Origin of the sequence: Eubacterium sp. ER2, from assembly GCF_000765215.1 — a bacterium.
In the GTDB taxonomy this organism is placed as follows: domain Bacteria; phylum Bacillota; class Clostridia; order Lachnospirales; family Lachnospiraceae; genus Claveliimonas; species Claveliimonas intestinigallinarum.
The window spans coordinates 1-189,946 of the sequence record NZ_JPJE01000027.1 but is presented as its reverse complement, the minus strand read 5'-3'; the positions used below and the strand labels follow the sequence as shown (position 1 = coordinate 189,946).

The window sequence follows — 189,946 nt, the reverse complement described above, 5'->3', positions numbered from 1 at the left end:
TTATTGTCATACAGTTTTCAAGGTACTGATTGCAACGAAAAGTCGTTGCCACTTTTTTACTTGACTTTCTTTAATAGTTAGTCTTATTTTTCAGCCGCTCCCTACATTGTAAACGTTTTATTTTTCAATTGCAATATGAATTCCTCTTCCGTCATTTGTGAGGGGATCCCTGTGTCTGTAGTCAAAGAGCACATACTCCCCCTTCAGGGGAAAATACTCCAGGTGGGTCATCCTGCGGAGCTGATTTTTATCTGCCCCTTCGCAGTCCTCCAGAAATCTGTGCTCCCGGGCTTCTGTCTCATAAAAGCCGCGGACCCACTGTCCGTCCGCCCGGGACTCACCCGCAAAGGCCGGCCGGCTTTTGGCGTTCTCCCGAAGATAGTAGTCAAAAATGAGCCGCTCCCTCATCTCCCCGGCATCCTCCGGCCAGTTTTCCCTGACAAAGTCAAGGAGGATCTCATAGCGGGCCGCCCGGGCGTGCTGCACCTGATCCAGCCCCTCCCGCTCATAGAAAGCCGCAAGCCTCCTGTAGAGGGCAAAGGGCGAGGGCTCCCGCAGCTCCAGCAGCTCCAGGGCTGTCCTGAACTGGCCGCTGTTATAGTAGAGCTCAGTCATCTCCTCCACCCCTTTTAGGATCAGCACATCCCCGTAGGACAGCCACCTTGTGGAGAGCACCTCATAGGGCGGGGTGTCGCGGCAGAGCAGGCCGTATGCCTCCTTCATTTTCTCCATGCGGGAGTCCTTCAGGATCTTGAGAAAGCCGAGCTGCAGCTGGTCGGGACGGAGGGCGTAGACCCTGTCAAAGGAGCGCCCAAAGCTCTCCAGATCCTCCCAGGGGAGACCGGCGATGAGATCCAGGTGCTGGTGCACGTTTCTCCCTTCCCGCACGTTTCTCACATTTTCCTCCAGGCGGGCAAGATCCATGGTCCTTCGGATTTCCCGGATGGTCTCCGGGTTGGTGGACTGGACGCCAATCTCCAGCTGGATCAGCCCGGGTCTCATGGATCGGATCAACTCCAGTTCCTCCTCGTTCAAAAGGTCCGCCGAGACCTCAAAATGGAAATTCGTGATTCCGTTGTCATGCCGGCGGATGTATTTCCATATCTCCAAGGCGTGGTCGTGGCGGCAGTTGAAGGTCCGGTCCACGAATTTCACCTGCTCTGTCCCTGCGTCCAGGAAAAACTGAAGCTCCCGTTTCACCAGAGAAAGGCTTCGGAACCGGAGTCTCTTGTCAACAGAGGACAGGCAGTAGCTGCAGGAAAAGGGGCAGCCTCTGCTGCTCTCATAATATACGATCCTGTGCCTGAAATCTGTCATATCCTGGTAGACAAAGGGAATTTGATCCATGTCCAGAGGCTGTCTCCACGGATTATCCCGGATCTGCCCCCGGCTGTCACGCCAGGTGATGCCCTCTGCGTCCTCCAAATCTGTCCCCGGGCCCGCTTCTCTTGCTGCCCGGGCTCCCGCCAGAACCGCGAAGGTCTCTTCCCCCTCGCCCTTCATGATCCCTGTCACCTGGGGAAACTGCTCCAGCAGCCGTACCGGGTCGTAGGACACCTCCGGCCCTCCCAGCCAGATTTCCGTGTCCGGCAGCACCTTCCCAAGCTCAGGCAGAAGGGAGCGGATCATCTGGATATTCCAGATGTAGCAGGAAAAACAGAGAAGGTCCGGCCTTCTTTTATAAATGTCTTCCATAATGCGGTCCGGCTGTTGGTTGATGGTGTACTCGCCGATCTCAATTTCCACTTCGCCGGCGGCATGGCCGGCAGAACTGACAGGGCTTTTGCTCTGTCGCAATCTCGCGTCCGCATAGGCTTTCAGGCTGTACACGGCCAGGTTGGAGTGAATATATTTTGCATTGACTGCTGCTAACAATATCTTTCTCATCATGCCTGTTATTTTACTATATTCCATCGAGTTTTACAATAAATCCCGCATCCATTGACATTTTCAAAAAAACAGGGTAAAATATAGACTCGTGCAGCCGGGGCGGTAGCGGTGCCTTGTACCTGCAGTCCGCTATAGCAGGGGTGATATTGCGCGGAGGGCGAAAGCTGGCAGAGCTGCCCTTGGTAAGTGACGTTGATATCCGGGTCTCACGCGACGGAAATCCGTGAACCGTGTCAGGTCGGGAACGAAGCAGCACTAAGCGGAACCTTTCGGGTGCCGTGAGGGTGCCTGGGTTGAGTAAACTGCCAAGGTAACGTCTGTTGGCCTGGTTCGAAGCGCAATGCACGAAAAAAGCTTTCTGCCATGCTGCCGCGGGCAGGGTGGTCATATATAAACTATAAATCCATTCACATTTTTTAGGGAAAAGAGAGCAGCGTCCCATCTGCTACGGATCAGTCAATCCGCCACAGATGGGACGCTGCTCTTTTTCTCTTTTTTCTTTCTCTCCCTCAGCCCCCGGAAAAACTGCTTCATGAGGGAGCTGCACTCTTCCTCCAGCACACCAGACGTGATCTGAGCCTGATGGTTGAACCTGTCCATCTGGAGCAGATTTAGAATAGAGCCGGCGCACCCCGCCTTGGGGTTCATGCACCCGATCACCACCCGGTCCATCCGGGACTGGACAATGGCGCCCGCGCACATCTGGCAGGGCTCCAGCGTCACATACATGGTGCATCCCTCCAGCCGCCAGTCCCCCATCCTACGGCTGGCCTTGCGGATGGCCGTGATCTCCGCGTGGGCCAGAGGATTTTTGTCTGTGTTCCGCCGGTTGTAGCCCCGGCTGATGATCTTTCCCTCATATACGATCACGCAGCCGATCGGGGTCTCGTCCAGCGCGTACGCCTTCTTTGCCTGTTTAATTGCCTCTTTCATATATTTTTCATCTACACTTTGCACATTTACACACCACTTTATCCAAAATTGTACACCAGTTTTTTCATTCCAGACGTAATACTTTTAAAAAGTATTACGTCTGGAATTGAAATTGTTCCAATTGTGTCACCGCCTCACCGGGCGGCACCAGTACCCGAAGTCTTCCTCCCTGTTTGTCTCCTCTTCGGTCAGCTCCACGTCCCCCTCATCCGGCCGGACAAATCTTGGAAAACCGAAGGCCTCCGCCGCCTGCGCCTCCCGGGGATGATAGATGCCGGGCACTCCAAGCCAGCACTTTTCTCCCTCCTGTATCAGCAGAAGGTGATGATAGCTGTAGTATCCGTGGAGGAGAAAGCTGTTGTTGGCCAGCCGCCACTCGCAGCGCTTCAGCTGAGCGATATCCCTGCGCTGGATCTTGATACAGCGCAGGGATCCAATAGGCGGGTCTCCCCCGGTCCTGTTCGGGCGCTCCTGCCGGGGCATTTCCTCCGGAAGGTCTGTCTCCTCCTCCGAGGCCAGCGCTTCCGGCTCCGCCTCTTCCTGGCTGTCCGCCAAATCCATGGAGCTGTCCTCGCCGCTAGTCCCGTTTGTGTCCGGGACATTGCCATCCGGAATATCTTCATCCGGGACATCCTCTCCACTCTCCTCCAGGGAACTTCTCTTTCGCATTTCTTCCTCGTCCTGCGCAGCCTTCCGGGCCGCCAGACTGGCAAGATCCGGCTCCGGCTCGTCTCTAAAGACCTGCATCCGCTCCACCGCCACAGGCATGTCATCCCAGACAGCGGCAAATCTCCTGTGTCCTGCATTTTCCAGTATAACGCCCTCGATCAGCGGATAGTTGGACGGCCGCCCGGTGTCCTCCGGAGTAAAAGTCAGCCGGGAATTGACAGCCGGATTCACATGGTCGATGTCTCCCTGCCAGAGTCCGATACACTGTCCTTCCTTCACATAAAAAATGTACACCTTTAGCCTTTTGTCTTCCGTAAGGTGCAGCCCTTTTCCATGAATATGCACTATCGTGGACTCATCCGTCTGCTCCACCTTCACAAAGCCCACGTTGCGGATGCGTTTTCCATCCTGATATTCATACAAATAGCGAATAAATCGTTTCAAACCTCCACTTCCATTCTTTGTCTGGTTATCACAATCTATTCGCCTGGATACCGGAAAATACCTGTTCTTCCTTTGTCAGAGGATCGCCTTCAGCTCCTGGTACAGTCTCTTGGCGTAGCTGTCTGTCATGCCGCAGATAAAATCCGTGACAAGGAGAAGCCGCAGGTACAGCTTTTCTGTATCAGTCTTTCCTCTTGCATGATAGTGGTAGGCGTCCTTGTAGTTGCTGGAAATAAAATACACAAGTCTCCTGTCAATAGAGTTTAAGGCGCTGTCGTCCTCGTCATAGTGGATGACCGCCCTCACGAAGCTGTCCATGAGATAGTCCAGTATGCCCGCCTCCACCAGCTCCATGAGATAGATCTGCCTGGTGGAAAACACACGCCTCATAGCCACGTCTCCCAGCAGCTCCATCAGCTCCTCTGCAAACGTATGGTAAAACAGGTCCGAAGAGTAGCTCCCCTCCATGATCGCCTCGTAGTTAGAGGTAAATCCGTACGTGGCGCAGGAGATGAGGAAGCCCTGCACCCGGACGATCCAGTTCTTGACCGCATACTCCTCCGGATGGTCCACTCCCTTCTCCACACCCCGCCGGTACAGCTCCTCCAGCTTTCCCGCCGGGTCAAAGATGACTTTATTGTTGTTTTGAATACTTTTCAGTTTCTTCAACTCCTCCATCAGCATATGGTAGGAGATAAATCCCTTGACAAAGGCGTCCTCTATGTCCGCCGTCTTGTAGGCGATGTCGTCTGCCGCCTCCAGGATAAAGGTCAGCGGATGCCGTCTCCCGTTTGTCCCTGTCTCCCGCTCAATCCGGTGAAACAGCTCCTCATCCGCCAGATAGTAGCCGATCTTTTTCCTCTTGATATCGCCGCAGTCAGCATCGATCCCCAGCGAGGAGACCGGATACTTCACGATGGTGTTCAGGAGGGCGTAAGTGAGGTTCATCCCATTCTCATCTACGAGAAAATGCAGCTTTGTCACAAGACGGAAGGCCTGGGCATTTCCCTCAAAATGGTAAAAATCCTGCTTCATCTGCTCTGTCAGCACCTGCTCCACCGGCTCTCCTCTGAAGGTCAGCCGGGGAAGATTTCTCTCAAACCACTCCCGTATGGCCACCTCCCCGAAATGTCCAAAGGGCGGGTTGCCGATGTCGTGGATCAGCCCGGCGCACTGCAGGATGCTGCAGATATCTTCCTTCATCTGCGGGGTGAAGGAAGGATCCTTTTTATATGTAAGAATATTTTCGCCGATATTCTGTCCCAGCGACTTGGTCAGGGAGGACACCTCCAGAGAATGAGTCAGCCGGGTTCTTATGAAATCACTCTTATCCAGCGGAAACACCTGAGTCTTGTCCTGCAGCCTCCTGAAGGAGGCACTCCCGATGATCCGGTGATAATCCTTTTCAAATTCGCTGCGCAGATCCGAAGAGCCAGGATGTCTCTGGCCACTCCCCCTGCTTCTCTTCGGAGATAAAAGCTGCTCCCAGTTCACGGTCCTCTTCCTTTCTTTAATCGAGATAAATGGGCGGCTCGTAGTCATTTCCAAGAAGAGCCTTCTTCCTCTCCTGATAGCCGAGGAAGGCCCACTCTGTCATGTCTGTCCACTGGTGGCTGCTCCTGTCATACACCTGAACGTACCCAATCCTCTTGGGATGCATGCGCACAGTATTGGACTCATACTCATGCCCTGTGTAGGGATTAACCTCTCCCTTTTCCAGATCCTCTTCCTCATCTCCGCCAGCCTGCAGCATCTCTTCTCTCGTCTCCTGGGTATACACCGGCGTCTCTGCCGCTCTTTCTTCCAGGGTCTCCTCTGCGGCCGTCTCCAGTGCCTCATCAGGAACCTCTTCCGGCTCCTCCTGAAGCTTTACATCCTCACGGGCTGCAGCCGGGGAAGCAGCCTGCCGCTCTGCCTCTGTCTGGGCGACATGCTCCTTAGGCTCTTTTCTGGTACGTCTCTGAAAGAAATCTCTCCAGCTTCCCCTTGCCTTTTTGGCCGGGCGCTCCTGAGGCGTCTCTTCCGCCGGCACTTCCTCTACTATTTCTTCTACCGTTGCTTCTGCCGCCATCTCTTCCGGCGCGGCATCTTCCGGCATTGCTTCTTCTGAAGCCGCCTCCACTGACGCCGCCGGCTCCTCTGTTTGCTCCTCTGCCACAGAAGCTTCCGTCACACGCTCTTCCGCCACGACAGCTTCTGCCGCGTCCTCCTGCTCCGGCCGGGCAGCATCCAAAGCAATCTCTTCACCCAGGAGCTCTTCCTTTTCCTCCAGGAGCTGGTCCAGACCACTGTTGAGATCCACCAGCTCACCGATGGTGATATCCCGTTCCACAGGATGACGGTGTTTCTTTCCCTTCTTCTTTTCGAGGCGCAGCAACTCGGCCTCCGTGACATGAACACTCTCCTCATCTGTGTTCTCCGGCTGCCTTGCGTCACCAAGTATATTCAGCTGAAACGGACAGCCAAGTATCTCCGCGATCATGCGCATGTCCTGCTCCTGGAAATTGTCCCTTCCAAGGCGCTGCGTAAGATTCTGCCTGGACATCTTCTTCCCCGTCCGCTCTTCTATCATTTCCGCGAGTTCTTTGATCGTCATGCCTTTCCGGCTTAAGATAATTTTGACCTGTTCTCCGAATGTAAGATCTAACATGATATTCCTCCTTATTCAATTAAATTATACTCACCCTGCACAGCTTATGGCTCTTCGTTTTGTAAACTTCAAAGTTTCTTCATAAACCTATGCTTTTCCCTTTTCTTATTTTAGCAAAACATATACTGTACGTCAATCCGGGTTTTGCTCCATAAACCTTCCCCTGTCTGCTTTGCTCCGCGCCTTTACTCCAGCAGCTCCTGATATATCTCCCCGAACTCTCCGTCTGTGCTGCACACGGCAATCCTGGCATTGATCCCCGACACTTGATACTCCCTGTAATAATATCTTTCCGGATACTGCCAGGGCTTCCTCACAAGGAAAGGACGATCTTCTCCGTCAAAGCCTATCTCAAAGCTCCTCGTATCCAGCCCCATCCCTCTGCGCACTGCCTTCATAAAGCTCTCCTTCAGTACCCACAGGCGGTAGAAAGCCTCCGCCCTCTCCCGCTCTGACGGCTGTCCCTCGACCCAGGCAGTCTCAGAGGGAAGGAAAAAACGTCGGGCCACCCGCATCCGGGCCTCCTTCACGGTCTCAATGTCGCACCCCACCTTCTCCTCCCTCTCTGTAGAAATGCTGCACAACACATAGTCCCCGGAGTGGGACAGGTTAAAGACCTGATCCGGGCCGGCCCCATATCGCTTCCGCATCTTCTCCAACAGCGCCCAGACGCCCACGCTCTGTGCCCGGTCCTGGGGAAAACGGAGTTGATCCGCCTTCTCCCTGCGGAAATCCGGCGCCTTCTCATAGTATTTCCTGTAAATTTGCTCCTCCCTGAGAGGAGAAATATCAGCTATCCACGTGTAAACCATTTAATTTCTTCTTTCTCTCCTTCCAGTCCGGCAGAAATTTTGTCATACAGCTCTTAAACCGCTGGTTGTGGCTGGGCTCAATCAGGTGGCAGAGCTCGTGCACGATCACATACTCTAGGCACTCCTCCGGACAAAAGACAAGTCTGGTATTCAGCCGGATACGCCCCGTGCTCACAGTACAGCTTCCCCACCTTGTCTTCATATCCCGCAGGGTCCAGCCGGACGCATGGACGCCCATGATCGTCTCCCACTTTTGGGCATAGCCAAGAACCTGCCTTTTCATTTTTTCTATCTGCTCCTCCGACACAGGCGGGTGCTCGCAGGTCACCCGGGTCCGCTCCAGATGCCGGCGCATCCAGCCCTCCTTCTCGTACAGGAACCGCTCCACCCGCTCCCTGGGCGTCCTAAAGGGGACTGTCACCAACACTTCACCCTGTTCCGGGCGCACATACAGATTCATATTTTTTATTTTCCGATACTCCATGCGGACTTTGATCCCATGGATATCAAATACTGCATTTTTCATTCCACTCTTTCAGCACATTCTCATCTATCTTCAGTATCTCCCTGTCATAGGTGTAAATGCCGTTTACTTCCTCCTCTACATCTGAGAGCTGGGTATAGATGGTAACGGACAGCCCTTCGCCTATATGAGAGGCAACCTCCTTTATCAGCTGGCCATAGCCCGCGCTTAGCTCCTTTTTGCTCCCGTAAATTCTGTAGCCGTAGACCTTTCCCGACATGCTGTGCTCCCTGCACCTCCAGCAGAAGCCGCCGAATTCCGTCAGCGCCTGGACGCGTTCTTCCCTCCAGAAGCGCAGCTTAAAAAAATAGTTATGTATGCTCCGGAAATCTCCGCCGCCCTGGTCAAACCATCCGCTTGCCTGGTCAATGAGCCGGGAAGGATCCATCTCCCTGGCCAGCCGCGTCACTTCCTTTGCGTCAAACTGTCCCCAGCCCTCATTGAACAGAACCCAGGTGACAATGGAGGGATGGTTCCAGAGCAGGCGGATCGTCTCCTTCATCTCCTCCACAAACTGCTGCCGTCCCTTCTCCTCCTTCCGTCCCAGAAGCCCGTAGGTACGGTCTGTCATACGGATATGAAATTTCTCCAATCCGTTTGCCAGGTAGGTGACATACCATTTCCTGTAAGGACGGCCTCCGCAGACCATGTCCTGCCACACCAGCATCCCAAGCCGGTCACAGTGATAGTACCATCTTTCCGGCTCGATCTTGATGTGCTTTCTGAGCATATTGAACCCGAGACGCTTCATTTCCCTGATGTCAAATTCCAGGGCCTCATCGCATGGCGCCGTGTACAGTCCGTCGGGCCAGTACCCCTGATCCAAAACGCCCCTCTGGAAATAGGGCCTGCCGTTGAGAAATGTCCTAGGGATACCCTCCGCATCTAAAGAAACGGAAATCTTTCTCATGGCAAAATAGCTGTCAACCCGGTCCTCCCCAAAGGTGACGCTCAGGAAATAAAGAAAGGGATCCTCCGGTGTCCAGGGATGCATCCGGGGCACCGGTATGCGGATGGGCTCATTGGCTTCCCCCTCCACCTCCCAGGGCTGCGTCTCCTCCGAAGACACAGCAACAGAAACCTGGCCCCGGTCGGCGCAGCAGACCGTGACCTCCACCATTTTCTCATCGTAGAGAGGCGTGATCTTCAGCCTGTCCACGTGCGCCTCCGGCACTTCCTCCATCCACACAGTCTGCCAGATCCCGCTCTGAGCTGTGTAGAACATGCCTCCCCTCTGCAGCTTCTGTTTTCCTCTGCTGTAGTAGGACTGATCCGTAAAATCCCGCACGCCCACGATGAGCTCATTTTCTCCCTTCCTCAGGAAATCTGTCACATCCACGGAAAAAGGCAGATAACCTCCCAGATGCTTTTTCGCCAGTCTCTTGTTGACGTAGACAGCGGCGAACTGATCCACTGCGCCAAAGTGGAGGAGCCAGCGCCTGCCCGATCTTCTCTCCACCTCTCCCGGCAGCATCCGTCTGTACCAGAGCACCTGGCTCGGATGAAGGCTCCTCTCCGCCCCCGATAGGGGGGCCTCCGGGGAAAAAGGCACAAGGATACGCCCCGCGTACCGCTCCGGCCTCTTTCCTTTCCCGGTGATCACATAATCCCAGTATCCGTTCAGATTGACATAGCTCTCCCTTCGCATGGAAGGCCGTGGATATTCTGCCAGTACCTGGTCCGGGTGCTCCAGCACCTGGTCTGTCCAGCGGGTTTTCAGTTTCTTCATGTCTGCCGCACCTCCGCTTCTGTCATTCCTTCAGCTTCATTAATATCTCCTCGCAGGATGCATGGGGATATTTTTGCACGATCCTGTAAATCGCCTCAATGGCCTGGGGTTCTTCCTCCAGATCTGCCGCCGTTTCTTCCAGGCTTTTATTTCTCCTGCATTTCTTTTGGATAAGCTCAATAAGGTTTAGATTTTTCCCTTCGTCTCTCCCTTTTTCTATTCCCTTTTCTATCCCGATTTCTTCTACATAATCACTCAGATTGCACATTTGCTCCAGCTCCTTTCCAAGGCTGTACTCCATCTCTATCTGGAAATCATTTTCCAGTTTTTCAATTTTATCTCCCGTTCTCAAAGACGGAGACAGAAGTACATTCAGCATCCTCGTTAGCTCCTGCCCGTCTTCCGCCCCGTCACACAAACAAATGCAGATCACTGACAGCTTGTCATAGCTGCCTGGACGATCCGGAATCCCCGGTACAATATCCTTCTTTCCGATTGAATATATGGAAATGGCATTTCCTATGTACTTTGGGGCATTCATACAAATCCATATGGAGTAAACCTTCTTTATACTGTCATAATCTGAACCTGTAAATTCCGTTCCCAATTGCGATGAAATCAGCCTGGCCCCATAAAATATTCCCCGTGTAACAAGGTTATAACCCGGATAAAATTCTTTTTGTGCTTCAATATTGATGATCAGCTTAATCTCTGTTTTTCTCCGGGCGGGAATGAGCATGTGAAGCCGTATATCAAAATAAATGGCTCCTTCATCCGGCTGGCTGTCTTCGTTTGCATCTCCGACCACCTGCTCCGGCAGTCTGTTCGTCCTTCCAGGCTCCACCCGCACGTTGGACACTTCAGGCTCTCCGCATATACATGCTTTTATCTGAGATACAGACAGCTCCTGACACTCCTGCACTGTGCGCTTCAATATCCAGGCAAGGATCGTCCTGTTTGACAGCACTTTCTTACACTGGGCGTCATACTGAGACTTTCCTTCTGCCAGCGCGATATCCTCCGCAAGCATATTTCTCATAGGCAATTTCCTTTCTTCAATTATAGCGAAATTTACTACATGTCACAAGGCTGATATTCTGCTTCAGAAGCCGAAGCAAAAGAACGACCAATTCATAATGAAGCGGCTTATGAACGGCGAAATGCCATGCCGCTTAAGATAGTATTAACATAACACAATTCTGAGAAAACGTCAAGCAGCTTGCGCTGGCATGACATGTCGACCAGGTTTACTCCGCCATGCTGACCTCCACTACGCTTCGCTCCGTGTCAGTCTCGGGCGTTCGCCCTATGGAAGCATACAAAAAAGGACTCCCCTACGTGCAAGCACGATGTGAGTCCTTTTCCGTATACTTCCGCATGGCTCATTGCCATCAGATATTCCAATGTTTATCTCGGGAGGTTTTTAGGCGGGTCATGGCGCGGGCCAGGGATGCCTGGGACAGGTAGTATTCCTGGATGCTCTGCTTCTGGCGCAGGCGCTCCTCAGCTCTCTGGCGGGCTTCCTCAGCTCGCTTTACATCAATGTCCTCAGGCCGCTCCGCCGAGTTCACAAGGACGGAAACACGGTTGTTGATGATCTCAGCAAACCCCCGGGACACAGCGGCTGTGATCCATTCGCCCTCAGGAGTCTTCAGATGGAGCTCCCCGTTTACCACTGCCACGATCATGTTTTCATGATGGGCCAGGACACTGAACTCTCCGTCCTCAATGGGAAGGATCAGGTTCTGGCATTTTCCCTCGTAAAAAACCTTATCGCTGGATATAACCTTCAAAAAAAATGTGTTCATCTAATTTCACTCCTTCTGCCGGACAAAAGGCACTGCGCGGCCGCGCTTAAGCCTGCTCAGCCTTTGCCTTCTCGATAACCTCGTCAATAGTTCCGACATTAAAGAACGCATTCTCCGGATACTCATCCATCTCGCCGTCGATGATAGCCTTAAAGCCGCGGATGGTCTCCGACAGAGGCACATATTTTCCCGGTGTTCCGGTAAATGTCTCAGCCACAGAGAAGGGCTGTGACAGGAACCTCTGGATCTTTCTGGCCCTGCTGACTGTCAGCTTATCCTCCTCTGACAGCTCCTCCATACCGAGGATGGCGATGATATCCTGCAGCTCCTTATACTTCTGGAGAATCTCCTGCACCCTTCTGGCCACTTGGTAGTGCTCCTCGCCCACCACGTCAGCCTCCAGAATACGGGAGGTGGACTCCAGCGGATCTACAGCCGGATAGATACCCTGCTCCACGATCTTTCTGGAAAGAACTGTAGTGGCATCCAGATGGGAGAATGTGGTAGCCGGAGCCGGGTCTGTCAGGTCGTCCGCAGGCACGTACACAGCCTGCACAGATGTGACTGACCCGTTCTTCGTGGAGGCGATACGCTCCTGGAGAGCGCCCATCTCATTTGCCAGAGTGGGCTGATATCCCACGGCTGACGGCATACGTCCAAGAAGGGCGGACACCTCAGAACCGGCCTGCACAAAACGGAAAATATTGTCAATAAACAGCAGCACGTTCTGGTGCTCCTCGTCACGGAAATACTCAGCCATAGTAAGCCCTGTCTCCGCCACTCTCATACGGGCTCCGGGTGGTTCGTTCATCTGTCCGAACACAAGGGCCGTCTTATTCAGGACTCCTGACTCGCTCATCTCTGTCCAGAGGTCATTTCCCTCCCTGGAACGCTCGCCCACGCCGGTAAAGATAGAATATCCGCCGTGCTCCGTGGCGATGTTGTGGATCAGCTCCTGGATCAGGACTGTCTTTCCCACACCGGCGCCTCCGAACAAGCCGATCTTTCCGCCCTTTGCGTAGGGGGTCAGAAGGTCGATGACCTTGATGCCTGTCTCCAGCACCTCCACAGCCGGGCTCTGATCCTCAAAGCTGGGCGCCTTTCTGTGGATTACCCAGTGTTCTGAATCCTCCGGAATCTTCTCCTTATCGTCGATGGTTTCTCCCAGCACGTTGAAAAGTCTTCCAAGGGTCTGCTCGCCAACCGGAACCTTGATGCCCTCCCCGGTGGCTGTCACCTCCATCCCTTTGTAGAGGCCGTCGCTGGAAGCAAGCATGATGCAACGCGCAACATTGTTTCCAACATGCTGAGCCACCTCCATGACACAGCGCTTTCCACCGTTGTCCACTTCCAGTGCATCCTTGATAAATGGAAGATCTTCCCTGCTATCGAACTCAACGTCTACAACAGGTCCCATGACCTGTACAATTCTTCCTTTTGTCATAGTGTTTTATCTCACTTCCTTTTCTGTGCGTTGGCACCGCCGATCACCTCTGTCAGCTCCTGGGTGATGTCCGCCTGCCTTACACGGTTATAGGTTACATTTAATTCATTCAGCATATCCGTGGCGCTGTCCGTGGCATTCTGCATTGCCTGCATACGGGAATTCTGCTCGCTGCAGTAAGACTCCACGAGGCAGCCGTAAATGATGCCGATCAGATAGTTGGGGACAATATTGTCCATGACCTTGTGGGCGGAGGGGTACAGGGTGACTGCCTCTCTGTACACGCCGGCCATGGCCGCCATCTTGTCGGACGCAAAGTTGACTCTCTGCAGAGGCAGAAGCTTGATCTGCTGCGTCTCAGCCTGGAGCGCGTTTTTCATCCGGGTGTAGATGATATAAATGTCATCCAGCTCTCCCGCCTCAAAAAGCTCCACCATCTTGACGGCGATCACTCTGGCCCGGTACAGGTTCGGATCCTGCACGGTATACTTGAATTCAGAATCCAGCTCATCCTCTCTCTTAGAGAAATACTGCCTTCCCACTTCACCCAGAACAAACATCTTGTGTTTTCCCGGCTGCCCGATCAGCTCCTCCGCCATCTTCAGCACATTGTGGTTGTATGCCCCGGCAAGACCTTTATCCGCCGTGATGACAATACATCCGACCTTCCTGTCCTTTGCCGGGATCTTCTCCCTGCGGTCAAAGAAATGGCTGTGCATATCCGGCACGTGCCGCAGGATCCGGGTGATCTCCGCCTGCATGGCGTAGAAAAAGGGCTCTGTGTCCGCCAGCTTTTTCTTCGCCTGCTTCATCTTGGAGGAGGAAATCAGGTACATGGCGTTGGTGATCTTCTTTGTCTCCTGGATGCTGGCCATCCTCTCTTTCAATTCTCTTGCATTTGCCATAATAACACCTGCTTACCTTTTCTCTTTAAATTCCTTTGCGGCATTTAAAATCTGCTCTGTCAGCTCATCATCCAGGATCTTCTTCTCCTCAATGGTCTGACAGATCTCAGGATGACTGTTCTCAAAAAATGCAAGCATATCTGTCTGGAACTGTTTTACCTTGTCTGTATCTACATCCAGCATGAGCTTGTGGGTGGCTACGCACAGTGTGATAACCTGCTCGTGAAGGCTCAGCGGATTTCCAAGAGGCTGCTTCAGAAGCTCTGTCAGGCAGCTTCCGTATTTCAGCTGGGTCTTTGTGACATCGTCCAGATCCGAGCTGAACTGGGTAAAGGACTCCAGCTCCCTGGCCTGAGCTAGGTCGATACGCACGCTTCCGGACGCCTTCTTCATAGCCTTAGTCTGGGCAGCGCCTCCCACACGGGACACAGAAAGTCCCACGTTGACAGCCGGACGCATACCGGCGTTGAAAAGGTCGCTCTCCAGGAAGATCTGTCCGTCCGTGATGGAGATCACGTTTGTCGGAATGTAGGCGGAAACATCACCCGCCTGGGTCTCAATGATAGGCAGCGCCGTGATGGAACCGCCCCCCGCCTTCTCGCTCAGGCGGCTGCTTCTCTCCAGCAGTCTGGAGTGGAGATAGAAGACATCTCCGGGGTACGCCTCACGTCCCGGAGAGCGTCCCAGCAGCAGGGAAATGGCACGGTAGGCCACCGCATGCTTGGACAGATCGTCGTACACGATCAGCACGTCCTTTCCCTGATACATAAAATATTCCGCCAGCGCGGTTGCCGCATAGGGCACAATGTACTGCAGCGGCGCGCACTCGCTGGCCGTTGAACAGAACACCGTAGTGTAGTCCATGGCGTCGTGGGACCGCAGCGTGTTTACAAGCTGGGCCACTGTGGATGCCTTCTGTCCAATAGCCACATAGATACAGATCACATCCTTCCCCTTCTGGTTGATGATGGTGTCTGTAGCAATGGAGGTCTTGCCCGTCTGCCTGTCGCCGATGATCAGCTCACGCTGTCCACGGCCGATAGGGAACATGGAATCAATGGAGAGGATGCCTGTCTCCAGCGGCACGCTGACTGATTTTCTCTCCACAATTCCGGGCGCCTCCTCCTCCACCGGACGGTATCCGTCCGCCTTGATCTCGCCTTTTCCGTCTATAGGGGAACCGAGGGCGTCCACAACCCTTCCAATGTAACCCTCTCCCACGGGGATACCGGCTTTCTTTCCGGTACGGGCTACCTTTGTCCCCTCTCTGATATCGGAGTCGTCTCCAAACAGGATACAGCTCACTTCATTTGTCTTGATATCCTGCACCATGCCCTTCAGCCCTGTCTCCAGGGTGACGATCTCACCGTACATGGCATGGTCTATTCCGTAAACGGAGGCAATTCCATCTCCAACAGAGACAACATAGCCAACTTCCTGGTCTCTGCTGATCACATCATAATTTTCTATCTCTTCCTTAATGATAGAGATAATCTCATCTGAGTTGATCGAACTCAAGTTTTTCACCTCCAGGTCAATTTTTGTTCTAATCGTTTCAGCCGTCCCTGCATGCTGTAATCATACTCCCGGCCATTCACAAGGAGAAGAAATCCGCCGATCAGCGACGGCCTCTCTTCCATCTCCCAGACCACGCCTTTCGCGTGAAATTCTCTGCGCACAAACTGCTCCATACCCTTTTTCTGTTCCTCGGTGGGCGGAACCACATAGGCCAGGTGAGCGGTTACGATGCCGGCCATCTCATTTTTATACTGATGATATGCCCTGAAAATCTCCTGCATGATGCCGGCCTTCCCGTAGTCTGTGGCCACCTTCAGGAAATTCCGTATTCTCTCGTCAAAGATCCGGTCAATGACCTTATGCTTCTGGTCTTTTGTCACGATAGGACTTTCCAAAACCGAGACAAGAGCGGGGGCCTCTGAAAATATCTCTTCCGTCCCCCCGATCACTTCCTCCGGGAGCTCCATGTCAAACAGCACCCTGGCATAGCGGATCGCCGCCATAGAGCAGTACGCAGTTTTATTTGTCTTCGCTGTCTTCATGGGGATCACCTGCTTCTTTCAGAAATTGGTCGTAGACAGCCTGGCTGTCCTTCTCGCTGCAGCTGTCCATCATGATCTTCTTTGCAGCGTCCATGGCAAGCCCCGCGACCTCTGTCTTCATCTGTCTCAGTGTCTGTTCTCTCTCAAGATCAATGGTCTCCCTGGCTGTCTTCATGATCTTTCCGGCCTCGTTGTCCGCATCCTTCAGTATGCGGTCATACTCCTTCTTAGCGTCTGCTTTGGCCTGCTCGATCATACGCCGGGACTCATCCTTTGCTCCGCTCAAGGCATCCTCATACTGACTTTTAAGCTCCATTGCCTTGGCCTGCTGGTCGTTGGCATTCTGGATACCGTCAGCGATCATCGCCCTGCGCTTCTCCATGATATTCATGATCGGACCGATCAGAAATTTGCGCAGCAGCAGATAGAGAATGACCAGGTTTATCATTTCCAGGACAAAATTAAAGTCTAAACTCAGCACTTTCTAGTACCTGCCTTTCCTGTAATCCAACTTCATGTTCTGACAATATTTCTACTGAAGGAAGAAGATCACAAGAAGGCCGATGATGAAGCCGTAGATAGCTGTTGCCTCCGCAAGGGCACATCCAAGGATCAGTGTCTTGCTGATCTTGCCCTCAGCCTCAGGCTGTCTCGCAATGGCCTCTGCTGCCTTTCCTGTTGCGATACCGATACCTACACCTGCTCCAATACCTGTAAGTACAGCGATAGCTGCTCCGATTGCAATAATTGTTCCTGACATAATCTTCAATCTCCTTTTCTTTTAATCTCTTTGCTTACTATTCCATCTCTTCATTCATAAACAGGGCAGTCAAAAATACAAACACATACGCCTGCAGAAGTCCGTCGAATATATCAAAATAGAAACTCAACGGAATAGGTACTAATAATGGAACCACCGCTTTGACCAGCTCCATTACCACAAATCCTCCCAGCATGTTGCCGAAAAGCCGCATACACAGCGACAGGGGGCGGATAAAGACCTCCATCACCATGATCGGCGCAACAAAGGGAACGGGCTTGGCAAAATGTCCAACCCAGTGTTTCAGGCCGTTTCTGTGTATGCCCGAATACTCAATGAGGAGCATACTCATAATGGCCAGCGCCGCCGTCACATTCAGATCCTTTGTGGGCGGTTTAAAGCCTACCAGTCCGATCACATTGGAAACCGCAAGGTAGAGGGCCACGGTAATCAGATAAGGGATATAGCGCCTGTTTTCTTTTCCAATGATGCCTTCAAAGAAATCCTGCGCCCATCCGACTGCTGACTCCAGCGCAAGCTGGACTTTCCCGGGATTTTCCACTTTTAAGTTTCTAACAAAGATGACAGACAGGACCGTCAGGACCGCCATGATGATCCACGTCACAACAATGGACTCATTCACGGCAATACCGCCGAAAACGGGGATCTCAAAAACCGGCGTACAATTCAGTTCTTCCATCAGTTTTTCAGTTAATTCTCCCGTATTATCCCCTTCCTTCTCTTATTTTTTTCTTGTGAATATTACTGCTAACAAATTCATTTGTCAACAAATTTTGCTTTTAGCTTTCGCCCCGGATTTTCATTGTTTTTTTATGGATTTTTTCTGCTTTTTTTCTTTCTTTCCGCACAAAAATATGTGTTTTTTGCAAGGAAAATCGCCTTATCCGCAAATGCATTTTTTTCAAGATTATTTTTTACCAATTTATCACTTTTTTAAATTTTCATTTTCGGCATTTCGATGCATTTTTCCCTGTCATATTTTTTCAACGATATGCAATACCGCTATGTTCACCCACAAATTCCGGGGGGATTTCCCTGTTTTTTACAAACTGCCGTCCCGTCGCAGCGCTCTGCTACATCTCCGGCTGTGCCGCCTCCATCAGAATACAGCCCTCCGGGAAGGCTTTTCTGAACAGGAAACGCACCAGCGGCCCAGCGATCAAAAGCTGGAAGGGCAGCGCCATGACAAAGTTCTTCGGAATGTTTGTCAGCCAGATGAAGAGCACCGGGCTCCACTGTTCTGTCCTCACGCAGGTCTCCGCCGCCCCGTAGAAGGACATGATGATAACCATGGGCACTACCATGCAGCTGGACACAGCGATGACTGTCTTCAGAGGGCTGGGAACTCCGGGCTTCACCAGATAGCGGAAGGCAAACCCCTTGGCCAGCCCCGACACAAGGAACCAGTCGCAGGCCATAGCGAACACGTAGGCGATGGGAAGGCCCATCCAGGCGTCCTTAAGGACAGACAGGGAAAGCTCTCCCTGATGGATTGCTACATTATAGATGCTCATCCACAGCACCATTGTAAAACACATCAAAACTGTATAAATCAGACTCTCTCTCTTATTCTTTGGCATATTTTTCCTCCTGTTGCTTCTATAATAATGGTTCAGTGTGCTGTCAAAAATGCCTGCGCATTTTTGCTGTACTATCTTATCACCCGGGCGCCGGTGCAAATAAGTGGGATTTTCAAATTCAGCAGAAAGAATATATAGTCGGTCATTTCAGCTCAGATCAGACAAATTTTACACAAACGAAAGATCTTTTTTCTCTTCTTTTCACAGGAAAAACTGTCATTTTGCACAAAAACAGATCCTCCGCCACACCATCCGGCAAGGCAGAGGACCTGCGGTTTTCTCTACTCTTCATATTGTTCCAGCAGCACAAGAGGTTCTCTTCTTAAATTCCTGTACGCAAATCCTCCGATGACTGCCACAGATACTACCGCAACAGTCACAGCAGCCGGTATCACTCCGCAAAGGGGCAGGTTCACATCTGTCTCTTCCTGATCTGTTTCCCCCTGCGCCTCCTCCAGTCCGGCAGAAAGGCTGCTCTGACTGTACATAGTATTATAATCCGTCTCCTGTCCGGCCTCTTTCGAGATCAATGCGACACCCGCTGCACCGGCCACGCCTCCAGCAATAATCCCAGCCACCACCAGAAGCATCATCCCCGACATCAGAGAGAGCGCGCATCCCCTCCTTGTCATTCCCAGGCACCTCTCGATGGCCGTTCTCTGTTCCTGTCTCCCGATAAACAGGTAGCCAAAAAGCAGAAGCACCAGCACAGTCATCAGGACTCCTCCTGCCAGAAATGTATACGAGCTGATCTTTCTGTTTTCTATTCCCTCCTGCATGTCCGAATACCCATTGTCATAGAAACGTATCTTTAGGTCATCATATCCAAGCTGCTGAAATCCCTTCATATATTTCGCTATCGTGCCGTTTGGTATCTGGAAGGATGTATTGTCCGCGCGCATAGGACTGGCTTCCACGATATTTTCCGACCAGCCGCCCTCCACCAGCATCCCGGGGATGATGATCTCATTGAAGGCAATCGCATCGTCTGCAAAATCCCGTCTTGTATCCTGCGCATAGATCCCCACGATCTCACACGTCTCTTCGGCAAATGGCTGATAGAGCTGTCCATCGGCATCAATCAACGAAAAGCCCCCCGCAATCCCGCTGCCGGATGGCGGATACACATTCGCCGGAGAAACATAATTCGCATAGATCAAAGGGAGAGTGATCTTATCTCCCACCTGCAGCCCGTTCATTTTCGCAAACAGGTCAGGCACGAGACATACCGATGCCCCTTCTTTATACTCCCCCTCTGTAAACTCTCTCCCCTCTTCCACATAGGCATTTCCCTCATAAAATCCTCTGAGAAGCCTCAGATCATCTACCGGCTGTACCGGGACTGTATTGACCAAAAGATACTGCTCATCCAGCACTGCCAGCCACTGTCTGCCTTTCTCCGTCTCATAAAAGCCGTCCGTAACCTCATCGATCTTCAGCCCCTCAAAGCTGCCCGTCACCTGCTCTCCCTGTGCAGTGCACTGGGTCGAGCGAAGCTCAGAAAAGGTATATTCCGATGAAAAATCCTCATCATTTCCTGTGTCATGCCGGGTCATACCAGATACAAGACTCACAATATATGTCTTTCCCTTCTCCAGGACGGGCGGGTCAGGATTATAGTGATCACAGATCCACAGATCTCCCAGGAACAGGTTTTCATTCCCCATCAGCAGACGCTTGACCCGCACCTTGACAGGAGCCGCCTTACCGGTCCACAGCGGTTCCACCTCTGCAATGATAGAGCGATTGCCTGACTCCATCATGTAGTCAAAATCATACCCGTCCTCCGTGTTGTAAAGAACATACTCCGGCATATAGGCGCCGAAGAAAACCCGTTTCTTTGGCTTTTGGATATAATCAGCCCCCTCAAAGTCAAGCTCTTCCGGATCAATCCACCTGCCATCGGAAGAGGAAAAGACATAGCTGTAATCCTTGGCGCCGGCATCCCACAAAGGCATATAGCTGACATTTTCCCTTTTTTGCTCCACAGTGGCTATGGTCATATATCCCTGTTCCAGTTCTCTGATACAGTCCCGGTTTATATACCATAAATCCAATCCAACTGAAAGCAGAGCCATTGACACGAGTATCAGGAAGAAAAACAGAGCTGTCCGCGCAGGAGTCCTGAGCATCTGCCGAATACTATTTTTCACGATCATATGTCATCATCCTTCCATCCTTCATTGAATAGATCTTGTCTGCTTTTTCCGCCAGGATCAGATTGTGGGTCACGACAATGACGAGATATCCTTTTTCACGCGCGCACTTCAGGAGGATATCTGCGATGATCTCCTCATTTTCCGTATCCAGATTTCCCGTAGGCTCATCCGCCAGAAGAATTCTGCCCTCGGCAGCCAGCGCTCTGGCAATGGCAACTCTCTGCTGCTCCCCGCCGCTCATCATCTTCGGGTACTGATGCAGTATTTTCTCCTGGAGCCCCACCTGAGACAAATATCCTTTCGCCCGGGTCTTTGCCTCTTTTTCGGAAATCCCCTTCAGCTCCATGGGATACATGACATTCTCCCAGGCTGTGAGGAGGGGGAACAGATGGAACGACTGGTAGACTACAGACGCCTTATTTCTCCTGTAGGCATCCCTGTCCATCGAAGCCATATCTTTTCCTTCTATGTATATCTTCCCCTCCGCCGGGAGATCCAGCCCTGCAAGCAAAGACAAAAGTGTGCTCTTTCCGCTTCCGGACTCTCCTATGACTGCATACATTTTTCCTGCCTCAAAGGAGCAGGACACGTGTTTCAGGGCTTCAATCTTCTGGTATTTGCTGATATAGGAATAGCTTACATCCTCTACTTTTATCATTGCCATCTCATCCCCTCTCCTTTCCCATAAGCGCTGCGATCACACTGAATTTTCCTGTTATCATCAGTGAAATCCACGTGCCCATACTGTAGCACAGCAGAAACAATCCCGCCGCTTTCAGCACAGATATTCCATTGCCAATCCCCGCCGCAAGCGCAAATGACGCTCCAAACAGGCATCCCATCGCAGCAACAGTCACATGCTCGGCAAAGATCTGAAACGCTATCCTACGCTTCCCTGTCCCGAGGGCCTGCATGATCGCCATTTCCATTCTCCTGTTCTGCATAAGCAGATAGGAGATAATATAGCCCACTGCCATCATAAGCAGAAGGGCAAGCGGGTGAAACGCCTGCAAAAACCGCATGTTTTTTTCTACATTTTCCAAAGCCTCCAAATAGGCGCTGTCATCAATAACAAGGGCATTTCCCTTATAGTATCCTGCCGCCCCGCTTCCGTCAGTCACTTCCATAAATCCCGCTTGATCCATTTCCCGCTTAAAGGCATCAAGATGTTTCCCGCTCTCCAGGGCAAAGCTCATCCTGGAAGGCATGTAGACAGCCCCATTTTCCTCAAACCAGCTCCGCACTGCCCGCAACGGGCACAGCAGTGCCCCTTCGGCGGCCATGTCCCCGCTCCCGACAATTTCCATCCTCACAGCGCCGAGGGGCTCTGCCGTCAGCCCAAGAGCATCCTCTGTCTCTGTGTAGTAAAACATCTGCGCACACAGTGTATCTCCTATCTTCAGTTCATTTTCAGAAAGAAATCTGTCGTCCGCAATGCAGCAATCCTGCCGCTCGCCTTTCAGGAAAGTCTCTTCATTCATGCCCGGCTCCCACGCAAGATCCCTGTCCCTAAGCTGTGCGGCCGCAAGACAGTTTATCCCCTTTGCCTGTACATAGGTTTCCGCTTCACCCGCCGTCCCGCAAAGATCCACGCTTTCCTGAAGTTCTGAAATATAAGGGCTCTCTCTCAAAGCAGAAGCATACTGTTCTCCGATTTTCAGGCCGGAATTTACTCCTCCATTGTAGTTCCAGACCTCTCCGCGGATTGTATAAATCTGATCCAGCTCATCTCGCTGCTGCCTGCAGCTGTCAATGTTTGCCTGGTAAAAAGCCGCAAGAGAAATGGAAACTATGCACACAAGAATATTCAGGACACTTTTTTGTTTCTGCCTGCCGATATTGCGGACGATCATATGGACTGCCTGGAAAAATTTCATCCTTCCCGGCTCCATGTGCACCTCCGCTCTCTCAGCCTCCGGCGAGCAACATCTTCTGCACAAAACCAGGTATTTCTTTCCGTCTCGTATATCCGATTTTCTCAGCCGAACTGTTTTCGCTTCGTATTTTTCTCCATCCAGAAGAAATACCGCTCCCTTTTCCCCTTTTATTCTCTGTATATCCAGCCCGTTCGCTTCCCCGTATTTTTCCACCTCTTTTATAATGTCTTTTGGATGTTCTGCTTTTCTTTCGACATGGAAACAGATTTCTCTCTTTTCTTCCATCCGGGCTACCTTCCTGTAGTCCTCCACGATCCTGGCGAAAACGCTTCCCTGTCTCTCCATCTCCTCCATCTGGTTCAGGCAGGCATCTACATTGAATTTCTCGTCTCCTTCCTTCCGTATTCTGTCGCACATGTCCACTGCCGCTTTCAGCTGTCTCTGGCGTGCCAGAAGGAGCTCTCGCTGTCTTGCTACCGCCTCGGTAATGGTCTCCTCCCGCTCCAGTACTCTGCGTATATCTTCCAGCGGCATATCCAGCATGCGGAGCATTTTAATGATCTTCAGAGCTTCCACATCTTCTTCTGAATAAATGCGGTACGCATTTCCCTTATCACGCTCCGGATGAAGCAGTCCCGCCTTCTCATAATAGCGGATATTCTGGCGAGTGACCCCTGTCTCTTTTTCCACCTGCTGGGTGTTCACGCTCCCCACCTCCCTGTCTCTATATAAATCAATCATATCATAAAGTGTATAGCGGTCATACAGTCAAGGAAATATGCTCTCTTTTAGATTTCATTTATCTTTACTTTAGATGTTTTTTATATTTTTTTCGTTTCTTTTTGAAAGAAAACACATTTTGAACACATTTTCTCTTTATAATAAAGGACAGATAGTTGAAGAACACATCAACTATCTCCCCCCTCATAAAGTAGACGCATCGAAGGGTCCTCCCCTTCGATGCACCACACTTTACTCTCATTCCTTTAATAGTTATAAAAACAGACAGACCCGTCGGCCGCAGTGGCCGGCGGGTTTTTCCGTTGTCCCTTCCCGGCGCGGCACATCCGGGCAGGAAAGCCCGCGGCTGTGCCGCGCAGACTTTGTAGCCTTTACAGACGGTTTTTAGATTTTCTTAATCTCGCTTTAAGAAATTTTCGTGTTCTTTAAGTTTTCCTCCATACTTTGGACATATTTTCCCTCTATAATAAAGGTCAGATAGTTGAAGAACACATCAACTATCTTCCCCCCCTCATTAAGTACAGATGCCAGACAACAGGCATCACACTTTACTCTCATTCCTTTAGATAACTATAACAACGACGAAAACCCGCCGGCCGAAGGGCCAGCGGGTTTTCGCTGTCTTCAGAACATATTTTTCAAAAATGATTTTCCAGATCACAGCAGGTCGATCTTCAGCACCCGGTCCACAGAAAGCCCCGGAAGATACCGGTATGGATAGGCCCCTGACTCAAAGAGGAGGTACATGGTTCCCCCGTCCATGCAGATCTGCTCCAGCATGTAGGGAAGGCGTATATCCTCCAGCGCCATCTCATCCGTGAAATCACGGATCCCGTCCGACACCTGATAGGCTGCCAGCCGGGAGGGAACAATACCCATGGAATAGGACAGGAAAAGAATGTCTCCCAGAAAGGTCATGCCCTGGGCATAGGGGGAGATCTTCAGATCCTCTTCCTCCGCCACCCCCTGTCGGATCCTGGACGTGCGGTGCTCTATGGGAACGCTCTGAATATTTCCGTCATCCTGCACCTCATACTTCTTGATGGTGCTGTCCTCCTTTGTGGAATAGTAGCCCACATACAGATAAGGCGCCTGATAGGCCATAAAGGAGCTTCTTGGTATATCCAGGATGTTATTTACATGGAGGAAGCTGATGGGCTTCCAGCTCTCGGAAAAATCATACTCCTCTATGCTCTCCATGGCCAGGGCGTTCACCTGGGCAATGCCGCTGCGGCTCCCGCACACCCACAGATTATTGTTCTGGGCGTCGTAAGCAAGACTTCCCACATGGGCCTTGCCCGGCAGGACGATCTCCTTGACAAATTCGTGAGTCTCCTTGTCGATCATGAAGATGACCGAATTGTGGGTCTTTGACTGGCAGTAAGCGCTGATAAAGAGATACCGCTCCGACACGGCGATCCCCTGGGGTGTCATACTCGTACAGATGGAAAAACTCTCTGCCCTGTTGTTGGTCAACGTCCAAGCAGACTCAAGGCCGGGTATCACATACGTTCCGCTGTCCGGCTCATCTGCATGGGCGAGGACAGCCTCCTCATAGAGTCCGCTGTATGGCTCCAGGCGCTCTGAAAATTCTTCCAGCGTGTACAGGGAGCTCTCTGTATTTGTGCTGACTGCATCTGTCTCCGGCTCCACCTTCCCCATCCAGCTAAAGATCGCCCCTATATATCCGGCCGGGATCAGAATGAGCACAAGGCAGACTGCCAGCACTCTTCTTTTCCATTTTGTCTTTTTCCGTTTTTTCCTGGTCTCTTTATCCTTCATGTTCAATCTGCCTTTCCATCTGACATTATTATACCTCATTCCGCACAGACTTTTCTCTGTAATGCGATAAAAAAGAGCAGAAAAAAACCGCCGACCCCAAGGCTTCTACGTCCTTAAAATCAGCGATTTTTGAATGCGCGATCAGGGGTTCGAACCCTGGACACCCTGATTAAGAGTCAGGTGCTCTGCCAGCTGAGCTAATCGCGCATCTTTTATTTTCTGTCGAGTCACTCCTCAACGCAAGAAATATTATATAACAGTTCCTCGAATAATGCAAGCAGTTTTTTTAATTTTTTCTTCTTTTTTTCTTTATGCCCGCATATATATACTTTATAACAATACAACCGGCCACATCCGGCCGGCCCGGACAAGGAGGGACAAGCATTGCTTCAGATCTGCAGACGGAGGGATTTCCTCTATATGCTCTCGGCGGCGCTCCTGGGAAGCGCCTTTCATTTCCTGTATGATTTTTCCGGCAAAAATCCTTTTGCCGCGCTCATTTCACCAGTCAACGAGTCCGTGTGGGAGCATTTAAAGCTCCTGTTTTTCCCCATCCTGCTCCTGACTGCAGTGGAGTATTTCATCCGGCGTCCCAATCCCCGGGCTCTGTTCGGCGCCAGGCTGGCAGGCGTCACAGCCGGCATGGCCATCATTGTAGTTTTATACTATCTATACACCTTTATCCTGGGGAGGGATTTCTTCGTGGCCGACATCCTCATCTTCCTGATCGGAGTCTGCTTTTCCTACGTCATCTCCGGCCACCTGCTCCGGAGCTTCCGCCAGGCTGACCCCATGCTCATTTTCCTGGGCTGGCTCCTCATCGCCCTCCTGTTCTTCTCTTTCACCTGTTTCCCGCCGGATCTTTTTCTCTTCTATCCGTCCCAGAGCGGTTCCGCCTGAGGCCTGTCTGTTTTTCACAGGAGAATACTCTGACAAAAGCAGGATTTCCCTAGCCTGCGCCGGAGAATTTCCACAGCCAACGGAACAATTGACACAATGGAGCGGGGCTGGCGACACAACAGGACACCAGTAACTGCAAAAGCAGACGTAATACTTTTAAAAAGTATTACGTCTGCTTTTGCAATATTATTCACCTGTGAAAAAATTCTTAATTCTTGTGAGCAGGCCGTCTTTGAATCCGCCCTCATTGACTGTGCTGTCAGTGATGACATCGGATCCAAGGGCCTCATCGTTTGTGTCGCTAAGAATGCCGTCGTTTGATCCCACAAAGAAGGTCTTGACGGAATTCCAGATGTTGGAGAGCACGCCGCTGTCTCCGGTCAGATTATTCAGCGTGTCCTTCAGAGCATTCACGTCGTAATCGTACTGGGAAATCTTTTCCATCAGGGCCACTACCTGGTCTCTCTGGTCATCTGTCAACGTGATATCGTTATCTTCCGCAATATTGTCAACAGCCTCTCCGATTTCCTCCGGATCAGTCAGTCCCTCATCGATGACCTCTGTCTTGACATCCTTGATGACCTCTGTGGCCTTCTCCTGGCCTACGCTGTCAGCCAGGTCGCCTGTCGTCACGAGCTCCTCCATGGCGGCTTCCTTCTGTCCCTCGTCCAGTTCCTCGCCGCTGGCTGTCTCGTAGGCCATGATAATACCTGTCAGGGCTCCGGTGCCGGACACCTCAAAGGGGCAGGCCGCGATGACATTGCAGTTCTCCATACCCGCTGTGGTCAGGGTACTGGCGATCATAGCGCTCGTCACAAAGTTCAGGTTGGCCGTCTTCACCTTGATGCCGCCGGAGTCTGTGGGCTCCACATAGGCACAGCTGTTTGTGGTAGGTCCGATCTGCTCGTCTGTGGCAATCCCCTCCATGTACTGCACCTCGTCCGCATGTGTGACGACAATAGTCTGTACTTCATCCGGAGATGTGCCAAAATACTCGTACATGGAAGCTCTCTGCTCCTCATTTAAGTTCTCGCCGAGAGTGACCACCTTTCCGCTGTCCGTGTTTCCCTCGGAGGTATCTGTATCCTCTTCTTCTGCATCTGTGTTCTCATCTGCAGCATCGTCCTTCTGCTGTTCATCCTCTGTCACAGTGCCGTCCGCGCTTCCTGTTCCCTGTCCGGTTCCGTCTGTATCTTTACTGCTCTGCCCGGTTCCGTCAGATGTGGTTCCGCCTGTCACGTCACCTCCGCTATTTGTTCCGCTCTGGGAACCCGTCTCCCCGGAAGTGCTGCCCGTTCCGTCTGTACCGCCTGTTCCTGACTCTGCGCTTCCCGCATCCTGCGAGGTGCTCCCCGTCTCTGAGGCAGACACTGCCATGGGAATGCCGGATGTCATCATTACCGCCGCCATAAGAAGTGGCAAAACTTTCTTCATTTTCATAGTCTGTTCGGTTAAAAAACCTTGTCTCCCTTTTTAATTATTTTCTGGCCGATGCAGCGCCGAAACGCGCTGACGCTAATCTTTACCGTACTCAATATAACACATTCCGGCCGGATTGTACACGAAACTTTTCTTAAAAATGGATGAAGAAAAAAGAAAGGAACTGCCCCTCAGAGCAATTCCTTCAGCCTTTTTTCCAGTATTTTCTCTCCGGTGGTGCCCTTCATGGAGGCCTCCACCGCGCCCCCTTTCACAAACAGAAACGCAGGCACAATGTCTGCCCCGCATGCGGCCGCAAGGCGGGGATTTTCCGCCACCTCCACCTCGCAGAACTTGATCCTTCCTCTGTATTTTTTCTCCAGCTCCTCCACAATAGGCTTTGTCATGGAGCATTTCGGACACCATCTTTCGTAAAACATGACAACTACAGCCCCCTTCTCTCTCAGGACCTCTATATCAAAGCTCTCCTCTGTCAGGTGATACATCAGAACATCCTTTCCGCTCTCCTGGGTCAGCATCTGGGATTGAGTATGCGGTACACCTCTCGCATAGATCTGTGAAAGCAGTCAATGAGACGGTTTCTCTTTCTGAGCCGGTACATTGTGCAGCTCCACCTGGAGATACCTCCCGGTCTTCTCTTCCCCATATGCCAGTCTCCTTCGCAAAATCTTCTCCCTATATAGTATGCAGAAGGGTTCCGCCTATTGACTTTCCCCCTCCCGGAAGGATCTCTGCCTTCCGGCAATCAGCTTGCAGATGGGATTTCCCTTTGCAGAAAATTTTTCTTCATACTCTGTCATCACATTTCCTCTGTTCATGTCCGGGTCGCTGTGAAGATCCCAGGTGCTCATGAGCACTCTCCAGCCGGCCTCGTCCGCCTCCTCCAGAGAAAACCGGAACAGATCCTGGTTGTCAGTCTTAAACTCTACCCGGCCCTCCGGCGCCAACACCTGGTCGTACCTGGAAAAAAATTCCCTGGATGTGAGTCGCCGTCTGGCATGCCTCTTCTTGGGCCAGGGATCAGAGAAATTGAGGTAAATGCCCCGCACCTCCCCCTTCTCAAACACCTCGCCGATCTGAGCCGCATCCATGCAGATGAACCGGATATTTTTCAAAGCCCGGCTGTCCGCCTCCAGCTTGTCCAGCCTCTCCACCGCCCGGAGAAGGACACTGGAATACCTCTCGATACCGATATAGTTCCGATCTGGATGCCGGGCCGCCATCTCTGTGAGGAACTGCCCTTTTCCCATGCCAATCTCTATATAGACAGGGTTGTCATTTCCAAAGACTTCCTTCCACCTGCCCTTTAACTCCTTCTCATTTTTGATCACTTTATCGTGGGCCTCCAGCACGCTCTCTGCCCGCGGTATATTTCTCAGACGCATTTTGTCTGTCTCCTTTCCTCTTTTAATCAGATAGAGAAAGCTCCCTTCCCCTGCCCTCTCATCATGACATCTCGCTCATCTCCCGGCATTGCCGCTCGATGGTCTCCGCCACGGCCGGCGCTAATCGAACGTCCTCCGGGCGTATCACACCAAAATACAGGCGGATGGATCTCTCCTTCCGCCTGTAGATCATATCATAACTCTCTCTAAAATTCAAAGATTGCCACTCCGTAGGGAGGCAGCTTGTAGGCAAATGAGTAGGGCCTTCCATCGCACTCGGACTTCACAGCCTTGTAGACCTTGGGCCTCACCTCGCCCTTTCCGCCGTACTGCAGGTCATCACTGTTCATGATCAGCTTGTACTGCTTCCTCCTGGGAACACCCACCCGGTAGTCGTCCCTGGCCATGGGGGTGAAATTGATGACAAATAGCAGATTCTTCTTGCCGCCCTTTCCGTGGCGCATGAAGCTGTAAATGCTCCTGTCCCTGTCATCCGCGTTGATCCACTCGAATCCCTCCCAGGTGCTGTCCTGATCGTAGAGGGCTCTGTTCTTCCTGTACAAATGGAGCAGGTCTCTCATCCAGTTCTGGATGGCCTGGTGCTCCGGCTCCGCCAGAAGGAACCAGTCCAGCTCCCTCTTCTCGCTCCACTCCCTGAGCTGGGCGAACTCCTGCCCCATAAAGAGCAGCTTCTTGCCTGCATGTCCGATCATGAAGGCGTAGCCCGCCTTCAGGTTGGCGTATTTGTCAAATCCAAGCCCGGGCATCTTGTTCAGCATGGAGCATTTCAGATGGACTACCTCATCGTGGGAGAGAACAAGGATGTAATTCTCACTGTAGGCATAGCTCATGGCAAATGTCATCAGATTGTGGGCCCCTTTACGGAAATAGGGATCCAGCTTCATGTACTCAGTGAAATCATGCATCCAGCCCATATTCCACTTCAGGCTGAAGCCAAGGCCGTCGTCCTCCACCTTGCCCGTCACCTTGGGCCATGCGGTGGACTCCTCCGCGATCATCACCGCACCCGGATTTCTCCCCAGCACCACAGAATTCAGATGCTTGAAAAATCCGATAGCCTCCAGGTTCTTATTGCCGCCATACTTGTTGGCAACCCACTGGCCATCCTGCTTCCCGTAATCCAGATAGAGCATGGACGCCACCGCGTCTACCCGAAGCCCGTCCACATGATAATTCTCGATCCAGAAAAGGGCGTTGGATATGAGGAAGTTCTGCACCTCGTTTTTCCCATAATCGAAAATCTTCGTCCCCCAGTCCGGATGCTCTCCCTTCCTGGGATCCGCGTACTCAAATGTGGGGGTTCCATCAAAATCCGCAAGTCCGTGAGCATCCCTCGGAAAATGAGCGGGCACCCAATCCAGGATAACGCCGATCTTGTTGCGGTGCAGGTAGTTGATCATCCAGGCAAAATCCTCCGGCGTGCCGTACCGGGATGTGGGGGCAAAGTAGCCTGTCACCTGGTAGCCCCAGGAGCCGTCAAAGGGATGCTCCGCGATCCCCATGATCTCAACGTGGGTGTAGCCCATGTATTTCACATATTTCACGATCTCTTTAGCAAATTCCCGGTAATTGTAGAAGCCATCCTCATCGTCCTCTGTCAGCGGGTGTTTCTTCCAGGATCCGATATGAACCTCATAGATGGACATGGGCTCTACCGTGTGATCCCACGTCCTGCGCTTCTCCATCCACTCACTGTCCGTCCAGGAGATATGGGACAGATCCACAACTCTGGACGCCGTCCCCGGCCTCTTCTCCGCATAGTTGGCAAACGGATCCGCCTTCAGGATGTACTCGCCCTTGTAGGTCTTGATACAGTATTTGTACAGTGACATCTCCGGCAGATCCGGCACAAAGCAGGTGTAAATGCCGAGAGGCTCTCCTCTTTCCATGGGATTTGCCTCCCTGTTCCAACCGTTGAAGTCGCCCACCACGGAAACACCCTGAGCGTGGGGAGCCCAGACAGCAAAATAAACGCCCTCCTGATCTCCGTCCTTTACCCGGTGGGCGCCCAGCTTCCTGTATATCTCGTAATGGGTTCCCTGCCCGAACAGATAATGGTCAAGTTCCCCGATCTCATAAGGTTTTATGTTCTTCTTTACTGCCATGATTTCACCCTCTCATGTTCAATTTCTAATACATCTATTATACTTTATCACCCCATAAAAAGAAAGAGTTTTGAACAATCTATTTTGTCAAAACTCCTTCTTTTTTATACATTTTATACAGTTTTTAGATCTTGAAATCGTCTTCCTTCAGGATAATACGATCTGACTCGTCTGTCCCCTTCCGGAACATCCGACGGGCGAGATGCTTGACATTTGCCTTCTGGGAGTGGTCAATAGCCGCATCCATGATCTCCTTCACCTCAGCTACAGAAACGGCGTGATCCTCTCTCTGCATCACATCGATCCTGCTGTAGAGGGCCAGGATACCCATCTCATCCAGCTTGTAGCCGTTCTCCTTGGCGTAGGTCTGCCCGAAGGTAACCAGCTCGTCGTTGATAAATACCGGAAGCTCCAGCCTGGATGTAAATTTCTTCTTGAATTCCGGATTGGCTGTAAACAGTCTCTCCAGCGCTTTCTTCTGATCCTCCAGGACAAAGAGCAGTTCTCCGGTCTTCTTCTCCATCAGGATATTCAGCTCCCGGACTGTCCTTGCGTTGAGCTTTCCTGCCTTCTCGATGATGATAGCGCCGCCCCGCAGCTTCTGGATGATGTTGGGGATATCCTTCTTGTTCAGGGACTCGCCAGTCACGATAGCCACCTTGCCCTGCTTCAGGTTCCTCTGCTTCTGGATGGCCTTCACCATGTCCACAGCGAGGACTGTCTTTCCGGATCCCTTGTGGCCGATGACCAGAATGTTGCCGGTGCGGGATGTGCCGCCTCTCCTCTCTCTCCGGTCATTGTCCAGTACCTCCACGATCTGCTCGCTCATGCCCCGGACAGGAACGAAGTAGGAGAAGAGCTGCTTCTGCTCCTCCGTGAGTCCGGCCTTCAGACCGATCTCGCTGGTAGCGCTCAGGTCGTAACGTCCAGTCACCACAAATCCAGTGTCAAAGGGCACGCCGCCCTTTCCCTTCTGGATCCTTCTCTGGATCTCCTCCTCAGTGGGCTCCTCGATGACAAGCTCCTCTGTCTTTCTCGCCTGCTTGGCGGCCTCTTTCTCCGCCTTCTTCTGGGCCCTCTTCTCTTTTCTTGTCAGCTTGTGCTCAGGCTCCGCGGGAATTCCTTCCTCTTCCTCCGGCTCCTCCTCTTCATCCTCGTCGAAGAAGCCGTCATCGTAATCCTCATCGTCTATGTCGTCGTAGTCCTCATAGTCGTCTACAAGATCATCCTCGTCATAGTCGTCCTCATCATAGCCGGCTTCCTCGTAGTCATCCTCGTCATAGTCATCTTCGTCATAGCCAGCCTCGTCGTAATCATCTTCCTCGTAATCGGCCTCGTCATAGTCATCTTCCTCATAGCTGCCGGCCTCATCCGCAGGCTCCGCCGACTCCTCTTCATAGTCGTCTTCATCCTCGAAGTCTGCCTCGTCGTAATCATCCTCGTCTTCCAGATCCGCATCCTCGTAGGACTCCTCCGCAAAGGCTGCCTGGAATTCATCGTCAAAATCTGCCGGCTCATCCTTTCTGCGGGACTGTCTCTCCTCAGCCTCCAGTTCTTCCATGAGCTGTCGCAGGTCGGCTGTCATGCCGGTGACAGGATTATCCTCCTTCTCCTCCGGCTCAGTATCAGACTTCCCTGCAGGCTCATCAAGATCCTCCGGCTCATCCGCGGGCTCCTCAAAATCCGCAGCCCCGGCTGCAGGCTCCGCTGGCTCCTCTTCATAGTCGTCTTCGTCCTCATAGTCCGACTCCTCATAATCGGCCTCTTCCTGCTCCGGCTCCCGGGTCTCCTCTAAAGGCGCCTCCTCATAATCGGCTTCCTCGTAATCGGCCTCCTCGGTCTCCACGATGCCGCCGGTCATCTCTGTCTCCAGCTCTGACTCAACTGTCTCTTCCTCAGCAGGTTCCTCTGCCTCCTCCTGGGGAACAGCGTTCTTCACAGCCTCCTTCAGCTCGGCTGTCACCTGTCCGGAAGCGATGCGGTCCAGAAGGGCTTCCTCCTCTTCCGCCTTCTGGCGGGCGAGGCGCTTCTCCTCGTCGGCTTTCTGCTTTGCCAGAATCCGCTCCTGCTCAGCCTGCTCCTCAGCCAACCTTCTGGCCTCCTCAGCCGCCTTCTGCTCGGCGATCCTTCTTGCCTCCTCAGCGGCTCTCTGCTGCTCCTCTATCCTTCTTGCCTCCTCCTCGCGGCGGCGCTGCGCCTCCCGCTTCTTCTCGGCAAGCTTCTCTTCATCCCGTTTCTTCTGGGCCTCGATGGCCTCGGCATTATCCTTCTGCTTTGCCTCCCAGGCCGCCAGGATCTCCTCAATCTTCATCTGGCCCGTGATGCGCATATCCTCGTCCCGCTTGGGGCTGGCCTTCTTCTCAATGTCCTCTATGTCCATGCCGCTGGCGACCTTGACGCCGTTGGCCAGAGCTTCAGCCAGGGTAGCGCCCTTGACTGTCTTACGGATAGGAGACTCCTCCTTCACTTTCCTGCGTTTTTTCCTCGGCTCCTCCGCCTCGGTCGTCTCCTCTTCAGAAGCGGCGTCCGCCTGCGCGGCCTGCTCTCTCGCTGCCCGGAGTTCATCCAGCCGGATCTCTCTTGTCTCCGCGTCGATGGTGCCGGGTGTCTCGGGAGTTCTCTGCTCAGATGGGTTCCGGGAAGGCTCCTCCTGGACTGTCTCCACTGCGTCCTCCATGCCTGTCCCGGCTTCCGGGGCCTCCTGGGCCGCAGTCTCTTCCTGCTCCTCCACAGGCGCTTCCTCCTCAGCCAGCCTGTCTCTGTGAGCGGCGTGTGTGGACGCGCCTCTCATGCTGTCGTACTTCTCCTGCTGCAGAGGAGTCAGAGGCTTGTATTTCATCTTCAGCTCCATGGCCTGATAGACATATTTTCCTTCACTGAACCAGAGGATGAGATCATCACACTCCTCCAGGCACTCTGCGGTCATGCCGGCCTCATGGTAGAGCTTTGCCAGCTCATAGGCCCATTTCTCCACATACTCCGCTTTTTTGAAATCCTCCAGTGCCTCGATCTGCTCAGACAGGGGCGCACGGCGCGCCTTCAGTATTTTATATTTTAAGATGAACTGATTGGGGTCCTTCGGCGCCAGTCTGACAAACTCTTCATAGCAGTCCGAAGCCTCATCTGTGTCATTGATCTTCAAAGCAAGTGTTCCCAGCCTGTAGACAGTCTTCCTGCTCCCCGGAGCCCTGTCATAGGCCATAAACAGCACATCCCTGCTCTTCTGATACTCCCCGTTATATTCATAAATCTCGCTTACATTGTTGAGCATGGACGCGTTTTTCACACGGCGCCAGTCGATCGTGTCAGCGATCTCCATGGCTTTCTTGTACTGCTTTTTTTCCATGTATTCAAGCATCTGCTCTGTTTTAACCCGATATTCGTATTTATCCAATATTCTCACCTCAACAAATATGTTTCTATATAACAATGTATATATTTTAACTCTTTTAGTGTATCATACAGGGTAGTCAATGTCAAAATATATCACAAAAATAGCCACTACGATCATTTTATTGGTCATAGTGGCTATCTTTTATTAAATTTTATCATATTTTATATTATCTCGGAGGATAGAATGTCGATTTTATCAAGTTCCCGCCTTTGCTCTTTCTCTTCGAACATTTATAACTCAAAGTCCGGATCAAAATCTCCAAAATCACTTATTTATATCGCCCTCATAATCATCTGTATAAAATATATCCTCAGTTATTATAATATCTATAGCCGTTGCTGTTACAGCCTCATCCCTTATTACGATAACTTTGTCTGTAACCATATTGAGCTATTCCTTCTATAACTTATATTTTACACAGCTCCCTGATATAAATTCTGATATATTATTCGATGCTTCTTTACGCATCCTCTAATATCTTTGAACTATATGTGGTATCTGTTCCGATATGTCTGCAGCTTTATCGATTATTTTTTGTACCGATATTTTGTACTCTCCGATCAACTTTCCTTATAAAACTTTATCGGTCCCTCTATTATAAAGGCTTACTCTCTGGGAACTATCTGCTGCCATACCACCGACATATGGAAAATGAAATTCTGAATTGTCCAATGGATTAAGCCTCCTTCCTTTTGATTTCCCGGTAAATACTATATATCTCACCGACATATGAAATATATAATATTTATGCTTTGAAACCCTTCCTTTTTGTTTTTAAAGCTTCCTTTCTCGTCAGAAGCTTTGTTTCGGAATGGATTTCTTTTGGATTGACTATATAATAGCACCGGGGCTTTGATTTGTCAACACTATTTGTTTTATTCATTTAAATTAATTTATAATTTTCTTATTGCAATAAATAATTCTGATATTTTTAATTTCTCCGACATATAATTGTTAACTACTATTTATTTTTAAGTTGACAATCGGTCGGTTTTTATTATATACTGCAATCAGCTTTTAACACAGCGCTGCCTTTTGTCGCAGCAGAAGGAGGATCACATCTATGTCCATAACGAACGAAAAGGCTTCATCCAGCTCCCGGTTCTCCACCCAGAGTCTGGTGCTCATCGCCCTTATGACCGCTGTCACATGTATACTGGCACCTCTGTCCATCCCCATCCCGCTCAGCCCGGTGCCGCTGACGCTGACCAATCTTGTGCTGGGATTTTCCATTTTTCTGCTGGGTTGGAAGAAGGCCACGGCCAGCTGCATCATCTATCTGCTTCTGGGCCTGTGCGGCCTCCCCGTTTTCTCCGGCTTTTCGGGGGGCGTAGGGAAATTCGCAGGTCCCACCGGCGGCTACCTGATCGGCTTTATCTTCCTCACTGTAATCGGAGGACTGATCGCCGAGCATTTCCACTGGAGGCGGAGCGCCTGCGTGGCCGGACTTGTGCTCGGCATGGCTGTGACCTACGCCTTCGGCACGGCATGGCTGTGCGTGCAGATGAACCTGGGCGTCATGGAAGGTCTTCTCATCGGCGTCATCCCCTATCTGCCGGGGGATGCGGTCAAAATCGCCCTCACGGTGATCCTTGGACCTGTCCTGAAAAAGAGAGTGCGCTGACCTTCGGGCCTGCGCACCCTCTTTTTCTTTCTCTCTACAGGATAATGTCTCCTGTCTTCTTAAAATCATCCATCCCGTAGGACTCAATGATATTTCCCTTGACCACGTAGAGCACATTTTCTATATAGAGGCCTCTGCCCGCTCTCTGACTGCTCCCGTTGACCTGCTCCTCCAGGAGGCAGGTAAATCCTTTGTCCGGGTCATAGGAGAACAGGTAGTATTTTTCCTGGGCTCCCTTGTAGGCGGAAAAGCCGATGATGTTCCTGTCCGTATCTATGAGAGCTGCCCTGTAGTCGTAGAGCACATCGGCGCTGTAGACATTTTCCAGGATCAGCGTGTGCTCCTCCTTCACGTCAGCAGGGTCGCTGACATTGAACATGCTCAGCTTCACACCTCCCGTTGCCCCTGTCTCCTCGTCCGCGTCCATGCCGATTCCAAGGAGCCGCCCTTCTCCGTAGGGGTGAAGATACTCCGAGAAGCCAGGGATCTTCAGTTCTCCCAGAATCTGTGGGTTTTCCGGATCTGACAGGTCTGCCGAGAAGAGGGGATCCGTGTTACGGAAGGTGACAAAATACCCGGTGTCCCCCATCAGCCGGGCGGAGTAGACCTGCTCCCCCTTTGCCAGATTGTCGAGGCGCCCTATCTCTTTCAGGTCCGGGTCCAGTATATAGAGCCCGTTGGCGCTCTCATCCGTAGTCACCACCCGTAGATTTCCCTCATACTCGTCTATGGAAAATGAGTCGTCTATGGTGCCCGGCACAGAACCCTTGGCCACAGCCTCCAGCCTGCCCTCTTTATAAGAAATTTTACGGATGAGGGTACTGTACTCCCAGCTAAATCCGTTGTGTTCGGATGTGTTTTCATACCAGTAAATGTTTTCGTTGCTCACGTACAGCTCCCCGTATCCCGCAAAGAGAGCCTTGCTGTCAGCAATTCTGTCCGGAGCCTTTATATCCGTGGACGTCATGACCAGATACTGGCTGGGGCTGTCTGTCTCAGGCAGGTAAATGGAGCTCTCCTGGATCAGGCCGCCGCCCGCCTGGGGAACGTAGGACTCTCTGGCCTCCTGTGCCGCGAACATATCCGCGTAAAAGGTGGTAAACACGTACACGTAATCCCCCACCATGCGGGAGGACCGGTAGCTTCCGCTCTGGGTCACCTCCCCCAGCTTCCTGGGCTCCGTTCGGTCAGAGATATCGTAGGTGACAAGGGCCGTCCCGTCCGTATACTCCCCCATATCATTCACAGCGCCCGCCAGGAGCATAAGCCTTGTATCCGCCACGTAGAACTCCAGAATCTGTCTGTCCTCGCTGATCACGCCGGCCTCTTTCATTCCGCCCTCCGTGTCCACGATGGTGATTTCCCCCTCATCTGTGAGAGTGTAGATATAGCGGCCGTCAGTCTTCACCACGTCCCCCTCATCCACACCGGCCTGGCGGACGTTGGTGTCAGAGTAGCTGCCGCTGTAGGAGTCCGCGCTGCTGTCTGCCGCGGCAGAGGCGCTGTCCGCCTGGGATCTCTCCGCCACTCCGGAAGAGGAGGACGTCGCACCTCCCGACGCAGACTCAAGCCGCGCGCCTCCCCAGATGCCGGAGGGCTCTTCTATTTCTTCCTGCTTCTCCTGATACTCCTCCAGATAAGCGTAGACATCATCGTAGCTGCCTGCTGCCCGCAGCTCTCCCTCCCCTGTTTTCCCGGAGCTTTGTCCGCTCCCGGAAGCCGCAGCCCCGGAGGCTGCTTCGGAGTCTGCCTCTCCCGCTCCGCCGCTGTCTCGGACGCTGAGGGTGTAGGCAGCTCCCGCCAGGCACACCAAAGCCAGCCCCGCCGCCAGCGCCGTCACCTGCCGGCCTCGGACCGAGCGCAGGAACCGACCGGCCTTTCCCTGCTTCCTGCTCCTGCCTGCTTGCTTTTCCCTGTCGTGCTTTTCCAGCTGCTCTCTCACGCGCGCAGGCTCCAGCGACTCCGGTACCCGGAGCTCTTCTGAGGCAGACCGTATCTTTTCAAGCATTTCCTGTTCTTTCTTTTCCATGCAGATCTCTCCTTTCCTACTCCTTCAGTATCAGACTCATTTTTGCCAGAGCCCTGCTCATCTTTGAGCGCACGGTGGAAGGGCTCTTCTCCAGAAGCTCCCCGATCTCCCCGCTTGTGTATCCGCCGAAAACCGACAGTCCCACGATGAGCTGCTCCTCCTCCGCCAGGATGGCGAAGGCATTTCTCACGTCCACGGCCTGGTCCCAGTCCGGGGCGCTCTCATCCTCTCCCGAGAAAAAGGACAATTCCGCCTTTTTCTGGTCTCTTTCCTGCTGCCGCCATTTCTTTCTGCACGTGTTTGCCAGAATTGTAAAAATCCAGCTCTTAAAGGACTCCTCGCTGCGCAGGGAACCGATGTGCTCATAGGCCTGTATCACCGCCTCGCTGACGGCGTCCTCCGCGTCGTGAGAGCTCTTCATCATGCAGAGTGCGAAACGGTACATGTCTGTGTACACAGTGCTGTACAGGGCAGCAAAGCCTTCTGCATCACACTTCATAGTATTTCCTCCCTCGTATCTGCCTGTCTGCTTCTTATATAGATTAGAGTCTTTGGGCAGGCCTTTTTGTTGCATGGAAAATATTTTTTTCTGTAAAATAACAGGCAGCCCCGGCCAGATTTTTTTGTCTGACACGGAGCTGCCTGTGTTCCAGCTCTTATCCTCTGTAGTAGTTGATGAGGCATCCCTTCAGGATGATCTCTCTCTCTGTATCTGTCAGGTCGCCCATAGTAAACTCCAGCTCTTTTAAGCTGTCACCCACCAGGTAGGCCTTGATCACATCGTCCTTCTCCTCCACAGCCCTGCGGATGTCCGGAACGAAAATGTAATCGCCGTTCTTAAAGCTCAGGTGCTCATGGTCTTCCTTGGTGAGGAAGGGGAGCATGCCCCAGTTGATCAGGTTGGAGCGGTATCTCTTTGTGGCGTACTCGATGGCGATATTCGCCCAGCCGCCCAGCACCTTCTGGCAGGACGCGGCCTGCTCCCTGGCGGAGCCGTCTCCCGGCTTCACCGCGAAAATGGTGCTTCCAACGCCGATATTGCCCTTGCCCACCTCCGGGTAGGTCTCCTGGATCTTTGCCATGACAGGCTTTAACTCCTCCAGGGCATTAAGCGGACACTCTCCGGCCTCGATGGCCTTCTGGGCCTTCTGGACTTCCTTGGCCCGTCCTACATAGGCGGGATCCTTCCTTGAGAGGGCAAACTCCGCCAGCCCCAGGGGGTTGGAGCGGTAGGAGGATGTCTCTCCGGAGGGGATCAGCTCGTCTGTAGTGGTGACCGGATCGTGGATCTCGGAAACCACCTTCAGGATCAGGTTCTCCGGGAGAGCCGGCATTTCCGGCCAGTCCTTGATGTTGGGGCCAAACTTGATCTCCACAGAGGGGTCTGCCACGCCGTGGCTGTCAAACACGCGGTTCGCGTAAATATTTTTGTCAAAATGATACTTGGGTCCTCTGTACTCCACATCCATGGCTGTGGCCGGTGTCAGGAAGCCCTTGTTTGCCGCTGTGGCTGCGATGGAGCGGGCGTCCATGAGGGCCACGGAAGCGATCTGTCCGCTCTGCAGCTTGGAGCCCTCCCTGTTGGGGAAGTTCCTTGTGGAGTGGCGGATGGAGAAGGCGTTGTTGGCCGGCGTGTCTCCCGCGCCAAAGCAAGGTCCGCAGAAGGCAGTCTTCACGATGGTTCCCGCCTCCATCAGGTCTGCCACCGCGCCGTTCTTCACAAGCTCCATGTAGATGGGCGTGCTGGCCGGGTAAACGCTGAAGGTGAACTCGTCCGCGCCGATGTATTTTCCGCGGATGATGTCCGCTGCGGCGCAGATATTTTCAAATCCTCCGCCCGCGCATCCGGCGATGATGCCCTGGTCCACGTAGAGCTTTCCGTCCACGATCTTGCTCTGGAGAGAGTAGTCCACCACGCCGTCCAGGCTCACCAGGGCCTTCTGCTCTACATCGTGGAGCACGTCCTTTAAGTTTGCATTGACTTCGTCAATGGTATATACGTTAGAGGGATGGAAAGGCATGGCGATCATGGGGCGGATCTCGCTCAGGTTCACGTACACCATGCCGTCGTAGTAGGTCACTGCTCCTGGCTGAAGCTCTCTATAGTCCTCCGGCCGTCCGTGGATCTCAAAGAACTCGCGGATAGTCTCATCCGTCTTCCAGATGGAGGACAGGCAGGTGGTCTCAGTGGTCATGACGTCGATGCCGATACGGAAGTCCGCGCTCAGCTTGTCCACGCCGGGACCCACAAACTCCATTACCTTGTTGTTCACATAGCCGTTGGCAAAAGTAGCGCCGATGATGGCCAGAGCCACGTCCTGGGGGCCGACGCCCTTGATGGGCTCTCCGTCCAGGTAAATGCCGATGACGCCCGGCATCTTAATGTCGTAGGTCTTGCCCAGAAGCTGCTTTACAAGCTCCGGTCCGCCCTCGCCCATGGCCATGGTTCCCAGGGCGCCGTAGCGGGTGTGGCTGTCAGAGCCAAGGATCATCTTTCCGCCGCCGGCCAGCATTTCCCTTGCAAACTGGTGGATGACCGCCTGGTGAGGGGGCACATACACGCCACCGTACTTCTTGGCGCATGTGAGGCCGAACATGTGGTCATCCTCGTTGATGGTCCCGCCCACCGCGCACAGGGAGTTGTGGCAGTTGGTCAGCACGTAGGGAACCGGGAATTTCTCCAGTCCTGAAGCCCGGGCTGTCTGGATAATACCCACAAAAGTGATGTCGTGGGATGTGAGTTTATCGAATTTGATCTGAAGGCGCTCCATATTGCCGGAGGTGTTGTGATCCTTCAGTATATTGTATGCCATTGTCTGCGCTGCTGCTTCTTCCTGTGTCACAGACCGGCCGGTCTTCTGCTGCACTTCGGCCGCATCTTCCATGATCTCTGTGCCGTTCACAAGATAAACGCCTTTGTCGTAGAGCTTTATCATCTTTCCATATTCCTCCTGTTTTTAATTTTACTTCGTCAGTTTATTTTATCCCGGTTCCGGGGAAAAGTCAATTTAAACGGGTGGATATATATGCGATACGCGTGAAGGTTATAAAGAAATCTGGTTAACTATAACGAAAATATTGCAAACTTTCATTATGTTATACTCTGCATACGGAACAACTGTGATACAAAGTGGTAGCCTCCCTATACTCATAAAGCAGAGGGGAGGTGGTGCAGATGGATACATATAAGCGAAAATAAATAAGCCTACCTTGTACTTGGCGGTCAGGTAGGCTTATGCCACATCTTGGAGACTAACCACTTTGTGGGCGGTTGTTCCTTTTCTATGTCTACTATATCACACTAAAATGACAGTTTCAACACCTCAAACACAAGTGGATCAGCCTCCTTCCGGGCAGGGTCCGCGTCCGTTTTGGCCGGCTGTCTCTTTGCAGCGTTTCAGCTTTCCTTCTCCTTCATCGCCCTCATGTGCTTTTCCACCATCAGGGCAATCTTAAATGTCATGGCGTCCTCAAACACCCGGACGTCCAGACCTGTCTTTTTCTGGATCTTCTCAAGACGATACACCAGGGTATTCCGGTGCACATACAGCTTTCTCGCCGTCTCCGAGATGTTCAGGTTATTCTCGAAGAAGGTGTAGACCGCCGCCAGCTCCTCCTCCTCAAAGCTCTCCATGGCGTTCCCCTCGAAGACCTCGTCCAGGAACATCTCGCACAGGGAAGCCGGAAGCTGGTGTATGAGCCGGCCTATGCCCAGCACTCTGTAGGACAGCACGCGCCGCTGGGAGTAGAAGATGCGCCCCACCTCCATGGCCATATCCGCCTCCTTGTAGGAGCGGGACACGTCCTTGAGCTCCTCCACAATGGTGCCGTAGGAGACCCGGACACCGACCATGGCCTCCATGCCCAGGGTATCCACGATGACATCCGCCATGTGCTGGATATCCTCGTAGTCCTCTGTGGGCTCCAGGGCCTTCACAAGGATAATATGCCTCTCCTCGACAGAGGTGGCAAAGTCCTTGATGCCGATGGAAAAAAGGCCCTTCAGTGTCTCCAGCACCAGGTTGTCGTCCGCGTTTTTGGGCTCAACCAGGAACACGACCCTCCGCTGCAGCACCGGGATCTTCAGTCTCTTGGCCTGGTTGTAGATGTCCACCAGGAGGAGATTGTCCAGAAGAAGGCTCTGGATAAACCGATTCTTGTCCATTTTATTGCGATTCATGGAGGCCAGGCTCTCCAGATGGCTGAGGCCGAAGCGCCCCGCCATCACTGCTTTGTCGTCTGTCCCGGCCACAGCCAGTACGTAGAAATGCTCTGCGTTTTCCAGCAGGAACAGGCTCTCCTCTCCTGTGGACTCCTCCTTCCCCTGGCTGTTATATTGTTGGATCAGTTCCTCCACATCTGCCTGCCGGGGCCGCGCTTTTACGTTTGTCATGGCCAGGCACTCTGCCTTTTCATTCCATATGGAACAGTCAAAGCCTGATATTCTCTTGATCTCCTGTATCAGTTTCTGTATCGTCTGATTTGGCAGCAACTTGTCACATCCTTTCCGGGCTCTGCTCCCGTCTTTTCCATTCTTTCATCTGGCAGTCAAATACGCTGATTTCCAGATCTGTCTGAAATCTCTCAGCCAGAAAGAGTCCGCCTGCCACAGGCAGCAGAATCAGGGTAAGGTACAAAAGGATTTTCTTCATGCTAATCTCCCTCCACTTTCTCCTCACCTTCGAAACCATCCTACATTATATAGCCGTCGAACAGTGTCGATTTTCCCCTCTGGCGTCAGATTTTTTTCAATTTTTCTTTGATCCGGTCCATTCTCCGGTATATGGCTTTTTCTGTAATACCTATTATAGCAGAAATCTCTCTCGTCTCATAACCGTTTATTTTCAAATACAGGATTTCTTTTCCGACCTGGTCCAGGCCTTTAAGAACACGCTCTGTCCTCTCTGAGAAAAATCGGCTGTCCTCCATATCAAAATACTTCATGACAGCTCTCCTGTAATCCCGCATCCATCCTTCCGCCTCATAGTCCTCCCAGGGAGCCCAGTGCTCCAGGAACCGGCGCTCGGATTTGAAGATATCCCAGTCGTATTCCCGGAGCATCTGTATCTCCTCCTCGTCCATCCCCCACTGACGCAGAACCTTCTCCTCCTCTTCCTTCCGGTTTCTCCACAGCAGCTCCTCCCTGGCCTTATTGTATTCCCATTCCAACGTTGCTCTTTTTATCCCTGTGTGTCCATTATCTCTTTTTAGGTATATGTTAAAAACAATTATACATTATGTCAGAATGATAAACAATTAACAATTCGTTGCATACCGCGGCAGACAGCCAGATGGGAACCAAAAAAAGAGAGACACCCTTCCAGGCATCTCTCTTCCTTTTCACATATTCATTTCAAAGCGTCTGACTAGTTTGTGATCGTCAGCTCTGTCTCTTTGTCAAAGATATGGATCTTCTCAGCATCCAGAGCGAATTTCACTGTGTCGCCGGATCTTGCTGTTGTTCTGGGATCAACTCTTGCTGTCATGCTTGCTCCCTCATAGTCGAAGTAGAGGAGAACCTCTGCGCCGAGCATCTCGTATACACGGATCTTGGCCTCGATCACTGTGTCAGGAGAAGCTTCGATGAACATCTGCTCATCGTGAACATCCTCAGGACGGATACCGAGAACAACTGTCTTTCCATCATAGCCGCCTTCTTTGAGCGCTTTTGCTTTTGCAGGCGGAAGAGCGATTGTATGAGGTCCTGTTACAAGAGAAACTTTGTCTCCCTCAACTTTGCATGTAGCATCGATAAAGTTCATCTGCGGAGATCCGATGAATCCAGCAACGAACATATTGCAAGGATAATCGTACAGTGTCTGCGGTGTATCTACCTGCTGTACAACACCAGCGTTCATAACTACGATTCTTGTACCAAGTGTCATAGCCTCTGTCTGGTCATGTGTTACGTAGATGATCGTTGTGCCCAGTCTCTGGTGCAGCTTGGAGATCTCAACACGCATCTGTCCACGAAGTTTTGCATCCAGGTTGGAGAGAGGCTCGTCCATAAGGAATACCTTGGGGTTACGAACGATCGCACGTCCCATGGCAACACGCTGTCTCTGTCCACCGGAAAGAGCCTTTGGTTTACGATCCAGAAGAGCTTCCAGGTCAAGGATCTTGGCAGCCTCGCGAACCATCTTGTCGATCTGATCTTTCGGAACTTTTCTCAGTTTCAGACCAAATGCCATGTTATCATATACTGTCATATGCGGATACAGAGCGTAGTTCTGGAATACCATTGCGATATCGCGGTCCTTCGGCTCAACGTCGTTTACGACTCTGTCACCGATCTTCAGCTCGCCGGATGTGATCTCCTCAAGACCTGCGATCATACGGAGCGTGGTGGATTTTCCACATCCGGAAGGTCCTACAAAGATGATAAATTCTTTATCCTCGATCTCAAGGTTGAAATCTTTTACAGCTTCAAATCCGTTAGGATATGTTTTGTTAATGTGCTTTAATGATAAACTTGCCATTGTTTTGTTCCTCCTGTTAATGGTGCACGGCCGGAGCCGACGTTCTTTATCTGTTACCCAGTATATAAAAAAAGAAGGGATTTCGCCATGCCCAAGTTGAACAATCTTTTTTTTGATTTCTATACAACTTGACCAACGGTCCCTTCTTCTCTTCCGTCATTCTGACAGATCATTCCTCTTCTCTTTGCAGAAGCGCCTGGTAAATCTCCCTCTTGCTGACGCCTCTGTCCTTTGCCACCTTTTTCATGGCCTCTTTCCGCTCCACGCCCTGATCCGTGTAGTATGCCATGTGCTCCTCCAGGGACATCTCCTCCCACTTCTTCTGGGACTGGCGGCGCAGCTCCTCCCGGCTCTTTCCCCGGATAACAAGAACGCACTCTCCCCGGGGCTCCTGGGCTTTGTAGTAAGCGCAGGCCTCCTCCAGGGTGGACCGATAGACGGTCTCGTGCTTTTTGGTCAGCTCCCGGCAGACGGACACCTGCCGGTCTCCCAGCGCTTCCAGAAGCTCCTCCAGCGTCCGCAGGAGGCGATGGGGCGCCTCATAGATCACAATGGTCCTGGTCTCGTCCTTCAGCTCCTCCAGCACGTCCCTTCTCTCCTTTTTGTCGGAGGGGAGGAAAGCCTCAAAGGCAAACCGCCTTGTGGGCAGCCCGGATATAGTCAGGGCAGTCACGCAGGCGGCGGCTCCGGGCACGGCTGTGACCGTGATCCCCGCCTCATGGCACATTTTCACAAGCTCCTCCCCGGGATCCGAGATTCCCGGCGTGCCGGCGTCCGTGATGAGGGCGATATTTTTTCCCTCCAGGAGAAGCGCTGTGAGCTTCTTTCCTTTCTCAATCTTGTTGTATTCGTGGTAGCTGGTCATGGGAGTCCGTATCTCAAAGTGGTTCAGCAGCTTGATGCTGTTGCGGGTGTCCTCCGCGGCTATGAGATCTGCCTCCTTCAGTGTGCGCACGGCCCGGAAGGTCATATCCTCCAGGTTCCCGATGGGGGTGGCGCACAGATACAGTGTTCCTGCCATATTTCTCTCCTAATGTTTCTCCTGTCTGTCCAGACCGTACAGCTTTAACAGCTCGTCTGTGTAGGTTCCGTCTTTGTTGTACACCACCAGGGGCGGCTCCACGGTCATCCTTGGGCTCGCGTCCTTCACTCCCTCCAGGAGCACCATGTTTGGCTCCCTGTCTATGTAGGGGTGGACAAGACGCATCCGCTTCGGCTCGATCCGGTGGCGGCTCATGCCGGCGAGGATCTCGGCCAGCCGGAAGGGGCGGTGCACCATATAAAACCGGCCTTTATTTTCCAGGAGCCTGGCGCTCTCTCTTAGCACGTCCTCCAGGGTGCAGAGCACCTCGTGGCGGGCAATGTACTTGGCCTCGTTGGCATTTTTCAGGCCGTGATCTCCGATCATGTAAGGCGGGTTGACTGTGACTACGTGAAAAGAGGCGGCGCCGAAAAGGGCGGCTGCCTCTCTGATATCTCCCGTGACAATGCGGACCCTGTCCTCCAGGTGGTTGACAAGGACGCTGCGGCGGGCCATGTCCGCGCTCTCCTCCTGAATCTCCAGGCCGGTGTAGGACTCCCCCTCGTTTTTTGCCTCCAGCAGAATGGGGAGGATGCCTGTCCCGGTCCCCAGATCCAGCGCCCGCTCACCCTTTTTTACCTTTGCGAAGGCGGACAGCAGGACCGCGTCCATGCCAAAGCAGAACCGGCCCGGGGACTGGATGATCCGGTACCCCTTGATCTGCAGGTCGTCCAGGCGTTCCCCCGGCTTTAAATCCACTGTCCTCTTACTTGTCATCCAGCTTCGACGCTCCGTTCTTCTCCTCCAGTGCCTTCAGCTGCGCCATCTCCTCCCTGGAGATCTTTGTGTCCTTCTTCTTCCGGCGGGGCTTGAAGCGCAGCTCCGCTGCCTTGTACTCCCGGACCTCCTTCTCATCGTTGTCCAGGGTAACGACCACCTTCACCAGCTGGCGCAGCACGTTGACGGCCTGCACGTCGCCTTTCAGCTTCTCCGGCGTAGTGACTGTGTCTCCCACCGCCGGCAGACGGCTGTTCAGCTCCTCGTAGTTTTGTTCCTCATTGGTAAGGCAGCACATGAGCCTGCCGCACACGCCCGAAATCTTGCTGGGGTTGAGCGACAAATTCTGCTCCTTGGCCATCTTGATGGACACCGGGGCAAACTCTGTCAGGTATGTATGACAGCACAGCTCCCGGCCGCAGATGCCGATGCCTCCCCGGATCTTAGTCTCGTCCCGCACGCCGATCTGGCGCAGCTCGATCCTTGTGCGGAACACGCTGGCCAGGTCCTTTACCAGCTCCCGGAAGTCGATCCTTCCGTCTGCGGTGAAGTAGAACAGCACTTTATTGTTGTCAAATGTGTACTCCGCATCGATGAGCTTCATCTCCAGCCCGTGCTTGCGGATCTTCTCCTGGCAGATGCTGAAGGCCTCTTTCTCCTTCTCCCGGTTCTTCTCCTCCCGGCGGTAGTCGTCCTTGTTTGCGATGCGGATGACGGATTTGAGAGGCTGGCTGATCCTCTCCTCCTCCACCTCTCGCGGCCCGGTCACAACATTTCCGAACTCCACGCCCCTGGCGGTCTCCACGATCACATTGTCCCCATGGTGGATCTCCAGTTTTCCGGGGGAGAAGAAATAGACCTTCCCCGCCCTGCGAAATCTTACTCCAATCACCTTTGTCATATCTGTCAGTTCTCCTTTATCGTCAGCAGCAAAAGCTCCATGACAAGGTCAAAATTTACATTTGCCTTGAGGCGTGTCTTGGCCTTCTCCAGACTCTCCAGTATCAGCTCAATGCCCTCGTAGGAGCTCTTCTTTGCCCGCTCCTGGATGTAGCTGATCTGGTCTTTGAACACGACCTTGTCCATATCCTTTGTCGCCTTATATAGCAACACGTCCCTGTACCATATCATGATGATGTCCAGGTAGTCGTTGATCTCGAGTTTATAAGTGTTAATCTTCTTGATGGCCTTCGTGATCTCACTGATGTCCATCTCGTTGATGTATTTCAGAAGCTGGACCGCCTCCTCCCGGATCTCGTTAAAGTGATCCGAGCTGGCCAGCATGATCGCCCGCCCCATATTTCCCTGGGCAAAGGCTGTGCACATGTCCGCCTTGTAGTCCGGCACATGCATAGTCTCCATGAGGTACTTGCGGATCAGGGTATCCTTGATGTTACGCAGCTTCAGCATCACGCACCGGGAGGTGATGGTGGGAAGCAGGGCCTCCGCGTTCTCTGTGAGAAGAAAGATCACCGCGTAGGCAGGGGGCTCCTCGATGGTCTTGAGAAGGGCGTTCTGAGCCTGCACGGTCATCAGGTCCGCCTCCGCTATAATGTAGATCTTGTAGGGGCCCTGGTAGGGCTTGATCTGAATGTCCTCGTTGACCTGCCTGCGGATGTCGTCCACGCTGATGGTATTCGGCTTCTCGTGGGTTACCCGGATGATGTCCGGATGGTTCCCACTCTCCGCCTGGTGACAGGAGTGGCATTTATTGCAGGGATCCGGCCCCTGCTCCTCGCACAAGAGCGTAGTGGCAAACAGGTTCGCCAGCATTTTCTTGCCGGAGCCTCTCTCCCCGTTCAGGATATAGGCATGTGACACCTTGTTCTCTGTCACGGCATTGCGTATATAGTTGATAATGTCCTTGTGTCCTACTACGTCTTTAAAGCTTCCCATTGTATATTACCTCTGTGATTTCTTCTAAACAGTGTTCTTTATCTTCGTTGCGGAACCGGCGCTGTATGCCCAGCCGGCGCAGCTTTTCCTCCGAAAAGTCCTCCTCGTCCGCAAGGAAACGGCGGCACAGCTCTTTGTACTTTGGCTGCGCCTGCTCCCTCTCCCTGGCAAGCGCCCGGGAAAGCCGCTCTCCGTCCTCCACTTCTATATAGAGGGGCAGGATGTTCTCCGCCCCGTAGTATTGTACCATTTTTTCGTAGGATTCCAAAGTCCCGATCATGAGATAATTTCCCGTCTCCAGATCGATCTGTCCGTCGTCGGCTGTAAAATATTTCCACACGCCGCAGGCTGTATCGTATGCCCGGAGCTCAATGATGCGGCCCGCCCGCTCCAGCTCCTCTGTTCGCTTCTCGTCTGTGAAGAAATACTCCACCCCGTCTTTCTCCCCCTCCCGGCGGGGCCTTGTAGTGTAGGGCACCACCTGCTTCAGCTCCGGGATGCGGGACAGGAGCTCCTTGAAAATAGTGTCCTTGCCTGATGAACTTTTTCCTATTATGTAGTATATTTTACCCATTTATCCAGACCCTGATGCTTCCTTCTTCTTCCATACCTTCCAGGGAAAATCCCTGGCTTCTGCTTGTGAGCAGCAATTCCACACTCTCCCGGCTGATGCGCTCTCCCGGAACGATGAGCGGAATGCCCGGCGGATAGAGGTAGGCGTACTCTGTGGACACCAGTCCCTCGCTCTCCTCCAGGAGCACTTTTTTCACCTGTCCCTTCACAGGGCTCGTCTCCCGGGCCAACTCCTCCATCCGGGCGCTTGTGCAGACTATCTCATTCCGCGGCAGGCCGCCGGCCTGGCAGGGGACTGCTGCCGCTCTCTCCCTCGCGGATCTGTCAATCTCCTCCAGGGCGTCCCCCAGCCGGCGGAAGCCCTCCTGCGTATCCCCCACGCTTGTCATGGCCAAGGCGTAGGAGCCGGCGGCCATCTCAAGCTGCAGATGATAATCCCTAAGAAGCCACAGATACAGCTCTCTTCCGGTCATGTCCGCCCTGCCTACAGACAGGACCACCTTGGACCGGTCGTAGCGCTCTGTCTGTACAAGGGAGAGCTTTTCCAGATGTCTCAGCCGCTCTCTGAGCCTCTTAAGCTGCTCCACATAGGGGCCAAAGAGCTCCTCCCTCTTCTCCCCCAGCAGATGGATACACCTGTCGATGCCAGCCATGAGCACATAGGAGGGGCTGCTGGACTGGAGCATGTCCAGATAGCGGAAGATCCGCTCCCGATCTGCAAAGGGCCCGTCCACGTGGAGGAGGGCCGTCTGGGTCAGAGCCGGCAGCGTCTTGTGGAGACTGTGGATCACCACGTCCGCCCCCTGTCCCAGGGCGCTCTCCGGAAAATAGGGGTGGAAGCCAAAGTGGGCCCCGTGTGCCTCGTCCACGATCAGGGGAATTCCCCTCTTATGGACCTCCCCGACAATGCCCCGGATGTCCGAGACGACGCCGTCATAGGTGGGGGAGACCAGGATCACCGCCTTTACCCTGGAATGTTCATTAAGCGCAGCTTTCACTGCGCTTACAGATATTTCTGTATTCAACTGAATATCCGGTCGGAAACCGGGGTACAGGTACACCGGCTCCAGCTCGTTCATATAGATGGCGTGATACACGGATTTGTGACAGTTCCGGCCCACCAGCACCTGATCTCCCTTCCGGGTGCACCCCAGGATGGCGCTTAATATCCCCGCTGTGCTTCCGTTCACGAGAAATCTCGTCTCGCCGGTCCCGTAGATCCGGGAGGCCTTCTCCTGCGCTTCCTTCAGGATCCCGTCCGGGTGGTGGAGGTCGTCAAATCCCTCGATCTCAGTGATGTCGATCCCGTAGGGAAGATCACTGCCGAAGCGCGCTGTGTTCCGCTTGTGCCCCGGCATGTGAAACCCGTAATAGTCAGAAACCCTGTATCTTTGCAGTCTGTCGTAAAGTTCAGTCATCTGATAGCCTCGTATAGCTTACAATCTCTTCAGCAGCTCTCCTCTCTCTTTTTCATAGCCCGGCTTTCCGAGGAGAGCGAACATGTTTGACTTGTAGCTCTCAACGCCCGGCTGGTTGAACGGATTGACGCCGGATACATAGCCGCTGACGCCGCAGGCAAACTCGAAGAAGTAGAAGAGCTCACCCAGATAAAATTCATTCTGCTCCGGAATGTTCACCATCAGGTTCGGCACATGGCCATCTGTGTGGGCCAGGACTGTTCCGTTCATGGCGCTCTTGTTTACAAAGTCCATGCTCTTTCCTGCCAGGTAGTTCAGGCCGTCCAGATCCACCGGCTCCTCGTTAATGAGGATTTCCTCTCTGGATGTCTCCACATTCAGGACTGTCTCATACATGATGCGGCTGCCGTCCTGGATGAACTGCCCCATGGAGTGGAGGTCTGTAGTGAGATCCACGGATGCCGGGAAGATACCCTTCTGGTCTTTTCCCTCGCTCTCGCCGTAGAGCTGCTTCCACCACTCAGATACATAGTGAAGGCTCGGCTCGTAGTTCGCCAGCACCTCTACGGATTTGCCCTTTCTGTGAAGGATGTTACGGACAGCCGCGTACTGCAGGGCGTCATTTTCCTCAAATGGCTTGTTCAGCGCCAGCTCTCTTCCTGCCGCTGCGCCCTCCATCAGCTTCTCGATGTCTGCGCCGCTGACTGCGATGGGCAGAAGTCCCACAGCTGTCAGAACGGAGAAACGTCCTCCTACATCGTCCGGCACAACGAAGGACTCGTAGCCCTCCTCTGTGGCCAGGTTCTTCAGGGCTCCCCTTGCCTTGTCCGTGGTGGCGTAAATCCTCTTGGCCGCTTCCTCTTTGCCGTATTTCTTCTCCAGCATCTCCTTGAACACGCGGAAGGCGATGGCCGGCTCTGTGGTCGTTCCGGACTTGGAGATGATATTTACGGAGAAATCTCTGTCGCCGATCACGTCGATGAGCCCCTTCAGATAGGTGCTGCTGATGCTGTTTCCTGCATAGTAGATCTCCGGTGTCTTGCGGATCTCTTTGGATACATTGTTGTAGAAGCCGTGGCGCAGGAACTCGATGGCAGCTCTTGCTCCCAGGTAGGAGCCGCCGATACCGATGACGATCAGTACCTCGGAGTCGCTCTGAATCTTCTCTGCCGCCTTCTGGATGCGCGCGAACTCTTCTTTATCGTAATCTACAGGGAGATTTACCCAGCCAATATAGTCGTTGCCGGCTCCTGTTCCGCTCACAAGGACGTCCTTGGCGTTTCCTACGATCTCTTTCATGGAGTCTATTTCATGCTCTTTGATAAATGTCATTGCCTTTGAATAGTCGAATGTAACTTTACTGCTCATGGTAAACCCTTCTTTCTCTCTTCGTTATTGTATACTTATGATACACGATACAGCTCTTAGGCAAGGCAGACAGGCCCGCTTCAGCTCATATCAAGTCTATTTTACCAGTATTACCCTTTATAATCAAGCCAAAAACTCCTCCAGTATCTCCCGGATGCGGACCTCCTTTGAGACCTCGTCCTCCTCTTTTCCGGTCCTCGTCCGGGCCGCTTTTGTCTCCCTTACAGGCCTGTCCTTTCCGCTCTGGCGTTTTTTCGCGTCAGCAGCCAGCTCTCTGGAGGCTTCCTCCTGGAAGCGCAGCCGCTGCTCTCTCTGCTCCTGAGCCGGCTCCCGGGCGGCTGTCTCCCGGACTGCTTCCTGTGCAGCTTTCTGAACCGGCTCCCAGGCCGGCTCCCTGCCTTCTGCCGCCTGCGCCTTCTCTTCCTGCGCCTCCCGCAGGTTCTGTGGCTGACCCATCTCTGACTGGCGCATTTCCGGCTGATGCATCTCCGGCCGGCTCATCTCCGGCTGGCGGATTTCAGGCTGCGGGCCCTCTGCCGGCTGCAGGATCTCCGGCTGGATCTCCCGTGCCGGCTGGATCTCCTCAGACCGGGAATTTGTGTCCGGCGGAGCCATGGCCTTCCACTCTTCCTTCACTCTGTCCGCCTGCGCCTTCTCATACCGGTGTGCGCAGACATTTTCCAGATAATCCACCATATAGTTTCTGATGACTCCAAGCTGGTACTTCTCATCGCTTGTGAGCTGGAACAGGAAGAGAAGAATGGCTCCTCCCGCTCCCGCCGCGCCGTACTGGATCACCTGGTCCGCCATGCCCCGGGACGCGTACCAGGCACCCGCGCCGGCCAGTCCAAACAGAAGGCACAGCCACACGCCCGCCTTCTCCAGGCGTCTCCAGGTGTGAAGCCTGAGCCCTCCGGCCCGGTATTCATGCAGATATTTTTCCACAAACACCTCCACGTTCTGAACCCGGTCGCTCACCATGCAGGCATGTTCAAATTTTGCCTTCACCAGGCGAACCAGGGGATGTCCGCTCTTATTCATACTGCCGGCCGCCCGGACCAGTCTCTTCAGAGAAATGCCGGCCGCGATCTTGCTGATCACCCCCACAGCCGCGGCTATCCCCATAAGGATAACCATAATATGTCTGTCCAATACCACTTCTAACATGATCTAACCCTCCTTCTTTGATTTGATTATACTCAAATCCGGAAGGGAAACCAGAAAAACCGTTCTACAGTTTCTGCCCGGAAACAGGGGATTTCCGGCGCTTTCTGGCGAGCTGTGCCGCTGCTTTTACAGACCCTTTTCCGGCAGTTTCAAAAGGAGGGCCTTCACAAGCCTTACGCTGTGGGCGATAGCCTGTTTTTCAAAGACCGGATAGTCTACAGAGGCGCTGTTGTCGGCTTTGTCAGAAATCGCTCGGATAATGACATACGAAATTCCGTTCAGGTAGGCGGCGTGGGCAATGCCCGCTCCCTCCATCTCCGTGCACAGGGGATCGAAATTGCGCTTGATCCTCTCCTTGTCCTTGGCGTCTGAGATAAACTGGTCGCCTGACACTACCCTTCCCGTAAATGTGTGGATGTCCGGGTTTGCCTCCTGGTTGGCCTCTTTTGCCAGCTCTACCAGGCGGGGATCCGCCTCAAAGGAAAACACGTCCATCCTTGGGATCTGTCCCACCGGGTCGCCGAACTTGGAGGCGTCCATGTCGTGGTACAGGGCATCCGTGGAGATCACTATATCCCCAATGTCAATGCGGGCGTCAAGGGAACCGGCGATGCCTGTGTTGATCAGCGCGTCCACGCCGAACTCGGAGGCCAGTATCTGGGCGCACAGAGCCGCGTTGACCTTGCCGATGCCGCTGCGCACCACCACCACATTCCGGCCGCAGAGAACGCCCTTCACAAAGGTCATACCCGCGATCTCCTTTATCTCCTCTGTCTGCATTTCCTCCTTTAAGGCGGAGACCTCCTCCTCCATTGCTCCTATAATTCCAATCATTTTGCTCATCCTTTCTACCTTATAATAATCATGTCTGATCATCCTTTTTAATGCCCTTTCATTATAGCGTGGGAGAAGGTGGTTTGCAATCAGGGTTGTGACTGGATAGGATCAGAGTGTCGCGGCCAGGTGGCTCAGAGCGTTGCGGCCGGGATTTCAAATGGTTGCTATAATTGGTTGCTATAATTGCAGGGGGGAAGGTATTGCTTTTCTCCGTCTCCCATGGTATCGTAGACAGTACAGATAGCAGCCGCACAGCACTGTTTTCCTGTCAATCAAGATCATCTGCCGCACATTTCAGCTGCAGATATTTTCTAGCTGCATTTATCTGAATATCTCAGTCCGCATCGGACAGATATCCAACGAATATTTTGTACATTTACGATAAAATAAAGGCAATCTGCTATCTGGTATGGTATGATAAGGATATGAAAACAGTTCCTGTGCCGCCGGAAACGGAGGGACATATTGCAGGAAGCAAACAAACCGAACACGGATCTTTCTCATCTTGAGGATCTGGCTTTCAAGTCCGCCGCGGACTACTTTGGCGATGAGCTAATCCACTGGCTGGGTATCCCGGAGAAGGCCGTCCGTTCAGCGCCCACGGAAATAGTGGAGCTGGAGACCCGACACATGTATCAGGATTTTCTCTACGAGATGGAAAACGGTCTCTGGTATCACTTTGAATTTGAGAGCGACTCAGTCTCCGTCAGCGATATGCGGCGGTTCCGGGAGTATGAGGCGTCCGCCCCCCGGCGGCTCGGCGGGCCGGTGATCACCTACGTCATCTGCTCCGACAGGGCCAAAAAGCTCCGGGACAGCATCACAGAGGGGATTAACACGTACCGGGTCCGCCTGATCCGATTAAAGGACGACAACTCAGACCAGCTCTTTTCCCGGCTTGCTGAAAATGGTGCCTCTTCTGTGTCGAGGGAAGACATCATTCCCCTGCTCCTTTCTCCCCTGATGGGAGGCAGTCTCAGACAGAAGAACCGGATCCTGCAGGCCATTCAGCTCCTGCGGGCAGCCGAGAGCTCCTTTGACCCGGAGGAGATCCAGAAGATGGAAGCGATACTCTACGCTTTCGCAGTGAAATTTTTGAAGGACGATGACCTGGAAGCAATAAAGGAGGCGATTGCCATGACAAAACTTGGACAGATGATATGGGATGACGCCATAGAGAAAGGGCGCGAGGAATGGACGCGGATTGGAAGGCAGCAGGGTGAGGCCATTGGGCGGCAACAGGCATCCGACCGCTACAGCAGACTGATTCTTATTCTAAATAGGGAGAAAAAGGAAGATCAGATCATAAAAGCTGCATCCGACTCTGCGTACAGAGAAGAGCTTTATCAGAAATATGGGCTCTGACCTGGCCATATGGCTGGACGAATAGCTGGGTGCTGACCCAGCCGTTGATTTCAACCTGTCTTTTTGATATAATTTCTTCGATGAAAGACATCTTCTCCTCTGTACAGATCTCTGTACAGGGAGTGCAAAGGATAAGGAGGTTTCTATCATGATACAGTTCAGACCACAGGGCGTCTGTTCACAGCTCATCAATGTAGAGCTGGACGGCGACACCATCAAATCCGTAGAATTCGTAGGCGGATGCGCCGGAAACACCCAGGGAGTTGCCCGGCTTGTGGAGGGCATGAATGTAGACGAGGCCATCTCCCGTATCGAGGGCATCCAGTGCGGCTTTAAACCCACATCCTGTCCGGACCAGCTTGCCAAGGCTCTCCGCATGGCAAAGGCACAGGAGAACTAATGCAAAAGCACTAAATTGGAAAGAGAGGGCCCGCCGCCACTCTTATTTGTGGCAGCGCCCTCTCTTTCGTTTAGTTTTTTCTTTTTTTGTGTGCGTTCTCTTATGTCCCGCCAAGCTGCTGTATCTGCTGCTTCACGACGTCTTTAGCCCTTTCGGGCCTGTATGACGGCTTCTCAATGTAAGGAAAAAATAAAATTGTTATTTGATTATTGTTTCCAGGTGCGCCACGAAGCAGCAGATACAGCAGCTCGGCAGGATGGTTTGGTGCCCATTGGGCTTTTCGATCAAAAGATCGATTTTAAAATGTTCTCTTGGTTTGTTTTTTTAATTATTTCTTTTTGTTTTTTAGTCTTCTTCGGGCTAGTCAATGTAAAGGCCATTGGTCCGCGAAGTACTCATATCATTGCCAGCTGAATGGATGCAACGCACTCTGTAATACCAGTCAGGCTCCACTTCCATCATCTTACTTGTGCTGACAGAGAATGTGTTTTCGTTTTCCTTTTGCCATGAGTCTACATAATGCCAGTCATCATTTTCATCTTTAGCTCTTTCCACAATAACAGACACTTTGATAGACTCCACATTATGCTGTGCAATGGTTGTTCCACCAGCATAAATCTTACCAGGACCTAATTCTCTAAGTTTTGAATATCCTGTCTGCAGATCTACACCTCTGGTCATTGCGCCCGCAATACCTGTAGATTCATCTTCGCATGTCAGATATGAGCCGTCTAACATAGGCTTGCTTTCATTTGCTTTTGTTGGGAATTCTGCGGTTATTGTAAGGCCCACCATCAACACAGCTGCGAAGCATACAGATATCAGTTTCTTTTTCAAAAAATGTCCCTCCTTTTCTTTGTTCTGCTTTTCTTTCCATACAGTTAGACACATAACTTTGCAAAAACTGACGCCTTTTTTACAAAAAATGTAAATTATTTAAAATTTCTTCCAATTGTTCTCTTGTCATAATACCGGCAAGCTGATAATTTACTTTTCGATACTCAAAATTAGCAACATATTTTTTTTCACCTGTTTCTTCTATTTCATATTCTTGTATTAATGTTTCTGTTGATTTAAGTGGATATCTGTATTCTTCGAGCAGTATATCTTCAACATCTGAGCCCCATACTGCATCTTCCTGAGAACAATTTATAATATAAGATATGATTTCACCCTGTTTTTCATAAAATACATTTGCTACTCGTAACTCTTCATCCAATTGCATATTAACAAATTTCATGTCTGGTAACTGTTTGACCATTCTTACCGGATCAATTCCCAAATCATCTTTGATTTGCTCATAAGCTTCATCCTCTTCCACATCGCTAAATTCCACAATATCTTTATCAGATGAATTAATAGTTGTGAGTTTTCTTTCCCCTATCATTTTCTGTATCACCTCCATCACCCTATCCGGTCCGCCGACACCTGTGATCCCCACAGCGGTCACAATAACGAACACTGCCGCGACACCGGCCAGGCGCTTGAAGAAGCGCTTCCTCCTATACCCGGATCCGGATTTGGAATCGACTGTGTTTTTCCTCCCCAGGGCCTTCTCCTTCTGGATCTGCCGCCCAAGGCGCAGCGCCTCCTGATCCTCCGGAGACAGTCTGCGCACAGCCTGCTGCCGCTCATACTCCTCTATTTTTTCGTACAGCTTATCCTTAGCGCTGTCGTCAGGGGACAGCCCGGCAATCTCGGGATTATTTTCCAGTTCCTCTTCAATCTGCTCAGCTTCTCTGCGCATCTGCTTTTCCAGGAGAGCCTTGAACTGCTCTTCCTCTCTCTGCTCCTCGCAGGACTGTTCATTATTAGAATATTCTCTCATCGGCCACCTCTCTGACTATTTCTTTCGTACTGTGATTGCTACTTTTCCTTGACCCCCGACGTACTTACGTTTACAATTGTTAATAGAAATTAAAATCGGAGGAATACAGATATCATGAAACGTATTATTTTAACTGGCGGCGGTACTGCGGGCCACGTCACCCCGAATATCGCACTGCTTCCCCGGCTGCGGGAGTTACAATATGATATTCACTACATCGGCTCCTACAATGGCATTGAGAAGGAGCTGATCGAACAGTTCGGAATTCCTTACCACGGGATCTCCTCCGGAAAACTGCGCCGCTACTTCAGCGTCCAGAACTTTACAGATCCTTTCCGGGTGCTGAAGGGCTTTGGCGAAGCGAAAAAGCTGATCAGGCTTCTCAAACCGGATGTGATCTTCTCCAAGGGAGGATTTGTGTCTGTCCCGGTGGTCGTGGCAGGGAAACAGTGTAAAGTCCCCGTAATTATCCACGAGTCCGACATGACGCCCGGACTTGCCAACAAGCTTTCCATACCTTCCGCAGTGAAGGTGTGCTGCAATTTCCCGGAGACATTGGATCTTCTTCCTGCCGACAAGGCTGTTCTGACCGGATCCCCCATCCGCCAGGAGCTTCTTGAGGGAGATGCTGAAAAAGCAAGGAGTTTCACGGGCTTTACGTCTGATAAGCCGGTCATTCTCGTAATCGGCGGAAGCCTGGGAGCTGTAGCTGTGAACAATGCGGTGCGGAGCAATCTCCCGGAGCTTCTGAAGGATTTTCAGATCATCCACCTGTGCGGCAGAGGCAAGCTTGACCCCACCCTAAACAATCTGAACGGCTATGTCCAATATGAATACATCAAGGATGAACTGAAAGACCTCTTTGCCCTGACAGACATCGTCATTTCCAGGGCGGGAGCCAATGCCATCTGTGAGCTTCTCGCACTGCACAAGCCGAACCTGCTGATCCCTCTCTCCGCAAATGCGAGCCGTGGCGACCAGATCCTGAACGCCCGCTCCTTTGAACGCCAGGGCTTCAGCATGGTATTGGAGGAAGAAGACATTACAAACGAAAAATTCCTCTCCTGCGTCCATACTCTCTACAAGAACAGACAGCAGTACATTGAAGCCATGTCCAAATCCCATCAGCAGAATTCTATTGATACTATTATTGATTTGATCGAGTCTGCTGTCAATGAATAGACGCGCATCCTTAAAAAACAGGTGTCAGAACGACACCTGTTTTTATGCTTCATGGATGTGGTCAAATTCTTCTCTGTAATTTTTCTTTATCCAGTTTCTTGCTCTATACAGCATACTCTGCAGACTTTCCAGACTCATATCCATACACGCAGCGACCTCCTTCTGAGGTTTCTCCATACAATACACAAGAGTAACCGCGTCATACCATCTTCTGCTCTTGCGGTAAAGCGCATCCAGGATGGTGTCAGCGGCCTCAAGCACTTCTCTCCTCCACAGCTTGTCAAAGAAAATTTCCTCGCCGCCTTCCACAGAACCATATACTCCCTCCTCTTCATCCTCCATGTCGAGGACAGTACTGCGGCTGTTATCTCTGATATAATTCAGCGTAATATTCTTTGCAGTGGTGAGAAGCCAGTATTTTGTGTTCTCCACTCTCGTGTGTTCCATGTAAATGTAGTACCGCAGAAAGGTTTCCTGCATGATATCTTCTGCCGCGTACCACTCTTTTATGTACAGAAACGCCGTCTGGAAAATGAGGTTCTTGTACTTTTCGTAAACAGCATCGAATCCCTGTCTGCCTATGAACTCAATTCCCACATCATTTTCCTTCATCTTCAGTTTTTCTTTTCCGGATTACTGCTGGCCTTCTCTCAATTTTGCCAGGATTTCATCTCTGTCCGCATCGCTGAGCTCGCCCATCTTCCAGCCAAGCCCAACCTCGTCATCCTTATAGCGGGGGATCATGTGCAAATGGAAGTGGAAGACTGTCTGTCCCGCGCACTCTCCATTGTTCTGCACCAGATTGTAGCCGTCACAGCCCAACACATCCTTCATGCGGGATACGATCTTCTTGGCTGTTGGAAGCACCTTTGCCGCTGTCTCATCCGGCAGGGCATAGAGATCCGCATAGTGCTCCTTCGGGAGAAGCAGCGCATGTCCCTTTGACGCCGGGCCAAGATCCAGGATAGCCCGGAAATCATCGTCCTCATAGATTGTCGCTGACGGAATTTCTCCGTTTGCTATTTTGCAGAAAATACAGTTGTCATCTCTCATCTTCTTTTCCCTCTTTCTTTCCTAGAATTGTGATTGAATATTTTAACCGCCGATGCTAAACTTTTACTTCAGAAAGGCGGTAATAAACCTATGTTTACAAGTACAGATTACGACAAATTACAGCAGCTTATGGCAAAATCCCCGGAGAACCGAGCCCTCATCGAGAAGCTTCTGGCTTCCCATGAGGAGTCGCTGGCCACCATCAGCCATGAGATCCGGAATCCTCTGACTCTTGTATACAGCACCCTCCAGCTTCTGGAGTCCCGGCATCCCGGGATTGCATCAGATCGGTACTGGGTATCCATGCGGGAGGATGTAGAATATATGCAGCAGCTCCTGACAGATCTGTCTTCTCTGAACCACAGCCGCTCACTCTTTCTGACAGAATTTTCCTTCCGCTCTTTTATGGAACAGATTGTTCTCTCCTTTGCCGCCTCCTGCGCCGAGAGCCCCGTTGAGTTCACTTCCCGGCTGGCGCCGGATCTTCCCTCTTTCAGGGGGGATCGGGTCAAATTAAGAGAGGTCTTCTTAAACCTTCTTCGAAACGCGCGGGAGTCTATTGACGGAACAGGCTCTATCCGTCTGGATGCAGCCTGTTCTTCATCTGAAATTGTCGTCGCCATCCGGGATACCGGCTGCGGCATCGGTCAGGAACAGTTGGATCATATCTTTGAGCCCTTTGTCACCTTCAAAAAAGGAGGCACCGGGCTGGGCCTCGCCGTTGCGGACCGGACAGTCCGGGCCCACGGAGGAAAGATCTCTGTGACATCAGCGGTAAATGCAGGAACGGAATTCCGTGTCTCTCTTCCTGTATAGGAGGACAGCCAGCACAAATCCCACCGCCAGTCCGCCGATGTGAGCAAAATTGTCTACCCCCGAGCTGGTAAACCCATAGTACAAAGTCAGGGCGATCATGACAAGGATGCCCTGGCCGGAAACATTGCCGATCTGACCGTGGTTGCGCACCGCAATATAAAGAAGGGCTCCTATGATTCCGAATATAGCGCCGGACGCCCCTGCGCTCACAGCAAAGTCCCCGGTTCTCATCTCTACCAGAGCAGACAGCATATTGCCGCCAATGCCCGCCGCGAAATAGATGATCAGAAATTTAATCTTCCCGACCACCAGCTCCAGCTGCCAGCCCATCACACCCAGCATAAGCATATTGTTGACCAGATGGGAAAATCCAAAATGCAGAAAAATGGATGTGATCAGCCGATAGTACTCTCCCTGCTGCAAAAGGGGAAGATAAATGGCTCCGTTCTGAAGCATATAGTATGCATCCTCTGTCATCCCTCCAAAGCTGAGAAAAATAAACACTGCCACATTCACCACGATCAGAGCGACCGTACAGGGCGCTTTCTTTCGGTACATGCAAGACTCCCTTTCACTTTCCGCATTGTTATGTCTGTGTCACATTTGTTCCATTATACCATATATTCCCATTTTCCGGATATCTTTCTTAAAAAATCAACATATTGAAGCCTACAGCTCCTCCTCATCTATATAAATGCCATCCCAGTCTCTCCAGGCTGGCTTTTTGTGGCGTCGGAGGAAATCCCGGACCGGCCGCCACATATTTTCCGTCTCCCGCATAATGCTGCTCCCCGCTTCCTGCTTTGCGATCCAGTCGTGCTCTGATGTGTCGTAGGCGGAACCGGTAGCAGCCGTCAGCGCCTCGCCGCCCCTGTCTTCGGGCCATCCTGTCTGACCCGGCCTCTCCTCCCCGGCTCTCCTCTTTTTCACTTCTTCCTCCTGCATGGCCTCTATCTGCCTGGCAATCTTATGCAGACTGTAGTTTTCCTTCATTGTCTCCTTGTGGAGAAGGAAGGAAGTGCGCACGCTGGCGTCATCCCTGAAATCTGTCCACTGTACAAACTGCTCTGTCAGGCGATGAAAAGCTTCCCACACATTCCAGCCCCCGCCAGGATAGTAGCAAAAGTAGTATGCCCCGTCCTCCCAGAAGATATACTCCGGATCCAGGAGCAGGTGATCCGCATCCAGAAGATGGGCATTGATCTCTCTAATCACATTCAGCAGTTCCGTTATAAACTTTATCATTTCTTTCATATCTATTTTTATTTCTTTGTATCTTGTCTTCAGCGAGGTCTTCCCACTGATATCATACTCGTACATACTGGTGCCCTCTTCGCCATGGCCGCGCAGACACAAGAGCCCTTCCATATCGTTTTCCTCCAGCATACGCATCTGGTAATCTTCTGTATACTCTCCTTCGCACTCCACCACGAGAAAAGTAGTATCCAGTCCTCTTCGTATGCCGACCTGCTTTATTCCATATTCTTTTACATCCATTTTTTCTCTTCCTCTTTTTCATCCTGTAATTCTCCGTATTCTTCTTATATGATCTTCCGGTTCTGTCACAGCCGCCCGCTGGACAACCCGCAAACTGAAATATCTTCTGGAAGCCGAGGCAGTGACTGTGATCTCATCCTCTCCCACCTGGATATCCGCGCTGGCCCCCGGAAAGAAGATACATTTCCCATGTATCCGTTCCTGAAAGGCCTGGTTCAGGAGGGACGCCTCCACTCCCTCCTTCTCTCTGGCCTTTGTGCTGCCTACAACTGCCGTCTCATAGGCACAGGAAGAAATTATATTCTTGTCATGAAAATAAAATAATAACAATATGCTGCTCACAAGGATCAATCCCACAAGGGGCATCAGGCAGGCAGCCTCCACGGTCAAGCTTCCTTGGCAGCCTCCCGGGTCTCTCTCCTTCCTTTTCTCTCCATACTTCTTTCCCATATTTTTTCACTCTTCAGACTCCTTTCCCCGCCGGTCAGTCTCTTACCTTTTACGCCCGGAAATATTCTCCTGCCAGCAGGATCACAAAGCCTGCCGTTAGAAACGGTGTCATGGGCAGGACTGCCTTGCGGGACCATTTCTTTTTGATCAGGCACACTGCCGCAGCAGCCGCCAGCAGCACCCAGGCGGCAGCGAGCACCTCCATAAGCCCCCAGAGACCAAGGTAGATCCCCAGCGCCATGACCAGCCAGCCGTCCCCGTATCCCACAGCCTCTCCCGTGAGCCGGGCGACTCCCAGTAAAAGCAGCCCGGCTCCGGCTCCCGCTGCTGCCCAGATCAGATCCATCTCATCCGCCCTACCCAGTTTTCCTTCCGCCATTGTCAGCGTGTACAGCGTTCGAAAGGCTGCCAGCAGGTTGGCCAGTACAAGGACTGCTTTGGAGATCCTGTGAAAATAGATATCATAGACCGAGATGCCCAGCAGAAAGGCAAGGCAGATCAGATTTTCCACCGACAATACTTCCTGTAACTTTTCCATTTCTATCCACACTTGGAACAAGCCCCCTTCCCCACCGCCTCAGACAGAGGGACCGCATAGATGGTCCTCTTCAGCCCACTGCAGTTCAAGCTACTGTGATATCGGTCTCCGTAATCAGTGATATACACTCCGCCTGCGGTTCCTCTCCGGGCACAGGTCTCACATGGATAGTACTTTCCCTGGCTTTCGTTTCGCAGATGCTCTACACTCTCTGCAGGCACCATCCGTATGGAAAGCTCCAGATAGCTGCAGTGATAATCCCGGTGATACACCATGCCCGTCTCCGTGATGTAGACGGTTTCCTCATTCTCTGCCAGAAAGCCCGCCCGCTCATAGCCGGTCCATCCCTTGACCCGGCAGCTCTCCTCCATGGGCACCACCGCGCTCCCGAAAACGGGGAGCGGCAGATACACACGGTAGCTGGCCTTCAGCTCCATGATCCCGGTGCTCATGGACATATAGGATTTTTCACAGTGCACGCCGCTGCTTCCGTTCTCCACAATGCTCCTATCCAGCCGCTCCGCCCCCACTGCGTTCACAAGATCCCTCTCTATGCTGCCCGGCAGAAGCAATGGTTTTCCATAGGAACTCTCGGCTGCAATCTTCCCCGCGTACTGAAGGCCGCTTCGGATACTTGTCCGTATCGCCATGACCTCAGACATATAGCAGAGAACGAGCACTGCGAAAAAGAATAGGGGCATGGCAAGCGCCGCCTCTACCGTGATGCTGCCCTTTGTATGTTTTCCGGGAGTGCACAGGGGCGCCCTCCTGGTGGCAGGGAAATCCTTCCAAGGAGGATTACCTGAATAAAAATATGAGAGTATGTTTTTGACGTTATATGGGAGTATCATGCCAAAGCTCCTTTCTGACCAAATATTAAAAGAATACAGGAGGGCGCCCCTGTGCACTCCCTTCCTGTGGCCGGCAGCCTTGCCGTCTCACCAGCCGGCCAGTCACGCGGCCCGCCGTCATCGGTAACCAAAATAGGTGGAAAAGCTGTACGTGATCCCTCTGCGCAGACTACAGCTGCTGTCCAACTCCATCTTTGTGATGCAGTGGTCGATGCGAAACCATTCCAGCCCCTTCCCCAGCCGCATGTGCTGCTCGATAAGATCCAGACTCCGCATAGCCACCTCGTCTGTGTCCGTGAGGAAGAGAAGGATCTGCAGGTACTCTTCATAGCTCATGCCGCCCTGGGTGTCCTTTCCCTCATTCCACTCGTCCTCACTTCCCAGAGTCAGAAGCCCGGAGAGCTGGAGCTGCCAGCTCTCACTGTCCTTCACAAGGGGAACGCGACTGCCCTTGAGCAGGGCCCGCAGGTCTACGATGCTCTCACCGAAGGACCAGGCGAAAAGGAGAGCCTGGGTGACCGCCTCTATGATGGCAGGCACTGCCAGCAGAGTACAGAGGGTGGCCGCCATGGCCGCTGCCTCGGCCCTTTTGGCGCTGTCGGTCTGGATGTAGGTAAAGTTGGACACAAGCCGGATCAGGAGCAGCCTCTGGACTGTCTTTTCCAGATTTTCCGCATCTGACGCTTGGCCGCTGACCACATACTCCAGCTGGTAGTCCAGCCCGCTCCCCAGGGCTTTGACCTCTCCTGACAGTGCCGTCTGTCCGGCGCCCGCTGTTCCCGTCCCCTTCGGAACCGCCGAGGAAAAATGATCCATCAGGTACACGCCCAGGGCCAGTCTGGAGGCCTCCCCCTGCTCCGCCACATCCTCGAAGGAACCGTATCCCTGCTGCAGCGCCCTCCCGGAGGGCTGCTCTGCCAGAGAAATCTGCTTCCGGGACACCTGCCTGTCCTTTGGCATTACAAGGGCAAGAAGAGGAGACTGCTTTAACTGCTCCACCGTTTCCAGCGGGTTGTCCTCTGAGGGAAGGCTCTGCTCTTGCTCCTCCAGAAGGGAAGAGAGCTCCCGACTGCCCTCCTGTTCCTGCTCCTGGTAGTCCCTGATCCCCTCATCCTGGGATTTCCAGGTCTGAGCGCTTCCCAAAAGTCCCTCCAGCTTGTCCAGCCCGTACCTGTACTTCACCCAGTCGCTGACCTGGGACAGGAAGGGACCGCCCCCGTCGTCGGTGAGAAGCTGGAGCCTGGCCATGGTGTGATCCATATTGGACGCCCCGTAGTAGGCCAGCCGGTCAAACACCTTTTCCTCACTGTAGCTTCCGCTCTCATAGCTTCCCTCAAGAGCAAACAGCTCATACTCCTCCAGCAAATCCTTCTGATATTCCGCAAAGACCGATTCAATAGCCCGGTTCATGTCCGCCCGCCTGTAATTCTTGGCCGACTGGATGGAGGCGCTCTCCATAAGGGAGCCTGCGAAGGCGATGAGAAGGATGAATATGAGGGCCAGAAAGGCTGTCATCTCTCCCGGCAGAGCCTTGGCCGGCCGCCCCATCCCCGGGAAATCCCCGCCGGGCCTGCCAGAGAGGACCCTGCGAATCGCCCTATATACCTGCGCTTTCACTTGTAATCTTCTCAAAGATAGTCTGTACCAGGCTTGTGAGCTGGGACTTGAATATGATCACAAGTCCGATAAGCACCACCAAAATCAGAATGACCTCCACCACGCCAATCCCCTTTTTATCCTTCATCAGATGCATCAGATAATAGATTCTCCACATATGTTTTCCTCCTTTTTCTCGGATTTATCTTTCGTCAAATCAAAGCCGCCGGAAAGCTAAAGCGAGATGGACAAAAAAGCCGGGACGATGACAATGACCAGCACCACGGCCAGCATAAGGAACATGGGGAGCAATAACTTAGTCCCCGCCTCCTCGCCCCGGCGCCTGGCAAGAGCCTTCCGCTCCTCAAAGGCGTGGATACCTTCCAGCCGCAGAGCATCCGCCAGCCCCTTTGTCCCTCTCCGCAGATTCTGAGACAGGAGGGCTCCCAGCTTCATGTAGGCCTGCAGGCCGCACCTGCCGCCAAAGCTCTCATAGCAGTCCTTCTCCGGGACACCTCCGCACATCTCGTTCCAGGCGGCGGCCATCTCCTCGTAGGCGGCCCGCTCCCCTCTTGCCGGCTTTCTCCTCTGGTAGTCATCCACGATCTTCTTCCATGCGCTCTTGCTGCTCATGCCCGCTCCCAGAAGAAGGTTCAGCTGGCTGACGATCTGGGGGTAGTCCATCATCATCTGCTGCTTTCTCTTCTCCTCGTCCTTTTTCTCATTTTGCTTTTCCAGGCAGAACAGAAGAACCACGGTCATAAGTCCCATCGCCAGGATCACTGCCCCTCTTGTGTCCATGGGGTAGTGGTAGCTGATCTTCTGTCCATCCACCTCTTTCGGTAATTTTATCGTTTCTTTCGTCTTGTTTTCATTGTCATACTCTGCAATCCGAGCTCTGATCTTCTCGATCAGCTTCTCCTCCTTTGTCCTGGCGGCAGGGCAGAGCCTGACCGTTATCTCGTGAACCGCCTGCCTGGTCTGATCCTGGGTGTAGGTCATAAAGGCCTTCAGGTTCACAAGCACGCCTTCTCTCTCCTCCGCCAGCGCTTCCCGCAGGGCCTCCTCCTGGATCTCACCGCTTACATTCAGAACCTCGTACCTGTCCAGCTCCCACTCCACGGCGATGGGAAGGTCCGGCAGCTCTGTTACCAGGGACAGATCCGCCGTCACCTTGTCCAGGCTCTCATTTTCTCCCAGCACCAGTACCTCCAGCTCTTCGGCTGCCCTGTCAAATATCTCCTGCAGCTCCTCCGCTGTGTACTGCCGCTCTCCCACGGTGACATCCAGCGTCTCTTTGGCCTCTTCTCCGTCCGCTGTAACCCGGAAGCTTTCACTCTTCTCTCCCTTCCCGTAGCTGTTTCTCTCTATCTGGCTCTGGTCTGCTGCCGCTCTGCCTGCATCTGACACCAGTAGGGCCATAGCGCCCAGGACAGAAAGGGCTGTGACAAGAAGGATCAGATTTCTATATTTACAATTTTTCGCCCGAGATACCAGGCTGCCAAATACACTGCCAGACATGCGCTCATCACTCCTGCTCCTATGAGATTTCCGTACAGCGCGCCCATAAATTCCGGAAAGCTCAGCTTCATGTAAGCCACGATGCCAAAGGGAATGACGGACATCACCTTGAACTCATATTTTCTGGCTGCAAGAATGGTGTCAATCTCTCTTTGCATCTCCATCTTGTCCCGAATCTGGGCAATGGAATCCCGGATGACCTTCAGGGAGTCACCTCCGCTCTTTTTTGCCGTGACAAAGACATTGACGAAGCTCTGAAGATCCTCCTGGTCTACCCTCCGGGCCCACTCGTACAGGATCTGATCCATGGGGATCTGCAGGTAAATCTGCCGGATCATATAGTCAAACTCCCGGCTTATGGCCGTCTGTTCACTATATAATATATTAATATCTTTTTTTGTTTCTTTTATGGCATTTTCCAGGGAATACCCCACGTTCAGAGCTGCCGCAAGAGAGCGGATCGCCTCCTGAAACTGGAGGGCAAATTCTCTTTTCTTCTTTTCCAGGCACTCTGCCTTCCAGTATCTGAGATACAGAAAGACTCCCGGTGCGCACAGGAGAAAGGCCCATATCGACTCATAGTAGAGCCAGGCAATCGCCGCAAGAAATCCTGCATATTTTAAGACCGCAAGAATATACTCATGGGGTCTGATATCCTGCTGAAAGTAATTTTTCTGTGTGCAGGAGCGGCCGGACCTTCTGCCATCTTCCCTCGATGACGCCGTCTGTCCTCCTGCATTTTGTCTCCTGAAATTCATAGAGACAGCCTGTCTGAATTTCCCCGTCCTCATAGTCCAGCACCTCCACGATCTCCAGCACCTTTCTGCTCTTATCCCGAAGCCGCCCCACGTGGATGATGATGTCAATGGCGGAGGCGATCTGCCTCTGTATGGCCGCCAGGGGAATGTCCATCCCCATGAGCACCATGGTCTCCAGTCTCCGCAGCATGTCCCTGGGGCTGTCGGAGTGGCCGGTGCTGAGGCTACCCTTATGTCCGGTGGACATAGCCTGTATCATGTCAATAGTCTCTGCTCCTCTGACCTCCCCCACGATGATGCGGTCCGGCCGCATCCTGAGGGCAGTCCGGATAAGCTGCCGGATGGTGATCTCCCCAGCTCCCTCCATGTTTGGGTTTCTGGCCTCCATCCTCACCAGGTTGGGTACTCCCTGGATCTGAAGCTCCGCGTTGTCCTCGATGGTAATGACCCTCTCCTCCGACGGTATGAACTGGGACAGGGCGTTGAGAAGCGTGGTCTTGCCGGAACCGGTGCCTCCGCTGATGAAGATATTGTACCCGGCTACGACCAGCATCTTCAGAAAACCCGCCGTCTCCTCGCTGAGGGCTCCCAGGCGGATCAGGTCCTGCATGGTGATCTGCTCTGAGGGAAATTTCCGGATCGTCACCACCGGCCCGTTGAGGGCCACAGGATAGAGGACCACATTGACTCTGGATCCATCTGAAAGGCGCGCGTCGGCTATGGGCACCGACTCGTTGACCATGCGGTTGGCCCCCGCCACGATCTGCTGGATCACGTCCTCCAGCCTGCTCCGGGAGGGGAAGCGCTTGTCTGTCATGTATATCTTCCCTTTTTTCTCCACGAAAATATTCTGCGTGCCGTTGATCATGATCTCCGTAATCTCCTGGTCCTCGATCAGATCCTGCAGAAGGTCCAGCCGGCGAAAGGCATTGTAAAGCTCCCGCCCCAGCTCCGCCTTCTTCTGGAGAGGAATGTACTCTCCTGCGCTCTCCTCGTCCAGCACCCGGAAGATCAGCTCTGTCAGCTCATCGTCTCCGATCTCTCTTGACAGATCCAGTCTGGCCAGTACCTTTTCCTGGAGCTGTTCTTCTGATATCACATCGTACCACCCTTTCTGCCACATGCCCGCAGTCGGCCTGTTCAAGAGCTTCCTCGAACTGCCGTATCTTGGAGGAGGCCGCAGGGTCATCTGCCGCAGACATATAGATCTCATCACAGGCTTCCAGTATTCTGTACAGCCCCTGCACGCTGTCGCCGATGTCCAGCACAAGGGTGTCATAGATGCTTGTCCGCAGGATCTCCTCAAATAGCCAGATCCATTCTCCCGGGGACACGTCTCTGATGTCATCCGGTATGACCGCCGGCGGCACATAGTCCAGGCCCTCCAGGCTCTTTACCAGCCCTGCCAGGACACCCGCCAGCTTCCTCGACTCCTGCTTTGCGTAGTAGAGAAGCTCAGACATGTTCTTCTGCCTCTCCTCCGGAAAATACGAGCCTGTCCCCGCATAAACCTCCATGTTTAAGTACAGCACGTTCTCTGTGCGGGACAGCTCTCTCCCCTTCCGGAGAGCCATTCTTGTCTGCCCGAGCCGGCGCACAGGCGAATAAAATCCTATGATTCTTCCATTTCCTTTCTTGCGTATCCGGAGAAGCTCCGCCTTCTCCCCTCTTGCCAGAAGCTGCATCAGACACATACAGATCTGTTCCCCTGACTGATATTTGAAAATGGTGTCCATGTCCTTGCCCTCGCCTCTCTCTGACGTGAGAAGAACGGTCTTGGCCGCCTTTTCCCCTTCGCCCTGAAGATCGTACAGCTCCCTGAGATCCTCAGAAATCAGCAGGATGTCGATCGGCATCTGCCCTGCTGCCTCCTGGATCTGATCGGGACTTTTACATATTTTTACTTGAAAGGCAAGTTCCCTTTTCCCGTTCAGAAACCCGGCAAGCCTGGCAGCGTACTCTGTCTCCGGATCGCAGATGACCAAATTTCTGCTGCTCACATACATCCTCCCCACACGCTTTGCGCATGCGTAAAACTACTTGCTTGTTCTGTTTACAGTTCCATATTCAGTTGTGCTTGTCTGTTTTTGAATTCTCTGCCGAAAAGGCCTTGAATTACAGAAACATTTGTCAGATTTTCAACAAGATTTAATCAGATACAAGTTATGAAAACTTGTACGATGTATTATAGCCCTACACCGCACAAATGTCCATAGCTTTTTCAGAAATATTTTTTCTTTGTGAAATTCTCACAAAGATTGGTAGATCACAATCCCGTAAAGGAGCGCAACCCCAGGTATTCCAAGGACTCCGGATGTCAAAAAGGACACCGGACTCAGGCCCACCGCCATGTCTATTCCCCGCAAGTCAAGGAAATAATTTACAAAGAAAATGACAGCCATCCCCACCATCGCGCGTATCACAAAGTTCAGCACCCATCCTGTCTTTTCTCCCGGCCCATACTCTCTCCCGTCTTCCATACGCCCTGCCCGACGCTCCCTGCCTGCTCATTTTTACATATATATGACAGGCTTCAGGTATTTTATTCACAAAATCTGGCTATACTGGAAATAAAGAGAAATGACTGTGGAGGTGACTGCAGATGAAGCTGTTTCAGCGGGGACGGGCAGCCGAGGAAGACATCTACAAAAGGCTGTCCTTTGACCGGGACAATTTTGACATTGCCGAGGAGATCGCGCAGGCCAGGCAGGAGATCGAAGACGCCTACAACAACTTTCAGAACGCCTGCGATCCCGACCTGATCGACTGCTATATTTACCGTGGAAACGCAGCCTGGAAGCGCTACTGTTTCCTTCTCCGCCAGGCAAAGGCCATCCAGCCCTAAAGCTCGATCTCGATTTTCCTGCCGGTCCTCCGGTAGGGGTGGTATTTGACTCCGGCCGCGTCGAACATCCGCATGGATGCAGACACGGACGGAGTCCCTTTGTATTTGTTGCAGTCATAGATAACTTCCTTGATGCCGCTCTGGATGATCGCCTTGGCGCACTCATTGCAGGGGAAGAGGGACACGTACAGCTTGGCCCCCTCCAGGCTTCCGCCCCTGTAGTTCAGGATGGCATTGAGCTCGCTGTGGACGGTGTATACATACTTGGTCTCCAGGGGATCCTCCCCCTCCCTGTTCCAGGGAAACTCCTCATCGGAGCAGCCTATGGGGAGCCCGTTGTAGCCCATGGACAGGATCTTGTTGTCCTGGCTCACAATACAGCACCCCACCTGGGTGTTGGGATCCTTGGACCGCTGCCCAGACAGGATCGCAACTCCCATGAAATACTCATCCCAGGTTATATAGTCTTCTCTTTTATTTGCCATAAAAATGCCTCCCGTTCCATTTCCCTGACACTCTGTTCTCCTATTTCGTTCCAAAAATGCGGTCTCCCGCGTCTCCAAGGCCGGGCACGATATATCCGTGATCGTTCAGATGATCGTCCAGTGCCCCGATGTAGAGATCCACATCCGGGTGTTCCTTCTGCATCCGCTCCACGCCCTCCGGCGCCGCGATGGTGCACAGGAAGCGGATCTTCTTTACCCCCTTTGCCTTCAGGAGCTCAATGGCCGCCGCACAGGAGCCTCCTGTTGCCAGCATGGGATCCACCACAAAGACCTCCCTCTCATCACAGTCCGCAGGCAGCTTGCAGTAGTACTCTACCGGCTCCAGCGTCTCGGGATTCCGGTACAGGCCGATATGCCCCACCTTGGCCGCCGGTATCAGTGCCAGCATACCCTCCACCATGCCGATGCCCGCCCTGAGGATGGGGACAATGGCCAGCTTTTTTCCCTCCAGCTGCTTGGCTGTGGTCTCACAGATGGGGGTGGTGATCTTCACATCCTCCAGCTTCAGGTCCCTCGTGGCCTCATAGCACATGAGCATAGCGATCTCCTCCACAAGGGCTCTGAAATCCCTGGAGCCTGTCTCCTCTCTCCGGAGCAGCCCGATCTTATGCTGGATCAGCGGGTGATCCATTACGTACACATTTGACATTCTTTTTTCCTCCTGCATTTTTAAACATTTATCACATGATGCCCTGCGGCCTTCAGAAGCCTGTTCATGACAGCGCTCCCGATTCCGTCAGACGCAAATGCTTCGCTGTAGATAAACTCTGTCCCGTCATCGTCAAAATCACGCAGGATGGCGTACAGATTGGCCGCCACTGTACTCTCATCCTCCCTGGTGCCGATGCACTTCACATTCCTGCTGGTGTACCTGTCCATGGTCTCCCGGGTGGCTATAATGCCGGTGCGGTGTCCTTCCCTCTCCCGGGCGGCTGCAAGCTCGCTGATCTTGTCCACCACCTTCTCGAGAGATCCCTCCACGACAGTCATCTCTGCCCTGGGCGCATAGTGGCGGTACTTCATTCCCGGGGCCTTGGGCGGGGTCTTGCTGTCCGCCGTGAGGATGGTGTGGTCCACAGACACCTCCCCCACCGTCTCCTCCAGCATCTCCTTCGTGACAGCCCCCGGCCGCAGGATCATGGGCGGCTCCACCGTCATGTCCACGATAGTGGACTCCACGCCGATGTGGACAGGGCCACCATCCAGGATCATGTCGATCTTTCCATCCAGGTCGTCCAGAACATGCTGCGCCGTGGTGGGGCTTGGCCTTCCGGAGGTGTTGGCGCTTGGGCCTGACACGTAGCCTCCCGCCGCCTTGATGAGGGCCAGCGTTACCGTGTCGTCAGGCATGCGCACAGCCACTGTGTCCAGTCCCCCCGTTGTCCCGTGGGGGACAATTTCACTTTTCTCAAAGATCATGGTCAGCGGGCCGGGCCAGAATTTCTCCGCCAGTGCCACCGCCTTCTCCGGCACTCCTTTTGTGATGGGATACAGGTCCTTAAGGTCGGCGATGTGGACGATAAGTGGATTGTCGGAGGGCCTTCCCTTGGCGGCGTAGGTCTTTCTGGCCGCCTCCTCGTCCAGGGCATTAGCCCCCAGTCCGTACACTGTTTCCGTAGGAAATGCAACCAGTCCGCCCTGCCTCAGGATCTGCCCGGCTGCATCTATGATATCCATATTCATTTGTGCTTTGTCTATTTTTTCTACTCTTGTCTTCATGCCCTTTATTATAGCATCAATCCGCCTATTTTACCACCCAGCTTTCAATGCCTTTGGCAATGGCCCCAGCCAGCTTCTCCTGGTACGACTCGTCTGTCAAAAGAGCCGTCTCCTCGGGGCTGGAGAGAAAGCCGCACTCCACGATCACAGTGGGTACCTCCGTCTTTTTCAGCAGGTAGTAGGTGTCGTTTGCCTTGATGTCCCTCGTATTTTCCTGATCAAATTCCAGCAGCTCCTTCTGCAGCGTCTCCGCCGCCCGCTTTCCTTTGTCCGAGTGGGTGAAATAGAAGATCTGGGCTCCTTTTACGGAAGGGTCGGGATAGCTGTTCTGGTGGATGCTGACAGCGATGGCCGGCTGGCGCTCATTGATGATGCTGATCCTGTTGTTCAAATCCTCCAGCTTCTTGTTGTCCGCATCCTCATCTGCCAGCATAACGTCCTCCTCCCTTGTCATCACAACCTCCATCCCGTCCTTCTCCAGCTTCTCCTTCACCTTCAGGGAGATGGCCAGGTTGATGTCCTTTTCCAGCTCCTCATTTGCCCCGATCTTGCCGGGATCCCTCCCGCCGTGCCCTGGATCCAGAACGACCAGATTTCTCCTGACATTCTCCTGCTGCACGCTGACATATGTGCGGACCTTTCCCCCGGCGAAGAGAAGACCGGCCAGCACAGCCAGCGCAAACAGCAGCTCCATGATCCTTTTCAGCAAAAAAGCACCCCCCTGTCAGCATATACCAAAACGATCATTTTCTTATCCGTCTATAGTATATGCCGCCCGGAGGGCGCTTATTAATGCCGTCGCCAGACTGCTCCTGCCTTGCCTGACATAATTTTACTTTACGTTAATTTACATACTGCAGTATCAGCTCCCAGATGTCCGATGTCTCCTGTCCCAGACGCCATGCGGCTGTGCCGGCCAGCCCGTAGTCCTTCATGAGCTTCAGCCGGGGCTCCAGTGACTGGGCGTCCTCGAGCCACACTTCGTAGGTGACTCCGTTCGCTTCCCAGGTAGCGTAATTCTGCTGTGTCGTCTCATCCCAGGTGATCTCGGCTCCCGCCTGCTCCACCACAGCCCTGGCGTCCGCCATCCCGTAGGCGGTGCTGGTCACATTCATGGTGTACTCAGCCGCGTCCGTGCCCTGGTCAGCAGCGATCTCCTCCTCCGTCTTGGGAGTCTCCTCCCATACTCGTGTAAAGAAGGGCACCGCATTGATCACCTTCTCAGCCGGAACCTCCTTCAGCGTGTTCTCAATGCCTGCCTTCACAAAATCGTAGGAGGCCACTGAGCCCGCCTCAGGTGAGCCGCCGTAGTGCTCGTCGTAGCCCATGATGACCACGTAGTCCGCCACTGCGCCCTGCTCCTCCCGGTGGTACTGCTGGTTGTAGCTCTGAGGAACGTAATTGTCCACGGAGAGCACGATGTTGTTCTTCCTGCACTGCACGGACAGCTCCCGGATAAACTGGATATAGTGCTCACCGCACTCCTCTGAGATCATCTCAAAGTCCACATTGATGCCGTCGATCCCGGTCTGGAACACGGCCGCCATCAGCTGGTTGATCAGGTTTGTCCTGCTTGAAGTGCTGGAGAGCAGCGCATAGGACTCCTCCTGGGAGCTGATGCCTCCGTCGAAATCCCGAATAGCCGCCCACACCTCGATATTGGACTGATGGGCATAGTTCACATACTCCGAGCTGGCGATAGACTCCAGGTTGCCGGACGTGTCCGCCACGTGGAACCAGGTTGGAGAGATAGTAGTCAGCCCCTTTGTGTTGGCGATCATCTCCAGGACGCTGCTATTGGCGTCAGAGTTGGTCACGTTGTGCCATGCCATGTTGATCACGTAATCCTCGGAAATATTTGTATATACAGGCTCCTCGAAGCCTCTGTCGTAGGTTGTCTTTTTTTCGTTCCGGAGCCTGTTCTTCTTCACATATCCGATGAAGCCGTCCTGGGTGCGCACCTTCTTCCAGTCGCCCTCGTCCTCGATGACAGCCACAGTGTCTCCCTTGGAGACCTCCGTCAGGATGGGACTCTTCACACCGCCCTGATAACGCACCTGGGTGTCTCTTTTCACCTCCGCCACTTTCTCTTCCTTCTCTGTCACTACCACCGCTCTGTTCGGGTCGGTGAAAACTTCGTAGGACATGTCTGTGTACTGAGCCACAAAATCAAGCGCAATGTACGCTGTACTTCCCTCTGTCCTTAAAATGACGTAGTCTGTGCTCGTTTTCTGATTTGCGAGAGTGTACTCGCTGGCTCCCACGCCCACGCTGACCGTGTCAGTAGGCAGCGTGTAGAGCAGCACATTCTCACCTGGATCCCAGTAAAATCTGGAGTTGATATAGTCCCGCACGGTTGCGTACTCCACATAGGCTCTTCCATCGGAGATCATCCCCCTGGGTTCAAGGATCTCATTATTCACGACAATAGCCAGCTGACCGTCACTTTCTATTCCATAATATTCATTCCTGTCAGCCTGCTCATCTGAGGGGCCATACCGCCTCCACAAAAAGAACGCTGCAACAGCCGCTATGATCACTATAATAAAAAATCCTGTCTTCAGGATAAGATTTCTCTTCCTTCTGCGCCTTGACTGTTTCCGTCCGCGCGCAGTCCTCCTCCTTCTGCGTCTCTGATCCATGCTGCACCTCCCACACACATATACATTATTATACCAATGTTTCCCGCACACGTCATTATATATTTCGACATTTTCAAGACTTTTGCGAGGGGTGTCCGCACTGTTCGGTCTTTTTTATTGTCTACTGTTCCTTTTCAATGTGATTGAAGTACAGCGCTTTCAGATCTCCTTTCTCGTTGAGCACATAATCCCGCATATAGCCGGAATCCTCCCGCAGCATATGCGCCTGTACAATCTGTGTCGGGCTTGCCGGTTTCCCCTCAAGTTCTATGTATACTCCCTTTTTCTCGTAGCCGCTCAGCTCCCTGAACAGCTCCTGAAATTCCTTCGTGTCCTCCGGCATAACAGCCTCCTTTTTCTGCCCGGACGAAACTTTTCCCGCCCGCCGCATAAAATGGAATATAACTAAAACATCTGAAGGCATATCTCCTTTTGGAAGTGCGTGATATATCAGGATAGGCCTTCACACAGAAACCGTATTCTCTTGGGCCGCCATGCTGCCCTCTGGATCTGCTCCTGCCGAAAATCCGACCTTGGGCAAAAAATGATAAATCTGATTAAAATCTTTAAACTGAATAAATACTTGTCTTATCTGACTTTTTTTGGAAATAAATGGTTGATAGGTTACCTGATCTTGTTCTGAAAATCCCTGATAAATAAATCTGACCTGCAGATCCATTCTAAGAATAAATGAAATGGGAATACTAATTTCTGTGACTGTATTATACACCAGCCATTATGTTGACGCAAGCTTTTTTTATTTTTATTTTATTGAACTTAACTTATCCCTTATGCTATACTGTGAAAAAGGAAGTGATATTATGAAGATTGAGAAGATCAATGACAACCAGATCCGATGCACTCTTACCCGCGCCGATCTGGCAGCCAGGCAGCTCCAGCTTAGCGAGCTGGCCTACGGAACTGAAAAAGCAAAATCACTTTTCCATGATATGATGCAACAAGCGGCATTTGAGTTTGGCTTTGAAGCGGACGATATCCCTCTTATGATAGAAGCGATCCCCGCGTCAGCCGACTCCATCGTGCTGATAATCACGAAAGTCGAGGATCCGGAGGAACTGGATACCAGATTTTCTAAATTCGCTCCCCCACCCGGAGGTGACTGGGAGTCCGCAAAAGAAAGCGCTCTTGAGAAGCTGGAGGGGGCAGAAGAACTTCTGAACCTGATCGGCAAAGTGAAGGAAAGCGTCTCCGCTCTGTCGGAGAAGCCCTCCAAGGAAACTGCCGAGGAGGAAAAGAAGCCGTCGCTCCGGTTCTTCTCCTTTGAGACCATGGACCAGGTGATCCAGGCAGCCCATCTGCTGAAATCCATCTATTTCGGTTCCAACACATTATACAAAGACCAGAAAGCAGACCTCTATATCCTTGTGCTGACACAGTCTGATCTGAAGACAAGGGATTTCAACAGGATCTGCAACATGCTCTCCGAGTATGGTTCCCTGGAGAAGGCGTCCAGCGCCTCCCTGGCCTTCCTCGAGGAGCACTGCGAGATGCTGGTGTCAGGCGACGCCGTGCAGCAGCTGGCGGAGATTTAAGACAACGATAAAACAGAAAGCCAAAATAAGAACGGGAAGCTCCGGACTATCGGACGCTTCCCGTTCTTTGCATTTAAAATATATTTCTCAGAAATACTTTTTTCAATCCCTATGCATTCGCCTTCAGAAATGCATTGATCTTCTCTACCAGTAAATCTGCGTCAATGCCATGTACCATTGCTGCCTCTTCCAGTGACTCTCCCTGTGATGCAGGGCAGCCCAGGCAGTGCATTCCGATTTCCATGAGGATCGGTGCAATGTCCATGTTGATGTTCAGCACTTCGCCGATAGTCATTTCTTTCGTTACCATCTTCTGTTACGCCTCCTTTATCTTTCGGTATTCCTTATTATATCCGCTTTGACCCATTGTGTAAACATTTAAAATTAATTTCTCGTAAATTTCTGGTTATTTATTTGTCAAGTTTTCATCCCCGTTTTTTCGACAAAAACAAATTTTTATCATTTCTCCACAAAACATCCGTTCTTTTGTTTACCATAAATAATCCACCAAAATGGGGGATTTCGATGTGGATAATGTGGATAAGTTTTCAAAAACTCCGGTTTTTCCACCTTTTTCATGTTTTTTTCTGTGGATAACTTGGATAAGTGTTTTTTCCAAATTTTTACAGCATTTTACAAATTTGTGTAAATTGCACATTATTTCGATTTTCGCAAGACGACATAATAAATTTATCCCTATGTTTATCGCCGGGCCGGGCTCATCTCGCGGCATTGCCGCTCGATGACCGTTGACCGTCGGATGCCCGCTCGTGCGAGCACGGCGGTCGCCCTCCGGGCGTATCCGCACAAAAAACCGGGCGGAACCTGTTCTGTTCCGCCCGGCCCCATGCCGTTCTTTTTCAGATGACCCGCCGCACAGTCTTGATCTGCATGCACGTGGCGGGTATGACGCCGATCCCCTTGGAGGGATTGATAGCGTTTACGATCTGTCCGTCTCCCATATAGATCCCCACATGGCCCTCGTACAGGATCAGGTCCCCGGGCATGGCCTGGTCATAGCTGACAGCCGTGCCTGCGTACTCCTGATCCCAGGTGGTCCTGGGAAGACTAATGCCAAAGTGGGCATACACGGACTGTACAAATCCGGAACAGTCCGCTCCGTCTGTCAGGCTTGTCCCTCCCCAGACGTAGGGGTTTCCGATAAACTGACAGGCGTAATCCACAATAGCCTGTCCTGTCCCCGCCTGGGAAGCCTGGACCTGGGCCGCAGCCTCGGCGGCCTGCCTTTCTGCCTCCGCCTGAGCGGCCGCTGCCTCGGCTGCCTCCCTGGCGATCCTCTCCTCTTCCTCCTGCCTGGAGACCGCGTAGTGAAAGGCGCTCTCTTCGCTCTGGCCCTCGGAAGACTGTATCAGCTCCTGGGCTTTCTGCTGTGCGTTATTTCCTATTATAATATACTGCGTGTACACATAGCCTGTGACGGATCCGCTCTCGATCTGCGTCCACTCGCCTACAGGGCCTGTGATCTTCGCCGCATAATCCGTGTACAGCTTTCCAACCCATTCGCTCTCTGTTGTTGGTTCGCTCCGCACAAACAGAAATGTGTCTGTGTCCACGTTCGCGAACGCCATATTTGAATACTCACCCTTTTCACTCGGCACAAGATAACTCTCCACGTCTATATCGCTGTCCGCTGCGCGGCAGTCATCCAGCACCGCCTCAATTCCCACTCCGGGCAGGGACATCTCCACATGATCGTCAGACGCCTCCGCCGTCTCCCCGGAAATTGAGATTACTCCAGTTAAAGTAACGATGAACAATCCTCTTTTAAAAGAAGAATTCATAAACAGCCTCCTAACTTCTTGTTTATGTTTTCTTATCTTTTGTAAATATTACAGAATTGTTACAAATGTTACGGTAAAATTATAACAACGTAAAACAGCTTTGTCAACACAATACCCCCGGATTTTAAGCGTCATATTATTATGTTTTTCTTAATTTGCCATTATTTTCCTGTCGATAAATGTTACAAATTGTTACATTCAAATTTCCCGGTTGACTTTTTGCTCAGAGCTGCTATAATCAAATTACAGTAATCATTATTATTATTGGTTATTGTTTTCATCTTAAAAAGGAAGGAGGCTGGCATATGGCAACTCTGAAATACAGCCGGCAGAGGGAGGCTATCAAGGAATTTCTTGCAGGCACAAAAGAACATCCTACCGCTGACACTGTCTACATGCATGTGCGCGAAGAATTTCCCCGCATCAGTCTGGGAACTGTCTACCGCAATCTGAACCTACTCGCCGACATCGGAGAGATCACGAAGATCACTACACCGGACGGCGGCGACCGATTTGACGCAGTGACCAGTCCACATTACCATGTAATATGTACCTCCTGCGGCAGGGTGATAGATTTGGAGATGGACCCGCTGGATACCATTGACAAACTGGCCGAAAAGTGTTTTGATGGGTGTATAGACCACCACACGGCTCTGTTCTACGGAACATGCGGTGATTGTTTGAAAAAGAATACAAAATAGGTATTGACAATCAGCGCGCAAAGGTGTAATTTAATATTAGTAATTGTTACTAATATTAAAAATATAAAAATAAAGAAAGGAAGTAGAAGATCATGAAAAAATTTGTTTGTACAGTATGTGGCTATGTTTACGAGGGAGAGGCAGCTCCGGCTGAGTGTCCAGTCTGTCATGCACCTGCTGAGAAGTTCAAAGAGCAGACAGGCGACAGAGAGTGGGCTGCTGAGCACGTTGTAGGCGTTGCACAGGGCGTAAGCGAGGACATCCTTGCAGATCTGCGCGCTAACTTCGAGGGAGAGTGCTCTGAGGTTGGTATGTACCTGGCAATGGCAAGAGTTGCTCACAGAGAGGGCTATCCGGAGATCGGCCTGTACTGGGAGAAGGCTGCTTACGAAGAGGCAGAGCATGCTGCTAAGTTCGCTGAGCTGCTTGGCGAGGTTGTTACTGACAGCACAAAGAAGAACCTTGAAATGCGCGTAGAGGCCGAGAACGGCGCTACAGCTGGAAAATTTGATCTTGCAAAACGTGCGAAGGCTGCCAACCTTGACGCAATCCATGACACAGTTCACGAGATGGCAAGAGACGAGGCTCGTCATGGAAAAGCATTTGAGGGACTCCTCAAGAGATACTTTGGCTAAGATCGGTCGGTCAATACAGTCAAATATACTTGTCGTCAACGACATACGCTTAAACAGAGGCTTGCAGGATGACAGTTCTGCAGGCCTCCTTTTACATTTATAGCATGGTTTTACTATATTCCAAAATATATTCACAAAGCAAAGGAGGAAGAAAATATGTCCAAGTACGCAGGAACAAAAACAGAGAAGAACCTTATGGAGGCATTTTCAGGCGAATCCCAGGCACGCAACAAATACACCTACTATGCCAGTGCCGCACGGAAGGCCGGCTTTGTACAGATGGCCAACATTTTTGAGGAGACTGCCAACCAGGAGAAGGAGCACGCAAAAATGTGGTTCAAGGAGTTCCACGGCATCGGTGACACTGCCGAGAACTTAAAGGACGCCGCTGAGGGCGAGAACTACGAGTGGACAGACATGTACAAGCGCATGGCCCAGGAGGCAAGGGAAGAAGGCTTTGAAGAGTTGGCTCAGAAATTCGAGGGCGTGGCCAGAGTGGAGGCCGCTCACGAGGCCCGCTACAAGAGGCTCCTGGAGCACTATCTGGACGGAACTACCTTCAAGGGCGAGGCTCCTCTTGGATGGAAATGCGGAAACTGCGGCTTCATCTACTACGGTGAGGAGGCGCCGGAGGTATGCCCGGTATGCAATCATCCCAAGGCTTACTTCGAGAGAAAGGCTGAGAACTACTAAAAGCAAAATACAAACGCAAAAAAGGGCGGCTGTCCGGAGATCCTGTTTCCCCGGGCAGCCGCCCTTCTGGCCTTCTGTCCTGTATCAGCTACTGCGCCATGGGCCTTGTGTGCCCTGTCGGCCCTGTCAGAAGGCCGCTCCGAAGGAGAATGGGACGCACCGCATTGTACAGGAAGCTCACCAGCACTGTGGAGACAATGGCATTTACAAATGTGGTCGCTGTGCTCCACTTTGCCAGCACCTCTGCCATCTGCTGGGGCTGGCCCAGAATGTACATCTTATAGAAATATCCCACCACCGGGTCTGCCACCACGTTGAAGGCAAGCCCCGCGATTGCCGCAGTGGTGCTCCACTTTGCCACGTAGGCCCTGTCGCTGCTCTCGTTGATCTTCGCAATCCTGTGGGCCACCAGGCCAGTGATAAGTCCGATACAGAGCTTCAGAAAGAAGGTCTTGGGCGCACCGGTGATGTAGATGGGATCCATGACATCCGCAATGCCCATCCCGATGGCTCCCGCCAGTCCGCCGTACCATCCGCCCAGAAGGAGTGCGCCCAGCACACAGAAGGCATTTCCTATGTGGAGGGAGGTGGCATCTCCTCCCGGCATGGGAATCTTTATCTGAAGATAGGTAAATGACACATAGCACAGGGCGGCCAGTATGGCCGTCTGGGCAAGCTTCATGACTGTCTGATTTCTCTGTTCCATACGATTACTTCCTTTCCTATATCGTATGTCTATGATAGCACCGCTCTGGTTCTGTATAAACATCCAGTTTTGTTTTTTTTGACCATACCAGTTTTAAAATTAAGAAAAAATTTTCTATTCCTTCTGTTGCTTTTTTCATATGAAGGGGTATAATAGATATAAACATATAATGTAGTTTTGAAAACCACTTTCAATAATATTCATTTCTAGGAGGTACGGTTATGACACAGATGATTAAGACACATGTAAAAGATCCTGGAAGCGCAATCACACACTTCATCGGCATGCTGATGGCTATTTTCGCGGCAGTTCCGCTTCTCATCAAGGCGATGCACGAGCCCAGCAGAATTTATGTGATATCCATAGCGGTCTACGCGGTAAGTCTGATCCTTCTCTACGCGGCCAGCACCACCTACCACACATTCGACCGCTCCAAAAAGGTGAACACAATACTGAAAAAGATAGATCACATGATGATCTTTGTACTCATAGCGGGAAGCTACACGCCCATCTGTCTTCTGGTCCTTCGGAACCGGACCGGCATCATTCTCCTCTCCATCGTGTGGGGGATCGCCATCCTGGGCATTGTGCTGAAAGCCTTCTGGGTGTACTGCCCCAAATGGGTGTCCTCCGTCCTGTACATCGGTATGGGCTGGACCTGCGTGCTGGCTTTTACACAGATCCTTAACTCCATGTCGCCGGCGGCCTTTGGATGGCTTCTGGCAGGGGGCATCATCTACACTATAGGCGGGGTCATCTACGCGCTGAAGCTCCCCATCTTTAACGGAAAGCACAAGTACTTCGGAAGCCACGAGATCTTCCACCTCTTTGTGATGGCCGGAAGCGCCTGCCACTTTGTAGTCATGTACGCTTTCGTGTTATAAGCTCTCTCTTATGAGCATTTCCTTCTCACTCCTGGTCATATGCTTGATCTCGTACTCACGCCGCATGGCCTCCTCCTTCGTCCCAAAGGCTTCACAGTGGACGAGGGTGACGGGCCGGCGGCTCTTTGTATATTTGGCTCCTTTTCCCTCGTTGTGGGCCCTGATCCTCTTTTTCAGGTCGTTGGTCCACCCCGTGTAGAGGCTGCCGTCTCTGCATTTCACAATGTATGTATAATTGTTTTTTTCCTTTTTATCCACGGGCTTTTCCACATTATCCACAGAGTTATCCACCTTTTCCACATTCATTACACAAATTATCCCCATATTGCGACAGCATTTTCCATGGAGCCGCCTTTTTTTCCACTGCTTTTTATTATAATGGAAGCAGTGCTTTTCTGGCAAGGCGTAAAAAAAGGGGCGCTCCCTTGCGTCCCTTTTTCCTGCCTGCCGGACATCTCAATCAGCCCTTAGTCAGCCATGTAGTCCATGGGATTGACCGGCTGCCCGTCCTTCCTCATCTCAAAGTACACGTTACAGCCCTCCACGCTGTAGTACTTGGTCGGCTGTGCCACATAGCCGATGACTGTCTTCGCCTCCACGTAGTCCCCTGTGCTGACCGTCACATCCTTGAGCTGGCCGTAGAACAGCTCGTAGCCGTTCCCGATGTCGATATTGACCGTTGTACCTGTCTGGGCGTTCTCATCGATGGATTTTACGATCCCTGTAGTGGAGCTGATCACCTGATCGCCCTCCGCCCCGGAAATGATCAGCGCCGGATTATACTTGTACTGATCCAGGGTGGAAAAATAGACCGTCTTGTCCATACTGTAGTTCATGATCACGTTGCCGTCCACAGGCCACAGCAGGATACTCTCACCGTTAAAGCTCACGTTCCCGGCACTGCCCGCTGTCTGGGAAGAGGCTGAAGCCCCGGAGGCTGTTCCCTGGGAAGTGCCTGCCCCGCCGGTCTGGCCCTCCGCTGCCTCACCTGCGGCTCCTTGTGCCGCGCTGCCCTGGTCCTCTCCTGCGGCCGCCCCGTCTGCCGGATCCTCCTCTGTGTTGATGACCAGGCTGCTGCCCGCCTCCTCCTGGCTCTCCTTCTCCTTTGTATCCGCATTTTCCTCCGCCAGCGCCTGCTCCTGCTGCTTTGCCTCCTGATAGTTCCGAAGTGTATATGTTCCCACCATGACCGCGGCAGCCACAAAGCACACAGCGAGGGTAATGCCTGCTCCTCTTCTGGATTTTGAGGGCTTCTGTCTCTTATTCATATTCATCACCTCTGGCTATATTTTTGCCAGAAGCAGGGTGCATTATTCTGTATCCTGGGAATTTGTAACGATTTCTGCCACCTCCCGGATCTCGGTTCCCTCAAAAAAGTACTGCAGGATTTCCGCTGCGTCTTTCCCCTCTTTTGCCATCTCGTTTGCGGTGTACTGGGACAGCCCAAGGCCATGGCCCACCCCTCTTGTGATAATTCGCAGCTTGCCATCGTACTTCTGCAGAATAAAACAGCTGGAGGCCAGGCCGTAGGTCTGCCGGAACTCCTCTCCGTTCACCGTCTCCTGCCCCACCCGCACTGAGGTCACATATCCCGCCGTGTCCATGGCCGTCACCTCTGCGTCCATGTCGTCCACAGTCACTGTCTGAATCTGCTCAGGAGATTCTATATCAAGCGGACAATCCTTGATCTTCAGGTAGGGGTAATCCCCGCTCCCCAGAACCTCGCTGCCATCCCGGGTGTTTCCGTTGGTCAGCCTGGTAAACGGCGTGTTGGCCAGATCCTCCCCGTACATGACAACTTGTCCCTCCGTGTCATCCCATGCCTCCTCCATCTTCCTGTGGTATCCGGAGTATCTGCTGTCCCCCCACTGCTGCCTCATCTCCTCCTCTGTCCAGAAATCGTCCTCCAGAAGAACCTGGGTTCCGCCCTCCTTTATACTCTTATAGACAGAGGTGCGCACCAGCACTGCCTGGGCTTTCAGGGCCTCCTCCTCGTAGTCCGCGGGTATCTCCTTTGCCATACGGCCGATGCAGTACTCGTCCAGCGGCAGCTCCAGCTCTGTGTCGTCCTTTTTCACCTTCACACAGGTGGTTTTCACGGCCGTGTCCGCCGGGATGGCCGGGCCGTTCATGAAGACGGTGACTATATAGGGAAGCAGCACGATAATGATGATGTAGCAGCCGATTTTTTTCAGTCTGTTGCGCATAAAAAACCCTCCCATACAGTAGTGTATGAGAGGGTTTTTCTGTTTATTCTTCTTCTGTCTCCACTTCCACTTTGATCTTGTCAAGATGCCAGATGTCATCCACATATTCCTGGATGGTTCTGTCGGAGGTGAATTTGCCACAGCAGGCTGTGTTGAGAAGAGCCTTCTTTGCCCAGCCCTCTGTGTCCTTGTAGGCCTCCTCCACCTTCTTCTGGGCCTCCGTGTAGGAGCGGAAATCCTTCAGGATAAAATACATATCCGCCCGGCTGCCGCCCTGGTTTGTGAGAAGGGAATTGTACAGGTCGCGGTACATCTCCGTGTCGCCGTTTGAGTAGGTGCCGTCCACCAGCTGATCCACCACCTTGTGGATATCCTGGTCATTGTGATAGATATCCTGGGGATGATAGCCGCCGTAGTTCTCGTAGTTGATAACCTCCTCAGAGCTCAGTCCGAAGATGAAGGCGTTCTCCGCGCCCACTTCCTCCACGATCTCCACGTTAGCGCCGTCCATAGTTCCCAGCGTGGGGGCTCCGTTCAGCATAAACTTCATGTTTCCGGTTCCGGAAGCCTCCTTGGAGGCTGTGGAAATCTGCTCGCTGACGTCCGCCGCCGCGAAGATGATCTCCGCGTTGGACACGCGGTAGTCCTCGATAAATACAACCTTCAGCTTTCCGTTGATGCTGCGGTCATTGTTCACCACGTCTCCCACGGAGTTGATCAGCTTGATGATCTCCTTGGCCCGGATGTATCCCGCGGAAGCCTTTGCGCCGAAGATAAAGGTCCTTGGATAGAAGGACATCTCCGGGTGCTCCTTGATCTGGTTGTACAGGTACATCACATGGAGGATATTGAGAAGCTGTCTCTTGTACTCGTGGAGACGCTTCACCTGCACGTCAAAGATGGACCGGGGATCCACCTCAATGCCGTTGTGTTTTAAAATGTAGGCCGCGAGGCGCTCTTTGTTCCTGTACTTGATGTCCATGAACTCAGCCAGCGCCTTCGGATCATCCGCGTATTTCTTTAATCCGGACATAAGAGACAGGTCTGTGATCCAGTTCTTTGTGCCCAGCTTTTCTGTTACCCAGTCTGCCAGAAGCGGATTGCCATGCATCAGGAAGCGCCTCTGGGTGATGCCGTTTGTCTTGTTGTTGAACTTCTCCGGCATCATCTCGTAGAAATCCTTCAGCTCCTGGTGCTTCAGGATCTCTGTATGGAGCCTTGCAACGCCATTTACAGAGAAGCCCGCCACGATGGCCAGATGTGCCATGCGCACCTGCCCGTTGTAGAGAATGGCCATCTTCCTGACCTTCTCCTCATTGCCCGGATACATCTCTCTCACCTGGATGAGGAAACGGCGGTCAATCTCCTGGATGATCTGGTACACTCTCGGGAGCAGCTTGGAGAACAGGTCAATGGGCCATTTCTCCAGGGCTTCCGCCATGATGGTGTGGTTCGTGTAGGCGCAGCAGTGGGTGGTGATATCCCAGGCCTCGTTCCAGCCCAGCCCCTCCTCATCCAGAAGGATGCGCATAAGCTCTGCCACCGCCACTGTTGGATGGGTGTCGTTCATCTGGAAGACCACCTTCTCCGGCAGCTTGTGCAGGTCATCGTGTGACTTTTTATACTTCGCGATAGCCGCCTGGATGCTGGCTGACACGAAGAAATACTGCTGCTTCAGTCGGAGCTCTTTTCCAGCGTAGTGGTTGTCATTGGGATAGAGCACCTCCACGATGGTCTTTGCCAGGTTCTCCTGCTCCACTGCCTTGTGGTAGTCGCCCCTGTCAAAGGAGTCCAGCTGGAAGTTGGTAATAGCCTGGGCATCCCAGATCCTTAGGGTATTTACATGATGGTTGCCGTAGCCCACGACAGGCATATCGTAGGGGATAGCCAGGACTGACTCATAGTTCTCCTGGACGAATTTTGTCCGGTTCGTGGCGTCATCGTACTCTACGCGGATGTTTCCGCCAAAGCGGACTTCCTTTGCGTACTCCTCCCGGCGCAGCTCAAAGGGATTGCCCTCCTTGAGCCAATCGTCCGGCGTCTCTACCTGATAGCCGTTCTCGATCTTCTGCTTGAACATGCCGTAGCGGTAGCGGATGCCGCAGCCGTAGGCTGCGTATCCAAGGGTTGCCAGGGAGTCCAGAAAGCAGGCTGCCAGGCGTCCCAGACCGCCATTGCCGAGGGCCGGATCCGGCTCCTGATCCTCGATGGCATTGAGGTCAATGCCCATCTCGTCCAGAGCCTCCTTTACCTCCCGGTAGGCTGTCATATTGATCAGGTTATTCCCCAGGGCCCTGCCCATGAGGAACTCCATAGACATATAGTAAACTGTCTTCGGGTCATCCTTCTTGAACTGGTCCTGTGTGGCGATCCAGTCGTCGATGATGACCTCCTTTACCGCGTAGGACACAGCCTGAAAGAGCTGCTGTGGCGTGGCCTCGTCGATGGTCTTGCGGTAGAGGGTCTTTACATTGTGTTCTACTTCCTTCTTAAAAGCCATTTTTTCAAATCTGGGATTATACATTTTTCCATTCCTTTCTTAGAGCCTTATCTTTCGACGCCGATGGTCACTTTCTCGCCGTTGATCTTCCACTCCTTCACATAGCCTGCAGGCTCGGCTTTCTCAACGGAGAGGGCAAGTGTCTCGCTTCCAATCTCCTCCCTGTGGTCAGCGAACACCTTCTCGGCTTTCTCGCTTCCCTGATAGGTGATATGGATCTTGTCGGTCACTTCGAAATCGGCCTCTTTTCTCATGGTCTGTACTTTGCTGATGATCTCGCGGACAAATCCTTCCTCAAGAAGCTCCGGTGTCAGATTTGTATCCAGCACAACGGTGATGCCATTGTTGTCCTCAGACACATAGCCCTCCATCTGTGCTGTGTCGATCAGAAGATCCTCCTTGAACAGAGTGATCTCCTGTCCGTTTACATCCAGCTTTAATGCTCCTGTGGCATTTACCTCGTCCATGGCCGCGTTTCCGTCGACCGCGTCCAGGGCCGCCTTGATGCCACCTAACATTTTACCATATTTTGGCCCAACTGTCTTTAACTGTGGTTTAAATGTATATGAAGTAAAGGCACGCACATCGTCTGTAAAGGTCAGCTTCTTCACATTCAGCTCATCTTTGATGATATCCTGGTAAAACTCCGGAAGCTGCGCACTGCTCTTTACGAACATCTGGCCGATGGGCTGGCGGTTCTTGATGTTGGCTGTATTTCTGCATGCACGGCCCATAACGACCACCTTCAGCACCTCGTCCATATTGGCCTCCAGCTCCTTGTCGATCCACTCTTCCTTTACTGTCGGGAAGTCGCACAGGTGGATGCTCTCCGGTGCGGAGGGATCGATGCTGCGGACAAGGTTCTGATAGATCTCCTCTGTCATGAAGGGGATCATGGGCGCTGCTGTCTTGCAGAATGTAACAAGAGCTGTGTACAGCGTCATGTAGGCATTGATCTTATCCTGGGGCATTCCCTTTGCCCAGAAGCGCTCACGGCTCCTTCTCACGTACCAGTTGCTCATGTCATCCACGAAATCCTGGAGCGCTCTGGCAGCCTCGGGGATCCTGTAATTGCCAAGGTGATCGTCCACCTCTTTCACCAGTGTGTTCATCTTGGACAGGAGCCATTTGTCCATGACAGGCAGCTTGTCGTAGTCCAATGTATATTTTGTTGCGTCAAACTCGTCAATATTCGCGTAGAGCACAAAGAACGCGTAGGTGTTCCAGAGAGTGCCCATGAACTTGCGCTGTCCCTCCACAACGGCTTTGCCGTGGAAGCGGTTAGGCAGCCAGGGAGCGCTGTTCACGTAGAAGTACCAGCGGATGGCATCCGCGCCGTATTTCTCCAGAGCGTCGAAGGGATCCACCGCATTGCCCTTGGACTTGCTCATCTTCTGGCCGTTCTCATCCTGCACATGTCCCAGGACGATTACATTTTTGTAGGGCGCCTTGTTGAAGATCAGGGTGGACACTGCCAGCAGGGAGTAGAACCAGCCTCTTGTCTGATCCACAGCCTCGGAGATAAAATCTGCCGGGAACTGCTGCTCAAAGAGCTCCTGATTTTCAAACGGATAGTGGTGCTGCGCAAAGGGCATGGAGCCTGAGTCGAACCAGCAGTCGATAACCTCCGGCACACGGTGCATCTCCTTGCCGCACTTGGGGCACTTAATGGTCACATCATCGATGTAGGGGCGATGCAGCTCGATGTCGTCCGGGCAGTTGTCGGACATGGATTTCAGTTCTTCGATGCTGCCGATGGAGTGCTGGTGTCCGCACTCGCACTCCCAGATATTTAACGGAGTTCCCCAGTAGCGGTTCCGGCTGATACCCCAGTCCTGGACATTTTCCAGCCAGTCGCCGAAACGGCCTTTGCCGATGCTCTCCGGGATCCAGTTGATGGTGTTGTTGTTGGCGATGAGCTCGTCCTTCACAGCCGTCATCTTGATAAACCAGGACTCGCGGGCGTAGTAGATCAGCGGTGTGTCGCATCTCCAGCAGTGGGGATAGCTGTGCTCAAATTTGGGCGCGTCGAAGAGAAGTCCTCTTGCGTCCAGATCCTTCAAAACCTCCGGGTCCGCCTTCTTGACAAACAGGCCGGCAAAGGGTGTGGTCTCGCCCATATTTCCCTTTTCATCTACCAGCTGCACAAAGGGCATGTCGTACTTGCGGCCCACCTTGGCGTCGTCCTCACCAAAGGCAGGGGCGATGTGAACCACGCCGGTACCGTCTGTCAGGGTTACATAGCTGTCGCATGTCACGAAGAATGCTTTCTTGTTCTGCTTTGCAGCGCAGTCGTAGGCGCACTGATACAGGGGCTCGTACTCCTTGTACTCCAGCTCTTTTCCCTTATAGGTCTCCAGCACCTCGTAGGCCGGCTGTCCCTCTGTGGCCAGCCTTCCAAGGACTGTGTCCAGCAGGGCCTGCGCCATGTAGTACACATAGCCGTCTGCGGCCTTTACCTTTGCGTAGTCCTCGTCCGGGTTCACACAGAGGCCGATGTTGGAGGGCAGTGTCCAGGGCGTGGTGGTCCATGCCAGGAAGTAAGCGTCCTCGTCCTTCACCTTAAAGCGGACAATGGCGGAGCGCTCCTTTACATCCTTGTAGCCCTGCGCCACCTCCTGGGCAGACAGAGGCGTGCCGCAGCGGGGGCAGTAGGGAACGATCTTGAAGCCCTTGTAGAGAAGGCCCTTGTCCCAGATTTTCTTCAGCGCCCACCACTCGGACTCGATGAAATCATTGTCATAGGTAACGTAAGGATGCTCCATATCTGCCCAGAAGCCGACTGTGTTGGAGAAATCCTCCCACATGCCCTTGTACTTCCAGACGCTCTCCTTACATTTGTTGATAAATGGCTCCAGGCCGTACTCCTCGATCTGGTCCTTGCCGTCCAGGCCAAGAGCTTTCTCCACCTCCAGCTCCACCGGCAGACCGTGGGTATCCCAGCCCGCTTTTCTGGGCACCATGTATCCCTTCATGGTGCGGTATCTTGGGATCATGTCCTTGATGACACGGGTCAGCACGTGGCCGATGTGGGGCTTGCCGTTGGCTGTCGGCGGCCCGTCGTAGAAGGTGTAGGTCTCGCCCTCCTTCCTGTTATCCATACTCTTCTCAAAAATGTGATTGTCTTCCCAGAACTTCTCAACCTCTTTCTCGCGGTCCACAAAGTTCAGGTCTGTTGGAACTTTCTTGTACATGGCTTCCTCCTTGTGAAAATGTTAACAGGGGACGTAATACTTTTAAAAAGTATTACGTCTGAACTTACACTAACTCCTGTGTTATTGTGTATATTGTTTGGAACATTTATGAAAAAAAGACCTTCACCCGATTAGGATGAAAGTCGTATTCCCTCATTTATAAACCACCTAACATACTATCATATGCCTTCCGGTAACGGCGGACTCCGTCAGCTCTTACTCATACTCTTTTCGGAAGCTGCGACTCTGAAGTGATGTTCAGGCACACCCTACTTGTACCGGCCTCACACCGCCGCCGGCTCGCTTTGACGTTCCCGCATGCCTTACTGTCTTCGTCACGGTCTTTCTCATATGGTTTTCTAAGACTATTACTTTTTACACGGTAAAAATTATAATAGGAAACCCCTGATAAGTCAAGGGTTTCCCTTTTATTTTCGACATTCTGCGTTATATTCCCGGCCAGTCCTCTGTCAGGGTCTTCGCCTGCGGCGTCCCCTGCGTCTCCTGCGCCTCTGCCGCCTGCACCAGGTAGTAAAGAGGATAAGCACAGCCAGGATCAGGATAATGACTGCCGCCACGACCATAAGGATCTTCCACACGCTGATTCCCCCGGCCTCTTCCTCCTGCGCCTCCGCCTCCTGGAAGGAGGCGTTTTTGTTCACCTGAACCTTGATCCGGCCCACCGGGTTGTCCTCATAGGTGTAGTCCAGGAACGACGTGCTGTTTCCCCCCGTGACCTGTTCCAGCTTTGCATCCAGGCTGGACAGCTTAAACCCGGATGGGATGGTGACATTGGCTGAGTCCAGTATCTTTTCTATGGCCTCATTGTCACCCGCGTCAATAGAAGCGTGCTGAAAATTGTTAAATCCGTACTCCAGAAGCGCCGTTGTGTCAGAGTAGACATGCCCCGGGAACACCTTCAAGGTGACGCAGACAAGCTTCATGTTTCCATTGTCCGCCATGGTCACCAGAGTATTGTTCGCCTCGGTCGTGTAGCCCGTCTTTCCTCCCACCGCGTACTCATAGTAATCGCTGTAGCCCGGCACCAGCATCTCATGCTTCTGCTGGAAAATATGTTCCTCTGTGGTGGCAGATGCCGGTATGGTATAGTTTGCCGTCTGGCAGATGGTAAAAAACTCCGGATAGTTAAACAGCTCTTTTGCGATCAGCGCCATATCCCTTGCGCAGGTATAGTGATTTTCGTCCTGCACGCCGTTTGTGTTTACAAAGTTGGAATTGGTTCCCCCCAGCTCTTCCACCTTGCGGTTCATCTCATCTATAAACCACTGGTAGTCCTCTCCCTGGGTCTTCGCCACCGTCTCTCCCACCGCGTAGGCCACTTCATTGGACGAGGCCAGGAGCATAGCGTAGAGGGCCTGCTCCATGGAGATGACATTTCCCTCCTTCAGGCCGATGGAGGCATAGCCGCTCCCTAAGCAGGTCAGGCTTTCCGCCGTGATCACCACGTCCTCCGTCATATCACAGTATTCAAAGGCCAGCAGGGCAGTCAAAAGCTTGGTGATGCTGGCCGGGTACTCCTGCTGATCAATATTCTTTCCATATAATATAGCCCCTGTCTCTGCGTCCATCACAATTCCCGCGTCACCGTAAATGCCGGGTCCCTGGGGCCACTCCTTCAGCTGGTTTGTCTGTACCTCCTGCTTGTAGGTGTCCTCCAGCTGCTTCTGATAGGGATCCTTCCCCTCTTCGGCCTGAGCTCCGTCCTGGGGCTGAGCTGTGTCCGCCGGGGCAGTGGCGCAGGCTGTATGCGGCACTGCTGTTATAGCGATCATTACTGACATGAGCAGACAGCCCGCTGTCCGTAAACCTTTTTTCATCTTCAACAGTCTCCTAAAAGAATTTGCGTCTATTATTATAGGCTATTTTTTCTTTTTCTACAACCAGAAAAACAGCCCATCCCGTATTTGCCGCTTACTCCAATACGACAGAAAACCTTTCTCCGTCCCCGCCGGAAATCCGCTTACCCGGTGATCAGCTTAAAAACCGCGATACATACAGAAAATACGGCTACGCCCTTTTTTAGAGGCTCCGGCTTCAGGAAGGAGGTATTTCTGCTTCCCGCCCAGACCCCGGCGCCGTGGCTGATCATGGAGACCGCCAGGAGGGAAAGAAAGGTTCCCGGATCACACTGGAGGCTGTATCCGATGCAGGAGGGAATGGCGATGAAAATAGAGTTAAAAAGAGCCACACCCACCGCGGTCTTCACAGGCACGCCCAGCACTACCAGCAGAGGCATCACAAGAATGGGACCTCCCGCACCGGAGAGAGCGCACAGGGCTCCGGTCACAAGTCCAAAGGCGACCATTCCCCACGCCGGAAGCTTTTCCCTCCCCCCTGTCTTCCTGTCCCTGTCCTTTCGAAGCAGAATGGAGATGCCGGAGGCCAGCACTACGAGGTAGAGGATCCTCTTGACCAACGACTCGTCCATCAGAAGGTTCAGCCAGACGCCAAGAGACGCCCCTATAAGGCTCCCGGCGCTGATCAGAAGTCCCAGCCTGACATCCAGATTTTTCGCTCTGTGATAATTCCACGCTCCCAGCACGCCGGAGATGAGGAAAGCAAAAAAGCTGAGCGCCATCCCCTGGGCCGCCGGCATGCCCATGAACCCGGAGTACAGCATGGGCAGGAGAAATCCGGCAATTCCTGTCAGCCCGATCATACCTCCCACCAGAAGATTTGCAAGAATAACGATCAAATATTCCACCATTAGGTCTGTATCCTTTCTGTTTTTTGCAGGATTTTATGCAAAATTATTTCTGTAGGAGACTGCCTCCCGGTAAATCTCCTCCTCATCCAACGTCTGGATCTGGTAGTCTCTCATGAGTACCTTTCCCCCACACACTGAATCCCTCACGTCGCCGGCCCCCACGCTCTCCAGCACTGTGTTGGCCATGTGCCCGTACACAGCCATGTAGATCCGCTTCCTGTCAATTCCTATGATATCGGCCCTGGCTCCAGGCAGGATCCTCCCGTCTCTGTCCGGGTCTCCTCCCAGGCATGCCTGTCCGCCCCGGGTGGCCATGTCGAGTATGGTCCTGGCCGGCATGATGGCGGGCTCCGACAGGGGCACGCCCCAGGTCAGGTTCATGACGGACCGGAAGATCTTCATCTCCTGGAACAGACTCAGGCCCCCGTGGGCAGCCCCGTCTGTCCCCAGCCCCACCGTAATACCTCTCTCAAGGAGCTCCGGTGTCCGGGGCGCGGCCTTGCCGCAGTTGCTGAAGGGACAGTGGCAGACCTTCACTCCCCGCTTTTCCAGCAGACGGATCTCACTCTCCGACAGGAGCAGGCTGTGTGCCCCCAGGAAATCCGGCCCCAGCACACCCAGGCTGTCCAGATACTCGTAGGGGCGCAGCTGCTTTCTTTCCATGTAAAAATTGATCTCTCCCGGGTACTCGTTCATGTGGGCCTGCAGCATGGTCTGGTTTTCCTTCGCTCTCTCAGCCGCCATGAGGATCAGTTCCTCCGAACAGGATATAAGAGATCTGAGAGAATAGTAAACTTTTAAATTTTCTTGTCCATGAAATTCTTTATATAGTTCATCCGTTTTTCGAATAGCTGTCTCCGCATCCATGGCGATGGACGCAGGCAGACCCTTCTGGTCCATGGTGGAGTAGGAGAGGACTCCCCGCAGCCCACTGCGGGCATAGACGCCTGCTGCCTCCTCCATAAAATAGCTGCCCGCGTCGATAAATCCCGTTGTCCCCGCGTGGATCATCTCCACTGCCGCCATCCGGGCGCTGAGCCTCATCTTCTCCGGTGTCAGGGTACTCTCGTAGGGCAGCATGATACGTGTCCAGATCATGGGCATCTCATCCAGCACTCTCCCCCGCAGGAGCTGCTGCCCTGTGTGCATGTGGCTGTCCACAAGCCCGGGCATGTACACGCAGCCTCTCCCGTCCAGCTCCTCCTTCCAGTCATAGCTTTTCCTCAGCCTTTCGGCCGTGTCAATTGCTTCTATTCTTCCGTCCTTTATGAGGATACTTTTTCCTTCCACCAGCTCAAAATCTTCATCCAGATAATCGCTGTCCCGGATCAGAAGATCCGCTTCTATTTTCCTATCCATTTCTTTCTCCCTATCAAACTCACACTTGCAATGGTCCGCAATAGTTTTTCAGTATCATCCATCTATATAGCGTTGGTCAGTGACAGGACGATCTGCGCAATGCAGGCTGATCCTAGAAAGGTGCCTGTCATGACAAGTACGCCCACTATGATCATCTTCCAGCCCTGCTTTACAAAGGATTTGATCTGATCCCCGATGGAGATGCCCGCATAGGCTCCCACCAGTGTGAGGGGCGCTGTAAAATTGATGCTGTTCGCCGACGCGATGACGAACTCCCTGGCCGGACATAAGGGGCTTGCCACGAGCAGCCCGATGATGGAGCAGTAGGCCACGATGGGCAGGCGCAGAGGCACCAGCTTGCTGACTACCACTGCGGCAGCGGAGATGCCTAGTAAGATGAGGATTCCCGGAAGGGACTCCATAAAGCCCACATCAAACCCGATAAAGTTGGCCAGGGCAATGCCAAGTCCTGATATAACTAATAAAATTCCCCACTCTGCGTATCTCATCTATCTTTCCTCCTCTGTCTTTTTTCTGCTCTCCAGCACCTCGCTTGGCTCCCGACGCAGCCGAGCGATGGGCGGCTCCAGCAGCTGATACAGCTTCTTCGTCAGCGGTATGCCCACAAAGATCGCCACATAGATGCCGGTGATTCCGGATATGGTCTCGCTGGTGCTCGCCAGAGCGGACAGCTCCGCCGCCATATTCGGGTAGATGAGAGCCAGGCTGGCTGTAGCGCTGGCCATGAGAATGCCGGCTCCCACACCTGAGGCCATGCCCAGAGCGTAGGGATGGAAAATGTGAAGCGCCGCCACCATGGTGGTCATGAAGCCAAAGTAGATCGTTCCCACCATGCCCCCGACTACATAGATAGACAGGCTTCCTCTCGTCTCCGGCGAGTCCGGACCGAACATGTCCGTGATCAGAGCCAGGTTGGACTCTCTGTTGATGGAATGGGTGGCTCCGATGGCCTCCCTCTTCAGGCCCAGGAGCAGGGCAAAGGGAAGGGCCAGAAAAATGGTTCCCAGATTGCCGATCTCCTGCAGAATCAGGGCAGGCCCTGCCGAGAGGATCACTTCAATGCTGGCTCCTGCATTGATGCCCAGCTTAGCGATAAAGGGACAGATGGCCACGATGACCAGCTTGGACGCCGCCTTTACCTCCTTCTTATTAAAGATCTTCAGCACCTCCGGCCCTGAGATCACTCCCATGATGAGGGAGTAAAAGATCGGGAACAGGATCAGCGTCCCCGGTCCAAGCGGAACCTGGATCTGTCCGATGCTGTCCGCGATCACGATAAACACAAATGCCAGAATAAAGATCTTGTACTCCGCCTTCAGTCTGGCCATGGTAGATGGATAAGCGTAGGTCTCCTTTTTCATCTCATTTCTCCTCGTTCTATTAAGAATTCTTATAACATCCACGTATTATATAAGAATAACTTGTATAAAAAAAGGACAAATGGACTGTTTTTGATGTATACTGTAAAAAAAGAGGGGGATTTGTCATGACACTGTCAGAACTGCTCATAAGAGTACCGGAACTGGAAAATTATATCCGCTATATGCCCGATGAGCTGCGGGACCGCTGTACGGTCCGCACCTATCCGCCCGGAACCATCATCCACCAGAAGGACGCCGAGCTGGACTACTTCGGCATTGTCTGCGAGGGCTATCACCGGGTCATCAATGAATTTGAAAATGGAAATGTTTTTATGATCGAAAGAAACGATCCCATTGACTTTGTGGGGGAGGTGGCCATCCTTGCCGGAAAGCCCCGCACCTCCGTCACCTTAGAGACCACCACAGAGTGCACGGTTCTGTATTTCTCCAGAAAGGATTTCGAGAACTGGATCTCAAAGGACATTCATTTTCTGCGGCTGGTGTCCCAGAAGGTGGCCTACAAGCTGTACCGCTCCTCCTACAACCGGGGCAACCGCCTGTTCTACCCGCCCCAGCATCTTCTTCTGGCCTATATTCTCCAGTACATAGAGGAATACGGCTCCTGCGTTGTAAAAAGGACCCGGGAGGAAATACACGAGGAGACCGGCATCTCCGTGAAGACGCTGAACCGGACCATCCGAAAGCTGAAGGAGGAGGGGCTTGTGGGAATCACCAAGGGGAAGGTGTCCATGACCAGGGAGCAGCAGGCGATGGCCAGGGAATATCTGAAGAGAGAGTAGACAGATCATGTCCACAAACTGCTTCCCGCACTCAAATGTGGGCTTCAGCTTTTTCTTCCCAACAGCCAGGAAAGGGACAGATCTCCCTGTCCCTTTCTTAGCTGCTCTTTATGTATTTTTATGCTGCGTATATTTCTTTTCCCGCTCCTATGCCATCACAGACTTCATAGCCTCTGCCAGCTTGTCTTTCTCGGCCTGGGCCTCTGCCAGGTCCTTTCCGAGCGTTGTGTAGTAGATCTTGATCTTTGGCTCTGTACCGGAGGGACGCACGATCACTGTCTCGTTGTTCTCCAGCTTGTAGATCAGCACATTGGCTGACGGAAGTCCGGTCTCCTCAGGCTTTGTGTAGTCTGTCACACTGGCCACCTTGTACCCGGCGATCTCTGTCAGCGGGTTGTCCCTTAAGCCCTGCATGATGCCTGCCATCTTGTCCATGCCGCTCAGTCCCGGGAACTCGAAGCTGTCCACCTTGTTGAGGTAGCGGCCGTACTGCGCATAGATTTCTTCCATCCTTTGCTTCAGAGAGCTTCCGATGCTCCTGTAGTAAGCTGCCATCTCACAGATCAGCATGGAGCCGATGACAGCATCCTTATCCCGCACATAGGGGCCTGCCAGATATCCATAGCTCTCCTCAAAACCGAAGATGAAGCGGTCCACTTCGCCTGCTTCCTCCAGCTGTGCGATCTGGTCACCGATCCACTTAAATCCTGTCAGCACGCTGCGCAGCTCCACGCCGTAATGCTCTGCCACCGCGTCGGCCAGCGGTGTGGACACGATAGACTTCACAGCCACCGCATTCTCAGGCATGGTTCCCTTCTCAATGCGCCCCGCACATATGTAGTCCAGGAGCAGCACGCCCACTTCATTTCCGCTCACCAGCTCGTAGGAGCCATCCGGGCACTTCATGGCAATGCCCACCCGGTCTGCATCCGGGTCTGTGGCCAGCATCAGGTCCGCACCTGTCTCCTTCGCCAGGTTCAGTCCCTGCTCAAGGGCCTCGAATATCTCCGGATTGGGATAGCTGCATGTGGTAAAGTATCCGTTGGGGTATTCCTGATCCGGAACAATGGTGATGTCTGTCACACCGATATCCTTTAACACCTGTGTCACCGGAACAAGTCCTGAGCCGTTTAACGGGCTGTACACAAGCTTCAGTCCTGCTGTCCTGCAAAGACCCGGACGAACCTGCCTGGACTCGATGGCATCGTAGAGAGCTCTCTTGCAGTCATCGCCCACAAAGCGAATCAGCCCTTCCTCTACGCCGGCTGCAAAAGACATGTATTTTGCCCCAGTCAGCACATCTGTCTTCTGTATCTCTTCATACACGATGGCCGCCGCATCGTCTGTCATCTGGCAGCCGTCCGGCCCATAAGCCTTGTAGCCGTTGTATTTTGCAGGATTGTGGGAGGCTGTCACCATGATACCTGCATTGCAGTTATAGTAACGGGTCGCAAAGGAGAGCGCCGGCACAGGCATGAGCGCGTCGTAGATCCGCACCTTGATACCATTTGCAGCCAGAACCCCTGCCGCGTTCTTTGCGAACACATCGCTCTTGAGACGGCTGTCATAGCTGATGGCAACAGTCTGTGTGCCTCCCTGTGTCTTTACCCAGTTGGCAAGGCCCTGTGTAGCCTGCCGTACTACATAGATATTCATACGGTTTGTTCCTGCTCCCAGCACGCCGCGCAGTCCGGCTGTGCCGAATTTCAGCGCCACAGCAAAGCGCTCCTTTATCTCCTCGTCATTTCCCTCGATCCGGGCCAGCTCAGGATGAAGATCTGCATCCTCCAGGTCCGCTTCCAGCCAACGCTTGTAATCTTCCTGATACATTTTTACCACTCCTACTACTTGCTTATTGATTTTTTTGTGTAAAAATTACAACACTTAGTAATAATATACCATGTTTACCGCTGAACGGCAATCAATATATCGCCCCCTGGCAGGAAATTATGCGTGGGGGATGTCCGTGTACTCGCTGATCTCCCGGCTGATGGTGCACAAATCCTCCACAGACAGGTCATGGAGATCCGCATGCCCTGTGATCCGGGCGAACATCTTCAGCTCCTCCAGGGAGACGTTCAGAAAGTTGGCCACCCTGGCTGCCGCCGCATCCTCGTGGAGCCGGGCCCGCAGGTCCTGATCCTGGGTGGCGATGCCCATGGGACACATGCCTGTTCCGCAGATCTTATACTGCTGACAAGCCATGGCAATGAGGGCCGCGGACGCCACTGCCACCGCGTCCGCTCCCATGGCGATAGCCTTGGCGAAATCCGAGGACACCCTCAGTCCGCCGGTGATGACAAGGCTGATGTCCGAGTGGATGCTGTCCAGGTATTTTCTCGCCCTGTGGAGGGCATAGATGGTGGGCACACTGGCAGAGTCTCTCAGGAGCTTCGGAGAGGATCCGGTTGCCCCGCCTCTCCCGTCTATGGTGATGAAATCCGGCTCCGCGTACACGCAGAAGGCCAGATCCCTCTCGATCCTTCCGGCCGCTATCTTCACGCCGATGGGCCGCCCCTCGGAGGCATATCGCAGCTGAGTGATCAGATTTTTCAAATCCTCCTTTGTCTCAATGCCGGGAAATCTGGATGGCGCGATCACATCCTTTCCCATAGGCTTATTCCTCACCTGACTGATCTCACGGGTCACCTTTTCCCCCGGGAGATGGCCCCCCATGCCCGGCTTTGTCCCCTGCCCGATCTTGATCTCTATGGCATCCGCGTTTCTCAGATTTTCCGGCGTTACGCTGTAGAGGTTGCCCACATACTCAAAGATGTACTTATCGGCTGCCTCCATCTCCTCCGGGAGTATTCCCCCCTCTCCCGAGCACATGGCGCTTCCTGCCATGGCCGAGCCTCTTGCCAGGGACATCTTTGCCTCCCTGGAGAGGGCGCCAAAGGACATGTGGGATACATAGACCGGATTTTCCAGCACCAGAGGCCTGGCCGCATACTTTCCAATCACTGTGGTCGTCCGGACAGGCGCGTTCTCATCCAGAGGCATGGGATCCAGCTGGGCTCCCAGAATGAGAATATCGTCCCAGGACGGCATAGGCAGCTCCGTTCCCATGGAAGCTGAGATGCTCTTCCCAGTCACCGCCATCTCGTGAATTTCCTTCATGTACCTGCAGGACTCGTCCCTGCGCACAAACTCCTTCGGATAGTCCAGCTTCAGCTCCTTTTCCCGGGGCGGCTCCGCACCCTGCTCCTCCTCGTAGACCGCAAACTTCTCCGTGGGCTGGTGACAGACAGGACACTCCTTCAGCCTGGAGAAAGGCGCTTTCTCCCGCTCCTCATCGTAAATATACCCACACACCGTGCATCTGTACTTTGCCATTCCTTCCACCTCCTGAAATGTATTTGTTTCCGTTTTATTTCGTCTTTTATCTCTGATAGCTTCAGTATAGCATGATTTCTCCCCGCCGCAAACTGGACTGGTCACTTTTTACAGTTTTGGCTATTGCTGACCAGTTCACTTTCTGTTATATTTCCAATACAATCTACAAATCAGGAGGCGGTATTTAGTCATGAAACGAATTGTTACTCTTCAGGATATTTCCTGTGTGGGGCGCTGCTCAACCACAGTGGCCCTCCCTGTCATCTCAGCTATGGGCGTGGAGTGCGGCATCCTCCCCACGGCGGTTCTCTCCACCCACACCATGTTCCGGAATTTCACCTGCAAGGATCTGTCTGACCAGATCGATCCCATCTCCGATGCCTGGGAGAAGGAGGGCATCTCCTTTGACGGGATCTACACCGGGTACCTGGCCTCCGGCCAGCAGTGCGGTCAGGTCAGAGAGTTCTTTGAGCGGTTCCGCACAGAGAAGAACCTGATCCTTGTGGATCCTGCCATGGCGGACAACGGAAAGCTCTACCCTGCCTTTGACGAGAGCTTCCCCGCCTCCATGGCAAAGGTCTGCGCAGGTGCGGATGTAATCCTCCCCAACATCACCGAGGGATGCCTTCTCACCGGCATGCCCTACCGGACCGAGTACGACGACTCCTACATCACAGAGCTTCTGCAGCGGCTCCTGGAGCTGGGATGCGGCGCAGCGGTCCTCACGGGAGTCAGCTATGAGCCGGACAGACTCGGGGTGGCCAGCCTGGACAGCAAGGGGAACGCCTTTTCCTACTTTACAAAAAAATGTCCCCAGAGCTATCACGGTACAGGGGATCTCTATTCCTCCACCGCCTTCGCAGGACTGATGCGGGGACTCTCCCTGGGCGATGCCCTTTCCCTGGCAGCGGACTATGTGGTGGCCTGCATTGAAGCCACCGCCAGGTCGTCCGAGGCCAGATGGTACGGTGCGGAGTTCGAGTCCCAGATCCCTTGGCTGTGCAGGGAACTGGAGGAGAGACTTGGGAAAGAGAGATAAAAATAACCTGGTCGGTTTTTCGGAACCTGACCAGGTTATTTTTAGATTTAATCATACTGCACCTTCACCTTCTTTATACTGTCCAGCACCTTGTCAGCATCAAAATACAAATTGTTTAAAATAGGTTCCAGATCAATATATTTATGTTTATATTTTGCTGTAATAGGAATGTGAAGTCAAACTTTTTTCTTCCGGGAACAAAAAAGTTTTCCCTACTGCAAAAAACAGAGCCCCTGCAAACGCAGAAGCTCTGTCCTCATCCCGTTCCCTGCAGGAATCGAACCTGCACTTGATCCTTAGGAGAGCTCCAACCTATTGTCACTCTCTGTCAATCTGAGGTAAGGTAAACCCATATGGGACACTATATAAAACTGTTTCCGATTCAATTCGAGTTATTCTGAATACCCCCTTTGTCAAGCTCTGTAAAGCTCTGAAAGTTAGCTGTTTGTTTGCTCCAGCTAATAATCGGGGAATGCCTTGATATTACCATCGACATCTGTTATATGACCACCATGCTTTGTACGTTCGATCATGGTAAACAGTATTCAATTAAACTTCCTATCGAAAGCACAAGATATTTTCTTGTCTATAAATAATATAACGCATACGAGACGGTTTGTCCATGCGTTTTTGACTGGCAAATTTTATTCAGTAAAAATATCTGTAACCTTTTTTGTAACTGAATCTCCATCATTCCATCATCAAATGATGGAGATTCCAATAGATATGATGGAGATAGACAATTACTTCATCGTCTTCGCCAGTGAATTGAGCAATGCCCGCATCTCCGGATTTGCCAAGACTTTTGCCAGAAGTTCCGGATCAACTTCATCGGCAACAGTATTATTATTTTCCTGCTGTACATGCATCTGTGGATCCAGATTCTTTTTCTCATAAAATGCTTCTTCAAAAAGCTCTGCATTTTTCCTTCTATCATCATCCAGAATATGAGAGTACACATCCGTAACCATATTGACCTGAGCATGACCGGAATCACCCTGTACCGCTTTGATGTCCCCACCATTCAGTTTCAGCTTATAAGTAACGCTGCTATGACGGAAACTGTGAAACACAACCGGTGGGAGATTATAGTCCTCAATCAGTTTCTTTAAAGGACCACGGATTGCTCCATCACCAAGAGGAAGCCCAAAGGTACTTGCCATAACCAGGTTATAGTCCATATATTCATCACCAAGGATTTCTTTCATTTCATCCTGTTCAGCTTTCCAGTCTACCAACATATTAGCGACACTCTTTGGTAAGAATATCTTACGCACACTGCTTTCTGTCTTTGGTGTTTTCAGAATACGGACCGTAGAATTCTTCTTATGATTTGTCGGGAATACCAACAACACATCTTTTCCATCCAATGCATTCAACGATTCTTTTCTTATACGCTGTGATTCTTTGTTGATGAAGACATATGCACGGTTTTCTTCAATTGCCTCAGGAGAAATATCTACACAATCCCAGGTAAGACCAAGCAGCTCACCAAGTCGTAAGGAACATGAAAAGGATAGATTTATTGCAAGCTTTAATCGCTCATCTTCACAGACACTGAGCGCATACATCAATGTATCCGCTGTCCAGATGTCTCTTTTTTGAGATTTATGTTTTGGTACAGTCGCATGGGTGCAAGGATTCTTCTCCATCAATTCCCATTTCACTGCCTGCTCAAAACAGTTTCTAAGCAGCTTATTAACATCCCTGACCGTACTGGACGATACAAACTCATTTCGACTGGTTTTATTTAACGGATTGATAACAGCACGCCTCTTCAAAAGACTCTGATAATATCTTTCGATGAATCGGGTATTGATCTCTGAGAGCTTTGTATCACCAATGATCGGAAGAATATAGTTGTTGATAAGAGAGACATTCCCTTCATATGTAGAAAGCGCCCAGTTTTCTTTTCCATACAGTGCAACATATTCTGTAATAAGCTCGTCCAATGTTTTGCATTTACGGACGACAAATGATCCCATCTCTTTTTTATATTCAATTTCTTTTTTTCTTCTTTTAGCTTCGGCTTTTGTTTCATAGGTTTCCCATTTCTGTTTTCTCTCGCCTTTTTCATTCGTATAAGAATAGATTACATTGAATTTTCCGTTTCGTTCTCTTATTGATGCCATATTATTGCATGCTCCTTTCCAAATCTCTTTGTTCCATCCAGTCCTCAAATTCATCCCGAAGGATCCTAACTCGACTGCCAACTTTTATTACTGTGAACTTTCCTTTATCCGCCCACTTGTTGATCATGCTTCTGCTGACCTTTGCCAGATAGGAGGCTTCATCAAAAGTAAGATACTTTATATTTCCATTGCTTCCTCGTATTCCGGTTTGTGATAATTTCTTCCGCCGGAAATTAGCCAGGGCAATATTCTGTTCCTGTGCAAGTTCTTCATAATCATTCGATGGATCCAGCTTATAACAATCCTGACCTTCCAGGAATTTTTGAAAACTCTCTTTTGTGATTCTTTTCTTTTCTGCAATCACAATGAATTCAAAAAAATGACTATACTTTGGATTATCAAGAATTGCATATACTGAGCTTCTGGTTGTTCCTAGCAGCTGTGCCATCTCCGGCATCGTAATAGTTGCCTCTTCCAGAAGAGCATCTTTTTCTCTGTCTTTCTTTGTCCGATACCGGGACTGGCTTTTATACCAGTTCTGAAAAGATTCTTTTGGTATTCGTTTCCAGTAATCGACAATAACAGCTTCCATTTGATTTTTCTTGAGTAAATCATAAACAAGATAATCATCAACCCCCAACAGATCTGCGACTTCCTTAACGGAATAGGACCAGGATTTTAATTCTTTTCCCGGTTCTTCTCCGGTAACTTTATGATATTTAATCTGATTGGCATACCATTTTTCAAAGCTGGCAATGTTGATTCGTATCTTTCCGGCAATCTCTTTAGATTCAAAAACATTTTTATGCACCAGCCAGTATCGATCTGTCTTTTTTAATCCCAGCAGCTTTCCCATTTCCGGCACTGTCATCCAGGTCCGCTTTTGTGTTGGACGCCGTTTGTAAGGACTTTCTTCGGATATCTTCGAAATGATTTCTTCAACATCATCCATTTCCGGAATTTCTTTTTGTTTCATAATTGCTGTTGCCATTTATTCTTCACTTCCTGTCTTTTTAGCGTTAGTGTTTTTTCTTATATCATATCTCAAATCCAGATAAAAATTTAGGATGTCGATTGCAGGCAAAATCTGCCTGATCAACATCCTATTTTTTACTATTCCAAGTTATCGAGCCAGTCATCGAAACTCTTCTTAGAGATGCGATACTTTCCGCCATCCAACTGAATCCACCGGAATTCCTTTTTCTTTAAAAGGTTATAAATAGTAGGTCTGCTGACTCCTAAGATTTCCTGTAACTCTTGTACTGTATAACATCTTTTCTCTAACATTTCTTTATCCTCTTTTCTTTGAAATATGAAAGAAAAATTATTCCTTCATATAACGAAACGCTCAGAGCTTGTTTTACAGTGGTCAAAAGCAACTTTTTTTACTTTTTTTCTTACGAGTTTTCTTGCGAGTTTTTTTTAATACCACTCGTAAGAAACTCGTAACATTAGATTTCTGCATTTTTCCTGAAATTAAGTAAAGAAAAAGAGCATATGGAATTGAATCCATACACTCTATGATTTCACAGTCGAGTAGACTAAGACCTCTCAATCTTAGCCCCTCACAGATCCGGACGTGCGGCTTTCCCGCATACGGCTCTTCATAGTAACATTTGCTTCAATATAAACAATAGTACGTTTTCCCTCCATCGGCATTGCCCGATTTCTACAGTACCATGGGATTGTCCGACCACCTACCATTCATTTGAAATCCTCCGTTTTCAGTTGCAACTCCATACTCTTCTTCGAGAAATGGCAGGTTCTCCCCAGTTGATGTGTATTCACAATATAAAACATGATTGGTTTCTTTTCGGAATTAATAAATTTTCTTTCTCATAAAATCTGATATTATAACTTGTAATTCCAGTTCGTTTTTCAACATCTTTTATCTTCATTACAGCCTCTTTTATGTTTCGTATTTTTTTATTGCATACAATGTCCCTGACTGCTATAATTTACATCATGGGTGCTATCATAACGGTAGGCGGTTAGTCCTTCAACAGAGGGACTGTGACCCTCTGATTACATAGAAACTCGAAAGAGAATCCACTGGAAAGGAGGGCTAAGCCATGAGTATTGTTGATTTTATTGCAGTAGTGAGCTTCGGCTTAACCTGCTTTGGTCTTGGATATACCTTTGGCAAGGATAATAATAAACCACAAAAATAGCCGCCCTGGTCTGGTAAACTAAGCGGCAATTTTTGTCAAAACATATATCGGACTAACCGTCTATCGGTAGCACTCTTTTTCTATAATCATATTAGCACGCATGTGTGAAAATGTCAAAAATTTTCTTCATTCTTGGTTATTAATCTCCTTGATCAACTGTACTGCCTTCTCTGCATCATCGGTTTTCACGAATATATCCACACCATATATTCCAAATCCAGGTGCCCCATGCATTGCAACATTCGCACCTGCTTCCTGTGAAAAAGCTGCTATTCCATTTTGCTTTAACATTTCTACGAGTTGTTCTGTCTCTACTATATTCTGTGCATTATAAATTTTTGTCCATTCTGCCTTAGATATGGAAGTTTCCTTTTTCTCCTGAACATTTGACGAATTCTGGTTTCTTTTTCGATTAATAAATGCCAAGAGCCTAAGAACAATAAATGCCACAATAGTAATACCAATCAGAAATCCCACTGCTAATCGTGTTACCTGTGTTTCTGTAGCTCCCATTCTAAATAAACATATGCCATAGATGACTGTAAAAATTCCTGCACATATCACACTGGTGAAAAAATCGCGCCATATAGTAGCACTTTTGGGCAAACATTTATCCCATATTCCATTGTACACCATAATAGAAGCATACAGAATTCCTCCTACCAAAGCAGTTGCTGTCTCTCCTAAAACCAAGCGAATATCCACCGTTAATAACATCTGAATAATAATCGCTAACACACTAATCACAAACATTGATGCAAATGCAAGATTTCCAGCCTTTAATGCTTTTTGTTTCACCCATTCTTCATACACCGCCACTTTGTCCAGTGTTTCTTTCATCTCTTTATTCATAGTCTGGCTCCTTTCTCCATCCAGGAGCTCTCTTATCTCAACATCGTAATACTCAGCAAGTTGAACAAGTATACTGAGATCTGGCATATTTATTCCTGTTTCCCATCTGGAAACTGTTCTTGCAGATACCTCAAACTTCTCGGCAAGCTGCTCTTGCGTAAGATTCTTTTCTTTACGACATTGCTTTAAAAAAGCTCCAATCTTTTTTGTATCCATGTCTCTACCTCTCTTCCACTTACAGCTTACCAATATATAGCAAAATTACCACGACATAAAACGAGAATCCGCTAATTTTCAATCGGACATCATATGTCTAAAACAAATAAACGGTATTTTCACCCCGAAAACATTCTATTTTTCTATAAATTAACTTTCTCTTTTATGTCTATCTATAAGCAACAGAATAAACATAACAAACCATATCGCCCATGCAATTAAACAACCAGTTCCTATATACCAAATATCTATAATCATTCCAGCAATAAAAGGAAGTGACATAAGCATCATTCTCTTCCCATATGCCTTACACATAGCATTTTCATCATATTTTTTTCGTTCTTCTGCAGATTTCATATTATAACCAGACAAGAAGTTGGATGCTTGTCCTTTTGACCTATAAAACCATATTCCAAATAAAAGCATAATTACTGCCATTGCAAAATCAAAAATAATATAAATATAGAACATATAATGCTTCCTTTCAGTCGATTCCACAAACTTGAAGTTATTGATCTTCTGAATCCAATCCAAGTTCTTTCAGCTCTTTTTCGTTTTGGATATCTTCAACAGTTTTCTTTCCAGTGATTGCACTGTAGGCTTCTTTGATGCCATTTTTCACTGCCCATTTGATAACGAAATACAGCGCAATCAAAATAACAATTGCGGTTCCTCCACTTATACCTAATTCATTCCACATAATTCAATCCTCCAAATTCCGATTTCTATTTTCGTTTCCATAGCATAGTGTACTCTTTTTCACCAGTAGCTTCATCCAAGCCTTCACATTGAATAATGAACCCTTCTCTTTGGTAAAAAGAAATTGCTCTGGCATTCTTCTGGTATACATTTAATCGTAAGTTAACTTTTTTATCCTTAACATAATCTAATAAAAGCTTACCTATGCCACATGACTGCATTTCATCGGAGACAAAAATACCTTCGATATATTCAGCATTTAGTCCTACAAATCCTTGAATCATTTTATCATCTTCATACACATAGACTTCGGATTGTGACATCATTTCTTTCACTAATTCATAATTACTTTTCCAGTATTGATTGGAAATAAAATAATGTGCTTTCAGATTTGTCTTTAACCATATGTCAGCAACTCTATCGATATCTCCGTTCAGCAACTTTCTAATCATAACAAATATTCTCCACAACTACATCCTTTATGCTTTTCTCTTTTTTTCATTCTATCACAAGCTCACCATTAATCATCATTTTTTTTGATATTTTTTCTTTTCCCCCACTGTAAAACAGCCTCTGAGCGTTTCGTTATATAGAGGGGTACACATACAGAGCAAGATCCACCCATGTTTAACAGTATTGCCGTTTGGCATCCTGTCATCCTATGGGATTTATCTTGATGGGGATCTCCCCATACCCTCTCAATAACAGACGTTTCACTCGTCTGTTGGTTCCACCTGAAGGTGTTCACAGCACTATTTCTAATATCGGAAGGGACAGCCGATATTGAAATACATGGACTCCCGGTGGGAGGAATAGTCTCAGCGGAAGGAGGAGTATGAGAACAAAAAACAAAGATAAAGAACTGAATCACAGACATTTTATAGGATTACGTCTTACAGATGTCGAACTGGATTTATTAGACCAAGGCGCTGCTTGTTTATCTGTTAGCCGATCAGAATATCTGAGGAAACTTCTATTGGAAAAGCAAATCCATCATCAGATTGAAGTTGTTGCAGACATGAATGATCTCAGAAAACTGGTCAGTGAATATGGAAAAATCGGATCGAATCTCAATCAGATCGCCAAGCATTTTAACAGTGGTGGCAGTCAGTCTCGTGCTATAGAAAATGAAATCCATCAGTGCATCACGGACTTATTCCTATTGAGAAAAGAGGTACTGAAACTGGCAGGTGGTATGAATGGCAATCGTAAAACACATTAAAAGCAGAAATGCAAATTACTCGGCTGCTATCAATTACCTTCTGTTTGAACATGATGAAAAAACCGGGGAAAAGATTGTAGATGAATCCGGACGAAGCATCCTACGAAAAGAGTTTTATATGGATGGGCTGAACTGTGATCCGATGTCTTTTGACAAGGAATGTGAACTGACAAATGCTCATTTTCATAAGAATAAGAAACGTGAAGATATCAAAAGTCACCACTACATTATCAGCTACGATCCAGCAGATGTTACAGAAAATGGACTTACCGGAGAGAGAGCACAAGCAATCAGTTTGGAACTTGCAAAGCAGATGTTTCCCGGATATCAGGCACTGGTAGTTACTCATACAGATGGTCACAACGAATCCGGAAATATCCATACCCACATCGTCATAAACAGTGTGAGGAAAACTGCAGTGGAAAGGCAGCCATATATGGATAAACCACATGAAGAAGCTGCCGGATACAAGCATCGTTCCACAGATAAATTCATGAACACTTTTAAGAAAAGTGTCATGGATCGGTGCCAACAGGAAGGACTTCACCAGATAGATCTTCTTGCACCGGCTGAGAAAAAAATCACTCAGAAAGAGTATATGGCACAGAAACACGGACAGCAAAAAATGGATGAGATCAATCAGAAAATCATCGAAGATGGTCTCAAACCAACATCCACTGTGTTCCTTACACAGAAGGAATATTTGCGAAATGCGATTAATGAATGTGCTGCCACTTCCAATAGTTTTGATGAATTCCAATCCAAACTTCTGGAACAATTTCAGATTTCTGTAATTGAGCATCGTGGCAGATACAGCTATCTTCATCCTGATCGACAGAAGAGGATCACTGAACGTGCACTTGGAACACGATATGGAAAAGCACACCTGGAACAGACCTTCTTACGCAAGGATCCACTGACCATTCTCTACGTCAGATCTCACCTGCGCCTGGTTGAAAATCTCCAGACAAATGTGAAAGCAATGCAGAGCCCAGCTTATGCTCATCGGGTAAAACTTTCTAACCTGCAGCAAATGGCAAATACCATTATCTATGTGCAGGAGCATGGATTTGATACACAGTCAGATCTGAAAAACACATTGCTTGCATCAAAGCAGGAACTGGCTGAACTGCAGACACAGTTTACTCAGCATCGATCCAATCTAAGAATCCTAAACGAGCAAATTCGTTATACCGGACAGTACTATGCAAATAAGGAAGTTTATTCCCAGTTTTCAAAAGCAAAGTACAAAGGAAAGTACCGGAAAGAACATGCGAAGGAAATTCAGAAATATGAAGAAGCCAGAGATTGGCTGAGATCCTTTTATCAGGATGGAAAGATGACAAGCCTAAAAACCCTGACTTTACAAAAAGAAAAACTGCAACAGCAGATAGCTTCCGAAGAAGAAGCAATAAGCAGCTTGAAAGAAAAATTAAAAGATCTGGATACTGCCGATCAGAATGTTGATGCCATTCTTCAGATGCAGATACCAGAACCAGTAAGATCAAAAAACAAAGATCTCGAACGATAACTATCACAAAACAAAGGAGGAACTATCACATGACACAAGAAGAATTTAATATTGTATTTGAACTTCAGATGAGAAAGTGTGCCGATATTCTGGCACATAAAAAGAAAGAATATACCGGTGACAATATTGACCGCCTCAGTGCATTCAAGATTGCTGCCGCCTTACAAAACTGCGATCCAAAAGCAGCACTGGCCGGTATGATGTCGAAACATGTCGTATCCCTTTACGATATGTGTTATTCCACTCTGTTACATTTTGACATGGAACAGTGGGATGAAAAAATCACAGACTGCATCAATTATCTGATCCTTTTAAAAGCTCTGGTAAAGGAGGAACAGGCCTATGGATCACATTGAAACAGCTATCTTAAACTGCTATGGAATCCGGGAAGCAGAACAGAATATGGTCTTTGCTGCCAGACTCACACAACACGGTCATACGATCCAGAACATGGCAGATCTGATGGATCTTTACCGTCAATCCTACAGTCAGAAGACTGTAGAAAACATTGCAGGGCTTCCGCATCCAACCGTGCAGAAATTCATGGTCATTACCGTAGCTGTTGTTGGTGCAAGCAGACGCTTCCTGGCACAGATCACAAGACATCAGAATGAAGTAAAGTACATGAGTGCATCTCTGCAGTACAGCAATTATTCCGGTCATGCTGCATTTGCTATTCCATATGGAATCATGAAAGCAGATAAAGAAATCCAGGATATTTACAAGAAAAGCTGTCAGTCAGATCTGGATCATTATGCAGAGCTTTGTGCCTTAGGCATTGATCATGATTCAGCCGGATATGCCACACCTCAGGGACTTCGAAACGTACTGATCATCAGCGCGACACCTTACCAGTGGAAGCATATGATTGGTCAGAGAACCTGCAGAAGGAATACGGATGAAACCAGGATTGTGATGCTCTATATCTGGCAAAGATTGTACAAATTAAGCCCGATTCTTTTTGCACCAGATCTGACCGGTCCATTCTGTCAGAGAGGAAGCTGCATGGAAAAACAGATGTCCTGTCAGAATCCCATTTCAAAACTTTGGATGCCTGCAGATATCTTAAAAACAGATTATCCATTGCTGATCCGGAAGGAGATGAGCAGCCATAAAGATTAAACTGATTGACTTTGGTCTGAAAGCAGATCATCATCCATTCCGGCCACATGAAAATGATGCCGGTGCTGATGTATTCATGCCTTATGATTGCGTATTAAAACCAGGCGAGGTTGCAAGAATTCCGCTTGGATTCGGTCTCATCATCCCAGATGGATTTGCCGGATATGTCTTTCCACGAAGCAGCATGGCAGCAAAAGGACTGGTATGTGAACTTCCACCGATTGACTCCGGTTATCGTGGTGAAATCCATGCCATTATAAGCAACGTGAGCACATCTTCTCAGACCATTCATAAAGACACACGCGTCGGTCAGCTGGTGATTACACCGGTCGTGATCGCAGATTTTGTCCTGGACCTTGGTGAAGAACGAGGAACTGGGGCATTCGGAAGCACAGGAGAATAATACTATGATTACATTTGGAAGAAAATTAAAACACTTAAGACAAAAAAATCATCTCACCCAAAAAGAACTTGGCATGGCTGTTGGATTTCCCGACAGCTGTGCTGATGTCCGGATTGCTCAGTATGAGAGTGATGTCCGAACACCGAAAGAGGATCTTATGAAGCTCTTCGCATCAACACTCGGTGTTCCGGTTGAACTCTTTACCGTACCGGTACTCTCAGAACCCAGGGAGTATGAGGCGGCGGAGTATTGGAGGTATGAGTTAGGGGCGGAACTAGATTAAGTGTCGTATACTGTAATGAGGCAACGGATTATCCGCTGCCTCTCTTTTATCATTTTAGGGGTAATAATTGAAAATAACCTGTATTGAGCAATCCTCTTTTTCTGCGCTTTATCTACATATCTATATATTTCACTTTATTTCTGTTCCATCGATAAGAAGCACATATTTATCCGGATTATGAACAAGATCATAATCTTTTCCATATTCAATCGGTCTAAATTCTATTTGCATAATGGATTCGCCATTTTCGATATCTTCTTTCCAAGAATATACGGTCATATCAAGGCTGGTTGCATATCCATGATCTGTAGAAAATTTTATTGAATGAAATGAATTCTCTTTGTACATTTTTAAAAGCAGTCTTGCAAATGCTTCTTTATCAGAAATATTTTTTCTGTTAGCAACTACTGTAAAATTTTCATCTCTATTCATAGAAAAACTGCCAACTACATCTGGCTCACCTTCTTTATACTTTAATAAGCTTTTTCCAATTATCATTCCAACAATAATCGAAAAAACGATAGCAACAAATACAAGTGTTATATTATTTTTCTTCATTTTATTAAGTTCCTTAGAATTATATAGTTGAATTAAATCTGTATTTCAAATAAAACGCCTACAAAGTGGGCGTTTTATTATCTTAATACTATTTAATTTTTTTCATTTCTTCAACAAACTGTTCTTGTGTAATTCTCGCATTTAATACATTTTTTCCTAAAAACAATTCATCTTTATCACATGTAGCAAAACATGATTTTACCCAATTAACTTTTTTATTTAATTTTAAATAATGTATGAAACCAGATAAGGAGAAAACGTAAATTGTGTTAATGATAGCAGACATGAGTATGGAGTGAATATCTTATTTGGAGGAAAAACAAATGGTACAATCAATCTTTGAGGAAATGGGCGGCAGATACGAACGGCAAGGCGAATACATTTTACCCTGCCTTACCATACCACCCGAAAAGGAACAGTCGATAGACTTATTCGGACGGCGGCACTTGGACTATCTGCGGGAGTACCGCAAAATTACATACACCAATCTTCTCACAAGCGGCAGGCTCAATGCTTACCTTGCCGACATTGACAGACAGGCACAGGAACACTTTGAACGGCTCATAGAGGGCATGAAGCAAGCACAGGGCATAACGGAATGCCTAAAGGAAGAAAACGCCTTAGAATGGACTGGAAGAACGAATAACATAAGGGCTTGTGCGAGGGAGATTGTGGAAAAGGAAATTATTTTTGCATAAACAGATGATTAGTGGCAGGGGGAAATCCTGCCGCTTTTTCTGCTTTAGTTTGTCAGCTTGACAAATAAAGGGTTAAGGAATATAATTAGATTCAGTATTATACAAGGAGTTAATAAATATGCGGCAAGGTATTCTTAAATAAACTGTCAATTTGATAGTGGGAACAAAAAGTAGCAGTCCCGTTTCACTTTTAATATGGGGCTTAGTTTTTTGTACCCAGTTTAAGAATACTTTTATCATGTAATTTTATATGCCCGAAAACATATAAGTGTTTTGGGGCTATTGGAGTTATTTACCCAGTGATAGGAGTATTTATCACTGGGTATTTTTATGCCCTTTTTTGGGTGTTGATAGGAGGAAAATCACATGAAAATAATTAACTTAGGCATTCTGGCTCACGTTGACGCAGGAAAGACAACATTAACGGAGAGTTTATTGTATACCAGTGGTGCAATTGCAGAACCAGGGAGCGTAGATAAAGGCACAACAAGGACAGATACAATGAATTTGGAGCGTCAAAGGGGAATCACTATCCAGACAGCAGTGACATCTTTTCAGTGGGAGGATGTAAAAGTCAACATTATAGATACGCCAGGCCATATGGATTTTTTGGCGGAAGTATACCGTTCTTTATCCGTATTAGACGGAGCAGTATTATTAGTTTCTGCAAAGGATGGCATACAGGCACAGACCCGTATACTGTTTCATGCACTACAGACAATGAAGATTCCGACAATTTTTTTCATCAATAAAATTGACCAAGAGGGGATTGATTTGCCAATGGTATATCAAGAAATGAAAGCAAAGCTTTCTTCGGAAATTATAGTGAAGCAAAAGGTTGGGCAGCATCCTCATATAAATGTAACGGACAATGACGATATGGAACAGTGGGATGCGGTAATTATGGGAAACGATGAACTATTAGAGAAATATATGTCAGGGAAACCGTTTAAAATGTCAGAACTGGAACAGGAAGAAAACAGGAGATTCCAAAACGGAACGTTATTTCCCGTTTATCACGGAAGCGCTAAAAACAATCTGGGGATTCGGCAGCTTATAGAAGTGATTGCCAGTAAGTTTTATTCATCAACGCCTGAAGGTCAATCTGAACTATGCGGGCAGGTTTTTAAGATTGAATATTCAGAGAAAAGGCGGCGTTTTGTTTATGTGCGTATATATAGCGGAACATTGCATTTGAGGGATGTTATTAAAATATCTGAAAAAGAGAAAATAAAAATCACAGAGATGTGTGTTCCGACAAACGGTGAATTATGTTCATCCGATACAGCCTGCTCTGGTGATATTGTAATTTTACCAAATGATGTTTTGCAGCTAAACAGTATTTTGGGGAACGAAATGCTGTTGCCGCAGAGAACATTTATTGAAAATCCTCTCCCTATGCTCCAAACAACGATTGCAGCAAAGAAATCTGAACAGCGGGAAATATTGCTTGGGGCACTTACAGAAATTTCAGATGGCGACCCTCTTTTAAAATATTATGTGGATACTACAACGCATGAGATTATACTTTCTTTTTTGGGGAAAGTGCAGATGGAAGTCATTTGTGCCATCCTTGAGGAAAAATACCATGTGGAGGCAGAAATAAAAGAGCCTACTGTTATATATATGGAAAGACCGCTTAGAAAAGCAGAATATACCATCCACATAGAAGTCCCGCCAAATCCTTTCTGGGCTTCTGTCGGGTTGTCCATAGAGCCGCTCCCTATTGGAAGTGGAGTGCAGTATGAAAGCAGAGTTTCACTTGGATATTTAAACCAATCGTTCCAAAATGCGGTTATGGAGGGGGTTCTTTATGGCTGCGAGCAGGGGCTGTATGGATGGAAAGTGACAGACTGTAAAATCTGTTTTGAATATGGATTGTATTATAGTCCTGTAAGTACCCCCGCAGACTTTCGGCTGCTTTCCCCTATCGTATTGGAGCAGGCTTTAAAAAAAGCAGGGACAGAACTATTAGAGCCATATCTCCACTTTGAAATTTATGCACCGCAGGAATATCTCTCACGGGCGTATCATGATGCTCCAAGGTATTGTGCAGATATTGTAAGTACTCAGATAAAGAATGACGAGGTCATTCTGAAAGGAGAAATCCCTGCTAGATGTATTCAAGAATACAGGAACGATTTAACTTATTTCACAAATGGGCAGGGAGTCTGCTTGACAGAGTTAAAAGGATACCAGCCAGCTACTGGTAAACTTATTTGCCAACCCCGCCGCCCGAATAGCCGTATAGATAAGGTTCGGCATATGTTCCACAAGTTAGCCTAACAGCTTGCATAAGTCGTATAAAATGAGATTTGAAAGGATTAGAAGCTAATTATGATGAAATGCGAATGGATATTATGTCCTGTTTGTGGGAGCAAAACCCGTAATAAAATTAGGAAGGACACTGTTTTGAAGAATTATCCCCTTTATTGTCCAAAATGCAGACAAGAAAGATTGATTAAAGTTGACAACTTGAAGATAACTGTCATCAAAGAGCCAGACGCTTAAGACGCAGAGCCGATGAAATTGTGGAACAATTCACGAATCATCGGCTCTTTTTGTTTCGTATTTGAAAGAACAAACTCACCAAATAAAAAAAACGATATTCGGGTGGGTTATTTTGTTATACCCTAAATTACCCTCTGAATTTGTTTTTAAATTTGGAGGGTTTTTATGTTCCTTTTTTCGGGCGGTTGCCCATCTGCTTATATAAAGCAAAGTTTATTTATACATAGCACATCAGGGAATGGCGGGAAGCCAGTTAAAAAAATCCCTGCCAGTGCAACGGTACTTCCCACCATGAAGGTAGAAGTACAATCTCCATACAACAGAATTAGTATTTCCCATAACCGTAAAGGTCACAAAGCCTTTGCGGTTTTTCTTTTGTCGTTTTTGGTTGGAAAGTGCCGCAGGACTATTATTGGTGTTAAGTGTCGTTCGCCGCCTTTCAATCTGGATTTTTATGTTTTCAAAGATTCAGATTGATTGGAGGAAAAAAGAATGGCATATAACAACGGACGTGAGGACAGGAAGTGGCGTATCTGGAAAGAAGCCGAGGAAAAAGTGTTGCGGGAACATGGAGTTGATGAAGCTACCATCGAACAAATCCGTATTGACGACAGGGCAGACTTTAATTCCAACAGGCGGTTTTACCATTGGACAAGCGATTTCGGGGAATACCTTGAGGGAATGGCAGACAGGGAACAGTCAGCCGAAGTAAAGACCGTTGAAGATTTACTGGATGAAATCGAAGATGAAAATCTGTATCAGGCATTACTTACGGTGGACAGGCGTACACTGCAAATCGTTCTGCTGAAAATGAAAGGGTATTCCACAAAAGAGATTGCCCCGCTTGTGCATTTAACGACGGGTGCTATCTATGCACGGTTAGACCATCTTAGAAAAAAGTTGCGGAAGATTTTATAGTCATCTAATACAGCATGCTTTCTTATGGGCTATTGGGTGGGGGATAAAATTCTCCCACCCAATTTTAGAATAAGTGAATAAAATCCCTGTCCATAGAGAATACTAAAAAGTTTGTGCAAAATCTTGACAGCCATATTGCCGCTATGGTATTCTGAAATACCAATGGGGAAATTGGAAGATTGAAAATTAAATAAGCACATAGATATAAGATTGAAATGTCAGCCAATCGGCAAGGCTGACATGGGTTTTGAATTTCAAAGCCGCTACATAGCATTGCGAATCAGAGCGGGAGGGAATCCTCTTGTCGTTCGTGATGCAGTGTGGCGGCTTTTTCATTTATCCAAAAGTCAAAGGCAATAAAATCCAGAACGGAGGTGGAAAGGACATAGGATTTCCTTTTCGGAGGGTAAAGGCAGGCATTAAGAAAGCCGTTACACAGAAAAATGCTCTGCGGAGTTGTCCACAGAGATAGCGAGCATCGGATTGTGTCAGCCACAATCCAATCCACACCCTAAAGGCGTGTGGACTAACTTAGGGGACAACCCCTAGCTACCCCGATAAAAGGAAAAATAAAACTGGAGGATTAAGAAAAATGAGTAGAGAAAAATCAGAAAAAGTATGCATTACTTTTAGATTGAGCGAAGAAGAACATGAAAAATTAAAGCAGTATTCATCCGCCTGCGGTCTGTCCACCGCAGAATTTATGCGTCAGTTATGCAGGGGAAACGCACCGCAGCCACAGCCAGAGAAAGAATTTTGGGAACTATTAGGCACGCTTTACGAAGTACACGTAGCCTTTAAAAAGTGTATCCCCTACGCCCCTTCCGCTGATGAAATATGCAGGGAGATTGAGGATTTTATCTTGGAACTGCAACGGAATTATACCCTCCCACAGCAGTTTGACATGGAAAAATTGACGGAACAGGGGGCAGTCTGATATGGCGGCAACGAGCCTCTGGCACATCGAAGGACGGTTGAAAGACTTAATTTCTTATGTGGAAAACCCAGAAAAGACCGTGCCGAATAAGGAGATGCAGGACTTCTTTGACGTGTTCTCCTATGTGAAGAATCCACAGAAAACGGACAATGGAGAGTTTGTTTCCGCCATCAACTGTTTAAAAGAAACAGCGTTACAGCAGATGATTCTAACGAAAAAGCAGTACCAGAAGACAGGCGGGTATATCGCTTGGCACGGCTACCAGAGCTTCAAGCCAGACGAAGTAACGCCCGAACAATGCCACGAAATCGGCTTAAAACTTGCGAGGGAAATGTGGGGCGACAAGTACCAGATAATCGTTGTCACCCACCTTGACAGGGGGCATCTCCACAATCACTTCTGCTTCAACTCTGTTTCCTATCTGGATGGGAGCAAATATAATTACTCAAAATCGGAGCAGAAACGGCTAAGGGAAACGTCAGACCGCTTGTGCAGAGAGTACGGATTATCGGTGATTGAGAACCCGAAGAAAGCACCGTCAAGACCGCTGTATCTGGATGAAAAGAGCGGCAAGCCGACACGCTACAACGTCTATCTGGAAGATTTAGCGGAGGCAATCAGCGGCAGTCGGGATATTCCGCACATGATGAAGTATCTAATCGACAAAGGCTACGAGGTTGATTTTTCGGGCGGGCATTGGAAAATGAAGCTGCCGCAGTATAAGCATTTCACAAGATTAGATACGCTTGATGAACGCTTAACGCCCGATTTTATCCGTTCACATTTAGGCACAAGGGCAAGATATGGGAACTACAAAGCAAAGATTTCCTACTCTCCCCATATGCCCGAAGAATATAAAAAGGCTTGGAAACCGCACCAGAAAACAAGGGGAATCTTAGCGTTGTATTACTATTGGTGCTATCAGTTGGGGATATTTCCCAAAGGCACGGACTACAAGCCGACAAGCCCGCTTATGAAAGAGGAGCTTCGGAAACTGGATGAGATTACCACACAGGTACGCTATATGTCGGAGCATAACATCTCCACCCTCTCCGATTTGCACGCCGACAGGGAGAAGAACCAGACGGAAATGGACAGGCTTACCAACTATCGGCGGCATTTGCAGAATAAGATACGGCGTGCTTCACCCGCCGAGAAAGAAACGCTCCGAGAAGAAAAAAACGGGGTGACGGAACGGATAACGGAGCTGCGAAAGCGGCTGAAATATGCGGACGGGATTGAAAAACGCTCTGCCCACATTGATGACTGCTTGAACCAAATCCACGATACGGTTGAAAATCAAAGGTCAAACCAGAATGGCAGGACAGACCGCAAGAGGGAGGACGCATTGCGATGAGCAGACTGACAGAACAGGAACTTACGGAAATTTTAGACGAAAATAAGGGTATCTCAATGGTAAACCCGAATAGGGTGTACCCGCCCCTGCCGCCTGCTGAAAACATTATGCCCCTTATGCGTATCCCTGAACAGGCAACGCTCTGCGAGAAAATCGGCGGCACGGAATATACAGTGACCGCACATTTCCGAGAGGACGGGAGGGACTTGCTTGGGCTTCTCAGCAGGATATTCATGCGGGACACAGCAGATTACAGTTTTGATTCCGAGGGTTATGATGAGGATTAAGAAATATCGGAAAGATTATCGCTTTAAAGCGTTGAAGTTTGACCGCAGGCGTGGTATACTGTATCTACACTTCATACTATCGTGTCTGCTGTCGGAAAGGAGAAAGCATTGCAAAGACAGCAGGAAGAAATCACCGCCTTGTACTGTCGTCTGAGTCAGGACGATGGACGTGAAGGCGAGAGCAACAGTATCGTAAATCAAAAAGAATATCTATTCAAGTACGCTAAGGAACACGGGTTTCCAAATCCCACCTACTATGTGGACGATGGCTATACGGGTACGAATTTTGCTGGGGTTAGATAGCGATACTTTTTACATCTACCATGTTGCGGCGGTCATGGTTGACAACTTGCGTCGGCTCCTGCTCGGTATCAACCTGTCCGACAAAGCTATAATGGATTTCGATTTTCCGGGTGTTGGTTTCCCGGTCTAATTCATGTATCAAAATACGGTCGATAAACTCATGGACGTTTTCATAGGTCAATTCCTGTATGTCGCTGTATTTCCCGACAATCTGAATAAACCTTGATATATCCCTTTTTCGCTCGGTAACGGTTGCGATCTGCTGTTGTAACTCGTCTATCCTTGCGGCAAGGGATTTCTTTTCGTCCTCATAGCCGGAAGTTAGAAACACAAACCGTTCATCTGTCAGTCTGCCTAATGCGTTGTCCTCATACAGCTTGCGGAAAAGCGTGTCAAGTTCGGTCATACGCGCCTGTGCTTTGAAAAGTTCCTTTTGCTGCTGCGCTAATGCCTTTCTCGCTTCCATGTCGCCGTACTCGGTAGCTTTACAGATAAAGTCCTGTTCGTGTTCCTTAACATACCGCAAAACCCGCCGCATATCTTCCAGCACTAAATCAAGAAGTACGTTTTTGCGGATATAATGAGAGGTACACTCGCTGCCTGTCCTTGCCCTGTTGCGCCATGCGCCGCAAGAATAGGAAAACTTGCGCGGCTCGATATTTACGCCCTGTTGGTAATACATCTTATGTCTGCAACCAGCGCAAAACAGCAAGCCGGAAAAAATATCAATCTCCGCTGCTTTTGTCGGGCGGTGGCGGGTAGCAATCCGCTTTTGCGCAAGTTCAAAGGTTTCCTCGTCAACAAGCGGCTCATGGGTGTTTGGGAAGAAATAGCGTTGTTCTTCTTCGTTCTTCCGGGCCTTTTTCGACTTGTAGGATACCTTGTGAGTTTTCGCGGTTATGGTATGCCCTAAATATTCCTGCCTTGCTAATATGTCATAGAGCGTTTTGTCCGGCCAAGTATAGGGGGCGATCATTGCCCGCTGATACCGCGCCTGTCCTGTACGCTGATAGCGCAACGCTCCAATCGTCAAGACTTTGTTTTCCGCAAGCCATTTTTGGATTTCGCACATACGCACGCCGCTAACAAACATAGCGAAAACCTGTTTGACAATCGGCGCGGTTTCCGGGTCGGGTATAAGGTGGTGGCGGTTGTTCGGGTCTGGGATATAGCCGTATGGATATTCCCCGTTGACGCGCTCGCCTTTTTGCGCCTGTGCCTGTTTAACTGCGCGGATTTTCTTGCTTGTGTCGCGGGCGTAAAACTCGTTAAACCAGTTCCGCAAGGGGGTAAACTCGTTATCCTCCCGCGCTGTGTCAACTCCGTCGTTGATCGCGATATAGCGTACTCCGTTTTCGGGAAATACAATCTCTATGAGTTCGCCCGTTTTCAGATAGTTTCTGCCAAGACGGGAAAGGTCTTTGGTAATGACCGTCGCCACTCGTCCGGCTTCCACTTCCTGCAACATCGCTTGCAGCCCCTCGCGCTCAAAACTCACGCCGGAAAATCCGTCGTCCACAAAAAACTTTGTGTTCAAAAAATGGTGTTCGTCCGCATAGCGTTGAAGTATCATTTTTTGGTGCTGTATGCTTCCGCTTTCTCCGGCTTGCATATCCTCTTGACTTAAACGGCAGTAAAGGGCGGTGATTTTATTCGACTGTAACATTAGTCCTCCTTTCCGACAGCCGAATAAACAGGTATAATGTGTTGCTATCATTATACCATATCCCGCCGCCTAATGCACTACTCGGACGCTAAAAATCCCGGATTTCCGGGCTTTTTCTGCAAATCCTTTACAATGAGTTTCTCAATCTTTTTATGGATTGTATCGGTTGCCTTTTCACTCGGCAACGCTTGAACAAGATAGGTGATTTTCCCTATTTTGCGTTCGGTTGTAATTGTCTGTTTTTTATCCATTAGAAAAACCTCCTTTTCCTGTATGGATAAACTATATTCGTCAAAAGGCAAAAACGGGCGGTTGTTAGCTGCAACCTCACGGGAGTTTCACCCCGGCCCATGCTTATGGGTGCGCCGCGCAATACTTTGAGGGTGTTCAACGCGGGAGTATCATTGTGCCGCCTTGTATGTCGTCGCCCACAAGCTGCTAAACCTGTTTTACGGCGCGGTAGTTCTCGCTCGGCTTTTCCCCTATGGGGAAAAGCTGTCATGGCGTACCCGCCGACTGGCTCGGTACAGACGGAATGTACCCGTTTGCCTGTTATGCTGCGCACCAAAGGCCGCTTTCTTTGTCAAAGAACAATAGGCTTTGTCGGCCTGCAAAAGCACATCAACAGCGGATATGCTTTTGCGGAACGACAAATAGCCCATAACGGGAAGCGTGGAAAGGGGACACGCTCCCCGCATGGGCTAAAAGATTATCCTACATGAAAAGCAAGGGTGCGGGTAATAAGGCGCACTTGCAGCCTGTTACGCATTTCCTCGTCCACATAGGAATAGGTATTGCCCGCGTCGTCTTTCAGCGTGCGGGTACAAAGTTTCGCTATGTAACCCTCGTAGTGCTTCAAGATCGCGCACATGGCGGTTGTGTCGCCGTTTGCCGCTGCGGAAATGACAGGGAACGGCAACAGATTTTCAGACTTCCTAACGGTATTCATCATCTGCTTTTCCCTCCAAATACTGTTTGATTTTCGCAAGCGCGGATTTCCTGTGCCGGAAAACCGTCGTGCGTACAACATTCAGCAGTTCGCCAATTTCCGCGTCGCTCATATCCAAGAAGTAGGACAAAAGGATAATGTCGCGTTTCCTTTCGGGCAAAGCGTTAAGGGCTTCGGCAAGCAGTTCATTTTTGACGAGTACATCAAAGCCGGACACTTGAAAACGGAAATAATCGCTTTCGTATTCGTCCGTTGTGAAAAGCTGCGCGAGTTCGCTTTCGCTCAAATCCGAAAAAGTAACTTCGCGTGCTGCGCGTTTCGCAAGAGTGCGGCGGTGGCTTTTCGCTTCGCCGACCAAAGTTTTCTTTGCTAATGCGTCGTACTGATGTTGTATTCTTTCCTTGTCGGAAGAAGATAGCTCCATAGAGTTCACCTCCTTCCCGCGTGGAGTAGAGGACGGGAGTTAAGGGCTTGTCCTCTCTGCCCCTTTCGCTCCGTACCCGTTCGGGAGATGGCTCTTGAGTGCGCTTTTCAGAAAAAAAAAAAAAAAGCAAAATGCGCCCGTCCGCAAGACGCGGACGGGCGCAAAGGAAATGTAAGCAGTAGCTAAATGTATTGACAGTTCACATTCATAGCCGGAATATCCCGCTTGCGGAGCATAGCTTTTTTTGACCGCAAAGCATTAGGCGGGTTACAGTAAATAAAAATGGACACGGCGATACCTCCCCGATACCGCCGTATCCTTAAAAAAGGGCGACTTTAATACACTACCCGCAATCCATTCTATAATAGGGAACAGCGGCTTTTGCGCAATATTAAATAAAAAAGCCGATAACACATAGGTTTTTTGACCTAATGCGTTATCGGCTCTGCGTCTATGCGTCTGGCACTTTTAATCATTTTTTTTTGAATTTATTATATGTGTTAGCTAACTGTCCACAAGCCGCGTTAATCTCTCTGCCATGAGAAACTCTCATAGTAACTTCAAGTCCTGCTTGCTCTAATTGATGTTTGAATGCAACTATTTCCCGTTTCTGTGGTGCTTTAATTCTTGAATTGCTTGTTGGGTTGTATTGTAACACGTTAATCATAACTTTTTTGCCCCGAAACCATTTTGCAAGTTGTCTTACATCTGAGGGCCGGTCATTTATACCCGGTAAAAGCAAATACGCAAAGACAATTTTGCGATTATGCCTTTCAGAATAGGATAAGGCTTGCTTAACAACATCTTCAATAGCATATATGCGCATGTGAGGAATAATACGATTTCTTGCAGATTGTGTTGCTGCGTGTAAAGATATTGTCAACTGAATTTTAAGATGTTCCTCGCGCAATTTTTTTAATTGATCGACCGGACCAACTGTTGATATGGTAATGCCGTCGGTTGGAAAGTTGAGCCCATATCTATCTCGGAGAATATGGATTGCTTTTATCAAGTTGTCATAATTGAATAAAGGCTCTCCCATACCCATAAAAACGATACGGTTTACTTTTCGACGCAACAATATAATCTGTTGTACGATTTCTGACGATGTTAGATTACGAACAAAGCCATTTCGCCCGGACTCACAAAAAATACAACCAACAGGACAACCGACTTGTGTGCTCACGCAAACAGTTCCACCATCTCGCCGCTTGATAAAAACCGTTTCAATGTATTTGTTGTCTTTCAGTTCGTAAACATACTTTTCAGTATCACTGCTTTTGCAAATATTTTTTACCAACATTGATAGATTTTTTTTGCGTGGTAATTGCTTATATAATTCTTCATATAAGGCTTTTGCTTCATTCTCGCCAATAACTTCCGACATTTCTTTGTAAGTAAATCCGTATGGATCATTCCGTACTTCCGCAGGCGTATATTTAGGTAAACGTTTCATTTTTATATCCTTTCTTCTAAATAATAAAAGTTTGTTTTTCTGTATTTTTGATTACAATCTCTAATTTTTCTACATCAATGATATGCGTCAATTTGCATTTAGGGCAGAAAAGAGGAAAATCTTTTAATACAGTATTATGAAATACTTGAACTCTCGTCTTTCCGTTACAAATCGGACATTTTATCCAATATTTTTTAAGCATTATATTTCACTCGTCCTTTTTACACAAAAAAATGCAGGTCAATCCTCAACATGAGCATTGACCTGCATTTATAATGCACAGAGCAGTACAACAAAACTAAGGCATAGCTTGCACTATGTCTATACTATATCTATACGTCGTTAGTTTTTTGTATAGCATCCGCAAAATAAGCATGACAAAAAAGCCCATGTTGAAAATGGGAAAATCCTTTTTTTCAATGCTTATCTAATACGCATGCTATGCAACATAAACGCCGCCTCCTTTTACATAAATTTTATTTTATCAGAAAATCAGTCTACTGTCAATACACAACAGGAAGTATTTAACCTAATGATATGAATTGTGTGGACATATCCAAAAAGAAAGGTGAACTGTAAAATGTAACAGGGTGAATGAAAATGGCAAAAAGACCCGTACCATTGTACGACTTTAAGGCTTTCGGGGCAGCTATAAAAGCCGCGAGAAATGAATACGGCGAGAGCCGCAAAAAGGTAAGCGACGAGTTATATATTTCCCCGCGCTACCTTGCGAATATCGAGAACAAGGGACAACAGCCGAGTTTACAGGTATTCTATGACCTTGTAACCCGGTATCATATTTCGGTAGATCAATTTTTCTTCCCGAACAGCAATGCGGAGAAATCCACCGGGCGGCGGCAGCTTGACGCGCTGCTGGACGGTATGAGCGATAAAGGCATACGGATTGTAACCGCAACAGCAAGGGAGATAACGGAAGTCGAAAAAGCAGAGGATTAACCTCACAATATGAGAAATCGGGAGATTGCAGCGCATGGCGGCTGCAATCTTTTTTTGCGTCCAAAATCAAAGGAACGCGCAACAAATGTAGTATACCATTCATCCGTGTTATCTGCAGAATATTTTGCGTTATTTAATATTGAATTTCCTGTTTTATTTATAGTTATAATTTCTTGATCTTTGCCGTTGATCATTTGCTTGATTCTCCCCTGCATGAATTTCTCATTTGTCTTGATTAGATTCTAATTCTTTTAATTTCTTTTTCATTTCTTCATATTCATCGAAATAAGAAATTAATGCTCTTTCAACAGCAACCGTTTTTGTATGTCCTGCATCTTTACAAAAATTTTCTAATCGCTCATAAATAGGAGTTTCAATACATACATTAAGGTATGTTCCATTCTTTTTTGGTCTTGCCATTTTTTTCTCCCTGCATTTAATACTATTACATGAATTTTCCTCAAATAATTGTACCACTGAAAACTACTTAAATCAACTATTCACTACTTGTTATCAAATATATAAAAGATAAAATCAGGTTTTGTACTACTAAATGATTTTAAACAAAATAAGGCCCAAAAGGGAACTTTCCCTTTTGAGCCTATACACTTTATCAGCTAACATATTTTGCTTTCATTTTTCCTCATGGTCATGAGGCTTTTTTCTCTTAAATCGCATTCTATGAATCCTTTGATTGTTCCTTCTGTTCTTCAATAATTCGTTCTGTTGCTTTATGAATTCTGTCCTTAGAATAGGGTGGTCTTAAATTCAATGACAACCGGCCCTTTTTGATTATATACGTTTCACTGCCATCCTCCGAAGATCCTTTCAACCAGCAATCATCCGGATACTTCTCAGCGAATGCCCGTAACCGTTTCTGCAAGCTCTGATTGAAGGTATACACATCATAGAATCCGTCATCTTCATTGGTCAGAATAATCGTTTCTTTTTCACACTTTAACCTTCGCATATTCTACCCCCGCTTTCTTTCCATTTCCTGATCCAGGTATTTGGGTATCGGTTTTCCGGACCGGCGAGCAATGGCAATCTGTTTCTGATGCAGACGTTTGATCACGGATCTTCGTTTCTTAGATTTTCCATCCTGTTGATTTCGGGAGGTCTGATTGTTGCTGCTAGCATCAGAGGTCTTTTCCTGATTCTTCTTCTGATTATTCACCAGACCGTCCACCATATCATAATTGGCTTCGGTACCAGATTCTCTGCTTCGTTCATAAGTGCCGTTCTGGTAGAATTTCTGGTAATGTTCCAGACGGATTTTACCATCTTGTTTTAGCTGTTCGACCGGATTTAGCGGTACTTGCTGTTGGATGTAATCATGAATCTTTTGTTTTGTCTTTTCATCGAATTTCTTACATTCTTCGACAACCATTTTTCCATAGGCATCCAGGATAACACCCTGGGCCTGATCTCGGTATACCTGATGTTCCATCAAATAAAACTGTTTTCCATCAATAATGATGGTGTCTGTGGCAATCCAGTTTCCTTTTTTCCCATCGATCTGATAATTCTCAGTTTCCATAGTGATCAGTGCACCGGATGTATTGATACGAATGAATCCGGCCAGATACTGTGGATAGTTTTCATCTACATAGTAGCAACTGATTTCTCCGTTCTTGTTCAATACGAGCACGTCACTGACTTCGCATTGCTTTTTCATTCGTTTCCAGATGTCAGCGACTTTTTCATTTTCCTGCATTTCATGAATCGAGATTAATCGGTAATTTTCGACAGTAATCGACACATTCTGCTGTCTTGCCTCTTGATATGGCAGATGCCACAGTGCTTTTCCTGCTGTCTGCTGATCTACTCGGTAGACTGCAAATTGATTAAGCTTCATAGGCATCATCCTCCAAGTTATTCAGATAATAATTCAGATCCAGAGAATAGTAGTATTTGTCTTCGATCTGCTGTAATTTTCCAACTGTAGAATTGATGATCTCAATTATTTCATCATTCTCAGGATCACTTTCTTCCTGTTCCAAAACTTCCAAAGCTTCTTTCAGTGTTTGGATTGTTTCTTCCTTTGTGTGCTGCTGGAAGATAGCAGTAATAGTCAGTTCGTTTTCTTCCAGGTTTACATTTCTCATAGGCTCATTTCCCCCCTTTTCTTTTTCGGTATTGGTTTCATCTGTATATTCAGCTCCTTCTCGTTTTTTTCTTCGCTTATATTTTTTTCGTTATCCACTTTCTTATTGGATTCCAGAGGATTTTCCACATTTGGATGTCTTTCTTCCAAGTATTTTTCCACACGACTGATTGCATTTTGCACATAAGAATTTTCTCTAAATCCAGGAATCGAATTCAAAAATTCTTTCTGTATTTTTCCTTCAATCATCAGACTCTGCATTCCTTCATAATCACTTCCGTCTTTCAGATCAAAGCCAACACATTTCAGTCCATGCATACGTTCTGATGGGATTTTCTCATAAGCTTCCAAGGCTTCTGGTAATGTCAGGTCATAATGTACTTCACCCATTACAGGAAATTCAGCACATTCAGCCGCATAAAAGCTGATACATGTAAGATCATTTTCATAATCCACATTTTCTATTTCCGGGACAATATCGAGTATTTTTTCTCTTTGTGCTGCAAAGTCTGGAAGTTCTGCAAATCCAAATCGATCCACGTAATATGCCTGCATATCCCCACCACGGTTTGTAATGATAACATCACTGACCGACATAGAATGTGCTTTATAATCTGCCGGTGGATTATCGTTGAACATAGCGTACAAATCATCCAGCTTTTCATTTTCATGTAATCTGCCAGAATAGACACATTTATAATTTTCTGCATCGATTGTAATTCCATCTTCTTTGACCATTGCCATATTCATAAATAAATGTTGTTTTCCCGGTGTGTCTTCATCCACATGATAAATCGCATAGAGGTCACCATTACCTCTGAACATTTCTTCCTCTAGGGTATAATCATACTTAAATGGGTACATAGCCCGATCAACTCTCTCCGAAACATCCGTCCCTTCTGCAATCGTATCTTCCAGCCAGTCTTTGATATCTCCCCATGATTCAAACTGCAAATACCCGGCAATTTCATGTGTCCCATCCGGTGCCAGTACAATATGTCCCGGTTCGCTTTCCCGATAATCATAACGGTATCCGGCTGCTTCCAGTGCATCTACCAGAATGCCGTATTTTTCATGTAATTCTGTTTTCTGTTTTTCTTCAAGAATGATTTCCAGTTCTTCTGTAAGCTGATCGATCATTTCACCGGCTGTCTTGCGGATCACATCCATAGATGCTTTCATTTCCTTCATTTCCCGGCTGCTGCTCCACCCTGCAATATAAGGAAAACTGTAATCCGATGTATCCAAACCAAAGGAAGAACACACACAGTAAGCAACAGATTCTGCTTCAACCTCTTTTGTCAGACGGTCTTTTTCTACACCCAGGCTTTCCATGATTTCCTTGTCATGCAGTTTAGCATGGACAGTTTCATGAATAGCAGTCTTTAAGGTCTGGCTTTCACTGAGTCCTTTTTTGATCACGATTTCCTTATCTGCATTGTGATAATATCCATTGGCATTGCCATCGATCTCATCGAATCGTATCGGCACTGGGGATATTTTCTGAATAGCCTGCATGAAAGAATCAAAATCCTGTACAGCTGCAGTCAGTAATTCCGGTGCCAGTGTCTGGATTGGTTCCCCGGATGTCTGAGCAATATCAAAGACGGTAACTGCTTTAAAATGCGGAACTGTAACTTCCACCTGTTCAGTCTTAGGTTTTCCATCGGTTCCCATGATCGGTCGCTGATTTTCATCCAGAACCTCTTTTTCCTTCATTTTCTTATATGGTGCCGGTGCAATGATTGTAATTCCTTTTTCGCCTTTCATGACCTGTCTACCCATGGACTGCCAGTTTTTGTAGCTGGTAACAAGTGTGGCATCCGGTCGCTGCATGGCGATCAGCATTGTATTATTAAAGGAATAATTGTGAAACTTTGCCATGGTTTTAAGAAATTCCTGATAGCGGTTACTTGTAAATAGTTCTTCCACACCGGATTCCAGTGACTGCATAATGCTGTCCATATCTTTTCCCTGAACCGGTAATGGAATTGTTGCTGTCTGCACTGTTGGAATATCTCTTACGTCACCCTTTTCTTTTGTATCTGTTACTTCTTCATAGGGTGCGGTGGCTTCAGTCACCATTCCTTTAGTCAGATCAATATCTTCAACACGAGTAGAAAAACGAACCCTGCTATCTGGAAATTCTCCTTTATCTCGAAAGGAATAGTAATTCCCATTCCGTCCTGTAATGATGTGATCAACCAATGAAATCCCCATCAATTCCCCTAATTCCTGCATTCTTGCTGTAGTCTGGATATCCGATGTAGATGGTGTCAGATTTCCGGACGGATGATTATGAATGAGCATCATTGAATGAGCATTCGAAAGAATTGCACTCTTAAATATTTCTCTTGGATTAATTAATGCTTCATTCAGCGATCCTACAGATACGATATTCATATTGATCGGTGTTAAATCTGCCTGTAAATTAACAATACAAAAGAGTTCCCGATCCATCTGGGAAAGAAATTCATTCATAACACGAATTGCTACATCTGGATTATTCATAGGTTCATTACTATAAAGTGGTGGCTGTTCCACCATACGAATTGCTACCTGTTCTAATTTATCTGCCATCAGCAACACCTCCAATCGGCACATTTATAATAAATTCCTGATCATGTAACGTCTCAATTTGCTTCTTCAATTTTTTAAACGAAAATGTGTGTGATAATCTTTTTCGATACTGGCTGTATCTTAAGCTTGTATTTGTTTTAATGTTCTCTTTCGTCATAATCTTCTCCTTTTCAAAATGCCCCACGACATTTCCTTATGCCGCAGGGCGTTTGCTCATTTAACGGGTTTCATGCTTGATATTAGAGTTCCATATCGTGCTTCTTTGTTTTCGGTTTCTGATCCGGCTGTTCTTTTCCTGCTTTCTCTGTTTTTGCAGCCTGCGCTTCTTTTTCTTTCTGACGTTCTGTAAATCTGTCGGCTTTTTCAAAGACGTGATCCTTTGTGTCAAAGTGATATACATCATTGGTAAGGCGTTCTGCTGGTGCTACCTGAGTCGCATTGACTTCTTTTACCATATCTCTTAACATTTCTGCATCCACTTGCCCGTCATCTGGCAAGACCAGCATTTCATGGATGGATGATGGCAAAATGAAGAAATCATTTCCAAGAAGTTCCCCCATGCTATCCATGAATTCCGGATAAAAGATCACACCGGCTCCATCAATTCTGTCTGTATTCGTAACAACAAAGAATGTCGGCATCTCGCTTGATTCCTGCAATGTTTCCTGCAGCATTTCACGTTCATCCGGTGTCAGCATGAGAATATTTTTCTGGTACATTTCATCTATCAATGCACCTATACTTGATACCTCCGGAGCCATGACACGCGGTGAACTTTTCATCGCATCTTCATGAAGCTGTTCTGCAGAGATTCCATACTGTTCAAGCAGATCATTCTTGATAAACATGGAACTTAATCCATCCTGATCCTTGCCTACTGCCACATGATAGGTGATTGCGAGATCTTCCTTCAGATGGTGTGGCGCATTTTCGAGGACTTCCTTATTTGCTTCGGCTGATGATACACGGATAAACAGCTTGTCCTTCACATCTTCATAATTTAAAATGGATTTCAGATCAACCTGTATCGGTGCCTCAATGACTATATCTGCAATCTTTCTACATACAGTTTCCATTGTTACGCCAGGCTGTGCTTTATATGCTTCATACAGTTGGTTAAGATTAATTGTTGGAGTAAGCATCTCCCCTTCTTTTCTCACCATCAATCCCGTATAGGCACGGTTCAGTTTCTGACACTCCATCGTTGACACCTCGGCATTCTCATAATCCTTCGGTAAAAAGAGTCTGATATTGTCCTTTACTTCATTTACAAATTCATTAAAATTCATTCTTCGTTTCCTCCTCTAATCTGTTTTCTTATTTCTTTTTGCTTTTGTTTTTTGGTTTCTTTTTGGGAAAGGATAAAGAAAAATTCACCCTTCCGGTTTCATCTGCATCCATATGAAGATCTGCCTCAAAGTACATATTCTTCTTTCTGGAATACAGGTCTTTTACATGCACACATCCACTTTTCAGAAGTTCTGCAGCCATCTTTTTATCCATGGTTTTTTCCATGCTCTGCAGATAGCGGTTATCTTTCCAGAGAGCAAAGTGACAATCGTGGTTGCTACAATAGAAGTTGGTTTTGCTTTCATATACCAGGCTTCCACATACCGGACATGTTCCAATGCTTTCTCTGGTCTGAAATCTTCTTGTTTCTTCTTCGGAAATCGCATCGCATCCATTCAGCATCATGGTCAGCATGTTTTTGATCTCGGTCATAAACTGTTCCGGTGCAATCTCTCCATGCTCCATCAAGAGCAGCTGATTTTCCCATTCTGCAGTCATACTTGCAGATTTCAGAAAGTCTGGCAGGATCTCCACAAGGACTTTTCCATCATCTGTTGGAAGGATCTGTTTCCCTTTTCGGGTGGCATACTGGGAATAGATCAGTTTTTCGATGATACCAGCTCTTGTTGCCGGAGTTCCTAATCCTTTCTTTTCTGTGTCTTCATCGAATTCCTTATTTCCAGCAGTTTCCATTGCTGCAAGGAGAGTATCTTCACTGTATGGTTTTGGTGGCGATGTAAAATGTTCTGTCTTTTCTGCAGCTACAGCATAGAAAGTCTGTCCCTGGGTTACTTTCGGCATCCTCTCTTTCATTTCCTGATCCGGATCTACGATTGCCATGCGATCCTTATTCTTGAAGCAGTTTTCAAAGAGTTTCCATCCATCCTGCAACACAGTTCTTCCTTTTGCTTTGAAGATTTCTCCCTGGCATTCCACTTCAATCTCTGTTTCCTGGTAAATGTGATCCTTACTCATTGCCATGACCGTATGGACTGCAATCAGGAAAAGAATCTTTTCTTCCCAGGATTTCAATTCATCCAGATGGCAGGATGCAAGTTCCATCGTTGGAATGATTGCATGGTGATCTGTCACCTTGCTGTTATTCATGACTTTCTTCACATCTGGCTGCTCCGGCTGATCAAACGGACCTGTCAGTTGATATTTCTCATAAATCTGACGAACCACATTTCTTGCTGTCTGCTCCATATCTTCGGTCAGATACTGGCTGTCCGTTCTTGGATAAGTGATCAGTTTCTTTTCATACAGGCTCTGAGCGGTATCCAGTGTCTGTTTGGCTGTCATTCCGTAGATACGGTTTGCTTCTCTCTGCAGTGTGGTCAGATCATAAAGCTTTGGTGCTTTTACTTTCTTTTCCGTTTCTTTTACTGCTGTGACAATAGCTTCACTTCCCTGGCATCTGCTTCTTAACTGTTCCGCCTCATCCGGATCAAAGATTTTTGGCTTTACAGCCGGAATTCCATCACAATCGAGTTCCACATTGAAATACTTTTCTTTCTGGAAATTGCTGATCTGTCCGGCACGTTCCACCAACATGGCAAGTGTCGGTGTCTGAACCCTTCCAACGGTCAGCTTTTTGAAGTACTTTGTGGTGTAAGCTCTGGTTGCATTCATTCCTACCAGCCAGTCAGCCTGAGAACGGCATACAGCAGCTTCGGCCAGATGTCGGTATTCCTCTGCGGATCTCAGATGCTGCATTCCATCAAGGATTGCTGAATCTTCCAGAGAACTGATCCATAATCGTTTCACCGGCTTTTTACTTCCGGATAAGTCATAGACATGTTTGAAGATTAATTCTCCTTCACGTCCGGCATCACAGGCATTTACGACGTATTCAATTTCCGGACTGTTGAGCAGTCTTTTTAAGATATAGAACTGATCTTTCTTATCTTCTGAGACTGTAACTTTCCAGTTTTTCGGGATGATCGGGAGATCTTCATATCTCCACTGGTTAAATTTCTCATCGTAAGCATCCGGTGAAACATATTCGGCCAGATGTCCGAAGCACCAGCTGACCATACAGTCGGTTCCTTGTAAATATCCGTCTTCTCGTTCCTGTGCTCCAATCACTTCTGCGATTGCTCTTGATACACTTGGTTTTTCTGCAATTACTAAATACATGATGTATTACCTCCTTCATATAACGAAACGGAGAGAGCATGTTTTACAGCCCCCTCCACTAAAAAAGTTTATTTATTTTTCATTTTCTTCAAAATCTTCGTCTTCAGACTCTTCCTCATCCGGAACTTCTTCCAGTCCACCTGTTTCCAAACCTTCCGGCTGATCATCCTCATCTTCCTCTTTTTTAGGTTTATAGATCTTGAAGTAGTAGTAAGCTGCCACACCGCCGAGAGCCAAAATCAGGATTGTTGCCATTGCACCCATATTGGTTTTTGCAGATGCTGTTTTCTCCGGATCAATGGTAGCTTCCTTGTCTACATCCTCATTATTTGTTTCATCCAGCACTACCTTTGATTTATCTGGCTGTGGTGTTACGACAGTAGCAGTGCTGTCTTTATCCAGAAATTCGGACAGATCATTCTCATCAATCTGGGATAACATATAGACATTCTGTGATGTGGCACTACGGTCGATCACGATATAGAAAGTGTTGTTATTCTTTGTTGTAACCGTAAGAAATTCCTTTGTGGAATCATCGGTAATGTCATCCTTGACTTCACCATTGCCAGGTGTCGTAAATGCAGTTCCCTTGTCTGTTCCATCTTCCGGCAGCACCTCGTTTGTGTTTGTCGCCTCGTCCTTTTTCTCTTCTTTGTCTGTTGACTGTTCCGTCTGAGTTGTCTCTACTTTGGATGCCTCTGCCGATTCATCCACATAGGCAAATGCTGTGGTTGATGCTGTAAAAAGCATCATGACTCCCAACAGCAGTCCTGCCATTTTCTTATTCATTTTCTTCCATTTCACCATTCTGATATTCCTCCTTATTTTCTTCTGTGAATACAAAGGAGCCTGAACCTTCATCGTCAGACTCCCTGCTTACCTGAAATTTAACTTTTCCACTCTGGATACCATCCAAAAGATCATATAACTGATCATTATCCATCTTCATACCACGGATGCACCTGATCATCTCATTGTCCTCTTCCTGCTTTAATGCAGCCTGGACACCCCTAAGATATTGCTGCAGATCCGCGATCTTTTTCTCTGTCTTGGCAATCTCATCCAGATATTTTTTAATCTTTTTATTCAAACTTTCACCTCCCTTCGTTCACCCCTTTATGGCAGTCTTCCAAAGCACATGAAATGTTGCTGCCAGTAGGATGTGCTGATATTTGAGTAATGGATCGGATCCCCGCAATGGATCATCATATTGTTACCGACATAGATACCCACATGGCTTGCACCGGATGTGTTATACGTTCCCTGGAAGAAGATCAGATCTCCTGGTTTTGCTTCTTGCGGTGATACATAAGTACATACGCCTCTTAATCCATCTGCGGTCAATCGTCCATAGTTCCAGCCATTACCACAGTGGTTAATGACATAAGATACGAATCCTGAACAGTCAAATCCGGACGGAGAGTAACCACCCCATACATAAGGTACTCCCAGATATTTTTCCGCTTCTCGGATCATCCGGGCAAATTCTTCATCCTGCAGTGCTTCCGGTGGAATCTCATAGCTCATTCCATTACCGCCTGATCCACTGGTCACATTGTTTACATCCCACAGATAATTTCTGTTTCCATAGGTCGTATTTAACGCATTGTAAATAATCAGCTGTTCTGCATTCAGATTGGCTCTTGCCACAGCATCAAAACTTCCATTTGTCAGTGTCACATACAGAATCTTCTTGGTGCTTGTACTGGTAACGGTTACTTCCTGACTGCCATTGTCATCTGCGATATAAGCTTCCCAGGTCTGGTGTCCATGAGCAGAGGCTGCAGCATGGTTATCATAGTAAACGTCAAACTGGACACCATATCGTGCAAAGGCTCCGGTATCCTCAACTGTGTATTCCACACCATTCATTACTACCTTAGTGCCAATCGGCACAAATGGATTGGAAGCATCTACAGCAATGGTATGGTTTGCAGTTGGATATGCACCACTGGCAGTTGGACCTCCGGACCATACACCACAACAGATTCGACAATTACAATATCCGCTTGTCACTACCTGTCCCAATGATTCTCCAACGCGAACATTTCTGGTTTCTGTCACCGTTTCTGTTCGACCTTCTGTATTCAGATGATATTGTGCTTCAAAAAGAGATTGCAGCTCGTTTTCAACATCTGAGTACGTCCAGTCCCCGTATTTTGCGGTAAGATACGAGATAAGATGGTATGGATTATGACCAATCTCAGCAATGTTGTACTGATACTCGTCATAATTTGGATGTCTTCGTTCCATCTCATTGATCTGCTGATTCAAGGCACTTTCCAAAGCGGCATATCTGTTTTCGGCAGCATAGATATCCTCGTCTGAACTTGGATACGTTGTAATACCGATCACAGATCCAGCACCCTCAATAGAGGCACTGCAGCTCCCCAGAGATACTGCTATGACAAGAAAAAGAAGCGCAAAAATACCGATGCCTGCGAACATGGCACGATTACGCTTTATAATCTCTTTCAAGGCAATCTTTGCTTTCACCGTCATGTTCTCGACACCGGTAATGGTTGTCGCTCCACCTAGACTGCCAGCGGATTTTCCGGCTCTGGCTGCCCGGTATGCATCCTTATATCGTTTTTTCTGAAAGAAGCGGTTATAGAAATGTCTCTTTTGCTCAGCGTTCTTTACCGATTCTGCATGTTTGACTCCTTCCATACTTTCTGCAGAACCAAATTTCAGTTTCTTTTCTACAGTAGCCTCACGATAACCTCTGCGATGGGTTTTCACATCCGTTCGTTTGCTGCGGATCTGAGCATGACGTAGGCCACGTAACGCAGCTTCTGTTTCACGCTCTGCAAGTCTGGCACTTTCCACACCTGCATTTTCATCTGTTTCTTCCTCTTCGGAAGTGACTGCTTTCATGCCAGATATAACAGCTTGTGTAGCAATGTATTTCCCGGCTGTCCCTCCCGGTTTCATGCCAGCACCTTTCACCATCTGATTTCCTTCATCATCAAAGGATAATCTTCCGGCTTTTGCCTGTTCTTTGGTCATCTGTTTTTGCAGCTGCTTCTTCCGAATGGATTTCTTTTGGCTGTTCAGATTGTTATCATCATCCGGGATTTTTTCATGGCGATGCAGTTTCTTTCGATATCCAGATACTTTTTCTTCCGGTGTAACTTCAACTGTATCCTCAACAGCTTCCTGCCGGACAGAAGATTTCCGGATTTTTTCCATCTGCAGTCGTTTACCTTTTCCCGATTTTGAATCTTCATTCTCAGCCTTTTTCCGTTCCCGTTCAGGAACAAATTCTTCTTTAGTTTCCGGTCGCCCACGGCTCCTGTGACTGATATCTTTTACACTACCATCATGGAGATTTTCTTCTGTCAGACCATCTCTGGTCATCTTTGCGACCTTTTTATCTTTGCCTTTAAATTCTTTTCCGGCTATAGGTCATCACCTCCTGGCACAACTTTTCTTTCTGTACTCATTTAGTTCCTGGCGTCCAATAATCGGGATACCAGGATACCCATCTGCCTGTGTCCTGATTGCTGGAGAGCTCGCCTGGATATGAAATACCCAGTTCAATTCACTCGGATCTCTCGGCCAGAAACCATTGATCAGCATAGCCTCCTTGAACTGATTGTTGTGCAGATGGATCTGGGTACGTTTATACAGAACTTCTTTCAGATCATCACTGGTAAGATGCGGATAGATTTTCTGTGCCGGATAAAAATTCCAGAATACCCAGTCAAGGATAATGTTCTGTGTTTCCAGCGGAAGTTCATACAGATGATGATCATCATTGACTGTATGAACACGGTATCCAGGCTGTGCATTTTCCAGATTTTTCATCTGAATGTAAGGATTATCCTGGTTCCACTGCCTGATTCGGATCTTATCGATTTCCTTCATGCTTTTCCGCCTCCATTTCTTTCTCTCGTTTTTCAACTTCTTCCGGTTTTGTAGTCATCAAACTGTACAGCTTCAAGTTCTTATCGAACTTGTCCTTAAATGGAATAATTGTTGTTCCATAGAAAAGAAGTCCTTCTCCTTCCCTGGAATTCGTCACATAAGACAACTGATATGGGGAAATATTCAACTGTTTTGCGAGGATCTGTCTGTCACCTGCAGCCTGGTTCAGCATCAGGATAAAATCACTGTTCTCAAAGATATTTTCAATTTCCCTGCTGGCAAGAAGATCTTTGATATTCTGGGTGATACCACTTGGAATACCACCCCATTTTCTGAATCTCTTCCAGATTTCTACAGAATAAGCTGCTGTCTGTTCTTCTTTGAGCAGAAGGTGGAATTCATCGATATAGTACCTGGTAGATTTGATGCCACGGTTGATCGTAACTCTGTTCCATACCTGATCCTGGACGATGAGCATTCCGATTTTCTTCAGCTGCTTTCCAAGTTCCTTAATATCAAAGCAGACAATACGGTTATTCAGTTCCACATTGGTTCTATGGTTGAATACTTTCAGTGATCCATTTACATAGATTTCCAGTGCTGTTGCAATTCTCTGGGCCTGGGGTTCTTTCTGCTTTCTGAGGCAATCATACAGGTCACCAAGGACCGGCATATTTTCCGGTTTTGGATCTGCAAAGTACTTCTGATACACCAGTGGAAGACAACGGTCGATTACTGATTTTTCCTCTGCTTCAATACCATCCCTGCTTCCCATGATCAGCTCACATAAGGACAGGACAAAATCGGATTTTACACCAAGTGGATTGTCATCATCGGAATAATCCATATTGATATCCATCGGATTGATATAATCCTTACTGGTCGGTGAAATGTGTACTACCTGTCCGCCAAGTGCATGGACCAGTGGATAATACTCTCCCTCCGGATCTCCGATGATAATGTCATCCTTCGTAACAAAGAAAGCGTTGGTGATTTCTCTTTTTGCAGCAAAGGATTTACCGGATCCAGGTGTACCAAGGATTAGTCCATTCGGGTTTTTCAGCTTTTTACGATCCACCATAATCATGTTGTTGCTGAGTGCATTTAATCCGTAATACAGGGATTCTCCTGCCATAAAAAGTTCCTGTGTCGTAAACGGAACAAAGATTGCTGTACTGGTAGTCGTAAGAGCCCGCTTGATTGGGATATGATTTACTCCCAACGGAACACTGCTCATCAATCCTTCTTCCTGCTGATAATCCAGACGTTTCAGCACACAGTTATATTTCTGTGCAATACCGGCCGTCTGGAAGATGGCATTATCCAGTGCCTGTTTTGTCTTTGCAGTATTTAAAAAGAGCGCTGTTACAAGGAACATACGCTCATTTCGTGACTGCAGGTCTTCTAACAGACGCTTAGCTTCTCCGCCATACGTGTTCAGATCCGATGGAATGATATCCATATCGTATCCGGCCCGGACTGCTTTTTTCTGTTCTTCGATTTTCATACGGTTGATATCCGTCACTTTGCTTTTTACCAGCTTGATTGCCTTCATCTGATCCACAGACTGGACATGCAGGTTGACGATGAGATTCTTATCAATATCCAGAAATTCTGCCAGCATTTTATCTGTAAGCTCTGGTGCCAGGATCTGTAAATAAGAGACTGCTCCGATGGTATTTCCCATACGGAATGTATTTCTGTCCTTGAATACAAAACTGGTCGGTGCCACATAATCTTTGGTATTGAGTCCAGTACGGATCATGGAACCATAATCAAACTGGAAGTCTGTCATGATATCCGGATTGAAAGTCTCATACAAAATCTGCAATCTTTCCACTCCATTCAATGGATAGGCTGGAACTCCAAGGATCTTGAAGTTGTTCAGGATATCTGATTCAATACGTTCCAGCTTTGGCTTTGCTTCCCGGATATTATCCGCTTCGATGGAAAAGGTGATATATTTTGACTTCACCAGACCGTTGTTTCCTTTTGCCAGCTGCTGTTTCAACATCTTTGCGTATTCCATACGGACATCATCAAAAGCATCCTCCTGTGGTCGGATCCGGATGACCTGCTCAAACTCCTTCATGCTGCTCTTATGGTTGATAAAGCTCAGCTGAAAATGGATACTGGCATCAAAGTAATTGAGGAAATCACACCAGTTTTCAAAGATTGCATTTTTATCTTCGTTCTGAGCCAGCTGGTAGTTGATGTCATAGAAGCGGATGCACTTAGAATACGTTTTTCCCTGTACCCTGCAGATTCCATCTCTTCCCATTTCCTTATAAGCGATCGACTGCTGAACAGACAGTTTTTTCTGCCTGCGTTTTTCCTCCTGCTTTTCCTTTTTCTTTTTCTCTTTTCTGTCTACTTTTTTGTATCCGGTATCTGCGACAGTTTTCTTATTTTTCTTTTTTCGCAACCGTTTTTCCTCCTTTCAGTTTTCCTGTATCCGGAGACTGCTTGATCTGTTCCGGATCTGTCTCATAATAGTTTTCAGTTTCATATTTTCTAACGGGTGGACGAAGAAACTTCACCCGGATCATATGCATCAGAACATCTTCCAGATGCATCCCGTCTTTTTCGTACATGGCAAATAAAAATGCCGGTAACATCAAAAGCACCATGACCGTTGCTGCATTACTGTTTCCCATCACATTACGCAAGAGGAAATAGCTTGGAATTCCCATTGCAGCACCTATCCCGATACAGATTAGCTGTCTTTTGGTCAGGTTAAATGCTACTTTATTCTTTACCTTTGTTAAATCTTTCGGTACGCTGACATATGCCATGATTTTCACTCCTTCCTGTAATTTAGTGCGCGTTAAATATCGACTTACTTAAGGATGCCGTCTTAAAGAGGCTGTAACATAAGATCACTGTGTAAGCCATAACGCCAAATAATGAAGAACTCAGATTATCTGAATACTGGATACCTGCAACAAGCACTGCATAGATTGCAACGCATACCATCATCAGAAATGCCTGGAAAGCCAGGGCAAAGAGTCCTCTGAAATAATTCGTGCCGATCTGTCCCCATTCTCTGTTACTCATAGTTGCGAATGGAATCGGCGCAACTGAGGTATATAGGTAAATCTCTATCATACGTCCATACATGATCACTGTGATTAGTACAGACAGGATTCTCATACAGAAGCCGGCGATAAGGGTTTCCAGCGCCAATACAACAAGTTCTCCGATTTCCATACTTTCCAGTGTTGCGGAAAGATCCGTCAATGCCGAAGAAATATCAATGGCGGTACTTCCTGTGATAACACCGGCCGCAGAATTAACTACGTGCTGGCCCACATCGAATACCGCCATTGTGATCGTAAATGTGTTACTCACCAGATATACAGCGATCCACATTTTTACGAAGTACTTGAAAAACATCCAGGTATCAATATCATGCATGTTGTTGCGCTCGGTCAGCATAGAAATCAATTCGTAGCAGAGTACGAGTGTGATAATAATACCTGCGATCGGCATGATCACGGAATCCGATAAGTTCCGGATCATACTGAATATGCTGCCGTTCCACCCTTGCGGGGTCTGTCCAACCTGGGTAGCGATCTCACCAGTCTTTTGATTGACATCAGTAAACATCGTGTCCAAGTTGGAAGTGATCATCCCGGTTAAGAGTTCCCTCATCCATTCCTCAATCGCATCAAAAATCTGACTGAACATGGATCTCTACTCCTTTCTCTTAACCAAATAATCCACTCAGAAGCGGGATCAGTTGTGTTCCGATCAGGATAACACCACCACCGCTCATCAGCTGCTTAATTCCCTGGGATTTTGCACCCGGGTTGTCGTTTCCATAACCTTCCATCAGGTTGATTACGCCCCAGACACCAAGACCGGCACCGATTGCAACGACCAGTGTCTGAAGGATATTGATTGCACTGCTAAAAAAAGCCATAATCAAATGTATGAACAAACGCTTTTTCTTATGGTCTGTAAGCGTTTGGCTCTACTCCTTTCCCTTTTATTCAGACCTTTTTGTACCCTTATCAGTAGTAGCAGGGTGCTCGAATTCTTTCTTTCATATCAGTCCTCACCTTCCTCAGCTTCAATCACTGATACGTCTTCTTGGGTTACAGTTACTTCATACATTTCAAATTCTGTATCTTCCGACAGCACCAGTCGGTGTGCCAGATACTTTTCGACATCAAACGCATTATTCTTATTGAAATCGGCAAGTTCCTTGTACCGTTTGTGCTTTGTGATGTCATATTTGTTGCTTAAAAACGGCCGGACTCCTCGAAGCTGTAAGATACATTTTTCTCCATCCATGACCGCCAGCTCATCTCTACTCATCAGTTCTTTTCCTGTCTTTTGATAGTTCAGTCCATAGGACCGGTTGCTGCCTCTGGTGTCTGATGTGTTGTAAAGATCAATGGTTTCCCTTCCCAGAGTTTCTGATATTTCTTTCAGTGTGGAACTTTCCTTTCCACCAAGGAAAAGAACAGTGTCACAGTTACCTGTGATCGTCTCTGCAGCATCCTTATAGATGGTTTTCAGCTGAGATTGTGACTGCAGAATGATAGAAGCGGAGATTTCCCTGCTTCGGATCGTAGCAATCAACTTGTCGAATTTTGGAATCTGTCCGATATTGCTGAACTCATCAAGAAGCAGCCGTACATGATAGGGAAGTCGGCCTCCATGCTCATCATCCGCTTTATCACAAAGCAGGTTAAAGAGCTGGGTGTACATGATTGCTACCACAAAGTTGAATGTGTCATCTGTATCGCTGATGATGACAAACATAGCTGTTCTCTGATCACCGATCATATCCAGTTCCATTTCGTCATATGACATGATTTCTCTTAGTTCCTGAATGTCAAATGGTGCAAGTCTGGCACCACAGGAAATCAAAATCGACTTCGCAGTTTTGCCGGCAGCAAGCTTGTACTTGCGATATTGCCTTACTGCAAAGTGTTCCGGATTTTCTGCTTCCAGTTCTTCAAACAATTCATCCACTGCATTTTTAAATTCTTCATCATCCTCCCTGGTCTCACTGGCGTTGATAAATTCCAGCAAAGTAGAAAAGTTCTGTTCTTCCTCCGGTGCCTCATACCAGATGTATCCGATCAGTGCAGAATACAAAAGACGCTCGGCCTTGACCCAGAAATCTTCCGTTGATTTTTCGCCCTCACCCTTGGTATTTGCGATAATGGTATTGACCAGCTTTAAGATGTCTTTTTCACTCCGGATATAATGGAACGGATTATAATGCATGGACTTTTTAAAGTTGATCGTATTTAATACCTTGATCCGGTATCCTCCATTTACCAGCATCTTCCCGCATTCAACGATGATCGTACCCTTTGGATCAGTGACCACATAGGATACGTGGTCCGTCATCTGCATAAGATTGGGCTTCACATAGAATCTTGTCTTACCGGATCCGGAACCACCGATGACGATCACATTTTTATTTCTGGCATACTTTGGGGCTTTTGGCCGGCTGTTCATGGTCAGACGTTCCGTTTCTGTGAGGATGACATTGTTTTCAAAGACCGGATCCATGAAGGGTTCGATATCTTTTCTATTTCCCCATCTTGCGGATCCATACTCCACACCCTGCCGGAACTTCTTTGCATTTTTAGAACGATAGTAGACCACCAGTTTTAATGCACCTGCAACCAGAACACCTACCGTAAGATCCTGCAAAGCGATACTTGGCAGCCAGCTTAAAAATGCCAGTCGGAAATTGACTAACATCACGCCAAGTCTCTGGACCATGCTTTCTCCCAGGCAATGTCGGTACAGCCAGGATCCTTTATCTGCTACATAGAAGATAAAGAAATATGGGAGATTTAAGATCACCAGCCGTTTGATCTGGACCTTCTGTAATTTCTCCCGCATCATCGTTCCTGACCTCTGGATTTTTGTCTCTGCTTCACACGCTGGCGGTGCTTTGCTTTTCTTTCTACAGATTTCTGCAGTTTCTTTCTGACAGATGGTTTCTTCACCTGTTTCTTTTTCAGTTCTACTCCGGCATATTCCCGGAAAGCCGCTGTCATCACATCCACATCTTTAGCCTTAAAGAAGACCAGATATTTTGGTGGATCCGCACCGACTTCTTTTTTCAGGCTGTAATCAATCCCGTACTTTCTTGCCACACGGTCAAAGGATTTGATATTTTCATCTGTGATCTTTATGTTGGAAAGCTGTACTCCCTGTGCATTCAGCTGCTTGATGGTCTGCTTTCCATGTGGCTTTTTCTTTTCAATCTTTTTTCGGGCTTTTTCCCTTCCTTTCTCCTGGGCCCGTCCGGTCTTTTCAGCCATTTTCACCTGCGTTGCTTTCTGTTTCCTCCGGTTGTCCATTTCCAGGAACTTCCGAATGGCTGCTTTTAGCACACTGGCAGTGATCTTGACTCCCTGGATGCTCAGGCTGATCACTTTCTGATTTACTTCTTCCTGCAATTACCCACGTCCTTTCTTTCCTTTCATTTCAGAATGAAGACGGGCAATACAATATCCGATGCATGGAACATGTTTTCCATACGGACAGCCACCACATGGTGTCGTTTTTACTGCTTTTTTCTTTTCCGAAAGCAGATAGTGGCACTGTTTCAAGCTACAGCCTTTCTTTTTACCTTCCCACCAGTAACAGTACTTGCAGGACCATGGCTTTTCTTCGCTGTACTTTCTTCCCTCAATAGCTGCATTTGGTTCTATAATTAGATCTTTATTTGTCTTCATTCTGTTCTTCCTCTTTTCTCATGATTTCTGTCAGTTTTTTCTCTGCCTGACTTCCGGCAGCAATGAGACAATACAAAACTGTAAATATTGCCGCTGCTCCCAGAAGAGCAACAAAAATAATGATATTTCTCATGGTTTCTCCCATCTAAAAAAGCGTCCACAGATTCCTTTCGGTTTCCATGAACGCTCATTCTTATTTGATTAGTGTTTCTTTTTTCTCATAAATGCAAGGGCTCCTGTACCAGTCGCACCAATGCCGAGAAGTATAAACCACAGCCACAGATTGGTGTTATCCCCAGTCTTTGGTGAATCACTGACAGGTTTTCCACCATCCGGTGTCTTTTCTGCCGGTTTTTCCTCATCTACCATGGTTACATGCTGTACTTCACTAGTATCCTTTACTTCGAATTCCACATCTTTTGCAACCAGATAGCCATCCGGTGCTGTTTCTTCACGGAGAGTGTATTTTCCGATCGGAAGCATTTCGATATAATGTGCTTTCTCTGTACTGGTCCAGCTTTCGACAACTTTTCCATCCTGATCAAGGATTGTGAGTTTTGCTCCTGGAAGTTCTTTTCCGGCGATATCCTGTTTGGAGATTTTCACCTTCGTCACATCATCCTTCATCTCGACTTTCTGCACATCGCCAGTATCTTTGATCGTGAATTTCATGCTTTCAGCTGTCACATAACCATCGGCCGGTTTTGTTTCAACCAGTGTGTATTCTTTTCCGACAGTCAGCTCACGGATCACATGTGCTTCTTTACCGGAAGTCCATTCATCCACGATATTTCCATCAGCATCTACCACTTTCAGCTTACATCCTGGAAGTTCTTTTCCGGTTGTCAGACTGGATTTGGTAAATTCTACAACAGTTGGCTGATTTTCAAAGGTAAAATCATAGGTTACAGTCGGCTGCTCCTCACCTGCATACTCAAAGGTAAATTCCTTTTCTTCATCGTTGGTTACAAATCCGTCCGGTGCATAGAGCTCTTTTACATAGTAAGTTGCTCCTATTGGAAGATCTGCAACAAATGTGATCTTTCCTTCTTCATCCGTAGATTTCAGTTCAATGATCTCATCGGCTTCGATCAGGACTTTACCAGTTGTCTCAGACTTAATGTCTTCTTTGGCAAATAATCCAAAGATAGCTCCTTCCAGTGTACGGTCAGAATCTTTTTCCTTCTTAAGTACACTGACTTCTACTCTCTGACGGTTGTTCTGCCAGTCTTTGTCATAGACTACAACCGGTGTATCCTGATCCACGTAAGTCAGATCTACATGACGGATCTCACCATCCAGTACATGACCGTAAGCAGTTCCTGTTTCTTTCACATAGTATTTACCAAGTGGAAGATTTTCCAGTTTTGCAATACCGGTTTCATCTGTCTTGATCGTTGCGATCAGTTCATCCTTTTTATAGTAATCGTCACTGACGCCATCGGCAGCCTTAATGTCTTCCTCAGCATAGACTTCAAACGTAACATCTGTCAGCTTTCCGGTTACATAGTTGAAAATGTGTTCCACCACACCTTTGACCTTATCGGCCAGTGTAACAGAATCCAGGAATTCTCCCTTTTTGTTGATGATGAGTTCACCAACCGGTACCTCGTCCTTCATTTCCACTTTCTGAACCTCTCCGGTATCTTTGACTGTGAATGTCACATCATTGGCTACCAGATAACCATGCGGTGCAAACTCTTCATGTAGGGTATAAGTCTCACCCACTTTCAGATATTTGATCACATGTGGTGCATCTTTGGAAGATGTCCAGCTATCTACTACATTTCCATCTTTATCCGTTACTTTCAGATAAGCTCCATCCAGTTCTACACCGGTTGTTGCATCTGATTTTGTGATCTCAACAGTTGTCGGCTGGTTCTTCTTTAGGGATTTTAATGTTACTGTCTGTACATCCTGCCCCTGATAAGAAGCATCAAATCTCAGTACTTCATCCGAAGATACGAATCCATCTGGTGCTTTCAGTTCTTTTACATAATAGCTTCCAAGTGGAAGATCCAGTGTACATGCTGCCTGACCTTTTTCATCAGAAGTCATTTCCTGTAAAAGAGTATCTGCTTTGACGATCACTTTTCCATCTTTCGTCTGAATGTCTTTTGCATTGTAAATACCGAACACTGCTCCGGCTACTGTATTGCCTGTCTCAGCATCCTGTTTTTCGACAGTAATCGACACTTTCTGTCGTTCATCTGTGACAGAGATTTCTTTCTCGATCACTGCAGTATCCTGATCCGCATAAGCAAATTCGACATTTTCCGGCACAGTATTTAATACATAAGTGTCCGGTGCATTCTTCTCTTTGACATAGTATCTGCCAAGTGGAAGATTCTTTACGGTTGCATAACCATCTGCATCCGTTGTGACGGTTGCTACCAGTGCATCCTTTGCAAAATACAGAGTTCTCTGTCCATCTGCATCTACCTGATGATCGGCAGTATAGATATCCTCTGCCGCATAGACTTCGAATTCTGCTCCTGCAAGTCCGGCCATTTCATACTGGAAATCCTTATCAAATCCCTTTAACACTTCCCCCTGTTTATAGATCTTTAACTGACCTTTGACCGGGGCGTTGGTATATTCCACATCAATGACTGCATCTCCTGTGACAGGATCGGTCAGATAAGCAGTATCTGTATCAACGGCAACTGTCACATAGTTTTTGGATATTGTGTACCCATCGGGTGCCGTCACTTCCTCAATCCGGTAGTTACCAGGTTTCAGATTCTTTGGCAGTACCAGGTATCCTTCCTCATTTGTGAAATAAGATTTGTGTACTGTTGGCTTCGGATAGGATGTTGTCTGTTCCACATATTTCTGATTATCCAGGTCGTATACCTTGAACTCAGTATTGGCCAGGAGTACAGATTTCTGTGTTTCTGCATCCTTTTTGATGATCTTTAATTTTGCTTTGAATTCTTTATCCAGAAGCACTCGCCATGTCTGCGGTGTATCCGGATGATTCTCTGTGATCTTCACTACAAAATCATCAACCGGTGCATAGTTGTGTTTGCTTGTGGTCTCTCTTACCACATAAGTTCCATATGGAAGCGGAATCGATTTTGCATATCCTTTTTCATCGGTAAACATTTCTGTCTGGCCATCTGCAGTCAGTACAACTGGTCTGGCTGAGTCAAAATCGTAACTTCCATCTGCTTTTACTTTCAGATCACTGACAAGCCATGCTGAAAAACCAACTCCCTGCAGAAGATCTGCATCGGTCTTCCCATTGTTTGCTGCCTTGATGATCTGGAACGGCTGCTTGATGACGGTTTCTTTACATACAGAAGTTCTTTCTACTGTCGGAACAGTAGCACCTTCGTAAGTACAGTCCACATCATGTTCTGTCGGATCCAGTACATATCCCACCGGAGCACTAAGCTCTTTCAGATAATACTTTCCAAGATAGAGATCCGATACAGAAGCTTCGCCATTCTTATCCGTTGTCAGGGATGTGATCAGGGTGTCTTTCTTATAGATTGTTCCGGTTCTTCCATCCGGATGAACAATGTCTTCCCTTGCATAAAGACCATATACCGCACCTTCCAGTGTTGCATCACCCTGGGCTTCATTGCCTGTCTCAGCATCCTGTTTTGCAATGTTGAACTTTGCATTTACTCGTTTGTCCGTTACATTTTTAGTCGTTGTCTTTCCGATAGCAAGAGTCACATTATAAGACTTTGTATCGATCTGATACCCTGTTGGAACAGAGATTTCTTTCAGATAAACAACTTCCTGTGTCTTTTCCATTGTGAGCTGTGAAGCACCATTCTGATCAGTTGCAGGCATCTCTGCAATCAGCTTTGTACATGCAGCATCGGAATAGATCCCGTACACTGCACCAGCCAGTGCGTTGCCTGTATCCTGGTCTTTCTTTACAATGGATACCTTGCATTCTTTTGTCCAGGTTACTTTAAAATCCACATATTTCTCATTTCCGACACCTTCACCGAAAACAAGAGCCAGGTCCTGTGTTCCAGATCCTGTTACAATCTTGTAAGCAGAGTATTCTTTATCAATGCTTCCCTTCATCCGAGAAGGAAATGTAGCACTGACGCTCTCTGCCTGATCAAGTGATGCTGTCAGATAAAACTGTGTACCTCCACTGATTTCTACACTTGCTCCTGCAGCACTGGTTTTACCGGTTGTCACATTTACAAGCTTTACACCGCTTGGCAACTTAAATGTGATTGTCTGCAGTTTATCTGCTTTGAATGTGATCACGCTTGTTCGCTGGCTGTTTCCTTCCACATAAGCCTTTACATTAGATTCGGAAAAGCTCATATCTACAGACGGAATGTCCGGCATATTTACACAATAATTGTAAAGCTCCATTGCCAGGTTCTTTCCTGTTGCATTAGTTCCGGATGCCCAGTCACTGGATCCATTTGCATAAGCTGCTGCAAGATGGGTAATGATGAATCTCTTTCCTGCCGGAAAATCCGGATGTTTCTCATCGAAGAAATCATTCTCATCACTTGCTTTTGTTCCGTAATAGCAGACCTTTGCAAGTGTCTTTCCATCGGCAAGTTTCTGGATTGTATAAGTTCCATTTCCCGGTCCTTTTTTCGATGGTTCAACACAGTATGCTGTCGCATTGATGCTTCCCCATTTCACATAATATGGACAAGTCAGATAAGAACCTAATCCATAATCTGCGTAATAGTACCAGGAACCGGCTGTGACTGTGACTGATTTTGTTCCTGTTTCACCGGAAGCAAGCATCATTGGCATATCAAAAGTAATACTTTCGCCTGCTTCAAGATCTGCAAGAGCAACTTCCTGGTCAACAGCTTCCTGCATAACCTCTGAGAGTGTGATCCCTGTTTCCGGATCAACGGTCTCCTGATTCTCCGTTGCTTCGATCTCTGCATCAAATTCTTTTTCTGTCAGTTCTGTTTTGCTCTCCGTTTTAGCATCACCAGTTTCCTCTGTAGACGAGCCAGCCTCAGAATCCTCTGTTTCTGTCTCATCGGAAGAACCAGCATCCTGATCAGAAGAACTTTCTGACTGCGAATCTTTCTGCTGATCCGCTTCTTTTACCACGATCTTTCGATTGATCTGGTAGGTTGGGTGATCCGTTGTCTGTGGTTCTACATAATAGACTGCCTTATAGGAATTGGCATAATCGGTAGAAAAGTCATTCCCGTCCGTATCTTTTGCTTCCTGAAATGTAACTTTTACTTTGCTGTCATCCTGGATCGTAAGACCGGTATAATCACTCTTTACATCGAAATTGTCTCCAACCTTGATCTCATAATCCTTTGCAGTTACCACTTCATCTTCATCCAACTGATCCTTGATCTCCTCATAATACGGAATCTTTTTTACAGATCCGGCATCATCAGAAGCATAGGCAACAGCGGGAGAGAGTACCGTCGATAGAACCGTTACTGCAGTCAGTAAACCGGACATCACCCTGCGTGCTTTCTTTTTCACGTTCATTCTCTTAAATCCTTCCTTTCTGATTTTTTTGTGTATGGTTATCTGTTCGTGTCTGCGTATTATCTTTTATACGAAGATGATCGCCTCCTTTCCTGAAATTTGCGCTATTTGGGACAGTCAGCACAAGCTGAGATAACAGCACAAATATATGGCGGTACCTGTTTGTCACAAATACCGCCACATGATTTCTACTGTCATCCTCTTTTCAGATTCAGACATTTTATTTTGATTTAAGATTTAAGCGTTTTCCTGTTTTCTTTCCCGGATCCGTTCCTATATCAGTTTCCATCTCTGATACGTTTTCTTCTGGCAGACACGCAGCTTTTCGCTCTATGCATGTTCAAACCGAATATCACTCCGGGCAGGCTATTCATTTTTCAAGGTACATGAAGGTGTTCTATGCAAACCCTTCATATAACGAAACGCTCAGAGCCTGTTTTACAGTGGTCTAATTCAATTTTTTTAAAATTCTTCGTTTTCCGCCTTTTTTTTCATCGTTTTTAATGCCCTGTTCAGGAGGTCATTTACACTCTGCTGTTTGATTCCCAGATAATCTGCAACATCCTGCTGACGCATTTCCTCGAAATAAACCAGATTGAGTACCGTCTTTTGTCTCTCTGTTAACTCTTTGATCAAAGCGTTTAGAATTTCTCTGTCGATAACATCGTCAACAAAATCTTTTGAAGATCCTCTCATAATCTCCGCATCATCTGTAACATCGCTGTTAGAAAACACACCATGATTGGTGCTGATTTTGCTCTGGCTGTATGCCATACGGTCTTCAGCCTCCATCAGCAGACGGATATACCAGTTTTCATTATCAAAGAACTCTTTATTGAATTCCTTGTTATCGCCAGTTACACTCACATATTCATAGTCATCACAACTATGAAGCGGAAATACGGTTGATTGATTTCCTGCTGTATAAAGTACATATCCGTGATCATAAACAGAGATTGTTGTATCTGCATTGATCATTTCCTTTACTACAACTTTGTGTTCCTTCAAGGATTTCACGCTTGGGATTCTCTTCTCCACATCAGCAACTTTCACGATTTTTTTCAGTTCTTTTAATGTCAACATAAAGACCACCTTTCTGCCTTTCGGCTCCGGGTGGTCCATTCCATCTTTTATGAAATTTCTGCACAGACATAAAGAACTGCAGTACAAGAGGTCACGAACTCACCCGTTTTTTTTGAACGGGAGTCCGCGACTCCTTTGTAACGCATGTATCTGCGTTTAGATTAAGTTTGCCAGATTGCCTGGCTTATTCAGTTGCTATGTGCATCTTCTGATTTATTCTCTGCTTGCTCTTTGCGAAACATGGAATAATCGCCCATAGCATCGTAAGGACAATGCCTTACAAATTCCTGGTATTCGATTTCAGTCATCTTTGCTTCCTCCTTTGTGTCATATTATCAAAATCTCTCTCTGCAATTATTTTTGCAGAAGAGAATTCAACCTCTATATAACGAAACGCTGAGAGCCTGTTTTACAGTGGGGTACGACAAAAAATTTAAAAATTTTTTGAAATACATCAAAAAAGCCCGACAAAACAAATACTTCAACAATCTCCAAAACCAGAAAATACTTCTGATCTTGCAGTGTATCCGTAAATGTTTTGCCGGGCTCTTAGTGATTCCAGTCAGATTCAGCTCCTTGACAAACTCTTACTGTCTGGTGCGTTCTTGATGGTTCCTGCCAAATCCAACGCTTACTACAGACAGCTCATTCTATTCTGTTATGATCCCTGATTCATCATCTTTCGGGAATACGTCCGCATCCTGGACTTTAATTGTTCATCTCTGATGTGGATCGGACGAACCGACACCATATCATCCTTTACAAATATCTCCAATGTACTGCGACATTTTTTGCACTCCACTTCTGAATCGCTTTGTGCGCTCTTTTCAATAAATGCTCCGCATACAGAGCAGTGTACATGCCATTTAATAGCACCTGATCCCATATAGGCTTCCTCCTTTAAGCAATAAGATATTTCTCCATTTATTACTCAACGGACCAAAGGGAAATCAAATCCGCCTTATGAGCATCATGCCATCCATTCCGTAAGTGCCAAAGCTACACGAACAGCACGATTTTTATTCTGATCAGATCTGCTTTGTCGATCTGTGCATCCTTTTTTATCCTTCCACCAGCTACCACACACTCTTTCCGGTATAAAAAATTCCGCTGTGATTAATTAACATGATATTTCAATAGTTTCAAATACATCACCAGTCAGATCACAGATGTCCTGGATCTGAATCTCAGTATCATCGATCCGTAAGTGGACTGATGGATCAAAAAATTCTACGGTTCCGGATAATGTATGGTACTGGCCAACTGACGGATCCTTCCAGGATTTTTGAAAATAAGTTGCCTGTATCTTCATCCCATATGCCAGGATCCTTAATTTCATATCCAGCTCATTTTTCTTTTCTTCGGATAAATCTCTTTTCGATTCGTAAATGATTTCCTGTTGCCGGATCGTTTCATCCAGTCCACGAAGTGCCGCAAATGGAGCAAACTGTTTTGCCCTGCGTCCTACATCCATGGGATGTCTCCTGGAAACCGGTCTTGATAAATATAAATACGGTTGATATGCACTTGCCAGCACTTTTTACACCTCCTCTAAGCACGGTGACCACCTATTTGTTCATTGCGTTCTCGATAAGTAGAACACTCTAGCAGGTTAGATCCACGCATGATCGCATTCTTTCCATAACGCTGCTTTACATTCAATACTGCTTCCTGTAAATGCCGTTCTTTATCGGTCTGTTTTGGATCATCAAACAGGCTGTACTGCACATAATTTTCAGGAGCAACCCTATTCGCACACACCTCGATTCTTCGAATTCCGGTATATCTGTCCGCAATCCTGAGATATAAATCTTCCACTGCATCTATGATCTTTTTGGAACTGTTACTTTCTCTTTCGAGTTTTACGGTTCCTTTGGATGCCTCATGCTCATACCTGTGGTCATATGCGATCCATAAGGTGAGAGAGCTTGTCACCAGTCCTTTTTCAAACAGATCCAGGGCCAGGTTGTCTGTCATTTCCCTTACGATTACAAGTGCTTCTTCAAAAGAATAATTTCGCATCAACACCTGACCATTTGAAAGGCTGTGTTCCTCCGAATGATAGTTCTTGATGTCACTCATCCGGCATGTTTCATAGCCCCATGCATGATCAATCAACAGCTCTGCATCAATCCCAAACATCTTATACAGCCAGTCTTCGGATCTTAAAGAAGCCATTGCGATATCGCCCATCGTATGAATCCCGTAACCGGCCAGTTTTTTTTCAGTCCGGGATCCAATCCTCCAGAAGTCACTTAATGGTTTATGATCCCATAGCTGCTCTCTGTAAGAGAATTCATCCAGGATTCCAATATGGTCATCCACATGCTTTGCTACAATATCCATTGCGATCTTAGCAAGATACAGATTGGTTCCCACACCAGCGGTTGCAGTGATACCTGTTTCCTCCATAACCTCCTGCATAAGCTTTACCGCCATTTCTTTTGCAGTGAGATGATAAAGCTGCAGATAGTTTGTCACATCAATAAAACACTCATCGACACTGTACACATGGATATCTTCTTTTGAGACGTACCGCAGATAGATTCCATAGATCTTTGCGGAATAATCCATATACAGCTGCATCCTTGGCATGGCTGTGATGTACTTTACACAATCCGGTATCTCATGAATCCGGCACCGGTTCTTGATGCCAAGAGACTTCATAGCCGGAGTGATTGCCAGGCAGATTGTTGACTTTGATCTGGTAGGATCTGCAACCACCAGGTTTGTTTTAAATGGATTCAGCCCACGTTCTACGCATTCTACAGAAGCATAAAAGGACTTCAGATCAATACAGATAATAGAAGTCTGATCCTGACTCACATTGCCACCTCCCATACGTCTTTCCTCTTTTTGTAACATGTATCCCATTTTGACTATCAATGATTGTCTATCCTTCCTGTTTTCATTGAATTACAGGAAATTCATTTCACATATCCATTGACAAAAGAGGAAATATTGTGTATCTTATAGGAAAGATGTTTCCCTTATCTGTGATTCACATTATAGGAGAGATATTTCCCTTTGTCAAGATTAATTTTTATTTTTAAGGAAACACATTTCCCGTTTTGCCTTGAAGCGGCTAATGAAACTTATAAGACAAGGCTTAGAAAGAGGTATGTTTATGACATTCGGTGAAAAAGTAAGATCATTAAGAAAAGAAAAAAAGATGAGTCAGCAGGAACTGGCCAGTATGGTTGGTGTTTCATATAGGACTATTCGATCCTGGGAAGTAGAAGGACGTTTTCCAAAACAAAATGTTCTGTATCAGAAACTGGCAGATGCATTACAGTGTGACGTTTCTTATCTCATGAGTGAGAATGAAGCTTTTATCACAGAAGCATCCGAACAGTTTGGTAACCGTGGTGCCAGACAGGCTCAGCAGATTTTGGAACAGGCTGCAGCTATGTTTGCCGGTGGATCACTGACAGACGAAGATAAAATAGCTTTTATGGATGAGATCCAGAGCCTTTATCTGGATTCCAAAAGACGTGCAAAGAAATTTACACCGAAAAAATATCTGAAAAACCAAGAGGAAAAATAATAGAAGGCGGGATTATTGTACACCTAATCTGTTACCTTATAGTTACAAGGATATTTCTGCCCTTTTATTTTTTACTTTTGAGGTGATTTTATTTGAGAAACACTTACATATATACAGAAACAAAGAAATTAATCAAGAAATATGGAACCCGAGATCCATTTGAGATCATGGATCAAATGAACATTGTTGTCGGGGAAACTTCCAGATATAAGACACTGAAAGGATATTGTTTTATGAGCTGCAAGACGATCTATGTCATGATCAGCAGTTTCCTTTCAGAAGAAGAAAAGATGATCGTTGCCGCCCATGAATTAGGACATATCATCCTGCATCGTTCCCAGCTGAAAATGGCTCCAATGCAAGATGATACACTCTACAATATGACGGATAATACAGAATACCAGGCCAATCTGTTTGCAGCCGATCTGCTGATTGATGATGAGGAAATCGAAGATATGGTTCAGAACGAGGACCTGGATTATTTTGGACTCTGCAGTTCTTTGAATGCGACTCCGGAACTCATGAGCTTTAAACTATACAGCCTGACAAAACGAGGCCAAGCTTATCATATGCCAATGGAGATACAGAGTAATTTCCTGGCGAAATAATATAAGGATAAGCGCATTCTACAATAAGAAAACTATAGATTTATCTCACTGAAAGGGGGATTATTTATGTCCAAACATCATATGGAAAAGCTAACCTGCCCTTCCTGCCATCATGATGGAGATTTTGAAGTCTGGGACAGCATTAATACTGTCCTGGATCCTGAAATGAAGGAGAAGGTACTTAATCAGTCTATTTTCCTTTATACCTGCCCGAACTGTGGAGAGACCTTCCGTTTAAACTACCCTATACTCTATCATCAGATGGAAGATCTTGTCATGATTTATCTGGTTCCTGAATCAGAAGTAGAGAAAACATATGAAATATTTTATGAAAAAAATGCTTTGGCTGATTATCGTACCGAAAAGTACTTAAACCGGATTGTGACATCAGCAAATCAGCTCGTTGAAAAGATCCAGATCTTTGATGCTGGTAAGGATGACAGGATAATGGAACTTGTTAAATTGCTTGCGACAGATTCTATTCTCAAAAATAATCCTGATAAAGAATTTGATGAACTGCGCTTTGCTGTCGACGACGGAACAAATATTCTTATAATCATTAATAAGGGTGAGATCACTGGTGCAGTTGACATTGACAATATGTATGAATTTGCTTCTTCACACTGCACTGATTTCAAAGACCTCCGCGATGATGAGGATATTGTTATCAATAGGGAGTGAATCCTTAACAAACTTACCGAAGCAGAAAACGAATAGTATATTTGGTGGCTACACCCCCAAGCCCCTGTGGAATCAATAACGCCGGTACTGGATATCAAAATCCCGCACCGGCGTTATTGATTGTAATTATCTTACTTTGATATAATCATAAACTGTCAGCTCTGCAAACTGAAAGTTATCTTCCTGCCAAGGATTTTCCAACAACATAAACACCAACCAGCATTTCGCCAATTGACAATCCCAATAGTAAGCCAGAAATAAAGTCCTTAAAATCCGAACCACCAATTGCATATGAAAGAGCCTGTACTGCAATACCCATTACAATAAGCATAATTCCATATAACATATTTTTTTGCTTTTCTAACTCCTGCGTTCTTCTTAGCAAATCTAAAATCTGCTCATCATCATAGGTACGAACACTATTTTCTTCGGATATTTCACCATCCATCAGTTCTGCCACTGTAACTTCAAGTTCTTCGCATAGGCTTTTTACAATGGAATAGTCCGGCATACACTTACCGGTTTCCCATTTTGAAATAGTCTTATTGGAAACACCAAGTTTCTCTGCTAATTGTTCCTGTGTTAGATTTTTCTGTTTTCTCTTTAATGCTATAAATTTTCCTGTAACTAATTGGTTCATATGTATTCCTCCATTCATTTGATGATATAAAGGTACTTCTTTCATCATTGAAATAAAATCCCTTGTAAGTAGAATATGGGTGGAATCTCTGAAAAAAATGGAATATTTCATAAAAAACTCAACAGAAACTTCAAATTTTCCTGTTATACAAACTAGAAGTTATAGTGCAATCTTTTTCCATTTTCTAATCTTGGTTCTAAAGGTTCCGAACGGAGCAACTGTATTAACATGTATGAATTTGTATACTTCCCAGACAGCTGTTTTAGTTGCTTCGTCAGCCCATTTTCTCATATGTGGTTTAAATAATTCTTCATCACTCAGAGAATCAATCATTGCATAAATAGAGTTGATATTCTCATTCAATCTGTCTTTCAATTCTTGCAGTGACAGCTGAGCATATGTATCTGTGAACCATTGATATAATTCGCCAAGCTGATTCCACTTAAAATTATCCGAAGGAGTTTTGACAGGAATACCCTTTCTTTCGTCTGATTCCCATTTAATAACAAGAGTTGTCCAGCCAACCTGATAAGCAAGATTTTCTGCCGGAGTTCGATCGACCTCATCAATTCTCTTATCTTTTAAATGCTCCGGAATATCATTAAATTCTGAAATATACTTTGCAAAGCTTTTATTTATCTCGTTTTTAAGCTCGTCTTTATTCTCATATGTTCTCAATAGTCTATCTCCTCAGCTTCCGATTTTCCAGTTTCAAAAAAAGGATTTTTCAAATTAGTCTTTGCAAATAACCTTTGAACCTTCACCATCAATTACAATTCCCTGATGGTTGTTAATAGGGCATAGATTCAAATCCGAAAACTCAGTCATTATTTTCTCGGTAACTTTCTTAAATGGTGCTGTAAGATAATGCGGAAGAACATAGAAATCAATCAAATCAAGCCCTGCATCATCTTCTTGTGAGTAGTCCTCCGGCTTTTCATCCATTTGCTCGATATATTGGATGCTTGGAGCGCATATAATTGCGCCTGCCGACTCGCCGATCATCAATTTTCCATTTACCAATTCCTTTTTCAGCAACCCATCAGTTCTTGTTTTACGGAGTTGGTCCATAAGAAAGAATTTCCGCCGGTAAAATATATCACATCTGCATCTTCAAAAACAGACTGTATCGTTGAATAAGCCTCCGTTGAAATATCAATTTCAGTTACGATTGCTCCCAACTTTTTGAATAATTTTCGAGCCGAGCCGACATAACCGGTGTAGCCTTCACGCAACGAAGCTGTTGGAATAAATGCGACTTTCTTATTTTCAATTTCTTCTTTTATCAGACTTCCTACACTTGAAAAGTGCGAACATAAAAATAGTTTCATCAATATTCTCCTTTATAAATACCGATTTGCACTTCAAATCGTTTTCTTCATTCTATCACAGCATCTATTATTCTGCCATCAATCTTTCGAACCAGGTATCCATGACAATAATAAACTGGCTTGCCCCTTTCCATTCTTGCAGCATTTCATCCAGAGTTTTGTGCTTCACATATTTCTGTACATACACCCAGGTGGCAACACTGCTGGCCTGAGAAATAATTCCTGCTATAATTTTACGCATAGTTTCTTCAAATTCCGCGATTTCTTCTTTTGGAACGATGTCATAGAGATCTGGAATCTGAAAATCTTCCTTCTCACAATTTTCATCCACATCAATTAGATCTGCCGTCACTCTCTTTCTGGATTCCTCAGGTAATTTCAAATATTGCCAGATCATTGAGACCACTTCGGACGGTGTGTCTTTTTTGATTGGTGGTAATTGTATAAAATCATTCTTTTCACTCATTTTCATATCCTCCTCAAGATAAAATAAAGTCAATAATACATTCTCTTGTCATGTCCAGTACAGTATCTACAACCACTCCTGCAAACAGAATCAGATACAGAATAGTGCTCAGCACAAACAGGAATGCAACCTGAACCCAGTCATGGTAACAGTATGCAGTCGCTATAATCAACAATGTGAATATAAATCCAAGAATTCCTCTGACAACCGCATATGTCTGTACTGTCATCTTCACTGCCAGGCCAATTACAAAAAGGATCAGCCATACCGGCAGTAATAATATCTTCCCAGCAAGTTTTAAAATAAACATGTGCACCTCCTATCTTACCAGTCCTGGCATATCATGGTTCACCTCTGCCTGATAATACCCGTTCATCGTTGACGGTGCATTAAACAGAGCTGCTAATAAATATTTCTTGATGTTCTTCACCTTTGTGGTGTTACCACTCATACAGTGTAAGACATACTCGATATGTGAATAGGTCAGCATCAGAAATTTTTTCTTCACCAGTGATGCCGGATACCAGTTGCTGGCAATCAAGATCTTGTCATTTTTACACATCACAGTCTCTACGATCAGGTTCACGATTTCATCTACCTGCCGCATATCGTCATGATGGGTTACTTCCAGTGATTCATAATCAATGGTCTCTTTGACAAGGTTTTCATAAGCCTGATAATCATCAGAGCGGTTATCGCCATCGGATCGATTCTCATCTGCAGATACGATTTGATTAGATTTATTATCATTCATTTCAGTATCACTAAGATTAGTATTATTAGGGTTTGAAATGTAAACTTCTTGAAGTTTGTTTTCGGGACTTCTAGAAGTTTGATTTTGGGACTTCATGAAGTTTGAAATGTAAACTTCTGTAGATTCCTCATTTTCCACAGAAGTTTGTTTTTTAAACTTCTTTAATTCCTCTTCAAATTTTTTCTCATCTGCTTTCTCAGGCATAAAGGTTTTCACGTAGATAACGTTCACCTTTCCAAATCCCTGTCTGCGTTTCTCAATCAGGCCAATCCCTGTTTCGTCATCCAGTTCTCTCATGGATTTGATGGCTTTATTTCTGCCACAGTTCAGTAATTCCATGATATCTTCGATGGAAAAGTAGATATATGCTCTGTTTTTGTCATCAAACCACTGATTCTTGATAGAAAGAGACATTCGATCCAACATCAGTCCATATAAAATTTTAGCATCGCTCGATAAATCTTTAAAATAACTGTCTGTAAATAATGCTTTTGGTATGCGGTAGAAGCTGAACTGATCAGCTTCGGTACCGTAAAAATAATTAAATGTCATTTTTTTCTCCATAATTTCCTCCTTTCATTTTCTGCTAAGAAGTCCTCTTTTTAAACTTCTTTGACTTTGTTTTCTTAGCTTTTTCTATCCTTAACAGGACTGTTCCTGCATCCATTTTTCTAATAATGATTCAATCACCTGCTCCATATCTTTGGCTGTATAATCATCCGGAAAGTACTTTGTCAGTTTCTTTTCCGAGAATGTGAGAGACCGGGATACTTTCTTTGCCATCACACAGTTATTGAAAATTGATAACATCTGAATCTGATTGATTGGCCCATCATTCAGTTGATTTCTGAGTGATGCAATCTGTTTTGGCTTGATAAATCCAGTGTCGCTAATATATTCGTAAATCCATTCCTGTACTTCCTTATCGATATAGGAGATATTAACAGCAACCGTGAACTGAAGCTTTTTGTTATCTACCAGATCAAGAAGTTCCGGAATTAACTCTGTCAGTCGAATGTAACGCTGAATCTGTTTATAACTTTCACCTGTCCCATCCGCAATTGCTTCCGTTGTTCTTTTGAACTTTGGGACATTTTGTCCCAAAGTCAAGTCTGTCCGAGAACCTTGGTGTTTCATGGCCTCTTGTTTCATTTTGTAAGCAAAAGCTTTTTCACTCGGCAACAGTTCCTCTCGCTGAATGTTAGCGTCCACCATAGCCACAATGGCATCATCATCCGATAATTCTCTTACGATTGCCGGAATAGTCGTAAGTCCTGCAAGCTGTGCTGCATGCATTCTTCTATGACCGGATACCATTTCATATTCTTCATTATCATCCATTCGAAGCAGTACCGGTGTCAGTACTCCATTGATCCTTACACTTTCAACCAGATCCTGCATCTTTTCATCATCCAGCACCTTGAACGGATGATTTTTAAACGGATGGATCTTACTGATCTCTATCTCCATTGCAGATTCTTCATTTACCACACCAAGCAGTTCATCAATACTTGCCAGTTTAATCTTTTCGCCACTTCTATTTTTCATTCTTCAAAACCTCCTGTGTCAATTTCATATATGCCTCGGCAACTTTTCCTTTCGGACAGTGCATGTAAATACTTTTTCCCTCTGCACTTGTCTCAGCAGCTTTTACGGACATCGGGATCACATTTTCAAATACTTCAATCTGGCTTCCGTAGGTTGTATGTACTCTCGATGCAATGTCCCTTGCGTAATTGGTTCTGAAATCTACCATAGTCAACAGAATGCCCTCTATCGCCAGTTTCCGGTTCAGTCTTTTCTTTACTGTAAGAATGGTCTTGATCAGCTGCTGAAGTCCTTTAACAGGCAGATATGCGGCCTGCACAGGTATCAGAACAGAATCAGAAGAGACCAGTGCATTGATCGTCATCATACCAAGGCTCGGCATACAGTCGATCAGGATATAATCGTATCGTGATCTTATCGCATCGATATATTCCTTCATGATCATTTCTCTGCTCATAACATTTCCCATCGTTACTTCCAATGCGGAAAGCTCAATATTTGCCGGAAGAAAATCTACATTTTCCTGGTGATGTAAGATCCCATCTTCTAAAGAGATTTCTTCTTCGTTGATGACATCCATCATGATCGTTGCCAGTGTGATGCGAAGATCATCCGGTTCCTCATACCCAAGACTTGCTGTTAAACTTCCCTGTGGATCCGCGTCGATCAGCAACACTTTCTTTCCTTCTCTTGCCAGTCCAATGCCTACATTTACGGTTGTGGTGGTCTTTCCGACGCCACCTTTCTGGTTTACTACGGATATAACTTTACACATGATTTCTTCCTCCTTTAACTTTCCCATGATTCTTTTTTCCATAATTTCAACAGTGCCAGTATTTCCCGTTTCATCATTGCCGGTGTATAAGAATTTGGAAAATACTTGTGTAACTGCTCATTGGTAAATGCTACTCTGGTGATCTCACCCTTTTTCACTTCACACATAATTTCTTCCATCTTTTCCAGCGATAACTGTTTTTCTTTACTCAGCTGCCGGATCCTCTGGGCCTGTGAGAGTGACGGGATCGCCTGTGCATAATCCATTGCTTTAAGCAGTTCTCTTTGTTCATTTTCTTTCAGTGCTGCTATCTCCACGGCCGGACAAAAAGAAATAATCTCATCATCCAGTTTCTGCAGCATTTCCGGTATAAGCTTTGTCAGTGAGATATAACGCTGCACTTGTTTTGGGCTATCTCCACAATCCTCACTGATGATTTCTATTGCCCGCTTTCTTGGTGTTTTGTGGTCAACTTGGCTCTTTTTTCGACCACTTTTTCTTTTTAATACGTCATTCTTCAGTTTGTAAGCAAATGCTTTTTCACTGTAGCTGATCCGTTCTCTGTGAAGATTGGAATCTACCATGCTCAAGATGGAATCATCTTCACTTAATACCCGGATGATTACCGGTACTTTACGGTATCCCAGTTTCTCTGCAGCATGTTTTCTTCTGTGACCGGATATGATCTCATAGTATCCATCCGGTACCGGTCTGACGATCAGCGGATTTAATATTCCATACTTCTCAATGCTTTCCTGCAGAAGAAACATTTCCTTATCATCTTTCACCTGAAACGGATGCTCTTTGAACGGTCGAAGACGCTCAATCTCAATTTCTATGATTCTTTCTTCGTTTTCTCCTGATTGTCTGTTTGGCTCAGTCATCTTGACTCCTTTCCTCCAGGATTCAGGAACTAAAAAATGCCTGCCTGGAACTTTTATAGATAGTAAAGTTCCAAACAGACATCGCTGTTTGACCATTAGCTGTAGCTAATAGAATTGAATACTGTTTCAGCTAATTTATGTTTGCAGGTTTGGGAGAGATTGTTTCTTTTCCCGCCTTTTCTCTGATTTACATCCCCGAATAAGGGGTGACAACAGAGCGGAACCCAAATGTTAGCTGGACTTCTTAAAACCCATGTTTGCAAACCGGTAATTTTGATTAGCTGTCAGCTAACAAAAATCGGATTGCGTTAGCTGGAAATTGATCATTTTGAATGGAATTTTGTGTCACGAACGTGATTAGAAAATAACAAAAGCGTTCGCTGTCAGCTAATCCAGCTAACATTTTCGAACGCTTTGAAGCCCGTCGCCAAGAGGATTTGAACCTCCGACCCCTCGCTTAGGAGGCGAGTGCTCTATCCAGCTGAGCTATGACGACACATGCCGCAAACCCTTGATTTTACTGGGTTTCTGGGATTTTTCCCTTCGGCCATATATAAGATTATCAACTCTATTTCGAGTTGTCAATCTACAGATTTTTTTGATTTGGTAACATTAGAACGTTCCCCAATTTGGGGAATGCTTTGTTGTCACCATTAGCATTTTTCAGAATAGATTCGAACTGAAAGTTGTTTTTCATTTTTCCCTTTGGGGAATGCCTCGGCTTTCTCTTAGGAGGGATCCGTAATATCCATTTTACTAAGGGAACATAACTGTATTTATACCGTACTTAGATATTTTAGCATCTTGCAGGTCTAAAATCAACAGTTATTTTCAATTTCCGGATCAATTTCTAGAAATTGATCCTTCCCTGGAGCCACATGTTCGCCTTAAACCGGCGTCCCTGGGCCGGTTCGCCGAAGACATTCTTTGCCGGCACGCAGACGTCAAACTCCAGCTCGTTCACATCCAGCTTCATGACATAGAGGTCTTCCCCTGTCTCCTGGTTCTGGATCCTATGTACACTCAGGATTTCCCCCAGGATGGAGTATCTGTCACACTCCACCCCGTAGGGCATGAAATAGGTGTCCACGATGCTGAACACATCCTCTGTCACAAGCCGCCTGGAAACCTTTGTATAGATGTCAATATCGTCCAGAGTCAGACTCTCCATGGCGGCCTGGTCTCCGTTTCTGGCCGCGCTCAGGAGCATCATCCGGTTCCGGGACTCCTCCCGCCTTCTTTGCTCCATCTCCTTGCTCTTCATGACAGGAAGAAGGACGGTGCCGGAATTGCAAAGTCCCGCCAGCGTCACAGAGCCAAACTTCAGTCTGTCTCCGGAGAGCTGTCTCTCCTTGATGTACTCCACAGTGTTCTGCAGGTGGAAGATCAGGCTGACGCCCACCTTCACGTCCTCGCAGATTCCCACATAGGCCTCCCGGTCCATCCGCTTTTCGACGACGATGTCCGCATAGGAGGAGATGCCGCTTCCGATGAAATAGGGATAATAGTACTGTCTGTAAAATGTCTCACGCATATCCATATCCCCGCACACGGCAACTCCTATACCTGCCCCACATTCTCTCTGATATTCGCAGAAGTCTGCCTCCTCGTCAAGAGAAACCAGTTCATGGCAGGTATAGTCGCTTTCTATCCTCTTCAGAAATTCATTTAATTCTGTCCTTGACCTGATACAGCCATAACCAATTGACCTTAAATATTTATGCATCTGTCACCTTTATTTTTTCTTTTCAATCTTATCATGGCCGCCCATGTAGGGACGCAGCACTTCCGGAATTCTCACAGAGCCATCTGCCTGCAGGTTGTTTTCCAGGAAGGCGATCAACATTCTCGGCGGCGCTACTACTGTGTTGTTCAGTGTGTGGGCAAAATATTTTCCGTCTGCTCCCTTTACGCGGATGCCAAGTCTTCTGGCCTGAGCGTCTCCAAGGTTGGAGCAGCTTCCCACCTCAAAATATTTTTTCTGTCTCGGGGACCACGCCTCCACGTCGCAGGATTTCACCTTCAGATCCGCCAGGTCGCCGGAGCAGCACTCCAGCGTGCGCACGGGGATATCAAGAGAGCGGAACAGATCCACTGTGTTCTGCCACAGCTTATCATACCACATCATGCTGTCCTCGGGCTTGCAGACAACGATCATCTCCTGCTTCTCAAACTGATGGATCCTGTAGACACCTCTTTCCTCGATGCCGTGTGCTCCCTTCTCCTTGCGGAAGCAGGGTGAGTAGGATGTGAGGGTCTGCGGAAGCTGATCCTCCTCCAGCATCGTGTCGATGAATTTTCCGATCATGGAGTGCTCGCTTGTACCGATGAGGTACAGATCCTCTCCCTCGATCTTGTACATCATGGAATCCATCTCGGCAAAGCTCATAACGCCTGTCACTACATTGCTTCTGATCATGAAAGGAGGAACGCAGTAGGTAAATCCTCTGTCAATCATGAAATCTCTGGCATAGGCCAGGACTGCGGAGTGAAGTCTGGCGATGTCTCCCATTAGATAGTAGAAACCGTTTCCGGCCACTCTTCCGGCGCTCTCCAGATCGATGCCATTAAAGCTCTCCATGATATCTGTATGGTAAGGAATCTCAAAATCCGGAACTACCGGATCGCCGAACTTCTCAATCTCCACATTCTCGCTGTCATCCTTTCCGATAGGTACAGAGGGATCGATGATATTCGGAATAGTCATCATGATCTTTTTGATGTTTGCCTCCACATCCTTCTCCTCAGCAGAAAGGCTTTCCACTCTGTCGGCGTTGACCTGGACTTTTTTCTTCAGCTCCTCGGCCTCCTCCTTCTTTCCCTGTGCCATGCAGGCGCCGATTTCCTTTGAAATCTTGTTTCTCTCAGCTCGCAGGGCCTCTACCTCCTGCTTGATCTCCCTGTTTCTCTTATCCAGCTCTAGAACCTCATCCACAAGGGGAAGCTTCTCATCCTGGAATTTCTTTTTTATATTCTCTTTTACTACATCCGGGTTATTTCTTACAAATTTGATATCAAGCATTTCTTACACCTCATCCTTTTCACTCTTATTCGTTCTCTTCTTGTTGTCCTTTGTTTCCTTTACATCCATGCTGTAGGCCTCGCTGAAGATCGCGCGGTCAAGAGCCTCCGTCTCCTCTTCTGCCAACTCCACGTAGCTCTCTCCTTTGACGATCTCTTTTATATAGGTATAGCAGCCTTCTCTGCTGTGCATGGCGTTGATCACCCATCCGCTGTTGTTCCCGTCCAGCATGGCCAGGGCAAAGCTCAGTTTGCCGCCCATCTCGTTAAATGCGTCATACTTGACGATGCCGACTTTTTTGAAGTCCTTCTCCATCTTGCGGTAAATGTCCTTGACATCCTGTCTGTTCTGCTTAGTGAGCTTTGCAAGCCCGTCTATCTCAGAAAATTTGGAGAGGAGACTCTCCTCTAAAGTCTTTCCATCTTTCCCCTTCATAAACGAGTTGTAGCTGTTTTTCAGCCGGTCATATTTCATACTGACATTCACGTACAGTACAAAAAGGGCAATGATCAGTATCAGCATAAAAAGAAAGATAAATGCCGGATCAATCCCCAATTTTGCCAAGATTGCGCTTTCCATTAAATCTGTTCTCCTTTTCCTATGGACATGATCATGTCGAACATACGTTCTAATTCCTTGTCCGAATAATATTCTATTTCTATTTTTCCTTTTCCTTTTCCCTTTGACGCCACATGAACCTTTGTTCCCAGTACCTGCTTCATCTTATCTTCTATGTCTTCATATATGAAGGCGTTCTCAACAGCCTTCTTTTCTTTGGGCTTTTTCGGGTTTTTGATCTCCTTGATAAGCTTTTCAGTCTCACGGACGCTCAACTTCTCATCAAAGATCTTGTTGGCCAGTGCATACTGCTGCTCCGGGTCGTCGATGGCGAGAAGCGCTCTCGCATGCCCTGTGCTGATCATATCGTCTATGATCATCTGCTGTACTCTCTGATCCAGCTTCAGAAGACGCATAGAGTTTGTGACAGCCGTTCTGCTCTTTGAGACTCTCTCCGCCACCTCATCCTGCTTCAGGTTGAACTCCTCAAGGAGTTTTTTAAAGGCCATAGCTTCCTCGATGGGATTGAGGTTTTCTCTCTGAATGTTCTCAATGAGCGCGATCTCCAGGATTTCCTGCTCATTATATTCTTTTATAATGACAGGAACTTCCTTTACTCCCGCCATTTTTGCGGCCCGCCATCTTCTCTCGCCCGCAATGATCTCATAGTAATCATTTCTCTTTCTGACGATCAGAGGCTGGAGCACACCGTACTGTTTAATGGAGTCAGCCAGTTCAAGGAGCGCATCCTCCTCAAAATTTCTTCTCGGCTGATCCCTGTTAGGCTCCACCATATTGATCTTCATCATCTGCTCGCCGCTTTTCAGTTCTGCGGTCTCCTCTGCCTTCTTTTTTTCCGTCTTCGGCGTCTTCGCAGATTTGTTATCTGGGATCAGACTATCCAGCCCTTTTCCCAGCCCCATTCTTTTTGCCGCCATATGTTTCCTCCACTTTTTTAGTGCTACTCTTCTCTCTCTATCACTTCATCCGCAAGAAGTCTGTAGCTCTCAGCTCCGGATGATTTTGGGTCATACTGATTGATAGGCATACCATAGCTGGGCGCCTCTGCCAGCCGAATATTTCTTGGTATAATCGTCTTGTAGATATTCTGGTTTAAATTATCCTTCACGTTTTCAACAACTTGAAGAGAAAGATTTGTCCTGGCATCATACATTGTAAATACGACACCTTCTATTTCCAGGTTTGAATTCAAACGTTCTTTCACAAGCTCTATCGTATGTATGAGCTGGCTCAAACCTTCCAGTGCATAGTATTCACATTGAATAGGTACAAGTACCGAGTCTGCCGTCGTCATCGCATTGATCGTCAGCATACTCAGGGAAGGCGGACAATCGATAATAACAAAATCATAGTTGTCTTTTACTTTATCAACTTCATTCTTAATGATGTATTCCTTGTTGTCAATACCTATCAATTCTATCTCAGCAGCTGAAAGATCTATATTTGTCGGCAGAACATCCAGATTTTCCAATACATTCTTGCAGATTATCTCTTCTATCTGTGCTTCACCTATAATGAGATCATACACTGTCTTTTCAACGCTGTCTTTGTCAACGCCCAATCCGCTGGTCATATTCCCCTGGGGATCCATATCGATTGAAAGAACTTTTTTTCCTTTTTCCGCAAGACATGCTGAAAGATTGATGGCTGTTGTTGTTTTTCCAACTCCGCCTTTCTGATTGGCGATTGCTATTATTCTTCCCATTTTGCTTTACCTCTCTCAGTGATTATTAATAGTATATCACTTTTCTCTTCCATATTCCAGAATATGTTTCACGTGAAACATATTTTTTCTGTTTTCCATAAATGTTTCACGTGAAACATATTGCTTTTGGATATTTTTTATTTCTGGTTAAGTCTAAAATTCAAACAGCAGGTTCTGATGTTTCACGTGAAACATTTTATTCAGATATTCCTTTAGTTCTGTCCTGAGATATGATAAACTATTAGTATAATCATGGAAAGGAGAATTCTCATGAGTTGGAAAAAGGTCCTTACTATTACAACTGTTCTTGCCGGGGCAACTTCCGTTGGCATACATCTTATAAATAAGGCAATATATATTTCGGCTACAATAGATCATTTACTTAAACCCGAAACCGAGACTTATTATGACTGGAAATTTGGCAAAATATTTTACACAAAACAGGGACAGGGTACTCCTGTACTGCTTATACATGATTTAAACACCTCAAGTTCAGAGTACGAGTGGAAAAATATTGTCAAGACTCTTTCAGAGAGCAGGACTGTTTATACACTGGATCTCCTTGGGTGCGGGCGCTCTGAAAAGCCCAATCTCACATACACAAACTATCTGTATGTGCAACTCGTTAACGACTTTATCAAAAACATTATAAAAGAGAAGAGTGATGTGATTGTAACCGGACAATCCTCCTCCTTTATTCTGGGTGCCTGTCAAAACAGCAGCAATATCATCGGCAATATTATTATGATAAACCCAGCTGATATATATACGACAGCCCATATTCCTACCAACAGGAGTCGTATACTGACAAAACTCATTCTCCTGCCTCTTGTTGGAACCCTTCTCTACAACATACTTGTCAGAAAGGATAATATAGAGAAGCTTTTCAGAGAACACTACTTCTTCGATAAGAGTAAAATCAGACACGAAGATATTATGACTTACTACGAGACCGCTCACTATGGAAATTCATCATCCAAGTATCTGTTTGCAAGCCTCAGCGGAAATTATCTGACTGCAAATATAATGCTGTATCTGAAGGATCTCTCCAACAGCATATTTATTATAACAGGGACAGACGAGAAGAATAAAAGCGAAGCTGAAGAATATCAAAAGCTTCTCCCCTCAATCGAGATATTCAGCCTTTCAGAAGCCGGGTATCTGCCGCAGCTTGAGACGCCAGACAAGCTGCTGGAACAAATAAAGATCTGCCTCAATATAGAATAGAGAAAAGTATAGGATAGAGGTAAATATATAAGTATAGATATAAAAAGAACCGCTGCTAGTGCAGCGGTTCTTTTGCAGGAAGTCCGGCTTTTCTGGGAAACTTACCGGGAGTATTTCTTTCTTTTCTGATTTTCACAAAGGATCGGGCAATATCACTGTCCGGCAGGCAGAATTTCTCTACCGACTCAACCTTTCCTCCAAGGATGGGAAACGCCTTTTCCGACCTTTGCAGCTCCTCATCGATCTCCCCGGATTTGTAGGAGATAAAGAGCCCTCCCTTCTCTACATAGGGAAGGCAGTACTCTGAGAGAGTTGCCAGATTGGCGACTGCCCTGGACACGCAGAGATCATAGCTTTCTCTGTACTCTGCCTTTTTCGCATAATCCTCCGCTCTTCCGTGAAGAGCAGTGATATTCTCCAAAGAAAGCTCCTGGATCACACAGTTCAAAAATTTAATTCTCTTGTTTAGAGAGTCCAGAAGTGTGACCTTCAGGTGGGGATAAACGATCTTCAGGGGAATCCCCGGAAAGCCGGCTCCCGTTCCAATGTCAATCACTGTGGATATCTTCCCCATATCCTGCACCTTCGCGATAGCCAGGCTGTCAAGAAAATGCTTGTCATTTACCTCGTCATAGTCCGTGATCCCTGTAAGATTCATCACTTTGTTCCACTCCACAAGCATCTCATAATACCTGTCAAACTGCTCCTTCATTTCCTCCGTCAGGACGATCCCAAGCTGATTCAGTTTTCTATCAAATATTCTCTCTTCCATAAAATCTCCTGCTGTTATTACTCTCTATCTTTTCAACTGCTCCATATAGACAAGAAGCACGGAAATATCCGCCGGCGAGACCCCGGATATGCGGGATGCCTGTCCTAATGACACGGGCTGATACTCCTTCAGCTTCTGCACGGCCTCTATGCGCAGGCTTTTCACCTTGTCATAGTCGATATCTTCCGGTATTTTCTTGTTCTCCATCTTTTTGAACTGCTCTACCTGTTTTTTCTGTCTGGAGATGTATCCCTCATATTTTATATTTATGTTAACTTGTTCCTGTACCTCTTCTCTCAGGTCATCGGGGAACTCTGGTCTGTCACTGTCCAGGGGAGTGAGGATTTCGTAGGACAGCTCTGGCCGACGTATGAGCTCCGCCAGGTTGGAGCCGGATGTGAGGGGTGTGCTCCCGTGTTCCTCCAGAAGATTCTGTACCTCCTCCGTAGTCCCCACATAGGTCCTCTTCAGGCGCTCCGTCTCCTTGCGGATAAGTTCTTCCTTTTTCAGCAGCCTGTCGTATCTCGCCTTGTCTATGAGACCGATCTCGTAGCCCTTCCTGGTCAGTCTCTGGTCCGCGTTATCCTGCCTGAGCAAAAGGCGGTACTCTGCCCTGGAGGTCATCATCCGGTAGGGCTCATGGCTCTCCTTGGTGACAAGGTCATCCACAAGCACACCGATGTAGGCCTCCGACCTGTCCAGGATAATGCCCTCTTTCCCCTGCAGCTTCCTGGCCGCATTGATGCCCGCCAGAAGTCCCTGCGCCGCCGCCTCCTCGTAGCCGGAGCTGCCGTTGAACTGACCGCCGCTGAAAAGTCCGTCTATGGCGCGAAATTCCAGGGTGGGGCGAAGCTGCCTGGCGTCAATGCAGTCGTACTCAATGGCGTAGGCGTTTCTCACGATCCTGGCATGTTCAAGTCCGGGGACAGAGCGGTACATCTCATACTGCACATCCTCCGGCAGAGAGCTGGACATACCGCCTATATACATCTCGTTTGTCTCCAGTCCCTCCGGCTCTATGAAGACCTGATGCCGGTTTTTGTCCTCGAATTTCACCACCTTGTCCTCGATGGAGGGACAGTACCTTGGTCCGGTTCCCTCTATCATGCCGGAAAACAGGGGGGATCTGTCCAGATTTTTCCTGATAATCTCATGCGTCTTCTCATTCGTGTAGGTGAGCCAGCAGGATACCTGATCCTTCTGGATGCTGTCCGGATCTGTCGTGAAAGAGAAGGGAACAATCCTCTCATCCCCTTTTTGCTCCTCCATCCTGCTGAAATCCACCGTATTTTTGTCAATCCTTGCAGGAGTCCCGGTCTTGAAGCGATACATCCTTATGCCCAGCTCCTTCAGGCACTCTGTCAGATAGTTGGCGGCCTGGAGGCCATTGGGGCCTGTGTTGGTGCTCACATCCCCATAGATACACCTGGCCTTCAGGTAGGTGCCTGTACAGAGCACGACTGCCTGGCACCGGAAAATGGCGCCGGAGTAGGTCTGCACGCCGGTCACTTTTTTTCTGCCATCCACATCCTCTGTCAGGATGTTCACCACTTCCGCCTGCTTGATCTCCAGGTTCTCCTGATTTTCCAGAACCTGGCGCATAGTCCTGCTGTAGAGGGCCTTGTCGGCCTGAGCCCGAAGAGAGTGAACGGCAGGGCCCTTTGACTTATTGAGCATCTTGGACTGGATAAAAGTGCGGTCAATGACCTTTCCCATCTCTCCTCCCAGGGCGTCCACCTCCCGCACCAGATGTCCCTTTGAGGTTCCCCCTATATTCGGATTGCAGGGCATGAGGGCAATGCTGTCCACGCTGACCGTGAACACAATAGTCCGAAGCCCGAGCCTCGCGCAGGCAAGGGCAGCCTCACAGCCGGCATGGCCGGCCCCGATAACCGCCACGTCATAGTGATCCTTATTTTCCCATACAGAATTTACTGAAAATTTCATTGACAAGATCCTCTCCTACTGTCTCTCCTGTGATCGTTCCAAGAGACTCATAGGCATCCATCAGATCTATAGAATAAAAATCCTCCGGCATGTCCATATGAATACTCTCCAATACCTTTTCCAGGCTCTGGCGTGCGCTCTCCAGCGCATGCTTCTGCCTTGCGTTTGTGATATACACTTCACTGTTAAAGGAAATGTCGCCGTGATAGAACATCTCCTTCACAGCCTGCTCCAACTCCTCTATCCCCTCTTCCTCCTTTGCGGAGACAGACAGGACAGGGGGCTCCTCCATTCCCTGCTCCCTGCACATCTGCCGGATCTCCTCATCTCCTGTCCTTCGTGCCAGGTCCGATTTATTGAGAAGAATGATGGATTTCTTTCCGGCGATAAACCGGAAGATCTTCCGGTCGTTTTCATCCAGGGGCAGGGAGGAATCCACCACGTAAATGATGAGATCCGCCTCCCTGGCCTGGCTCAGGGCTCTGTCCACACCGATTTTTTCCACCTTGTCGTCGGTCTTTCTGATCCCCGCCGTATCCACAATGTTCAGGGAAATACCGTGCAGATTCATGTGCTCCTGCAGGATATCCCTGGTAGTTCCGGCTATATCTGTGACGATGGCCCTCTCCTCTCCCAGGAGCATATTCAGTACGGAGGACTTTCCCGCGTTGGGCTTTCCCACGATCACGGTCTGCACTCCCTCTTTCATGATACGGCCGTCGTCCGCAGAGTCCAGAAGTCTCTGAATTTCATCCAGCAGCTCCTCAACATCCCTCTCCAGAGTCTGTCCGTACCCGTCTATGCTGATATGCTCCGGGTCATCCAGGGCAGACTCAATGAAGGCAGTGTGATAGAGGATTTTGCTGCGTATCTCCTCCACCTTCCTCTTCACGCTTCCCTTCAGCTGACTGACAGAACTCTTCAGAGCGTAGTCATTCCGGGACTGGATCACGTCGATGACCGCCTCCGCCTGGGAGAGATCCAGCTTGCCGTTCAGGAAGGCTCTCTTTGTAAATTCACCCGGCTGGGCCGGCCTGGCCCCTCCCCGCAGACACGCCTCCAGCACTCTTCGGAGGACGTAGACTCCGCCGTGGCAGTTGATCTCCACTGTGTCCTCGCCGGTAAAGGTGTGAGGCCCTCTCATGAGCATGACAAGGACTTCGTCTATGGTCTCCCCGTCTTCCTCTATATACCCGTAGTGGATCGTGTGGGATTTCTGCTCTGAGAGCTTCTTGTTCCTTTTTCCTCTGTAGATCCTGTCCGCAATCTCAAATGACTCCTCCCCGCTCATCCTTACAATCCCTATGCCAGCCTCGGACATGGAGGTGGATATGGCGGCGATGGTACTGCTTTCACTGTACATCCTCGTTTCTCCTTTCCCCGGAGTTAAAAAGGCAGAGGTTAAAACCTCTGCCTTCTTTTTATTTTCTCACCAGTGTCACTACTACGCGGCGGTAAGGCTCCTCGCCCTCGCTGTGTGTTGTTACATTTTTGTCTCCCTGCAGAGCAGAGTGGATGATCCTTCTCTCATAGGGATTCATTGGCTCAAGAGTAACCGGCTTTCTTGTTCTCTTCACCTTGTGGGCAATGTTTTTTGCCAGATTTTCAAGAGTCTCTTTTCTTCTCCTTCTGTAATCCTCTGTGTCCAGCTTCACTCTCACATAGCCGGCCTGCATCTTGTTGGCAACCCTGTTTGTAAGATACTGGAGGGAGTCAAGCGTCTGTCCTCTCTTACCGATGAGAATTCCCATGTTGTCACCCTTCATATCAATGGCAAGAGCGCCCTCCTCGTCAAGCTCAGAGTGGAGCTCCACATCCATGTGCATAGCCTCAAGAACGCTGTGAAGGAATTTCTCACACTCACTGATGGTAACGTCCTCCACCTTTGCAAGCTCTGTCTCGCGTTTGATCGCCGGCTTATCTTCGGATTTATTTTCTTTCTTTGACTCTTTTTTTGTTTCCTTCTTGCCTGTTTTCTGAGGGGCTTTCTTTGGCTCTCTGTTTTCTCTTCCAGGCTTCTTCGACTCCTTTTCCTCTTTTACGTCCAGAGTGATATCGCTTGGAACCGCCTCTTTTATAAGCTCCTCCGCGATCTCGTCCACAGTCTCCTCCTGGGGATCCTCCTTTTTCCAGGCCCGGATCACAGCCTGCTTCATGCCAATTCCGAGAAATCCGGGACTTCCCTTTTCAATGACATCATATTCCAGTCTGTCGCTTGTCACTCCAAGCTGAACAAGAGCCTCTGTGATGGCATCATCCAGTGTCTTTGCCGATACTGTAATCTCTTCTGTGCGTCTGCCTTCCATTATGTTCTCCCTCCCTATATCCACTTAGAGGGACCTCTTCATCTAAGAAAAAGTCCCTTCTTATGTTCTAATTATTTTCGTTGTACTTTTTGACCAGATTTGCCTTGGAAGCAAGACTTCCTTCTTTTGCCGTGTTTTTGTTGTTGGCAGCCTTCTGAAGCTTCTCTTCCTTCGCCTTGTCTGTCTGTACAGATGTCTTTGCCTTGCTCTGGATGCTTCTCGTGTTTGTCTGGGCCATGGCATTGATCTTCTCTGCCCTTTCGCCCCTCTTCTCACGCTTCTTGGCAGCCTTCTCTTTATTTTTCTCGATGAGCTCGTCCACAGATATCTTCTTCAGGTGTTTGTTGATAAATATCTGCTGCAGACATCTTACCACGGCGCTGATGATCCAGTAAAGACCGAGACCAGCCGGAAGTGATACAACGACAAACAGTGAGAACAGAGGCATCGTAATGTTCATTGTCCTCATGGTGCTGTACATCGGGTTGTCCTTGTCCATAGCCTGTCCAGAGAGAGCCTGTGAGAGCTTCATGCTCAGGAACTGTGTCAGGACAGATATAGCCGGAAGGGCGATAGCTGTGATGACAAGTACCACTGCCGACACGCCGAACTGCTCAGAGATCTGCGCTCTGTCAGCAAACATCTGCATAGGTGACAGGGACAAATCCGGAATGGTCAGGAATTTCTGCACATCCGCCGGAGCGTCCTTGATGGCAGGTACATATTTCTCCATCTGGTAAACCACCGGGTACAGTGAGAACAGCAGTACCATCTGCAGGAGCATGGGGAGACATCCTCCTGTCATGGATGTTCCGTATTTGTCATATACCTGCTGCATCTCCTCCTGCATCTTCATCTGGGATGCCTGATCTCTCTTGTTCTTGTACTTTTTCTGGATTGCCTGAAGTTCAGGGTTCATGACCGTAGTCATCTTGGATGTTCTCTGCTGCTTAATGGTAAGCGGCATCATGATCATATACACGAGTATTGTGTACAGAATGATCGACAATCCTACCAGACCTACGTCTGAGGGGAGAATTTTATCCAGTATCTCATAGATAAAATTCATGACTATACCGAGCAGATCCGCGATCTGCCCTATGATGGGCCAGTTCGCGGCTGTCAATACTACACCTTCCATATTTTCTTTTCCTCCGTTCGCAAGGGTCAAATCACCCCAGCCTGCATTTTCTTACCTGTTATTTTGTGCTGGCTACGGAACCGGATCGTAGCCTCCTTTTGAAAAAGGATTGCAGCGGAGTATCCTCCAGACAGCCAGAAGCCCTCCCTTGAGCGCCCCGTACTTTTCGATTGCCTCCACCGCATACTGGGAGCATGTAGGAAAATAGATACAAGTGGAATGTCCCTTGAGAGGAGACAGATATTTCTGATAAACTCTCACCAGACCTATCAAAATCTTTTTCACGATACATCACTCCGTTTTATTTTATTGATTTATCTGTATCATCCTGTGAAGGCGCCCCAGATGCAGGAGTGCGCTTTCAATTTCACGGCAGCCTTTCCCTTTCGCCGCCGCTCTGGCTATGACCACTATATCTTTACCGCATGGGAACAATTCTTCATTCAGACGATAGCTTTCACGTATCAACCTTGTCAGTCTGTGCCTGACAATACTGTTGCCAACCTTCTTGCTGACGGAGATCCCCAATCTGTTTTTTTCAAGACCATTATCTGTTACATACATGACCAGATACCGGTTGGCATTGGATCTTCCGTTTTTGTAGACATGCTGAAAATCTCTGTTCTTTTTCAGTGATTCGGAAAATTTCATTTTCATCTCCTGATTTTAAGAGAAGAAAAGGCCACAATAATGCGGCCTACGCTGATAATTTTTTTCTTCCTTTAGCTCTTCTTGCAGCAAGAACCTTTCTTCCGCCTGCTGTGCTCATTCTGGATCTGAAACCATGAACCTTGGCTCTCTGTCTCTTTTTTGGCTGGAATGTCATTTTCATAGATATCCACCTCCCTTATATTTTACACAGGAATACTCCCGCACTTTTCTTAGACATCAGTTTTGATTATATTCAATAAATCCCGTGAAGTCAAGCAAAACCGATGATTTCATGAAGTTTTTCCTTTCGCCGGCCTCCTGCCGGGCTCATCCTGGTTCAGCCCCTTTGCGCCTGGCATTATATAATATAGAAAGAAAAGTTATCAACAAAATGTGGATATCTTTTCAAAATTATGTGGATAACCACAATTTTTGTGTGGATTTCAAAGCTGAAAGGCTCTGTTTTAGGCATTTTTTCATTTTCCAAAACTTATCCACCCCGATTTCTCATTGCCTAATACCTTATTTTGATGTAAAATAGATTAGAATAAGCATATGATACAATGCATGAAATGTATGTTAGATTAGGAGTTATTTTGTAATGAACATCGTAGAAGAAAAATGGCCGGAAATTATCGAACACCTCAGAGTGGAGCACGAGCTCTCCAACGTGTCCTTCAACACCTGGATCAAGCCTCTGAAGGTATATAAAGTAGTAGATCATACGGTTTTCATTCTTGTCAATATGAACGCCAGCGTTGAGTACATTGATAAAAAGTACAGACTCCCGCTGAAGGTTTCCATTGCCGAGATCACGGAGAAGGAATTCGAGGTCGTTCTTGTGTCGGAAGATGACGACCGCCTGGACGAGATCATGGAGATGGCTTCCAAGGCTTCCGAGAAAAAACGCACAAAGACGGCCGCTCAGAAGGCAGGGCTTAACCCCAAATATACATTTGACACCTTTGTGGTGGGCGGGAACAACAGCTTCGCCCACGCCGCTTCCCTGGCAGTGGCTGAGTCCCCGGGAGAGGTTTACAATCCTCTGTTCCTCTACGGAGGCGTGGGACTGGGCAAGACCCATCTGATGCACTCGGTGGCTCATTTTATACTGGATAAAAATCCAAAAAAGAAGGTTCTGTATGTAACCAGCGAGACATTTACGAACGAGCTGATCCAGGCGCTGAAAAATCCAAAGGAGAATTCCATGTCGGATTTTCGCGATAAATATCGCAACAACGACGTTCTTCTGATAGACGATATTCAGTTTATTATAGGAAAAGAGAGTACGCAGGAAGAGTTCTTCCACACCTTCAACCACCTCCACACAGCTGGAAAGCAGATCATCATCTCCAGTGACCGTCCCCCGAAGGACATCGAGACACTGGAGGCAAGGCTGCGCACCCGTTTTGAGTGGGGACTGATCGCGGACATTTCCGCCCCGGACTACGAGACGAGGATGGCCATCCTGCAGAAGAAGATCGAGATGGACTCTCTGCAGAAGTACAATATTCCCGACGATGTGCTGGAGTACATCGCCACCAATGTAAAGACGAACATCCGTGAGCTGGAGGGATCCCTGAACAAGCTGATCGCCCTCTACAAGCTCCAGAACAACCAGGAGCAGATCGACATTCCCCTCGCTGCGGAGGCTCTGAAGGACATCATCTCCTCCCAGGCCAACAGAGAGGTGACGCCGGAGCTGATCCTGGACGTTGTGTCCGAGCACTTCGGCATCAGCATCGCAGATCTCAAGAGCAGCAAGCGGACGGCTGAGATCGCCATCCCCCGGCAGATCTTCATGTATCTGTGCCGTGAGATGACAACAGCCTCCCTGAAGGTGATGGGAATCGTCCTTGGAGGAAAGGACCACTCCACCATCAACCACGGAATTAAGAAGATCCAGGCTGAGATCAAGGAGAACGAGAGTCTCAGCAACACCATTGACATTATAAAGAAAAAAATCAATCCTGTCTGATATACACAGATACACTGACAGGATGGGGATAAATGTGGACAACCTGTGGAAAGGCTGTGAAAAACCATGTGGACAGGATGTGTACAGTGGAAATCAACCATTCCTTTTTCAAAAACACAAAAAAGTTTTCCCACCTCCTTCCACATGTAAATTTTATGGTTTCCACCATTTTTTCAAAACCGTGTAATGCTTACAGACACTGGGCTTGCGGTACTTTTCCACTCTATCCCAAGCCCTACTACGGAGAAGACGGAAAATCTATTATATATTTATCTATATACAGGCGCGCGAAAGGAGTTATACACAGATATGAAAATCATATGCAGCAAAGCAGATCTTGCAAAGGGAGTCGGAATCGTATCCAAGGCAGTGCCGTCCAAGACGACCATGCCTATCCTTGAATGTATACTGATCGATGCCACACTTGATATTATCAGGCTGACGGCCAACGATATGGAGCTGGGTATCCAGACTGAGATAGACGGAGATATCAGAGAACACGGAATGATCGCCATAGACGCAAAAATCTTTTCAGAGATCGTCCGCAAGCTGCCAGACAGCGATATTGTTATAGAGACAGATGAGAAGGATCAGATGACCATCACCTGCGAAAAGGCCAAGTTCGATATTATGGGAAGATCCGGAGATGATTTCTCCTATCTCCCTGTCATCGAAAAGACAGAGACAGTGACCATTTCCCAGTTTACCCTGAAGGAAGTGATCCGCCAGACTATTTTCTCCATCGCTGACAACGAGAGCAACAAGCTCATGACAGGAGAGCTCTTTGAGATCAAGGACGGCGTTCTCAGAGTGGTATCCTTGGATGGACACCGCATTTCTATACGAAAGATCGAGCTGAAGGAGGAGTGCCAGGACCACAAGATCGTTGTCCCCGGCAAGACCCTCATGGAGATCAGCAAGATTCTCTCCGGCGAGGCGGAGAGCCAGGTAAGCATGTATTTTACCGGCAATCATATTGTGTTTGAGTTTGACAGGACGGTTGTCGTGTCCCGCCTGATCGAGGGAGAGTATTTTAAGATCGATCAAATGCTCTCCAGCGACTATGAGACTAAGGTGCGGATCAACAAGAGAGATTTCCTGAACTGCATCGACAGGGCTACTCTGCTCGTCAAGGAGGGAGACAAGAAGCCCATTATCATCAATATCGGAGACGATGTGATGGAGCTGCGGATCAAATCTCAGTTCGGCTCCATGAACGAGGACATCATGATCACCAAGGAGGGAAAGGATCTGATGATCGGCTTTAACCCCAAATTCCTCATCGACGCCCTCAGGGTCATCGATGACGAGGAGGTGGATCTCTATCTCATGAACGCGAAGGCGCCCTGCTTTATCAAGGACGAGACAGAGAGCTATATCTACCTGATCCTTCCTGTCAATTTTAACGCGATTTAGGAGTGAAGACTATGCAGGTTTTACATCTAAGAGATGAGTTTATCAAGCTGGGGCAGGCCCTGAAGGCTGCCGGTCTTGTGGAGTCCGGCGTGGAGGCCAAGGAGGTCATCCAGGAGGGGCTTGTGAAGGTGAACGGCCAGACAGACACACGGCGAGGAAAGAAGCTCTACCCGGGAGACATTGTTTCTTATAACGGAGAAGAAGTGAAAATTGAAGATTAGATCTTTAAAGCTTAAGGATTTCAGAAATTATGAGCTCCTGAAGCTGGAGCCGAGCGGCTCTACCAACATTTTTTACGGGAACAACGCCCAGGGAAAGACCAATATACTGGAGGCCGTCTACATGTGCGGCACTACCAAATCCCACAGGGGCACAAGGGACAGGGACATGATCCGTTTCGGCCAGGAGGAGTCCCACATTGAGGCTGTGGTGGAGAAGAGGGGAATACCCTATCAGATCGACATCCATCTCAAGAAAAACAGTCCCAAGGGCATAGCAGTCAACAAGATGCCGATCCGCAAGGCCAGTGAACTATTTGGCATTGTCAACATTGTTTTCTTTTCTCCGGAGGATCTGAACATTATCAAAAACGGGCCCTCGGAGAGAAGGAGATTTATAGATCTTGAGCTCTCCCAGCTCGACAAAGTATATCTGAGCAATTTATCAAACTACAACCGCATCGTGAACCAGAGAAATCATCTGCTCAAGGATCTGGCCCGCCAGGAGGCGGCGGGCAGTTCTCTTGCGGAAACTCTTGACATCTGGGATATGCAGCTGGCCGGGTACGGCGAGAAGATCATAAAGGCGAGAAAAAAATTTGTGATCCAGGTAAATGATATTATTTCTGACATACACAGAAGACTCACCGGCGGACAGGAGAACATAGAGGTGAAGTACGAGCCGGACACAAAGGGGCAGCCTCTCCAGGAGGCCCTGCGAAGAGGGAGGGAGAGGGACCTGCGGATGCGCAGCACCGGCTGCGGTCCCCACAGGGATGATATATGCTTTATGACAAATGGTATCGATATCCGAAAATTCGGCTCCCAGGGTCAGCAGAGGACAGCGGCTCTGTCCCTGAAGCTTTCCGAGATAGAGCTTGTGAGACTGCTCACAAAAGATACGCCCGTCCTGCTTCTTGACGATGTCCTGTCTGAGCTTGACAAATACAGGCAAAACTATTTACTGGACAACATCCACGATATACAGGCTCTCATCACCTGCACGGGTGTTGATGAATTTGTAAATCATCGATTTTCTATAAACAAAGTATTTCATGTCCATCAGGGACATGTGACCATGGAAAACTAGGAGGAGATTATGAGTACAGAAAAGGTACAGCACGAGTATGGGGCGGACGAGATCCAGATCCTTGAGGGGCTGGAGGCTGTCAGAAAGCGCCCGGGAATGTATATTGGAAGTACATCGGCAAGGGGACTCCACCATCTTGTCTATGAGATAGTGGACAACTCTGTGGATGAAGCCCTTGCAGGCTTCTGCGATAAGATCCATGTGCAGATAAACAAGGACAATTCAGTCACTGTGACAGACAATGGCCGCGGCATCCCGGTGGGGATCAACCACAAGGCGGGCATTCCGGCGGTGGAGGTTGTCTTTACTGTACTCCACGCAGGCGGAAAATTCGGCGGCGGAGGATACAAGGTGTCCGGCGGTCTCCACGGTGTGGGAGCCTCTGTTGTGAACGCCCTCTCCAACTGGCTGGAAGTGGAGATCTTTCATGAAGGAAAAATCTATAGACAGAGATACGAGCGCGGAAAAGTCATGAACAAGCTGGAAATCGCGGGGGACTGCGAGGAGGGAAGGAGCGGCACAAAGGTCACCTTTCTCCCTGATGACACCATATTTGAGGAGACAGTTTTTGATTTTGACGTGCTCAAGAGGAGACTGCGGGAGATGGCCTTCCTCACCAGAGGCCTCAGGATCATCCTCACAGATGACAGGCCGGAGGAGGGACCCGTGGAAAAGGAGTTCCACTATGAGGGGGGCATCAAGGAGTTTGTCACCTACCTGAACCGGAGCAGCACGCCCCTCTATGAGGATGTCATTTACTGCGAGGGCATGGTGAACAATGTGCAGGTGGAAGTGGCCATGCAGCACAATGATTCCTACACAGACAATACCTACGGGTTTGTAAACAACATCACCACACCGGAGGGAGGAACCCACATTGTGGGCTTCCGAAACGCCCTGACCAAGACATTTAACGACTATGCGAGAAAGAATAAGCTGCTCAAAGACAGCGAGCCAAATCTTTCCGGAGAGGATATCAGAGAGGGACTGACAGCCATCGTCAGTGTCAAGATAGAGGAGCCCCAGTTTGAGGGACAGACAAAGCAGAAGCTTGGGAACAGCGAGGCGAGAGGCGCTGTGGACAATGTAGTGAGCAAGCAGCTGGAGATTTACTTAGAGCAGAATCCGACGATCGCAAAGACCACAGTGGAGAAATCCGTTCTTGCCCAGAGGGCCAGGGAGGCGGCCAGAAAGGCAAGGGACCTGACCAGGCGTAAATCAGCCCTGGACGGCATGTCCCTTCCGGGAAAGCTGGCCGACTGCTCTGACAAGGACCCGGCCAACTGCGAGATTTATATCGTGGAGGGGGACTCCGCCGGCGGATCCGCCAAGACAGCCAGGGACAGGGCTACCCAGGCTATCCTTCCTCTCAGGGGAAAAATCCTGAACGTGGAGAAGGCACGCCTGGACAAGATCTACGCCAACGCGGAGATAAAGGCCATGATAACAGCATTCGGGACAGGCATACATGAGGATTTTGATATTTCCAAGCTGCGGTACCACAAGATCATCATCATGACAGACGCGGATGTGGACGGCGCTCACATAAGCACGCTTCTCCTGACATTTATGTATAGGTTTATGCCGGAGCTGATCAAGCAGGGATATGTATATCTGGCAAAGCCGCCTCTCTACAAGCTGGAGAAAAACAAAAAGGTCTGGTACGCTTACAGCGACGAGGAGCTGGACTCCATCCTCCGGGAAGTGGGAAGAGATACAAATAATAAGATACAGCGCTACAAGGGTCTGGGAGAGATGGATGCGGACCAGCTCTGGGAGACGACTATGGATCCCCATCACCGCATCCTGATGAGAGTGACTATGGACGAGGAGACCACATCCGAGCTGGATCTGACATTTACCACCCTGATGGGGGATAAGGTGGAGCCAAGGCGTGAGTTCATAGAGGAAAATGCAAAATACGTGCAAAATCTGGACGTATAGAAAGGTAGAGGACAATGGAAGATAATATTTTTGATAAAGTCCAGGAAGTAGATCTGAAAGAGAGAATGGAGAAATTTTACATCGACTACGCCATGAGTGTTATTGCTTCCAGAGCTCTTCCGGATGTGAGAGACGGTCTGAAGCCGGTGCAGAGAAGGATACTGTACTCCATGATCGAGCTGAACAACGGTCCCGACAAGCCCCACAGGAAATGTGCCCGTATTGTCGGCGACACGATGGGTAAATATCATCCCCACGGGGACAGCTCCATCTATGGAGCACTGGTAAATATGGCTCAGGATTGGTCTACCAGGTATCCTCTTGTGGACGGACACGGAAACTTCGGCTCTGTGGACGGGGATGGCGCGGCTGCCATGAGGTACACGGAGGCCCGCTTAAGCAGGATTTCCATGGAGCTGACAGCGGACATCAACAAGGACACGGTAGATTTTAAGCCCAACTTCGACGAGACGGAGAAGGAGCCTACTGTCCTGCCGTCCAGATTTCCCAATCTCCTTGTGAATGGAACATCCGGTATTGCCGTGGGAATGGCCACCAACATCCCGCCCCACAACCTCCGCGAGGTCATTGACGCGGTGGTGAAGATCATTGATGACCAGATTGGGGACAAAGAGACCACCACAATGGAGGAAATCCTGCAGATCATAAAGGGACCGGATTTCCCGACAGGAGCCACCATCCTGGGAACAAGGGGAATCGAGGAGGCCTACCGGACAGGACGTGGCAAGATTAGGGTTCGGGCCGTGACGGATATTGAGACCATGCCAAACGGCAAGAGCCGTATCATTGTCACAGAGCTTCCATACATGGTGAACAAGGCAAGGCTCATCGAGAAGATAGCCGAGCTTGTGAGGGATAAGAAGATTGACGGCATCACAGAACTGAGCGACCAGTCCAGCCGGGAAGGCATGAGAGTGTGCATTGAGCTCAGAAGAGATGCCAACGCCAATGTGATCTTAAATCAGCTCTACAAGCACACCCAACTCCAGGATACCTTCGGCGTCATCATGCTTGCTCTTGTCAACAACGAGCCTAAAGTCATGAACCTTCTGGATATGCTGAATTGCTATCTGCAGCACCAGGAGGAGGTCGTGACGAGAAGAACCCGGTATGAGCTGAACAGAGCGGAGGAGAGAGCCCACATCCTCCAGGGACTGCTCATCGCCCTGGACCATATCGACGAGGTGATACAGATCATCCGCAGCTCTGCCAACGTGCAGGAGGCAAAGGCGGAGCTGATGAAGCGCTTCGACCTCTCGGACGCACAGTCCCAGGCTATCGTGGACATGCGTCTGCGGGCTCTGACAGGTCTGGAGAGAGAGAAGCTGGAGAACGAATACAATGAGCTGATGAAGCGCATCGGCGAGTTGAAGGCGATCCTGGCCGACAGAAAGGTCCTCCTGGGCGTCATAAAGGAGGAAATCCTTGTCATCAAGGACAAGTACGGAGATGACCGAAGGACGAAGATCGGCTACGATGAGTTTGATATCTCTATGGAGGATCTGATCCCAAAGGAAAATGTGGTCATCACCATGACAAAGCTTGGCTATATCAAGCGCATGTCTGAGGATACATTTAAATCCCAGCACAGAGGAGGAAAAGGCATAAAGGGCATGCAGACAATAGATTCTGACTATGTGGAAGAGCTCTTTATGACGCACACCCATGACTATATCATGTTCTTTACAAACACGGGCCGGGTGTACAGGATGAAAGGCTATGAGATACCCGAGGCAGGAAGGACTGCCAGAGGAACGGCTATCATCAATCTTCTGCAGCTCCAGCCGGAGGAGAAGATCACGGCCGTCATCCCGATTGACGAGTACAGGGATGGTGAGTACCTCTTCATGGCCACAAGGAGAGGGCTTGTGAAGAAGACACCTATCAAAGAATATGCCAATGTGAGAAAGACAGGGCTTGCGGCTATCACGCTTCGGGATGACGACGAGCTGATAGAGGTGAAGTATACAGATGATCAGAAGGATATCATATTAGCCACAAAATACGGGCAGTGTATCCGCTTCCACGAGACTGACGTGCGTCCTACGGGAAGGACCTCTATGGGTGTAAGAGGAATGAACCTGACAGACCACGATGAGGTTATCGGAATGCAGCTTGACTCCCAGGGAAGCCACCTTTTGATCGTGTCTGAAAAGGGAATGGGCAAGCGCACCGCCATGGAGGAATTCTCCCCCCAGAACAGAGGCGGAAAAGGTGTGAAATGCTACAAGATAACTGAGAAGACAGGAAATGTGGTAGGCATCAAGGCTGTGGATGAAGAGGACGAGATCATGGTCATCAACACAGAGGGAATCGTGATCCGCATGAGATGTAGCAGCATCTCCATACTTGGAAGAATAACCTCAGGTGTAAAATTAATAAATTTACAGGAAAATGATAAGGTTGCCAGCATCGCGAAAGTGAGACAGGGCGACGAGGAGGAAGAGGAGACGACTGAAGAGCAGGAAAATGAGTAAGGGCGAGCAGTTACTAGAACAATTTGTAAAAACAGCTCTGAAATAGACAAATGAAAGGACTGACACAGCATTGGGAATTGCTCGTGCCAGTCCTTTATATTTGCGTGTCTGACTAACAGACGTCCTGAAACCTGCTGTCCTTCAGGTTTGCCAGAATGATTTCCGCAGTCTTTACAACCGTTCCGGAAACCATTTTTGTGCAGTGTGCCTTTCTCTCAGGAGACTGCTTTTCCATTCCCCTAGTCAGCACACGGCAGCAGGCGGCTCCGTAATTTTCTTTAAAAAAGTCATGGAGTTCATTGCAGAGCTTGAAGCAGAGCTGATTGCGGGGATCTCCCGGCTCTGTGCGCCCGTAAAAGTAGCCGATGCACATGGTTCCGCCAGCCAGAGCGCCGCAGATGCAGCCCGCTCCGCCAAGCCCCCACGGAAATCCGGAGCTTATGGCAATCGCGTCGTCAGACATCTCAAGCTCAAAATTTTTCTTGATAGCGTAGATAACAGACTCTGAACAGGTGAAGCCGGAGTTGAAAATATGTACGGCATCTTCCCTCAATTTCTCCATATCGATCGATGTATTCATAGAAAAAACCTCCTTTTGTAGATATTATAGGACGGAGGGGGAAAAACTGCAATTGGGGACGTAATATTTTGCAAAAATATTACGTCCCCAATTGCAGTTACCCCTGCCCTATTGTGTATCATCTCCCCTGTATTGTTGCAATTAATCTACAATTGAAACCAAAAAATATCGATAAACAATAAATAAATATTGAAATTCAATCTATCATGTGTTATATTCCTCTTAGAAAGTAACAGGTCAAAATGGAAATCAAGATAAAAAGAAATGTGGAAGGGAGAGATAGACGTATGAGAAATGAAAAGATTGTCAGGGCCACAAAGCTGATTCTGGATTTTATGTTTTATTCGGGAATTGTAGTTGTGGTGACGCTTCCGTGGACGCTGAAGCTGGCGGGAAGGTACTATGAGGCTGTTATACTGGAGCAGTATGTTCCCATGCTGCTTACGCTGGCAGTTTCCGGAATATTCGGAATATTGATTGTGGGGCAGCTTCGGAAGATGATGAGGACTGTGGTAAACGGCTCCTGCTTTGTGTATGCGAACGTGAAGAGCCTGCGACTGATGACAGGCTTCAGTCTCTGTATCTCAGCGGCGTTTCTTGTTGAAATGTTCTTTGTGCCCACTATTGCGACCGTGGTGATTGTGGTTATCTTTTTCGTGGCAGCGCTGTTCAGCCAGGTTCTGTCACAGGTCTTCGATGAGGCGGTCCGGTATAAGGAGGAAAATGACCTGACTATATAATGAAACGGAGAATAAGCAGCAGGAGGTGGCAAAAAATGGCGATCGTGATCGATTTGGATGTGGTCATGGCACAGAGAAAGATGGGAGTCAAGGAGCTGTCTGAGAGGATAGATATTACCATGGCAAACCTGTCTATCCTGAAAAATAACAAGGCAAAGGCAGTCAGATTTACAACACTGGATGCCCTATGCAGAGAGCTTGGCTGCCAGCCGGGAGATATTCTGAAATATGTCCCGGACGAAGAAGAGCAGGAGGTGGAGTAAAAGAATGGACGAAGCAGGTAAATTTGTAGAAAATAATCGGTATTTTGCAGGAATGAGTCTTTTATATGGAGTCCTGTTTACTGCCTTTTGTTATAAAAATCTAAACGGAATGGCTTTTTTACTGCATGCGGTCATGACAGTGGGAATTGCATTTCTCTTTTTTGACAGACTGGGGATGTCCTGCAGGAGAGAATTTTTCCCCTATGGCCTGGGAATTCTCCTTCTTGGAGTTTCCACAGTGATGACGGACTCGGGATTTCTCGTGGTTTTTAACTGGACGGGGATCATGCTCCTCTTTATGGCGGGAATGATCCGCTGCTTCTGTGGAGATGAGGAGTGGCAGTTTTCTGCTTACCTGAGAGCGATCCTGGTCATGGGAGTCAAGACTGTGCTCTATTCCTTTCATATCTTTCACATCAAGACCTGGAGAAAGGGAAGTGTGGAAATGATGGAGAAAATGGGGGAGGAAAGTGATCAGGAAAGGAAGAGAAAGGAGAAAATGAGCTCCATGGTGACAGGGATTGCGATCGCGGCTCTTCTGCTTGTGGTCATCTTTCCGCTCCTTGCAAGCTCAGACCGGGTGTTTGCAGGTATTTTTGAACAGATTTTCCGGATGCCGGAAAACCTGAATATTAGCTCTGTTGTGGGAATGGTGTGCATGACCCTCTTTGGTGTGCTGCTTATCTATGGCGTCTTCTGCGCCTTTGCATCCGGAGGATGCAGGAAAAAGGAGAGGGAAAAGAAAAATTACGAGGCGGTCACAGGCATCACCTTTACTGCAATCCTGGCTGCTGTATACGTACTGTACTGCTGCGTCCAGATTTATGTTCTTTTTTTGAAAAATGAGGGCGGACTTCCGGATGGCGTTACATACGCGAGCTATGCCCGGGAGGGATTCTGGCAGCTGCTTTTTGTGGGCATCATCAATCTCATCCTTGTTATTTCGGTTGTATATGCATTTCAGAAAAACAGAATTTTAAAGATTATACTGACGATCATATGCGGATGTACCTTTATCATGAATGTATCTGCCATGTACAGAATGTTCATGTATGTGCGTGTGTATCACATGACATTTCTTCGAATTCTTGTGCTCTGGTTTTTGATACTAAATATGGTCATGATGATGGGAGTAGTGATTTTTGTTTATAAAGAAAATTTTTCGTTATTCAGATTTGTGACAGCTACCGTCTCCTGCGGATATATCCTGCTGTCCTTTTTGCATCCGGATTATCTGGCTGCATCCTACAATATCCGTACGATGGAACAGATGACCGCTGCTGATGCGGTCTATATGCTGGACACATCCTCCTATGACGCGGCGCCGGCTCTGGCAGAAATTAATGTGGGAGAACTGGACTACTCAGACGGACTTTACACAGAGAGAATGGTGGAAAATATTCATTGGCAGTATTTCAGGCGGGCACAGCAGGACATGGACAGAAGAAGTCCAAGAGAATACAACTTTTCCGTGTGGAAGGCATCCAGGCTCTCACCCCGGGATGTGGATCACGAAGGTGGAGAGGATTAAGCCGGAGAGTGTTTCTGAAAAAAATTAATTAATTTCTCCTGGGCGGGCGTGATGTGTCCGCCCTTTTTCATGCACATGACCACCGGAATAGCCGTATCCTCCTTAAGTGGAACAAGACGAACGTTTTCATGGTGGAAAATTTCAAAATTACTCCCGGGCAGGAGACTGACCCCCTCGCCGATGGAGACGGCGCTTATGATGGACTCCACCCTTCCGGTGCGGACAATAGTGGGAGGGATGCCGCGGCTCTGGAAAAGCCCGGTGCAGAATTGAAAGACGGACGTATAGCGGTTCATCAAAATGAGAGGCATCTGCGCCAGAGTGTCAAGAGAAAGAGGAGAAGGACATGGGGAAAAAAGCTCCCTGCAAAGCTCTGACGAGAAGCCCAGCTTCCGACAAAGTGGCTCACTGTCCGGCAGGACAGCAAAGAGGTGGTCATCCGCAAGGGGAAAGACAGAAGCATGCAAATTCTCCACCATATTTTTCCTGGAGATAATCAGAGTATATTTCCCGTTTAAAAGTCCGGGAAGGAGGTCTGGCTCCGCCACCTCCTCGAGAGTCAACCGGATGTCAGGGTATTTTTCTGAAAATTCTCTGAATTTGCCAGTCAGGTGGTACAGTGGAAGAATGGGGAGCGTGCCAAGACACAATGTCTGCTCTTTCAGGCGGCGGTAGGGAGCCAGGTGCTCCAACGAATTTTTATATTCATCCGAAAGCCTGAGACAGTCCTGATAGAAAATCTTACCTGCCTCAGTGACAGATGCCCTGCGGCGGCTTCTGTCGAGAAGCTTTACATCCAGCTCTTTTTCCAGCTTCATGATCTGTTTGGAGAGAGCGGACTGGGTGATGTGGAGCTTTTCAGCTGCCTCAAAAAATGTATTATTTTCTACAACCGCAATAAAATCTTGGATCTGATCAAAGGTCATGAAAATTCTCCTCTATCTGTGTAAATGTATATGCATAAAATTATTCATTCCGTTTTGGAATTAATTGTACCACAAATTGAATTGATAGGATACAGAAAAGCAGATAAAATAGAGCTGGAAATTAAATGCAGGATGAACAGGAGGAAATGGAATGGAAAATAAAGTAAACGATCTTCGCAGCGCACTGGCGCTTCTGAAATCCATACCGGGACAGCTGATCGAGACAGATGCGGAAGTAGAGCCCATGGCCGAACTCTCCGGCGTGTACAGACATGTGGGAGCAGGAGGGACTGTGATGCGCCCTACAAAGGAAGGCCCTGCCAGCGACCAGTGCTGGCTCATTAAGGTGACAGCCGTGACTCACAGGAAGGATCCCATCATGCAGACCTGCATTGGACCCAGCGAGGAGCACGTGTCCATGGCGGGCATCCCCACAGAGGCCAGCATTTACGGCATGATCGAGAAGGCCATGCCGGGAAGGCTGAAGAATGTGTACTGCGCTTCTCCGGGAGGTGGAAAATATATGGCTGTCCTCCAGTTTCAGAAGCTCTCGCCAAGTGATGAGGGAAGGCAGAGACAGGCGGCTCTCCTTGCTTTCTCCGCCTTCAGTGAACTGAAGCATGTGTTCATTGTGGACGAGGATGTGGACTGCTTTGACATCAATGATGTGCTCTGGGCTATGAACACCAGGTTTCAGGGAGATGCGGACATTATTACCATACCAGGAGTCCGCTGCCATCCGCTGGATCCCTCCAATGACCCGTCCTGTTCGGCGAGTATCAGGGATCACGGTATTGCCTGCAAGACGATTTTTGACTGTACAGTACCCTACGATCAGAAGGAGCGGTTCGTGAGAGCAAGGTTTATGGACGTAGAGCCAGAAAAATAGGTGAAAGATGCAAAATAGTGAATTGAGAAAGAAAAAAATTATCGTTGCAGCTACAGGTGCAAGTGGGATGCCGATTTTGCAGGAATGTCTGCAGATGATCCGTCAGGAGCCCGCGTATGAGTCAGTCCTCATCATGAGCAGGAGCGCGGTACTCACCATGGAGCACGAGCTGGACTGCACAAAAGAAGAAATAGAGAAGCTGGCAGATCAGGTGTACAGCCCGGAGGAAACAGGGGCCGGGCCTGCCAGCGGCTCCTACAGAACGGCGGGGATGCTGATTGTCCCCTGCAGCATGAAGACAGTGGCCGGCATCTGCGGCGGCTATGCGGACAACCTGATCCTCCGGGCCGCTGATGTGACCATCAAGGAGCAGCGGTCTCTTGTCCTGGCAGCACGGGAGACGCCCTTAAGCCCCATTCATCTGAGAAATATGTATGAGCTGTCCAGAATGCCGGGAGTCCGGATCATTCCGCCTATGCTCACCTTTTACCAGAAGCCGGAGTGTATTCAGGATATGATACACCATATAGCCGCCAAGCTTGTGGAGCCCTTTGGAATTGAGGCAGAGGGATACCGCCGGTGGGAGGGAATCTAGCCAGAAGAGTCGGAAGAAGCATGTCTTAGAGGAAAATTTAAATGGAAGAAAAAGTGATAGAAAGAGAGCTCTCTTTTGCAAAATTAACTATAAAGTTTACAAAGGTTGGAAAAGATTATCATATACTTCTCCAGGGAGGAGACAGTTCACATATTGGCTGTACAGTGCTGGCTCTTCCCCGCCCTTCCCTTAAGGGGGATGGGAGACCTGGAAGCACAGCCTCTGTCATCAATGTGACAGGACACAAGGACGAGTATCTGTGCCGGTACCTGGCAGAGAAGATGGCCGCGTTCAGGAATGCCACGGTGGTGTGCACCGGCGGCTTTCATGTGGACGGGATCACAGAGGAGCAGATCGGAGAGGTCCAGAGGGCTGTGGAGGAGATTGAAATATAAAGAAAAGATAACCTACAGTAAAAAAGCCCTCCGGATACGATGTTGATCATCAGCCGGAGGGCTATCTGTATGATTTTGTGAGAATTCAGATCTGGGCGCCTTTCACAGCCCTGTAGCTAATACCAGTAATGACCAGGGAGAAGACGGTCAGCGACACCATCCCGATGAAGGGATTGCCGTTGGAGGTGTCCGAATATCCCATGCAAAAGAGAAAGAGGGACATCAGTCTGGCAAAAACTTCCGGGAAGGCCACCATGAGGACAGGGATGCCTCCGACTACCAGAAGGGGAAGCCCAACCGCAATGCCGATCTTCCCGGACTTGGGAGAGCGGTAGAAGCAGATGGATATGAGATACCCCACCACAAAGAAGGCGTACATGAGAAGGAAGGTGATCACCAGCTCTATCAGCAGGCGCAGCACAGGGCCGGCACTGGTCATATAGCCATAGTAGAGTGTGGAGGAGAGGGTCATATAGGTTATATTGCTGCCGGGCAGCGCCTCAAACACGTGGAGGGCCAGCACATCCATGATGGACATGACAGCGCTGAGGACTACAAGGCACATGCAGGCGCCAGCGAAAATCTTCTTTCTGGAGACGCTGTTCTGCATAAACAGGTAGAAATACTCCCGGAACATGCAAAGCCCTACGATGAAACAGAAGAACTCGGAGGAAAATCCAAGCCCGCCTCTCTTCGTGCTGCCGGTCACGTTCAGCCCGACTACAGCGAGAGCAATGATAAGGATGATGACGAGATAGTAGACGACAAGCGCCTTGGCAAGGTCAAAACACTGATATTTCAAAATCTTTTTCATACTCTTTAACACTCCTTTCAGATCAGATACAGCTACATAGAGGTGAGTTGGATAAACAGCTTCTGCAGGTCCATGGCTGACCTCTCCAGACCTTCAGGCATCCGAGAGCCCGTATCGCCGCAGATGTAGACTGACTTCAGCCCGCCGATCGTGTCTGAGCCGATCACCTCCGCACCAGCCGGCAGGGAGGAGACATAGGCGTCCACCTGAGAGATGGTTCCGGACACTGTGCAGCTGTTTTCCAGGATGCTGTCCCTGGACTGATTTTTCAGAATTTC

Annotated in this window: 187 protein-coding genes, 2 tRNA genes, 1 other RNA gene and 4 pseudogenes; 46 read left to right on the top strand and 148 right to left on the bottom strand. The window is 48.3% G+C overall.

The genetic code is table 11. From position 1 onward, the window contains the following. Nucleotides 1-117: 117 nt before the first annotated feature. Nucleotides 118-1,890 carry a B12-binding domain-containing radical SAM protein gene (locus NI21_RS0110615; protein ID WP_242842847.1) on the bottom strand — a complete coding sequence of 591 codons (1,773 nt, stop codon included), beginning with the start codon at nt 1,888-1,890 and terminating at the stop codon, nt 118-120. Nucleotides 1,891-1,976: 86 nt separating this feature from the next. On the opposite strand from NI21_RS0110615, the gene ffs reads away from it, so the two are divergent. After that, nucleotides 1,977-2,238, top strand: an RNA gene (gene ffs / locus NI21_RS16460) — signal recognition particle sRNA large type. A gap of 108 nt (nt 2,239-2,346) precedes the next feature. Here the strand turns inward: ffs and tadA are convergent. The 22 genes from tadA to NI21_RS0110505 all read right to left on the bottom strand — a co-directional run bounded on the left by tadA (nt 2,347) and on the right by NI21_RS0110505 (nt 24,994). Beyond that, the gene (gene tadA / locus NI21_RS0110610) at nt 2,347-2,847 is read right to left on the bottom strand and encodes a tRNA adenosine(34) deaminase TadA (RefSeq protein ID WP_033126175.1); all 501 of its coding nucleotides are present in this window, start codon (nt 2,845-2,847) and stop codon (nt 2,347-2,349) included. A 102-nt stretch (nt 2,848-2,949) separates the two neighbouring features. Then, nucleotides 2,950-3,936, bottom strand: a complete 987-nt coding sequence (locus NI21_RS0110605) for a hypothetical protein (protein ID WP_033126174.1) — start codon at nt 3,934-3,936, stop codon at nt 2,950-2,952. A gap of 75 nt (nt 3,937-4,011) precedes the next feature. Continuing rightward, nucleotides 4,012-5,430, bottom strand: coding sequence for a deoxyguanosinetriphosphate triphosphohydrolase (locus NI21_RS0110600; RefSeq protein ID WP_033126173.1), 1,419 nt, complete (start codon nt 5,428-5,430; stop codon nt 4,012-4,014). Nucleotides 5,431-5,446: 16 nt separating this feature from the next. After that, a complete protein-coding gene (locus tag NI21_RS0110595; RefSeq protein WP_033126172.1) occupies nt 5,447-6,586 on the bottom strand; it encodes a hypothetical protein in 1,140 nt (379 codons plus the stop codon). A gap of 185 nt (nt 6,587-6,771) precedes the next feature. Further along, nucleotides 6,772-7,398, bottom strand: coding sequence for a 4'-phosphopantetheinyl transferase superfamily protein (locus NI21_RS0110590; RefSeq protein WP_033126171.1), 627 nt, complete (start codon nt 7,396-7,398; stop codon nt 6,772-6,774). Beyond that, complete coding sequence (locus NI21_RS0110585; protein ID WP_242842846.1) at nt 7,376-7,858, bottom strand: M48 family metallopeptidase; 483 nt, start codon at nt 7,856-7,858, stop codon at nt 7,376-7,378. Before NI21_RS0110585 ends, NI21_RS0110590 begins: the two co-directional genes overlap by 23 nt. A gap of 46 nt (nt 7,859-7,904) precedes the next feature. Further along, the gene (locus NI21_RS0110580) at nt 7,905-9,650 is read right to left on the bottom strand and encodes a glycoside hydrolase family 2 protein (protein WP_052084054.1); all 1,746 of its coding nucleotides are present in this window, start codon (nt 9,648-9,650) and stop codon (nt 7,905-7,907) included. A 22-nt stretch (nt 9,651-9,672) separates the two neighbouring features. Further along, complete coding sequence (locus NI21_RS0110575) at nt 9,673-10,458, bottom strand: hypothetical protein (RefSeq protein WP_147581186.1); 786 nt, start codon at nt 10,456-10,458, stop codon at nt 9,673-9,675. Between the two features lie 583 nt (nt 10,459-11,041). Continuing rightward, nucleotides 11,042-11,458: an ATP synthase F1 subunit epsilon gene (gene atpC, locus NI21_RS0110570; protein WP_033126169.1), complete on the bottom strand. Its 417-nt coding sequence runs from the start codon at nt 11,456-11,458 to the stop codon at nt 11,042-11,044. 46 nt (nt 11,459-11,504) lie between these two features. Further along, nucleotides 11,505-12,902 (bottom strand): F0F1 ATP synthase subunit beta, encoded by a 1,398-nt coding sequence (gene atpD, locus NI21_RS0110565; RefSeq protein WP_033126168.1) that lies wholly within the window; start codon nt 12,900-12,902, stop codon nt 11,505-11,507. An 11-nt stretch (nt 12,903-12,913) separates the two neighbouring features. After that, a complete protein-coding gene (gene atpG / locus NI21_RS0110560; protein WP_033126167.1) occupies nt 12,914-13,807 on the bottom strand; it encodes an ATP synthase F1 subunit gamma in 894 nt (297 codons plus the stop codon). Nucleotides 13,808-13,819: 12 nt separating this feature from the next. Continuing rightward, entirely contained in the window at nt 13,820-15,334 is a 1,515-nt protein-coding gene (gene atpA / locus NI21_RS0110555; RefSeq protein ID WP_138303592.1) for a F0F1 ATP synthase subunit alpha, read from the bottom strand. Continuing rightward, nucleotides 15,331-15,867: an ATP synthase F1 subunit delta gene (gene atpH, locus NI21_RS0110550; RefSeq protein WP_052084052.1), complete on the bottom strand. Its 537-nt coding sequence runs from the start codon at nt 15,865-15,867 to the stop codon at nt 15,331-15,333. The genes atpA and atpH overlap by 4 nt, the downstream gene beginning before the upstream one ends. Further along, entirely contained in the window at nt 15,845-16,348 is a 504-nt protein-coding gene (gene atpF, locus NI21_RS0110545) for a F0F1 ATP synthase subunit B (RefSeq protein WP_033126165.1), read from the bottom strand. The genes atpH and atpF overlap by 23 nt, the downstream gene beginning before the upstream one ends. Nucleotides 16,349-16,399: 51 nt before the next feature. Next, complete coding sequence (gene atpE / locus NI21_RS0110540; RefSeq protein ID WP_033126164.1) at nt 16,400-16,627, bottom strand: ATP synthase F0 subunit C; 228 nt, start codon at nt 16,625-16,627, stop codon at nt 16,400-16,402. Nucleotides 16,628-16,664: 37 nt separating this feature from the next. Further along, entirely contained in the window at nt 16,665-17,327 is a 663-nt protein-coding gene (locus NI21_RS0110535) for a F0F1 ATP synthase subunit A (protein ID WP_033126163.1), read from the bottom strand. A 394-nt stretch (nt 17,328-17,721) separates the two neighbouring features. Then, complete coding sequence (locus NI21_RS0110530; RefSeq protein ID WP_033126162.1) at nt 17,722-18,228, bottom strand: hypothetical protein; 507 nt, start codon at nt 18,226-18,228, stop codon at nt 17,722-17,724. 281 nt (nt 18,229-18,509) lie between these two features. Next, on the bottom strand, nt 18,510-20,387 hold the full coding sequence (locus NI21_RS0110525) for an FtsX-like permease family protein (RefSeq protein WP_033126161.1): 1,878 nt from the start codon (nt 20,385-20,387) through the stop codon (nt 18,510-18,512). Then, a complete protein-coding gene (locus NI21_RS0110520) occupies nt 20,371-21,051 on the bottom strand; it encodes an ABC transporter ATP-binding protein (RefSeq protein WP_033126160.1) in 681 nt (226 codons plus the stop codon). Before NI21_RS0110520 ends, NI21_RS0110525 begins: the two co-directional genes overlap by 17 nt. 1 nt (nt 21,052) lies before the next feature. Then, nucleotides 21,053-22,969 (bottom strand): MerR family transcriptional regulator, encoded by a 1,917-nt coding sequence (locus NI21_RS16100; RefSeq protein ID WP_052084051.1) that lies wholly within the window; start codon nt 22,967-22,969, stop codon nt 21,053-21,055. A 693-nt stretch (nt 22,970-23,662) separates the two neighbouring features. Then, complete coding sequence (locus NI21_RS0110510; RefSeq protein ID WP_033126159.1) at nt 23,663-24,787, bottom strand: YncE family protein; 1,125 nt, start codon at nt 24,785-24,787, stop codon at nt 23,663-23,665. Nucleotides 24,788-24,921: 134 nt separating this feature from the next. Continuing rightward, a tRNA-Lys gene (locus NI21_RS0110505) sits at nt 24,922-24,994 on the bottom strand. 177 nt (nt 24,995-25,171) lie between these two features. Between NI21_RS0110505 and NI21_RS0110500 the strand changes: the two genes are divergently transcribed. Further along, on the top strand, nt 25,172-25,687 hold the full coding sequence (locus NI21_RS0110500; protein ID WP_052084050.1) for a DUF6512 family protein: 516 nt from the start codon (nt 25,172-25,174) through the stop codon (nt 25,685-25,687). 186 nt (nt 25,688-25,873) lie between these two features. Here NI21_RS0110500 and NI21_RS0110495 read toward each other — a convergent pair whose 3' ends face one another. From NI21_RS0110495 to NI21_RS0110475, 7 genes are all read right to left on the bottom strand, one after another. Continuing rightward, nucleotides 25,874-27,121, bottom strand: coding sequence for a DUF1002 domain-containing protein (locus NI21_RS0110495; RefSeq protein WP_242842845.1), 1,248 nt, complete (start codon nt 27,119-27,121; stop codon nt 25,874-25,876). A gap of 176 nt (nt 27,122-27,297) precedes the next feature. Next, complete coding sequence (locus NI21_RS0110490; protein WP_033126195.1) at nt 27,298-27,612, bottom strand: co-chaperone YbbN; 315 nt, start codon at nt 27,610-27,612, stop codon at nt 27,298-27,300. A gap of 26 nt (nt 27,613-27,638) precedes the next feature. Continuing rightward, complete coding sequence (locus tag NI21_RS17180) at nt 27,639-27,773, bottom strand: hypothetical protein (protein WP_255349848.1); 135 nt, start codon at nt 27,771-27,773, stop codon at nt 27,639-27,641. Between the two features lie 55 nt (nt 27,774-27,828). Further along, on the bottom strand, nt 27,829-28,512 hold the full coding sequence (trmB, locus tag NI21_RS0110485) for a tRNA (guanosine(46)-N7)-methyltransferase TrmB (protein ID WP_033126158.1): 684 nt from the start codon (nt 28,510-28,512) through the stop codon (nt 27,829-27,831). 61 nt (nt 28,513-28,573) lie between these two features. Further along, a complete protein-coding gene (locus tag NI21_RS16770) occupies nt 28,574-28,729 on the bottom strand; it encodes a hypothetical protein (protein WP_156111853.1) in 156 nt (51 codons plus the stop codon). Beyond that, nucleotides 28,719-30,638 (bottom strand): 1,4-alpha-glucan branching protein GlgB, encoded by a 1,920-nt coding sequence (gene glgB, locus NI21_RS0110480; protein ID WP_033126157.1) that lies wholly within the window; start codon nt 30,636-30,638, stop codon nt 28,719-28,721. The genes NI21_RS16770 and glgB overlap by 11 nt, the downstream gene beginning before the upstream one ends. Nucleotides 30,639-30,762: 124 nt before the next feature. After that, a complete protein-coding gene (locus tag NI21_RS0110475) occupies nt 30,763-33,984 on the bottom strand; it encodes a hypothetical protein (protein WP_242842844.1) in 3,222 nt (1,073 codons plus the stop codon). 1,111 nt (nt 33,985-35,095) lie between these two features. On the opposite strand from NI21_RS0110475, the gene NI21_RS0110470 reads away from it, so the two are divergent. Further along, on the top strand, nt 35,096-35,656 hold the full coding sequence (locus tag NI21_RS0110470) for a biotin transporter BioY (RefSeq protein WP_033126155.1): 561 nt from the start codon (nt 35,096-35,098) through the stop codon (nt 35,654-35,656). 34 nt (nt 35,657-35,690) lie between these two features. Here the strand turns inward: NI21_RS0110470 and NI21_RS0110465 are convergent, their stop codons facing one another. From NI21_RS0110465 to NI21_RS0110395, 16 genes are all read right to left on the bottom strand, one after another. Next, nucleotides 35,691-37,685, bottom strand: coding sequence for a beta-propeller domain-containing protein (locus tag NI21_RS0110465; RefSeq protein WP_033126154.1), 1,995 nt, complete (start codon nt 37,683-37,685; stop codon nt 35,691-35,693). Nucleotides 37,686-37,701: 16 nt separating this feature from the next. Further along, nucleotides 37,702-38,184, bottom strand: coding sequence for an RNA polymerase sigma factor (locus NI21_RS0110460; RefSeq protein WP_033126153.1), 483 nt, complete (start codon nt 38,182-38,184; stop codon nt 37,702-37,704). 157 nt (nt 38,185-38,341) lie between these two features. Next, entirely contained in the window at nt 38,342-40,621 is a 2,280-nt protein-coding gene (locus NI21_RS0110455) for a hydratase (protein WP_033126152.1), read from the bottom strand. 461 nt (nt 40,622-41,082) lie between these two features. After that, on the bottom strand, nt 41,083-42,177 hold the full coding sequence (locus NI21_RS0110450; protein WP_033126151.1) for a CdaR family transcriptional regulator: 1,095 nt from the start codon (nt 42,175-42,177) through the stop codon (nt 41,083-41,085). 4 nt (nt 42,178-42,181) lie between these two features. After that, on the bottom strand, nt 42,182-42,337 hold the full coding sequence (locus tag NI21_RS16765; protein WP_156111852.1) for a hypothetical protein: 156 nt from the start codon (nt 42,335-42,337) through the stop codon (nt 42,182-42,184). Nucleotides 42,338-42,422: 85 nt separating this feature from the next. Then, nucleotides 42,423-42,854 carry a hypothetical protein gene (locus NI21_RS0110445; protein WP_033126150.1) on the bottom strand — a complete coding sequence of 144 codons (432 nt, stop codon included), beginning with the start codon at nt 42,852-42,854 and terminating at the stop codon, nt 42,423-42,425. A gap of 197 nt (nt 42,855-43,051) precedes the next feature. Then, a complete protein-coding gene (locus NI21_RS0110440) occupies nt 43,052-44,164 on the bottom strand; it encodes an ABC transporter ATP-binding protein (protein WP_033126149.1) in 1,113 nt (370 codons plus the stop codon). A gap of 169 nt (nt 44,165-44,333) precedes the next feature. Next, the gene (rsmI, locus tag NI21_RS0110435) at nt 44,334-45,185 is read right to left on the bottom strand and encodes a 16S rRNA (cytidine(1402)-2'-O)-methyltransferase (protein WP_033126148.1); all 852 of its coding nucleotides are present in this window, start codon (nt 45,183-45,185) and stop codon (nt 44,334-44,336) included. A gap of 9 nt (nt 45,186-45,194) precedes the next feature. Beyond that, nucleotides 45,195-45,962, bottom strand: coding sequence for a tRNA1(Val) (adenine(37)-N6)-methyltransferase (locus NI21_RS0110430; protein ID WP_033126147.1), 768 nt, complete (start codon nt 45,960-45,962; stop codon nt 45,195-45,197). Further along, nucleotides 45,952-46,863 (bottom strand): stage 0 sporulation family protein, encoded by a 912-nt coding sequence (locus NI21_RS0110425; RefSeq protein ID WP_033126146.1) that lies wholly within the window; start codon nt 46,861-46,863, stop codon nt 45,952-45,954. Before NI21_RS0110425 ends, NI21_RS0110430 begins: the two co-directional genes overlap by 11 nt. Before the next feature lie 5 nt (nt 46,864-46,868). Then, on the bottom strand, nt 46,869-47,858 hold the full coding sequence (gene holB / locus NI21_RS0110420; RefSeq protein ID WP_033126145.1) for a DNA polymerase III subunit delta': 990 nt from the start codon (nt 47,856-47,858) through the stop codon (nt 46,869-46,871). Then, complete coding sequence (locus NI21_RS0110415; protein WP_033126144.1) at nt 47,845-48,432, bottom strand: guanylate kinase; 588 nt, start codon at nt 48,430-48,432, stop codon at nt 47,845-47,847. Before NI21_RS0110415 ends, holB begins: the two co-directional genes overlap by 14 nt. Beyond that, a complete protein-coding gene (locus NI21_RS0110410) occupies nt 48,425-49,849 on the bottom strand; it encodes an aminotransferase class I/II-fold pyridoxal phosphate-dependent enzyme (RefSeq protein WP_033126143.1) in 1,425 nt (474 codons plus the stop codon). The genes NI21_RS0110415 and NI21_RS0110410 overlap by 8 nt, the downstream gene beginning before the upstream one ends. Nucleotides 49,850-49,867: 18 nt before the next feature. Then, on the bottom strand, nt 49,868-51,217 hold the full coding sequence (locus NI21_RS0110405) for a glucose-6-phosphate isomerase (protein WP_033126142.1): 1,350 nt from the start codon (nt 51,215-51,217) through the stop codon (nt 49,868-49,870). 123 nt (nt 51,218-51,340) lie between these two features. Beyond that, complete coding sequence (locus NI21_RS0110400; protein WP_033126141.1) at nt 51,341-52,384, bottom strand: cell envelope integrity protein TolA; 1,044 nt, start codon at nt 52,382-52,384, stop codon at nt 51,341-51,343. 126 nt (nt 52,385-52,510) lie between these two features. Further along, nucleotides 52,511-53,218: a 5'-methylthioadenosine/adenosylhomocysteine nucleosidase gene (locus NI21_RS0110395; protein WP_033126140.1), complete on the bottom strand. Its 708-nt coding sequence runs from the start codon at nt 53,216-53,218 to the stop codon at nt 52,511-52,513. A gap of 468 nt (nt 53,219-53,686) precedes the next feature. On the opposite strand from NI21_RS0110395, the gene NI21_RS0110390 reads away from it, so the two are divergent. Together NI21_RS0110390 and NI21_RS0110385 are read left to right on the top strand one after the other, a co-directional pair. Further along, the gene (locus tag NI21_RS0110390; RefSeq protein WP_033126139.1) at nt 53,687-54,586 is read left to right on the top strand and encodes a hypothetical protein; all 900 of its coding nucleotides are present in this window, start codon (nt 53,687-53,689) and stop codon (nt 54,584-54,586) included. A 148-nt stretch (nt 54,587-54,734) separates the two neighbouring features. After that, a complete protein-coding gene (locus tag NI21_RS0110385) occupies nt 54,735-54,986 on the top strand; it encodes a TIGR03905 family TSCPD domain-containing protein (protein ID WP_207742282.1) in 252 nt (83 codons plus the stop codon). Nucleotides 54,987-55,346: 360 nt separating this feature from the next. Here the strand turns inward: NI21_RS0110385 and NI21_RS0110380 are convergent, their stop codons facing one another. Then, nucleotides 55,347-55,823, bottom strand: coding sequence for a DUF6147 family protein (locus NI21_RS0110380; protein WP_033126138.1), 477 nt, complete (start codon nt 55,821-55,823; stop codon nt 55,347-55,349). 79 nt (nt 55,824-55,902) lie between these two features. After that, entirely contained in the window at nt 55,903-56,814 is a 912-nt protein-coding gene (locus tag NI21_RS0110375; protein ID WP_033126137.1) for a DUF4367 domain-containing protein, read from the bottom strand. Between the two features lie 114 nt (nt 56,815-56,928). On the opposite strand from NI21_RS0110375, the gene NI21_RS0110370 reads away from it, so the two are divergent. After that, a complete protein-coding gene (locus NI21_RS0110370) occupies nt 56,929-57,996 on the top strand; it encodes an undecaprenyldiphospho-muramoylpentapeptide beta-N-acetylglucosaminyltransferase (RefSeq protein WP_033126136.1) in 1,068 nt (355 codons plus the stop codon). 42 nt (nt 57,997-58,038) lie between these two features. Here NI21_RS0110370 and NI21_RS0110365 read toward each other — a convergent pair whose 3' ends face one another. Together NI21_RS0110365 and NI21_RS0110360 are read right to left on the bottom strand one after the other, a co-directional pair. Next, entirely contained in the window at nt 58,039-58,608 is a 570-nt protein-coding gene (locus NI21_RS0110365; RefSeq protein WP_052084046.1) for an RNA polymerase sigma factor, read from the bottom strand. Nucleotides 58,609-58,629: 21 nt separating this feature from the next. Beyond that, on the bottom strand, nt 58,630-59,049 hold the full coding sequence (locus NI21_RS0110360) for an HIT family protein (RefSeq protein WP_033126135.1): 420 nt from the start codon (nt 59,047-59,049) through the stop codon (nt 58,630-58,632). A gap of 90 nt (nt 59,050-59,139) precedes the next feature. Here NI21_RS0110360 and NI21_RS0110355 point away from each other — a divergent pair, with 90 nt between their 5' ends. After that, on the top strand, nt 59,140-59,865 hold the full coding sequence (locus NI21_RS0110355) for a HAMP domain-containing sensor histidine kinase (protein ID WP_033126134.1): 726 nt from the start codon (nt 59,140-59,142) through the stop codon (nt 59,863-59,865). Here the strand turns inward: NI21_RS0110355 and NI21_RS0110350 are convergent. The 12 genes from NI21_RS0110350 to NI21_RS0110300 all read right to left on the bottom strand — a co-directional run bounded on the left by NI21_RS0110350 (nt 59,818) and on the right by NI21_RS0110300 (nt 69,556). Continuing rightward, a complete protein-coding gene (locus tag NI21_RS0110350) occupies nt 59,818-60,423 on the bottom strand; it encodes a rhomboid family intramembrane serine protease (RefSeq protein WP_033126133.1) in 606 nt (201 codons plus the stop codon). The two genes, NI21_RS0110355 and NI21_RS0110350, sit on opposite strands and share 48 nt — an antisense overlap. 111 nt (nt 60,424-60,534) lie before the next feature. Next, entirely contained in the window at nt 60,535-61,362 is an 828-nt protein-coding gene (locus tag NI21_RS0110345) for a DUF6382 domain-containing protein (RefSeq protein WP_052084045.1), read from the bottom strand. A gap of 18 nt (nt 61,363-61,380) precedes the next feature. After that, the gene (locus tag NI21_RS0110340) at nt 61,381-61,812 is read right to left on the bottom strand and encodes a TadE/TadG family type IV pilus assembly protein (RefSeq protein WP_033126132.1); all 432 of its coding nucleotides are present in this window, start codon (nt 61,810-61,812) and stop codon (nt 61,381-61,383) included. A 49-nt stretch (nt 61,813-61,861) separates the two neighbouring features. Next, nucleotides 61,862-62,350, bottom strand: coding sequence for a hypothetical protein (locus NI21_RS0110335; RefSeq protein ID WP_081958040.1), 489 nt, complete (start codon nt 62,348-62,350; stop codon nt 61,862-61,864). A gap of 2 nt (nt 62,351-62,352) precedes the next feature. Next, entirely contained in the window at nt 62,353-63,051 is a 699-nt protein-coding gene (locus tag NI21_RS0110330; protein WP_147581184.1) for a pilus assembly protein, read from the bottom strand. A 267-nt stretch (nt 63,052-63,318) separates the two neighbouring features. After that, entirely contained in the window at nt 63,319-64,818 is a 1,500-nt protein-coding gene (locus NI21_RS0110325) for a DUF5702 domain-containing protein (RefSeq protein ID WP_242842843.1), read from the bottom strand. Continuing rightward, nucleotides 64,799-64,975 carry a Flp1 family type IVb pilin gene (locus tag NI21_RS16455; protein WP_081958039.1) on the bottom strand — a complete coding sequence of 59 codons (177 nt, stop codon included), beginning with the start codon at nt 64,973-64,975 and terminating at the stop codon, nt 64,799-64,801. The genes NI21_RS0110325 and NI21_RS16455 overlap by 20 nt, the downstream gene beginning before the upstream one ends. Nucleotides 64,976-65,031: 56 nt before the next feature. Then, nucleotides 65,032-66,318: a hypothetical protein gene (locus NI21_RS0110320; RefSeq protein ID WP_242842842.1), complete on the bottom strand. Its 1,287-nt coding sequence runs from the start codon at nt 66,316-66,318 to the stop codon at nt 65,032-65,034. After that, nucleotides 66,255-67,076 (bottom strand): type II secretion system F family protein, encoded by an 822-nt coding sequence (locus tag NI21_RS0110315; RefSeq protein WP_147581183.1) that lies wholly within the window; start codon nt 67,074-67,076, stop codon nt 66,255-66,257. Before NI21_RS0110315 ends, NI21_RS0110320 begins: the two co-directional genes overlap by 64 nt. Beyond that, nucleotides 66,958-68,199 (bottom strand): CpaF family protein, encoded by a 1,242-nt coding sequence (locus NI21_RS0110310; protein ID WP_369792797.1) that lies wholly within the window; start codon nt 68,197-68,199, stop codon nt 66,958-66,960. Before NI21_RS0110310 ends, NI21_RS0110315 begins: the two co-directional genes overlap by 119 nt. Further along, nucleotides 68,102-69,076 (bottom strand): hypothetical protein, encoded by a 975-nt coding sequence (locus tag NI21_RS0110305; RefSeq protein ID WP_147581182.1) that lies wholly within the window; start codon nt 69,074-69,076, stop codon nt 68,102-68,104. The genes NI21_RS0110310 and NI21_RS0110305 overlap by 98 nt, the downstream gene beginning before the upstream one ends. A gap of 249 nt (nt 69,077-69,325) precedes the next feature. Next, complete coding sequence (locus NI21_RS0110300; RefSeq protein WP_033126130.1) at nt 69,326-69,556, bottom strand: pro-sigmaK processing inhibitor BofA family protein; 231 nt, start codon at nt 69,554-69,556, stop codon at nt 69,326-69,328. A gap of 122 nt (nt 69,557-69,678) precedes the next feature. Between NI21_RS0110300 and NI21_RS0110295 the strand changes: the two genes are divergently transcribed. Continuing rightward, nucleotides 69,679-69,921, top strand: coding sequence for a YaaL family protein (locus tag NI21_RS0110295; RefSeq protein WP_033126129.1), 243 nt, complete (start codon nt 69,679-69,681; stop codon nt 69,919-69,921). Here NI21_RS0110295 and NI21_RS0110290 read toward each other — a convergent pair. The 6 genes from NI21_RS0110290 to NI21_RS0110265 form a co-directional block, all read right to left on the bottom strand. Further along, complete coding sequence (locus NI21_RS0110290) at nt 69,918-70,406, bottom strand: dCMP deaminase family protein (protein WP_033126128.1); 489 nt, start codon at nt 70,404-70,406, stop codon at nt 69,918-69,920. The genes NI21_RS0110295 and NI21_RS0110290 overlap by 4 nt on opposite strands. A 40-nt stretch (nt 70,407-70,446) precedes the next feature. Beyond that, nucleotides 70,447-71,076, bottom strand: coding sequence for a uracil phosphoribosyltransferase (gene upp, locus NI21_RS0110285; protein ID WP_033126127.1), 630 nt, complete (start codon nt 71,074-71,076; stop codon nt 70,447-70,449). Between the two features lie 20 nt (nt 71,077-71,096). Continuing rightward, the gene (locus tag NI21_RS0110280) at nt 71,097-72,146 is read right to left on the bottom strand and encodes an L-threonylcarbamoyladenylate synthase (RefSeq protein WP_033126126.1); all 1,050 of its coding nucleotides are present in this window, start codon (nt 72,144-72,146) and stop codon (nt 71,097-71,099) included. Nucleotides 72,147-72,171: 25 nt separating this feature from the next. Continuing rightward, a complete protein-coding gene (locus tag NI21_RS0110275) occupies nt 72,172-72,855 on the bottom strand; it encodes an N-acetylmuramoyl-L-alanine amidase (protein ID WP_242842840.1) in 684 nt (227 codons plus the stop codon). 133 nt (nt 72,856-72,988) lie between these two features. Continuing rightward, a complete protein-coding gene (locus NI21_RS0110270; protein ID WP_081958038.1) occupies nt 72,989-74,788 on the bottom strand; it encodes a glycosyl hydrolase family 18 protein in 1,800 nt (599 codons plus the stop codon). Nucleotides 74,789-74,909: 121 nt separating this feature from the next. Then, nucleotides 74,910-75,131, bottom strand: a complete 222-nt coding sequence (locus tag NI21_RS0110265) for a hypothetical protein (RefSeq protein WP_033126183.1) — start codon at nt 75,129-75,131, stop codon at nt 74,910-74,912. 478 nt (nt 75,132-75,609) lie between these two features. On the opposite strand from NI21_RS0110265, the gene NI21_RS0110255 reads away from it, so the two are divergent. Beyond that, nucleotides 75,610-76,341, top strand: a complete 732-nt coding sequence (locus NI21_RS0110255) for an adaptor protein MecA (RefSeq protein ID WP_033126124.1) — start codon at nt 75,610-75,612, stop codon at nt 76,339-76,341. Nucleotides 76,342-76,450: 109 nt separating this feature from the next. Here the strand turns inward: NI21_RS0110255 and NI21_RS0110250 are convergent, their stop codons facing one another. Together NI21_RS0110250 and NI21_RS0110245 are read right to left on the bottom strand one after the other, a co-directional pair. Then, nucleotides 76,451-76,651, bottom strand: a complete 201-nt coding sequence (locus NI21_RS0110250; RefSeq protein ID WP_033126123.1) for a DUF1858 domain-containing protein — start codon at nt 76,649-76,651, stop codon at nt 76,451-76,453. A gap of 550 nt (nt 76,652-77,201) precedes the next feature. Then, on the bottom strand, nt 77,202-78,143 hold the full coding sequence (locus NI21_RS0110245; protein WP_033126122.1) for a C40 family peptidase: 942 nt from the start codon (nt 78,141-78,143) through the stop codon (nt 77,202-77,204). 305 nt (nt 78,144-78,448) lie between these two features. Here NI21_RS0110245 and NI21_RS0110240 point away from each other — a divergent pair, with 305 nt between their 5' ends. The 3 genes from NI21_RS0110240 (at nt 78,449) to rbr (ending at nt 80,172) form a co-directional block, all read left to right on the top strand. Beyond that, nucleotides 78,449-78,844, top strand: coding sequence for a transcriptional repressor (locus tag NI21_RS0110240; RefSeq protein ID WP_033126121.1), 396 nt, complete (start codon nt 78,449-78,451; stop codon nt 78,842-78,844). 92 nt (nt 78,845-78,936) lie between these two features. Next, nucleotides 78,937-79,479, top strand: coding sequence for an NADH peroxidase (locus NI21_RS0110235; RefSeq protein WP_033126120.1), 543 nt, complete (start codon nt 78,937-78,939; stop codon nt 79,477-79,479). 156 nt (nt 79,480-79,635) lie between these two features. Beyond that, the gene (gene rbr, locus NI21_RS0110230; protein WP_033126119.1) at nt 79,636-80,172 is read left to right on the top strand and encodes a rubrerythrin; all 537 of its coding nucleotides are present in this window, start codon (nt 79,636-79,638) and stop codon (nt 80,170-80,172) included. Between the two features lie 88 nt (nt 80,173-80,260). On the opposite strand, the gene NI21_RS0110225 is transcribed toward rbr, so the two are convergent. Beyond that, nucleotides 80,261-80,878 (bottom strand): ECF transporter S component, encoded by a 618-nt coding sequence (locus tag NI21_RS0110225; protein ID WP_052084041.1) that lies wholly within the window; start codon nt 80,876-80,878, stop codon nt 80,261-80,263. Between the two features lie 221 nt (nt 80,879-81,099). Here NI21_RS0110225 and NI21_RS0110220 point away from each other — a divergent pair, with 221 nt between their 5' ends. After that, nucleotides 81,100-81,762 carry a hemolysin III family protein gene (locus NI21_RS0110220; RefSeq protein WP_171031534.1) on the top strand — a complete coding sequence of 221 codons (663 nt, stop codon included), beginning with the start codon at nt 81,100-81,102 and terminating at the stop codon, nt 81,760-81,762. Here NI21_RS0110220 and NI21_RS0110215 read toward each other — a convergent pair. From NI21_RS0110215 to NI21_RS0110170, 10 genes are all read right to left on the bottom strand, one after another. Continuing rightward, complete coding sequence (locus tag NI21_RS0110215) at nt 81,757-82,068, bottom strand: GIY-YIG nuclease family protein (RefSeq protein ID WP_081958037.1); 312 nt, start codon at nt 82,066-82,068, stop codon at nt 81,757-81,759. The genes NI21_RS0110220 and NI21_RS0110215 overlap by 6 nt on opposite strands. Nucleotides 82,069-82,229: 161 nt before the next feature. Beyond that, nucleotides 82,230-83,030 carry a M23 family metallopeptidase gene (locus tag NI21_RS0110210; RefSeq protein WP_033126118.1) on the bottom strand — a complete coding sequence of 267 codons (801 nt, stop codon included), beginning with the start codon at nt 83,028-83,030 and terminating at the stop codon, nt 82,230-82,232. Between the two features lie 42 nt (nt 83,031-83,072). Beyond that, on the bottom strand, nt 83,073-83,969 hold the full coding sequence (locus tag NI21_RS0110205) for a SpoIID/LytB domain-containing protein (protein ID WP_033126117.1): 897 nt from the start codon (nt 83,967-83,969) through the stop codon (nt 83,073-83,075). A 43-nt stretch (nt 83,970-84,012) separates the two neighbouring features. Then, complete coding sequence (locus tag NI21_RS0110200; protein ID WP_033126116.1) at nt 84,013-86,493, bottom strand: glycogen/starch/alpha-glucan phosphorylase; 2,481 nt, start codon at nt 86,491-86,493, stop codon at nt 84,013-84,015. Nucleotides 86,494-86,516: 23 nt separating this feature from the next. Further along, entirely contained in the window at nt 86,517-89,663 is a 3,147-nt protein-coding gene (gene ileS, locus NI21_RS0110195) for an isoleucine--tRNA ligase (RefSeq protein WP_033126115.1), read from the bottom strand. A 470-nt stretch (nt 89,664-90,133) separates the two neighbouring features. Then, the gene (locus NI21_RS0110190; protein ID WP_033126114.1) at nt 90,134-91,501 is read right to left on the bottom strand and encodes a D-alanyl-D-alanine carboxypeptidase family protein; all 1,368 of its coding nucleotides are present in this window, start codon (nt 91,499-91,501) and stop codon (nt 90,134-90,136) included. Nucleotides 91,502-91,644: 143 nt separating this feature from the next. Continuing rightward, the gene (locus NI21_RS0110185) at nt 91,645-92,391 is read right to left on the bottom strand and encodes a sulfite exporter TauE/SafE family protein (RefSeq protein ID WP_033126113.1); all 747 of its coding nucleotides are present in this window, start codon (nt 92,389-92,391) and stop codon (nt 91,645-91,647) included. Nucleotides 92,392-92,424: 33 nt separating this feature from the next. Continuing rightward, a complete protein-coding gene (locus tag NI21_RS0110180) occupies nt 92,425-93,750 on the bottom strand; it encodes an amidohydrolase family protein (protein WP_033126112.1) in 1,326 nt (441 codons plus the stop codon). Nucleotides 93,751-93,812: 62 nt separating this feature from the next. After that, on the bottom strand, nt 93,813-94,259 hold the full coding sequence (locus tag NI21_RS0110175) for a hypothetical protein (protein WP_033126111.1): 447 nt from the start codon (nt 94,257-94,259) through the stop codon (nt 93,813-93,815). Further along, nucleotides 94,260-95,132, bottom strand: coding sequence for a DUF3100 domain-containing protein (locus NI21_RS0110170; RefSeq protein WP_033126110.1), 873 nt, complete (start codon nt 95,130-95,132; stop codon nt 94,260-94,262). A gap of 125 nt (nt 95,133-95,257) precedes the next feature. On the opposite strand from NI21_RS0110170, the gene NI21_RS0110165 reads away from it, so the two are divergent. Next, a complete protein-coding gene (locus NI21_RS0110165; protein WP_033126109.1) occupies nt 95,258-95,932 on the top strand; it encodes a Crp/Fnr family transcriptional regulator in 675 nt (224 codons plus the stop codon). Nucleotides 95,933-96,079: 147 nt separating this feature from the next. Here the strand turns inward: NI21_RS0110165 and NI21_RS0110160 are convergent, their stop codons facing one another. Both NI21_RS0110160 and NI21_RS0110155 read right to left on the bottom strand, forming a co-directional pair. Next, on the bottom strand, nt 96,080-97,762 hold the full coding sequence (locus NI21_RS0110160) for a phospho-sugar mutase (protein WP_033126108.1): 1,683 nt from the start codon (nt 97,760-97,762) through the stop codon (nt 96,080-96,082). 117 nt (nt 97,763-97,879) lie between these two features. Continuing rightward, nucleotides 97,880-99,268 carry a glutamate synthase-related protein gene (locus NI21_RS0110155; RefSeq protein WP_033126107.1) on the bottom strand — a complete coding sequence of 463 codons (1,389 nt, stop codon included), beginning with the start codon at nt 99,266-99,268 and terminating at the stop codon, nt 97,880-97,882. A 190-nt stretch (nt 99,269-99,458) separates the two neighbouring features. Here NI21_RS0110155 and NI21_RS0110150 point away from each other — a divergent pair, with 190 nt between their 5' ends. Continuing rightward, complete coding sequence (locus NI21_RS0110150) at nt 99,459-100,307, top strand: pyridoxamine kinase (protein WP_033126106.1); 849 nt, start codon at nt 99,459-99,461, stop codon at nt 100,305-100,307. Nucleotides 100,308-101,050: 743 nt separating this feature from the next. Here NI21_RS0110150 and NI21_RS0110145 read toward each other — a convergent pair. The 8 genes from NI21_RS0110145 to NI21_RS0110115 form a co-directional block, all read right to left on the bottom strand. After that, nucleotides 101,051-102,439, bottom strand: coding sequence for a tyrosine-type recombinase/integrase (locus NI21_RS0110145; protein WP_195274737.1), 1,389 nt, complete (start codon nt 102,437-102,439; stop codon nt 101,051-101,053). 1 nt (nt 102,440) lies between these two features. Beyond that, a complete protein-coding gene (locus NI21_RS0110140; RefSeq protein ID WP_033126104.1) occupies nt 102,441-103,430 on the bottom strand; it encodes a helix-turn-helix domain-containing protein in 990 nt (329 codons plus the stop codon). A 122-nt stretch (nt 103,431-103,552) separates the two neighbouring features. Then, entirely contained in the window at nt 103,553-103,726 is a 174-nt protein-coding gene (locus NI21_RS0110135; protein ID WP_033126103.1) for a helix-turn-helix domain-containing protein, read from the bottom strand. 497 nt (nt 103,727-104,223) lie between these two features. Then, nucleotides 104,224-104,337, bottom strand: a complete 114-nt coding sequence (locus NI21_RS16445; protein WP_081019418.1) for a MerR family transcriptional regulator — start codon at nt 104,335-104,337, stop codon at nt 104,224-104,226. Between the two features lie 399 nt (nt 104,338-104,736). Then, a complete protein-coding gene (locus NI21_RS0110130; RefSeq protein WP_033126102.1) occupies nt 104,737-105,678 on the bottom strand; it encodes a helix-turn-helix domain-containing protein in 942 nt (313 codons plus the stop codon). 150 nt (nt 105,679-105,828) lie between these two features. Further along, nucleotides 105,829-106,149: a DUF3784 domain-containing protein gene (locus tag NI21_RS0110125; protein ID WP_008373534.1), complete on the bottom strand. Its 321-nt coding sequence runs from the start codon at nt 106,147-106,149 to the stop codon at nt 105,829-105,831. Nucleotides 106,150-106,186: 37 nt separating this feature from the next. Then, nucleotides 106,187-106,378 (bottom strand): DUF6019 family protein, encoded by a 192-nt coding sequence (locus tag NI21_RS0110120; protein ID WP_008373533.1) that lies wholly within the window; start codon nt 106,376-106,378, stop codon nt 106,187-106,189. A 25-nt stretch (nt 106,379-106,403) separates the two neighbouring features. After that, nucleotides 106,404-106,829, bottom strand: a complete 426-nt coding sequence (locus NI21_RS0110115; RefSeq protein ID WP_033126101.1) for a GNAT family N-acetyltransferase — start codon at nt 106,827-106,829, stop codon at nt 106,404-106,406. 383 nt (nt 106,830-107,212) lie between these two features. Here NI21_RS0110115 and mobC point away from each other — a divergent pair, with 383 nt between their 5' ends. Genes mobC through NI21_RS0110090 form a run of 6 tightly spaced genes read left to right on the top strand, consistent with a single transcriptional unit; the run spans nt 107,213 to nt 110,938 of the window. Beyond that, nucleotides 107,213-107,599, top strand: coding sequence for a plasmid mobilization relaxosome protein MobC (gene mobC, locus NI21_RS0110110; RefSeq protein ID WP_005334781.1), 387 nt, complete (start codon nt 107,213-107,215; stop codon nt 107,597-107,599). Then, nucleotides 107,577-109,130, top strand: coding sequence for a relaxase/mobilization nuclease domain-containing protein (locus tag NI21_RS0110105; RefSeq protein WP_033126100.1), 1,554 nt, complete (start codon nt 107,577-107,579; stop codon nt 109,128-109,130). Before mobC ends, NI21_RS0110105 begins: the two co-directional genes overlap by 23 nt. Nucleotides 109,131-109,159: 29 nt before the next feature. Further along, entirely contained in the window at nt 109,160-109,486 is a 327-nt protein-coding gene (locus NI21_RS0110100; RefSeq protein WP_003864545.1) for a hypothetical protein, read from the top strand. Beyond that, nucleotides 109,473-110,252, top strand: a complete 780-nt coding sequence (locus tag NI21_RS0110095) for an FAD-dependent thymidylate synthase (protein ID WP_033126099.1) — start codon at nt 109,473-109,475, stop codon at nt 110,250-110,252. The genes NI21_RS0110100 and NI21_RS0110095 overlap by 14 nt, the downstream gene beginning before the upstream one ends. Continuing rightward, nucleotides 110,242-110,655 (top strand): dUTP diphosphatase, encoded by a 414-nt coding sequence (locus NI21_RS16440; protein WP_055057065.1) that lies wholly within the window; start codon nt 110,242-110,244, stop codon nt 110,653-110,655. The genes NI21_RS0110095 and NI21_RS16440 overlap by 11 nt, the downstream gene beginning before the upstream one ends. Before the next feature lie 4 nt (nt 110,656-110,659). Beyond that, entirely contained in the window at nt 110,660-110,938 is a 279-nt protein-coding gene (locus NI21_RS0110090) for a helix-turn-helix domain-containing protein (protein ID WP_003864548.1), read from the top strand. Nucleotides 110,939-111,067: 129 nt separating this feature from the next. On the opposite strand, the gene NI21_RS0110085 is transcribed toward NI21_RS0110090, so the two are convergent. Next, nucleotides 111,068-111,496 carry a hypothetical protein gene (locus NI21_RS0110085; protein ID WP_033126098.1) on the bottom strand — a complete coding sequence of 143 codons (429 nt, stop codon included), beginning with the start codon at nt 111,494-111,496 and terminating at the stop codon, nt 111,068-111,070. 323 nt (nt 111,497-111,819) lie between these two features. Here NI21_RS0110085 and NI21_RS0110080 point away from each other — a divergent pair, with 323 nt between their 5' ends. The 8 genes and pseudogenes from NI21_RS0110080 to NI21_RS17265 all read left to right on the top strand — a co-directional run. Next, complete coding sequence (locus NI21_RS0110080) at nt 111,820-112,194, top strand: TnpV protein (protein ID WP_015535394.1); 375 nt, start codon at nt 111,820-111,822, stop codon at nt 112,192-112,194. A gap of 366 nt (nt 112,195-112,560) precedes the next feature. After that, nucleotides 112,561-114,480, top strand: a complete 1,920-nt coding sequence (gene tet(O) / locus NI21_RS0110075) for a tetracycline resistance ribosomal protection protein Tet(O) (protein WP_008399617.1) — start codon at nt 112,561-112,563, stop codon at nt 114,478-114,480. 51 nt (nt 114,481-114,531) lie between these two features. Further along, the gene (locus tag NI21_RS16435) at nt 114,532-114,705 is read left to right on the top strand and encodes a cysteine-rich KTR domain-containing protein (protein ID WP_071705139.1); all 174 of its coding nucleotides are present in this window, start codon (nt 114,532-114,534) and stop codon (nt 114,703-114,705) included. A 492-nt stretch (nt 114,706-115,197) separates the two neighbouring features. Then, nucleotides 115,198-115,623, top strand: a complete 426-nt coding sequence (locus tag NI21_RS0110070) for a sigma-70 family RNA polymerase sigma factor (protein ID WP_033126097.1) — start codon at nt 115,198-115,200, stop codon at nt 115,621-115,623. Between the two features lie 592 nt (nt 115,624-116,215). Then, nucleotides 116,216-116,560 carry a hypothetical protein gene (locus NI21_RS0110065; protein WP_033126096.1) on the top strand — a complete coding sequence of 115 codons (345 nt, stop codon included), beginning with the start codon at nt 116,216-116,218 and terminating at the stop codon, nt 116,558-116,560. Between the two features lies 1 nt (nt 116,561). Then, the gene (locus tag NI21_RS0110060) at nt 116,562-117,917 is read left to right on the top strand and encodes a relaxase/mobilization nuclease domain-containing protein (protein WP_033126095.1); all 1,356 of its coding nucleotides are present in this window, start codon (nt 116,562-116,564) and stop codon (nt 117,915-117,917) included. Further along, nucleotides 117,914-118,204 carry a hypothetical protein gene (locus NI21_RS0110055; RefSeq protein ID WP_033126094.1) on the top strand — a complete coding sequence of 97 codons (291 nt, stop codon included), beginning with the start codon at nt 117,914-117,916 and terminating at the stop codon, nt 118,202-118,204. The genes NI21_RS0110060 and NI21_RS0110055 overlap by 4 nt, the downstream gene beginning before the upstream one ends. An 81-nt stretch (nt 118,205-118,285) precedes the next feature. Further along, nucleotides 118,286-118,492: pseudogene (locus NI21_RS17265) on the top strand (recombinase); the annotation flags it as partial. 7 nt (nt 118,493-118,499) lie between these two features. On the opposite strand, the gene NI21_RS0110045 reads toward NI21_RS17265, so the two are convergent. The 6 genes from NI21_RS0110045 to NI21_RS16410 form a co-directional block, all read right to left on the bottom strand. Further along, a complete protein-coding gene (locus NI21_RS0110045; protein ID WP_033126092.1) occupies nt 118,500-120,173 on the bottom strand; it encodes a recombinase family protein in 1,674 nt (557 codons plus the stop codon). A 77-nt stretch (nt 120,174-120,250) separates the two neighbouring features. Then, on the bottom strand, nt 120,251-120,424 hold the full coding sequence (locus NI21_RS16420; RefSeq protein ID WP_002604472.1) for a transposon-encoded TnpW family protein: 174 nt from the start codon (nt 120,422-120,424) through the stop codon (nt 120,251-120,253). Nucleotides 120,425-120,882: 458 nt separating this feature from the next. Then, on the bottom strand, nt 120,883-121,125 hold the full coding sequence (locus NI21_RS0110040) for a helix-turn-helix domain-containing protein (RefSeq protein ID WP_002604473.1): 243 nt from the start codon (nt 121,123-121,125) through the stop codon (nt 120,883-120,885). Further along, the gene (locus NI21_RS0110035) at nt 121,109-121,546 is read right to left on the bottom strand and encodes a sigma-70 family RNA polymerase sigma factor (RefSeq protein ID WP_002604474.1); all 438 of its coding nucleotides are present in this window, start codon (nt 121,544-121,546) and stop codon (nt 121,109-121,111) included. Before NI21_RS0110035 ends, NI21_RS0110040 begins: the two co-directional genes overlap by 17 nt. 472 nt (nt 121,547-122,018) lie before the next feature. Continuing rightward, nucleotides 122,019-123,002, bottom strand: a complete 984-nt coding sequence (gene rlmN, locus NI21_RS0110030; protein ID WP_002584956.1) for a 23S rRNA (adenine(2503)-C(2))-methyltransferase RlmN — start codon at nt 123,000-123,002, stop codon at nt 122,019-122,021. Between the two features lie 16 nt (nt 123,003-123,018). Continuing rightward, nucleotides 123,019-123,204 (bottom strand): cysteine-rich KTR domain-containing protein, encoded by a 186-nt coding sequence (locus NI21_RS16410; RefSeq protein ID WP_003431289.1) that lies wholly within the window; start codon nt 123,202-123,204, stop codon nt 123,019-123,021. Nucleotides 123,205-123,602: 398 nt separating this feature from the next. Here NI21_RS16410 and NI21_RS0110025 point away from each other — a divergent pair, with 398 nt between their 5' ends. Further along, nucleotides 123,603-123,959 (top strand): helix-turn-helix transcriptional regulator, encoded by a 357-nt coding sequence (locus NI21_RS0110025; RefSeq protein ID WP_002584957.1) that lies wholly within the window; start codon nt 123,603-123,605, stop codon nt 123,957-123,959. A 222-nt stretch (nt 123,960-124,181) separates the two neighbouring features. On the opposite strand, the gene NI21_RS16405 is transcribed toward NI21_RS0110025, so the two are convergent. The 23 genes from NI21_RS16405 to NI21_RS0109915 all read right to left on the bottom strand — a co-directional run bounded on the left by NI21_RS16405 (nt 124,182) and on the right by NI21_RS0109915 (nt 152,081). Continuing rightward, nucleotides 124,182-124,379 (bottom strand): hypothetical protein, encoded by a 198-nt coding sequence (locus tag NI21_RS16405; RefSeq protein WP_015535391.1) that lies wholly within the window; start codon nt 124,377-124,379, stop codon nt 124,182-124,184. A gap of 553 nt (nt 124,380-124,932) precedes the next feature. Further along, the gene (locus tag NI21_RS0110010) at nt 124,933-125,817 is read right to left on the bottom strand and encodes a DUF4316 domain-containing protein (protein ID WP_033126090.1); all 885 of its coding nucleotides are present in this window, start codon (nt 125,815-125,817) and stop codon (nt 124,933-124,935) included. Then, nucleotides 125,807-126,067, bottom strand: coding sequence for a transposon-transfer assisting family protein (locus tag NI21_RS0110005; RefSeq protein WP_003864553.1), 261 nt, complete (start codon nt 126,065-126,067; stop codon nt 125,807-125,809). The genes NI21_RS0110010 and NI21_RS0110005 overlap by 11 nt, the downstream gene beginning before the upstream one ends. Further along, nucleotides 126,064-128,646 carry a JAB domain-containing protein gene (locus NI21_RS0110000; protein ID WP_033126089.1) on the bottom strand — a complete coding sequence of 861 codons (2,583 nt, stop codon included), beginning with the start codon at nt 128,644-128,646 and terminating at the stop codon, nt 126,064-126,066. The genes NI21_RS0110005 and NI21_RS0110000 overlap by 4 nt, the downstream gene beginning before the upstream one ends. Continuing rightward, complete coding sequence (locus NI21_RS16900; protein ID WP_005423587.1) at nt 128,636-128,803, bottom strand: hypothetical protein; 168 nt, start codon at nt 128,801-128,803, stop codon at nt 128,636-128,638. The genes NI21_RS0110000 and NI21_RS16900 overlap by 11 nt, the downstream gene beginning before the upstream one ends. Nucleotides 128,804-128,885: 82 nt before the next feature. Beyond that, the gene (locus NI21_RS0109995) at nt 128,886-129,935 is read right to left on the bottom strand and encodes a DUF5688 family protein (protein WP_005334802.1); all 1,050 of its coding nucleotides are present in this window, start codon (nt 129,933-129,935) and stop codon (nt 128,886-128,888) included. Nucleotides 129,936-129,963: 28 nt separating this feature from the next. Next, complete coding sequence (locus NI21_RS0109990; RefSeq protein ID WP_033126088.1) at nt 129,964-132,075, bottom strand: DNA topoisomerase 3; 2,112 nt, start codon at nt 132,073-132,075, stop codon at nt 129,964-129,966. A 72-nt stretch (nt 132,076-132,147) separates the two neighbouring features. Next, on the bottom strand, nt 132,148-132,882 hold the full coding sequence (locus NI21_RS0109985) for a CD1107 family mobile element protein (RefSeq protein ID WP_005334804.1): 735 nt from the start codon (nt 132,880-132,882) through the stop codon (nt 132,148-132,150). Beyond that, entirely contained in the window at nt 132,857-133,165 is a 309-nt protein-coding gene (locus NI21_RS0109980) for a DUF4315 family protein (RefSeq protein WP_005334805.1), read from the bottom strand. Before NI21_RS0109980 ends, NI21_RS0109985 begins: the two co-directional genes overlap by 26 nt. Before the next feature lie 26 nt (nt 133,166-133,191). Beyond that, entirely contained in the window at nt 133,192-135,435 is a 2,244-nt protein-coding gene (locus NI21_RS0109975; protein ID WP_033126087.1) for a CD1108 family mobile element protein, read from the bottom strand. 51 nt (nt 135,436-135,486) lie between these two features. Continuing rightward, nucleotides 135,487-135,945, bottom strand: coding sequence for a hypothetical protein (locus tag NI21_RS0109970; protein ID WP_003864573.1), 459 nt, complete (start codon nt 135,943-135,945; stop codon nt 135,487-135,489). Then, nucleotides 135,929-138,370, bottom strand: a complete 2,442-nt coding sequence (locus NI21_RS0109965; RefSeq protein ID WP_052084040.1) for a VirB4-like conjugal transfer ATPase, CD1110 family — start codon at nt 138,368-138,370, stop codon at nt 135,929-135,931. Before NI21_RS0109965 ends, NI21_RS0109970 begins: the two co-directional genes overlap by 17 nt. Next, complete coding sequence (locus tag NI21_RS0109960) at nt 138,351-138,740, bottom strand: PrgI family protein (RefSeq protein ID WP_033126086.1); 390 nt, start codon at nt 138,738-138,740, stop codon at nt 138,351-138,353. The genes NI21_RS0109965 and NI21_RS0109960 overlap by 20 nt, the downstream gene beginning before the upstream one ends. A 22-nt stretch (nt 138,741-138,762) precedes the next feature. Then, nucleotides 138,763-139,635 carry a VirB6/TrbL-like conjugal transfer protein, CD1112 family gene (locus NI21_RS0109955; protein ID WP_015514791.1) on the bottom strand — a complete coding sequence of 291 codons (873 nt, stop codon included), beginning with the start codon at nt 139,633-139,635 and terminating at the stop codon, nt 138,763-138,765. Nucleotides 139,636-139,654: 19 nt separating this feature from the next. Then, a complete protein-coding gene (locus tag NI21_RS0109950) occupies nt 139,655-139,870 on the bottom strand; it encodes a Maff2 family mobile element protein (protein WP_005334815.1) in 216 nt (71 codons plus the stop codon). A gap of 128 nt (nt 139,871-139,998) precedes the next feature. Further along, nucleotides 139,999-141,822: a VirD4-like conjugal transfer protein, CD1115 family gene (locus NI21_RS0109945; RefSeq protein ID WP_033126085.1), complete on the bottom strand. Its 1,824-nt coding sequence runs from the start codon at nt 141,820-141,822 to the stop codon at nt 139,999-140,001. Further along, nucleotides 141,819-142,382 (bottom strand): PcfB family protein, encoded by a 564-nt coding sequence (locus NI21_RS0109940; RefSeq protein ID WP_003864610.1) that lies wholly within the window; start codon nt 142,380-142,382, stop codon nt 141,819-141,821. The genes NI21_RS0109945 and NI21_RS0109940 overlap by 4 nt, the downstream gene beginning before the upstream one ends. Continuing rightward, nucleotides 142,383-142,661 carry a hypothetical protein gene (locus NI21_RS16400; protein ID WP_081958036.1) on the bottom strand — a complete coding sequence of 93 codons (279 nt, stop codon included), beginning with the start codon at nt 142,659-142,661 and terminating at the stop codon, nt 142,383-142,385. Further along, nucleotides 142,648-142,794: a hypothetical protein gene (locus NI21_RS16895; RefSeq protein WP_162290843.1), complete on the bottom strand. Its 147-nt coding sequence runs from the start codon at nt 142,792-142,794 to the stop codon at nt 142,648-142,650. Before NI21_RS16895 ends, NI21_RS16400 begins: the two co-directional genes overlap by 14 nt. 68 nt (nt 142,795-142,862) lie before the next feature. After that, on the bottom strand, nt 142,863-148,124 hold the full coding sequence (locus NI21_RS0109935) for an LPXTG cell wall anchor domain-containing protein (protein ID WP_033126084.1): 5,262 nt from the start codon (nt 148,122-148,124) through the stop codon (nt 142,863-142,865). 462 nt (nt 148,125-148,586) lie between these two features. After that, complete coding sequence (locus tag NI21_RS0109930) at nt 148,587-149,207, bottom strand: sigma-70 family RNA polymerase sigma factor (RefSeq protein WP_226820970.1); 621 nt, start codon at nt 149,205-149,207, stop codon at nt 148,587-148,589. Nucleotides 149,208-150,327: 1,120 nt separating this feature from the next. Then, nucleotides 150,328-150,681 (bottom strand): hypothetical protein, encoded by a 354-nt coding sequence (locus NI21_RS0109920; RefSeq protein WP_033126082.1) that lies wholly within the window; start codon nt 150,679-150,681, stop codon nt 150,328-150,330. Nucleotides 150,682-150,758: 77 nt separating this feature from the next. Then, on the bottom strand, nt 150,759-152,081 hold the full coding sequence (locus tag NI21_RS0109915; RefSeq protein ID WP_033126081.1) for a DNA repair protein: 1,323 nt from the start codon (nt 152,079-152,081) through the stop codon (nt 150,759-150,761). Between the two features lie 253 nt (nt 152,082-152,334). Here NI21_RS0109915 and NI21_RS0109910 point away from each other — a divergent pair, with 253 nt between their 5' ends. From NI21_RS0109910 to NI21_RS15880, 3 genes are all read left to right on the top strand, one after another. Beyond that, nucleotides 152,335-152,754, top strand: a complete 420-nt coding sequence (locus NI21_RS0109910; protein WP_033126080.1) for a helix-turn-helix domain-containing protein — start codon at nt 152,335-152,337, stop codon at nt 152,752-152,754. A gap of 167 nt (nt 152,755-152,921) precedes the next feature. Then, nucleotides 152,922-153,362 carry an ImmA/IrrE family metallo-endopeptidase gene (locus NI21_RS0109905; protein WP_005423556.1) on the top strand — a complete coding sequence of 147 codons (441 nt, stop codon included), beginning with the start codon at nt 152,922-152,924 and terminating at the stop codon, nt 153,360-153,362. A 66-nt stretch (nt 153,363-153,428) separates the two neighbouring features. Further along, the gene (locus NI21_RS15880; RefSeq protein WP_052084039.1) at nt 153,429-154,043 is read left to right on the top strand and encodes a CpXC domain-containing protein; all 615 of its coding nucleotides are present in this window, start codon (nt 153,429-153,431) and stop codon (nt 154,041-154,043) included. 175 nt (nt 154,044-154,218) lie between these two features. Here the strand turns inward: NI21_RS15880 and NI21_RS0109895 are convergent, their stop codons facing one another. The 15 genes and pseudogenes from NI21_RS0109895 to NI21_RS0109825 all read right to left on the bottom strand — a co-directional run bounded on the left by NI21_RS0109895 (nt 154,219) and on the right by NI21_RS0109825 (nt 165,747). Beyond that, the gene (locus NI21_RS0109895; RefSeq protein ID WP_002594658.1) at nt 154,219-154,683 is read right to left on the bottom strand and encodes a helix-turn-helix domain-containing protein; all 465 of its coding nucleotides are present in this window, start codon (nt 154,681-154,683) and stop codon (nt 154,219-154,221) included. 159 nt (nt 154,684-154,842) lie between these two features. Beyond that, complete coding sequence (locus NI21_RS0109890) at nt 154,843-155,361, bottom strand: ClbS/DfsB family four-helix bundle protein (RefSeq protein WP_033126079.1); 519 nt, start codon at nt 155,359-155,361, stop codon at nt 154,843-154,845. Between the two features lie 54 nt (nt 155,362-155,415). Further along, nucleotides 155,416-156,014: pseudogene (locus NI21_RS15875) on the bottom strand (Type 1 glutamine amidotransferase-like domain-containing protein). 67 nt (nt 156,015-156,081) lie between these two features. Beyond that, nucleotides 156,082-156,480 (bottom strand): hypothetical protein, encoded by a 399-nt coding sequence (locus NI21_RS0109880; RefSeq protein WP_330376624.1) that lies wholly within the window; start codon nt 156,478-156,480, stop codon nt 156,082-156,084. 13 nt (nt 156,481-156,493) lie between these two features. Continuing rightward, the gene (locus NI21_RS0109875) at nt 156,494-156,790 is read right to left on the bottom strand and encodes a hypothetical protein (protein ID WP_029471075.1); all 297 of its coding nucleotides are present in this window, start codon (nt 156,788-156,790) and stop codon (nt 156,494-156,496) included. A 9-nt stretch (nt 156,791-156,799) separates the two neighbouring features. Next, complete coding sequence (locus NI21_RS0109870; protein WP_033126077.1) at nt 156,800-157,798, bottom strand: DUF6017 domain-containing protein; 999 nt, start codon at nt 157,796-157,798, stop codon at nt 156,800-156,802. A 78-nt stretch (nt 157,799-157,876) separates the two neighbouring features. Next, a complete protein-coding gene (locus NI21_RS0109865; protein WP_029471074.1) occupies nt 157,877-158,782 on the bottom strand; it encodes a ParB/RepB/Spo0J family partition protein in 906 nt (301 codons plus the stop codon). Then, complete coding sequence (locus tag NI21_RS0109860) at nt 158,772-159,557, bottom strand: ParA family protein (RefSeq protein WP_033126178.1); 786 nt, start codon at nt 159,555-159,557, stop codon at nt 158,772-158,774. The genes NI21_RS0109865 and NI21_RS0109860 overlap by 11 nt, the downstream gene beginning before the upstream one ends. Nucleotides 159,558-159,571: 14 nt before the next feature. Further along, nucleotides 159,572-160,441: a ParB/RepB/Spo0J family partition protein gene (locus NI21_RS0109855; protein ID WP_029471072.1), complete on the bottom strand. Its 870-nt coding sequence runs from the start codon at nt 160,439-160,441 to the stop codon at nt 159,572-159,574. A gap of 422 nt (nt 160,442-160,863) precedes the next feature. Further along, nucleotides 160,864-160,937, bottom strand: a tRNA-Arg gene (locus tag NI21_RS0109850). 354 nt (nt 160,938-161,291) lie between these two features. Continuing rightward, on the bottom strand, nt 161,292-162,167 hold the full coding sequence (locus NI21_RS0109845) for a DUF3881 family protein (RefSeq protein ID WP_033126075.1): 876 nt from the start codon (nt 162,165-162,167) through the stop codon (nt 161,292-161,294). Between the two features lie 9 nt (nt 162,168-162,176). Beyond that, nucleotides 162,177-163,463: a serine--tRNA ligase gene (gene serS / locus NI21_RS0109840; protein WP_033126074.1), complete on the bottom strand. Its 1,287-nt coding sequence runs from the start codon at nt 163,461-163,463 to the stop codon at nt 162,177-162,179. A 3-nt stretch (nt 163,464-163,466) separates the two neighbouring features. After that, entirely contained in the window at nt 163,467-164,042 is a 576-nt protein-coding gene (locus NI21_RS0109835; protein ID WP_033126073.1) for a DUF4446 family protein, read from the bottom strand. Beyond that, a complete protein-coding gene (locus NI21_RS0109830; RefSeq protein WP_033126072.1) occupies nt 164,042-164,959 on the bottom strand; it encodes a ParB/RepB/Spo0J family partition protein in 918 nt (305 codons plus the stop codon). The genes NI21_RS0109835 and NI21_RS0109830 overlap by 1 nt, the downstream gene beginning before the upstream one ends. Before the next feature lie 23 nt (nt 164,960-164,982). Next, a complete protein-coding gene (locus NI21_RS0109825; RefSeq protein ID WP_033126071.1) occupies nt 164,983-165,747 on the bottom strand; it encodes a ParA family protein in 765 nt (254 codons plus the stop codon). A gap of 270 nt (nt 165,748-166,017) precedes the next feature. Here NI21_RS0109825 and NI21_RS0109820 point away from each other — a divergent pair, with 270 nt between their 5' ends. Then, a complete protein-coding gene (locus tag NI21_RS0109820) occupies nt 166,018-166,974 on the top strand; it encodes an alpha/beta fold hydrolase (RefSeq protein ID WP_033126070.1) in 957 nt (318 codons plus the stop codon). 55 nt (nt 166,975-167,029) lie between these two features. Here the strand turns inward: NI21_RS0109820 and rsmG are convergent, their stop codons facing one another. From rsmG to rpmH, 8 genes are all read right to left on the bottom strand, one after another. Continuing rightward, nucleotides 167,030-167,746: a 16S rRNA (guanine(527)-N(7))-methyltransferase RsmG gene (gene rsmG / locus NI21_RS0109815; protein ID WP_033126069.1), complete on the bottom strand. Its 717-nt coding sequence runs from the start codon at nt 167,744-167,746 to the stop codon at nt 167,030-167,032. Nucleotides 167,747-167,770: 24 nt separating this feature from the next. After that, nucleotides 167,771-169,693: a tRNA uridine-5-carboxymethylaminomethyl(34) synthesis enzyme MnmG gene (gene mnmG, locus NI21_RS0109810; protein WP_033126068.1), complete on the bottom strand. Its 1,923-nt coding sequence runs from the start codon at nt 169,691-169,693 to the stop codon at nt 167,771-167,773. Continuing rightward, a complete protein-coding gene (gene mnmE / locus NI21_RS0109805; RefSeq protein ID WP_033126067.1) occupies nt 169,659-171,056 on the bottom strand; it encodes a tRNA uridine-5-carboxymethylaminomethyl(34) synthesis GTPase MnmE in 1,398 nt (465 codons plus the stop codon). Before mnmE ends, mnmG begins: the two co-directional genes overlap by 35 nt. 58 nt (nt 171,057-171,114) lie before the next feature. Then, on the bottom strand, nt 171,115-171,999 hold the full coding sequence (gene jag / locus NI21_RS0109800) for an RNA-binding cell elongation regulator Jag/EloR (RefSeq protein WP_033126066.1): 885 nt from the start codon (nt 171,997-171,999) through the stop codon (nt 171,115-171,117). Nucleotides 172,000-172,066: 67 nt separating this feature from the next. After that, nucleotides 172,067-173,140 (bottom strand): YidC/Oxa1 family membrane protein insertase, encoded by a 1,074-nt coding sequence (locus NI21_RS0109795; RefSeq protein ID WP_033126065.1) that lies wholly within the window; start codon nt 173,138-173,140, stop codon nt 172,067-172,069. 72 nt (nt 173,141-173,212) lie between these two features. Beyond that, nucleotides 173,213-173,425: a membrane protein insertion efficiency factor YidD gene (yidD, locus tag NI21_RS0109790; protein WP_033126064.1), complete on the bottom strand. Its 213-nt coding sequence runs from the start codon at nt 173,423-173,425 to the stop codon at nt 173,213-173,215. A 21-nt stretch (nt 173,426-173,446) separates the two neighbouring features. Next, the gene (gene rnpA, locus NI21_RS0109785) at nt 173,447-173,791 is read right to left on the bottom strand and encodes a ribonuclease P protein component (RefSeq protein WP_033126063.1); all 345 of its coding nucleotides are present in this window, start codon (nt 173,789-173,791) and stop codon (nt 173,447-173,449) included. A 46-nt stretch (nt 173,792-173,837) separates the two neighbouring features. Next, entirely contained in the window at nt 173,838-173,972 is a 135-nt protein-coding gene (gene rpmH / locus NI21_RS0109780; protein ID WP_021859823.1) for a 50S ribosomal protein L34, read from the bottom strand. Between the two features lie 420 nt (nt 173,973-174,392). Between rpmH and dnaA the strand changes: the two genes are divergently transcribed. The 6 genes from dnaA (at nt 174,393) to gyrA (ending at nt 182,935) form a co-directional block, all read left to right on the top strand. Then, nucleotides 174,393-175,769: a chromosomal replication initiator protein DnaA gene (gene dnaA / locus NI21_RS0109775; protein WP_033126062.1), complete on the top strand. Its 1,377-nt coding sequence runs from the start codon at nt 174,393-174,395 to the stop codon at nt 175,767-175,769. Nucleotides 175,770-176,078: 309 nt separating this feature from the next. Continuing rightward, nucleotides 176,079-177,185 (top strand): DNA polymerase III subunit beta, encoded by a 1,107-nt coding sequence (gene dnaN / locus NI21_RS0109770; protein WP_033126061.1) that lies wholly within the window; start codon nt 176,079-176,081, stop codon nt 177,183-177,185. A gap of 11 nt (nt 177,186-177,196) precedes the next feature. After that, nucleotides 177,197-177,406, top strand: coding sequence for an RNA-binding S4 domain-containing protein (locus NI21_RS0109765; RefSeq protein WP_033126060.1), 210 nt, complete (start codon nt 177,197-177,199; stop codon nt 177,404-177,406). Beyond that, nucleotides 177,396-178,493 (top strand): DNA replication/repair protein RecF, encoded by a 1,098-nt coding sequence (gene recF / locus NI21_RS0109760; RefSeq protein ID WP_033126059.1) that lies wholly within the window; start codon nt 177,396-177,398, stop codon nt 178,491-178,493. Before NI21_RS0109765 ends, recF begins: the two co-directional genes overlap by 11 nt. Before the next feature lie 9 nt (nt 178,494-178,502). Next, nucleotides 178,503-180,437: a DNA topoisomerase (ATP-hydrolyzing) subunit B gene (gene gyrB, locus NI21_RS0109755; RefSeq protein WP_033126058.1), complete on the top strand. Its 1,935-nt coding sequence runs from the start codon at nt 178,503-178,505 to the stop codon at nt 180,435-180,437. Nucleotides 180,438-180,451: 14 nt separating this feature from the next. Beyond that, nucleotides 180,452-182,935 (top strand): DNA gyrase subunit A, encoded by a 2,484-nt coding sequence (gene gyrA, locus NI21_RS0109750; RefSeq protein ID WP_033126057.1) that lies wholly within the window; start codon nt 180,452-180,454, stop codon nt 182,933-182,935. A 112-nt stretch (nt 182,936-183,047) separates the two neighbouring features. Here the strand turns inward: gyrA and NI21_RS0109745 are convergent, their stop codons facing one another. Beyond that, on the bottom strand, nt 183,048-183,515 hold the full coding sequence (locus NI21_RS0109745; protein WP_033126056.1) for a C-GCAxxG-C-C family protein: 468 nt from the start codon (nt 183,513-183,515) through the stop codon (nt 183,048-183,050). Between the two features lie 287 nt (nt 183,516-183,802). Here NI21_RS0109745 and NI21_RS0109740 point away from each other — a divergent pair, with 287 nt between their 5' ends. The 3 genes from NI21_RS0109740 to NI21_RS0109730 all read left to right on the top strand — a co-directional run bounded on the left by NI21_RS0109740 (nt 183,803) and on the right by NI21_RS0109730 (nt 186,049). Beyond that, nucleotides 183,803-184,255 carry a DUF2975 domain-containing protein gene (locus NI21_RS0109740; RefSeq protein WP_033126055.1) on the top strand — a complete coding sequence of 151 codons (453 nt, stop codon included), beginning with the start codon at nt 183,803-183,805 and terminating at the stop codon, nt 184,253-184,255. Nucleotides 184,256-184,290: 35 nt separating this feature from the next. Then, a complete protein-coding gene (locus NI21_RS0109735) occupies nt 184,291-184,518 on the top strand; it encodes a helix-turn-helix transcriptional regulator (protein WP_033126054.1) in 228 nt (75 codons plus the stop codon). A 109-nt stretch (nt 184,519-184,627) separates the two neighbouring features. Continuing rightward, nucleotides 184,628-186,049 carry a DUF4153 domain-containing protein gene (locus NI21_RS0109730; RefSeq protein ID WP_197052621.1) on the top strand — a complete coding sequence of 474 codons (1,422 nt, stop codon included), beginning with the start codon at nt 184,628-184,630 and terminating at the stop codon, nt 186,047-186,049. Here the strand turns inward: NI21_RS0109730 and NI21_RS0109725 are convergent. Further along, on the bottom strand, nt 186,046-186,975 hold the full coding sequence (locus tag NI21_RS0109725; RefSeq protein ID WP_033126053.1) for a LysR family transcriptional regulator: 930 nt from the start codon (nt 186,973-186,975) through the stop codon (nt 186,046-186,048). The genes NI21_RS0109730 and NI21_RS0109725 overlap by 4 nt on opposite strands. A 301-nt stretch (nt 186,976-187,276) precedes the next feature. Between NI21_RS0109725 and NI21_RS0109720 the strand changes: the two are divergent. The 3 genes and pseudogenes from NI21_RS0109720 to NI21_RS0109710 all read left to right on the top strand — a co-directional run. Continuing rightward, nucleotides 187,277-187,864, top strand: a pseudogene (locus NI21_RS0109720) (UbiD family decarboxylase); the annotation flags it as partial. 67 nt (nt 187,865-187,931) lie between these two features. Continuing rightward, nucleotides 187,932-188,459: a UbiX family flavin prenyltransferase gene (locus tag NI21_RS0109715; protein ID WP_369792791.1), complete on the top strand. Its 528-nt coding sequence runs from the start codon at nt 187,932-187,934 to the stop codon at nt 188,457-188,459. 41 nt (nt 188,460-188,500) lie between these two features. Then, the gene (locus NI21_RS0109710; protein ID WP_033126050.1) at nt 188,501-188,854 is read left to right on the top strand and encodes a hypothetical protein; all 354 of its coding nucleotides are present in this window, start codon (nt 188,501-188,503) and stop codon (nt 188,852-188,854) included. Nucleotides 188,855-188,939: 85 nt separating this feature from the next. Here the strand turns inward: NI21_RS0109710 and NI21_RS0109705 are convergent, their stop codons facing one another. Both NI21_RS0109705 and NI21_RS16890 read right to left on the bottom strand, forming a co-directional pair. Continuing rightward, the gene (locus NI21_RS0109705; protein WP_033126049.1) at nt 188,940-189,668 is read right to left on the bottom strand and encodes a hypothetical protein; all 729 of its coding nucleotides are present in this window, start codon (nt 189,666-189,668) and stop codon (nt 188,940-188,942) included. 32 nt (nt 189,669-189,700) lie between these two features. After that, nucleotides 189,701-189,946, bottom strand: a pseudogene (locus tag NI21_RS16890) (ABC transporter ATP-binding protein); the annotation flags it as partial.

Excerpts from the sequence above, each read along its gene's own strand:
- NI21_RS0109905 (WP_005423556.1), top strand. The coding sequence starts at position 152,922 with ATGGATCAAATGAACATTGTTGTCGGGGAAACTTCCAGATATAAGACA.
- NI21_RS0110315 (WP_147581183.1), bottom strand. The coding sequence starts at position 67,076 with ATGAATTTCAGGAGACAAAATGCAGGAGGACAGACGGCGTCATCGAGG.
- NI21_RS0110595 (WP_033126172.1), bottom strand. The coding sequence starts at position 6,586 with ATGTTAGATCTTACATTCGGAGAACAGGTCAAAATTATCTTAAGCCGG.
- NI21_RS0110250 (WP_033126123.1), bottom strand. The coding sequence starts at position 76,651 with ATGGTAACGAAAGAAATGACTATCGGCGAAGTGCTGAACATCAACATG.
- NI21_RS0110210 (WP_033126118.1), bottom strand. The coding sequence starts at position 83,030 with ATGAATAAGAGACAGAAGCCCTCAAAATCCAGAAGAGGAGCAGGCATT.
- NI21_RS0110590 (WP_033126171.1), bottom strand. The coding sequence starts at position 7,398 with ATGGTTTACACGTGGATAGCTGATATTTCTCCTCTCAGGGAGGAGCAA.
- NI21_RS0109975 (WP_033126087.1), bottom strand. The coding sequence starts at position 135,435 with ATGACCAGAGATGGTCTGACAGAAGAAAATCTCCATGATGGTAGTGTA.
- NI21_RS0110280 (WP_033126126.1), bottom strand. The coding sequence starts at position 72,146 with ATGAAGACAAGAGTAGAAAAAATAGACAAAGCACAAATGAATATGGAT.
- NI21_RS0109955 (WP_015514791.1), bottom strand. The coding sequence starts at position 139,635 with ATGTTCAGTCAGATTTTTGATGCGATTGAGGAATGGATGAGGGAACTC.
- NI21_RS0110215 (WP_081958037.1), bottom strand. The coding sequence starts at position 82,068 with ATGAATGTGGAAAAGGTGGATAACTCTGTGGATAATGTGGAAAAGCCC.
- NI21_RS0110350 (WP_033126133.1), bottom strand. The coding sequence starts at position 60,423 with ATGTACCGAAAGAAAGCGCCCTGTACGGTCGCTCTGATCGTGGTGAAT.
- NI21_RS16900 (WP_005423587.1), bottom strand. The coding sequence starts at position 128,803 with ATGACGAAAGAGAACATTAAAACAAATACAAGCTTAAGATACAGCCAG.
- NI21_RS0110290 (WP_033126128.1), bottom strand. The coding sequence starts at position 70,406 with ATGGCAAATAAAAGAGAAGACTATATAACCTGGGATGAGTATTTCATG.
- NI21_RS0110320 (WP_242842842.1), bottom strand. The coding sequence starts at position 66,318 with ATGTCTGGCAGTGTATTTGGCAGCCTGGTATCTCGGGCGAAAAATTGT.
- NI21_RS0110220 (WP_171031534.1), top strand. The coding sequence starts at position 81,100 with ATGACACAGATGATTAAGACACATGTAAAAGATCCTGGAAGCGCAATC.
- NI21_RS0110010 (WP_033126090.1), bottom strand. The coding sequence starts at position 125,817 with ATGAAGCTTAATCAATTTGCAGTCTACCGAGTAGATCAGCAGACAGCA.
- NI21_RS0110005 (WP_003864553.1), bottom strand. The coding sequence starts at position 126,067 with ATGAGAAATGTAAACCTGGAAGAAAACGAACTGACTATTACTGCTATC.
- rpmH (WP_021859823.1), bottom strand. The coding sequence starts at position 173,972 with ATGAAAATGACATTCCAGCCAAAAAAGAGACAGAGAGCCAAGGTTCAT.
- NI21_RS0110105 (WP_033126100.1), top strand. The coding sequence starts at position 107,577 with ATGGCAATCGTAAAACACATTAAAAGCAGAAATGCAAATTACTCGGCT.
- NI21_RS15880 (WP_052084039.1), top strand. The coding sequence starts at position 153,429 with ATGTCCAAACATCATATGGAAAAGCTAACCTGCCCTTCCTGCCATCAT.
- NI21_RS0109990 (WP_033126088.1), bottom strand. The coding sequence starts at position 132,075 with ATGTATTTAGTAATTGCAGAAAAACCAAGTGTATCAAGAGCAATCGCA.
- rsmG (WP_033126069.1), bottom strand. The coding sequence starts at position 167,746 with ATGGAAGAGAGAATATTTGATAGAAAACTGAATCAGCTTGGGATCGTC.
- NI21_RS0110205 (WP_033126117.1), bottom strand. The coding sequence starts at position 83,969 with ATGCGCAACAGACTGAAAAAAATCGGCTGCTACATCATCATTATCGTG.
- NI21_RS0110470 (WP_033126155.1), top strand. The coding sequence starts at position 35,096 with ATGTCCATAACGAACGAAAAGGCTTCATCCAGCTCCCGGTTCTCCACC.
- NI21_RS0110525 (WP_033126161.1), bottom strand. The coding sequence starts at position 20,387 with ATGATCGTGAAAAATAGTATTCGGCAGATGCTCAGGACTCCTGCGCGG.
- atpD (WP_033126168.1), bottom strand. The coding sequence starts at position 12,902 with ATGACAAAAGGAAGAATTGTACAGGTCATGGGACCTGTTGTAGACGTT.
- NI21_RS0109795 (WP_033126065.1), bottom strand. The coding sequence starts at position 173,140 with ATGGAAGGTGTAGTATTGACAGCCGCGAACTGGCCCATCATAGGGCAG.
- NI21_RS0110465 (WP_033126154.1), bottom strand. The coding sequence starts at position 37,685 with ATGGAAAAGAAAGAACAGGAAATGCTTGAAAAGATACGGTCTGCCTCA.
- NI21_RS16765 (WP_156111852.1), bottom strand. The coding sequence starts at position 42,337 with ATGAAGAAAATCCTTTTGTACCTTACCCTGATTCTGCTGCCTGTGGCA.
- NI21_RS0109855 (WP_029471072.1), bottom strand. The coding sequence starts at position 160,441 with ATGACTGAGCCAAACAGACAATCAGGAGAAAACGAAGAAAGAATCATA.
- trmB (WP_033126158.1), bottom strand. The coding sequence starts at position 28,512 with ATGCGTCTGAGAAATATACCGCGGGCAGAGAGCGTGCTGGAGGCCCAC.
- NI21_RS0110425 (WP_033126146.1), bottom strand. The coding sequence starts at position 46,863 with ATGACAAAGGTGATTGGAGTAAGATTTCGCAGGGCGGGGAAGGTCTAT.
- NI21_RS0110265 (WP_033126183.1), bottom strand. The coding sequence starts at position 75,131 with ATGCCGGAGGACACGAAGGAATTTCAGGAGCTGTTCAGGGAGCTGAGC.
- NI21_RS0110225 (WP_052084041.1), bottom strand. The coding sequence starts at position 80,878 with ATGGAACAGAGAAATCAGACAGTCATGAAGCTTGCCCAGACGGCCATA.
- NI21_RS16455 (WP_081958039.1), bottom strand. The coding sequence starts at position 64,975 with ATGTGGAGAATCTATTATCTGATGCATCTGATGAAGGATAAAAAGGGG.
- NI21_RS0109920 (WP_033126082.1), bottom strand. The coding sequence starts at position 150,681 with ATGGATGTAGGACGCAGGGCAAAACAGTTTGCTCCATTTGCGGCACTT.
- atpC (WP_033126169.1), bottom strand. The coding sequence starts at position 11,458 with ATGAACACATTTTTTTTGAAGGTTATATCCAGCGATAAGGTTTTTTAC.
- NI21_RS0110400 (WP_033126141.1), bottom strand. The coding sequence starts at position 52,384 with ATGTTAGAAGTGGTATTGGACAGACATATTATGGTTATCCTTATGGGG.
- NI21_RS0109910 (WP_033126080.1), top strand. The coding sequence starts at position 152,335 with ATGACATTCGGTGAAAAAGTAAGATCATTAAGAAAAGAAAAAAAGATG.
- NI21_RS0110165 (WP_033126109.1), top strand. The coding sequence starts at position 95,258 with ATGACACTGTCAGAACTGCTCATAAGAGTACCGGAACTGGAAAATTAT.
- NI21_RS0109945 (WP_033126085.1), bottom strand. The coding sequence starts at position 141,822 with ATGATGCGGGAGAAATTACAGAAGGTCCAGATCAAACGGCTGGTGATC.
- NI21_RS0110095 (WP_033126099.1), top strand. The coding sequence starts at position 109,473 with ATGGATCACATTGAAACAGCTATCTTAAACTGCTATGGAATCCGGGAA.
- NI21_RS0110040 (WP_002604473.1), bottom strand. The coding sequence starts at position 121,125 with ATGATGAATACCGTTAGGAAGTCTGAAAATCTGTTGCCGTTCCCTGTC.
- NI21_RS0110300 (WP_033126130.1), bottom strand. The coding sequence starts at position 69,556 with ATGGAAGACGGGAGAGAGTATGGGCCGGGAGAAAAGACAGGATGGGTG.
- NI21_RS0110475 (WP_242842844.1), bottom strand. The coding sequence starts at position 33,984 with ATGGAAAAAAAGCAGTACAAGAAAGCCATGGAGATCGCTGACACGATC.
- NI21_RS0110370 (WP_033126136.1), top strand. The coding sequence starts at position 56,929 with ATGAAACGTATTATTTTAACTGGCGGCGGTACTGCGGGCCACGTCACC.
- NI21_RS0110060 (WP_033126095.1), top strand. The coding sequence starts at position 116,562 with ATGGCGGCAACGAGCCTCTGGCACATCGAAGGACGGTTGAAAGACTTA.
- NI21_RS0109710 (WP_033126050.1), top strand. The coding sequence starts at position 188,501 with ATGGAAGAAAAAGTGATAGAAAGAGAGCTCTCTTTTGCAAAATTAACT.
- NI21_RS0110410 (WP_033126143.1), bottom strand. The coding sequence starts at position 49,849 with ATGACTGAACTTTACGACAGACTGCAAAGATACAGGGTTTCTGACTAT.
- dnaN (WP_033126061.1), top strand. The coding sequence starts at position 176,079 with ATGAAAATCATATGCAGCAAAGCAGATCTTGCAAAGGGAGTCGGAATC.
- gyrA (WP_033126057.1), top strand. The coding sequence starts at position 180,452 with ATGGAAGATAATATTTTTGATAAAGTCCAGGAAGTAGATCTGAAAGAG.
- NI21_RS0110530 (WP_033126162.1), bottom strand. The coding sequence starts at position 18,228 with ATGCCAAAGAATAAGAGAGAGAGTCTGATTTATACAGTTTTGATGTGT.
- NI21_RS0110080 (WP_015535394.1), top strand. The coding sequence starts at position 111,820 with ATGGTACAATCAATCTTTGAGGAAATGGGCGGCAGATACGAACGGCAA.
- NI21_RS0110510 (WP_033126159.1), bottom strand. The coding sequence starts at position 24,787 with ATGAAGGATAAAGAGACCAGGAAAAAACGGAAAAAGACAAAATGGAAA.
- holB (WP_033126145.1), bottom strand. The coding sequence starts at position 47,858 with ATGGGAAGCTTTAAAGACGTAGTAGGACACAAGGACATTATCAACTAT.
- NI21_RS0110455 (WP_033126152.1), bottom strand. The coding sequence starts at position 40,621 with ATGATAAAGCTCTACGACAAAGGCGTTTATCTTGTGAACGGCACAGAG.
- rlmN (WP_002584956.1), bottom strand. The coding sequence starts at position 123,002 with ATGAAACGTTTACCTAAATATACGCCTGCGGAAGTACGGAATGATCCA.
- NI21_RS0109995 (WP_005334802.1), bottom strand. The coding sequence starts at position 129,935 with ATGAATTTTAATGAATTTGTAAATGAAGTAAAGGACAATATCAGACTC.
- NI21_RS0110045 (WP_033126092.1), bottom strand. The coding sequence starts at position 120,173 with ATGTTACAGTCGAATAAAATCACCGCCCTTTACTGCCGTTTAAGTCAA.
- NI21_RS0109870 (WP_033126077.1), bottom strand. The coding sequence starts at position 157,798 with ATGGAGAAAAAAATGACATTTAATTATTTTTACGGTACCGAAGCTGAT.
- NI21_RS0110615 (WP_242842847.1), bottom strand. The coding sequence starts at position 1,890 with ATGATGAGAAAGATATTGTTAGCAGCAGTCAATGCAAAATATATTCAC.
- NI21_RS0110405 (WP_033126142.1), bottom strand. The coding sequence starts at position 51,217 with ATGAGCAGTAAAGTTACATTCGACTATTCAAAGGCAATGACATTTATC.
- NI21_RS0109765 (WP_033126060.1), top strand. The coding sequence starts at position 177,197 with ATGCAGGTTTTACATCTAAGAGATGAGTTTATCAAGCTGGGGCAGGCC.
- NI21_RS0110180 (WP_033126112.1), bottom strand. The coding sequence starts at position 93,750 with ATGGATAGGAAAATAGAAGCGGATCTTCTGATCCGGGACAGCGATTAT.
- NI21_RS0110340 (WP_033126132.1), bottom strand. The coding sequence starts at position 61,812 with ATGGGAAAGAAGTATGGAGAGAAAAGGAAGGAGAGAGACCCGGGAGGC.
- mnmG (WP_033126068.1), bottom strand. The coding sequence starts at position 169,693 with ATGAAATTTTCAGTAAATTCTGTATGGGAAAATAAGGATCACTATGAC.
- NI21_RS0110585 (WP_242842846.1), bottom strand. The coding sequence starts at position 7,858 with ATGAATCTGTATGTGCGCCCGGAACAGGGTGAAGTGTTGGTGACAGTC.
- NI21_RS0109735 (WP_033126054.1), top strand. The coding sequence starts at position 184,291 with ATGGCGATCGTGATCGATTTGGATGTGGTCATGGCACAGAGAAAGATG.
- NI21_RS0109865 (WP_029471074.1), bottom strand. The coding sequence starts at position 158,782 with ATGAAAAATAGAAGTGGCGAAAAGATTAAACTGGCAAGTATTGATGAA.
- NI21_RS0110330 (WP_147581184.1), bottom strand. The coding sequence starts at position 63,051 with ATGCCCCTATTCTTTTTCGCAGTGCTCGTTCTCTGCTATATGTCTGAG.
- NI21_RS0110495 (WP_242842845.1), bottom strand. The coding sequence starts at position 27,121 with ATGAAGAAAGTTTTGCCACTTCTTATGGCGGCGGTAATGATGACATCC.
- NI21_RS0110150 (WP_033126106.1), top strand. The coding sequence starts at position 99,459 with ATGAAACGAATTGTTACTCTTCAGGATATTTCCTGTGTGGGGCGCTGC.
- NI21_RS0110175 (WP_033126111.1), bottom strand. The coding sequence starts at position 94,259 with ATGAGATACGCAGAGTGGGGAATTTTATTAGTTATATCAGGACTTGGC.
- NI21_RS0109875 (WP_029471075.1), bottom strand. The coding sequence starts at position 156,790 with ATGTTTATTTTAAAACTTGCTGGGAAGATATTATTACTGCCGGTATGG.
- NI21_RS0109915 (WP_033126081.1), bottom strand. The coding sequence starts at position 152,081 with ATGGGATACATGTTACAAAAAGAGGAAAGACGTATGGGAGGTGGCAAT.
- NI21_RS0109895 (WP_002594658.1), bottom strand. The coding sequence starts at position 154,683 with ATGAACCAATTAGTTACAGGAAAATTTATAGCATTAAAGAGAAAACAG.
- NI21_RS0109745 (WP_033126056.1), bottom strand. The coding sequence starts at position 183,515 with ATGAATACATCGATCGATATGGAGAAATTGAGGGAAGATGCCGTACAT.
- NI21_RS0109860 (WP_033126178.1), bottom strand. The coding sequence starts at position 159,557 with ATGTGTAAAGTTATATCCGTAGTAAACCAGAAAGGTGGCGTCGGAAAG.
- NI21_RS0110395 (WP_033126140.1), bottom strand. The coding sequence starts at position 53,218 with ATGATTGGAATTATAGGAGCAATGGAGGAGGAGGTCTCCGCCTTAAAG.
- NI21_RS0109930 (WP_226820970.1), bottom strand. The coding sequence starts at position 149,207 with ATGTTGACATTAAAAGAACTGAAAAAAATCGTGAAAGTTGCTGATGTG.
- NI21_RS0110115 (WP_033126101.1), bottom strand. The coding sequence starts at position 106,829 with ATGATTAGAAAGTTGCTGAACGGAGATATCGATAGAGTTGCTGACATA.
- rsmI (WP_033126148.1), bottom strand. The coding sequence starts at position 45,185 with ATGGCAGGAACACTGTATCTGTGCGCCACCCCCATCGGGAACCTGGAG.
- NI21_RS0109880 (WP_330376624.1), bottom strand. The coding sequence starts at position 156,480 with ATGAGTGAAAAGAATGATTTTATACAATTACCACCAATCAAAAAAGAC.
- dnaA (WP_033126062.1), top strand. The coding sequence starts at position 174,393 with ATGAACATCGTAGAAGAAAAATGGCCGGAAATTATCGAACACCTCAGA.
- NI21_RS0110245 (WP_033126122.1), bottom strand. The coding sequence starts at position 78,143 with ATGAATTCTTCTTTTAAAAGAGGATTGTTCATCGTTACTTTAACTGGA.
- NI21_RS16445 (WP_081019418.1), bottom strand. The coding sequence starts at position 104,337 with ATGAAGATAAAAGATGTTGAAAAACGAACTGGAATTACAAGTTATAAT.
- NI21_RS0110130 (WP_033126102.1), bottom strand. The coding sequence starts at position 105,678 with ATGGATACAAAAAAGATTGGAGCTTTTTTAAAGCAATGTCGTAAAGAA.
- glgB (WP_033126157.1), bottom strand. The coding sequence starts at position 30,638 with ATGGCAGTAAAGAAGAACATAAAACCTTATGAGATCGGGGAACTTGAC.
- NI21_RS0110520 (WP_033126160.1), bottom strand. The coding sequence starts at position 21,051 with ATGGCAATGATAAAAGTAGAGGATGTAAGCTATTCCTATATCAGCAAA.
- NI21_RS0110145 (WP_195274737.1), bottom strand. The coding sequence starts at position 102,439 with ATGGCATCAATAAGAGAACGAAACGGAAAATTCAATGTAATCTATTCT.
- NI21_RS0110375 (WP_033126137.1), bottom strand. The coding sequence starts at position 56,814 with ATGAGAGAATATTCTAATAATGAACAGTCCTGCGAGGAGCAGAGAGAG.
- NI21_RS0110345 (WP_052084045.1), bottom strand. The coding sequence starts at position 61,362 with ATGGATGTAAAAGAATATGGAATAAAGCAGGTCGGCATACGAAGAGGA.
- NI21_RS0110415 (WP_033126144.1), bottom strand. The coding sequence starts at position 48,432 with ATGGGTAAAATATACTACATAATAGGAAAAAGTTCATCAGGCAAGGAC.
- NI21_RS0110240 (WP_033126121.1), top strand. The coding sequence starts at position 78,449 with ATGGCAACTCTGAAATACAGCCGGCAGAGGGAGGCTATCAAGGAATTT.
- NI21_RS0110310 (WP_369792797.1), bottom strand. The coding sequence starts at position 68,199 with ATGTGGCAGAAAGGGTGGTACGATGTGATATCAGAAGAACAGCTCCAG.
- NI21_RS0110270 (WP_081958038.1), bottom strand. The coding sequence starts at position 74,788 with ATGGATCAGAGACGCAGAAGGAGGAGGACTGCGCGCGGACGGAAACAG.
- NI21_RS0109970 (WP_003864573.1), bottom strand. The coding sequence starts at position 135,945 with ATGAAGGAAATCGATAAGATCCGAATCAGGCAGTGGAACCAGGATAAT.
- NI21_RS16895 (WP_162290843.1), bottom strand. The coding sequence starts at position 142,794 with ATGAGAAATATCATTATTTTTGTTGCTCTTCTGGGAGCAGCGGCAATA.
- NI21_RS0109845 (WP_033126075.1), bottom strand. The coding sequence starts at position 162,167 with ATGCATAAATATTTAAGGTCAATTGGTTATGGCTGTATCAGGTCAAGG.
- NI21_RS0110335 (WP_081958040.1), bottom strand. The coding sequence starts at position 62,350 with ATGGAAAAGTTACAGGAAGTATTGTCGGTGGAAAATCTGATCTGCCTT.
- atpE (WP_033126164.1), bottom strand. The coding sequence starts at position 16,627 with ATGTCAGGAACAATTATTGCAATCGGAGCAGCTATCGCTGTACTTACA.
- NI21_RS0109730 (WP_197052621.1), top strand. The coding sequence starts at position 184,628 with ATGGCTTTTTTACTGCATGCGGTCATGACAGTGGGAATTGCATTTCTC.
- mobC (WP_005334781.1), top strand. The coding sequence starts at position 107,213 with ATGAGAACAAAAAACAAAGATAAAGAACTGAATCACAGACATTTTATA.
- NI21_RS0109820 (WP_033126070.1), top strand. The coding sequence starts at position 166,018 with ATGAGTTGGAAAAAGGTCCTTACTATTACAACTGTTCTTGCCGGGGCA.
- NI21_RS0110025 (WP_002584957.1), top strand. The coding sequence starts at position 123,603 with ATGGCAAAAAGACCCGTACCATTGTACGACTTTAAGGCTTTCGGGGCA.
- NI21_RS0110365 (WP_052084046.1), bottom strand. The coding sequence starts at position 58,608 with ATGAAGGAAAATGATGTGGGAATTGAGTTCATAGGCAGACAGGGATTC.
- NI21_RS0110000 (WP_033126089.1), bottom strand. The coding sequence starts at position 128,646 with ATGGCAGATAAATTAGAACAGGTAGCAATTCGTATGGTGGAACAGCCA.
- NI21_RS0110085 (WP_033126098.1), bottom strand. The coding sequence starts at position 111,496 with ATGAAGAAAAATAATATAACACTTGTATTTGTTGCTATCGTTTTTTCG.
- jag (WP_033126066.1), bottom strand. The coding sequence starts at position 171,999 with ATGGAAGGCAGACGCACAGAAGAGATTACAGTATCGGCAAAGACACTG.
- NI21_RS0110140 (WP_033126104.1), bottom strand. The coding sequence starts at position 103,430 with ATGGCAACAGCAATTATGAAACAAAAAGAAATTCCGGAAATGGATGAT.
- NI21_RS0110035 (WP_002604474.1), bottom strand. The coding sequence starts at position 121,546 with ATGGAGCTATCTTCTTCCGACAAGGAAAGAATACAACATCAGTACGAC.
- NI21_RS16435 (WP_071705139.1), top strand. The coding sequence starts at position 114,532 with ATGATGAAATGCGAATGGATATTATGTCCTGTTTGTGGGAGCAAAACC.
- NI21_RS0109740 (WP_033126055.1), top strand. The coding sequence starts at position 183,803 with ATGAGAAATGAAAAGATTGTCAGGGCCACAAAGCTGATTCTGGATTTT.
- NI21_RS0110070 (WP_033126097.1), top strand. The coding sequence starts at position 115,198 with ATGGCATATAACAACGGACGTGAGGACAGGAAGTGGCGTATCTGGAAA.
- NI21_RS0110235 (WP_033126120.1), top strand. The coding sequence starts at position 78,937 with ATGAAAAAATTTGTTTGTACAGTATGTGGCTATGTTTACGAGGGAGAG.
- gyrB (WP_033126058.1), top strand. The coding sequence starts at position 178,503 with ATGAGTACAGAAAAGGTACAGCACGAGTATGGGGCGGACGAGATCCAG.
- atpG (WP_033126167.1), bottom strand. The coding sequence starts at position 13,807 with ATGGCAAATGCAAGAGAATTGAAAGAGAGGATGGCCAGCATCCAGGAG.
- NI21_RS0110295 (WP_033126129.1), top strand. The coding sequence starts at position 69,679 with ATGAAGCTGTTTCAGCGGGGACGGGCAGCCGAGGAAGACATCTACAAA.
- NI21_RS0109705 (WP_033126049.1), bottom strand. The coding sequence starts at position 189,668 with ATGAAAAAGATTTTGAAATATCAGTGTTTTGACCTTGCCAAGGCGCTT.
- NI21_RS0110360 (WP_033126135.1), bottom strand. The coding sequence starts at position 59,049 with ATGAGAGATGACAACTGTATTTTCTGCAAAATAGCAAACGGAGAAATT.
- NI21_RS0110535 (WP_033126163.1), bottom strand. The coding sequence starts at position 17,327 with ATGGAAGAACTGAATTGTACGCCGGTTTTTGAGATCCCCGTTTTCGGC.
- NI21_RS0110460 (WP_033126153.1), bottom strand. The coding sequence starts at position 38,184 with ATGAAGTGTGATGCAGAAGGCTTTGCTGCCCTGTACAGCACTGTGTAC.
- NI21_RS0110355 (WP_033126134.1), top strand. The coding sequence starts at position 59,140 with ATGTTTACAAGTACAGATTACGACAAATTACAGCAGCTTATGGCAAAA.
- NI21_RS0109835 (WP_033126073.1), bottom strand. The coding sequence starts at position 164,042 with ATGGAAAGCGCAATCTTGGCAAAATTGGGGATTGATCCGGCATTTATC.
- NI21_RS0109825 (WP_033126071.1), bottom strand. The coding sequence starts at position 165,747 with ATGGGAAGAATAATAGCAATCGCCAATCAGAAAGGCGGAGTTGGAAAA.
- NI21_RS16410 (WP_003431289.1), bottom strand. The coding sequence starts at position 123,204 with ATGCTTAAAAAATATTGGATAAAATGTCCGATTTGTAACGGAAAGACG.
- NI21_RS0110190 (WP_033126114.1), bottom strand. The coding sequence starts at position 91,501 with ATGAAAAAAGGTTTACGGACAGCGGGCTGTCTGCTCATGTCAGTAATG.
- NI21_RS0110385 (WP_207742282.1), top strand. The coding sequence starts at position 54,735 with ATGATACAGTTCAGACCACAGGGCGTCTGTTCACAGCTCATCAATGTA.
- NI21_RS0110065 (WP_033126096.1), top strand. The coding sequence starts at position 116,216 with ATGAGTAGAGAAAAATCAGAAAAAGTATGCATTACTTTTAGATTGAGC.
- NI21_RS17180 (WP_255349848.1), bottom strand. The coding sequence starts at position 27,773 with ATGGGGAAGAGAAGACCGGGAGGTATCTCCAGGTGGAGCTGCACAATG.
- NI21_RS0109985 (WP_005334804.1), bottom strand. The coding sequence starts at position 132,882 with ATGGTGAAATGGAAGAAAATGAATAAGAAAATGGCAGGACTGCTGTTG.
- NI21_RS16420 (WP_002604472.1), bottom strand. The coding sequence starts at position 120,424 with ATGGATAAAAAACAGACAATTACAACCGAACGCAAAATAGGGAAAATC.
- NI21_RS0110125 (WP_008373534.1), bottom strand. The coding sequence starts at position 106,149 with ATGTTCTATATTTATATTATTTTTGATTTTGCAATGGCAGTAATTATG.
- NI21_RS0109935 (WP_033126084.1), bottom strand. The coding sequence starts at position 148,124 with ATGAACGTGAAAAAGAAAGCACGCAGGGTGATGTCCGGTTTACTGACT.
- NI21_RS0110440 (WP_033126149.1), bottom strand. The coding sequence starts at position 44,164 with ATGGCAAGTTTATCATTAAAGCACATTAACAAAACATATCCTAACGGA.
- NI21_RS16405 (WP_015535391.1), bottom strand. The coding sequence starts at position 124,379 with ATGGCAAGACCAAAAAAGAATGGAACATACCTTAATGTATGTATTGAA.
- atpH (WP_052084052.1), bottom strand. The coding sequence starts at position 15,867 with ATGAAGACAGCGAAGACAAATAAAACTGCGTACTGCTCTATGGCGGCG.
- rnpA (WP_033126063.1), bottom strand. The coding sequence starts at position 173,791 with ATGAAATTTTCCGAATCACTGAAAAAGAACAGAGATTTTCAGCATGTC.
- NI21_RS0110135 (WP_033126103.1), bottom strand. The coding sequence starts at position 103,726 with ATGTTAGAGAAAAGATGTTATACAGTACAAGAGTTACAGGAAATCTTA.
- NI21_RS0110170 (WP_033126110.1), bottom strand. The coding sequence starts at position 95,132 with ATGAAAAAGGAGACCTACGCTTATCCATCTACCATGGCCAGACTGAAG.
- NI21_RS0110200 (WP_033126116.1), bottom strand. The coding sequence starts at position 86,493 with ATGTATAATCCCAGATTTGAAAAAATGGCTTTTAAGAAGGAAGTAGAA.
- NI21_RS0110155 (WP_033126107.1), bottom strand. The coding sequence starts at position 99,268 with ATGGCAAAGTACAGATGCACGGTGTGTGGGTATATTTACGATGAGGAG.
- NI21_RS0109960 (WP_033126086.1), bottom strand. The coding sequence starts at position 138,740 with ATGGCATATGTCAGCGTACCGAAAGATTTAACAAAGGTAAAGAATAAA.
- NI21_RS0110120 (WP_008373533.1), bottom strand. The coding sequence starts at position 106,378 with ATGTGGAATGAATTAGGTATAAGTGGAGGAACCGCAATTGTTATTTTG.
- NI21_RS0109715 (WP_369792791.1), top strand. The coding sequence starts at position 187,932 with ATGCCGATTTTGCAGGAATGTCTGCAGATGATCCGTCAGGAGCCCGCG.
- NI21_RS0110160 (WP_033126108.1), bottom strand. The coding sequence starts at position 97,762 with ATGTATCAGGAAGATTACAAGCGTTGGCTGGAAGCGGACCTGGAGGAT.
- NI21_RS0110185 (WP_033126113.1), bottom strand. The coding sequence starts at position 92,391 with ATGGTGGAATATTTGATCGTTATTCTTGCAAATCTTCTGGTGGGAGGT.
- NI21_RS0110255 (WP_033126124.1), top strand. The coding sequence starts at position 75,610 with ATGAAGATTGAGAAGATCAATGACAACCAGATCCGATGCACTCTTACC.
- NI21_RS0109830 (WP_033126072.1), bottom strand. The coding sequence starts at position 164,959 with ATGGCGGCAAAAAGAATGGGGCTGGGAAAAGGGCTGGATAGTCTGATC.
- mnmE (WP_033126067.1), bottom strand. The coding sequence starts at position 171,056 with ATGTACAGTGAAAGCAGTACCATCGCCGCCATATCCACCTCCATGTCC.
- NI21_RS16400 (WP_081958036.1), bottom strand. The coding sequence starts at position 142,661 with ATGAAGACAAATAAAGATCTAATTATAGAACCAAATGCAGCTATTGAG.
- NI21_RS0110100 (WP_003864545.1), top strand. The coding sequence starts at position 109,160 with ATGACACAAGAAGAATTTAATATTGTATTTGAACTTCAGATGAGAAAG.
- NI21_RS0110055 (WP_033126094.1), top strand. The coding sequence starts at position 117,914 with ATGAGCAGACTGACAGAACAGGAACTTACGGAAATTTTAGACGAAAAT.
- ileS (WP_033126115.1), bottom strand. The coding sequence starts at position 89,663 with ATGTACAAGAAAGTTCCAACAGACCTGAACTTTGTGGACCGCGAGAAA.
- NI21_RS0110430 (WP_033126147.1), bottom strand. The coding sequence starts at position 45,962 with ATGACAAGTAAGAGGACAGTGGATTTAAAGCCGGGGGAACGCCTGGAC.
- NI21_RS0109950 (WP_005334815.1), bottom strand. The coding sequence starts at position 139,870 with ATGGCTTTTTTTAGCAGTGCAATCAATATCCTTCAGACACTGGTCGTT.
- NI21_RS0109725 (WP_033126053.1), bottom strand. The coding sequence starts at position 186,975 with ATGACCTTTGATCAGATCCAAGATTTTATTGCGGTTGTAGAAAATAAT.
- NI21_RS0110490 (WP_033126195.1), bottom strand. The coding sequence starts at position 27,612 with ATGTATCACCTGACAGAGGAGAGCTTTGATATAGAGGTCCTGAGAGAG.
- upp (WP_033126127.1), bottom strand. The coding sequence starts at position 71,076 with ATGTCAAATGTGTACGTAATGGATCACCCGCTGATCCAGCATAAGATC.
- NI21_RS0110090 (WP_003864548.1), top strand. The coding sequence starts at position 110,660 with ATGATTACATTTGGAAGAAAATTAAAACACTTAAGACAAAAAAATCAT.
- rbr (WP_033126119.1), top strand. The coding sequence starts at position 79,636 with ATGTCCAAGTACGCAGGAACAAAAACAGAGAAGAACCTTATGGAGGCA.
- NI21_RS0110580 (WP_052084054.1), bottom strand. The coding sequence starts at position 9,650 with ATGAAGAAACTGAAAACCCGCTGGACAGACCAGGTGCTGGAGCACCCG.
- serS (WP_033126074.1), bottom strand. The coding sequence starts at position 163,463 with ATGCTTGATATCAAATTTGTAAGAAATAACCCGGATGTAGTAAAAGAG.